Here is a 230,686-nt window from a genome sequence, read left to right on the forward strand (position 1 = left end):
GATTTATTTGTTGTGGAGTTAACATAGTCGTCCACCTTCCTACAATTCAGTTTCTTTACATAGTATGAGCGTTGAGAGTAGGAATTATGAGGTGAATTTCAGCCGGGAAGTCGGTATATGAAAAAAGGAGCCGCATAAGCAGCTCCTTTCTATAGGAAGTATCCAAGCAATAATCCGATTCCCATTAGGAGACCGAAAATTGTATTTGTTTTTGCTGTTGAAATCATCGCAGGTACCATTTCCATTGGAATGCTTTTGCCGATAAAGCCTTTCGTCGCTTTAAATGCTTTCGGTACACTTAAGAATACGATAAGCATCCATGGTGATACGATGTTAACGATGATTAAAGCGATTGTCCAAATGTAGGCAACGATAAACATAGAAGCAAGTACACCAACGGCTCTTTCGCGTCCAACGAGAATTGCTAACGTTTTACGACCATTTTTTTTATCACCATCTAAATCACGAATATTGTTAGATAGTAAAATTGCACCAATTAAAATGGAGCTTGGAATAGATAATAAAATCACTTCTGATGTTACTGCCCCTGTTTGGATAAAGAATGAAATACCAATAATAATGACACCCATAAATAATCCTGCTGTTAGCTCTCCAAATGGTGTGTACGCAATTGGAATAGGGCCACCAGTGTAAAGGTAAGCAACGGCCATACAAACAAGACCGATTGCAGCAAGCCACCAGCTAGAGTTCATACAAATATAAACACCTAATAGCGTTGCGATGCCTAAAAATCCGAATGCTAAGTTAAGAACGGTTTTTGGTTTAATGCCATCGCGGACGATAGCACCGCCTATTCCAACTGAACCTTCATGATCGAGTCCTCTTTTATAATCAAAGTATTCATTAAACATGTTCGTTGCTGCTTGAATGAGAAGGCAAGCAAGAAGCATCATAAAGAAAAGAGGAAGATGTATTTGATTTATACCTCCGACCTGCATTGCAAAAGCTGTTCCGATGAAAACAGGAACGAAAGCTGCTGTTAATGTATGGGGACGTAATAAACTCCACCAAATTCGCCAGCCTGTTTGTTTACTTGGCTTTGGCGCCGTAGGAGAGGAATTCGTTTCGACGTTCATTTCCATGTTGAATCCTCCTTGGTCACATATTGTACACAATTAAGTGTAGAAAAAGCATCATTTAGTGTCAACGTTTATTTTCTAGGAAGAGAAGGTGAATTTCTCAGAAATGCTAAACGTTGACAGGCCTTTCCTTTGAGGTGTATCTTAAAATCAAGCGTAATTATGACTATTTTTCGCCCATAGGGGGGAGACAATTGTGATTCAAACGAAACGAAAAGGCTTACAAGAAGTTCTTGTTACAGCTATTAAGCGTACGACTGATGAAAAAACATTAGTCAGTTTTGTAAAACAAATAGATTGGGTGGATCCACTTCTGTTTTATGCAGCAGGAAAAAGGATCGCATTCGAAAATAGATGTTATTTTGCAGACCCAGCTCAGCATGTAATATTTGCTGGAATTGGCTCTGTTTTCACTATAGCAAATTCCTCTCACAAACGCTTTCAAACTGCTCGTGACGAGTGGGATAAAGTAAAAGAGAAAGCATTCGTACAAAGAGAAGGATACGAATTTGGAACAGGTCCTCTTTTATTTGGTGGATTTTCATTTGACCAAGAAAAAGAAAAAACGAATCTTTGGAAAGAATTTGATGATACCACATTTTCACTACCAGCATTTTTATTAACTGTAAAAAATGAAAAGGCGTGGTTAACGATTAATCAGTTCGTTTCAGCTGAAGATTGTGCAGAAACTCTTTATAACGAAATTATTTCTGTAGAAGAGAGAATTTTACAAGAGAGTAAATGTGCACTAGAAGGATCAAAATTAACAGTTACTTCTAAAGTAGAAGTTGATCCGAAGGGCTGGATGAATGCGATTGGAAAAGTGCAGCATGAAATGAAGCAAGGGAACGTGCAGAAGGTTGTATTAGCAAGGGAGCTAAAATTAACGATGGATCAGCATATTGATTCCGTTCTTGTTTTAGAAGCGCTTCGCATTGGGCAACCGGATTGTTACGTATTTTCTTTTGATTATAAAGGAGCATGCTTCTTAGGGGCGACACCTGAGCGATTGATTCGAAAAGAAGGCGAGAAGTTTACATCGATGTGCCTTGCTGGTTCAATTGGTCATGGCAATTCTATAGAAGAAAGTAAACAAAATGGTGAGACGCTTCTTCATGATGAAAAGAATTTGGCTGAACACGGTTATGTAGTTAACATGATTCGAGGTGTGCTAAGTGAGCATTGCGAATCTGTTAATATTCCGGAGAGCCCAGGCTTATTAACGACGAAAAATTTAATCCATTTATATACGCCAGTAGAAGCAAAAGGTGATGCAAGTCTTTTAACGATGGTAGAAGAATTACATCCAACACCAGCTCTTGGTGGTACACCTCGTCATGAGGCGTTGAAATTAATTCGTGATGTAGAGCTTTTAGATAGAGGATTATATGGTGCACCAATTGGCTTTATAGATGATGAAGGAAATGGTGAATTTGCGGTTGCACTTCGCTGCGGATTATTAAATGGCGAGAAGGCATCCTTGTTTGCCGGCTGTGGTATCGTAATTGATTCAGTAGCGCAGCTTGAATATGAAGAAACAAGTTTGAAGTTTAGACCGATGCTTGGTGCTTTGGAGGAATTAATGAAATGAACAATCATATAGAAGCATTATCATACTATTTAGGCGCGTTCGTGGACGAACTGACGCGTCTAAATGTATGTGATGTTGTCATTAGTCCTGGCTCACGGTCAACGCCGATTGCCTTACTAATGGAACAACATGAAGGAATGAAAACATATTTACATGTAGACGAAAGATCAGCAGGATTTTTTGCGCTCGGTATTGCGAAAGCAAAAAAACGTCCTGTTGCGCTATTATGTACGTCAGGGACGGCAGCAGCGAACTATTATCCAACTGTATGTGAAGCGTTTCATTCACGAGTGCCGCTTATCGTATTAACAGCGGATAGACCGCATGAATTAAGAGATGTGGGTGCACCACAGGCGATGAATCAATTTAATTTATACGGTACTTTTGTGAAGCAATTTACAGAGATGGCACTTCCTGAAGCGAGTGAAGCAATGTATCATTACGCCCGTATGACGACGCAGCGTACGATAGCAAGCGCACTTTTAGCACCGCAAGGACCTGTTCATCTTAATTTTCCAGTTCGCGAGCCGCTTATACCGGATTTCTCATTAGAAAGTTTATGGGATAAAGGGCGTGGTGAATATACAGGAGTAGTTCAGCAAGGGAACGTGACGATGCCGAGTGAATATGTAGATTCTCTTGTAGGGCGCCTTTCACATAAGGAAAAGGGGCTTATTATTTGTGGAGACGGCAGTCATCCAGAAATAACAGAAGTTGTTATGAAAGTAGCTGAGAAAACAGGGTATCCAATTTTAGCAGATCCACTTTCTAACCTCCGTAGTGGTAATCATGATAAAACGATGGTTATAGATTGTTACGATACATTTTTACGAAATGAATTGTTAAAAGAAACGTGGAAGCCGGATGTTTTAATTCGTTTCGGCGGAATGCCTGTCTCTAAAGCATTAACGCAGTTCATCAAAAAACAAACGAAAGCTGTTCATATCGTTGTCGATGAATCTGGACAATGGAGAGATCCAGCTCTAGTTGCGACAGAAGTTGTACAAGCTAGTGACATTGAATTTTGCAGAGCATTACTAGAGAAAATGCCAGTTATGAAAAAGAATGATTGGTTCGGAATGTGGAAACATATAAACGAGAAAACGAGAGAAACGCTTCGTGAGATGGAAGCATATGAAACGGCATTTGAAGGAAAAGTAATTACGGATATTGTAAGTATATTACCAGAAGGGGCAACGTTATTTGCGAGTAATAGTATGCCAATTCGCGATACCGATTCATTTTTCTTCACATCGGATAAAAACATTCAAGTAATGGCGAACCGCGGTGTAAATGGTATTGATGGAATCATTTCAACAGCTTTAGGAGCGAGTATTATTTGTGATCCGCTCGTATTAGTAATCGGTGATTTATCATTTTATCACGATTTAAACGGACTATTAGCCGCGAAACTACATGAGTTAAATATAACGATTGTTGTTGTAAATAATGATGGTGGAGGTATTTTCTCATTCTTACCACAATACGAGAAAAAGGAACATTTCGAATCATTATTTGGAACACCAATTGGGCTTGATTATGAACATGTTGTCAAAATGTATGGTGGTTCATTTAGCCGTGTAAATGGTTGGGGAAACTTCCGAGAAGAAGTACAAACTGGAACGAAAACGAATGGATTACACGTTGTGGAAATTTGTACGAATCGCGAAGAAAACTTGAAATTACATCGTGAACTATGGGCAAAAACAATGGACGTTATTACTACATCTTTGCAAGGTGAATCAAAATGAAAGTAACATTGCAAGGTGTATCGTATGAATATGAAGTAACCGGAAGCGGGGAACCACTTCTACTTCTTCATGGTTTTACGGGAAGCATGGAAACGTGGGGTTCCTTTATTCCTTCTTGGAGCGAGCAGTTTCAAGTCATTCTAGTAGACATTGTTGGACACGGGAAAACGGAAAGTCTTGAAGATGTGACGCATTATGATATTCAAAATGTGGCACTGCAAATGAAAGAACTACTGGATCATCTTCATATTGAAAATGCGCACATACTTGGCTATTCAATGGGTGGTAGACTTGCGATTACGATGGCATGCTTATATCCAGAATATGTGCGTTCGCTTCTTTTAGAAAACTGTACAGCTGGACTTGAGAGTGCAAAAGAGCGAAAAGAACGCAAGGAAAAAGATGAACGACTTGCCGATAAAATTGAGCAAGAAGGCATCCAAAGTTTTGTATCGATGTGGGAAAATATTCCGCTATTTGAAACACAAAAACGTTTAGCGCAAAACGTAAAAGAAGCGGTGCGAAAAGAACGACTTGCTAATAATCCAAAAGGACTTGCAAATAGTCTTCGCGGCATGGGAACAGGGGCTCAGCCTTCATGGTGGAACGAATTGCAAAACCTAAAAATGCCTGTCCTTTTACTGAATGGAGAAAGCGATGAAAAGTTCTTTCGCCTATTAAAAAACATCGAAAAATGCATCCCTCATGCGAAATTTGTCAAAATTGATGGGGCTGGCCATGCAATTCATGTGGAACAACCGGAAAAGTTTGATACAATAGTAAAGGGATTTCTAAAAACTATGCAGTGATACTTTTTTCAGCAAGAAGGAAGTTGCACTTATAGCGGAGATCAGAAATATAAAAGGAGGTAATAGTAATGACTATTGAATGGGTAAAAGAAGGCAATTACGAAGATATTATTTATTCAACATACAATGGCATCGCAAAGATTTCGATTAACCGCCCTGAAGTACATAATGCATTCCGTCCTAAAACGGTAATGGAGTTAATCAATGCTTTTGCACACGCTCGTGATGATGCAAATGTTGGCGTTATCATTTTAACAGGTGAAGGTGGACGTGCATTCTGTTCTGGCGGCGATCAAAAAGTTCGCGGTCATGGTGGCTATGTAGGTGACGATCAAATCCCACGTTTAAACGTATTAGACTTACAACGTCTAATTCGCGCAATCCCTAAACCAGTTATCGCAATGGTAGCAGGTTATGCAATCGGTGGTGGACATGTACTTCATATCGTATGTGACTTAACAATTGCTGCAGACAACGCTGTATTCGGACAAACAGGTCCTAAAGTAGGAAGCTTTGACGGTGGATACGGAGCTGGTTATTTAGCTCGTATGATAGGCCATAAGAAAGCTCGTGAAATTTGGTACCTATGCCGTCAATATAGTGCACAAGAAGCGGTTGATATGGGCTTAGTAAACACAGTAGTACCATTAGAAGAACTTGAAGCAGAAACAGTACAATGGGCACAAGAAATTTTAGCAAACAGCCCAATGGCACTTCGTTTCCTAAAAGCTGCATTCAACGCAGACACAGACGGTTTAGCTGGTATTCAGCAACTAGCTGGAGACGCAACGTTATTGTACTACACAACTGACGAAGCAAAAGAAGGCCGCGACGCGTTCAAAGAAAAACGCACTCCGGACTTCGGTCAATTCCCTCGTTTCCCGTGATCAAACCAAAAGCGGAAGCGGCTCGCTTAGAACAAGAGGGCGTTGGAACTCCTGACGTAGAGGCGCTTTTTGCCTCGTAGGAAGGCGTGAAACGACCGACTGTTCTAGCCGCTATAGCTGGATGTCTCAAAAGCGGAGCCGACTGTTTAGTCCCGTAGGCTAAGGCTCTTTCACACAGAAAGTGTTTTTTACTTTCTCGTGCGGAAGGTTCTTAGACGGAAGGGGCTAGGAGACGCTCCCAAAAGATCACACCGGAAACAAAACAACTAAGAGACTTGATGTCATATCAGGTCTCTTTCTTTCATGAAAGGAGAATGAGTGATGGAGACGATGCCGAATTGGTTAATGCAACGTGCATTTTTAACACCTGATCGCACTGCAATTGAAATAGAGGAAGAGAAGGTTACCTTCGTGCAGTTACATGAAAAAGTAGTAGCTGTTTGTGAACACCTCACGCATGTAGGAGTGAAGCGGGCGCAAAAGGTGGCTGTTCTGATGAAAAATGGTATGGAGATGATTACAGTTATTCACGCTCTATCTTACATAGGTGCAGTAGCTGTACTTTTAAATACGCGTCTTTCAAGAGAAGAGCTACTTTGGCAAATGGGTGATGCGGAAGTTGTTTGTTTAGTGACGGATCAAGAGTTTGAGACGAAAAATGTTCCGGTATATTCATTTGCTGAAGTGATGCAAGGACCGAAGGCGGAAGCATTTATACAAGAAGAATTCTCTTTAGAAGAAGCGATGACAATTATTTATACGTCAGGGACGACAGGGAAACCGAAAGGCGTTATTTTAACGTACGGTAACCACTGGGCAAGTGCAGTCGGTTCCGCGCTTAATTTAGGACTTCGTGATGATGATTGTTGGTTAGCTTGTATGCCAATGTTCCACGTTGGCGGGTTATCGCTTTTAATGAAAAATATTATGTACGGTATGCGCATTTTACTCGTTCCAAAATATGATGCTAATTTTATTCATAAAGCACTTCAAACGAGAGGCGTTACGATTATTTCTGTCGTTTCTAAAATGCTAACAGATTTATTAGAACGACTTGGAGAAGAGATATATCCATCTTCTTTACGATGCATGTTACTTGGGGGAGGACCAGCACCGAAGCCGTTATTAGAAACATGTGTGGAAAAAGGAATTCCTGTGTATCAAACGTACGGTATGACAGAAACATCATCGCAAATTTGTACGTTAACAGCAGATTACATGTTAACGAAAGTAGGATCAGCCGGAAAACCACTATTTCAGTGTCAGCTTCGTATTGAAAAAGACGGCGTAGTTGTGCCGCCCCGTGCTGAAGGAGAAATTGTAGTAAAAGGACCGAACGTAACAGGTGGCTACTTTAACCGTGAAGATGCGACGAGTGAGACAATTAAAAACGGATGGCTTCATACTGGTGACCTCGGTTATTTAGATGAGGAAGGATTTTTATACGTATTAGATCGACGCAGTGATTTAATTATTTCTGGCGGGGAAAATATATATCCAGCTCAAATTGAAGAAGTGTTACTCTCTCATCCGGCGGTAGCAGAAGCGGGTGTTGTCGGTATGGCTGACGAAAGTTGGGGACAAGTACCAGCTGCTTTTGTTGTAAAAAGTGGAGAGGTAACAGAAGAAGAAATTCTTCGTTTTTGCGAAGAGAAATTAGCGAAATATAAAGTGCCGAAGAAAGCATGTTTCTTAGAGGAATTACCACGAAATGCTTCGAAGAAATTGTTAAGACGAGAGTTAAGACAATTAGTGGAGGAGATGTAGGTGGAAATAAAAAAAGCGACACTTTATATAACGGAAATGCCGCTCATTATCCCGTTTGCCGCAAGTTACGGGACTTATGAAAAGCGTGAGAGTATCGTCATTGAATTAGAAGATACGGATGGATACATTGGTTTTGGTGAAGTCGTTGCATTTTCTGAACCGTGGTATACGGAAGAAACGGTGAAGACAGCGCTGCATGTACTTCAGGATTTTTTATTACCAGATTTATTGAAAGCTGAAATCTCTCATCCGAATGAAGTACCGTCTTTGTTCCAACATATAAAGAGAAACCGAATGGCAAAGGCCGGAATTGAAGGTGCTGTTTGGGATTTATATGCGAAGCGTCAAAAGCAGTCGTTAGCGAGATTGCTTGGCGGAAATAGGTCTGAAATTGAAGTCGGCGTTGTGATTGGGATCAATACGATTCCGGTTATGCTAAAACAAATCGAGAAGTACGCGGAAGAAGGATACGAGCGCTTTAAAGTGAAAATAAAGCCAGAACATGATTACGAATTGCTGAAAGAAATTCGTAAAGAGTTTCCGAATATCCCGTTAATGGCTGATGCAAATTCAGCTTATACATTAGCGGATACGGAGAAGTTGAAGCGACTAGATGAATTTAGGCTTATGATGATTGAACAACCGTTAGCGGATTACGATTTTATGGATCATGCACAACTGCAAAAGAAAATTGAAACACCGATTTGTTTAGATGAAAGCATCCATAGTTTAGAAGACGCACGTGTTGCGATTACGCTTGGCAGTTGCCGCGTCGTTAATATTAAACCAGGGCGAGTGGGCGGATTAACAGAATCCGTTCAAATCCATAATTATTGTATGGAGCATAATATCCCTGTTTGGTGCGGCGGTATGGTAGAGATGGGGATTTCACGAGCTCAAAATGTTGCACTTGCCTCTTTGCCAAACTTTACGATTCCTGGAGATATATCTGCTTCTAGTAGACATTGGGAGAAGGATATCATTTCACCAGAAGTGATGCTTGAAGGCGGAAAAGTAAGGGTACCGCAAAGTATTGAACGTGAGTATGAAGTAGATCGAGGCAGGTTGGAAGAAATAACAAAGCAGCGGATTATTTTTGAGCGATGAATGGGAGTTTTTATTAATACTGACTACCTGCAAATAGCGGGATGATTTTGTCGTTAATTGTCGGTAAGTCGATATATTTAAAAAATCGCCGATATAATTTCATTTATCAAGGTTACTCTTACGGGTAGCCTTTTCTTATTGTACAAATTGGATAGACTAGTTTACAATCGAGCGTATGAAAACAGAATAAAGTAGGGGGACTAAAATGAAGCGCATTTCAATTTTAATAGCTGATGATGAAGCGGAAATTGCTGATTTAATTGAGATACATTTAGAAAAAGAGGGTTACCACGTCGTTAAAGCAGCTGATGGAGAAGAAGCCATGCATATTATTCAAACTCAGCCAATTGACTTAGTGGTTTTAGATATTATGATGCCGAAAATGGATGGATATGAAGTGACGAGGCAGATTCGCGGCAAGCACCACATGCCAATCATTTTCTTAAGTGCGAAAACATCTGATTTTGATAAAGTGACAGGTCTTGTATTAGGTGCGGATGATTATATGACGAAACCTTTTACACCGATTGAATTAGTTGCACGTGTAAACGCACAATTACGCCGCTTTCTTACGTTAAATCAGCCGAGAATAGAAGAAAGTAAATTAGCTTTGGAAATTGGTGGGATTGTTATTGATCCTGAGCGAAGAACAGTAAATGTGTACGGAGAGCCAATTGAATTAACACCAAAAGAATTTGATATTTTATATGTATTAGCAAGTCATCCGAAGAAAGTGTACAGTGTGGAAAATATTTTTCAGCAAGTATGGGCTGAAGGGTATTACGAAAGTGGAAATACAGTTATGGTACATATCCGTACTTTGCGAAAAAAGCTTGGGGAAGATAAAAGAAAGGATAAGTTAATAAAAACAGTGTGGGGGGTAGGTTATACTTTCAATGGCTAAAAAGATGAGAAGCTTTCGCTCGAAGATGGTTATGCTATTTGCGTTAAGTATGATATTAGCTGCTGGTGTAACGTATTTAATTTATGAGGGGCTACGTCTCTATTATAAATTAGTAGTTCGTTATGAGGATCCTTTAGCTCAATTTCGTTTAATGGTAAGACAAATTGGGGATATTAATTTCTTTTTAATTGTATTTATTCCTCTGTCCATTATGTTTTTCTTCTTCCTTACTAGACCGTATTTAAAGTATTTTGATGAGATTTCAAACGGGATTCATCATCTTGCGAATGGTGATTTTACAAACCAAGTTAGTGTTTCATCAAATGATGAGTTTGGATATATCGCGGGCGAAATTAATGTAGCGAGTGAAAAACTAAAAGAAGCAGTGGAACGAGGAGATTTTGCGGAAAGTAGTAAAGATCAGTTAATTGTTAACTTAGCTCATGATTTAAGAACGCCGCTAACATCTGTTTTAGGGTATTTAGATTTAATTCTTAAAGATGAGAATTTGACGAAGGAACAAATTAAACATTTTTCCACAATTGCTTTTACGAAATCCGAAAGGCTTGAAAGCTTAATTGATGAATTATTTGAAATAACGAGAATGAATTATGGCATGTTGCAAATTGAAAAAAGATCAATTGATATAAGTGAATTACTTATACAGTTAGATGAAGAACTATATCCGTTATTAGAAAAAAAAGGTTTAGAAGCGAGATTGAATATGGATTCGTATTTACCTATTAACGGTGACGGGAAATTGTTAGCTCGAGTATTTGAAAATCTTTTAACGAATGCGATTCGCTATGGATACGATGGAAAGTTTGTTGATGTGAACGGATATATTGAGAGTGAAGAGATAGTAGTACAAATTATAAATTACGGAGATAGTATCCCAGAAGAAGATTTACCGTATCTTTTTGATATGTTTTATACAGGTGATAAGGCAAGATCAGAGCAGCAAGGCGGAACAGGCCTTGGGCTATTTATCGCAAAAAATATTATCGAACAGCATGATGGGACAATCTCTGCTGAAAGTAACGTAATTAGAACGATATTTGAAGTGAGATTACCAAAAGAAGAGAGCAAAGCAATTTAATAAAAATTTAAACTTTACCCCACTTTTTATTTTAATAGTTTTTTCTATTCTATACGTAAGTTACGTTAAGGAGGAACTAGAAATGAAAAAGTGGGTATTTATTTCTCTTTTTATAATATGTACAGCATGTGTAGGCTTTTATATATCACCAGTATTTCAAAAGGAGATCGATGTTAAAATTGCAGAAAAAGATAATAAAGTAAAAGCCGCGAACACTGAAAAGATAGAGGTCACAAAGGAACAAATTTATAAAGGGGATCTACTATTAGTTAATAAAGATTACCCGGTTAAAAAAGATAGTGTTAGGTCCGATATTGTCAATGTAAATCACAATAGTGAATTAGTAAGAGGCTATGTAATATTTGATAGAAATCTTCGCTTATCAGAGGGTGTTGTAAAAAAGTTTTTGAACGTTGTCGATGCAGCTGGGAAAGATGGAGTACAGCATTTCTTAATGAGTAGCGGTTACCGAGATTTTCAAGAACAAAGTAAATTATATAAAGAAATGGGATCTGATTATGCACTTCCAGCAGGATATAGTGAGCATAATTTAGGGTTATCACTCGACGTTGGGTCTACTCAAAAGAAAATGGAGAAAGCTCCTGAAGGAAAATGGATTGAAGAGAACGTATGGAAGCACGGATTTGTTTTACGTTATCCGAAAAATAAAAGTAATATTACGGGCATTCAATATGAGCCGTGGCACATACGTTATGTCGGCCTACCTCATAGCGCAATTATGCAAAAAAAGAAGATTACGTTAGAGGAATATTTGGACTTCTTAAAAGAGGAAAAAGAAGTTTCAACTGAGGTTGAAGGTAAGAAATATACGGTTTCTTATTATAAAGTTTCAGATCGTATGAACGTGAATGTTCCGGTGAATAAGCAGTATGAAATTTCGGGGAACAATATGGACGGGGTTATTGTGACGGTTCAGGAATAGAGAAAAAGCTATCTACTTGTGAACTGCACCCCACTTGTTAGACACAGTCTAACAAGTGGGGTGCAGTTTTTGTATGACAAAATTTACGAAGAATTCAAAGGCAACTGTTATGATAACGCAGTAATGGAGAATTTCCTTGGAATCATGAAGTCTGAGTTTCTCTACATAAAAGAGTTTGAAAGTGTAGAGCACTTCAAAATAGAATTAGAAAAATATATAGATTATTATAATACAAAACGGATAAAGGCAAAATTAAAAATGAGCCCGGTGCAATACCGGACTCATTTTTATCAAGCTGCTTAATGAAATAACCGTGTCTAACTTTTAGGGGTCACTTCAGTTTATGTTAATAAATTTTTGGAAGGCTAAGCCTTGATTTTTGTATGCTAATGATTGTAAATAAGATGAACGCTATTGCTGTAATATTGATTGCAATAAAGTTTATTCGTTAGCTGAATTTTTAAGTATTATCACTTTTTTATAATTTTTGTTATCAAAATAATTCCTATACAAACTATTATCCAACTTGCAAATACCATTAACCAATAATTAAGCTCTTTAGTATTATAAGTCTCTGGTATTAAAAAATTAAATCCAAGCCAAATAACAGATAAAACTAAGATAACAAAAACTATTTTTAATAATTTAATAGAAAACACCCTTTCTTAAATTAAAGTAAGAAAGTTACTACGGCTCTTGCAATAACTCCTGCTAGGTAAGAAGGAACTCCAACTTTTGTTAATCCAGTAGTTAATGCACTAGTAATATCACCTTCAAAATCATAGATGATATTAAGCGCCTTCATAACAGTTTGATATTTTAAGTACTGTTTTGCGTTAGAAGGAAGTGGAAGTTTTTCAACAGCCTTATTAAATGCTTTTTCTCCTATTCCCTTCATTTTATTAATCATAATTTTAGCTGCTTCTTTAGCTGCTTTTGTTTTCACACCATATTGTATAGTTCCATCAGGTGAAACGCTATATTGAATATTACCATTAATGCTTAATTCATTTAAATCAATTCCATCTTCTTCTAAACTCTTATTAAAACTATATTGTAAGCTTTCGTAATCAATATTGTCTAATTCTTTTCCTTCAAATTGCGTTTGCGTTGCTTCTTTTTCTGCTGCATAACTTGTAATAGCTGGGGATAAAGCTGTAAAACCGATTGATAAAGCTAATGCTGTACAACTTCCTTTTAACATTTTCTTTTTCATGATTTAATCACTCTCCGCATTATAATGTTTTATTCCGTTTAAGGAATATAGTAATACACTAAAATATTTTACTTTTAATGTCAAAATGTGAAAAAATATCCAATCGTGTCGAAAATGTAATAATAATACAATTTAAATTAGAAATATATTATTTAATTTATATAATATACACTCAAAATGAATAAAAATTTATTTTATAAAAAATTATGAATCAATTTATTTTTGGATGGTATAGTACACGATTAATCCAAGTGAAATGATAGTTTATTCTCTTTTAATACTATAGAAAAATATAATACATAGAAGAATTCGGAGTTAGTTAACGTTTTAAAAAAGGGGAGGCAAATGCAAATAAAGTAAACATACTCTCTGATAAAAAGCTAGAAGCCTTCAGGTAGTTCTTCTGGAATTTAGTAAGGGCCATAAGAGAATAGTGAAATTATTGGGAATATTAACTGTATATTACATTATTTAGAGGGGGGGACGGTAACTATACAACTCTAAACATTATAACGTTATATTTACTTCTCCCTTTTTTTGTGTTACGCTAAACGTGTGAAAGAGATATAAAATGAAACTTTAATGTAAGCGTATTCTTATGGCTTCTTATAGAAAAGGGTGGAAATACAATGACAGAACGATTCGTGCTACGTAATGTGAAACGTGTGAACGGGGAAGAGATTGACATTGTAGTTGAAAATAATAAAATCGCACAGGTGACGAAAGCTGGTGCTGGCGAGGGTGGAAAGGTTCTTGATTACGCAGGTACTTACGTATCGAGTGGCTGGATTGATTTGCACGTTCATGCTTTTCCAGAGTTTGATCCGTATGGCGATGAGGTGGATGAAATTGGCGTTAAGCAAGGGGTAACGACAATTGTTGATGCGGGTAGCTGCGGAGCTGATCGTATTGCAGATTTAGTACAAAGTAGAGAGCAGGCAAAAACGAATTTATTTGCCTTTTTAAATATTTCTCGCATCGGTTTGAAACGAATTGATGAATTATCCAATATGGAATGGATAGATAAAGAGAAAGTAATAGATGCAGTAGAAAAGTATAAAGATGTAATCGTTGGATTAAAAGCGAGAATGAGTAAAAGTGTCGTTTGTGATAGCGGAATTGAACCGCTGCACGTAGCGCGCTCTTTATCTCGTGAAACATCATTGCCGATTATGGTACATATCGGTTCAGCTCCTCCGCGTATTGAGGAAGTTGTACCTCTTTTAGAAAAAGATGATGTCATTACACATTACTTAAACGGGAAAGAAAATAATTTATTTGATGAAGAAGGCAAACCGCTACCTGTGTTGTTAGATGCAGTGAAACGCGGTGTGCATTTAGATGTTGGTCACGGTAATGCTAGTTTTTCTTTTAAAGTAGCAGAGGCAGCGAAGCGTCACGGCATTGTCCTTAATACAATTAGTACAGATATTTACCGGAAGAATCGTATACACGGTCCAGTGTATAGTATGGCTAACGTTCTTTCGAAATTCCTTTACTTAGGGTATCCGCTAGAAGAAGTAATTGATGCGGTTACGAAAAATGCGGCAGAGTGGCTGAAAAAACCAGAGCTTGGTCGTATTCAAGTAGGAGATATTGCAAACTTAACTTTATTTACGGTGAAAGATGAACCGATTACGTTAATTGATTCAGAAGGGGATCAGCGCATTGCTGAAAGAAGAATTGATACGAAAGGGGTTGTAATCAATGGGTCATTCATTGAATGCTAAGTACGGATTAAAAAGAGTGATTAATGCGAGCGGTAGAATGAGTATTTTAGGTGTATCCGCTCCTACAGATACAGTTATGGATGCGATGAAACATGGTGGACAAAATTATGTGGAAATTGCTGATTTAGTAGATAAAGCGGGAGACCATATTGCGAGAATTCTAGATTCAGAGGCAGCAGTTGTTGTAAACTCAGCATCGAGTGGAATTGCGCTTTCTATCGCTGGTATCGTTACAGAAGGAAATCGCCGTAAAAGTGAAAGACTTCATCAAGAAGTAATCGCGAAAAACGAAGTGATTATGTTAAAAGGTCATAACGTTCAATACGGTGCTCCTGTTGAAACAATGATTTATTTAGGCGGCGGTAAGCTCGTTGAAGTCGGTTACGCAAATGAAGGGAAAGCAGAGCATATTGAAGATGCGATTGGTGAAAACACAGCAGCGATTCTGTATGTGAAATCCCATCATGCCGTGCAAAAAAATATGATTTCTGTTGAAGAAGCGTGGGAAGTAGCGCAGCGAAATAATGTACCACTTATCGTTGATGCGGCAGCTGAAGAAGATATTCAAAAATACGTGAAGTATTCAGACCTAGCCATTTATAGCGGTTCAAAGGCAATTGAAGGACCTACTTCCGGTATTGTCGGCGGTAAACGAAAATATATCGAATGGTTGAAAGTGCAATTACATTGCAGCGGTAGAAGTATGAAAGTTGGGAAAGAAACAACTTTCGGTTTACTTCAAGCGCTTGATGAGTACGGAGTAAAAGAAGATAAGAGTGAGCAAGAAAAAGAGTTGTTACAAGTGCTTATGCCGCTGAAAGAGTTAAACGGTGTAAATGTAACAATCGTTCAAGATGAAGCTGGAAGAGCAATTTTTAGAGCGCGTATTCATATTAACGAGAACGAATTAAATAAAACTGCAAAAGATGTTGTGACCGCGTTACGCGAAGGGGAAATCGCCATTTACACACGTGATTACGGAGTAAGACAAGGGTTCTTTGATATTGATCCACGTCCACTTCAAGGCGATGACATACATGTGATTGAAGAAAAAATGAGAGAAATTGTAGGGGGAAACTAAGATGACAAACATTCAAAAACGTTTTTATAAAGGCCGCGTAGCATTAAATGTATTAGCGAACAATATCCGAAATGCGAAAGACATTTTTGAAGCAGCAGAAGGTTATGTAGTAGTCGGTGTGTTATCAAAAGACTATCCGACAGTAGAAGAAGCAGTAACTGCAATGAAAGCATACGGAAAAGAAATTGATGACGCTGTATCAATTGGACTTGGAGCAGGAGATAATCGCCAAGCGGCAGTTGTAGCTGAAATTGCGAAGCATTATCCTGGTAGTCATATTAACCAAGTGTTCCCTTCAGTTGGAGCGACGCGCGCAAATCTTGGCGGAAAAGATAGCTGGATTAATAGTTTAGTATCACCTACAGGAAAAGTAGGGTACGTAAATATTTCTACTGGTCCAATTAGTGCAGCTGGAGAAGAGAAAGCAATCGTTCCAATTAAAACAGCTATCGCACTTGTACGTGATATGGGCGGGAATTCATTGAAATACTTCCCAATGAAAGGTTTAGCGCATGAAGAAGAATATCGCGCTGTTGCGAAAGCATGTGCGGAAGAAGGATTTGCATTAGAGCCAACAGGCGGAATTGATAAAGAAAACTTTGAAACAATTGTACGTATTGCATTAGAAGCAAACGTAGAGCAAGTTATCCCGCACGTGTACTCTTCTATTATTGATAAAGAAACTGGTAATACGAAAACAGAAGATGTACGCGAGCTATTAGCGGTCGTGAAGAAGTTAGTTGATCAATATGCGTAAGAAAATTGCAGCATTTGGTGAAGTAATGATGCGCCTGCAAGTGCCAGGGTATGAATTGCTATCGCAAGCAAACTCATTAAATTACTCATTTTCAGGTACAGGTGTGAACGTTGCAGCAGCACTTTCTCATCTAGGGCATGAAGGGCTTCTTATTTCAACGTTACCGGAAAATTCGGTTGGAGATGCGGCGGTATCGCACATTCAAAAACTAGGGATTCAAGCACCGTTTATTTCAAGAGGCGGTAAATATGTTGGTATGTACTTTTTAGAAAATGGATTTGGCGCACGTGCAAGCCGCGTTACGTATTCTAACCGATTAGAAAGTAGTTTCAATACGGCGTCTGAAGAGATGTACCAATTTGAAGAAATCGCTAAAGAAATTGATATCGTTCATTTTTGCGGAATTACACTTGCGATGAATGATACTGTTCGTCACCATATGAAATCGTTAGCGAAAGCAGTAAAGGAAAACGGAGGCACTGTTGTCTTTGATTGTAATTATCGTCCATCGCTTTGGGGAGAAGATGGGTATGAACAGGCGAAGCCTCATTATGAAGAAATGCTAGGCCTTGCCGATATTGTAATGATGAATGAAAAAGATGCGATGTTCGTTCTCGGAATGAAAACGGAAGAGACAGAGCGAGAAGCACAACTTGTTGATCTTATTCCAAAAGTCGCAGAAATATATAATATCGCTACAATTGCTGGTACACATCGTTCTATTAATAGCGATAATACACACTCACTTCGCGGATTCATATGTAAAGATGGAACGTTCACTTTTGCCAAAACACTTACGTTTTCTGTATATGATAGAATAGGTGCTGGAGATGCTTATACGAGCGGAATTATTCATGGCGAGATAGAAGAGTTTGCACCAGAGAAAGCTGTTTCATTTGCGTCAGCAGCTGGAATGCTTGCACATACAATCGTCGGTGATACGCCAATGTCATCAGAGAAAGATATACTTCGGGCAATGACGGCATCAGTAGGTGATGTAGAAAGGTAGTGGGTGTAACGGTGAACGTAACGAGAAAAAGAGGTCCATTATATTTACAAATTAAAAATATTATTCGCGATCGAATATTGCATGGTGTATATGCGATTCATACGAATATCCCTTCTGAACCGCAGTTAGAAGAAGAGTTCAAAGTGAGTAAAATTACAGTACGAAATGCAATTAAAGAGCTCGTTCAAGAAGGGTATTTAGAGAAGAAAAGCGGTAAAGGAACGAAAGTCATTCGAAATACTTCTGCGACAAAGCTTTCAAAGGGAAAGAAATTTACAGAAGTGTTAGTGGAAGAAGGCTATAAAGTACAAAAGAAATTGCTAAAGGCAGAAGTGGTTCATAATGAAGAAGGAACAGTACCATTTCGTTTGTTTGGTAAAGAGAGTTTTCGTATTGAGCGTCTATATGCTTTAAATGATACTCCGTACATTCATTATACGCACTATTTCTCAGCACAAATGGCAAGTACAGACTTAGCGGACTTTGACTTACAATCGCTTTATGATCTAGTCGAGGACCGTGGTATACATTTAGAAAACTTCAGAGATGAATTCGCTGTTGGATTTGCGCCTAATTTTGTTGCAGAAGCGTTAGGAGAAAAAGAGGGAACAGCGTTATTAAAACGTATGCGCTATTCTTACGATGAAGTTGGCGAAGTAATTGAATATAGTGAAGGCTACTACAATACGGAAATGCAGCATTACGTTGTAAATTATGATGTGTAAAAAATGAAGAGGGACTAATTCCCTCTTTTTTTGTAAAAAATTTTCATATCGAAGGGGAATGGGATATGGATATATACTTATTAATCGTCACGTTAATTGCGATCGCAATTGTTATTTTAGGGGTATCATGGTGGAAATGGCATGCGTTTATTAGTTTAACAGTTGCTAGTCTATTTTTAGCTATTATGTCTGGACTGAACTTGACCAAAATTGTTACTGCCTATGAAACTGGTGTTGGTAGTGTACTAGGGCATTTAGTTGGCATTTTGGCTCTCGGAACAATTTTAGGGAAAATGATGTCTGATTCAGGGGCTGGCATGCAAGTAGCAGATTTCTTCATTCGATTCTTCGGGGTGAAAAAATTACCTTGGGCAATGTTATTCGCCGGATTTGTTATAGGTATTCCAGTGTTTTTTGAAGTGGGAATCGTCATTTTATTACCACTTGTTATTTCAATTCGAAAAACAACGAAACAAAATATATTGTTAATTGCGTTACCTGTTATTGCCGGATTATCGATTGTACATGGGCTAGTGCCTCCGCATCCAGGTGCGATGACAGCAATTGGTATTTATAACGCGAATTTAGGAAAGGTACTATTGTATTCATTGATTATCGCGTTACCAACAGCAATTATCGCAGGACCGGTATTTGCAAAGTGGGTACATAAGAGGGCTATACCTGAAAATGAACCGGAGCTTGTTCGAGTTACGACAGTATCTACTGATTTGCCAAGTCGTAAAGCTTCATTCTTTATTATTTTATTACCAGTAGTTTTAATGATTTTATCAGTAGTCGCACCATATATTTCATTACCGGAAAAAATAACTGAATTTTTAGTGTTTGTAGGAAGTCCGGTAATCGCTTTACTTATTTCATGTTTCGCAGCGTTTTATTTGCTTGGTATAAAACAAGGAATTAATAAAAAGGTGATTAAAAAATTAACAGATGAAAGTTTACTACCTGTCGGTTCCATTATTTTAATAATTGGTGCAGGCGGTGGATTTAAACAAATATTAATTGAAAGCGGCGTTGGAACAGCCATCGCTCAAATGGCAGAACATATTTCATTATCACCGATCGTCTTAGCGTTCATGGTAGCGGGATTAATACGAATTGCAACAGGTTCAGCTACTGTAGCATTAACGACAGCAGCTGGAATTGTTTCACCGGTTATTCAACACATGTCTGGTGTAAATTTAGAATTACTCGTTATTGCAACCGGTGCAGGTTCATTAATGTTTTCTCACGTAAATGATGCAGGATTCTGGCTTGTAAAAGAGTATTTAGGTTTGACAGTAAAAGAAACGTTTAAAACGTGGACGGTGCTGGAGACATTGTTATCATTTATTGCATTCGGCTTTGCGCTTTTACTTAATATGTTTGTTTAGAAGAAGGGGGTGCCTATTTAAAGGTATCCTCTTTTTGTGTTGGGGCTCTTTTCATGAAACAAGCCCGTTTTTAGGAGTGCCAAGCTTCCGATTTGCCCTGAAAACATAATATAAATGGAATCCCCTCATTTAGAGCAAGACGATCTTGTTATGAATGATACTAAAGGAGGAATAGAGTAATGGGCGAAAAGTGTGAACACAGACATGATGATTGCGACCGCAGACGTGGGTGCGGAGGCGGCTTTGCGCTTCTAATCGTATTGTTTATTTTATTAATCATTATCGGTGCTAGCTGCTTCGGCGGAGGCGGCGGTTCTTGTGGTTACGGCGGTTATGGTGGCTATGGCGGCGGCTATGGTGGATATTGCTGCTAATTATTTAAAAACTATTGAAAATAGCCTTGTGCAATATGCACAAGGCTATTTTATTCATAGTTTAACATGCTGTGACAGTTTGTTAATGTAAAGAGATCGGATTAAGAGGAAGAAAATAATCTCGATAATCCCGAAGAAAGTAAGTACGATGAAGGCCTCTTTTAGTAATGAGAAAGAAAACATGCTTTGTAAAAACTTAATTGCAAATACTGTATGAATACCCGCGATGATATAAGGAACGAAAAATAAAATTCCTAATTGAATCGTTGCAGAACGAAACATTTCGGATTCCGTCAATCCAAGCTTTGTAATCGTAATATACTTCTGTTTTTCACTTGTTAAGTCATTATACATACGGAAATATAAAACGCTAGCTGCACCGATAAAGAAAATAAAGCCGAGAAATGCCCAAATAAAGAAATTCGCAATTGCATGTTCTTTACCGTGAACTAGTTCATCAGTAGCCGTATATATGTAGAAAGGAACTTGCGCTTTCTCTTCTTTATGTTTTTCGTAGAACTCACGTGCATCATCACCAATAGCACGTAACATATTTTTTGTTGGAACCATTGCATTTTCCCAGTTTTCTACGAAGTAGTTATAGATTACGGTCGTTTTAATATGAGGAATCATATCGTCAAAAACATAATCTTGTACAACAATTAAATGGGGGAATGCAAAGGATGGTTCTATCCCTTTATTAATAAATCCTTTAATATGAAATTCTTTTTTATTAGATCCGAGTGCAATTGTATCTTGTTTTGCAAATGGGTTTGAGACAAGATTTAAAAGCTCTGGCGAATGGCGGGAAATAATATAAACTTCTGTAGAATCAAGAGTGATTTCCGGCCGCTTCAATTGTTTAGCAATTGTATTATAATCACTCATTTTCATAAGTAAAATATCTTTTTTCGATGCTGTGTCTTTTAATACTGTAAACTTATATTTCTTGTATTCAAAATTGGCACTCGTAAGCTCAGTTTCAATTGTAGTAATATGCTTTTGTTCAAGGTAATTGTCACTTTCTGATGTATACGTAAAGGGGACAGGATATTGCGTTAGTACGGATGCTTTCGTATTGTTATTAGCAGCAAACAACCCAATAATAATTGTAAATGCAAGTGCAGATAACATGGAAACGATAAAAAGTACATTAATATTACTACGAGTACGAGCAACCAAATCTGAAATCCATAACATATTTATTTGTTTCATATAAAACTTTCTTCGTTTTTTTAAAATGAAGATGAAGAGAAGAAATGTTTGTGAAAAGAAAAAATATGTCCCAATGACTACGAGTGGCAAAATAGATAATATTATAAAGAATACAGATCCATTTTGTACATTTTTTTCCGTTACATAGCCTTGCGGATAACCAGCAATATAATAACATAGTCCTAAACAAGTTAAGGCAAACAATGAGATTATTATAGATGGTCTTTTTTCTTCCGTTTCTTTTTTAGAAACTTTAATTAGTCGAATAGTTTTACGAGTACGAATGAACATCGGTGTAAATGTAGAAACGATGAAAAATAAAATAATAAAAGTTACTGTTGTGACGATAATTGCCTTTGTGGGCCAATATAAGTAGAGGCCTTTCGCACCTGTTAATTTAGACGTAACTAGTAAGAAAAAGTTAGAAAACACTAGTCCGCCTTGTATACCAACAAAAATAGCTAGTATTCCAATTATCATATTTTCAGTAAATAAAAGTCGCTTTAATTGTTTTTTTGATATACCAAGAACGGTTAATATCCCGAATTGTTGCTTCCTTACATTTAAAAATGTTCCAAGTGAATAAAGCAGGAAGAAGAATGAGAACAAGACAATGACAAACTGGGCTGAACCAGCTAAGTTCATCAGGGTATCTCGTTCTTGATAGCTCTGAATATTTTGTAGGCGCGGATGATATGAATAGACAGCAAATGAAAAGAAAACCATTATAGAAAAAGCACTACTTACAAAATAAGCAAAATATGCTTTAGAATTACGTGAGACATTTTTAAATGCAAATTGCCAAAACGTCATCCACGCCTTCCTCCTAATAATGCTAAAACATCTAATATTTCTTGATAAAATTTCTCGCGATATAGTCCGCGGTGTAATTCATTGTAAAGCCCACCATCTTTAATGAAAATAACGCGGTTACAATAACTTGCTGCAAATGGATCGTGCGTAACCATTAAAATTGTGGCATCCTCTTCTTTATTTAATTTCGTAAATAGCTCCATTACATCAATTGCTGCTTTCGAATCTAAGTTTCCTGTTGGTTCATCGGCAAGTAGAAGTGAAGGATGATGAATAACAGCACGTGCTACTGCAGTACGCTGCGCTTGTCCTCCAGAAACTTCAAAAATACGCTTGTCCAAAATATGATCAATTCCAAGCTTTTTTGAAATGTTATCAAGCTTTTCGTCCATTTCTTTTAAAGGAACATTATCTAACGTTAAAGGGAGTACGATATTTTCACCGATTGTTAGTGTATCTAGCAGGTTAAAGTTTTGAAAAACAAACCCTAACTCTTGGCGGCGGAAAATAGCTAGTTTCTCTCTACGAAATGTGTGCGGTTTTTTTCCATTAATCACGACATCACCAGAAGTAGGGGAGTCAATTGTAGAGATAACGTTTAAAAATGTAGATTTACCGCTACCAGATGGTCCCATGATAGCAACAAATTCTCCTTTATCTACATGTAAATTTATATTTTTTAAAGCAGTATGAGGGACCTTTCCTTCATACACTTTTGAGACGTTTTTTATGTGTAATACTTCTTCCATAATAATCACCTTTCTATTTTTAAAACTTAATATGTTGTGATAATTTTTGCATATAAAAGGAACGAATTAAAAGGAAAAAGATAATTTCAACCGTTCCAAAGATTACAAGTACAACTGTAATCTCAGCGAATAATGATAGATGTAATATCTCTTGTAACATCTTTGTCGCAAACATCGTATGGATCGATGCCATAATGTAAGGAACAAAGAAAAGAATCGCAAGTTGAATTGTAGCGGATTGTTTCATTTCGACTTCTGTTAAACCGATTTTTGTAATCGTTATATACTTTTCTTGCTCATTTGTTAAATCTGTATACATACGGAAGTAAAGAACACTGCCAGCACCGATAAAGAAAATGACGCCTAGGAAAGTACCAATTAAGAAGAACGAAGCGACATTTAGTTTTGTTTTGTATAGAGAATCGCTTGCTTCACTTGCATGGAATGGTGGGTGCTCTGCTTGAATGGCTGCATTGTCATTGTCAATTTTTGTTGTAAATGCTGAACCGATGTTATGTGCTTTTTCCCAATCTTTAACTTTGAAGCTATATACACTCATCTGTTTTGAAACTTTCGATAAGACTTCTACATTTTCATCAGATAATACGAGTAATTGTGATATTAAGCTATTTGGGAACGGATTATAATTTTTATATTTTTTCACTTGTAGTTGTAAAGTGTTTTGAGTAAGTGTAAGCGTATTTCTCTTTTCTTTATCATAAATTGTTCCAATGAATTGATCTTCTAAATCTTTCATAAGGATATAAGATTCATTATTATTCACGGTAAGAGTTTCCCAATTTAATGCTTTAGCAATTATATTATAGTCACTTTGTTTAATTGCATAATAGAGCTGCGGGCTTTCTTCCGCCGAAGATACTTCATATATATCCGTTTTAAATTTCTTATAAGTAAACTGCTCTTCGTTAAATTTTTGTTCTAACCAATTTAAATGCTCATCAGCTAACGTATTTTCAGTATGTGATAAATAAGTAAACGGGAAAGGATTTTTCCTTATTTCATCAAACTTTGTGAATTTCCCAAACCCATATAAGAATGTAATCATTGTGAAAGCGAGTGTCGATAACATCGTCACGATAAAGAGCATGTTAATATTTGTCCGAATCCGAGTTGCTAAATCAGAAACCCAAAGCATGTTAATACGTTTCATATAAAATTTTCTTCTCGTCTTTAATATGCGAATGAGTAAGAAGCTAATTTGTGAGAAGAAAAAATATGTCCCAGCTGCAGCAAGTGATGGGATGACAAATATACAGGAGGCAGCGTACAAAAGCCCAGCGATATCTCCTAGTGACATAAAATATAGTGGGTTAGCTGCTAAAACATATCCAGATATTAAACATATCGCACCAAAGAGAGAGATGAGTACAGATGCTTTTCTTTCTTTTTCTTTTGTTCCTTCTTTTAAAAGACGTACAGCTTTTCTCGTACGGATTAGCATCGGTGTAAAAGATGAGACGAGAATGAAGAGTCCAAGAAAGATAATTATAGTTAAAACGATAGCAGCTGTAGGCCACCAATATAAATATAAACCAGGCACATGCGTAATTTTGGCGGTAACTAATAAAAAGAACTGTGAAAAGACAAGGCCAAATTGAATGCCGAAAAATATGGATAGGCCACCAATTAGCATGTTTTCTAGAAATACGAGCCTCTTTAATTGCTTTGGAGATATGCCAAGTACTGTTAAAATCCCGAACTGTTTTTTTCGTACTTTTAAGAAAGTACCGATTGAATATAGTAAAAAGAAAAATGAAAAGAATACAATGACAACTTCTGAGATTGTCATTAATATGTTCAGAGCAGCATTCACGCCTGTCATATGCAATTTAGGATGAAATAAATAAACTGCAAACGAGAAGAAAATTGCAATGGAAAACGCACTGCTTACAAAATAGGCGAAATAAGCTCTGGCGTTCCGCGTCACGTTTTTAAATGCAAATTGCCAAAATGTCATTCACCTAAACCTCCTAATAGAGTTAATGTGCAAGGAGTATGAGGAGGGTCCGCATACTCTTTTCATAAAACTCACCTTTTGCTTATTTAAAACTTAATATGTTGCGATAATTTTTGCATATAAAGTGAACGAATTAATAGGAAAAAGATAATCTCAACCGTTCCAAAAATCACAAGTACAACCGTAATTTCAGCGAACAATGATAAGTTAATAATATCTTGCAACATCTTTGTCGCAAACATCGTATGAATAGAAGCCATAATGTATGGAACGAAAAATAAGATTCCAAGTTGAATGGTCGCTGAACGCTTCATTTCTGATTCTGTTAAGCCAATCTTCGTAATCGTTACATATTTTTCTTGCTCGTTTGTTAAATCTGTATACATACGGAAGTAGAGTACACTACCAGCTCCAATAAAGAAAATGATCCCAAGGAATGTACCAATGAGGAAGTAGGAAGCACTTCCGGATTTGATTCTGTATAAAGAGTTACCTGATTCAAAAATACGAACGAGAGATCCTTCGTGCTTGATACTCGCGCGGTCTTTATCTGCTCGTTTTACAAACTCATCAGCAATAGCATATGTATTCTCCCAGTTTTCTACGTTGTAATTATAGACTGTCACATGTTTAGTGTTAGTTGGTAAATTGTTAACGGCAGAATCAGATAATACTAATGTTTCATAAGCAAAAGTAGAAGGGAGGGTATTATCTATTTTGATCCCTTTTATTTGTAGCTTATAATTTGTATTAGCGAGTGTAATATGTGTTCTATTGTAATTTGGATCGAATGCACTAAACAATGGGACATATGCCGCTCCAGATAATACATATGTTTCATTCTCATTTATAAATAGTTTTTGTAATTGTAATGACGTAGCGAGCTTATTATAGTCACTTTGCTTTATGGCATATGTGTCATAATAAATTTCTGTATTATTTTTCGCTTCTACAGGCGTAGCGTATAAATCTACTTTAATTTTGTCGTAAGAGAATTGCCCATCTTCTAATTGTTTTTCTAGCCAATTTAAGTGCTGGGAAGTAAATGGATTCTCATCAAATGAGAAATATGAAAATGCGAATGGTGAATTTCGTTCAACATCAAGTTTCATAAATTTCCCGAACCCATATAAAAATGTAATCATCGTAAAAGCAATTGTAGATAGCATTGCCACAACGAAAAGCATATTAATATTTGATCGAATGCGGCTAGCTAAATCAGAAATCCAGAGCATATTAATACGCTTCATATAAAAATTCCGTCTCTTTTTCAACAGGTGAATGAGCAAGAAACTAATTTGCGAAAAGAAAAAATATGTTCCGATTGAAACGAGTGCCGGAATGACGAAAATACTTGAAAGCATATAAACCATTCCTATTTGTGGGCTTATTGATACGAAATATATTGGTTTGCTCGCTAAAGCGTAGCCACCTATTAAACAGATAGCACCAAATAGAGAGATAAATATGGATGGTTTTCTTTCCTTTTGTTTCCCAGCATTAGTTTTTAAAAGGTTTACCGTCTTTTTCGTACGAATTAGCATAGGTGTAAATGAAGATACAGCGATAAAGAGACCAAGAAACACAATCGTTGTTAAAATGAAAGCATTCGTAGGGATATATAAATATATCCCTGGTAGATGTGTAATTTTCGCTGTTACTAATAAGAAAAACTGCGAAAAGACAAGTCCAAACTGCATACCGAAAAAGATAGATAACATACCAATTAACATATTTTCAGTGAAAACGAGTCGATGTAATTGCTTTTTTGATATACCTAAAATAGATAAAATACCAAATTGCTTTTTACGAACTTTTAAAAACGATCCGATTGAATAGAGTAGAAAAAAGAACGAGAACAAAACAATAACAACTTCTGAAAAAATCATTAATCCTGAAACTTCAGAGATCATATTGGAATTTTGTAATTTCGGATGAAATAAATAAACAGCAAACGAAAAGAAAACAGCAATGGAAAAGGAACTGCTTAAAAAATAGGCAAAATAAGCTCTTGAGTTGCGCGTTACATTTTTAAATGCAAACTGCCAAAATGTCATAATATATGCCTCCCGTTAGCAGGCCGATATGTAGTCTTATTGCAAAAAATGTATGAGAGTGAGATCTCATACATTTTGCTAGCATATGTTACGATCATGCTTCGGTCACCTTCTCCGTGTTTTCTGCTTGATTGTTTGCAGCGTTGTGGAAGATGATTTTAATCGTCGTTCCTTTACCAACTTCAGAGTCTAGTTTCACAGAGTGACCTAAATAATCACAAATTTTACTTACAATATAAAGCCCCATACCGGTAGATTCTCCGAATGCACGACCATTTTTCCCAGTGTAAAAAGGTTCAAATACTCTTCGAATATCTTCTTGCGGAATACCAACGCCTTCGTCACGAACTTCCAAAATAATATCTTTACCATTGCGATAAGCGGATAAGAAAACTTTCTTTCCGCGCTCACCAGAGTAGCGAACTGCATTTGTCATTAACTGATAAATGATGAACTTTAGCCACTTCGCATCAGAAGCAACCTTTAAATCTGAATGAACTTCTAAAACGGGGAAGACCCCGTTTCGAATGAATAATTCTTTCAATCCGTTAATATTTTTTGTCACAGCATCTTTTAATGAAATCGTCTCAACATGGAAGTCTTCATGGAAGTTGTTTAACCTTGCCATATATAAAGCCATATCGAGTCCTTGATTTAATCGTTCTAATTCTTTTTTGAATTTCGGGATTAAATGTTCATCTTCCATTTCAAGCACCATAAGCTGCATAACAGAAACAGGCGTTTTCATTTGATGTACCCAATGATTAATAAATAACTGGTGTTCTTGCTGCTTTACTTCGAATGTTTGTAGGTCTTTTTGGAATAGACGATATTGCGTACGAACGAGCTCGTTTACACCGTGTGGCATAGGAGCAGTTGCTCTTTCAATAAACGCATCTTCCAGTTTCTCTGGTGGTTCACTTAATCTGTGATACATTCTACGGTTACGAACGTAACGATAAGCGAGAAAACAGATGAATAAGTATAAGCTTAAAACGATGAAGTAAAACTTATTATTTTGAAATCCGTCTACTGCATCATAAAGAACGAAAATGATTCCGAAGTTCAATACATATAGTAGGAAAAATGCAAAATGATCACGTAAAAATAACTTCATGCTTATTCACTCCAAGTTGCGTTAAAACGATACCCAAGTCCACGTACTGTTTCAATAGCATTTTCAATACCAAGCTCATTGAACTTTTTACGAAGACGCGTGATGTTTACGTTTAATGTATTTTCCTCAACGAAGCTTTCGTCGTCCCAAAGAGCGGCTAGTAAATCTTCACGACTCGCTGTACGAGGGAATTTAGATAATAACATTTCTGCTAAAATCGCCTCTTTCTTCGTTAAAAGAACTTGCTCAGCTCCAAAATGAATTTCTGGACGCTCAGGGAATAGTTTTAGTCCTTCAACCTCAACGATACGTTCAGAAATATTTGGTGCATAATCACCATAAATACGGCGTAATTGACCTTTGATTTTCGCCATTACAACGTCATAGTGGAACGGCTTCGTAATATAATCGTCCGCACCGCTTTCAATCGCCATAATTTGTTCCATTTCACCAGCACGTGCCGAAATGAAAATAATTGGACAAGTAGATTCATGACGGATTTGACGGCACCAGTAGAAACCATCGAATTTTGGTAAGTTTACATCAAGTAAAACAAGATGTGGTTTCACTGCGTTAAACGATTCCATAATATCATCGAAGTTCTCCGCAACAACAGCATCATAGCCATATTTTTGAATGTGAGATTGTAGTAATGATGAAATATTTGGATCGTCTTCAACGATTAAAATTTTATACATATGTATATTCCTCCTAAAAAAAACAATTGTAGCTATAGTGTACCATGTGTTTCTCGTCTTTTCATTATGTTGAAATATAAGCTAGGTAACAGTATAGGTTAAAAGTGAGAAAAGTAAAAAGTATTATAGAGATAATTGAATTTATTTTCCTTTTAAATAGATGAAACTTCATAAAAAGTAATATATTTTTTATGAAATTTGGAACTTTATTTTGCTTACTGTCCAATATATAGTGAGAACATCGTTAAGGAGGGGGCACTACTTGGCAAGTAATGAAGATATGCATATCTGGATAGAACGTTTATTAAAAGGCGATGAGGAGGCTTTTGAATTTATATTTGATTTAACGAGTCAGAGAATATATGAAACTGTCTTCGCTATAGTTAAGAATCGGCATGATACAAATGAAATCGTAAATGAAATTTATTTTCAACTTTGGAAATCTATTTCAACATATGATCAATCTAGACCGTTTTTATTTTGGTTGAATGGAATTGTTTACAAACAGATTAGTCAGTGGAGAAAAAATATATGGAAGAGGATGCGCTTATTTGAAAAACAACAATTAAGTGATGATCCAGTTGTAGAAGTTCCAGAAAGAGTATTAATAAGAAAAGAAACAGAAGAGCAGTTATTAATGGTGATACAAGAACTTCCATTTAAATTTAGAATAGTAATCGTGTATCGCTTTTACCACGATTATACGTATGAAGAAATTGCAGAACTATTACAAATCCCTATAGGAACAGTAAGGTCTAGAATTCACAGAGCGTTAGAAAAAATTCGGAATCAATCTAGCATAGAAATAGATGAGGAGGAATCTAATTCAAATGTCGTTTTCAAATGAATTTAAAAAAGCAATGAAACAAGAGGTCCCTAAAGAAGTTAAAGAGCATGCTTATCAATCCTTTAGTCAAATGTATAAAAAAGATAGCAAGAAGAAAACGAAAAAGAAATTATTAATAGCGGGTTTAATAGCGGCTGTTATTATACCGACGAGTACAATGGCATTAAACAATTCTTATTTTGCAAAGCCAGAGGTAAAGTTAAATGAAATGATTGGTGAAGAAGTTAAAAAGGATGCTGCGAATGGGAAGTCTATACAGTTAAACGAAAAAGTAGTGGATAATGGTATTACTCTTCATGTAAAAGAAATGTTAATTCAAGATGCTAAAATACTTGTTTACTATCGATTTGAACAACAAGATGGATCGCTTGTTCCTTATAAATTTAATACAACTGGGCTCGATATTACATCTGATGGTAAAGAAGACGGGAAACAAGTAGAGAGCCCGCATTATAAAAATAAGAAATTTAATGCTGTCCAATATTTGCATTTTCTTAGTAACACGCATATGGATAATTATCAAAAAGATCGTATTGGTAATCCGGATGCAATAGAGAATAGTACATTGTATTTAACGAATCAAGCGGGGGAAAGTTTTGAGACGGTTTTAGCTGATCATGATAAACCAGAGGGAGTAATGGTTTTTGAACCGTTAGAAGGTGAAAAATTCCCAGAGCTTTTATTTATAAATATTAATATTAACAGAGTTGGAGGAACGGAAGGAACTTGGACAACGAAAATTCCAGTTGACATGGCGCATAAAACTGTCCAGAAGGATTCTACAAAGAGTGAGTAATTTCTTACTCTATTTAATGGAATCCGAACTGGGTGCGTGAAAGCATGATTAGTTATTGGTTAGATGAATTCGGAACGATAGTAGGTATGTCCTTTATTATAAGTTTGATTATCTTTTGGATTTCTTAGTTTGTTAATAAAATGATAAAAATTAAAAGAAGCTCTTCCTTTGCTAGAAGAGCTTCTTTTAATTTTTATCACGCGTATTTCTTACATCTTTACAGTTTTACTCTATAAAGTAATTGACGTAGGTCAAAAGTGGAAAAAGTAAAAAGGGCCTTATATATAATTGACAATTGACTGAAATCATTTTAACATTTAGATAAATATCTAAATGTCTAATTATCGAAAGGAAGAAAGACATTGAATCAAGCATTTAAAGCATTAGCAGACCCGACAAGGCGAAAAATTTTAGACTTATTAAAAGAAGGCGATTTAACAGCTGGGGAAATTGCTGAACAATTCAATATGACGAAGCCAAGTATTTCTCATCATTTAAATGCACTTAAAAATGCTGAACTTATCCAAGATGAAAAAAGAGGACAATTCGTTGTGTATTCTTTGAACACAACTGTATTTCAAGATTTATTGACTTGGGTGTTTACGTTTACGAATAAGGGGGAAGAGGGGAAATGAAAAAACATCTTTTCGCAATTATATTAATTCTGATAACTTGTATAGCTTGGGCGTTTGCTTGGCCACATTTGCCGGATACAATCGCGACACATTGGAGTGGTGGGAAGGTAGATGGTTATTCTTCTAAACTTTACGGAATGATTTCTATGGTTGGAATTATGATTGCGTTATATGTATTTCTAAATGTGATACCAAAGATTGATCCAAGGAAAGCAAATTACGAGAAATTTTCTAAAGCTTTTATGATGATGAATAACGGGATACTCCTGCTACTATTTGTAGGAAATATAGATATTATTACAAGTGGACTAGGATATAATTTATTCATTAATCGAGTTCCAGAATTATTAGTTGGTGTTTTATTTTTAGTGATGGGTAATTATTTACCGCAGTGTAAGCCTAACTTTTTCGTTGGGATGCGTAATCCTTGGACGTTAAGTAATGAAGAAGTATGGCGGAAAACACATCGATTTAGTGGAAAAGTATTTGTAGCTTTAGGACTCATTATGATTATAAGTGTTTTCGCTCCAGCTGATTGGAGATCTTATATGATGCTAGGGATTATAGTAGTTGCTGTCCTCATAACGAATTTATATTCTTACGTTTTATATAAAAAAGAAATGCAATTGTGAGCAATAAGCGATTGAACAACACTAATCAAATTTTATATTTATAGTTTTTATGTGTTCACAGGTTCTAATACTCAGTGGGGATAACGAAAAGCTCACTGAGTAAATTTTTTGTTCAAAGGTCTGAAAAATCAGTCAAAAAGATAGTCTGGGGGAAATCACATGTTAGAAATTATAAATTTTAGCAAGACATACAAAGGTGGCAAGAAAGCAGTAAATCAGTTAAATATTACTGTTCAAGCAGGAGATATCTTTGGATTTATTGGGCATAACGGTGCGGGGAAAAGTACAACGATTAAGTCGTTAGTAGGAGTTATAGATTTTGAAGAGGGTGAAATTTTTGTTGATGGACATTCAGTAAAAAAGGATCCGATTGCATGTAAGAGAGTAATGGCGTACATTCCCGATAATCCAGATTTATATGAGCAATTAACAGGAATTCAATATTTAAACTTTGTTGCGGATGTTTTTAAGGTGTCTGCAAAAGATCGGGAAAAGGAGATACAAAAGTATGGAGATGCTTTTGAGATTACACCGTACCTAGGTGATTTAATATCTTCTTATTCACATGGTATGAAACAAAAAGTGGCGATTATATCAGCGGTTTTGCATAAACCGAAATTATTAGTTTTAGATGAACCTTTCGTTGGTCTTGATCCAAAGGCAGCCGTAGTATTGAAAGGTATTATGAAGGAGCTTTGTGAAAAGGGAAGTGCGATTTTCTTTTCTACGCACGTTTTAGATGTGGCGGAGAAGTTGTGTAATAAAATAGCGATGATTAATCGAGGGAAATTAGCACTTTCAGGGGAAGTGAATTCTTTAATAAAGGAAGGCTCATTGGAAGAGCTCTTTATGAAGGAGCTTGCTAATGAATATTAGTAGTCTAGATCTTTTAAAAATCCGCTTGATAACACAGCTTGGCTTAAATACCTTTAAATACGAAAAAGATAAGAAAAAGAAGCAGAATAAGATTTTACTGACAGCATCTATTGCCTTGGTGGGTGTCATGTTAATGCTATATTGTGGGGCCTCGGCATATGGGTTGGTGAAACTAGGAATAAGTGAAATTATCCCTGTTTATGCACTAGTTATTAGCAGTGTATTGACGTTGTTTTTCACTATATTTAAGGCAAATGGAGAAATTTTTGCTTTTAAGGATTACGATCTTTTAATGTCATTACCGATTAGTGTAAGTACTATTATTACAAGTAGATTTTTGTATTTATATTTGCTGAATACAATCTTTTCAATCATAATCATGCTACCGATGGGGGCTGTTTATGGCATACATGAGAAGCCATCAGTTTCTTTTTACTTTATGTGGTTCGTCAGTATGTTTATAGCATCTTTAATTCCAACAACAATCGCAGCGGTCTTTGGAGCTGCGATTACGGCAATCGCTTCTAAATTTAAAAATACGAATAAAATAACTACGATTTTAAGTTTCATAGTAATTATTACATTCGGTTTCTTTATGCTAAAAAACGGAAATGCTCAATATAGCCTTAATGATATGAACGGGATTGGTGCAATTGTTTCGGAGCAATTAACTAAAGTGTATCCACTAGCTAACATGTTTCAAAAAGCAATTGTTCATGCTGATATTGTAGCTTTCATCCTATTCGTTGGGATATCAGTTATTTGGTATTATCTTTTTATAAAAATACTTTCGTTAAAATATAAGCAAATAAATACAGAGATTACCACTTATCATATGCTTTCAAATTATGAGATTCATGGCATGAGAAAAGAAAGTGTATTGGTCGCATTGTATAAAAAAGAGCTGAAACGTTTCTTCTCTTCTACAGTCTATGTCATAAATAGTGGAATGGGAGTTGTGATGGCTATAGCTTTCTCGTTGGCTATAGTTGTAGTAGGGCCAAGTCAATTAATAGCGTACCCTGGAATTGAGACCCTGTTGCAAAAGGTTGCGCCATTTGCTATTGCAGCAGCGATTTCGATGACGTGTACAACATGTGTATCATTGTCATTAGAAGGAAAAAATGTATGGATTATCAAGTCGTTGCCTATAGCGCCAAAGATGGTTTATGACAGTAAAATTCTTATGAATCTTTCATTAAGTATACCTGCATCACTTATTAGTGCCGTATTACTGATAATAGGTTTAAAACTAGATGTTTGGAGTTCTCTTTTAATCGTAATAACACCGATAACATATTCATTCTTTTCGGCAGTATGGGGGATTTTTATTAATAATCGATTTGGTTATTATGATTGGGTATCAGAAACTCAAATAGTAAAACAAAGTGTAGGATCGTTTGTCGGTATGTTTGGTGGCTTAATTATGGCTGTTATACCTGCCTTTTTAATCGGTACTGCTACTATCTCGAACTACAGAGTATTTACTTTGGGAGTTATTATAGTGCTTGCGATTATTACTATTTTCTTGTATAAGAACGAGTCGAGAAGAAGTATAAAATAAAAAGCTGCTTTTCCTTTAAAGAGGAAGAGCAGCTTCTTTATTTTGAAAAAGTTTAGGCCTTTATATTATTTCTTCAAAACAGGTACCCATATTTCGCTTCTGAAATTCGGTGATGATACGCCTTTGCTTTCATTCCACAATATTTCCGGTCCTTCCGCTAATTCATAGTTTGAAGAAGGGAACCATTCGGAATAAATACGCCCCCATACATTTTGTAATGCATCAGGAAATGGACCGACAGCTTTAAATATAGCCCATGTTGAAGCTGCGACTTCAAGTTGTTTGAATTGCTTTGGACAATCTTTCGTTGTGGCTACTCCAATGTAGTGATCGAGTTCGCCTTTTTCCTCCATTCTTCCTTCAGAAAAATTCGTAGAAGCACTAATAATTCCTGTAGGGTCAATATTTGAAAGGGACTTTAATATGTCGATTGATTGGCTGTCTAAACTTTTCCACATAGAAGCAATTTCTTCGTTTACACCGTTAAAAACAATCGGTACTCGTTTTTGTATACCAATGATTCGGAATGGCTCTTTTTCTTCAATTCGATAGTTCATTTCATTTCCTCCTTGAATGGATAGTTGGAAGGTCATTGGTGAATAAGCCTTCAAAGAACGAATTGTACTTCGAGCTTCTGAAGGCGTTATTCCGTGCAAATTTTGAAATGCACGTGTAAATGAATCTGGTGAGTTGTATCCATATTTTATAGCGACATCAATGACTTTTGCATTGCTATCTTTTAGTTCAAAGGCAGCAAGAGTAAGACGTCTACAGCGAATATATTCTGACAGTGATATGCCAGCTAAAAAAGAAAACATTCTTTTGAAATGATATTCGGAGCAGAAAACTATTTTTGCGACTTCTTTAAAATCAATTTCGTGTGTAAGGTTGTCTTCAATATACCGCATTGCCGCATTCATATTTTTAAGTGAATCCATACTATGACCTCCTTTGTATATAGAATAGCAAGAATGAAATAGCTCCATCCGACATTTCATGCACAACTTTGTAGGGGGCATTTTTAACCTTACAAAATTGTAATGTTCCTGTAAGGAGAATGAATGGATGGCATGATATCCCAATGTTATAGTAACAAAGTACTTTAGCTCATTAGGTTAAATTTTGATTTCTCCGCTTATGTGCCTTACATAACTGTCATGTTTGTGTAAGAAACATCGATAGTGGCAAGAGTAGAGAGTGTATATAGTTGAAAATAGAGAATAGAAGAAATGAGGGATGTCGAGATGAAAACAGTGTTAGAAGCAAAAAATATTGAAAAAGTATATGACACAGGTGGGAATAAATTTGCAGCTTTAAAAGGTATTAACTTACAAGTAAAAGAAGGGGAGTTCGTTGGAATTATGGGGCCTTCTGGTTCGGGTAAGACGACTCTTTTAAATGTTCTTTCTACAATTGATAATGCGACGAACGGTGAGATTTTAATTGATGGAAAAGATATCGTGAAGATGAATGATGATAAGCTGGCGTTGTTCCGCCGTGATCATTTAGGTTTCATCTTCCAAGATTATAACTTATTAGATACGTTAACGGTGAAAGAGAATATTGCGTTACCTCTTGCATTATCGAAGGTGAAAGCGAGTGAGATTGATCGCCGCGTTCTTGAAATCTCAAAGAAATTCGGTATTGATCATATTTTAAGCCAGTTCCCATACCAAGTATCTGGTGGACAGAAGCAGCGCTGCGCAGCATCGCGTGCGATTGTTACAAGTCCTAGTATGATATTTGGAGACGAGCCGACTGGAGCACTTGATTCAAAATCGGCAACTGACTTGCTAGAAAGTATGAAGTCGTTAAATGAATATGATAACTCTACAATTTTAATGGTAACGCACGATGCATTTGCGGCGAGTTATTGTAAACGAGTTATTTTCATTAAAGATGGTGAGTTATATAAAGAATTGCACCGCGGTGAATCAACACGTAAACAGTTCTTCCAAAAAGTCGTTGACGTAATGTCTTCTATTTCTGGAGGTATGGCTGATGACCTTATCTAGCATTGCCCTCCGCAACATACAGCGGAACTTTAAAGACTACTTTGTATATTTTGCATCTATGATATTTAGCATCGTCATCTATTTTACATTTAAGGCGTTGCAGTATAATTCACAAATGGAAAAAGCTGCGGAAGGTTCTAAAAAAATTAGCGGTGCATTTCAAGTTTCAAGTGTCATGCTAATCATCTTCGTAGCGGTGTTCATTATATATTCGAACGGTTTCTTTACACGAAAACGTAAAAAAGAAGTTGGGCTATATTCGTTACTCGGTATTCGTAAAAAACAAATCGGTAAAATGCTCTTTTATGAAAATATGTTAATGGGATTAATGTCTTTAATTATAGGGATTGCGATTGGTAGCGTCCTTTCGAAACTATTCCTCGAACTACTAGTAAGTATGATGGGGTTAAATTTAAATGTTCATTTTGAAGTACCGATGGCTGCAATTGTGGATACAGCAATTATTTTCTTTGTGATTATATTGTATACATCACTTCAAGGGTATCGTTTAATTTATCGATTTAAGCTAATTGAACTTTTCCGCGCAGAACGTGAAGGAGAAGAAATGCCAAAAGGATCAGTAATTATGGCATTAATTTCAGTTTTCTTAATCGGTTCAGGTTATTTCTTAGCATTAATGTATGTGAAAGCACTTAAGTATGCCGACTTTATGGTAGTCGCACTTTACATTTTACTGGCGACAGTAGTAGGTACGTACTTACTATTTATGTTCTTTACAGTATTCGTATTGAAACGTGCAAGAAATAATAAATCATCGTTTTATAACGGTATGAATATGGTAACGACGTCACAGTTACTATATCGTATTAAAGGAAATGCAAAGTCACTTGCGACAATTTCTATTTTAAGTGCAGTGACATTAACAGCGGTTGGTACGTCAGTTACGATGTATTACAACACATTTACGCAATCAAAAGTAGCTGCGCCGTACAGTTATTCTTATGAGAAAAAAGATGAAGAGCTTGATAAGAAAGTAAATGCAATTTTTGCTGAAGAGAAGGCGAATCACCCTGTCAAAGATCAATTTGAAATTGAGACGGTTCCTGTAAAAGGGAAGTTTGAAGGGGAGAAAGTGGACTTCATTCTTAATCTAAACTACACGATTTCAGAGAAATATCAGTTTATGTCTCAGTCCGAATTTAATAAACTTGCTAAAAAAATCGATGCAGAAACAGTGAATGTAGCTACTGGTGAAGCATTTATATATGATAGCTCTTATATTGAAGGGTATGAGTTTAGCCCTGGGTATAAAGGAAGTGAAGCAGTATTCCAAATTGGCAATGAAACGAAGACATTAACGATTCAAGGTGCAAATAATACAGCAATTACGAACTTAGGTGAATTAGTTATTGTCGTTTCAGATGAAATGTATGAACAGGCGAAGCAAGCATTTGGAACACGTACTGTAAAAAATATTGATGTAAAAGATGAAAGAAACAGTAAAGTGTTAACAGAAAAGTTAGCAAAAGTGATGCCAGCTGGTGAATCAGAAATGGTACCACTATTTAGAGATTTCTATACTGGTTTCCAGATGGGGCTTGAAGGAACGGGACTCATGATGTTCATCGGAATGTTCTTAGGACTTGTATTCTTACTAGCAACAGGCTCTATTATTTACTTTAAGCAATTAACTGAAGCAAATGCAGATCGTGAGCGTTACGTTGTACTTCGTAAAGTTGGTGTAACGAAACAAGAAATGAAAAAAGCTATTGCAAAACAAGTAAGCTTTATCTTTGCGATTCCGTTAGTAATTGGAATCCTGCACAGCTTATTTGCACTAAAAGGTTTAGCAAACTTATTACCATTTGAAATTATGATTCCGCTCCTAATTAGTATCGGAGTATATGGCGTCATTTATATCGGATATTACTTCTTAACAGTTCGATCTTATTATAAGATTGTGAGCGCGAAGTAATAGACGGTAGCTGTAAGGAAATAAGAACTATAAAATAGTGATTCACCTGATTTTTTAGTCAGGTGAATCACTATTTTTTGTTTTGATAAGTGCTAGTGAGAGATAAAACAAATAACATTTGAGGAGGGAGTAGGCATACAGGATTTGTGTACTGCAAGTCTGTCATTCTTATTATATTAATAAAGTGATGTAAATGGAGTGTTACATATTACTTGATGGGAATAGCATGAATTTTATAGACATAATTAATGCGCATCAATTATGTCTATAAAACTAAAGGTATGTTTATAGTCAAAGGTATCTATGCATATTACATAACGCCTCAAAGGGTTTATTTCAATTACAGTCATACATATTGTGGGAAAATAACCCTCTTCATAATAAGTGATTAATATTTCTTTTTCGGAAATGAATGACTGTAATAGAAGATCTTCAATCCGCTCCCTATCATTTTGTGGTGATACTCTTATTGGTCCTTTAATAACCTTGCGTGTGCCAGCAGATTGTTCAGGTGTAATAGTCATTTGAATCACTTTCGATGTACCTCTATCCTTTGAGATATTTGCGCTACTCATGCCTTATATTCTCCTAACGATATATTTTCTGTATCTTTCTGGCCTAGGAAGAACAGTTACTATTTAATTACTATTAATTTAAGCGCTAAATTTCTTATGTTCTTGAACTGAATACACTGTATAAAAAGTCTATTTTGAGAAGTAGTCTGCTATAAAACTTATATAATGAAGAAATTATGGCGAATTAGCTTAGTATTAAAAAATTAACAAATTTATCAACTTATTTATAGTAATTTATTTGTCATTATTGTACTTTTTTGAATGGGCTAGAACTTTATTAGTATTAAGGAGAATAAAGGCGTGTAAAGATGATAGAAAGAATATAAAAAAGACGAAACAAATTGATTAATTTTGAGGTGGGGGTATTAGCGCTCACAAATAGCGGGATAAATTGAAGTGGTGAATTTTGTAGATAGGTGAGATGGTATTACACGTATCTCACCTAGTGTTAAGAAAATGCTGCTATATTACGGTATGATTTTCACGATATTGTCTAGGAGTCATACTAGTGATTTTTTTGAAGACTCTTGTGAAATAACTTTGGTCATTAAAATTAAGCCAGGTACAAATATCCGATAATGGATACGTCGTTAATGTTAATAACTTTTTTGCTTCCTCTACTCGTTCTCTTTGAACATACTCACTTAAAGGAATCCCTACTTCTTTTTTAAACAATTTAGATAAATAGGTAGGAGAAATATTTAAAAGGTTAGCAAGATCATTAAGAGATATATCGTCGTAAATATGTTTGTGAATATGATTTAGGCATGTAGTTATTGAATTAGAAAATGCTTGATTACTATATTCTTTAACACGTTCTGCAAAAGTACATAAGGCATCTTCAATTAATCTATTTACGGAGTACATGTTATCTAGTTTTTCAATGGTTTGGATATATAAAGTACCAAGTGAAAAAGCAATATGTGATGGAAGATTACCAGCTATCGCATATCGAATAGCTAAAGTAATTGCGATAATACCATTATTTTTTTGGTTTCTGAGTTGATCTCCTTTTGATGAAATTGCCGCGTCTTCTTGCGGGAATGAATATGCATATTGGATTACTTTTTCTTTATTTCCTTCTTTAATTGCTGAAAAAAATTTACGTTCTAATGACATGTCATAATTTTGCGGATCATGCCGGCGACGTTTTGAAATATATAAATCGGGATTTACAATTTTATAAGAAACGTCCTCTAGAACTTTATTTTTTTCCCACACAATATCTATATCTAATTTTTCATTGAAAATTACGTAATGTAACCAAATGCTTATATCAATGAGAGTACTTTTTTTAATCTCAGGTAGAAACTGATAGTAGTCTATTCCTTGTTGCATTTTATTATTAATGTTGGAATACTCCATAAGCTTGATAGCCATTTCATCTGATACTTTTGGATAGGTAGTGGGCCCGATTATGATACTTCCTTTTACATGTTCATGATTTGTTATATGAATGATAATGAAATTCTCAAGATACTTATTCCCTTTAAGAATTGGAAAGTTACAAGGAGCGTTTTCCTGATAAATCTCACTTAGATGTTCTTCCTTAGAAGAATAAAAAGGACTACAAATAGTATTAGAAGTAGATTCATATAAGATTTTTCTGCTAGTAGATAAGAACTGAACAGGTACATGAAAAGTTCTATGTACAAGATCACATAAGTGCTGTAGGTCGATGGAATTATTCATTATCTTCTCCTTTTAAATAGTTTTGAAATACCAAGTATTCATACTTAGATCTACATTCGTTTCTATAAGATATAAATTTCTTATTATTTTAATTTTTTACTTACATGAAAAGAATTACATATATTGGATAGGAATGAAAGGTGATTTACAGATTAATTTCCACAGATGTTGTGTGAAAATAGACGTAGCAATGGTACCTTCCATAAAAGTTGTTTTTATATCCATTATACCAAATTAATAAATATAAAAGAGATATTTATATATGGAATATGAAATGTTTTATGTATAAGAATGATAGATAATGCTTTTTCATTCTTCATAAAATCTTAAGAAATCTCCTCAATTTTTGTTAAGAAACGATAGTTATACTTAGAAACAAGTTAAAAACTATTGAACGAATGGGGAGAGGGGTATATGCAACTCATAACATTCTTACATGAATTTATAAAACATCCGAAACATACTGGCGCTATTGCGCCAAGTTCAAAAATATTAGCAAAGAAAATGGTAGATGTAATTGATTTTAATAGAGCGAAGTGCATCGTAGAGCTAGGTCCTGGTACAGGGGTGTTCACGAAAGAAATTATGAAAAGAAAGAAGAAGGAGACAATATTTCTTCTTATTGAAATTAATGAAGTGTTTTGCAAAGAGTTAACGAGAAAGTTTAAAAATGAGCAGAACGTCATCGTTGTACACGGTTCAGCTGAAAATATAAAGATGTATATGGAAGAGTTCAATATAGAATGCGTTGATTACGTCTTATCTGGATTACCTTTTACTTCTTTACCAGAAGAAGTTTCAAAGCGAATTTTAAACAATGTAATGGAAGCGATACATGAGAACGGTGAATTTATTACATTTCAATATTCACTAGTGAAAAAAGGATTTATACAGCATTTCTTTCCTGAAATTATGCTAGAGAAAGTGTGGCTCAATTTTCCGCCAGCGTACGTCTTTAGCTGTAAAAAAGAGCTAAGGAGAGCATATGCATAATGGAATTACATGAAGTATTATCTTATATTGAACAATACGGTTATTGGGCATTATTTTTCTGTTTATGGTTAGGTATTATCGGTATGCCAATTCCAGATGAAATGATTGTAATGAGTGGTGGTTTTGTATCTTTACTAGGGATATTAAGTGTCATTCCAGCGTTGTTATTAACATATTTAGGTGTCGTATCTGGGCTATCATTAGGTTATATATTAGGGAAAATATTTGGTACAAAAGTACTTGATAAGCTAATGAAAAAGAAAAAGGCGAAATATCTTTTGAAATCTCAACAAATGGTAGAGAAGTATGGCCATTATGCGTTAGTCACAAGTTACTTCATACCAGTTGTAAGACATATTGTACCGTATTTAGTTGGAATGAATAACATGTCATTTAAGACGTATGCTTTATATTCCTATACGACAGGGTTCGTTTGGACACTTGTTTATTTTGTGCTCGGTTCTTTATTTGGACAACATATTGAAAGTATTGTAGCAGTTGCGATAAAGTATGGCGCGTATTTTGGCGGGATTGTTTTTGTTGTTGCAAGTGGTATTTATTTGTATAAGCAAAGAAGAAGTACAGTGATGAGTAAGTAAATAGACTAAAGGTTTATGCTTATTGAGAGTAGTATAAAAGGGAGAGTTATTTTGTAAAATAACTCTCCCTTTTAATGTAATAGCTCCTTATTACTTACATTAGGTGTTGTTTGAAATACAGTTATATAAATTGTTAATATGATTGTATTGATCAGATTAGCTAGTATAGTCATAAAATCACTTGATGGAGTGATAAGAACAAAGATTGAAAGTGCGGCAGAAGCAAGTGGAATGAACTTTTGTATCGTAGTTAACTTTCCACCGTTATGAAGCTTCGAAGATTGAAAGAAGCAAAGTAAGAAAATAAAGGATGTAAATACTAATCCTAAATATCCCCATCCATCCTCAATATACCAAGGTAAAAAGCTCATTCTTGATGTGAAAATAAATAAATTGAATACTAAGGTGCTAATGATTAACGTATTTAAAATCGTGATATTTGTCTGTTTTTTCATTTGAATTATACTCCGAAATTTATTTTATCCCGTATTAAAGGGCAGTAAAATTCCCACTGATTAAAGTTTTACTTTATTGAGATGTTTTTGCCATTTCCATAAATCGCTGTTCAATTTCATCCAAATCGAATGAATGGCATATTCTGCGGTCTTCTTTATCTAAAATTCGATAATGTTGAGATAAAATATTTTGTTGTATTGTATAACCGTTTAATTCTTTTATTTGTCGCCACCACATTTTTCCGCCTAATGTCTTCGGGAAGTTTGTATTGTAGTGTGTAAAAGCGATTGTTTTTATAATTTCATTCACATCATCTCCGAATGTCATTTGGACTGTATCGCACTGTTCGAAGAGTGTTACGACACAAACTGCACCTGACCATGTTAGGGTGCGTCTTCCTTTTTCAATTTCCACTAATGTTTTCTTCGATAAACCAATAATTTCTGACATTTTATCTTGTGATAAATTATTTTCAACACGGATGAGTTTTAATTTTGAATTAACGAGTTCAATAAATTTTTGTTTATCCATAATACGGCTCCTTTTTTGTTATAGTGTAAAATTACACTGAAGGTGTAATTTTGTCAATTGTAGTGTGAAGAATTCTTTTTATGTTTCTTGAGCTTACTAATTAATATTTCACTTTTAGTTTAAGAAAATATTAAGAAATCAAACGAGTTTTTATTAAGGAATACGCTCTATACTTAGGAACATCTTAAAGAAAACATAATGAAAGGCGGAATATAGATGAAAAGATTTATTTTTGGATCACTACTTGTTATTGTGGCAGGAGCTATATATTTATTAAATGGGAGCGCTAAGCTAGATCAAATGAATCCCTTTCTTGATATAGAGGATCATTATGCAATAATTGATAACGATGGCAAAGAGTTAGGTGGAAATAAAGGTCGTGAATATAAAGTGAAAGCTTATGCTGAAAATGGGAAGGAAAAAGAAGTTACAATTAACGGAGTAGATGAATTGCTAAAAGGTTCATACTGGCATGTGCTCACGAGTGGCAAGTTCTTACATGATAAAGTGCAAGTAACAACAGATAAAATTCCTGATGGGGCGAAGGCTAAGTTAGGACTGTAAGTATAAAACCGATTCTTGATGAGAGAATCGGTTTTATTATTTTATGGTAAAATATAGAAGGGAGGAGTGAGAGTTGTGCTACTCATTGTTAGCCTTATATTAATTGGGATTATGTGTAGTATGAGAATAGTATCCTTACATATGATAGAGCGGCAAAAGATAGAAGAACGATATGTATATTGTCCAAAATGTGATTCGAAAATTAGAAGAGGAAATTCGGCTCCTTTTTGTTCGAAATGCAATGTAATATTTTAACTATATTAAATCCAAAATCACTTTGTATGGTTTTGGATTTTTTATGTTGAAAAATCACAGTGCGATTTCAGAAAAATGAAAGAGAAAATGATGTTCTCTTTTGTTTTTTTAGTTAAAATGAGGTGTGCATAACAAGGATATTTTAAATGGAGTGCTATATTTGGGAATTCTTATCATAGTAGGGTGCCTATTGATAGGCATCATTTTTATTGGTTTAAGTATGTATAGGCTTGTAAAAGAAATAAAAGAAAAAGATTCAAAAAAAGGTAAATGGACAGTAGTGGCACAAAGTATTCTAGAGCTATTTTGTGATCCGCTGCACGGAGCACCGTTCTACTTTTTAGTTGGTGCGCTCTTTTTTGTAGTGGGGCTTTTATTGCTCTCTATGGGAATGGGCTGGGTTGAAATGGATTAGTTGGCGTTAGAGCATTAATTATATACAAGTATGTAAGAGGTATATTAGTGAAAATATTTTATAGTCGTAGTATTAAGAAGGAGAGAGTAAATGCCAATTATAAGAGATATCCAATTAAGTTTTCTAAAAAGAAAAGAGCATATAAGTAGTTTAGAGACATTAAAATTAACATCTTCAAGCAACTATGAAGAAATATCTTTTTTTTAAGAAACGAGCTGTATTACTTCTTTATACGAGCGGCATATGTCAAAGTTAAGAACAGACTATGAAAAAGTTATCTTGATTTACTGTGTGGATGATATTTCATTATTAAATCAGTGGGAGAAGAAATATCGAATTTTTCCTGGATATATGAATGTGTTTGTAGAGTATGAGAGTGTAAAGGATTTTCCATATTTATCAGATAGAGAGAAAAAAGAATTAGCCCTTCAAATCGTTCATACTGAAATGAAGAGTTTAGCTGTGGAATGTGATTGGGATATAGAGATGTTAGAAAAAGCATACAATAAGGTACTGAATTTGGATTATAAAAATGAACTTGTATATATAAAGAAGAGTAGTCCAAATAAAAAATATGTATGTAATATAATCTGTCAACATGAAGTGACATATGCTGATATTTACTTAGAAATAAGGGAGTATAGAACTAGAAGGTTAATTAAAAAGGACAAACTTATTAGAGAAGAAGATATGTATAAAATGTTTAATCATATTAGTGACGTGGCTTGGAAGTTAAACCATAAAGTGATGTTGATGAACGACAAAGGGAAAACTGTGTGGATGTTAACCTTTTTAGAGAAAAACGAGCCAGATAATTTAGTTTGGAAGATTGAAAGAATAGAGGAAAGTTAATAAAAAAGAGCTTGAAACCATTCAAGCTCTTTTTTATTACTATTTATGTCCTAAAATATGCTCAACCTCATGCACACTTAATTTGCTTGCTTGAGAAATCGTTTCAAGAGGGATACCAAGTTCATACATACCTTTAATCATTTGTATTTTTCCTTGTTGAATCCCTTTTTTCATCCCTTTTTCCATCCCCTTTTCTATGCCTCTTTTCATTCCTTCTTTCTCTGCGTGGGCAAATTTTGCAGCCTCATCCATTAAAACCTTTTCCCTCGCTTCATAGGCTTGTCGGAAAGAAGAATCTTGACTCATACGTTCCCATTTATTTATCGCTTTTTGTAAAATAGGATCTTGGTTCATAGCAATATCCTCCAATGTTTTAGTTAAGTGTTCATCCTCATTTGCTGAAAGTAATAAAAGCCAACGAACAAATGGATCTTTCCATGGATTTACTTTTTCTTCATGCCATTGTTCTGTTAACTTTGGGATTTCTACAATGTGAATTTCTATGTCGTCACTTAGGAGTTTCTGTTGTTGTGTATTCTATAATGTGCCCATTGTATGAAATTCTTTGTGATCTAAAAACATTATGAAGTTCAATAAATTAATGGTGATGGTTTTACGAAGTGCACTGTATGGCATGCCTTTTTGTAATTGAGATGTGTATAATTTTCCCCAATAATATAAACTGCGTTTCATCATATCGTGATTATTATTGAGCTGTATTTCTACATTTACTTTTGTCCCTGTGTTTAACGTAGCTGAAATGTCTAGAATTGATAATTTATCATTTGCGTGTTCACGGTGTAAATGCGGATCTTCTAGTTGTAGAGAAGCGATGGATGATTCTAAAGAATCTTGTAACATGGCATTTAAAAATGCAATTAGAATATCTTCACTACCATTCGTACCAAACAATTGTTTAAATGCAAAATCAATGCGTAAATTAACTAACTGTTGGTTGAACACAGCTTTTCCTCTCCCTTGTATATCAGGATGCCTCTTTCCCTCATTGTACCTAAAAAGAACTAGGCCATGCAAACAGACCCTTCTGCTATTTTATTAGTAGTATTATTAGAAAATAAAAGGCAAGTATGTCTATGTTATACTCTAGTGAAATCAAAAAAAATTTTGTTTATATTGAGGAAAAGGTGATACATATGCAAAAAGATATTTTGAAGCTATTAGATAGAAAGCAAAGTAACTATGAATTTCCTGCCTTTGATAATGAATATATGGATATTTCGCAAGTGAAATTTTCTCTTTTCTTTAAAGATACTAAGGATTGGTTAATGGTGTTTCAAATTGTCGGTGTAGGTTCATTAGGTGTATTTAATGATATTCAAGTATATGGCGATAGAATGAATCATTCAATTGGTGATGACGGTATTTTGCAAGTAAAAGATGGAGATTATGAATTATTTGATAATAAAGGTGAATTTATACCGGATATTCATAACGGTAGTTTAAAAATTCGCGATCATCATTTTGAATATCAATTTACAGAAGAAGATTATGCGAATAATGGAATAGAAGTGAAAACGAAAGAGTCTTATCCAACATATTTCCTGCGTATGCTCGCTACTAATGAAGAAGCTAGAAAGTTATTATGGTGGGATAAAGAAGAAATTTTAGAAGAGTTCGGTTTAAAAGGTGATTGGGAAGTAGCTTATGAAACGGAAGAGTGGCAACATGTTGAAGAAGAGAAAGTAAGTGAAAATGAATTCTTCCAATCAGTAGCTGCAGCGATAGAGAAGCAAGATCCAAGTGTTATTGTAGATAAGGATGCTAATACGCACTGGAAAAATTGGGTGGAGTTTGATTACGAAAATTTATATTAAAAATTAAAGAGTAGATCAAAATGCCTTGCTAATAAAAAAGACGAGCCAAAGTGTTGAAACTTTAGCTCGTCTTTTTACATTACACAACCGCAGGATTATAAATCATCGTAAAGTGCCCTTGTAATAGTTCAATATGACAAGGTGTATGAAGCGAACTTTCTCCATCTGTATCTACTTCTTTTTCTTCTTCTGTTTCAATATGAATGGATTTTGCTTTTACGTGGAAGATATCATTTTCATTTGTGTCTTCAAATAATTTCTTTCCGATGTAATCTTTAAATGCTTGGATGCCTGTGGATTTTACGACGAAAATATCAAGTGTTCCGTCATCGCATTTCACGTTCGGAATAAAGGACGGGATACCACCAAGATATTCACCGTTTCCAACCATAACAAGGACAGCTTCGTCTTCATATACTTGTCCGTCGTAAGTAATTTTTACTGGGAATGTTTCAGCGTTTTTGACAGTTCGAATGGTACTTAAGTAGTAACCGATTTTACCAAGCTTTGCTTTCTCTTCTGCATCAATATTGTTTGATACTTCAGATACGAGTCCAATGCCCCAGAAGTTTAAAAAGTGTTGTCCGTTTGCTTTTGCGACATCAATTAGTTTTACATGTTCTTTTGTAATGAGTTTCGCTGCTTCTGCAATATTTTGCGGAACACCAAGTGTGCGAGAGAAGTCGTTGCAAGTTCCGCCTGGAATGATTGCAAGTGTAGGTCTAGTTTCAAGAGGGGCTAAGCCGTTTGTGCATTCAAATACAGTTCCATCACCACCAAAGACGATAATTAAATCTACTTTACTAGCAAACTCCTGACAATATTTTGTTGCATCACCTTGCTTTTTCGTATGAAGGATATGTAAGTCAGGAAAAGCTGCGGCAAGTGGTGGTACGATTTTTGTTAAGTTCGTATGTAAATCGCCTTGTCCAGCTTTTGGATTTACGATGAGGAGTACTTTTTTAAATTTTGTCTTTGTCATTCTTCATCTCTCCCTTTGTTTTTATAAATTACGGTAGAAATAAAACTTCCACCAATAATGCATGGAAGCTTATTTGATCCCGCTATTCGCGGGCCAATAATCATTGGGAATGGACAAAAATCCCAATGATTAAGGTTTCATTTTATTATATTATTCCGTTACAACTGAAGCGATAAATGGTAAGTTACGATATTTTTCTGCGCAGTCGATACCGTAGCCAACGATAAATTCGTCTGGAATTTGGAAGCCAAAATACTCAGCTTTTAAGTCCACTTTACGGCGTTCAGGTTTATCAAGTAACGTACAGAATTTCAATGCTTTTGGTTTATGCATGAAGAAGTGATCTTTTAAGAAGTGAAGTGTTAAACCAGAATCGATAATGTCTTCTACGACAATTACGTTTTTTCCAGTAATGTTTACATCGATATCTTTTAATAGTTTTACTTTTCCAGTTGTTTCTGTTTGATTTCCGTAGCTAGATGCAGAGATAAAGTCGATAGTTACTTCGTTTTTAATATGACGAATTAAATCAGCAGCGAATACGAAAGATCCTTTTAATACAGCGATTACAACGATTTCTTCTCCTTCAAAATCACGTTCGATTTGAAGCGCTAGCTCTTTTACTTTTTCTTGTAATTGCTCTTCAGAAATTAAAGTGTCTTTTATTTCAATTTTCATTTGAATCCTCCTACAGTGTAAAACTTGTGAACATTTCGACTGTAAAGGATAGAAAGAAAAAAGTCAAAGAAGATATAAGGTTTTTACAGAAATCCCCACAAAATAGTCTGATGATATGATATACTGATAATATTAAGAAAACGCTTCCAAAAAGGGTGATTATGATGAAAAAGAAACAGTATACAAGTGTAACATTTATAAAAGCATTGCTTTTAACAATTGTTCTTGGTATGTTGGCTTACATAATTGATGTACCTGCAATTCGCATTTCACTAATTGGAATGACTTTAGTATTAGGCGCAATTTCCCACGGTATGATGTCGCAGCTGCAAGAGGCTGAACTTGATGATATGAAAGATTCTATAGATAAGAAATGAGAAACCTTCACGTATATAGAGTGAAGGTTTTTCGTTTCTTACAAAAATGTAAGGTGATTTGTAAGACAAATCGATAGTTGCATAGTAGTGTTTTGGATAAACTATAAGTGTAAGGTAAAAGGTAAGCATATTTTAGGTAAATTAAGTTTTAGGCACTCTATATGTGAAAAAGGAGTAGGAGGGCATGGAGAAACATTGGACGACCTTTTCTTTTTTAGCAACTAGTAACACCGTAATGCTAGCTGGAGAAATGGATTTTTTGCATACGTTTGATCGAGAAGACGATCATTCTTCTTCTAAATTTACAATGAAATGGAGTAAGTGGAGCGATAGTTGTAAATTGGAAGAAGAGGCCCCTAACGAAAGGCAAAAAATTATTTTAACAAATCCTATTAAAGCATGGGTCGTTCAATGTCGTAAGTGTAACGTCAAAAATCACTTCAAGAAAACTGAGCCGAGACAATTAGTTATCACTCCGGCCCTTCCTACTTCTCAATCACGCGAAAGTAACAAATAAATATCGAGACACATCGAAAGAAGCATCGTATTTATACGGTGCTTCTTTCCTGTTCATAAAAAGTCCCTTAGTGTATGAAAGATTTGTTATGATTATAAAGGAATCTTACATTTTGCATATGGTAGGAAATATGATGGAAGTAAAATTAAAAAAGGTGTGTATGATGAAAAAATATAGTGTAATTGCAGTAGCGAGTTTATTGGCAACAAATCTATTAACATTTCCTTCTAGTTCGCTAGCGGAAATTGAAAATAAAACAAGAAATAATATAGAAGCTTTACAGAGCATACATAGTGATAGACAAAGTGAATTGCAAAAACAATTGGAAGTTATACAAGAGCAACAAATGGAATTAGAAAAAAGAAAAGATATTTTGAAACAGCAGGCAGAGTTATTTATTAAGGTTGACGAATTAAAACAGAAAAAAGAAGAGTTACTAAAACAAGGTAGCGAAGATAAAGGACAATTAGAAGAAGTTCAGCAAAAATTAGATGAATTAAAGAAACAACAAGAAAAACTTGAAAAGAAGAATCCGTTAGAACTAAAAGAAAAGAAGATTGATGAAAAGAATAACCAAGAAGAAACAAACTCGAATGAATTAGAGGAACAAAAAAAGAAGGAAGAGCTTGAAGAGAAGGATCGATTAGAAGTAGACGAAAAGAATAAACAAGAAGGGACAAATCATGAATTAAAAGAGAAGCAAAAGAGAGAAGAATTAAAGAAACAGCAAGAAGAATTACGAATAAAGCAGCAACAATTGGAGAAGCAGCAAATAGAGTTAAAGCAGAAAGAAGAGCAGGAAAAACAAGAAATTGAATTAAAGCAAAAAGAAGAACAAACAAAGCAAGAAATTGAATTAAAGCAAAAAGAAGAACAAACAAAACAAGAGCTTGAATTAAAGCAAAAAGAAGAACAAACAAAACAAGAAATTGAATTAAAGCAAAAAGAAGAACAAACAAAACAAGAACTTGAATTAAAGCAAAAAGAAGAGCAAGAAAAACAAGAGCTTGAATTAAAGCAAAAGGAAGAACAGGAAAAAAGAGAAGTAGAATTAAAGAGGGCAGTAAGTAATTTACAAGCAGCACCACAATCATTCCCTGATGTTCCAGGGTGGGCGGAAGAGTCTGTTACTTATTTAGTGAATAAAAAAGTAATTACAGGAATGCCGGATGGAACATTTTCACCGCATAGCGTATTAAGTAGGGCTGAAGCGGCTACAATTATGGCTAAAGTTTTAGGATTAGAAGTTAAAGAAGGGGACAAGCCGACCTTTATAGATTCGAAAGATAATTGGGCATCTTCTTACATTGCAGCGGTGGAAAAAGCAGGCGTTATTAAAGGTGAAGGAAACGGGAAATTTAATCCGTACGGTCAAATGACAAGAGCGGCAATGGCAACAATGCTTGTACAAGCATATCAATTAGATTCGAAAGTTAATGGAGAATTACCGACATTATTTAATGATGTGAAAGATCATTGGGGCGAGAAATTCATTAATATTTTAGTAGAATTAGGTATATCAAGTGGTATTGATGGAACACAGTGGCAACCTGATAAATCGATATCACGTGCTGAGGCAGCTCGACTTGTTGCGGTGACAGATCAATCTAAAGATAGCGAAGTAAAAGTGAAAAAGGTAAATATAACGAAAAATTTCTTTACTTATAATAGTCCATCATTATCATCAGGTATTTCAAATGAATATGCATCACAAGAAGTAAGGGTATATGAAGAAAGAGATGGTGGATGGATAAAAATTAATACGGATTTGGGTTTTAAGTGGGTGTGCTTAACTGAGAAGAAAGTAAATATAACGAAAAACTTCGTTACATATAATGAATCGTCATTATCATCTGGTATTTCAGGCGAGTATACTCCGCAAGAAGTGACGGTTTTTGAAGAAAGAGAAGGCGATTGGATTAAAATTCATACTAGTGTAGGCTATAAGTGGGTGTGTCTAACTGAAAAGAAAGTACAGATTGATAGAGACTTTACTACTTATGATGCTCCGTCACGGTCTGCGAATGTTTTAGCGTATTATGGACCACAAACAGTAACTGTTGTAGAAGAAAGAGGAACGTGGCTTCGTATAAGTACATATGCAGGATACCAATGGTTGGACACGAAAAAGGAGACAAAGTATTTATCTAAAGTATTTTTCGCATATGACAGCCCTAGTTTTGTATCGCGCGTATCAGGGAAATATTCTCCGCAAACAGTAGAAGTGTATGGTGAAAGAGCAGGCGGTTGGATTCAAATACAAACTAATAATGGTTTGAAATGGGTGAATGAAGGCAATGTTAATCGTAGTCAAGTGATATTGAACGTACCATCAATTTACCAATTCCCAGAATTACACAATGGCTGTGAAGTAGTTTCTTTACAAATGCTTGTGGAACATCAAATTGGTCGTTCATTAAATAAAGTAGCATTTGCGTTTGAAATGCCTTTTGATCAAACAAAATTAAAGAACTATAAAACATCATCACAAATTTGGGGAGATCCAGATGTAGGGTTTGTAGGTGATGTGACAGGAAATACGCCAGGATATTCTATTAATCCAGAACCATTAAAAAGATTGTTAGATAAATATGCAAGAGGAACGAATTTAACAGGAAATGATTTCTCAGTCCTAGAAGATTATGTACGAAATGGGAAACCAGTTGTTACTTGGGTAACTGTAGCACTAAATAATCCAAGACCAATTACAACGTGGAAAACACCAGGCGGAAAAACAATTTATGGACGAATGAATACTCATGCGGTCGTTTTAACAGGTGTCGATGATAATTACGTGTATTATAATGATCCATTTTATGGAACGAAAAATGTGAAAGTGAGTAAGAGTTGGTTTGCAAGTATTTATAACCAAATGGGGAAGAAAGCTTTAAGTGTAGATTAAATAAAAAAAGGTTATCCAAAAGATTATTTTTGGATAACCTTTTTTTATAATGAAATCTTTAAAAGAATTCCATTTCATCTGCATCTTATATTTACATCTCTTGTTTATTCTAGTAATACATCCGGTGCGACGTAATGTATTACTAGAATAAAGTATAAAAGGAGAGAAATAAAATGAAAAAAAAACTATTACCAATTTGTGCGATGGCACTTTTAACAGTAGGATATTCTTCAGTAGCGAGTGCGGATACTGGAACATTAACAAAGGAAGAAGCGGCGCAAGTGCAGCAAGATGCAGCTAAAAAAGAAGAAGCAATTAAGGTACAGCAAAAAAATGATGTAGAGAAAAAGCAAGCGGCACAAGTACAAGAAAAAAGTGATATGGCTAAAAAAGAGGAAGCAATAAAAGCAGGGCAAAAGAATGATACAGCGAAAAAAGAAGTAACACCACAAGTTCTAGAAAAGGAAGCTCTTGCAAAAAAAGAAGAAGCAATTAAGGCCGGGCAAAAGAATGATGCAGCGAAAAAGGAAGTAGCAAAGCCAGCTGTACAAGGTGAAAAATTACCAAACACAGCATCAAATAATGTAGCAATGATGGCACTAAGCGCATGTCTTGTAGGGATAGGGACATTATTTGGTTTGAAGCGTCGTAATAAAGTTAAGGCGTAAATAAAATATTTTTCTATAAAGAATGGGATAATTTCATATATTAAAAATGGTAGGTTATTCCTGCCATTTTTTGCATGGAGGGATGGAACATGAAGTTACTCAATTATATCGGTATCATATTGATGGCCATAGGGCTATTCATGGGATCGTATTACGCTGTGGAATGGTATAAAGGAAAAAGCTCTGCTCAAGAATTAACGAAAGAAGAAATAAAGAGCCTTAAAAATATACAAGATAATCAACTTTCACATGAAACACCTGTAACTTCCCAAGTACCTTCTTCTCAAACCGAGCATAAAGAAGGAGAAAAGGTAGCAATGTTAAATATACCGAAAATAAAGAAGAAGTTTTCTATATATTGGGGAGCAAATGATGCAACATTGAAAAAAGGAGTCGGTATGTTTGTTAGTGATTTAACGACAACACCATCTGGAGGGGGACATACTGTACTGAGTGGGCATCGAGATACTGTATTTACAGATTTAGGAGAGTTAAAAGAAAAGGATAACCTTATTTTGGAGTATGATAATAAAATTTACACATACGAAATTCAAAAGACATGGATTACACATGCGGATGATCGCACTGTTATTGTAAAAAAAGAAGAACCGACATTAACACTGACGACTTGCTATCCATTTGATTATATAGGGGATGCACCGGATCGATATATTATCGAGGCAAAGTTAATTACGAGCAATTCAAAATAAAATTATCAAGTACAAAATGCTAGCTACTTAAAATGAGAGGGGGAGACATAGATTATGTCAAAAAACATTTTAATTGTTGAAGATGAAGATATTTTACGCGAAATATTAAAGGATTACTTTTTGAGTGAACAATATAAAGTGCTTGAAGCGAGAGATGGAAAAGAAGCTTTAGTCTTATTTGAAGAAGAAGAGGTCGATTTAGTTATACTTGATATTATGTTACCAGAACTAGATGGATGGTCTGTTTGCCGAAGGATTCGTAAGACGTCCGGGGTTCCAATTATTATGCTGACGGCACGTGTAGATGAAGATGATACGTTACTTGGGTTTGAGCTTGGGGCAGATGATTATGTTGCGAAACCATATAGTCCGCCTATTTTATTAGCGAGAGCGAAAAGGTTGTTGGAAAGTAGAAAAGCAACAAAGAGACCTTTAGAGAATGAAGACGATACTTTATCAATTCATGGCATTCATGTTCATTTTCCGTCACGTACTGTTACTGTTGATGAGGCAGACATTACTTTAACACATACAGAATTTGAAATATTAGCTTATTTCATGAAAAATCAAGGGATTGTTTTAACGAGAGAACAGTTAATTTCAAGAATTTGGGGGTACGAATTTGCTGGCGATGATCGAACGGTTAATAGTCATATTCGTAATTTGCGAAATAAATTAGGAGAGAAAGCAAAGTACATTACAACTGTAGTGCGAACCGGTTATAAATTCGAGGGGAACATATGAGAAAAGGGATTGTACTTAAATTATTTACCCTTACAACAGCTCTATGTATGTTGATTTTAGCGACGATATTTATTGGTCAAACGATATTTTTCAAACAATATTATGCGAACCGAAAAGTAGAAGATATTAAAGTGAATTTAAATTCCTTTGAGAAGAATTATTTGAATTATGTAGGAAATGCAGAAGGAATTCAGAAGCTGGAGCAAGATTTTTTAAGAGAAAATAATACGTGGATTACGACTTTAGACCAGTATGGGAATTTAAAACATGCGGATGATTTTTATTTTGAGGTAACGATTGACCGTAAGCAACAGAAGAGTTTTGGACAACAAATATTCAAGATTCCCTTAGGTAATCTCGTCAATATAGAGGAGATTGATAATAAATTATCAGAGCAGTTTTTAGGGCAAGAAATTTATTTTTCTGGAGTGAGAAAAGAAGATAGTTTTATTCCGTTCTCTTTTTCTTTAGCTAAGCAGAATTTAAGTGGATCTAATAAACCGTTAGAAAAAGCGTTTCAGGAGAAAATGATTAAATCAGATGAGGAAAAAAAGAAAGCTGATCAAGAGTCAATTGTTAAGGAAAAGAAGCCAGTCGTTCAGGAACAAGCTACTCAGGAATTAGGTGCTTACATAGGAGGACGTGTTACGAAAGTACAGTTCCCCGATGTAAAAGGTCCTGTGAATCCAATTTATAAAAATAGTTTATTCTTAGATAGAATAAAGGAATTTCAAACTGATTTATTATTAAAAGAGAGTAATCATATACAGTATTCAACACAAATAACGGACTATGAAAAGAATGATATAAAATATAAATTATTAATCAAACCGATAAAAGAAAAAGACGGATCAGGATCAGTCACATATATATATGCGATGGCTTCTTTACAGCCTGTAGATGAGGCTGTACAAATGGTGCAAGATTATTACATCTATATTGTAGCATTTGTAGTCGTTCTAATTTTTCTAGCTTCGTTTTATTACTCAAAACAAATTGCAAAACCGTTACTAAAAATAAATGATACAACGAAGAAAATAGCTCATTTAGATTTCACAGAAAAAATTCCGATTACTTCAAAAGATGAAATTGGTGATTTATCGCAAAATATTAATACATTATCTAATAAACTACATTCACATATTGGACAGTTAGAACAAGATATTGAAAAAGAAAGAAAGTTAGAAAACACAAGGAAAGAATTTATTGCGGGTGTATCGCATGAACTAAAAACGCCGCTGAGTATTATGAAAAGCTGTATTTCCATTTTAAAAGATGGGGTAGCTGAACATAAGAAAGACTACTATTTTCAGGCGATGGAAAAAGAAGTAGACAAGATGGATATACTAATTTTGGATATGCTTGAATTAGCTAAATTTGAGTCTGGCACATACAACATGAAGATGGATTCTTTCTATATCGATGGAGTGATTGAGGAAATATGTGAACAGCTTTCATCGGAGATAGAGAAAAAAGAACTGGGTGTGCACAAGCATATATGTCCAGCTGAAGTGGTTGGGAATCAAAATAGAATTGAACAAGTAATTGTGAATTTTATTACGAATGCGATACGTTATACACCAGAAAAAGAAGATATTATTATTTCCACAATAGACGGGAAGGATCATATAAAAGTATGTATTGAAAATAAAGGTGCTCACATTGAAGAAGAGCAATTAGATAAAATTTGGGATCGTTTTTATCGCGTGGATGCATCTCGTCAACGTTCACAAGGTGGAACGGGGCTTGGGCTAGCTATTTCTAAAAATATTTTAGAACTACACGATTCTGAATATGGAGTAAAGAATACAGAAGACGGTGTATTATTTTACTTTTACTTACCGAAAAAAGCGTAGATGATGCATGCTACGCTTTTTTAATTTATTTTCATATTATCTTTACCTAATCTTTATTTTGGAGCAGTATAATTTGGATAGAAAATGAGGTTATGTAAGGAGTAGATTAGCCGTGAATAGCAATTTACTAGGTGTGATGGTATTTATTTTTTTTTGTGCATTTATTGTATTTTTAATTGATATTACGATATGAAAAAAAAGAGCGCTAATTAAGCGCCCTTTTTTTGTGTATTCATTTGATAAGCACCGATGCTTTTGAATAAGCGTGGTGAAGTTGTAAATAAAAGAATTAGTAATACAGTACATAGTATGAAAGAACCGATCATGGTACTGCCGTTTACAATTAATGAATATAGCACAGCTGATTGTCCTTTAGGTGCATATTGACCAAAGAAAATAATACCAGCAATAAAGTGACAGAAATAGCGTGCAAAGCTGCCGACAAATGTGGCAAGGATAATGTAAACGAGTGCTTTTTTTCCTTTGTTTTGTTTTGGTTTATCTTTGCGACTACCAAAACTTGAATGCTCTGCATTACTGTTGTCTGAGGCAAGTGCTTTTTGAATTGGACGATAGAATAAACCAGCAAAGCCGATAAAGGCAAAGGCAATGAAGTACTCAATGAATGCTTGAACTGGTGTTAGAATGTAAGCATCGCCTACGACAATTTGTAAAAGCCCCCAAATTAAGCCTCCTAAGAAAGCCATTTTGAAGCCCCAGCGGTATGCGATAATAAAAATAGGAATCATAGCAAATGAGATGGAACCGCCTGTTGCTGATATTTTGATTGAAAGTGGTAAAATGTCGATGACCAAGGCGAAGGCTGCAAGAATAGCAGATTCGATCATCGCTTGTAAATTGGTGTTACGCATGTTGTCTCCCCCTAAATCCAAGTTTCACAAAAAAGAACATTATCATAGGAGGATACGAAATACGTAAATAAAAAAAGAGGTGTGTATTTCGGACGTTTGCACAATTCCTGCGTTAGCATTAACTAACAGGTTCAAAGGGTCGGAACGAATTGTTCCCTCTCAGCGGTAAGGCTCCCCCTGTGATAACGAGATTCTTTTGTTATTGTTTATTGTAAGTGAAATGGATGAGAATGGCAAATATACTTTGTATGACAATTATTGAAATATAATTGTATTGAAATGTTAATAAATATGAAGCAAAAAGATATAGTCCAAGTGAAATAGAGTATGATATAATTTTTTTGAAAATAATTATCATTCTCTTCTGAGGGGGAAGGTTATGAGCTTAGTAGATATTAAAATTGGTGAGAAAGTGTTAGTAAAAAGTATTCAGTCGTTAGATCAGTTATTAAAGCGTAGATTAGCTGCTTTTGGTCTGGCGGAAGGAAGCGAGCTTCGCTTGAAACAGAAAGCGATGTTTAAAGGTCCTTGTACATTGGAGTGTCGTGGGCAGTTAATTAGTATTCGTCATTGTGACGCGAAAATGATAAAGGTGGAATTAGCGTGAATAAGGTTGCTTTGCTAGGGAATCCGAATACAGGGAAAACATCATTATTTAATGCACTTACTGGTTCTTATGAATATGTAGGAAACTGGAGCGGTGTAACAGTAGAAAAGAAGGTTGGTAAATTAAAAGATAAGCAAGGAACATTAATTGATTTACCAGGCGTTTATGATTTGAATCCAGTTTCACGTGATGAAGGTGTCGTTACGAATTTTCTACTAACAGATGAATTTCATCATATGTTAAATATAGTGGATTCTTCTCAATTTGAGCGAAATATGCATTTAACATTGCAATTACTTGAATTTGGTAAGCCCGTTTCAATTGGTTTAAATATGATTGATGTGGCAAAGCAAAGAGGAATTGTTATTAATGTAAAACGGCTATCAGAAATATTAGGTGTAACAGTCGTTCCTGTCATCGCAAGAACCGGAAAAGGCTGTGAAGAATTACTTACTACTCTTCATGAAGAGAAACAAAAAGAGAAAAAGCCATTCATTATTTCATATGGTGTACAAATGGATGAAGGGATTGGAGAGGTAATCGCTCTTTTAGAGACAGCGAATTATGAGCATCCGAGATGGTTAGCCCTTCAATTTTTAAGCAATAACGAAGTAGTAGAAAAAGAAATGAAAGCATTACCAATTTATAAGGAACTTATAGCCATTCGATCTCGTTTAGATGGAAAACTTGATTGTACGTTGGAAGAGCACATTTACAAGACTCGTGAAGCGTATATTGAAAAGTTAAAAACAAATGTTATGCAACATGAGAAAGAAGGGAAAATTCCTTTTTCAGAAAAAATTGATAGGTTAATTACACATAAAATTTTAGGACTTCCAATCTTTTTAGCAGTTATGTTTTTTATTTTTCAGGTTACGTTTACGTGGATTGGTACACCTTTATCTGATATGCTTGATGGATTTTTTGGCGGACAACTTACTGATTGGGTTACAGCTGGGCTCACAAGTGTTGGGGCTTCTGACTTTATTCAAGCACTCGTTACAGAAGGTATTATTGCTGGCGTTGGTGCGGTATTAGTATTCGTTCCACAAATCTTTGCACTATTCTTCTTCATTTCATTATTAGAAGACTCAGGATATATGGCACGAATTGCAGTTGTTATGGATAGAATTATGGAGTTTTTCGGTTTAAACGGAAAAGCATTTATTCCGATGATTATCGGCTTTGGATGTAACGTTCCAGGTATTATGGCAGCGAGAACGATTGAACAAGAAAAAGAAAGGTTACTTACAGTTCTTGTAACACCGTTTATGTCTTGTTCGGCACGTTTACCTGTATATGCACTATTTGCGGGAGTTTTCTTCCCTCATAGTCAGGCGACTGTTGTGTTCTCTTTATATATCGCAGGGATTGTTCTTGCATTACTCGTTACAAAGATTATGTCTCTTACTATTTTAAAAACAGAAAAATCTATTTTTGTAATTGAACTACCACCTTACCGTGTGCCGCAAGCGAAAACGTTATGGCTCAGCACGTGGGAGAAAGGTAAAGGATTTGTTCGTAAAGCGGGTACATTCATCTTCGGTGGTTCTGTTGTCATTTGGTTATTAAACTATGCAGGTCCATCAGGATTTGGTGTTGATATGGGAGACAGTTTCTTAGCGATGATTGGTGGATTTATCGCACCACTTTTTGCACCGCTCGGTTTTGGAACGTGGCAAGCTGCGGCATCCCTTTTAACAGGATTTTTAGCGAAAGAAGTTGTCGTTTCTACGATGGCAATTATTTATGCGGTTAAAGAAGATGTGCTAGGAAATGTAATGGGAGCACATTATACTGCGCTATCAGCCTATGCATTTATGTTCTTTATTTTATTATATGTTCCGTGCTTAGCGACAGTAGCTGTTATTAAACGTGAAACTGGATCGATGAAATGGACAGTTTTCTCTGTCGTTTATCCGCTCGTTATTGCTTATGTATTAACGCTCATTATATACCAAGTTGGGTCCTTACTCGGATTCTAGAAGGAGATGTATCGCGGTGATGGTCAATATTATAATTGGAGCTATCATTTTTGGTTATGCAGCATATACGTTAGTTAATTTTGTAAAGAGAAGTAAAAAAGGCAAATGCGCAGCATGCTCTTTAAGTAAGTCATGTCAATCGCAAACTTGTAGTCCAGATATGGAGCAAATTGCTCAGAAATAGAAAAAAGCTTTGCGAAATTCGCAAAGCTTTTTTGTTTACTTTTTAATTTTTACAAGTTGTGATGCTTCTACTCCATTTGCTCCAGGTAATTCTTTGCTAGGGTCTTTATCAAATTTTAGAATACCTACAGATTTTTCTTCACCTTTTACATTTCCATATGCTGCGTCATCAACGATGGCAAACATATCTCCATAAGAACGGCCGTCACCGATAATTGTGTTACCTTCATATTTTAATTTCGCTCCATCAAGTGTAGCATTTCCAACTTTCTCTTTTGCAAATAATACACCTTGCTCTGCTGTTACAGCTGGTAACTTATCAATTGCTTTTGTGTCATCATTTTTATCGACTTTTTTAAGTAGTTCTTTCTTAACGAGTTCTTCACCAGTTTTCTTATCCATTACAAGTACTTTTTTACCTTCAAGTGTTGCAACTTTCATTTTATATACATCTTTTTCTTTTACATCTTTTTTGTTTTTATCTGCGATTTGCTGAACTTGATCTTCCGTTCCGTATAATACTAAGCCGTTCGCCTTTTCTCCTAATAAAGAACAACCTGATAATGCTCCGAATGAAATTGCTGCTGCTAACCCGATTCCTACTAATTTTTTCATGATGATTTCTCCTTTTTATATGTTTTATAGTAAATACAGTTTTTGTATTAATCCTTACATTATGAGAAGCTTTTTTGTTATTCTGTTGCTTCTGGTATTAGTGTATAAGAAATATGGAGATGTAACTATCGAGTTAGCTTACAGTAACATTACAATTATGTAATTTAGTGAAATCGCGCAAAAATAAGTTAATTTTGGAGGCAGAAATAATAAGGATATAGTAGGAATACAATATTATATCTGGAATGTCATATTATATTGGCTGTATTTTGGAAATAACATGTAAGGACATCTTAGTTTTGTTATAATAAACACATAGGTTGTAAAAATGAATATTCTTACTGAAAAGGGAGATTTTTAATTTTCCAAGTAGTGAATTTGAAATATGAGGTATATCATAGGAGGAGTTTGGATGTCTGTATTTAAACGATTAAGAGATTTAACAATGTCGAATGTGTATTCATTAATTGAAAAAGCTGAAGATCCAGTTAAGATGACGGATCAATATTTACGCGATATGCAAGCGGATGTACAAGAAGCTGAGAAAAGTGTAGCAGCTCAAATCGCACTTGAGAAGAAATTCAAAATATTATTTGAAGAGCAAGAAGCACTTGTGAAAAAACGTGAAGAGCAAGCTCATATGGCTGTTCAAGCTAGCAACTTAGATCTTGCGCGCCGTGCTTTAGAAGAAAAACAAAATGCAGAGCAAAAGATGAATGAGTATAAAGCGAGCTATGAGCAAAACAAAGCAGCTGCTGATAACCTTCGTCTTAAGCTAGAAGAAATGCGTAAGCAATTAACAGAGCTGAAAAATAAACGTGAAACACTTGTTGCACGTGTAAATGCAGCGAAAGCACAAAAGAATATTAATCAGGCGATGTCTGGATTTGATTCAAATTCAGCAAAAGCTGGTTTAAGCCGTATGGAAGAGAAAGCACTTCAATTAGAGGCTGAAGCAGAAGCAAGCGGTGAAATTTACAAGAAAGAAAAGTCGTTAGATGATGAATTCGCAAGCTTAAACAAAAATTCTGTTGTTGACGATGAATTAGCTCGTATTATGAAGCAGTATGAGAAATAATATAGAATAGACAAAGAAACCGACATGTCTGAAGAGAATTCATGTCGGTTTTCTATTACCTTTTAGAGGAGGTTTTGCAATGACGTGGACGAATGTTTTAGCCATGCTTGTATGGACTGGAGCAAGTGCGGTACTTTTATTTGCAATTATGTGGGTTGATTCGATTTTTACAAAATACAATGATTTAAAAGAAATAAAAAACGGGAATACAGCTGTAACAACGCGTTTCGTTATGAAATTATTCGCTCAAGGATACATTTTGTCACAATCGATTACGAAAGCGAATGACTTATGGCAAGCGCTTCTTGCCTCAGCAGTTTCATTCGTTATTTTATTAATTGTAGAAATGTTCATTGAGTTTGTGTTAAAGAAAATGTCTGGTTTAGATTTAGAAGAAGGAACGAAAGAAGGCAGCGTAGCACATGCGTTGTTAGCTGGTTCATTACATATCGTTGGTGCACTTATTTTAGGTGCTTGTTTATAAAGAGAAAAGGAGGGGTAGATTGTGAGTTTATTTAAACGTATTAAAAATATAATGAAGAGTCCGGAGCCGCCGAAGCCAGAAAAGAGTCTTTTAACGTTGGCTCCTGGCGATATGATTGAAGTCTCGTTAGTCATGTACGAATTAACTGGGAAAACGAGCATGCATTCTCGCAAAGAGATTGTTTTAACTTTGCAGGACGGGAAAGATATTCGTTATTTGAAAATTGAAGACCGTGAAAATACGTATTACAAATTGTATACACCGATTGATGGTCGTTTAGATTCAATCGATGAAATTCCGACGACGATTGAAATGGATGATATAGAGTATCATATGGAAGAACAATATAATGGACGTGTTGTTGTTATGGGGAAAACACCATTCGCTGCTTCAGAAGAACAGTACGTATGGGAATTCCAATCTGATAACCGTAAATTATTACGTGTTGAATGGCAAAATGGTCGCACAATGATGTATGAGGGAGAAGTAATTATTCCTGCTGATGTACAAATCATAAGAGCAACATAAGGGGGGCGTAATCATGTCAAACCGATTGTTTACCATGATTAAATCGTTCGTGATCCCTATACTTGCTATCGTTACATTACTTGTTATTGCCGGTTATGCTTTATCGGGCTGTCAAAGTGGTCAGGCGAAGTCAATTCAGGACCGTTACCCACTAGAGTCTGTCGCAAAGGATGGTAAACAAGAATCTTACGTGTATAGGGCCGCCAATCGGTCAGTTCCTGAAGTTGCAAAGGAACTTATAGCCGAAAGGAAACCGAAGCAAGCATCTAAAGAAGACGAAAATCAAATGTTCCTCGTTTATTCTGATAAAATGTATAATTTACAAAAGGATAAAGAGAAACCATCTGATACGTTAATTGAAATAAGTAATGAAGAATTTGTCCGTCAGAATTACCAACCATCCTTCTTACAAGGATATATTATGGGGAGTATATTAAACGATATATTCGGTTCACGAAAATCATCATACGGTGATTATCGCGGATATAATGACAGACAAAATCATAAACCGGTTATCCCGGAAAGACCACCTACGAAAGAAGAAAAGAAAACCCCGCCTCCAATTACGAAGGAAGGGAAAGGATCTATTATTAAGCGAGGCGATAATGTAGATCCGAAATCATCTGTAGGTGATAAAGGAAGTATTACGGAAAAAGGAAGTGACAAGACGCCACCGCCTTCTACCGGAAGCAAAGGGAAAATCACGAAAAACCCAGGTGGCTCGAGCGGATCTGATGTGAAGCCGAAATCATCCATTAAAACCCCACCAAAGAATACGTCTCCCCCGAAAACAAGGGTTGGCGGTTCAGGGAAAATTATGAAGAGAAGATAGTATAGAGACCGAAAAGTGGAATTTGCTTTTCGGTCTTTTTATTATGGGAATTAATTCCTTGTAGCTGGTACAATTAATGAATAAGGAGGGAATATTATGACTATGTATAAAAGATTTAGTTTAATCATGTTCCTCGTATTATTCCTCAGTTTGTTTATTAGTACAACGATGAAATTTCACTTTGTAGTTGGCATTCTATGGATACTATGTACATGTACTCTCTTTCTATATATTCCGCTTCGCTTTCAACATGAAGTGAACGCCTTTCAAAAGTACGTCGATTGGATTAAAAGCGGAGGAAGATGGGGGGAGTAAAATATATCAACAGTTTTTCGATTATATCTATCGTAACTCAAAATATATCAACGATTCGAAAAGGAATATTGATTTACCAACTTCATAATAAAAAGAGGGTGTGCCAATATTTTGGCACACCCTCTTTTTTCATAATGATTAATGAATATCACGTTTCTTAAAGCTACCGCCTTTTACTTCAGCTACGTCATAAACTGTAATAAAGGCATTAGGATCGATTTCATTAATCAGGTCCTTCATTTTACTTTCTTCTAAACGGTTAATTACACAAGATATTTCTTTAAATTTCTCTCTTGAATAACCACCATAAACTTCATTGTATGTTGCGCTTCGGCCTAAACGATCGCGAATTGTTTCTACCATTAATTCAGGCTCTTTCGTGATGATTTTAAATGTTTTCGAACCACTTAAACCAACTTCAACGATATGAATCACTTTCGAAGCGATAAAGTAAGCAATTGCCGAAAGGATAGCCCCTTGAAGACCAAATACTGTTGAAACAAAAATAAAGACAAACATATTTAAGAATAAAATAAGGTCACTTGTTCCAAAAGGTAACTTACGAGAAAGTAATACAGCTAGCATATCGATTCCATCTAATGCGCCGCCGTTACGTAGTGCTAGTCCCATACCGAAACCGATAATAATACCACCAACAACAGTAATTAAAAGCGTGTCGCCTTCAATAATTGTTGGGATTCCGTGCATGACAACGGTACCTATTGCTAATGAAGCAATCCCGATGATGGAATAAATTGCAAAGCTTTTACCGATTTGTTTATATCCTAACCAAACGAAAGGAATGTTAATAACTGCGATTAGAGCTCCTAATGGCAATCCAAATAATCTTGAACTAACGATACTTAAACCAGTCACACCACCGTCTGATACGTTATTTGGAATTAATACCGCTTCTAATCCGTATGCTGTGATAAATGCCCCAATAATAATCATTAAAGCTTTTGAAGCAATTTTTAGCTTATTGGGCTTACTCTTGATCATTTTTTTCATATAATTTCCTCGTTTCAAACTAGTTTCTTATTTGTTACGTAATTCACACCTAAACTCCATTTTAACATTTAATTTGAAAAAATTCTCCTTTAATGGATGTATGCAGGGGATATTATCACCATATTACCATTAAAATATTTTTGAAATTCGTATAAGAAATCCCATCCTTTTAAAGGATGGGATGTTGTTAAGAAAGTATAAAACTAACGACTGTTAGGAATAAAGCGAAACCTAAAATAGTTCCACATATTTTCATATGGCGCTTACGCCCCATAACGACAATTGCGACATATTCGCGAATCATTGCATTAGGCCAGTAATAAAAGGCTGTTTTTGATCCGATTCCTTGGCTATTAAGGCCAGCTTGTCTTGCATATATGCCAGCGCGGAAAAGGTGAAAATTGTTCGTTGTAAAAATACTTCTATATTTACCTTCAGGCTTTAAAGAATCCATAATTTCTTTAGAGAACGACATATTTTGATATGTGTTTACAGAGCGATTTTCTTGCACTGTATGTTCAAGAGAAATTCCTTTTTCAACAGCGTAATTTTGCATCGCTTCTGCTTCCGGAAGCCCTTCATCTGGACCTTGTCCACCAGAGAAAATGATTGTTGGTGGTGTATTCACAGCGGCTTGTTTCCAATAGAAGTCGATCGCTTTATTAATACGACTTGCAAGTAAAGGTGGCACTTTGTCATTAATTAAGCCACTACCAAGAACGATGATGAAATCTTGATTACGCTTTGGTCTGTTGAATTGGTATAAAAAATAAGCAGTTAAGAAGTTAGATAAGTGTATAAAGAAATATACAGTTATAAGAGAAATACCAGCGAAAATAGGCTGGAAATGTGATGAGAACAAACTTGCTGGATTTATAATAGGGAGTAACATAAAGAATAAAATACCTAAAGCAGCAATGAGTGTTAAACAGTTAGTGAAACGTCTTCCTTCTCGTTTCATTAAAATTCTAGCATTCAGAAATAACCCAAACATTAAAGCGATAATACCAAAAGGAATCATAATGATAAGTGCTAAAATAGGTAGCAATATAATTGAATGCAGGGTAGTATTGCCTGAATCATAGGATGTAATAGTACAAAAAATAAGGAAAGAACAGAAAAAGGCATTGAATAAAAAACCGTTTATTATTTTCCGTGGATCTTTTAAGTAAGAAATAAGAAAAGTAATAAACAATATAAGAGGAATAATTCCGAAATACATAAATATAGTACACCTCAATTTGTATAATGTTTTATTGCATCCTTAATATTACATGATTTTGAAGATGTTGATAAAAAAATAACGATTTCGAATTTTCTCAACAAACGATATAGTTAAATATGGTAAAATGTATTCAAAGCGATATATTAAAAGTAAAATGGTTGAAGAGGCACTCTGTGGAGTGTCTTTTTCTTTTTGGTATGTAATTATGCATATTATGTTTATTTTCAAGGGAAGAGGATTAAAATATAAGTTGTGGATACACGCTATAAAGCAGAATTTTATATTAATATTTATCTCTACTCTTTTTGTACCTAACAATCTTGTAACAATTCATGATTCTGTTTTCTAGTGTGTGTTTACAAAAAGCGGGATGGGGTATATATAAACAGGGGAAAGGACGTCTTCTTGAAAGGCGTCTTTTTGTTTCTTAGTATAGATAATTTCCACTATTAACGTAGTGCAAACTATCTATACTAAACATTAGCAATCTTCCGTATAAACATTATCAATTTACTATATATTCCAGTGGTGTTAAGCTACATATGAAAGGCTTTCTTTTTCAAAATATTACCCCTAATAAAATTTTGAAGAAGTCAACTGTCTCCAAACTTGCCATTAATGCTTAGAGAAAAAGCACTCAATTTGAGTGCTTTTTCTTATTCAAACATGCTATTTTTTTAGGCGATGTTCATAAAATAAAAGTAACGAAATGAAAGTAGGTGAAAAAATGCCGGCAGTCGTTGAAGGTGTTATTATTGAAAACTGTAACGGAACAATTAATTTAGGTGATAAATATAATGTGCATCCGATTGAAAAAACGAAAGCTTATAATGGATCGGGATCTTCAAATACCGGATTAAATGTGAGGACATTCAGTGGTATTAGTACGGCAGATGTAACGGATAACGATGTGTATGACCAAGTAATTCAATCTACGTTATAATTTTTATATGTAAAATTGCATAAAATGATGTGCTTGCCCTGTGATACAATTTAGTTGTGAGCTGTTAGTGATTCTTCTTTATCATAGTTGTTAGATTAGAAATGTAACATCTTATCGAAAATCATACGTAAAATAAAAAAGACACTTCGCTCGAAGTGTCTTTTTTATTTTAGTGATATCCTTTAGCAGAGTCTTTATGAATTTTATTTTTAAATATGCTGTAGCTCCAAAGCTGATATCCAATAACGATTGGTACCATGACGATTGCAACGAAGAACATAATTTTTAAGTTTAATTGACTACCAGCTGCGTTGTATAACGTTGTACTATAAGCGTCGTTAATACGAGATGGTAACATTCTTGGGAACATACCTGCAAAACCAGTTGTCATAAACATTGCGATTGTTAAGCAAACGAATGTGAATGCAAGGCCGATTTTATGTTTGTACACCATAATAAGTGTGAGTACACTCATTAACATTGCAAGTACTGGAAGAATGAATAGTACAGGATATTCCGTGAAGTTTTGGAATAAATTTGTACGATTTGCAGTTGCGACATAGAAAATAGCTAAAATGATAGCAGCTGCCATTGAAAATGGTCTTGCGATTTTATAAGCACGATCAGATACTTCGCCAGTTGTTTTAATCATAATCCAAAGGGCACCAGATACGACGAATATAGCAGTGAAGAAAAGACCACCTAAAATACCATAATGGTTTAGTAAGCTAAGTAAAGTTCCTTCATAACCATTTTTTCCGATTTGCAGCCCGTAATACAGGTTAGCGAATGTAACACCGAATAAGAAGGCGATTAGGAAACTACCAATTGTAAATGCCCATTTACAAGTTTTTTGCCAAATTGGTGAATCGTCTTTATGCATAAATTCAAGTCCAGCGGCACGAGCAAATAGTGCAAGTAATACTAAAAACAGTGGTGTATATAGGTAACTAAACATATTTGCATATGTGATTGGGAAGGCAGCAAATGTTGCACCACCAGCTGTAATTAACCATACTTCATTACCACCCCAGAATGGACCAATTGCTTCTTGTAATTGATTTCGTTCTTGTCGGTCTTTCGCAACGAATGGGAAAATCATCCCGTTACCGAGTGCGTAGCCATCAAGAATGAAGTAAACTGTCCAAATTACGCCCCATAAACCGAACCAGATAATTGCAAGCATATCATGAGACATGAGCTGTACCTCCTTCAGTAGCAGGTTCTTCTAATGCAGCGGGTCCTTTTTTCGCGAACTTCAGCATTAAGTATACATCTGCAATTAAGAGTAAAGTGTAGAACAATATTAAACTAATTAATGAGAACCAAATTTGTGGAACTGATATAGGTGACACGGATTCTGCTGTACGCATTAGTTTATAAACTGTCCACGGTTGACGACCTACTTCAGCAACAATCCAGCCAGCATTAATCGCAATGTATGGAAGTAAGACAGACCACATTGTAATTTTTAAATAACGTTTTGAGTTTTCTAGTTTTCCTTTTCGGTTTAAATAGAATCCATACCAAGTTAATGCCATAAAGAACATACCAAGTGCAACCATTAAGCGGAAGCTATAGTACACGAGGTTAACGTTTGGACGATCTTCTTTCGGAATATCTTTTAAACCAACAATTTCTCCATCAAATGAGTTTGTATAGAAGAAACTTCCGAGTTTTGGAATAGTAAGGAATTCAAAGTTCTTTTCATTTTTCACATCAGGAATTTGAATGATTGAGAAGCCTTGTCCTTTTCCAGTTTCCCAAACAGCTTCCATCGCAGCTCCTTTTGCTGGTTGATATTTAGCAGCTGATACACCGGATTGATGGCCCATAAATGGTGTAATTGTTGCGGCGAATAAACCTAACATTAAACCAAATTTAAATGATTTTTTGAAGAATTCCACTTCGTTTTTACGTAGTAAGTGATATGCACTAATTGCCATAACGAAGAAAGCACCGACAATATAACAACCAATTACAGTATTGAAGAACATATTCCATGCATATGGATTTGTAACAAGAGCCCAGAAGTCATTTAATTCAGCGCGGCCATTACGTACTACATAGCCAACGGGGTTTTGCATAAAGCCGTTTGCTGTAATAATCCAAAGGGCAGAAATATTTGTTCCAAGTGCAACAATCCACATACAGAAAGCACGGAACTTTGGTGAGATTTTGTCTTTACCGAATAACCATATTCCCATGAAAGTAGATTCTAAGAAGAAGGCAACGAGTGCTTCGATTGCGAGAGGTGATCCGAAAATATCCCCCATATATTTGGAGTACTCAGACCAGTTTGTTCCAAATTGGAATTCCATCGTAATTCCGGTTATAATCCCCATTACGAAGTTAATTGTAAAAAGTTTTCCCCAGAAATTTGCCATTTTACGGTATGTTGGATTCAATGTGCGGGCGTATTGAGTTTCCATACATGCTACTAAAATAACAAGTCCGATTGTCAAAGGTACAAATAAAAAGTGATAAAAAATAGTAATTGCAAATTGAAAACGACTTAGTAACAGAACGTCGGACATAATAAATATTCACTCCTTTTTTACATTATCTACAATCAGTTTATAGTGAAAAAACGTTTAAAGTATGTGAGACTTGTTACAAAGGTGTGTGTATATTTTGAAAGAATTATGTCGATTATCTGAAAATATCCTATTTTTACTATAAAGCAATATCCTTTTTGAGTTTTTCAAATTTTGGTACACTATATATGAAGTGTAAATGAGAGAAAAGAGGGTTCTTTACTATGAAGTCATTAGAAGAGATTTTACAATACAATGAAAAATTTGTTGAAGAGAAAAAATACGAAGAGTATGAAACAGGGAAATTTCCAAACAAAAAGATGGTAATTATCTCTTGTATGGATACTCGTCTTGTTGAATTATTACCGAAAGCAATGAATATGCGTAACGGTGATGTGAAAATTATTAAAGTAGCAGGCGCTGTTATTTCACATCCGTTTGGAAGTATTATGCGTAGTATTTTAGTCGCTGTATATGAGCTTGGAGCTGACGAAGTATGTGTTGTCGGTCATCATGATTGTGGTATGGCAAAAATTCAAGCAAGCAGTACAATTGAGAAAATGAAAGAGCGCGGCGTAACAGAAGAGAAATTAGATACACTTCGTTATTCTGGAATCGATTTAGAAAGATTCCTACAAGGGTTCTCTAGTGTAGAAGAAAGTGTAGAACATAGTGTGTCAATACTTCGCAACCATCCGTTACTTCCGGAAGAAGTACCTGTTCACGGTCTTGTTATAGATCCTGACACAGGAAAATTAGATTTAGTTGTAAATGGTTACGAAAATTAAGAATTTACTTTGTCATCCTTTTTATCTGGGACAGGATCAAATCCTCCTGGATGGAAAGGGTGACATTTTAATATACGCTTACATGTAAGCCAAAATCCTTTGAAGGCACCGTGTTTTTGAAACGCTTCTAATCCATAATGAGAGCAAGTCGGATGAAAGCGGCACGTTGGCGGTGTCATCGGAGAAATGAACTTTTGATAAAAGCGTATAATACCGATAAAAATCTGTTTCATAATGGTCTCCTTTTCAGCATAGTCTTAAAGTATTATAGCACGACCGTACATAATTCTTTACTAATGTTGATTTCCGTTATATCATATTGGATATAACGGAATTAAATTAAAAGCGGGAGAGATGTTATATGCCATCAGTAGAAAGCTTTGAATTAGATCATACAATTGTAAAGGCGCCTTATGTAAGACATTGCGGAGTCCACAATGTAGGTAGTGACGGTATTGTAAATAAATTTGATATTCGTTTTTGCCAACCAAATAAACAAGCAATGAAACCAGATGTTATTCATACGTTAGAGCATTTATTAGCATTTAATTTACGTAAATATATTGATCGTTATCCGCATTTTGATATTATCGATATTTCACCGATGGGCTGCCAAACAGGGTATTATCTTGTAGTAAGCGGGACACCGACAGTTCGTGAAATCATTGATTTATTAGAACTAACATTAAAAGATGCGGTTCAAATTACAGAAATTCCAGCTGCAAATGAAACACAATGTGGCCAAGCGAAGCTTCACGACTTAGAAGGAGCACAACGCTTAATGAACTTCTGGTTAAGCCAAGATAAAGATGAACTTGAGAAAGTATTTGGATAGAAAGAAAAACTGCCTGTGAAAGGGCAGTTTTTTTTATTTTGTTAAGAGAAAACTTGCTCTTTTTTTATGAAAGTATACTAGACACTCCTACATATAAAATAAAGACAGAACCGAGAAAATAAACAAATGCTTTTGCTTTTTGCTGCTCTTTTATTTCATCAATTCCAAAAAGGATAAACATAATACTTAAAAGGATAAATACGAATGGTAAAAGCATAGAGAGGTTTGCAAGGAGGCTAAGTAGAGCGAGAATGAGAGCGATAGTAGCTATTATAATTCGAAAGTTTTTTAACATGAAATCCTCCTTAGTAGAAGTATTGTTATCGAGAGACAAGAATAAGAATGACAATAATTAAAGTAAAGACGCCAGAAAAGAAAGAGATTGTACTATTTACTTTCTGTTGTTTCTGTTTTTCTTCTGCGCTCATGATGAAAGCCATGATAGATAAGGCAATAAGCATATAGGGCATAATAACAAGCGGGTTTGTAAACATTCCATATAGAGCGAGTGCGATGACGATCAGAGCGGATATAATACGAAATACTTTTAGCATACTATTCTCCACCTTTTTCGTTTTTTTTATTGTCCTCAAATGTATTACCTGTTCGAAAAAGCAAAATTGGTGAAAATAATCGTCAATAGGTGATTAAAAGTACATGTTACCTTTAGCGAAAGTAGGTCGATATTAAAACGAAGAACATAAGAATAGAAACGAAAAAATACGGAATACTCATTGATTATCGTCCGGATTTCAGTTCATTCATTCCTAGAAGAATAAAGAAACAACTGAAAGTAAATTGTATGTATGGGAGAATTGTGAAATTATCGGTAATAAGAGAATAAGTGCAAAGAGAGTATCAGGAGCATGAAAAGCATGAGAAAAATCCGTAATCTAGTTAGCGTTGTATCCCTCCTTTAAATAGACAAATTAACGAAGTATTTCTGAGATACCTAGATATAAAACTGCTGCACTGACTAAAAAAACGAGCGTACTACTTACTTTTTTATGTTCCATCATTTCCTCTATACTTACAATGAAAGCCATACCGCCTAAAAAGATAAACATATAAGGCATAATTCCTCTATTTCCAGTAATAAAACTATAGATTGCTATAAATAAAGAGATAAGTGAAAAAGTAATTCGAACTCCTTTTAACATAAAGGACCCTCCTTCTATTTTATGTAGGTAATGATGAGAACAATCCAAATGAAAGCACCAGCAACAATGCAAATAAATCCGGTTCCTGAATCCTTCTTTTTTATTTGCTCAATTGCGATGAGAAACATTAAAGCTCCTAATAGAAATTGTGAAAGTGGTAGAAAGTTATTTTGACCTGTATAGAGCCCCATTGCTGACATAATTATCACAGTGAGTGCGATTGCGATGCGAAGTATACGAGGCATACTATGATTCCTCCTTATTATTTTTAGGGTAAGGGTTATCTTCGGGCTTATCAACAGAATGTTTATCCCGCATTAACGGGCAGTAAAACTCCCACCTCAAAATTCGGATGGAGCAAAGAAGTTAGGTGGGAGATCAACTGCCCGTAAACGCCCGATTGGTGAAGGCTAATAATCAGTGGGGGATGAACAAAACCCCCACTGATTATAGTTTCACTTTATATGCGTAGCCTTTATTAATCGTCATGACGGAGAGTACTAATACGATCAGTACGATTATAATGCCGATAATTAATATTTTGAGCATGAAATCCCTCCTTTTCTTTATTTTACATAATTTTGTAATTGATGAAAACAATAGAAATTAAAAGGATGAAAGAAGGGTGTTACATGGAGAATAAAAAAACATATTATATATCAGTTGGAAATGGTCAAATTTCGCAAGTGAAGACGGCGGATACGTATAATTTTGAAATTTATGCAAATGACGAAGAGATTACGGAGTTAAGAGAGTATTTTGATCAAGCGTATGAAGAGGACTTAGGTTCGTATGTACGCTCCCACGTTCCATTCGTTGAGTATCATCACGATTCGAATAATGATCGATATGATGAACAACTACAAAAAGCATATAAAATGATTTATGATCTAGGGAATCATGAAACGAAAGAATTAGTCGCACAAATGGGAATAATCAATGGATTGTAATTGGATAATATTATGCAGAAAAGCGAGAATATGCTACAATTTGTGGTAGGAAAAACTTGTAATCATCAATAGGGGAGTAATGGCATGTACAAATTTAAAGATTATTACCACAACACTGTACAATTATCGTTTGAACGTTACCCATTTTCTCCTGAGCCAAAGCATGTTTGGGTTGTATGCCGGTACGGGGATCAATGGTTATTAACGCATCATTTACGCCGTGGTCTTGAATTTCCAGGTGGTAAAGTAGAACTCGGGGAAACACCGGAAGAAGCGGCAGTTCGAGAAGTTCATGAGGAAACCGGCGGCATAGTTTCTGATTTAACTTACTTAGGGCAATACAAAGTATCCGGAAAAGACAAAATAATCATTAAAAACATTTATTTTGCAACAATTAGTGCGGTAGAGCAACATACGCATTACGAAGAAACGAAAGGGTCTGTGTTATTAAAAGACATTCCTGATAATATTAAAACTGATAGAAAATTTAGCTTTATTATGCGCGATGATGTATTAGCGCGTACGATGAAACATATAGAAGAAATCGGCTGTTTTACGAAGTAAAGTGGCCGGTTTCTTTTTTTGTGTTCAAAATAAATGTAAATATATCTTTACATTTATTTTGGGTATATTATACAATTTTGTAAAGGTGTATTTACGTTTTAGGAGGGGAAAAGATGGATAAAAGAAAAGAAACGACTGTTGCGGTTTCGATGGTTAAATTAAATTTCTATGCATTTCTTATAATATTTGTTTTGGCATTTGGAATTAGTTTTTTACATGCGCTTTTTTCAGGCGAGTTTCAAATTGAAATTACATTGCCGATTATGTTTCTTTTGATTATTGGAATGATTATTCTCGTTTGTATTCATGAGGCAATACATTTAATTGGATTTCGCTATATCGGAGGTGTTCCGTGGAGTGAACTAAAATGGGGCGTCAATTGGAAATTAGGTGCTGCATATGCTCATTCTAAACAGGTGATTACAGTAAAGCAAATGAAGACAGTGTTAATGCTTCCGTTTTTACCAACTGGAATTTTACCAATTGTATTGGGATTAGCTATGAATCTGGAGCCACTCTCATTTTTAGGGATTCTACTAACAGCAGGTTGTATCGGTGACATTGCTTTATATAAAAAAGTTTCAAAGTTTCCAGATGATGCGCTAGTTAAAGATCATCCGAGTAAACCGCAGTTTACAGTTTATGAGTAAAGCAGTCCAAAGAACCTCTCTTCCGTAGAGTGGTTCTTTGGACTGCTTTATGTTTTTTTTATTTCCACCTCTAAAAACGAAAGCACCTCTAATAAATCATCCACCACACGTGAATGTTCAAAGTCACCCCAAAATAAATCTCTCTTCCAAACGCCAAGAATCCCTACTTGTTCAGAACCAAGCACATCATTTTCTGGATGGTCTCCAACGTAAAGGCATTCTTCTGCTTTTACGTTTAGCTTTTGTAAAGCACGTTCGAAAATCTCAGGGTGAGGCTTTTTAATTCCTTCCGCTTCTGAAACAAGAATCGTGCTTGTATACGTATGTATGTTTAGTGCTCGAAGGTTGTTCATTTGAAAATCAGTAAAGCCGTTTGTAATAATACCGATTTTAATGTTTTGCTGAGTTAGCTGTTGAAGTAATTCATGCATGTTTTGGAAAGGAATACAATGATGTTGGAAGTTTGTAATGTAGTCGTGCAGCAGTTGCTCTTGCGTTAAAGTGGTAATGTTGTATTCGCAAAGGAGAGTGGAATATACCTTATCTTTCCATGTGTAACCATTATTGTCGAGTTCGAGAAAACGAGAGCAATACTCGAATTTTTCTATGTTTATCAAATGAAAGGCGAAGCGATTATATTGATCACGAATAAATTGCTCTAAAGATTGACGACGATCTAATAGTGTTCCATCTAAGTCAAATAAGACTGCTCGAATCATGGGAAACCTCCATACAGTTTTTATAATTAATTATCGCATATTCGTTAAAAAATGATTATGATATTTTTGTAGAATGGAATAATGGAGGTGCGTATGAAGAAACTGTATGGCAAGTTAGTGTGTTTTATGATTTCAACGGGCTTAGTAGCTGGATGTGATATGTCGGAGCAAACTTCGAAAAGAGAGAAAAAAGATGTGTGCGAAACGACAGAAGAATGCACACAAATAGGTGATAAAACACTTCAAAAAGTATATAAAAAGATAGATGGACTTTCAGAACTTGAAGTACTAGAGGATTATGATTTAGAAGGACATTCAAGTAACGATATGAAAGAAGCAGAAATGAAAAAAAAGGATGATGAAAATTATTTCTTTTTAGCTTCTTATTATATTGATGGTGATGAAATTGTAGATCCTTATTTCGATAAACTAGATCGCAAACGATTGAATAAGGCTTTTGCGGAGGATAAGGACGCGAAAGAAGAAGTATTAAAGCAACGTCAAGATAGGGATTATCATGAATCGTTATGGGAGATGTATAGCACGCTTATTCCTGCTAAGTATCGCACTGACATAAAAGAGTTTGATATGGTAACAGATGGATACGATGGAATTGTGGCTCATGTTATGCCGAGTATGGAGTATCCGAAAGAGTGGACTATTAGTTTAGATACGCTTGATTCTGCAGTAAATATCGATCAAGTGATGAAAACATTAATACATGAGACGGCTCACGTATTGACACTGGGACATAAACAAATACCAGTAAATGAAAAGTACTTAAAGGCTTTTGAAGAAGATAAAGATATTTCATCATACCAAAATAAATGTAAATCTCTTTTCTTACAAGAAGGATGTGCGAAGGAGAGCTCTTATATAAATCAATTTTATAATTCTTTCTGGAAACCAATTGACCAGGAGTGGACAGAAAAGAAAGTGGAAGAAAGCGAAGAAGCTCAAATTGAATTTTTTAAGGAAAAGCATGGTGAGTTTGTTTCACTGTATGGAACGACAAATGTAGCGGAGGATATTGCGGATACATTTACAGCGTTTATTTTACAAGATTCAAAAAAGGTGAAAGAAGGAACAGAATTAAAATATAAAAAAATTGCCTTCTTCTATCAATTCCCTGAGCTTGTAAAAATGAGAGCGGAAGTGTTAGCTGGATTATATGATGTTTCGAAAACGATAGAACAACCAAGTGGACATTAATGCGAATTATGTGTTCGATATATTTTAGCCAAGGAAAAACGTGAAGAATTGTAGTTCTTTGCGTTTCTTTATATTGATAAAATTGAAAATTCTGTCTTTTTTAAAAAAAGAAGAAGGAACTGAATCATTAAAATAGAATTAGTATAAAAACGTCACAAATTAGACACAATTATAATGCGCATAGTATAGGGGCTATAAGTTTACTCTCGAGGAGGTAATGAAACGTATGAAAACGATTCTTGCTGTTGCTGGTCTCATTTGGGTAATGTCTCACGGTTTTCCGATTTTTGAAGGGGAGCAAATTCGTAGTGCATTAAATAAAGAGTTTAATGATTATCATATTATTGATCGAAAAGATAATGTCGTTACGGTGCGTGTGAAAGATTGTTTCCATACAGTTACGGTTGCTAATGGGAATGTTACAGATGATTCGAAAATGTGTGATAAAAGGTAGAAGAAAGAAGCTGACTCTAGCGTATCGCTCTAAGTCAGCTTTTTTTTCGTTTTCCAATAAGGAGTTTTTCAAATGCCTCGACAAATACATACATAAGAGTTGCGAGGACACAAGTGAGCAATACACTGAGTAAGACGAGTGTGAAGTTAAAGACTTGGAATCCGTAGCTAATTAAATAGCCAAGCCCTTGTTTAGAAACGAGGAGTTCCCCGAAAATAACACCGACCCATGATAAGCCAACATTCACTTTTAACGTTGAAATAATTGCAGGGAAAGATGAAGGGAGAATAACGTGCTTATAGCATTGCCATTTATTTGCGCCAAATGTGTCCATGACCTTAATATAGTTGGAATCGACTTCTTGAAATGCGCTGTAAATAACGAGAATGGTAATGATGATGGAGATGATTACCCCCATTGCGATAGAGGATGAAATATTTGGACCGAAAATAACAATGATGATTGGACCGAGTGCAACTTTTGGCATTGCATTTAGGACGACGAGATAAGGATCAAGTACGCGGGCCAAAAGTGGCATCCACCAAAGGAGAGTAGCAATAATAGCTCCGAGTATAGTTCCGAGAATGAAGCCTACTCCTGTTTCAAGTAATGTCGTCCATATGTGGACCCAAAGTGAACCGTCAATCCATTTCGTTAAAAAGAGATCCCAAATACTTGAAGGAGAGCTAAAGAGTAAAGGATCAATCCATTCTTTTTTACTAGCTATTTCCCATAGTGCAAAGAAAAGAACAAGAAGTACAAGTTGTAAAGAGCGAGCTAACCATGCATGTTGTCTTTCTTTTTTTCGAAACTGTTCATGTAGTTGTTTTATATTATCCAAGTCGTTCCAGCTCCTTCCATATTTCTTGGAAGAGGGATGGGAAGTCATGGTGGTGGCGTGCTTCTAACGGCGATAAGGAACGGATACTTTCTGGGACGATGAATGTTTTTGCAATTTTTCCAGGGTTCGCCTGCAGCAAATAAATACGATCACTCATCGCAATTGCTTCTTCAATATCATGTGTCACAAGTAGGGATGTTTTCTTATAGTTACGTAGTAATGTGAAGACGAGATCTTCTAGTTTTAATTTTGTTTGATAATCAAGAGCGGAAAATGGTTCATCTAACAATAAAATTTTTGGGTCGGTCGCTAATGTTCGAACGAGTGCAGCACGTTGGCGCATACCACCGGATAGTTCACGAGGGTATTGCTGTTCTATATCATATAGGCCGACTTGTTTTAAAAGCTTTAATGTATGTTCTTTCGTATTTTCATCATAAACCTTCCGAATATGAAGTCCGAGCATAATATTTTCTTCAATTGTTTTCCACGGAAACAAGTAATCTTGCTGGAGCATATAGCCCATAGAGGGGGTCTTAGTTGTAATCGGTTCACCATCTAAAAATACGATACCTTCAATTGGATCGAGTAGACCTGCGATGATGGAGAGGAGCGTTGTTTTTCCGCAACCACTTGGACCAAGGATTGAAATAAATTCGCCTTCGTCTACTTGCAAACTCATATCTTCAAGAATAAGTTTGGCATTTTCTTTTGCAAAAAAGCAGTGAGAAACGTTACGTATTTGTAAAAAGCTCATACACTTCGCCTCTATTTCTTAATAACGCTTTCGGCAATTTTTGTATTGACGAGCGCTTCATGTGGAACTTCTTTTTGTAATTCACCAGATTCTTTCATAATCGTTTGGAGTTGTTTCCATTCTGCATCATCTAATAATGGATTTGTCGCATAAGAATGTTGTTTTTTGTAGCGCTCAATTACTTTTACTGAAATGTCTTTTGAAGTGTCTTTAAATAGTGGTGAAACGGCATCGGCAATCTCTTCTGGACTATGTGTATCAACCCATTGCTGCGCTTTATATAGTGCGCGCGTGAATTTTTCTGCAGCAGCTTTATCTTTCTTTAAGAAACTTTCTTTTGCCATAAACGTTGTATAAGGGACAGTACCAGATTCAGCCCCGAAAGACGCGACGATATAACCTTTTCCTTCTTTTTCAAGTATACTTGCAGTCGGTTCAAAGAGCTGTACAAATTCTCCCGTACCAGATGCAAAGGCATTTGCAATATTAGCAAACTCGATATTTTGAATTAAGTTCGTATCTTTGCGAGGGTCAATACCATTTTTCTTTAAAACGTATTCACCAACCATTTGCGGCATGCCGCCTTTACGCTGTCCTAAAAACGTAACGCCTTTTACGTCGTTCCAATTAAAAGAGTCTAATTTTTTACGGGAAACTAAAAATGTGCCATCTGTTTGTGTAAGCTGCGCAAAATTAATGACAGGATCTTTTGCTCCTTGTTGATGAACATAAATAGACGTTTCTGAACCAACGAGAGCAATATCAATTCCGCCAGATAAAAGGGTGGTCATCGTTTTATCTCCGCCAGCTGTTGTTTGTAAGTCAATATTTAAGCCTTCATCTTTAAAAAATCCTTTTTCCATTCCAACATATAATGGTGCGTAGAAAAGAGAGTGTGTAACTTCGCCAACGCGAATTTTTTGAGCTTGTTCTTTCGTACTTTCCTTTGTACTACTACAAGCAGCGAATGTGAAAACAGCTAGTAACATGATGCAAAAAACGGTTATTAATTTTTTCACTATATGACACCTCCTAGAAGTCAATCTACAAGCATAATATGTAGGTAAGTGCCCATATGTGAGTATATATAGCAGGAATTTTTTGGGTAGTAAAGAAGTACAAATATAAGGGGTGATAAAATGGATTACGAATACGATGATAGCGTACATTTACATCTTGATTATTTCGGAACTGAATGTGATATGGAATCGATTGCTTATAAGAGGAAGCATGAAGACGTGTGGGATGTGTATTTTAATTTTGGAGTATACGGTCTTCAGAAAGAGGAGATAGAGACAGGTCGGTTTATGGACGAATATGCTGGTTATTACGTTTTTTCTGTACATGCTCGTGATTTGAGCTGGGAGTTTGGAAGTGCTCAGTTTGAGGAATGGATTTTGAAGAACCATATAGTAGAAAGAACGCTTCAAAAATAGGGAGGAATTTTGTGTTTGAATTTCTCATCTTATTGCTTATTTGCGTAATTGGAATTTACATCATGCAAGTGCTCACTTACCGATTCGCAAAGAAAAATATTCATAAATATAAGGAAATGAAATGGATTCATATGTGGCTAGACATGACTATGAAAAAGGGTCCGAGATTAGATTTGTTTGATTTTGTACTTATAGTAATCGTAAGTATCATATGGAAAATATGGATGCTTCCTCTTGTATAGTAAACATGCTAATCATCGTATCCTAATAAATAACGAGAAGAACCTGTCACATGACAGGTTCTTTTCTATTCGGTATGTACAAGAGGTAACAGATGACATTATACGGAGGGTGTACATGAGAAGACGTTGTGTACATAATATGTTATGTTTATATAAGTAATATTTTATTACGGTGCGGGGTGAAATTAATAAACAGAAAAGAGGGAATGAATTGAGGTGTAATTTTTCATTTCATCAGCCAAGAAGAAGTATATTAATTTCAGCGATGTTAAGTGGCCTAGTAACCCTATATGTAATACCCACACTTTTCTTGATTTTAAAATATTTTAGTTTAGATACGATGAAAGATATGTTAAATCAAAAAATTGTCTTAAGTATAATGACAATTTTGATGTGGATTGTACTATTGTATGTTGCGCATTTGAATAAAGATATTGTTAATAAATTTAAACAGATTATTAGGATTTATATTAGAATGTTTTTAGTAGCGCATGTGGTTACTTTGCTTTTTATTTTCACACAAAATAATATGAATCTCGTAAATACACTGAATTGGATTTACAATTATAACGCACAGTTTATATTTAGTTTAATTGTAATTTATGCGATATATGTTTTAGTGTATAACGTACTTGGGAAAGTTTTTTTGAGTACTATTTTGACAAGCATTTTGCTAATCATTTTGGCTATTGTAAATCACTTCAAAATTGTTTTTAGGGGAGATCCACTATATCCTTCTGATTTTACACAGATTGGACATATGCAATCTGTTATACCAATGGTGATGGATTATTTTAGTTGGGGTTATATTCTTCTCGTTATTGTAAGTGTTATTGTCTGTATTTTGGCGGGTATGTATGTGAGGAAGTATATTCAAAATGTAAAAGTTCATGCAGGCGTACGAGTACTATTTATAATAGGATCCGTTTTTATTTTATATGTGTATGGTAATTTTACGAATACGTTTATGAATAAATGGTTTCAAAAGTCAGGTATAGAGTTCGTTTTGTGGAATCAAAATGAAAATTATGCTTCGAACGGTTTTGTGTTAGGCTTTATAAGTAATCTAGATACAACAGTTATTGAAAAGCCGAAAGAGTATTCAAAAGAAAATATGCTTCAAATAGCAAACGATATAAAGAAACAATATAGTAGCAATATAGGGACACAGAAGCAAAAAGAGAAACCGAATATTATTTTTGTAATGAGTGAATCGTTTTGGGATCCAACGAAGTTAACGAACCTGTCCTTTAGTGAAGATCCTTTACCTAATTTGCATCATTATATAGAAAGTTTTCCTGGTGGACAAACTATTTCTCCTGCATTTGGAGGAAATACTGCGAACGTTGAATTTGAGGTATTAACGAGTTATTCAATGAGTTTGTTAAAACCAGGATCTATACCGTATCAGCAAGTTGTTACAAATAAGAAAGAAATTCCATCAATTCCTCGAGCTTTGAAAAAAGAAGGGTATTATACAAGTGCAATTCATTCGTTCGGTCGCTCATTCTTTAAACGGGATGACGTATATAAAGTGTTAGGGTTTGATAAGTTTAATGCACAAGATACGATGGAAAATGTAGAAGTTGATGGAGATTATATTAGCGATTTATCTATGAGTAAAGAGATAATAGCTGAATTAGAGAAGCAAAAGAAACCTACTTTTATTCATGCGGTTACAATGCAAAATCATTTTCCATTTACAGAAGGAAGATTTGGCGAAAATCAAATAGAGATTAGTGGTTTAGAGAATGAAGAATCGAAGGCTGAATTAGAGACTTATACAGAAGGTTTAAGACGTTCAGATGAAGCTCTTCAATATTTAATAGAGGAGCTAGATAATTTAGATAGACCTACATTATTAGTATTCTTTGGGGACCATCTCCCATCACTAGGAACGAATAAATCTCTTTATAAAGAGACTGGTTATATAACGAATGAAAAAACGCCAAGTGAACGATTAGCGATGGCGCAAACGCCGTTATTAATGTATGCAAATTTTGATATGCCAAATGACAATTTAGGTTTAGTAAGTCCAATCTATTTTTCAAATCTTGTCTTTGATTATGCTGGATTAAATAAGGTACCGTTCTATCAATTTTTATCGAAGTTATATGGAGAAATTCCCGTACTTCGTGATGAATTGAAGATAGGAAAAGACGGAGAAGCAATAAAAAGTTTAACAGAAAAACAAAAAGAAATGTTAAAGCAATATGAGTTTATTCAATATGACTTACTCATCGGAAAGCAATATAGTAAGGATATATTATTTAAATAGGCGACAAAAAAGAACTTGTATACGATACAAGTTCTTTTTTCATAGTATTTAACGGGATAACCAGACAAGCTAGGTTTAGGGAGTATTACTTGTACATTTAGTATAAATTAAAATAGAGTCGTTTTAATAATTGATTTGTGAGAAGTGTGTGAATTTTTCATCTAGTATATAATTGGACAATTTGTTTAATTTTAATAGAATCAGTTCCAGATTTGTTATTAATTTTTAGTTTGCAATTATTTGTTGTATGGATTTATAAACAGACAGGATATCGCTTCGTTACCATTTATGCGTTTAATGATGAACGTGCATATTTCTTACCGATTCTTTGTATGACGATTGTTCCAACTCTTCATTTTTTCCGCATTATCGTTTTATTTTTAATGGAAGAGAAGAATAAGCCATATGTGGAATTTGCTCGTGCAAAAGGTAGTTAAGAAAAAAGAATTTGCCGTAAAGGAACTATGAATTTAAAAATTTTATCAGTTCTTTATTTAACTCATCCGCTTGATCGATTGGAGAGCCGTGGCCACTATTTGTAAGAGGATATAGTTCGGAATTTTTAATTCGCTCTTTTGTTAGCTCAGCACTTTTATAAGGGATGAGTTGGTCGTGAACACCGTGGAATATTTTTGTTGGAACGTTAATTTTACTTAAGTCTTTCGTTACGTCTTCGGTCGCGGCTGCTTGCAAAATTTTGATGAGAGCATAAGAAGCGGACTGCATACCGAGATAAGAAAACCATTCTAGTGTAGCCGCTCCTAAGTTTCTATTAAAAAATGATAAAGATACATCACTTAGAAACTTAGGTAAATTTACATACATTTGATTAATAAGAGCATCTGCTTGTTCTTTCGGTACGCCGTAAGGGGATTCTTGGTTTTTCACGAAAGAAGGAGAGACAGCATCCACTAATGCAAGTTTGGAAATACGACGCCCATCATATCGTGACATATACCGAATAGAGAGAGCGCCACCGACTGAGAAGCCGACTAACGTAGCATTTTCTATTTGAAGTGCTTCTAATACAATTGCGATATCATCAGCTAAACGATCATAAGTGTAACCAGTCCATGGTTTATCAGACTGTCCGTTTCCTCGTATATCCATGGCGATGCAGCGGAAACCATGTTGTGGTAAGATATTAAATTGATATTGGTACATTTGATGATTTAAAGGCCAGCCATGAATGAAGAAGACAGGTTTACTTCCAGGGCCTGGGTTAATATCCTCAACAAAAATGTGTACATCTTTTTCAACTGTAACGAACATGATGTATCCTCCTCATGCATTTTAATAGGCTCTTTCCCAAAATCGCTGTTTTGTCATGGCCTGAATAAATTCATTTGCAAGTAAGGTAGGGTTTTGTTCTGTTATAACGCCAGGTTTTCCTTCGATGTTTAAAGATTGAACAATAGTAGTTCCATTTTGGAAAGCGCCAATTGGCTTAAAGTGATTATACGATTCTACGACGAATGAACTGGCCTTGTTAAGAAAATGATCATTAATATTTCCGCCAATAAGAAGTAGCCCATCATAAAGAAGTGGTGACCCTGTTAAGAAAGTATCATTCACTTCCCACTGTCCATTTTGAGAGCCTTGCACAAAACCTAATCGTTCGGAAATAATAACGGGCTGAAGACCGGCTTGTTTGAATTGATTTATAATATATTGTGCGTTTTGACCGTCATATCCGTTTGCGACAATGACGCCTACTCGTAATGTATTTGGGCTGAATGTTGTATGTTCCATACTTAGTGCTGGTGAGGATTTTGTAACATTTGATTCTTGAACATTTGGCACTGTTGCCCCGACTGCTTCAGCTACTAAAGTAGCTAATTCTGTACTTATATGACCAATCATACCTACGACTTGTTGGCGAACTGATTTACTTTTTACTTTTCCTAATTCAAAGGAAAAGGCCTGCATAATATGGATTTTTTCGACGTGGCTCATACTATTCCAAAATAAACGGGCTTGTGAGAAATGGTCTTTAAAACTAGCGGCTGTTTCTCTTGTTTTATGTCCAGAAACAGTAGAAGGATATGTAACGAAACCGCCTTTCGTATCAGGTACAGTAAAGGGAGAGTTATTAGCTAAAGAGTTATTACGGTAAGCGACTTTTCCTTTATCAATTATATATTTAGACGCACCATCTCTTTGATTGTTATGAAAAGGACATACTGGACGATTAATCGGTAACTCTTGATAGTTTGTACCGACGCGTGCTAATTGTGTATCTGTATAAGAAAATAGTCTACCTTGTAAGAGAGGATCATTTGTAAAATCGATACCGCGGACGATGCTTCCAGGGTGCAGTGCGACTTGTTCTGTTTCCGCAAATACGTTATCAACGTTCCGATTTAACGTCATTTTTCCGATGATTTTAACAGGGAAGTCTTCTTCTGGCCAAATTTTCGTTGCATCTAATATATCGAAATCGTATTTAAATTCGTCCTCTTCTTCTAAAATTTGAACGCCAAGTTCGTACTCAGGGTAGTTTCCAGCATTAATATTTTCCCATAAATCACGGCGATGATAATCTGGATCAGCGCCGCCTAGTTTTTGAGCTTCATCCCAAATTAACGAGTGAACGCCAAGCTTTGGCTTCCAGTGGAATTTTACGAATCGTGACTTTCCGTGTTTATTAACTAAACGAAATGTATGAACGCCGAACCCTTGCATCATTCGAAAACTTCTCGGAATTGCGCGATCCGACATAATCCACATCATCATCGCAGCTGATTCTTGATTATTGGCGATAAAGTCCCAAAAAGTATCGTGTGCTGTTTGTCCTTGGGGAATCTCATTATGTGGCTCTGGTTTAAGGGCATGAATAAGATCCGGAAATTTAATACCATCTTGAATGAAGAAAATCGGAATGTTATTACCCACTAAATCGAAATTTCCTTCCTCTGTATAAAACTTAACAGCGAATCCTCGTACATCTCGGTTCGTTTCATTTGCACCTTTTGATCCAGCAACTTCAGAAAAACGAATAAAAATAGGTGTCTTTTTAGATGGGTCTTGTAAAAAATGAGCCATTGTTAAGTCTTCTAAAGAATCATATAGCTCAAAAACACCATGTGCTCCGTAACCGCGGGCATGAACGACTCTTTCAGGAATTCGTTCACGGTCAAAATGAGCGAGTTTTTCTCGCATCAGGAAATCTTCTAAAAGTGTAGGACCACGATCGCCGGCGGTTAAAGAGTTTTCATCATTTGAAATTTTGACACCCGTATTCGTTGTCATCTCTTTTCCTTCATTGTTTTTCGTAAAGGATTGTAACTGTTCTATCTTCTTATTTTCACGACCGTCCATATAAAGCACCTCCCATATTATACGTATTATTGTTCATGGTTTTTATGCTTACATATGGTGTGGGGAAGTATATTATCTATGGATTGATTTTCCTCATTTGTTCAATTTATCTTTGTTTGTCTATGAAAATCATTTATTATAATAAATGGTATTCTTTTGAAGGGGTGTTGAAGTGGAAGAGAGTTTTCTATCAGCTAAAGAAGAAAAGAAAAACAAAAAGATTTTCTTATGGGTAATACATGTTATTTTAATTGTATACGAGGTTGCATACGCGATTATATTAGAAGATACAATGCCTTTAGGAAATTGGCATAAAGGGATATGGAAGCTTGCATATATTATGGCTATATTAGGTATTAGTGTTTACTTATTTGAGAGAGAAAAAGCATATTTAGTTAAATATACATATTTATTTGCATACATGATCGCAGAGACTTTTAATATTGGATGGTATGCTTTTCATAATAGAATAGCATTTGATGAAGGGAATGTAATTGAATATATTTTTATTTTCTTCGTACCGATCTTTTTGAGTAAAAGATATTTATTTGTCCTAGCGCCATTCCTTATAGGGAAATATATGATATACCTATTTGTATTTGGAGAACTTAACCTGTTTATGTCTCTTGTTATAAATATGGTGTTACTTTTCGTGTCATTTATTATTTTAAATCGATTTTTACAATATCTTTCAGCAGTAAAGGGACGTATTGCAGAGGCAAGTCAGTCACAAAAATTGGCGGTTATCGGAAAAATGGCAGCGACAGTCGGACATGAAATTAAAAACCCACTTGCTTCATTAAAAGGGTTTACGCAATTACAAAAAGAGAAACACGAAAAAGATGCAACATATGAACAAATGATTCTTGAAATCGAAAATATGAATAATATGATTAGTGAATTAATGGAGGTTGCTACATGTAAACCTTCTGTTTATGAAAAACACATTGTAAGTGATGTTTTAGTACAAGCGGTAGAAAACATGCGCGGAAAAATGAACGAGTTAAATATAAATTGCACCTTTAATGAAGAGCAAAATAGAAGTGAAATTGAATGTGATGAACGCAAATTAAAAGGAGTATTTTTGTATGTTATTAAAAATGCTTTAGAGGCAATGGAACATGGCGGAACATTAAAAATACAAGTTGAAAATAAAAAAAGAGATTATGTAATAGTAAGTATAGTAGATAGTGGTTTTGGGATAAAAAAGGATAATTTAGGACGAGTTAAGGATGCTTTTTATACAACGAAGCAAGATAGAATTGGATTAGGTCTTACGGTAGTAGAGCGAATTGTGACAGAGCATCTTGGAGAATTACACATTTCTAGTGAAGTAAAGAAAGGAACGAGAGTAGAAATACTGCTCCCGAAAAAATGTGAGCGCAATGTGACACAAGATTAAGAGGTGTTGTTAAAGGAGTTATCATATGGAAAAAGGCAATATATTTGAAAAAGAAGAGATAAAGGCATTAATAATATTTTTAAGCTTATTCTTCGTTATATTTTTTGCGTATGATTTTGCTGAAAAAGCTATTGTCCTTTTATCAGATAAAAATCAAAAACTAGCAGATGCTTTTGGAGAAGGATTGGGTTTATGGCTATATAGTTTGATGGTTGGATTATTCTTTATAGGACTTTATTTTATGAAATGGAAAAATCCGTATATTGTGAAGTATATTATTTTAATTGGCTATAATATATTGGATTTTATTAATAACTTCATTATTTATTACGGAAGTGATGCGGAATTTGATGGCGGGAATATAGTAGAAGGATTCTTTATTTTATTTGCACCGATATTTGTGAATAAGAGGTACTTTTGGTTAGTCGCCGGAACTATTGTTGGGAAATATGCACTTATGGGATTCGTTGTTCAATCCTTTATTGTTCTTATCCCAATAGCATTATATAGCGTGTTTGTTATTATATGTTGGATTATATTTTTAAGATTCCAATCTTACGTTCGTACACTTGAAATGATGGATAAAGAAATACGAAATGTAGAAAAATTAGCAATGGTTGGAAAAATGGCGACAGTAATTGGCGATAAGATTAGAAGACCGTTAGAAAAATTGAAAAAACTTGTGAATAAGCAAGCGAAAAAATATCCAGAAGATAAAATTTATAGTGAAATTATGAGACAGGAAGTAGAGCGAATTCATACAATTGCTACAGAACTAAATGGGTTTGAGAAATCTAAATCGGTAGAATCTGAAACGCATAATATTAAAGAAATCATCTCTTATGTTATCAGGGTTATGGAAAAGCCAGCTTTAGAACAAGGGATAAAAATGCATGCTATTTATAGTAAAGATATACCTTCAATTACATGTGATGAAAAACGATTGAAACAAGTATTTTTTAATTTAATAAAAAATGCGATTGAAGCAATGTCAGTTGGCGGAACTATTACTGTAAAAGTTATAGTGGAAGATGTGATCATTGTTCAAATTATAGATGAGGGATGCGGCATTCCGAAAGATAAAATTCCGAAGCTAAATGAAGCCTTTTACACAACGAAAGAAACTGGAACAGGCTTAGGATTAGTAGTTACGGAAAAAATTATTAAAGATCACCACGGTAAATTGAACTTTGAAAGTGAAGTTGGAGTTGGAACGACTGTTGAGATTATGTTGCCGATTTAATGATAGTGTAAGAGATAAATAGAAAACATCACTTAATCAAAAGTGATGTTTTTTAATTTATCTTGCGTTAAGATCCAATTGGTTCAACCAATAATCAGTAGGGAAGGGATCCCCCTACTGATTAAAGCTTTTTCTATAGAGTACAGTTTAAATAGAGGTAATTAGAAAAATAGAGTATATAGCACTGTCAGTAATCCCAGGGCTAATATAAAGGCATAATGCGTCTCCTCTTGAAACTGGATTTCCAGTTGTTGTACTAGTCCAAATAACAGTGGCAGGTCCTGGTAAAGGGGTAGGGTCATACACTTGAACTAGCTGTGCTCCAACGTCTGAAGGAGTAATAGTAAATGTGATTGTTCCAGTGATTTTAGCCGTAGTGGTAAAAGTAATAGTAGATATAACGTGATCAGAGGTAGGGGCGGAAAGGTTTGTTGGGACATTAGTGCAGATTTGAATTGTATAAACTTCTATAGGCAAATTATTTACATTTATAGATGCAGAAAAACCAGCTATATTTCCAGATCCAGCAATTACATAAGGAATAATATTGGAATCAACTGCTGGAGCACCTGCTATACGTTGAAACTCAGCGTTAGTTCCTTGGAAAAGGATGCTTTTTGCTGAACTGCTACCGGTGTGCCCAGTGATTCCGGTAGGTCCAGTAATACCAGTGGTCCAATGCTGCCAGTAGGCCCGGTGTTTCCGGTAGAACCAGTAGAACCAGTAGAACCAGTAGAACCAGTAGAACCAGTAGAACCAGTAGAACCAGTAGAACCAGTAGAACCAGTAGAACCAGTAGAACCAGTAGAACCAGTAGAACCAGTAGAACCAGTAGAACCAGTAGAACCAGTAGAACCAGTAGAACCAGTAGAACCAGTAGAACCAGTAGAACCAGTAGAACCAGTAGAACCAGTAGAACCAGTAGAACCAGTAGAACCAGTAGAACCAGTAGAACCAGTAGAACCAGTAGAACCAGTAGAACCAGTAGAACCAGTAGAACCAGTAGAACCAGTAGAACCAGTAGAACCAGTAGAACCAGTAGAACCAGTAGAACCAGTAGAACCAGTAGAACCAGTAGAACCAGTAGAACCAGTAGAACCAGTAGAACCAGTAGAACCAGTAGAACCAGTAGAACCAGTAGAACCAGTAGAACCAGTAGCTCCAGTAGAACCAGTAGCTCCAGTAGCCCCGGTAGGTCCGGTAGAGCCAGTAGCCCCGGTAGAGCCAGTAGCCCCGGTAGGTCCGGTAGCCCCGGTAGAGCCAGTAGGTCCGGTAGAGCCAGTAGCCCCGGTAGAACCAATAGATCCGGTAGGACCACCTTCTACCAATAAGATATAATCTTGAGACACATTCGGAAATCCTTGAGGTGCATCTTTTTTTACAACATAGCCGCTACTCGTGTAAGTGACAACTTGTCCCGTTTTATAGTTAGGAGCGGCTGCTAGACTAAAAGCGGTAGTACTTTGCAAACCGGACCCGGCATTGCCAGTAGGTCCAGTAGCGCCAGTAGGTCCAGTACTGCCGATAGAACCGCTGTTGCGTCTACCGTCACAACTAAAGCAATTGCGTTGGTACATATATTATCTCCTTTCTATATTTTTGAAAATATAGTTTTAAAAGTAGAACTACTATATATATATTGTAGATTCTATATTTTTGTGTGGTCGATCGTATTGTGTATATAGATTTTAAAAATAGGGGAGGTGTTATTAGTTTTATAACCACCAGGTCTCCTGCGGAATCAAAGTAACATCTACATCAAAATTCTCTTTAAACCAATCATACATCAATGTCTCTTTCACTAAATATTCAGAGGCAGAGTGTGACACACCGATGAGTGACATATTTGTTTCTTTCGCATAATCCATAATGAGTGAGTATTTATGCCTACCATAATCATTGTCGATATGGCAATGGATTTCTCCTGTAATAAATGATTAAGTTATTGTTCTATTTCTTTTAAGGCTGGCATGTTTGGTAATCCTCCTTAAGATAGTTCTTACTTTGTTAGTTGTTTTTATTTTTTTATGGAAAAATAAGAAGCGGATAGGAAACAAATAAAACCTAGAATCCAGCCAATAGAAGGAGAATAGGGAAGTATATGTTGTAATATCATTCCGCTAGAAATAAAAAAGCTACCTAATAGACATAAGAAAATGAGATATCGCTGTAGTTTGAACATCAGTGATACAACCTCCTTTATCACGCATTAACTGCCCGTAAAAGCCTGATTGGCGTGGGCTAATAATCAGAGGGGGATGGATACCTCCCTGATTAAAGTTTCACTTTATCACATATATTTTATAGTAGTCTTAATTTTCTGCATATAAGATTCAAGAAAAATGGTGGTACAATATATAAATGATACGAGAAGAGAGGATGTAGGTTAACACATGTACGTTACTGTAACAGAGGCAGCATATAAAAAGATTATGGATACGATTCCAAGTGAAACGAAATATATAAAGTTATTTTATGATAATGAAGGTTGCGGTTGTGTTATGAGCGGGATTATTGATTTAGTAGCCGTTTCAGAGAAAGATGAGCGCGATGTAGATATCGAATCAAGCATACTAAACTTTATTGCAGATCGCACAAAGCTTGTATTTATGGATGATAAATTAACAGTTGATTGGCATGAAGTTGGAGGGACTTTCCAGCTGAAGAGCCCAAGCCAGTTTTATAATCCGAATATGAAGTTACATGTTCGAGTATAATGAAGAGAGAAGGAGTATATAATATGCTCCTTTTTCTTATGGATTTTTTCACATAATGAAATGTACATATAGTTGAATTTTCTGTATAATTCTCTTTGCGGAGGGGGTTGCGCATGAGAAGATGGGGAATTGAATTATTAATTTTAAGTGTCGTTATTATTTGGGGGATTAACTATACGATTGCGAAATATGGACTTTTAGAATTTACAGCAATTGAGTTTACTGCAGTTCGAATGATGACAGCAGCACCACTACTGTTATTACTTACGTTCTTTATCGAAAAGTCACTTTATATGGAGCGAAAAGATATACCAAGATTAATCATCGTTAGCGTTGTAGGTATTGTACTGTATCAAACGTTATTTATGGAAACTGTAAAATACACATCCGCTACAAATGCTTCTTTACTCATATCTATTTCACCTATTTTTACAACTTTATTTGCGATTTTCTTGAAACAAGAAAAATTCTCCTCTCGAAAGTTAGTTGGTTCCATGATTGCCTTTATTGGTGCTACCTTAGTTTTAGTAGCGGGGCATTCACTCGCTAGTTCTTTCTACGGAAATGGGATTGGACTTATTACATCAATATGTTGGGGACTTTATCCCGTTTTAGCAGGGCCGCTTATTAAAAAATACTCAGCATTACGTGTTACTGCATGGTCGACATTAGTTGGAGCGATTCCGCTTTTATTGTTAAGTGGTCCACATGTATTTGTCATGCCATTTCACATTACACACGGAATGACACTATTTGCTTTACTATATTCTGTTTTCTTTGTAACAGTATTCGGTTTAGTCATGTGGTATGTTGGTGTTCAAAAAATTGGTGCGTCACATACGATGGTATATATGTATATTACGCCGCTTGTAGCTGTTTTATTTGCAGCTGTATGGGCAAATGAATATGTATCGTTTCAACAAATAATCGGTGGAATCATCATTTTCTTCGGTTTATGGTTTGTGAAATCAGAGAAAGTAGAAGCTAATTCTATCGTGCAAGAACCTATATCAAAATAGGAAAACAGATCACCTATGATCTGCTTTCCTATTTTTTTATTTTTGGTAAAAATACGAGGAATAAAATGGCAGTAATAAGTGGGATTAAATTAAGAAAAGGAATACGGAAGAGTGTAATAAGAATAATACCTGGAAGAAGAACACCGAGGACAGCATAGAAAATACTATGTTTTTTCATGTACCAATATAATGAAAGTCCAATAAGTGCAGGAACAATGAGATGAATGAGAGCCATTAAAAAATAAATCATTAGACGCCCCCTTTATTTATGTGCTTATTACATCATATCCGTATGTTCATAGATTGATATCAATTTTTTCATAATTGGACGAAAATGTTTTGAAAAACGTCACATTTATGAGGGATTCTATATTAGAAATCTTGTATAATATTATTTCCTAAAAGCATTTTAAAAACATAAACAGTATGTTTATGTTTTTAAAATTTGAGTGAAATGAATTTTTAGTAGTATGGACTCGAAAGAAATGAGTTATATAGCTTTGGTTAGATAGATAAAAACTATTGAAGGGGAGTACAATATGATTAGTATGTCATTAAGGTCGTTTAAAATTCAATCGTATTATCTACTAGGTATTCTGTTATTAGGCTGGATGTTAACACCGTTTTCAGCACATTTTCTAGGTGCAGGAATTGGACTTATTGTAAGCATGTATTGTGTTTGGATTTTAGGAAGGCGTATCGAAAAGCTTGGAGATAGTATAGTAAAGAAGACGAAAGCGCCGACGCTTGGTATGTTTAATCGCTTTGCAGCTGCAATTTTGGGTGCTATTATTATGTACGAAATTGAGCATCATATGGTAATGTGGGCATTTGCAGTAGGTATTCTGGGTGGTTATTTCTTAATCGTTATTAATTTAGGTTATTATAGTATGAAGGATGAAGAAGAATTAACAAAGGGTTAAAAGAGCTAAAAGAGCCTCTTTTTAGATGGAATAGAGGATCCAGCGACGGATAGAAGCGGTTAGGGCCTTTTTTAGCCACATGCGGTGTGAAACCAGAAGGAGCAAGTGAGCGAGAGATCTCTTTATATTTTCAAAGCCTTGATTTGTATGTGTGAAAATCCGAGTATATCAATTGAAAATTAGGTTTGGAGTTTTTTTAGATGGAATAGAGGATCTGGCGGTGGATAGAAGCGGTCAGATCCTTTTTTAGTCCCATGCGGTGTGAAACCAGAAGGATGTAGTGAGTGGGGAATAGTTTATATGTTCGAAGCCGTGGTTTGTATAAATGAAAATCTGGTTATTTAAATTGAAAATTGGCTTACTCTGGAATAAGGGATCCGGTGGTGGATAGTACAACAGGAAGCGTAACTTTGTATAAAATATAGGTTTCCGCTTCCAATAAGTTAATATGAAATCACTTAGTAGTATGACTCTTAGGTTCTTTAAAAAAGTTGGATACAATACAACAAACTATTCCGGTAATTAGAATAATGTATTTTATCGTTTCACTTGTATGCTCAAATAAATTAACGTTAAGCATCACAAGTCCCCAAAACATTTGAATCGCTCCATAACTGAATAAAATTTTTCCTGTACGAGAAAAATTTTTCATGGGCCTCACCCTTTCCTTTATATGTAAATTGTATCATAGGAAACTACAAATGAATGATTATAAAATGAATTTTCTGTAAGTTTACGGGTATTGATATGCAATAGATGAAGGGATTAAAGTTTCACTTTATATAAGATATAGAAAGAAGCTTACGTTTTTAACGTAAGCTTCTTTTTTATGTAAGTGTGTGTAACCGTTAAGCCGCATTGGGTTTTGTCGGTGAGTACGCGGAACTTTACGGTTACACGACACTTATTCATATGAGTAAAAGGGTTATTCCAACAGAAAATTTGTAATTAAGCGATTGGACCGCCTAAGTTAATAATAGCTTCAGAAACGCTATCGAATTTTTTGAAGTTTTCTTTAAATTCGTTTGCAAGCTCAATTGCTTTCGCTTTGTAAGCATCTTTATCAGCCCAAGTTTGTTCAGGCATTAATACTTCATCAGGTACACCTGGAACATGACGAGGTACTTCAAGGCCAAAGATGTCGTGTTTTGCAGTTTCAGCTTTAGCAAGTTCACCGCTTAGTGCTGCTTGAATCATTGCACGAGTGTAACCTAAGTTCATACGTTTACCAACGCCGTATTCGCCACCAGTCCAGCCAGTGTTTACTAAGAATACTTTCGCATCATGTTTCTCGATTTTTTCACCAAGCATTTCAGCATAACGAGATGCATCAAGCGGTAAGAACGGTGAACCGAAGCAAGTAGAGAATGTAGCTTGCGGAGATGTAACACCGCGCTCTGTTCCTGCTAGCTTACTAGTGTAACCGCTTAAGAAATGGTACATAGCTTGCTCTTTTGATAACTTACTGATTGGAGGCAATACGCCAGATGCATCAGCAGTTAAGAAAATAATTGTATTTGGATGTCCTGCAACACTTGGCAGTACGATATTGTCAATCGCATGCATAGGGTATGCAGCACGTGTATTTTCTGTTAAAGTAGTATCGTTATAGTCAGCGATGCGTGTTTGACCATCAATGACAACGTTTTCTAAAACTGAACCAAATTTGATTGCATCGAAGATTTGTGGTTCTTTCTCATGAGAAAGGTTTACACATTTTGCATAGCAACCGCCTTCAATATTGAATACGCCGTTATCAGACCAACCGTGCTCATCGTCACCGATTAATTTACGGTTTGGATCAGCAGATAATGTTGTTTTGCCTGTTCCAGATAAACCGAAGAATAGTGCTACGTCGCCTTCTTCGCCTACGTTTGAAGAGCAGTGCATAGAAAGAATGTCTTGTTCAGGTAGTAAGAAGTTCATAATAGAGAAGATTGATTTTTTCATTTCTCCAGCATATTCTGTACCACCGATTAGTACGATACGTTTTTCGAATGAAACCATAATGAATGCTTCAGAATTTGTACCGTCAATTGCTGGATCTGCTTTGAAGTTTGGTGCAGAAACAATTGTGAACTCTGATTCGTGAGTTGCTAATTCTTCTTCATTTGGACGAATAAACAATTGATGTACGAACAAATTATGCCATGCATATTCGTTAACAACTTGAATTGGTAGGCGATAGTTGCGATCAGCGCCAGCAAATCCTTTGAAGATGAATAACTCTTCTTTTTCTTTTAAGTATTCTAAAACTTTTATATATAATTTATTAAAATGTTCTTCAGAGATCGGTTGGTTCACGGCTCCCCAAGCAATTTTGTCAGCAACCGATGCTTCCTTCACAATAAATTTATCTTTAGGAGAACGTCCTGTGTATTTTCCTGTTGAAGCAGAAACGGCACCAGTAGAAGTTAATTTCCCTTCGTTTCGCATTAATACTTTTTCCACTAATTGCGGAACACTTAATTGAATCTGTGCATTGCTTCCGTTCAATAATTCATGTAAACCAATTTGGACATTCACAGTACTCATATTTATATACCATCCTTTTCATTTAATGAAATATTTCTCGTAATCCCCATCAATAGTATAACACAATTATATAAATAATGTATACTATTTATTTATTTTTGTTTGTGTGAATGTATCATTTCCCTATTAATATTTCATTATATGGGTATTGAGAAAAACTTTCAGGAAAATGTGAATATTAATTGACAAATGAATATCATTTCTTTAGTATAGGTTGGGACGGATACTCTCTTATCCCGAGCTGGCGGAGGGACAGGCCCGATGAAGCCCAGCAACCTCACTTGTAGTGGTAAATACAGGTGAATAGGTGCTAAAACCTGTGCGAGGCTAACGGTCTCGAACGATAAGAGCAAAGGGCAAAAAGCAGTATGCAAGTAGCAAATTAAACCTTTCCTCTATGTTAAGTAGGAAAGGTTTTTCTGTATGCTTGTGTGGGAGAATAAATGTATGTCGCAGTTTGTGGCAAATTAAGGATGAGTTCCGTACAATATATACAATTACTGTAGGGAGGTTTACCACATGACAAAAAAACGTCATCTGTTCACATCTGAGTCTGTAACTGAAGGACATCCAGATAAAATTTGTGACCAAATTTCTGATTCAATTTTAGATGCGATCTTAGCAAAGGACGCAAATGCACGTGTAGCTTGTGAAACAACTGTAACAACTGGTTTAGTATTGGTAGCGGGGGAAATTACGACTTCTACTTACGTAGATATTCCAAAAATCGTTCGTGAAACAATTCAAGGCATTGGTTACACACGCGCAAAATACGGATTCGATGCAGAAACTTGTGCAGTTTTAACATCTATCGATGAGCAATCTGCTGACATCGCTATGGGTGTTGACCAAGCACTAGAAGCACGCGAAGGTCTAATGACTGACGCTGAGATTGAGGCAATTGGTGCGGGAGACCAAGGTTTAATGTTTGGCTTCGCATGTAATGAAACACAAGAATTAATGCCACTTCCAATCTCGCTTGCTCACAAATTAGCTCGCCGTTTAACTGAAGTACGTAAAGATGACACATTATCATACTTACGTCCGGATGGAAAAACGCAAGTTACAGTTGAGTATGATGAAAATGGTAAACCTGTACGTGTAGATACAATCGTAATTTCTACACAGCATCATCCAGATGTTACGTGGGAAGAAATCGATCGCGATTTAAAAGAGCATGTAATTAAAGCTGTAGTTCCAGCAGAATTAATGGATGGAGAAACGAAATTCTTCATTAACCCAACTGGCCGCTTCGTAATTGGTGGACCACAAGGTGATGCTGGTTTAACAGGACGTAAAATTATCGTTGATACTTACGGTGGATACGCTCGCCATGGCGGTGGTGCATTCTCTGGTAAAGATGCAACAAAAGTTGACCGCTCTGCAGCATATGCAGCTCGTTATGTTGCGAAAAATATCGTAGCAGCTGGTCTTGCTGACAAAGCAGAAGTACAACTTGCATACGCAATCGGCGTAGCGCAACCAGTATCAATTTCAGTTGATACATTTGGCACTGGTAAAGTATCTGAAGACGTACTAGTAGAACTAGTTCGTAACAACTTCGATCTTCGCCCAGCTGGTATTATTAAAATGCTAGACTTACGTCGCCCAATTTACAAACAAACAGCAGCTTACGGCCACTTCGGACGTACTGATGTAGATCTTACATGGGAACGTACAGACAAAGCAGCTACTTTAAAAGAGCAAGCTGGTCTATAATATATGAAAAAAAAGCTTTGCGCGTGTCGCAAAGCTTTTTTTATTTGGTTTTATCCCGCATTAACGGGCAGTAAGCCTCCCACCTCAAAATTCGGCTGTAAAGCAAAAAAGTTAGGTAGGAGGCTAACTGCTCGTAAAAGCCCGATTGGTTCAACTAATAATCAGTGGGGAAGAACAAAATCCCCACTGATTAAAGTTTCACTTTATTTACTACTTGAATGCAAGAACTACAATAAACTTCCCCGTCTAGCTCAATATACTTCTTCATATTTGTCATACCACTTGCCGGAAATGGCATATGAATCCACGCTTTTTCATACGTTTGTATTTCCTTTTCACATGATTTACAAAGGATTGGTTTCTTACGGAACATAGACGGTCACCCTTTCAGTTGGCGTGCTTTTCCTGCGCAAAAAGCACTGCTCAGTAAAAATAGCGTTGCGAATAGAATACTCACTAATGTAGCGTATGGAATCGCGCCTTTTAAGGAAAAGCCGACAGTGATGGAAGCAACAAATAAGAGAATGAATGTTGTTGTTAATTTTTTGTATAGTTCCATAGTGAGTGAACCTCCAAATTATTTTGTAATTTAAAATGAAATCTACTATGTAGAAAATATAAGGGGATTTAAAGAGTTAATGGTGTGTAGTCCAGGCGTATAAGAAAGTATATTTTCCTTTTTGTGGTCGTATATACTTATATTGTATCACGGTGCATCATTGGCTTCATACATAATTGTGTAAAGATATGTATGATAAAATGAAGAAAAGTCTTTAGGAAAGGAAAGATGAAAAATGAGTGTAACTGAACATAAAAAACAAGCTCCAAAAGAAGTGCGCTGCAAGATTGTAACGATTTCCGATACACGTACGGAAGAGACGGATAAGAGTGGTCAATTGTTACATGCATTATTAATAGAAGCAGGACATAAAGTGACCTCTTATGAAATTGTGAAAGATGATAAAGAGAGTATTCAGCAGGCTGTTTTAGCTGGTTATCATAGGGAAGATGTTGATGTCGTGTTAACGAATGGCGGAACTGGTATTACGAAACGTGATGTAACGATTGAGGCAGTGTCAGTGTTATTAGATAAAGAAATTGTTGGATTTGGTGAGTTGTTCCGTATGATAAGTTACTTAGAAGATATCGGAAGTAGCGCAATGTTAAGTAGAGCGATCGGTGGTACAATTGGACGCAAAGTTGTCTTTTCCATGCCAGGGTCTAGCGGGGCAGTTCGCCTTGCGATGAATAAATTAATTTTACCGGAATTAGGTCATATTACATTTGAGCTGCATCGCCAATGAGTAAGTATGCTGGAATTGTATTGGCAGGCGGTATGTCGAGTCGATTTGGTGAGCCGAAAGCGTTAGCGAGCTGGCAAGGGAGTACTTTTATAGAGCATATTTTGAAAGTGATGACAACTGCGTTACAAGAAGTTGTAGTCATTAGTCATTCTGATATAAAAGAGCGAGTAGAGCAACTTGTACAAGTTCCTGTTATAGAAGATATTCCGCATTATAAAGGAAATGGACCACTTGCTGGAATTGTATCAGGAATGGAATATATAGAAGCAGATTGGTACGCTATTATGCCTTGCGATGCGCCAAATGTTTCGCATGAATGGTTTACCATTTTACTAGAGCAAACGAGCAATGAATATGATGCGATTGTGCCTATAATTGAAGGAAGAAAACAACCGTTACTTGCAGCATATCATAAACGTGTAAAAGGTAAAATTGATAAACTGCTTCAGGAAGAAAAAAGAAGTATGGGCCAGCTTTTATCACAATGTAATGTGAAATATATTGCTGGTGAAGATGTACAAGCGAATGTAGATTGGTTTATAAATGTGAATACGAAAGCAGAATACGTACAGGCTCAAAAAGACCTTTCAAATGAATGAAAGGTTTTTTGATATACAGAAATTGGGGAACAATTGCTGTATAAAGGTATGTGAGTAAGTTGACTTTAATGGGATTTCTTAAAATCACCATACAGTAAAAAATACTGTATAACCATATATTAATTTTTATGGGTTTTTATTACAAGTCTGTTTAGTTATGTATCTTTTTGTTATAATGAATATAGGAATAAAATGATATTTCACCTTATGTATCATTTATTAAACTAAAATTTATAACTGTGTAATAAACTCCCTTCGTTTTTTGGAAGGGAGTTTTTCTGTTTAAGCGAGTAATTCTGATGCAGTGTGCTGAAGGACTTCTGCATATTGGTCAAGTAAGCCACGAAAGATCTCATCCCAGCTTTTTGATTTAGCATAAGACGAAGCAGCTATACCCATTTGCATAAGTTGATCTTCATTTTGCAATAAAGAATTGATGGAGGATAGAAAGGAATCTGTATCTTTTGGTGGACAAAGAATTCCCGTTTTTCCATCTGTAATAATATTTTTAACCCCGCCACTATTTGCTCCGATGACAGGTGTACCGCATGCGAGTGACTCCAGTACGACGTTCCCAAATGTTTCAGTAGTAGATGGAAATACCATTAGATCGGAGGAAGCGTAGACTTCAGCTAAATCCGCGCCCTGTAAATATCCAGTAAAAGTCACATTTGTTTTTGGAACATTTTCATGCAGGTCCTTTGCGAGAGGACCATCTCCAGCGATGAGCCAATGAATATCGTCACGTTCTTTGTTTGTCGTTTGAATAAGTGTTTGAAGAGTATCGATATCTTTTTCAGGAGCAAGGCGCCCGACGTAGGAAAGAATATATTTCGCTGTAATATTATATTTTTTTCGGAATAGGTCTTTATTGTAAGTTGGATGAAAAAGAGTACAATCTACACCACGTCCCCAAATATAGAGCTGTTGAAATCCTTTTTTCTTTAATTGATGTAATGTTTCAGGAGAAGGAACAAAGTTTTTTTGCATATGACTATGAAACCACCTTAAATAGTTCCATAGCATATTGGAGAGAAATTCGATTTTGTAATAGCGTAAATAGGCGTCAAAATCAGTATGATAAGAACCGACAACTGGGATATTTAACTTTTTGGCATAATATAACCCACAAAGTCCCATATTGAAAGGCGTAGCGATGTGAATGATATCAGGTTTAAAGGCAAGAAGTTCCCGCTTAATGCGCGGAGTAGGAAAGGCAAAGCGACATTCTGGATATAATATTGTTAACGGGATACTTCTCATTTTGTTCACATTCGCTACGAAATTATCTTCTGCCGTATGCTGAGGGGCGAAAACAGAATAGGCGATATTTTCTTTTTGAAAATATTTAGTTAAACGTTCCAAAGTTTTCGCCACACCGTTGACTTGTGGTGTAAATGTATCGGTAAATATGGCGACTCTCATCATATCGCTCCTTTACATGAGTGGAATGAGTTGATAAAAAGAGATGATGCCAGAGCAAGTGCCAAGGCACATGCCTACAAATACATCTGACGGATAATGAAGCCCTAAATAAATACGGGAAATACCGACGCATAATGCTAACGGTAATAGAAAAGCAAGTAAGTTTGGATTATAGCAAATAAATGGAATGAGGACAGAGAAAACAGCCGTTGTATGTCCGGATGGAAAAGAATGATCTTTTAATGGATGAACTGGATATTTCGCATCCTGAATTGTTAAATAAGGGCGTTTTCGTGGATACCATCTTTTTAATATTTGCACAGGAATATGGCTAATTGTCAAAGAAATAGCAGTTGCAATTGCAGCTTGATGCAAATTCCCTGTTGCGAAAATTAAAAAGAATAGGGTAAGTGCAATGGAAAAACTTGCACCACCGATATGGGTAATATTGCTGAAAAAGATGTTTAATGTTTTTTGATCAAAGTAGCGATTAATTCCTTTGAAGATGTAACATTCTATTTTATATAGTCCACTGACCTTCATGAGATTTTTCCTCCCTCATTTACATATATATGGAGTTATTAACTTCTATTTTAATAAGATTTTATTGAGGGGATAATAAGGTTTTGTAAAGAAAAAGTTAGATTTTTTCATAAAAAAAGCTGCCAGTCTTATGGCAGCGATAAAATCACTTTTGTAACGATTTATAATATTGTCCTTTTTCAACGTATTGTGTGCGGATACGTTCCATATCTTTACGGTCTTCTGCTGTTAATTCGCGAATGACCTTCGCAGGGCGACCGAAAGCTAACGTATTAGGAGGGATTTTCTTTCCTTGTGAAACGAGACTACCAGCACCGATGAAAGCTCCTTCACCAATTTCAGCGCCATCTAATATGATAGATCCCATTCCGATTAAAGCATCTTTTTCAATTTTGCAGCTATGTAAAATAACTTGATGCCCAACGGTAACGTCATCTTCTAAAATAAGAGGATACTGGGGGCTTTGGTGAAGTGTACATTGATCTTGTACATTTACTCTATTTCCAATTATCGTTGGTGATACATCACCGCGGATGACTGTATTAAACCAAATGCTAGATTCTTCGCCAATTGTCACATCGCCTGTAATGGTAACATAATCAGCGATAAAAGCACTACTCGCAATTTTCGGATTTTTTTCTTTGTAAGGATATATCATGTAAAGCCTTCCTTTCCTAGAGACTAGTTTTAGTGTATCAAATTATGAAAAAGAGTGAAATGGGGGAGTTTCGTATGTGGAACTATGAAGCGGAGGAAGCGAAAGCCGTCATTATTATCGTGCATGGTGCCATGGAATATCACGGGCGTTATGAAGCAGTTGCAGAAATGTGGAATCATATCGGTTATCACGTCGTTATGGGCGATCTTCCAGCACACGGAACCACTTCAAGAAATAGAGGACATATCGACTCATTTGATGAATACATAAAGGAAATAAAGTTATGGGTGAAAGAAGCAAGGAAATATAGATTGCCTATTTTTTTATTTGGTCATAGTATGGGAGGACTTGTCGTTATTCGTATGATGCAAGAAACGAAAAGAGAGGACATAGATGGGATTGTACTAAGCTCACCTTGTTTAGGAGTATTAGCTGCACCTTCCGCTTCGCTTCGTGCTGCTTCAAAAATATTAAATGTCGTTGCTCCAAAATTGCAATTTGCAACAAATCTCACTGTAGAAATGTCAACTCGTAATCATGAAGTGAGGGATGCGATGGAGAATGATTCATTGTTCTTGCGTAAAGTATCAGTACGTTGGTATAGTGAATTGATTAAGTCCATCGAGATTGCTCATGAGAAAATAGACGATTTTCCAGATGTTCCGCTCTTGCTAATGCAGGCGTGTGAGGATAAACTTGTAGATAAAACACGTGTCCGTACATGGTTTGATAATGTTAAAATTAGTGATAAGGCATATAAGGAGTGGCCTAATTGTTATCATGAGTTATTAAATGAGTATGAGCGTGATGAAATTTTGAATTATATTCAGTCATTTACTGAAATACGTGTCAATAATATAGTAGAAACAAACAAATAAATTATTATTTGTACATTTAATAGAGGAGATGAAGGAAGAAGTGAACGTACCGAGTAATCCCATAACGCTCATGGCCAAAGTATACCGTGATGTGTTTCCGGTTGTACACCATGAGCTAGCGATGTGGAAAGAGCGTGCCTACCATATTCCGAATGACGAGCTTCATAGTCAAGCGATCGCAAGTATTGAAAATAAAACGTTTCATTGCGAGGGCGGTGGTATTTTAGCGCTACTAGCAAATGAACATCGTGAGGAATGTATTCGTTTTATCGTAGCTTATCAAACGATTAGCGACTATTTAGATAATTTATGTGATCGTAGTACATCACTTGACCCGAAAGACTTTGCGGCTCTTCATGAGTCGATGGTAATGGCATTAAGCCCTGAAGTTGAAGGGGGCGGTAACTATTATCGTTATCGTGATGATCAAGATGATGGTGGTTATTTAGATGAGCTTGTTGAAACATGTCAGGATGTTTTAAAGAAAACGAAGCATTATGATAAAATTGCTCCAATTCTTCATGAACTTGCTTGTTATTATTGTGATTTGCAAATTCATAAACACGTGAAGTTAGAAGAAAGAGAACCACGCTTAAAAACATGGTTTGAAGCGCATAAAGAAAATTTACCACCGATGAGTTGGTTTGAGTTTTCAGCATGTGCAGGTTCTACGCTTGGAATTTTCTGTCTTGTAGCATATGCATTTCATGATGAGTTACATGAAGAAGATATTGTGAAAATTAGACAAGGATACTTTCCTTACGTACAAGGACTTCACATTTTACTTGATTATTTCATCGATCAAGAAGAAGACCGTATCGGAGGAGATTTGAATTTCTGTAGTTATTATGAAAACGAGCAAGCTATATTAGATCGTATGAAACATTTTGTAGAAGAAGCAGAGAAGAGCATTGGTGATTTGCCTCATGCGAAGTTTCATCGTCTCATAAGCCGAGGATTACTTGGTATTTACTTATCAGACCAAAAAGTATCAGCGCAAAAGAATATGAACAAAATGGCACGGCGCATTGTAAAATACGGAGGGCTTACTTCACGATTCTTCTATTGGAACGGGAAGATGTACCGAAAGAAAATGGCGCAGTGATGAAGAGACCATCTCAAAAGGTATTTTGGGATGGTTTTTTCCTATTAATAGGTTGCTCCTATTATCGTATTTTGTAGTTAAGTCGATATAATTTCATGTGCTGTTGCAATTTTGCTCAATAATGAAAAAGGGACAGTCCAAAATTAGATTTTTTGGACTGTCCCTTTTTACTATGATCGTATTTTTGAAAATACATATATGAGAAGTTCAATCGCGAAAATAACTAAAACAGATAGTCCGAATAAAGGCATGACAGCGCCTAGTATAACCATCATGATAAAGAAAACGAATGTGCTTTTCTTATCTCTTTGCTTAGGAGGTGCTGCTAATTTTCCTTTCGGCCTTCTTGCTAACCACATTTTTACTCCGTAATAAATAAGAAGTAATAAAGATAACGTCGTTAGTAAGCATAATATTTTATTTGGCCATCCGAATAAATGTCCTTCGTGAAGCGGGATACCGTAAGTAAACCATTGTGCAAATAATCCATAATCACGATAGTCCGTTTTCGAAATGAGTTCTCCGCTATATTGATCAAAGTAAGCTGTTATTTCTTCATTTGGTGCCACATCCATACCCGTAATACCGGAACCGCTTGATTTCGAAACAGTGAATACACCTTTCGGATCAGTCGGTAGTGAGATAACGTATGGCTTCTTTATTTCAATTCCTTTTTGTAATTCATCAACTGAAATTGCTTTTGGTTCATTTGAGTTTGATTCCGGAGGAGCTTCTTTTCTTGTTGCCCAGGGTAATTCTTTTACCTTTGATTCAGGTGGTGCCATATACAATTTCGGATATCCGATTGATTCATTCGACGCTGCGATTTTATAAATTTGGTTACCCATAAATCCTGACCAAGGTAAACCTGATGCAACTAAAAGAACGAGAGGAATTGTAAATATAATACCGATAATAGAATGACGTCGTTTTGCCTTTTCTCGCTTATTGGATGCTGGTGTGTTTTTGAATTGGCGTATACTCATATACAACCCGGTTACAATTAAAAAGATTGTCCAGCACGCTGCAAGTTCTACAATATAATTGACGACAGTGCCACCGACTAAAAGGGAACTATGTAATTCCCGCATTATATTGGCAAATGTTTCAGTTGCATTTTGATCCCCAACAATTTGATTATTGCTATCTAAATACACAAATTTTTGCTTTCCTGTATATTCATTAGCAATGGTAAGTCTCGTATTATAATCCCCATTAAACTCACTAATTTTCGCCACACTATAATGTGGATATTTTTTCTCTGTTAAGAAAAGCGAATCAGCCATCGAAATAGATTCTGTTTGGGCGCTCTTCCCAAAATATAAATCTTTATAGATGAAATCTTCAACTTCTTCCCGAAATAAATACCCAATTCCGCTCAGTGACAAAGTAATAAGAAGCGGCGTAATAAAAAGCCCGGCATAAAAATGCCAACGCCAAAAAATGTAATGAAGCGAACGATTTTGTTTCATACTTCAGTTCCCCTAACCTTCCCTATATGAATAAACTACTTATTTAATATAGCGAGATTAAGTGTGATTACTTTGAAAGAATTGTGAAAAAAGTTAAAAGTTTTGGTTGTTTTTATCAAACATAAAACACATTTTAAAAAGGATGTGTTCTATGTTTATGAAGACTTTTTTATATTTGATGCATAGATCCTAACAACTGCTTTCGCAAGACATTGAGCGGAATCAACAAAGTCCTCACTCACCACCACATTCAAATCGGTACATGCGATAATAGCGGTATCTACTTCGTCTTTTAACTGTAAAACGAGCAGACTCCATAATTTACGAGCTTCCTCAATTTCTCCGCCTTTAATACAAGTAATAATTTGATTAATCATTTCTTGCCATTGTTCATTATGAATGTACTCTATATTACGTTTTGTAATCCCGTCTTGGTAAATACCTGCTTGAACAGTTGCTTCTGTTGCAAGAAGAGCGACTCTTTTTGTATTTTCAGGAATTGCTTTTAACGTCTCATCGACTATATTCAAAATAGGAATGGTAATAGAACGTTGTAATTCCTCGAAATAAAGATGCGCTGTATTACATGGCATTGCGATGAAATCTACACCAGTACTTTCAAGTTTTTGCGCTCCTTCAATAATCGCTTTTTTCATCGCCGCATGATCAATAGGGCGATCCATATAAAACGGTGTTGGGCACGAATAAATCATCATATGAGGAAAGTCTATATCATGCTTTGCTCCATATATTGTTTGGCACTCTGCTACAACTGTATCGACGAATGGTCCGGTTGATTTTGGACCCATTCCTGCTAGTATTCCAATCATTGTTTAGTCCCCTTTAATATGTAATCAAAAACGTTTTCTGCGAACGAGAAACAGAAATAAAGTAAGTAATAAAAATGAATATACGATAGCCCAAGCTGTAAGCCATAGAGTATGAGTAAGTATATTATATTTGTATTGTCCAAGCATTATAAAGCTTTCGACAGGTGGTAAAAACCATAGTAACTCTTTTTTTAACCGGATTGAGGCAATCGTCATAAGTAATATAAATGTAAGACTAAGCCAAGCGGTGCTTGCTTTTTGAATAATATTTCTAGTAAATAATGTTGCGATTGAAATTCCTAGTATAGATAAAGACATGTGAGCGAGAAATCCGACTAGAAATAAAGAAGCTGTCATTTTTTCATTAAACATTTGCAAAATAATTGGATAGATTACGGATATAAAAGATAAAACAGTACAAATAAGAAGAGCCGTAATATATTTACCAACGTATAATGCCGAAATATTATTTGTATGTGAAATAGTGATTTGTTCTTGTACAGGATCTTCAGTATGAAAAATTGTGACTGTAATCCAGGCAGATAATAAATAAAGGGCGAGAGCTGTTTCTAAGTATGTCGGTACAATAGGAGTCGGTTTATATGTATATACAAAAAGTAAGCTTATGCAGTACATCGCAATAGGAGGAATGTACTTATACGACTTTGTGTAGTCGAGAAAATGGTAACGAATAAGCGCAAACATAATAAACCTTCTTTCGATTTAAAAATTAGGCTGTAGCAGTGTGATAGATGCTTTTTTATGTAATAAAAACTGAAGCATTTCGTTTGTATATTCCTTTTCGATTTGTAATTGAATGAGGTTTTGATTTGAATTGTGTGTAACTTGTATAAATCCTGATTGCTTTTGTAGTTCTATAGATGAAAATGTTTCGTGAACAATTGCCTCAATATAGACCTGTTCTGTTGATTTTTGCACAGAGGTATCTTCCGCAATTGTATGATTTGCTAATGTCACAATTCTATCGGCGAAGTTTTCTAGTAGTTGTTTTTCGTGACATGTGAAGAGTATAGATATGCCTTGTTGTTTTAATGAGAGTAAAATATGCTCTAATTCTTGCTGAGAGTTAGGATCGAGCCCAGAAAGAGGTTCATCTAGAATTAATAAATGGACGTCCGTAAGTAATGCTTGCATAATGCCTGTTTTTTGTTTCATACCTTTTGAAAAGTTTCGTACAACGTAATGCTTTGCATGATGTAGATGAAAAGATTCAAGGAGCATCGGAATTTTATTTCTTAAATATTTTGTTGATAAACCGTGAATGTGGCCGAGATGATATAAATAATCCTCTAATGTAAAACGAATTCCTTCAGGAAAATGTTCAGGGACATAACCGATTTGTATATGTTCTTTTCTTTGAAGTGTCCCTGCCGTAGGTGGAATAAAGCCTGCAATTATTTTGAGTAAAGTACTTTTTCCAGTCCCGTTCCCACCAATAATAGCGAGTGCTTCTCCTTCTGGAATGGATAAATCGATGTTGTCTAGTATAAGTGATTTGCCATACTTCTTTTGAATTCCCCTTAGTTCTACTAGCAAAGTTCTATCCTTCTTTCTTCAAATATTGTATACATCCATTATATAGGAGAATAAGAAAAAGACGTGCAATGAATGCACGTCTTTTTTTGTTATGTTTTGTCGAATGATCGATATATCTGAAAAATCGTTGATATAATTATCCCGCTATTTGCCGGACAGTAAACCTCACTGATTAAAGTTTCACTTTATCGCTTCTCAATTGCCACAATAAATGGTGGGTTATTTTGCTGGTTAATGAAGCCGTATCGCAAAACGTGAGCTTCTTTTTGATCTAGTTCTTCTGCAAATGTGAGAACAGCGTCGCGTTCTACTTGTCCTTCTGGGTGTCCGTGATAAATGACAAGGACGATGATACCTTCGGGTGCCATTACGTCTAATAGTTGTTCGATCGCTGAGATTGTTGAGTTCGGTTTTGTGACAATATGCTTGTCACCGCCAGGAAGGTAACCTAAGTTGAAGATTGCTCCTGTTACTTTTCCTTTTGCGTCGTCTGGTAATACGGATAAGAGTGTATCGTGACTACCATGAACTAAAACAGTACGTTCGAAAAGTTCTTTTTCTTTCAGGCGGATAGTAGAGCTTTCGATTGCTTCTTTTTGAATATCAAATCCAAATACTTTTCCGTTATCCCCAACGATTTCAGCTAGAAAGCAAGTGTCATGTCCATTGCCAAGCGTTGCATCTACTGCGTAATCGTCTTCTTTAACAGCCGTTTGCAGCAGCGAGCGAGCAAACGGTAATACACGTTCTAATTTCATTTTTGTTTCTCCTCATTTGCATATTTTCCTTGCCAGCTTCCGCGGCGTACAAATTCTGCATCGATGGAATTTAATACTTCCCATTTATTTAAGCTCCACATTGGACCGATCATTAAATCAGGTGGACCGTCACCTGTGATGCGGTGCACAATTACGTCTTCTGGAATAATTTCAAGTTGATCAACAACAAGACTTACGTAATCTTCAAGAGAAAGGAATTCTAATTGTCCTTTTTCGTATTGCTTCACCATTGGCGTTCCTTTTAATAAATGAAGTAAATGAATTTTAATTCCTTGTACGTCAAGTTTTGCTACTTCACGAGTTGTTTCCATCATCATGTCGTAATCTTCAAGGGGAAGACCGTTAATAATATGAGAGCAAACTCTAATGCCATGTTTGCGTAATTTATTTACGCCTTCCACATAAGATGGATAATCGTGAGCACGGTTAATAAGATTTGCAGTACGTTCATGAACAGTTTGTAGTCCGAGTTCAACCCAAAGGTACGTACGTTTATTTAAGTCCGCTAAATATTCAACGACATCGTCTGGTAAACAATCTGGACGAGTTGCGATAGAAAGACCGACAACGTCTTTTTCTGCTAGAAGCGGTTCGAATTTTTCTTTTAACACTTCAAGTGGTGCATGTGTATTTGTGTAAGCCTGAAAATAAGCGATACATTTTCCGTCTTTCCACTTTGAGCGCATTTTTTCTTTCATTTCATGATATTGCGTTATAACATCATCGCGGCGATCACCAGCGAAGTCACCAGATCCAGCAGCACTACAAAACGTGCAGCCGCCGTAAGCAACTGTACCGTCACGGTTCGGGCAATCGAAGCCAGCATCTAATGAAACTTTAAAGATTTTTTCACCAAATTCATTTCGTAAGTGGTAATTCCATGTATGATAACGTTTATTGTCATTTGTATATGGAAAAGGGTTTTGAACCTTCATTATTTTCCCTCCTAAGACGAGTCAAAATGAAACAAAATCCATTATAACATACTCATAAGGTTCATATGGAAGGGACACACTAAAGGGGAATTGAAGCAAGGAGGGACAATTATGGCAGAGCGTCAATCACTTGAAGAGTATATTACACAGGCAGAACAAGAGGTGGAATATGCGAAAGAACAATTAGACCAAGGCATGAGACAAGAGCATTACAATACGATGGAGTATTCGGATGCTCAGTTACAATTAGAACAAGCATATAACGACTTACAAACTATGCAGCAACATGCGAATGATGAGCAGCGTGAGCAGTTAAATAGAGCACGTATGGCAATTCGCCAATTGCAACATCAAATGATTATTACACCGCACTAAGAAGGAGTGAATGTAATGGCGAAACGTTCAGATCAAAATAATCCAGAGCAAAAAACGCAAAATGGACATAACGCTGAGTTTTCAAATGAGCTTGATCCGGTTGTGCAAGTGAAACAGCGTAATAGTAAAAAAGGACAACCGCAAAGATCAAAACAATCAGAGTAAACCAGGTCGCAATATGACCTGGTTTTATTTTGCTATATGACAATAATGTAAGATTCCTGTAAGGTTTGTCGATAGTTGTAAGCTTATTTTTCCAGTAGAGTAGGGGAGGATTTAATTTAGGACAAGGAGTTGCATTATGGGGAACAATATTACAAACAAACGAATTGATGAGTTAGATTACATTCGTGGCTTCGCATTACTGGGGATTATTTTAGTAAATATTTTGGCGTTACTGAATATTAAAGTTCCAGATCCTAGTACAGTGGATGCAAGTTATCAAAGGTTTCTATACTTATTTGTAGAAGGTCGTTTCTTCTCAATCTTTTCATTCTTATTTGGAGTAGGATTCTATATCTTCATTACAAGAGCAATTGCGAAAGGGAAGAATGGATATGTTCTATTTCTACGCCGCTTAGTTGCACTATTTATTTTTGGTTTGATTCATCAAATGTTTCAGCCTGGGGAAGCACTAGCGTTATACGCAATTTGTGGATTAGTCACTTTACCATTTTATAAAGTGAAGAAGCAAATAAATTTAGTAATCGGTCTTATTCTTACGATAGTTTTTAGTATTATGGCAGCTAAGGAATTATTACCATTAGGTTTAATTTTATTAGGTCTTGCTGCAGGACAATACAAAGTATTTGAAAATCTTTCAGCGAAAATAAAGCAAGTCGCTATTTTTACAGGTGTTATGTTTGTTTTAAGTGTGATAGCTTTATGGTATCAATATGGGCATGTTCCTGCTGAACCATTTGTAAATATGATACTTATGACTGAGGATGGAACAATGGATGCTGCAGGTCAATTCTTAAAAATTGGTGTTACAGTTGGACCAATTATTTCAGCTTTTTATGTCGGAGCATTAATTTTGCTACTTCAATTAAAACCAGTTCAAACTTTGTTAGCACCACTGAAATATTACGGTCGTATGGCTTTAACAAATTATATTGGACAAACTGCAATGATTTTAATCGCAGGTAGTGTGTTTAACTTTGCAGGTAATTTAACATATATGCAAACGTTATATGTATGTATCGCAATTTATGCCATTCAAATTATTTTCAGTATGATTTGGATGAAAATCTTTAAAATGGGTCCACTAGAATGGATTTGGCGTGTTATTACGTATTGGACGGTAACGCCTTTAAAGAAATAAGAGTAGGAAATAGGCTGTTCCACATGCGAAACAGCCTATTTTTATTGTCATCTTTTGTCGGTAAGTCGATATATTTGAAAAATCGCTGATAAAATTGCATTTACTAATGAAAAAACTAAGCTTACATGCTCAGTTTTTTTTCTTACAAAAGTGTAAGGTAATTGTAATGTTAATAAATAGCAGTTCACCTCCAAAAGGCGCAAAATAGGTAATGGAAAAACAAGCGTAGGAGGATATATATGACGAAACCAGTTGTAGACGTGAAAAACGTTCAAAAAGTGTACGGTAAAAAAGGTGAGAACCAATCACACGCGTTAAAAGGTGTATCATTCTCAATTCAAGAGGGTGAATTTGTTGGTATTATGGGACCATCTGGTTCTGGTAAAACGACATTATTAAATGTAATTTCAACGCTTGATAAAGCAACGGGTGGCGTTGTTGAAATTGCGGGTACGGACATTACGAAAATGAAGCAAGGTGAGCTTTCTGATTTCCGTTCGCAAAAGTTAGGATTCATTTTCCAAGACTTCAACTTATTAGAGAACTTATCTATTTATGAGAACATTGCACTTCCACTTTCACTTCAAGGTGTTTCATCACGTAATATTGGACCGAAAGTAGAGAAAGTAGCGGCTATGTTAGGGATTACAGAAATTCTTCAAAAGTATCCAACTGAAGTATCCGGTGGACAGAAACAACGTTCAGCAGCAGCGCGTGCACTAGTGCATGAGCCGGCAATTATTTTAGGAGACGAGCCAACAGGAGCTCTTGATTCGAAAAATGCAGCAAGTTTACTTGATGCGATGACAAACTTAAATGAAGAACAAGGCGTATCTATTATGATGGTTACGCATGATCCATATAGTGCAAGTTACTGTCAGCGTATTTTATTCATTCAAGATGGTGAGCTATATAAAGAAATTCACCGCGGTGGTACGCGTGAAGAATTTTATAAAGAAATTTTAGATGTGCTTGCGGACTTAGGCACACAAAAAGCGTAAGAAGGGAGGTCTAGGGCATGTTATTTAAACTTTCCATGTCAGGGCTAAAGAGTAAGCTGAAAGATTATATTGTCTTACTTGTTGGTCTTGTCATGTCGATTTCAATTTTTTATATGTTCCAAACGTTAGCGCTGAATAAAGCGTTTATCGAATCCAATTCTGTTATTAAGTCTATTGGTTTCGTATTCCAAGCAGGTTCATTTTTATTAGCAATTATAACGTTCTTCTACATTTTATATGCAAACTCTTTCTTATTATCTCTTCGTCAAAAAGAGTTTGGTATGTACATGATGTTAGGTGCAAAAAAGCATAAAGTTACATTACTTATGTTTATTGAAACGATTGTATTAGGTGCTGCGTCTCTTGCGATTGGACTTACAGTTGGTGTAGGACTTGCAGAAGGTATCGGACAGTTATTAATGAAACAATTAGAATTTTCTGGTGAAGGCTATAAGGCATTTTATCTACCATCTATGACTGTTACTTGCATCTTCTTCTTTGCACTATTTGTATTATCAGCAATTATGAACAGTATTAAATTATCACGTATTTCTGTACTGCAACTTGTACATGCGGATGCACAAACAGAGCGTGTTGCGGTAAAAGGAAAAATGACAGGTGTCGTTGCAATCCTTGCTGTTATTTTATTAGGAATTGGCTATGCTTCAATGATCTATATGGAAAAATTAAGAGAAATGGGAATCCTTATTGCATTAATTACAACAACAACTGGTACTTACATGCTATTTGGATCACTTCTCCCAGTTATCATTAGAAAGTTAAAGAGTAATAAAAAACGTAGTGAAAAAGGACTTAACGCTTTTACGTTTGCACAATTAAATTTCCGTATAAATAGCTTAACGAAAGTACTTGCAACGGTAGCGATGTTAGTTGCTCTTGGAGCAGGTGCAATTTCAGGTGGTATGGCGTTTAAAAATAACGTTATAAAAATGGTTGATGGTTTAGTAATATATGATTCAGTTATTCATAACCCAACAGCTGAAGAAAAGAAAATTTTAGATGGTATTACATTTAAAGAGAAAAATGAATATCGTTACAAAGTTGATAATAAATACGTTTATTATGTAAAAGAAGATTTAGAGAAAAACCCTCCTTTCGTACAAGATACAAAACAGATGGAAAGTATGAAGGATTTAGGAAAAACAAAGAAAGTTTCAGAGGAACTGCCAGTAGGTGCAGTTTCTAGAGAAATGAATGAAAAAGATGCGAGTGCTAAAGAACTTCCAGAAGAATGGAACGAGGCTTTCAGAACAATTCAGCCATTTTATCTATATGAAGATCATGCAATTAAAATTGTAGATCAGAAAATGTACGATACTGTAAATGGTAAAGAAGGAATCGTAGTTACTGGAAAAACAGACGATTTTGTAGCATACACAAAAGAATGGAAAAAACTTGACGAGTTGCAGCTAGTTAAATATAAAAATGTAAAAGCTGAAAGATTAGATAGTAAATATCAATCTTACAATGGATTCTACGGCATTGCGAGTGGAACAGTATTTATGGGATTCTTCCTTGGAATTGCGTTCTTAGCAATGATGGCAAGTTGTTTAATGTTTAAAATTCTTTCTGGTGCATCAAAAGATATTACGCGTTATCAAATGCTTCGCAAAATCGGTGTGCGTCGTGAGTTATTAACGAAATCGATTTATAAAGAATTATTCTTAGTATTCTTATTCCCAGCAATTGTGGGGATCGCTCACGTATTAGTTGGTATGAATATTTTCGGATTTATTTTAATGGATCCTTACTTCCGTATTTGGGTTCCAATCGTAATTTTCGTAGTTATTTATGCGATTTATTACTTCATTACAGTTCAATTGTATAAAGGAATTGTTCTTCCGAAAGAAGATTAATGAAAAACCGAGCGAAACTGCTCGGTTTTTTATATTTTCAGAAAAAACACTTTAATGTTACTGAAATGTATAATATAATGTAAATAAGTAACATAATATGAAAGTATCAGCAACCGAAAAATGAAAGGAGGAATCCGATCTGTAGAAAGAAGCTGAACTTGTACTCCCCCTATTTTTTCTACCCACACCGTATTTGTACAATCATAAATTTCCAAATGAAAAATTGTCGTAAGAGTATATTGTGAAAATAATGGATAATACATGGAAATCTCATAGCATGATAAGGTAAAATGGACAGGATAATGAGAAAATTACCGTTCATAAGATGAGGAGATACATGTATGGAAGTTGTAGAGGCATTAAAAGATATAAGCCAAATTGAGGCTATGAAAAAGTATTTAAAAGAGCACTCGCAGCGAGATTATCTTTTATTTGTTATTGGAATTAACACTGGATTAAAGATCACTGAGCTACTTAGTATGAAATTTGAAGAGGTATTAAATGAAGATAAGACTGTTAAAGAGTTTTATTCTCTTCCTGTGAAAGATGAAAAATTTAAACAAGATATTTATTTAAATACAAAAGTAAAAGAAGCCCTTTTAACGTACGTACAATCTATTGATGCTCAAAGAGAAAACTACGTATTTCAATCTAATAAAACGACAAATTCAATCTCGCGCCAACAAGCGTATCGTGTTATCCATAGCGCAGCTGAAGCGGTTGGGATACTTGGTAAGATTGGAACGAATTCAATGCGAAAAACATTTGGATTTCATGCGTACAAAAGAGGAATAGCGATTGCGCTATTGCAAAAGCATTTTCATCACGCAACTCCATCAGAAACGCTCAAGTATTTAGGAATCTCAAAAGATGAGAAGTTTAAAACAGAGATTGATGTAGATTTGTAAAAGCCGTAACTAAAAACTTTAGGAGGCGGAAAATATGAATATTAGAGAGAGTGAACTACCGGGCATTGGATGTAAATTCGAAGTGATAACAAAAGGTAATGAAAAAATGGTTATTGTTATTCATGATGATGGAAGAAGGGAAATGTACCATTTTGATGCGGATCATGATGAGAGTATTTCAAGCATTTCTCTTCGTGATTCTGAAGCGAGACAAATTGCGGCTATATTAGGCGGAATGGTATATAGGCCGCAAGCGCTAGACACAATTGAGATGGCTTTTGAAGGATTATCAATTGAATGGTTTAAGGTGGAGAATAATGCACCAGTAGTACAACAAACAATTGGTAGCTTACATGTCAGAAAAACATATAACGTAACGATTATTGCTATTTTGAAAAAGAATATGAAGAAATTCTTTAATCCAGGTCCAGACTCTATTATTGAAGCTGGCGATATGCTCGTATTGTCGGGTGAAAGACATGAAGTGAAAAGAATTATTAATGAATTGCTTTCAGCAGGAGGTGATTCCTAATCGATGGATACTTTAATCTTTGAAGTTGGAACTGCGTTAGTATTAGTAGCTTTTGCAGCTATCCTCGCTGCGAAGTTAAAGTTCTCGATTATTCCGTTTCTCATTATACTCGGTATGTTAGTGGGGCCTCATGCCCCAGATTTAGGACTTATCGATTTAAGGTTTATTGAAAGCGGAGAAGTTATTTCCTTCCTCGGCCGTGTTGGCGTCATATTCCTCTTATTCTATTTAGGTTTAGAATTCTCAATAAAAAAATTAATTAAATCAGGAAAGTCGATTGCTTTTGGGGGTAGTGTTCATATATCGCTTAATTTCATATTAGGTTTACTTTATGGATATGTTATGGGCTTCCCCTTATTAGAAACGTTAATTATTGCTGGAATTATTACAATCTCATCGAGTGCAATTGTTGCAAAAGTAATTGTTGATTTAAGAAGATCTGGTAATAAAGAGACTGAATTAATATTAGGAATCATTATGTTTGATGATATCTTTTTAGCTGTATATTTATCAGTCGTTTCAGGGTTAGTACTCGGTGGTGCAACATCATTTGTAGGTGCTCTTACATCGGTGTTAATCGCGGTAGGGTATATGCTCCTATTCTTTGTAATCGCTAGAAAAGCTACGCCGTTTCTAAATAAAGTATTAGATATTTCGTCAAACGAAATTTTTATTATCGTAATATTCGCTATTTTATTCTTTGTAGCAGGATTTTCAGAAACAATTCATGTTGCGGAAGCGATTGGGGCTTTATTGTTAGGACTCGTCTTTTCAGAAACAGAGCATAGTGACCGGATCGAGCATCTCGTCGTCCCGTTTCGTGATTTCTTTGGAGCTATATTTTTCTTCAGCTTCGGTTTAAGTATAGATCCGTTTTCGCTTGGAGGAGCAGTATGGTTGGCATTAGGAGCAGTTTTCATTACTCTCATCGGTAATTTTACAGCTGGAATGATTGCAGGGCGTAAAGCCGGGTTATCGCATAAGGCTTCTACGAATATCGGTTTAACACTTATATCACGTGGGGAATTCTCCATTATTGTCGCGAATCTCGGAATAGCGGGTGGCTTAATGGCAACGATTAAACTTAAGTTATTAATATCAATGCTTGGTGTAAACATGGTAACGACTTGGTAATGAATTTTAATTATTATACCAAGTCATTCTCCATAAATGCAACTACTTCTGCTTGTTTTGATGGGTATAAATGACTGTAAGTGTTTAAAGTTGTTGCCACATTTGAGTGACCGAGTCGCTGAGCTACTACTAGTGGATTTACGCCTTTGTTAATAAGGTAAGATGCATGAGAATGCCTGAATTCATGTAAAAGGATTTTCTTTACACCAGAAAGATTAGTGTATTTTAAGTATCTTTTGTCGAGTGTAGTCGTAGCTATGCTGTTATAAAACTCCCCAAATACAACATAATCTGTTTTTACAGGCGACTTTTTCATACTAGCCTTCTTAAGTGTTATTAATAGGTTCATGACATGGGAAGATAACATAACAATTCTGTTTGACGATTTTGTTTTTGGCTTTGTAATCTGTCTGTTATATTCTGTTTTGTTAATATTTATACTCTTCTCATCAAAATTTATATCATTCCAAGTTAAAGCTAACAACTCTCCTTTTCGAGCACCACTGTAATAAAGAGTTGAAAAAAAAGCTATGTACATTGGGTCATCTACAACTTCAATAAATTGCTTAAACTCTTCAAATTGCCAAAAATTCATTCTTTTATTTGACTCAACTTCAAAATTGCCAGCAATTCGTGCAGGATTACTAGTTAATCCATGGAATTTTATCGCGAAATTGAATATGGCTGAAAGTACAGTGTGAATTCTTTTTAGAGAATCAGCTGAATACGTATGTATGATTTTATTTTGATAGTTCATGATATGTTTTGTTGTAATCCGATCGATTTTCATTCTGCCAAATTCAGTAATTAAATGGCGATAAATTGTATTTTTTACAGTAGTAATCGAAGACTGTTTCCGCCTCTGACAATACCAATCAAAATAACTATCCGCAATTTGAGCAAACGTTAAGTTCGAGTTTGTTTCTTTTTCAACTAACATTTTAGCTTCCGCTTCACGTGCTTCTTTTTTCGTTTTAAATCCACGACGTTTTACTTGTTTTTGAGTACCATCAAATTGACGGACTCTGACAACAAAAAAATATGTTCCTCGTTCTTTATCTTTGTAGATCACCATAAGAATCCCTCCTGTATATATAAAGATTGATAATTCGATTTATTGAGTAGATTATAACTTGTCTGTTACCAAAAGAAAAGGCTCTCAAAATAAATTGAGAGCCTTTCTTCGACTATACCACTTTACTTTTACTAACATATTACCTACATGAAAATAAAATTCCCCACTAGGATTAATGGGGAGATTGGTTAGGGACACCAATCAGGATGGAACAAGTAAGGATAAAATAATAGTACCATATCTAATGGCGTGACACATATTGAGAAAGTTCGACATTTGTTTCTTATAATATTGTAATGTGATTTGAAATTGGTTGGGCGAAATTATTAAAAAATGGCTGGTTTCTACACGTGATTTTAGTAGAATATAATAAAAATGAACCAATATTCATTAGAAATGGAAAATTTTTAAATTAATTTTTATGGAAATACAACAAATTTCTCGGGTCATATATTTATCAAGTTGTAAGGGGTTGGAAGAGAATGTAGGTTCGTGATAACATTGATTTTGTATACAGGATAGGGGTTTCTGTCAAGTGAATAGACGGAATAATCGCAAGAAACAAAAGGTGTAAAAACTCGCAGAGCGTGTGTAGGAGGTAATTCTAATAAAGCAATCATACGCCGCCTCTTAGAGGTACTTAGTTAGGAAACATTTCGTTTACGAGTTTTTCTTTAGATTAGCACATAGCCATCAATCGTAGAGTAGTTCAAAGTTGATAAACTTTAGGCTGTTGTTTTTAGAAAAGGGGGATTATTTGAAAACACTAGATGCTGGAACATATAAGCAGCAGGTCATGAATACAATTATAACCAAACTCAAAGATGATTTGTTTTCTGCCAAGATAACCAATCGGGAGTTAGCTTCTTTTCTAGATATTGCACCGAGTACATTGTCAAGTATTTTGAATGGAAAAACTGAAATAAGTTTTAATTTTTTGATTAATATTATTATTAAACTATATGGTAAGCCATTTGTGACATTGCAAAATGAGATTGTATCTAGCTATTTACTTTATGCAAAACCTGAAAACCAACGTGAAGCGTTAGAGTATGCTTCGTTTCGAAGAGAATTAGATGATATGAAGAAAATTGTGGAAAGGGAACAATTTTCGGCTACAGAAGTCAATCGAGAATGTGCTAAAATATATGATATTACGTACAAACATTTTAAAATTGTTAAGCAGTATGATCCTTATGATTTTAGTGATGAATTAGAAGAATATAAACATACGGTAAAATCAAATGAAGCAAAAATACTAATAGATATATTGCTATGTCAAGCGATGTATCAAATGAAAGATTATCAAAGGTTATACAAAAAAATTCAAAATATAGAGCCGAATGTAAAAAGTGAAAAAATACCGAATAAATTTATATGCAGTAGCTTTTTAGTAAGAATTAAGGAAATTATAATTGTAGTTTATATGATGCGAAATGAGATTGAAAAAGCACGCCAAACGTGTATGGACTTACTAGATATTTGTGAAAAAAATCCAAATTTACTCTTGCAAAAAGCTAATGTGTTTTATAATCTCGGTGAGTCGTTCTTGTTAGAGAACTATGTGGCATCTAAAAAATATTTAGAACAATCGCTCTTTATTTTAAATGGGGCTCATTTTAAAGAGGATAAAGATATTAAACGTAAGAAAAGGCGTATTGAAAGTACAATTATTTTCTTGAAAATCCATCATTATCGAGATATACATACGTTACCAGACGTTCTAGACTTAGATGACCAGGCATACCTAGAGTATAAAAAAGGAAATTTAGTTAAAGCTGAAGAATTGCTTATGAAGCTCGAGAGAAAAAATGGTTCTCTGAATGAGTTTTCGACCTTTTATTTAGGGCTAATTAGGAAAGATAGAAGATTAATCGAAAAATCATACATGATGTTTATTCAGAAACACAGTTATTTCTATGCGAACCTTCCTAAATGTTATTTGGAAAATATATAGGGAGATGTTAAAATTACAACACGGAAAGGAGAGGGGCTTTTGAAAAGAATTTTAATGGTGATACCAATAATAATGTTTTCATTTACATTGTTGTTTAATGAGAGTAAGGATAATAGCACACAACAAATAAAACAAATTTCAATAGAAAAACAGTATTATAGCGAACCAGGAGGCGGGGGTTTGTAAAATTAAATAGTTTAAACGTACGAAATGCGATTATCTCAAAAGATAATCGCATTTCGTACGTTTAAGGACAATTCGATTTTTCATGTAAAAAAATAAAAAACGAATCATTGTGAATTATTATCAATGTAAAACCAATAGATGGAGGGTATTTGAATGGACTATAAAAAAGAGATAGAAATATTAATAAATTTTGCTAAAGATGGTGTTGAACCAGCAATTCTCACGTTAAAAGAAATTGATAAACTTTTACTACAATGTGAAGGGGACAGAATCGCTAAAGGAAATTAAAAAACTGGTGGTTGTTAGCATTGTGCTATTAACCACCAGTTTTATTTATAGATTTCTAAATCTAATGCAGAAATGAGAGCTTTAATTTTTTTTATGGCGAAATCCTTTGTCTCATCATCGAATTTTTCAATTTTGTCAATATAATATTTTAAATCTAATTGAACTTCCGAAAGGGGGATTGCATCTGGTTGCTTATCGTTTGATAATCCCATTATATAATCTGATGAGATATTAGATATGTTAGCTATTTTCGATACAGTTTCTCTAGAGGGGGTCTTTTTTCCAGATTCTATATAAGAAATCATAGGTTTACTGATCTTTATGTGATCTGCAAACTGTTGTTGGCTGTAACCAAGCGAAAGACGAATCTCTTTAATTCTTTTCCCGATAATATTTTCCATCTGTATAGTTCTCCCTTATCACTCATTATATATAAAATATACCAAAAAGTTAACTAAGAGACAACATTAAAAATAAATAGAATAAATTTCATCTTCATCGTTGACGTGATGTTAACGAAGTTGTATGATTATTTTATCGAAATAAATTAGGGTGAGATGAATGATAAAATTTAATGCAAAGCAAGCAAAAAGTCTAAGGAATTCTTTTGGCTATACGCAGCAGTACGTAGCTAATTACTTGAATTGTACTAAGAGTGGTTATTGTTACATAGAACAAGGAAAAAGGCAACCAAGTGTAGAGAAGTTAGGGAAATTATCGCAACTATATAACATATCTACAGACGAGTTAATCCAAAAATGTTAACCTGAAGTTTTTATTATTTTTGCGCTTTTGTTAACCTGATGTTAATATAGGCGAAATTATTAAACAAGGAGCGATACCCATGCACAAAAATCTATACATCGCTAGAAAAGAGCAACGCATGACACAAGAGCAAGCAGCAAATTTGATTCATATTGCACCGAGAACATATTTTGCTAAAGAACACGGTAAAAGTGGCTTCACCCTAAAAGAAGCACAAAAACTAGCAAAATACTTTAAAACAACAGTGGACGAGCTGTTTGAGAAATAAAAAAGCCCTATAAAGGGCTTTCTGACACCAAATGGTTATGGGTAATAAGAATGGTGGTGTCAATGTAAACCAATAAAATACAGATTGATTGGGTGTCAAAGTATTTTATTAATTTGTAACATAACACGAATTAGTTATGAAGAACACTGGTAAATGTGTCCAAATGATTGCTATTGCATGTAAAGAAGAGAGGGAAACCAATATGACAAAATCAGTTTTAAAAAGGGACTTACAAAAGAAACAAATACTCGATGAATTCTTACAGCATTGCGAACAACAACAAGTTGATGCACTACAAAAAAAGAATCCCTATCAATTTTGTATCTGGATCAAAGAAGCCAGGTTAGCCCGAAGGGAATTGGCAGAGCTGTATCGTGTGAAAGAGAAGTATGACGAGGAACGTACGCACATAAAAGGAATTGTTCATCGTTTGAGAAGTGTAGGTGTGAATGTCGATGTTGTGGAGAGGGTGCATTATATTACGCTTTCTGAGGAGGTTAGTTGAATGCTAGAAAATCAAAGCGTTACAGGTAATCCGCACGATTCCTCTAGACAAGACTTCGAACACTATTGTAGTGATTGTGACGGTGAGTTGTATTTCGGCATGACGTATTACGAATTTGAAGGGAACCTTATTTGCGAGAAATGTAATGAGAAGCTTTTAGAGAGACATGGCACACGGTTTGTGGCAGGAGAATAAAAAAAGAACTCACGGGAATGAGTTCTCAATAAAATTTAAGGTGAAGTCAGTATACCACAGAAGGCGAGTGAAAGAAACATGCAGGCAAAGGTATTGGCAAATACATTACATATGGATCGTAAGGCTTGGTTAGAAGTACGTAAGCAAGGACTAGGTGGTTCAGATGTGGCAGCCATTGCTGGCTTAAGTAAATGGAAGTCGCAAGTACAGGTGTTTCTTGAGAAAACGCAAGCTATTGAACAAGAAGACATACAAAGTGAGTCTGCTTATTTTGGAAACGTGCTTGAAGAGGTGGTCGCACAGGAGTTTGCTAAACGTACGGGACTAAAGGTACAACGTCGAAATGCTATTTTGCAGCACTCAGAGTATCCTTGGATGCTTGCGAATGTGGACAGGCTCATTGTAGGAGAACGAGTGGGTCTTGAATGTAAAACAGCTTCAGAATATTTGAAAAAAGAATGGGAAGGTGAAGAAATACCGGTCGCTTATCTTCTTCAGTGTCAGCACTATATGGCTGTGACAGGCTATGAAGCATGGTGGATTGCCGTATTAATTGGTGGCAACAAATTCGTGTACAAAAAGATCGAACGGGATGGGGATATAATCCAGTATCTTATCAATATGGAACGGGACTTTTGGCGGAATCACGTCGAAAAGGACGAGCCACCTATGTTTGACGGTTCAGAGGCATCTACGCAGCTACTCAAGCAAATGTATCCAGAATCTATTGAGGATAGTTCTATCAGTCTAGGAAAGCAAGAAGAGCTACTTATTGAAGCGAGAGAGCAAGTAGAAAGAGAAATCAGCGTGTTAAAAGAACAAAAGGCAGAGTATGAGAACAAGTTGAAAGCGAAATTAGGTTCTCATGAGAAAGGGACAACAGAGAATTACACCATCAAATGGAAGTCCTATACAAGTAATCGTTTTGATAGCAAACGATTCAAAACAGAACATCCTGATTTACATAAAGAATATACAAACGAAACTATATCAAGAAAGTTTTCAGTGAAATAAAAAATAGGGAGTGGATTAGATATGGCTACAAATGAAAAGTTGAAAAATCAGTTAACAAATCGAAAAGAAAGTGCGCCAGTTACACCGGAACAAACAGTAGAAGCATACATGAAGAAAATGGCGCCAAGAATGGCAGAAGTATTACCTAAGCATATGGATATGAACCGTATGAGTCGCATTGCTTTAACAACAATTCGAACGAATCCAAAGCTTCTCGAATGTGCAGTTCCTTCTCTTATGGGGGCTGTGATGCAAGCCGTACAGCTAGGATTGGAACCAGGATTACTAGGACACTGTTACATCTTACCGTATAAGCGTGAAGCGACATTTATCATTGGGTATAAGGGGATGATTGACCTCGCAAGACGGTCTGGTCATATTCAAAGTATGTATGCCCATGCTGTACATGAAAATGACGAATTCGAATATGAGTTGGGGTTACATCCAAAATTGGAGCATAAGCCGTCACATGGGGATCGTGGTGCTTTCATCGGAGCATACGCAGTCGCACATTTTAAAGATGGCGGGTATCAAATGGAGTTTATGCCGAAAAGTGAAATTGAGAAACGCCGAAAACGTTCTGCATCCGCTAATTCTAGCTATAGCCCTTGGAGTAGCGACTATGAAGAAATGGCGAAGAAAACCGTGGTTCGGTACATGTTTAAATACTTACCGATTAGCATTGAAGTTCAGACACAAGCGCAGCAAGACGAAGTGGTGCGAAAAGATATTACGGAAGAACCAGAGTTTATCGAAGTGGAATTGGAAGAGCAAGAGGAACTACCTGTAGAACAAAAAGAGATTATATCAGAAAAATAATAGAGACAATTACATGGTATAGGAGTGGGGATGGAATCATGCTGAAAGATGAGAGAATACGCAGCTTTTTTATACTTGATAACGAAGTCGTAGATGATGAACGATTGACGCATAAAGAAATGGCGGTGTATATCACGCTTTGTCGACATGTCAACAAAGAAACGGGGGCATGCTTCCCCTCTTTATCCACAATTGGAAAGAAAGCCGGAATGTCCAAAAACACAGTCATTAAATCACTAAACATCCTAATTGAGATGGGCTATGTAACAAAAGAAAAGCGTGCATCCAAAGAACAAGGGAATATGTCAAATTGTTATTGCATCAACGATGTTCACCAGTTGAACCAGGGAGTTCAGGAAATGAATGGAGCTTGTTCAGGAGATGAACGAAGGCTTGTTCATGAGGTGAGCACGAACAATACTAATATTAACAATACTAAGTTAACAAGATATATACTGTCCGAAACGGAAGAAGAAACGCTATCTGAGAAAGCAATCGTCCAACAGCAAGAGGAGAAAGAAGCGTGTGAATCCATCTTCCGACACTGGAACGAAAAAGAGATTATCGAACACCGTGTACTGACGCAGAAGACCGTATCCAAAATCAAAGCGAGATTAAACACCTTCGGTGTAGAGGAGTTACAGCAAGCCATTGATCACTATCACACTGTGTTAACCAGACCAGAATATTTCTGGGAGTACAGATGGTCCCTGCAAGAGTTCTTACGGAGTGATGAAAACGTGGAGAAGTTCCTGAATACTGCGTACCTCAAGGGATTACGGAAAAAGGAGTTTCAGCATCAGTCGGATTTGCTTACTGCAAGAACGAATGGGTTATCACCTGCGAAAGGCATTGTGGAAAGCCAAGTGGATGTGGATGACATTTATGCAGCATTAGGAGATGGGGTCTGATGGAAAAGTATCAGCGATATGCAGAAAATGAGCTGTACGCACTTGGTTGCTTGATGAAAGACAATGCTCTATTCGAGGAATTGAGACTGACGGTGAAACACTTTATTCACGTACAGCATAACCAATTGTTTCAAGCCATGATGGAGCTTTGGCAAGAGGAGAAGCCGGTTAATGACATGAGTCTTTCCCAACTGAGCGAGAAGAGAATGAAGGCATTTGGCGGTGTAGGAAAAATATACGAGTGTCACCGTCAAGCGCCTACGTTACACAACTTTTCGTTCATCCAGCAAAAGATGATTGAATTTATGGCGGTAGAGGTCATGCTGTTTGATATCCAGGAATTTCAGCAGAGAACGGTGGATCGGCATGCTTTGAAAGACCTGAATGAGTTTGTGACAAAAGTGAACCAGATTCAAATCACGACTGTTCAGCCTCAGCCTTCGTTCCAGAACCAGTTGCAACAGCGAGTCGAGGAGCATAGCAACATGCAAGCGAGTGGGCTGAGCGGGGGACATACGGGTTATACCAACCTCAATCAGTTTACAGATGGTTGGCAAGCAACAGACCTGATTGTCGTGGCTGCAAGACCTTCTGTTGGGAAAACAGCGTTTACGCTAGACTCCATGAGAAAAGGAGCAAAAGCAGACCCGAAACAGTACATGGGCACATTCTTTAGTTGTGAAATGATTGCGTCGAAAGTGATTGATCGTTGGATTGCTGCCGAAGGTAGACTTCCCGTAAATGAACTCAGTAACCCGAATAAGTTCTTTGGCAACGATGACAAGAAGTGGATGAAGTATCAACAGGCGACAGGAGAGTTAGCGAACTTGCCTATCAACATTCGGGAAGAAAAGCACATTCATGAGGTTCGGGCGGTGATTTGGAAAACAGTCAAAGAACATCCGGAGAAAAAACATTTGTTTGTCATTGATCACTTAGGACATATCAAAACGGACGAGACATTTGCGAATAACCACTTGAAATTCACTCACATCATCAACGAACTGAAGGATATCCAAAAGACGGTGAAACAGCCCATTATCCTGATTGCACAATTAAATCGTGCGGTGGAAGGGAAAATGGATAAGCGTCCGAGCATGGCCGATATTCGGGAATCTGGTTCGATTGAAGAAGTAGCGGATGTCATTATTTTCCCGCATAGAGAGGCGTATTTTGACAAAGAGAAGCGGGAAACAGAGGAAATACACGAGACGGAACTCATTATCGCCAAAAATCGAAATGGGGCGGTCGGAACGCTGAAGTTGAATTTTGTGAAGCGGACGAATGAATTTGTGGAGTGAGGGCATGAAGGTCAGTGAATTACTAGAATACGCAACAGCCCATGGACTGGTAGGAATCGTTGCACTGATTGAATTGCTTGTGTTAGACAAACAGGCGGTGAAGTTTACAGAGGATGTCGCAAAACTGGATTATTATTTTCAAAATCGATTTCGGCTGGCAATGAAGGAGCATGTGGAAGCCTACATGAGCAAGAAGAATAGGCGAGTGATGACAGAAGGGGAATGGAGTAGTTGGATGGAACGAGTGGATGACAGATATTTTGAGTGAGTGGTGAGCGAAACTGAGTAAATACAACAACAAAAAAGTGAACCTCGATGGTTACGTATTCGATTCAAAAGCGGAAGCACATTATTACGAAGACTTGAAAATTCGTTATGCAAGAGGGGAAATACAAGGATTTGAAAGGCAGCCAGTATTTCATTTGCAACCGGCATTTAAGAAACAGGACAAGAGCTTTCAGGCCATTACATACATAGCGGACTTCTTGGTGTACTTGCCAAATGGTGAGGTAGAGGTCATAGACATAAAAGGTATGATTACCGAAACATTTAACGTAAAACGAAAGTTATTTGAATATAAATACCCGCACTTACAGCTGATTTTGCTGAAGCATGTGAAGAAATACGGTGGGTTTATCAGGTTGGATGAGTACAACAAGTTGCAACGAGCGGAGAAGAAAGCCAAAAACAGAATAAAGCAGAATAAAGCAGAATAAAGGGAGCGGATCATAATGGCATATATCGAATTCAAACCAGTGTTGAAGAAAGTAAACTTAAAACCAGATGGGAAGAAAGAAATCGTGTTAGAAGTAACTGATTCTTCGTTGCAAGGGAAACTAGACTCACTGTCTGACATGATTGATGCGAAGGTGTTTGTGTCACTTGAATCCATGCAAGTCAACTTCAATGTCACCATTAATGCGAAAACAAATGAACCTGTTACGCAGTACGAAGTTGATGAGAAAGGGATGGTACAAGAAGTAAAGTCAACATTCGAGCAAATGGAAGCTGATTTAGATATACCAAAAGAAAAGATGCAGACTCGTGAAGAAAAAGAACAAGCAGACCGTGAGGTTATTGATGCCTTTATCATTAGTGGTTTAGCACCAAATTTTGAGGGAATGCCAAATAAACTTCCGGAGATTGTAAAGCGTCGTCTGGAGGGTGAATCGTACTTGAAAATGGCAAATGAGCTGAATATGTCTTCTGGTCAAATTATCGAGACAATCGATGAATATCGTAAGCGTGTCGCGCCATTAGCAATCAAGTGGAATGAGTGGAAAGAACGGCAGCTAGAACCAACAGAGGAGACAAAGGGGGAAGAGAAACCGGAGGAAGCCCTTGGGGTGCAACAAGAAGGAAATCAGGAAACGGAGAATCAAGTCTCGGAAGATCTTGACATAACGGATAAGGACAAGCCTTTCGATGAAGCTGAATAAGAAATCCATTCGGATTCAAATATTAAATCTGCAAGATGAACACTGCGCAGGGTGTCAAAAAGTGCCGGTATACAGGAAGTCAGGGAATCGTAAGACTTCCTGGTGCGCGGATAACTGTAGGGTTGGGAAGCAAATCAAACAATTAGGCGACAACTTACTGGAAGGGAGAAATGAGACGATGGCAGAGCAGATGGCGGAAGAGAGAAATTGGGATGTATTATGTGAGAAGGCGGAGAAATTACGGGAACAGAAATTATCTTGGGCAAAAATTGCAGAGCGTCTAGGTGTGAGTGAAAGTACGCTGTATCATAACGTCGCAAAACGACGAGAGAAAAAAGAGGGCGTTAGGAAGCGCGCTAAGAGATTAGGAACGAAAAAGAGTATAAAACCATTGGTTGAGGGTACAAAAGTAGTCGGAAAGAAAAATGAACGTTCTGAAGAGGAAGATAATGGAATGCGTCAAACGGAATTAAAAGCAGAACTTGAAAAGTTAAAAAAACAATCTCAAAATCGTGAGGAAGAATATACAACGTTGCTTAATGAACGCAACCAGTTAAGCGAAAAGAAATGGGAACTGGAAGCTGAATTACGTAAAGTACAAATCAGAATCGGTGCGGCGGAAGAAACAGCAGAAAGGGAACGGAAACATCGCTTGGAATTACAAGCAAGGGCACAAGCATTAGGAATCGCATTAAAAGCAGTATTGTAGGTGTTTCGCATGAAACTTACTAAAGAAGAACGCATCCGACTCACCTATCAAATTGGAGATATTATCGAACAGAAATGTAGACGGTGTTATTATAATCGCTCGGATGATGCGAGTTTCAGTATCAACATTTGCGCAAATTGCCCGACTGGTCAAGCATTACGCCAGTTGGGTAGATATTTTGATACAGAGCCGAGGATTTGTGGAGGGAATCCTGGAAATATGCCGGATGGATTGACACCAGCACGTGTAAGAGAACTCAATGACCAGGGGATTCCAGATAAAGAAATGAGTATCATGTTTGAGCGAAGTCCATCCTACGTTGGGAAAGTGAAAAATAGATGGAGAAAGCAAGGGTTATGGCAAGGGCCGAATCAGGTGCCGAAGAAGTCAAGTAAGCGGAAAAGGAGAAACAGGCATGATGAAAGTAATTGAAGATGTGAGAGCGATGTCAGATGAGGAATTTATGAGTAAGTATGAAGATTTGGTACATCACTTTATCTGGAAGAGATATAAGAGCATGTTAGAAATAGTTAAAGTGAATACAGGTTTGGAGATGGAGGATTTAGTGCAGTACGGGATGATTGGTCTCATAAAAGCGAGAAGGGATTTTAATCACGAGCTCGGTTATCAGTTCTCTACGTACGCGATACCAAAAATTCATGGAGAAGTTGGAAAGTTTATTATGAATAGTCACAAGATAAAGGTACCAAGAGACTTGTATGTACTAAGAGGGAAAATGATGAGGCAAGGACTGATGGAGGAAGATGGAGAGACGATTTGTAAACAACTGGGCGTGCCTCTTCCAGATGTGAACGAGGCATTGCAATATCACCCCAATACAAAGTCTTTACAGGATGTCATGTATACATCAGGGAGTGGTGGTAAGGAAGAAATTCTGTTAGAAGATATGCTGGAAGATACACAAATACATGAGGTGGGAGAAGTGGAGAATCATATGGTCCTTCAATCATTTTACCAAATACTGGAGTACCCAGAATTGATCGTGTGGGATATGCATTCGAAACATAAAACGCAGCAAGAAATTGGGAATAGAGTGGGGAGATGTCAGGTGCAAGTCGGTAGAATATTGAAACGAATTCAGAAAAGAGCGAATGAGTTTGGGAAAGAGCAGGGATTAGCGACATGAATATGACTGGGTGAATCGTTCGGCGGTTATTTTAAATTAGGTACCTTTGTAAAAAAATAAAGGATACATGAAGATCGTTTCATTCAAAAATTGTATAGAAAAGGGGAATTAAAAATGACGCAAATGCAAACATTTTCACATAACATGTTCGGAAATTTAGAGGTTTTTATCAAGGATGGAAAAGAGTATTTTCCTGCGACAAATGTTGCGAAGGTATTAGGATACACGAATCCCACAAAAGCGGTGAGAGATCATTGTAAAGAGGACGGGGTAACGTTTCGTTCGGTGGTTATTCCAGAGAAAAATCAAATGGTTGAAAAGAAATTTATCAACGAACCCAACCTATACCGTCTGATTGCTAGATCCAAGCTCCCACAAGCAGAACAATTTGAAAAATGGGTATTCGAAGAAGTGCTCCCAAGCATTCGAAAACACGGGGCTTACATGACACCGCCTACGATAAACGCCTTACTACAAGATCCAGATTTACTCATTGGTCTCGCGTCGCAACTCAAACACGAACAACAAGCAAGACAAATGGCAGAACAAAAGAATCTCATGTTAACACAACAAGTCGCAGAAAATGCATCTAAGATTACATACCTCGATCAAATTCTTCAATCAAAAAATACGGTAACCGTCTCGCAAATTGCAGCCGATTATGGATTGTCAGCAGTACGATTAAATAAAATCTTAAAAGATGAAAAAGTACAGTACAAAGTAAACAATCAATGGCTCCTGTATGCGAAACATCAAAATAAAGGATATACAAAATCACAAACAATTGATGTCACGCATTCGAATGGTAGTAAATCTGTAAAAATGAATACGCGCTGGACTCAAAAGGGTAGATTGTTTATCCATGACATGTTAACGAAACGTGGAATTATTCCTGAAATGGATAAGGAGGCAGTTTGAATTTTGTCTTTGAAAAAGAGACCTCATAAAATAGGGTAAATTTACGTTTGAATCTTTTTTGAATGTCATAGGTATGGGACGAGTAATAATGTGTTAAAAAGAAGAGTAGGTAGCTTAAATTAGAAATAGAGATTTGAAACAAAAAATAACAAAGCAGCTAGCAAAAGCTAACTGCTCATTCGATGAAAGATATGCCGATAAGTCCAGTTTCACCTTTCGACATTACAGGCTATATATTAAGCCTATAGATAGTATGTATCAACTTCTTCTTTTTATACACAAAAGAAAACGAGCACTTGTGCCAGAGTGCTTGTTTGTGAGAATTTGAATCATTATTGTTATGTGTGTGTTATGAAAAAGTAATGATTCGAAAAGTAAGGACGTAACATAATCTATGTAATTTTGAGGGATTATGATTAAAAAAGGAATAAATAGGATGCCTGCTACAAAAAGGTTAAAACTGGTGATAGTAAGGAACCGTACAGGTGTTATAAAATGGTGAAAAGTCAGCGAGGTGTACAGCATGAAGGAGAAGGAAAAGCAAAATCGCATTCGTATTCTAGATATACAGGACCAACATTGTCAAATGTGTGACTATCAAATGAAGCCATTGAAAGAATGTATGCAGCATTGTGCAATCGGGTTGGAACTGAAAGAATTAGCAAGAGAATTATTTACAGAGAATGGGGGGCGAAAGCCTAGAGCAGAGTGGGATGAAATTTGTAGACAAGCTGCCCAGCTATATGAGCAGGGATTTGGGACCACCATGATAACCAAAAAGCTTGGTTGTCCAAGTAGTACTTTGCGTGAGCAATTGAAAAAAAGAGGGATGTGGAAAGGAAAAACGCAGGCTGAGATACAAGAACAAAGTCGGAAAAAATGGGAAGAATGGTGTCAACAAGCACTAAAATTCAGAGAGCAGGGGTGTAGTTATCCAAAAATAGCGCAATATTTGGGCGTACCGGCATCAAACTTACGTGATCAAATGAGTAAGAAAGGATTCCGTTGATAGTGGATGATAATCAAGAAATAACAGCTAGGAAGAATTAGCTGTTATTTCGCGTGAGACCGATATATTTTAAAGTTGTTGCGGAGCTACTATGCTCAAAGAAGTGTTGTAATAATGCGATATCCACACCAGATTTGTATGCGTGATATCCCCAAGTTTTTTGAAGCGTATGCGAGCTGATTCCCTCTAATCCAGCTGCTCTTGCAGCTCGATCTAACACATACCATGCATGTTGTCTGGTAATGGTTTTTAGCCCTTTTTGCGATTTGAATAAGGGCTCCTCGTATGTCCAATCTTTACGCTCACATATATACTGTTTGATTGCAAGGTGTAAGGTTTCGTTTACAGTGAACCATTTATGTATCTTTATTTGTTCGTTATAAAATAAGATGGAATGTCGAATATGTCTGTTTTTATCCAGTACATCCCCAACTTGTAATTGTAAGAGTTCACTTACTTTTAAGCAAGAATGGATGGCGAATAAGAATAGCATCGCATCGCGTTTTGAGGATTGTAAAAGGATCTGTTGGATCGCTTCTATTTGTTTCTCGTTTTGTATAGGTCGTCCGACTTGTTTCATTTTAGATACGCTCCTTTTCTATACATAAAGGATTTATTTGTTGCGTATGGAAAAGAAAATATGGGTTAATCGATCATATGAAATCGAAAGAAGACGGTGTAAGAGTTCAGTAACAGTATGAACAGGATTTGGATTTTTATTCGGGAGGGTAACGCATGAATCAATTATCTTTTTTTACCTATATAGATGAGAAAGAAATACGCTCTTTTGTGATAGAAGAATTGAAGAAGTATAAGGTGTTACGCGTTCGTTTTCAGAATCAGCGAGAACGGAGGGAGATAGGTGTAGAACTCTTATTTCCGGAAGTACGAAAAATAGATATCCATGAACTGAAGTATGGACAATTGCATCGTGCGTTTGAACACGCGCTAGATTGGGAAGAACAACGAATATTGGAAATGAAGTATATGAGTGCGACAGAGTTAAACGATGATTATATTTATACAGTATTAGGGATGAAGAGAGGCAAGTTTTATCGGAAACGAAAGTCAGGGATTTTGAATTTCGCGACTGCATTAGAAATGATTTGAAAAATAATGGAACTTTTGGGGCACTGTTTGAGGCACTAAATCGGGTACCTTTTTGTTTTGAAAATAAATGTACGATATTCCTATAGTGAATTGTTCTTTGAAAAGAGCATAGCTTGTGGGGATAGCGTTACCCCGTTATCAAAACGTGACTCGGTTAGGATAAACGGGGGATATAGAAAGCGTGGTAGAATGAAAAATCAATGGGAGTATGTCCCGTTCATATACCAAGTTGGCTGTTTTTGTATTGCGGAACGGTCAACTTGTTTTGTTTAGAAATAGTGGCCGTATATATTTTCGATTATCACAAGGAATTATATGTAGGATGTCGAAAAGGAAGATAAGAGGAGGGGGGGAAAATGAGTCCGTATTCTAAAATTATTGTATCTAGCGGAAATACATATATGACGCCATTTGATTTGCAACATTTGATTGAAAAAATGACGAGTGGTAACGATGGTAAAATTTGTGATAAGTTTATTCAAATTGTAATCATAGATACAAAAGCAGGAGAGGAAAAACAAGTCGTGTTAAATCCGCAGCAAATTGTGGTGATGGAAGAAGCGAAATTTAAAAGGGCGCCTCATGTTCCAGCGGTGTTTAAATATGAGAATCAGTAGTGATGAGGTGCAAGGGGGAAGAATCGTTAGGGATTTGTCATATATTCCTTTTTTGTTTGCAAGTATACATTGAAAAGAGAAAAGCATCCATAGCGGGTGCTTTTCTAATTTTATGAGGAGGCGAAAAGAGATGTTTTTCAAAAGAAAGAAAAAGAAGGAACAGAATAAGAAAGTTACGCCAGAACGTGTAAACAGAAATAGCGATTGTACAACAAATGATTGGTTGATTCACAAGACGACACCAAGTGCAATCAACTCCAGTTCGGATTATGGAAACGATGATAGTGGTAGTTATTCATCCCCCTGTTCATCCCCCTGTTCGTCGCACTCATCGTTTGATGCAGGAGGTTCATTTGATAGTTCGTCCAGTTGTGATTAAGTAGCTGATTAAAAAAGGAGGATTCACAAAATGGTCAATAACAAATTAACTATCAAAGTAACGGCTGATACATCAGAAGTATTAAAACAAATGAAGGAAGTGACAGAATCTGCCAATGAATGTGTGGGTGCATGGGAGAAGTTGGAAAAGGTTATGGGGAAGTTTAGGAATCAAAGTAATACAGGTGTATTACATATCAAAGTTCCTATTCTTCTGAATGGCAAAGCAATTACTCGATCAGTTCATGAACCAATCCATGATATGGAAATGAACCCTGAAATACAAAGTAAGATTGATAAGTTAGGTTTACTTCTTGTAGATGATTTCATATATAACAAATATTGTGTGCCGTTTGAAAAAAAGAAAGGCGATAAAAAACACGAGAAATATTATAAGTGGTATGGTCGAACACCTATGTTTTTTACAGAGAAATATCTGATGGAATTTACAATAGAAGAACTGTTACAGAAGGATAAAAGTAACCATGAAATGTTTTGTCCGTCTTATTTCGAAAAAAATAAAATAGCAAGGAAGAAAGTGGAACGGATTCAAAAGAAAATAGAAGAAGTTTTGCTAAGTATGAATGAAGCAAGAATATTACAAGGATTAGAACCTATTGAATTAGATCCATGCAACCAGTTTTTTAAGAAGCTAGAGGAGAAGAAAAAGGAAATAAAGGGTTATAAAGAAACGATTAGACATTTACCAGGACTTAGTCGAGTTATCGAAGCTTTAGAGAAATTAAATAAAGAATATACCATCACAAAGCGTACAGAGATATATGGTAAGAATGACAAACATCCACGTATCGAGAGTGCTTGGGATGTAGAAGAGAAGATTTAATAGCGTGCCAAGTAAACCATTCAAGCCATGTCAGTCGATAGGTTGTAATGAACTAACACGGGATAAGTATTGTAGCAAGCATCAAGATAAAGTACAGGAGAACACAAGATACTATGACAAATACATACGGAACAAAAGCTCACGTTCATTCTACAACTCAAGACTGTGGAAGGATATGCGTGAGCTTATGTATCGTAGAGATCATGGCTTATGTGTTCCATGTAGAAGCAAGGACATCATTCAGATAGGTGATGTAGTCGATCATATCATTCCTATTCGTGTGGATTGGTCGAAACGATTAGAACCGACTAATTTACAAACACTCTGTCATGCTTGTCACAACAAGAAAACAAAAGAAGATGAGAAGGTCTACAAGCGTTGATGTGGAGAAGAGATACGGAAGGATCCCCCCACCTTCGAGGGGGGCCAGGGGGCCTCCTGAGACCGGTGACAAGCTTTCCGTGTGAAAATTTCGTTTTATTCTATAAAAGGGGGCTCGGCTGAAGGAGGTGGTTCTCATAGGAAGGAAAGCGAAGCCGATTCATTTGCATTTATTAGAAGGCAATGCAAATCGATTGACAAAAGACGAAATTGAACAGCGATTAAAAACCGAAAAACAGTTACAAGCAAAAAAGGATAAAGTAAAACCACCCACATGGTTAGATTCAGCTGCTAAGAGAGAGTTCAAACGAATTGCAGCTGAATTATTAGAGTTGGATGTCATTACAAACATAGATGTAAATGCACTAGCAACGTATTGTGATGCTTATTCTGACTATGTTGGATGCACCAAAATCATCCAAGAAGAAGGTTTGCTTGTGGAATACACCAACAAGGCGGCCGAAACCAACAAAGTTCCCCATCCACTACTAACAAAGAAAAAGCAATTGCATGAACAAATGAAGGCGATAGGTGTAGATTTCGGATTTACTCCAAACGCAAGGGCGAGAATTGTGATGCCGCGTGCGAAAAAAGGGGCGCAAACAACTGTAGAAAAGGAGTTTGGCGTATAACATGATCAGACAATGGATGCTAGATTATTGTGATGATGTACTGAGTGGTGAGGTCATTGCTTGTCAGAAGCATAAACAAGCTTGTGAACGATTTGTAAGGGACATTGAGCGTGAAGGATCTGAAGATTTTCCATATGTTTTTAAGGAAGAAAAAGCAATTCGTTTCCTAAAGTGGATGTCTCTTTTTAAGCATACAAAAGGAAAGTTAGCAGGTCAGAGAATGGAACCACATTCGATACAAATTTTTGTGTTTAGCAATATTTATGGATGGGTTCATCGCAATACTGGATTAAGGCGATTTAAAAAAGCTTATTGGCAAGTAGGTCGCAAAAATGCAAAGTCACAATCTTTAGCGTGCGTCGGTTCATATGAAGCAATGGCCTTTGGTGAGAATATGTCTGAAGTATATGTTGGTGCCACAAAAACAGAGCAAAGTAAGATTGTTTGGAACGAAATTAAGGCCCAAATGAATGGGTGTGACGATCTAAAAGATAAATTTAATATTGCTTATGGGAAAATTGAGCACTTAAAGACAAATTCTTTTATTTCCGCACTTTCAAAAGATGCTGGGAAATCTGGTGATGGATTGAATGTTCAGTGCGGTATTATCGATGAATACCATGCACATCCTACTTCTGAAATATATGATGTTCTTGTATCTGGTTCGGGAGCTCGTCCTAATCCATTAATGATGATTATTACGACAGCAGGATTTAATTTGAGTAACCCTTGCTATCGTGTGGAATATCAATATGTTTCTAAGATTCTAGATTCAAATATTGATATTGAAAATGAAGAATACTTTGTAATGGTCAATGAATTAGATAAGGATGATGAAATTACAAACCAAAATGTATGGGAGAAGGCAAATCCTATTTTATGTAGTTATGAAGAAGGGTGCTCTTTTTTAAAAGGAGAGTTACAATCAGCATTAGATGTGCCAGAGAAAATGCGGAATTTCCTTACTAAAAATATGAATCGATGGGTTGATATGAAGGAAAACGGCTACATGGATATGAAAAAGTGGAAAGATTGCGATGGAACTGTTGAATTATCTGAATTAAAAGGTTTGGAATGTACAGTAGGAGTCGACTTATCAGCCAAAATTGACTTAACGAGCATTTCATTTGAGTTCAAGAAGGATGATAAGTATATTGTTTTAAGTCATAGCTTTATGCCGGAAGATACGTTAGCTGAAAAGAGACAAACGGATAAAGTTCCTTATGATCTGTGGGTACAACAAAATTGGATCACGACAACGCCTGGTGCAGTAGTTGATTATGAATTTATTAAAACACATATTAGAAACATGGAGAAAGAGAATAAGTTCAAAATTAAAGAAATATGTGCTGATCCATGGAATGCAACACAGTTTATGCAAGATATGGAAGCTGAAGGATATACGATGATAGAGATACGCCAAGGAATGGCGACTTTATCAGGTCCTACAAAAGATTTTAGAGAACAAGTGTATCTAAAGAAAGTTATCCACAATAACAACCCTGTATTAAATTGGGCAACTAGTAATGCTATAACGAGGCAGGATGCTAATGAAAACATTATGTTGGACAAGTCAAAAGCAACAGAAAGAATTGATCCGATTGCGGCTGTCATCAACTCACACGTTCGTTGTATCCTCAATTCTGGTGAGATGGACTTAAATTCCTATATTTTAAGTCAAGATTTCTCGTTTTAGGAGGAATGACATGCGCTTTTTATTATTTTTTATCAGTATTTTAGAAGATATTCTATTGATTTCGGGGTTGTCCATTATTGTTGGGACGACTTTTTTTATTCATCCAATTTACGGATGGTATCTGCTGGGAATCATTCTTACGCTGATTGGGGTGGTGATCGCGAGGAAATAGAGGGGAGGTGAAAATATGATATTCCGGAATTTGTTTCGCAATCAGGATACGACCGATCTAAGAAATCCAGTACCTTGGTTTCGGAGTTTATTTAGTTATGAAGCAACGAGCGGAGAACGGGTTACCGTAGAATCTTCGTTAGGTGTACCAACGGTATACCGGTGCGTGAACATTTTAGCGAATAGTGTTGCGATGCTTCCGTTTCAAACGTTTAAAAAGACAGCGAAGGGAAGAGAACGGGATAAGGCGCATCAAGTCTCATTTGTGCTGGAAAGGCGTCCGAATCCGTACCAAAGTCCGTTTAAATTTAAACATTTAATTGAAACGCATCGGAACACGTGGGGCAATGCGTATATCAACATCCACTGGGGAGTGGATGGAAGACCAAAAGAATTGTGGGTGTTGAATCCAGCTGTCACAAACCCCGTTATCGATGTAAAAACAAATCAACTGTGGTATTTCACGAGTTTACCAGATGGGACACCTGTGAAACTAGCAGCTGATGATGTCATTCATCTCACGACATTATCGACTGATGGTCTGAAGGGGAAACCACCGATTCAAGTCGCAAGAGAATCGATTGGAAGCTCACAGGCAGCGCAAAAGTTCAAGGGGAAATTCTATAGGAAAGGTGCGACCCATAGTGGGTTGCTAAAAACAGCGCAACCCCTGAATAAAGAGGCAAAAGACAAGCTTCGTGAGGCATGGGAAGAAGCCAATACAGGTCTGAGTAATGCGCAGCGTATTGCGATATTAGATGCAGGTCTCGAATTTGAAAAAGTGGGTATGCCGTTAAAAGATGCCCAGTTTATTGAAGGAATGAAGTTTGATAAAGGTGAAATCGCAAATATTTTTAACATTCCCTTGCACATGATTAATGAATTAGATCGTGCGACATTCTCCAATATTGAACAACAAGCACTGGATTTTATTCAAAATACACTCAGCCCGATTCTCATTCAGTATGAAGAGGAATTTTCTTATAAAGTCTTTTCTTTTGGTGAACAAAAACGATATTATCTCAAGTTTAACTTAACCAGTCTTTTACGAGCGGACCAGAAATCTAGAGCGGAGTTCTATAACATTATGTTAGACCGTGGTGTGTTCTCGATTAATAAGGTATTAGAACTAGAGGATATGGACGGGATTGGGGAACACGGAGATAAGAATCGCGTGGATTTAAACCATGTATCCATTGAAATTGCAGATGAATATCAGTTAGCGAAAGCGGGAGCGCCTATGGGGGGAGGTGAAGAGGATGCATAATGTGTTTACCGTCAAAAATCAAACAGATTCTTCGGCAGATTTGTATATTTACGGTGATATTATCAATAATACAGCTTGGAAATGGGACGATTCGGATGTGATGCCGGATGATGTGAAAAACATGTTAGGACAACTGGATGATAAAAGTAACCTGAATATCTATGTAAATAGTGGTGGTGGTTCTGTATTTGCTGGTTTAGCTATTTATAATATGCTAAAGCGAAATAAGGCACAAAAAACTGTTTATGTAGATGGAGTCGCAGCTTCTATTGCTTCTGTTATTGCTTTAGCGGGTGACCGTGTTGTGATTCCTTCGAATGCTTTTCTAATGATTCATAAACCGTGGGCATACACGGCAGGGAATGCCAATGATTTTCGAAAGATGGCAGAGGATTTGGATCACATTGAATCTGGCATTTTGAATGTCTACAAAGAAAATCTGAAAGATGGTATTGGAATAGAAGAGATTCAGCAGTTAGTAGATGCGGAGACTTGGTTAAGTGGGGAAGAAGCTGAAAAATACTTCAATATTGAGGTTGTGGAAGCAAAAGACGTTGCAGCATGTACCAGTAATTACTTTGATAAATATCAAAAAACACCAAATAAGATTGTAGCAAAAACGCCTTCTATTCCAAAGAAGAACAATAATGAACAATTAAAAATTCAAAATGCACTAGACCTGTTAGAACTATAGGTCTGTTTTTTTGTGCCAATATGAGGAGGAAATACGGAATGGATAAACGTGAACAAGAATTACGTCAAAAAGTTGCTGACTTAAAAGCGAAAGCGGAAGAATGTAATAACAGCGGTAAATATGAAGAGGCAAAGGTAAAAATTGTGGAAGCGAAAAACGCGAAAAATGAATTAGATAATTATCTTGCGATGAATCAAATCCAAGTTTCAGACCCTGTCAATTCACAAACAGGAGTATTACCTCCAGCATCAGTTCAAAATGAAGATACATCGTATAAAGAAGTATTTATGAAAGCTATACGTGGTCAAAATTTAAGTCATGAAGAAGCAAGCGTTATGCAGGAATACAAAGCATCATTATCTGAAAATAAAGGAGAAGATGGCGGTTACATTGTTCCGGAAGATATCACGACTACAATTAATCAGCTCAAACAAACGGTGGATAGCTTAGAACAATATGTAAATGTACAGGCGGTTTCAACAAATAAAGGTGCGTGTACATTAGAAAAACGTGCAATGTCTACACCATTTGCGCCATTATCAGAATACGGAAAACCAAATGCAATGCAAGAAATTACTTCTCCACAATTTGAGCGTTTACCGTATGCAATTGAAGATTATGCGGGGTTCTTACCTGTTCCCAATGATTTATTAAGCGATACAGATCAAGCTTTAGAAGCTTACTTACGTCAGTGGATTGCGAAGAAATCGATTGCGACTCGAAATTATTTAATTTTACAAGAAGTGAATAAGCTGGCAAAGGTCGATTTAAAAGATTATAACGGCCTTAAAACGACATTAAACGTAACGTTAGATCAAGCTTTTGCATCAGCAGCAAATATCTTTACAAACCAAGATGGGTTGAATTACTTAGATCAGTTGGAAGATAAAAATGGACGCCCACTACTTCAACCAGATCCAACAAACCCAACTCGTAAGCTGTTCGCTGGTAAGCCCGTTATTGTGTTGTCTAATAAAACAATTGCTACAGATAAAGATGGAAAAGCACCTTTCATTGTTGGTGACTTAAAAGAAGCAGTTATTCTTTGGGATAGAAAACAATTATCTATCGATATGACGAAAGAAGGCGGAAATGCTTGGAGAACAAACACGTCTGAATTTCGAGCAATTGAGCGTGAAGACGTTACATTATGGGATGCAGAAGCAGTTGTGTATGGGCAAATTACGGTTACGCCTAAAACAGGTGCTTAATCAGGTAGGAGGTGTCCTTCTTGATACTAACAGTGGAGGAAGCGAAAAAGTATCTTCGTGTGGATGGTGATGAGGAGGACGATCTTATTACATCTTTCGTAATAGCAGCTGAAATATATATCAAGAATGCCACAAGTAAAACTGTAGATTTGAAGAGCGAGCTAGCTAAATTAGCAGCTCGTATTTTAATTGCTCATTGGCATGAAAACCGTGAAGCGGTTGGAAAAGCTGAACAATTGGCATTTAGTTTGCAATCAATACTCGTTCAGTTGCAATATTGCGAGTGTGATTCTACATGAACCCAGGTAAATTAGATAAACGTCTTACATTTCAAGTAAAAGATGAGGATGCAAAGAGCCCAGACGGTGATCCAATAGATGGGTATAAAGATTCTTTTACGGTATGGGGCTCTTTTATTTTTTTAAAGGGAAGAAAATACTTGGAAGCAGCCGCAGCCAACAGTGAAGTGCAGGGTGAAACAGAAATCCGATTTCGCGCTGATGTGAATGCTGACATGAAAATCAAGTATAAGAATATGACGTATGACATTGTTTCAGTGATTCCAACTGAAAGACACATGTTATCAATTATGTGGAAGCGTGGTGGTATGAATGGGTGATGGTGTTGATTTTTTAGGATTTGACCGTCTCATTTCTGAATTAGAGCAAATGGGTCTACGTGGAGAAAAGATTGAAGATAAAGCTCTTGCAGCGGGTGGGGAACCGATTCGAAAAGCTATTTCAAAAATAGCTCCAAGGAGTGATAGCCCTAAAAAATCAACGAAAAGTGAACCGTGGCGTACAGGACAACATTTGGCTGATCATATACGGGTTACAAAAGCAAAAATGGAGGGCGGCATAAAAACGATTAAAATTGGTATAGATAAAGCGGATCGTTCCCCCTATTTCTACGGAAAGTTCTTAGAATGGGGAACGTCTAAAATGCCAGCAGAGCCATTTATAGAACCAGGTTTTAATTCTTCAAAAGAAGCAGCAATTCGTGCTATGACAGACATCTTGAAGAACGAAATGAGGCTACATGTATGATGAATTTACGCCCTGAAATTGTACAAGCTCTTGAAAAGAATCAGGAGCTTGTTTCTTTATTAGGTGGAAAACGTGTGTATTATCGTAAAGCCAAAAACGCTGAAGAGTTTCCACGTATAACGTTTTTTGAATTAGACAATAGGCCAGATGGATTTGCAGATAATGAGGAAAGTGAAAGTGAAATCACATTCCAAATCGATATTTGGTCAAAGGGTAGTACAACAGCGATCCATCAAAAAGTGAATGAAATCATGAAAAGGATTGGTTTCTCACGTTATGCGGTAGCTGATTTATATGAAGAGGATACACAAATTTTTCATTATGCGATGCGATTTGCAAAAGGAGTGGAGTTATAGATGGCTGGAGAAGTGATTAAAATTAGTTCGACTGTCGGGGTAGATAACCTTGTTTACGCAAAAATATTGAAAGATGATACGACAGGTGTTCAATACAGTGCAGTAAAGGAAATGGAAGGCGCTGTAAAGGTTAAAACGTCAAAAAAGGTATCTTCCGAAATTATGTGGAGTGATAATAAAAAGTCTGAAATAGCGGAATCTGATGGGGAAATAGAAGTAGAAATCGAACTTCGTAGCATTTCGTTATCCACAAAAGCAGATATTGAAGGATATCCAGAAGTGAAAGATGGCGTATTAGACGAAAAGCGTGAGGGTGAAAAGCCGTATCTAGCAATTGGATGGCGTTTTTTAAAGGTGAACGGAAAATATCGATATGTGTGGCTATTAAAAGGGAAACTTTCGCAAGAGGAAGAAGAAGGCGAAACGAAGAAAGATAAAGCAAACTTCCAAACAACGAAACTAAAAGGGTCATTTATTGAGCGTGACTTTGATGATAGACCAAAATTCACAGCGGATGCAGATGAACCTACATTCACAAAAGTTATCGGAGATAACTGGTTTAAGAAAGTATATGAAAAGGCAGTAACACCATCACCAAAATAAACGAAATAGAGGGAGGCTCTCTCTATTTTTTTTTACAGGAGGAAGAAGCGATGAAATTATCTTTACTAATCGATGGAGAAAACCAAATTTTTAATATGCCGAAATTTATACCGGCACGTCTTATACGCCAAGCTCCTGAGCTTGCGGATATTCCAAACAATCCAGGTCCAGAAGATATGGATAAAATGGTTCAATATGTAGTAAAGGTGTATGGTGAACAATTTACACTAGATCAATATTGGGATGGTATTGACGTTCGTAAGTTTTTATCGACAACGACAGAAGTCATTAATGCGATTATTCATGAAACTGTGGAAGCGGCTGGTGGTACAGGGGCAGAAGCAAGCCCAAACGCGTAGAGGGAGGAGAGCTAACGTTCCGTGAATTTATGGATGAGCTCTACCTCTCTTTATTACGTCAAGGATATAAACATCATCATATTGATAACGAAATGGATATTTGGCATTATTTACGGTTAAATCAGAAATATCGTGAACAAGAGAATTCAAATCGTGAAAATCAGCATGCAAATGAAATAGAAGTTCCAGCTGAAAATATTATTTAATGAGAGGGTGAGACGATGGCAAATGAAATGAATAATTTGGTCGTTAGGCTTTCCCTCGATAACGTAAATTTCCGACAAGGCATTGCAAATTCAGGACGTGCGGTAAAGATATTACAGAATGAATTGAAGTCTGTAAGTACAGGTATGGGTGGTTTCGCTAGTGCTAGTCAACAAACACAAGCGAAAATGAACACACTCAGTAGACTTATTGATGCACAAAAAGAAAAAGTGAAAGCATTACGACAAGCCTATGATCAAAATAAGGCTAAATTAGGTGAGAATGATGCAGCAACCCAGCGATACGCTTCACAAGTGAATAAAGCAGTTGCTGATTTAAATAGATTTGAAAATGAATTAAAGCAAGTAAATAAGCAAGCTGAACAAAAAGGGATGGATACATTAAATCATTCTTTACAATCCCTACAGGCTGAATTTCAGTCTATTACAACAGGCATGGGCGGTTTTTTTCATGCGACTGAACAAACAAGAGCTAAAGTTGATGTTTTATCTCGTACGGTAGATAAACAAAAAGAAAAAATGAGGGAACTTCAACAAGCCTATCATCGCGCTAAAACAGAAGAAGGCGAAGCGAGTCAATCAGCACAAAGATACGCTGAACAAATTCATCGGGCAACAGCTGAACTGAATCGATTTGAAACTGGATTACAGCAGTCAAATCGTGAACTAGAACAACAAGGCAATCGTCTATTGAACTTCGGTAATCGCATGGAGACATTAGGTAATCATTTGCAAAATGCCGGTATGCAGATCGGCATGGTATTTGGTGGTATGACGTATGCAATTGGTCGAGGTTTAAAATCAGCTGTGGAAGAATCTATGAACTTTGAGCAACAGATGGCTAACATAAAAGCGGTATCTGGTGCGACAGGACAAGAAATGAGTAAGCTCTCCGAATTAGCTGTTAAATATGGGGAAGATACGAAATATTCTTCTGTAGAAGCCGGAAAAGGGATTGAAGAATTAATAAAAGCTGGTGTTGGCTTAACGGATATCATTGATGGCGGATTAGAAGGAGCCCTAAGCTTAGCGGCCGCTGGTGAATTAGAACTAGGAGAAGCAGCCGAAATTGCTTCAACCGCTTTAAATGCATTTAAAAGGGATGGTTTAAGTGTGACAGATGCAGCTAACTTACTTGCAGGTGCAGCTAACGCGTCAGCTACTGATGTACATGAATTAAAATATGGTCTATCAGCTTCTGCGGCGGTTGCAGCAGGAGCTGGTATGACATTTAGAGATACAGCAACAGCTTTAGCTGTATTTGCTCAAAATGGTTTAAAAGGTTCTGATGCAGGTACGTCTTTAAAGACGATGCTTATGCGCTTGAATCCTTCAACTAAAGAAGCGTATAACAAGATGGCAGATTTGGGTCTTATCACTTATAATGCGCAGGCGGGATTTGATTTCTTGGTTAAAAACGGGATCACACCAGCATCTAGAAGTGTAGGAGATATTGAAGTTGCATTAGAGAAATATGTAATGAAATCTGAAGGCGTTACGAAATGGAATGATAAATGTGATACGACATTCCGTGAGTTAGCAACAAGTTCGGCTTTCTTATCATCAAAATTCTACGATCAACAAGGGCATATACAAAGTCTAGAAAATATATCTGGAATTCTTCATGAATCCATGAAAGGTTTAACAGACCAACAACGAAGTATGGCTTTAGAGACGTTATTTGGTTCAGACGCAGTTCGTGGCGCAACGATTTTATTTAACGAAGGTTCACAAGGTGTAAATAAAATGTATACCGAGATGTCTAAAGTAACCGCTTTGGAGACAGCGAACACGAAAATGAACACGTTGAAAGGCCGCATCGAACAATTAAGTGGAGCATTTGACACAATGAAAAAGACAATTGGTGATGCACTCGCCCCTGTGATTAGTGCTTTTGTGGGTGGCTTACAAAAACTTGTGGATGGATTTAATGCACTTCCAGGACCTATACAGAAGGCAATCGCAATTACAGGTGGTATTGTTCTTGCTTTAACGGCTATTGCAACAGGTATTGGAGTGGTTCTAGCAGCAGTTGGAATGGTGGTTTCAGGGATTGGTTCTTTGGCAGTAGCGATGGGTGTAGCTACAGCAGCTACTAGTGTAACAGGTGCAGTTTTAGGAATAGTAGCCGCAGCGTTAGGACCAGTAGCAATTGCTCTAGGCGTGGTAGCCGCCGCCGTGGGTGTTGGCGTTCTAGCCTATAAAGGGTATCAAAAAGCAACCGAGGACAGCATTGCTTCAGTAGATCGATTTACTACAAATACAGAAGGTAAAGTAAGTTCTTCCACAAAGAAAGTTTTAGGGGAGTATTTCAAGTTATCGGATGGTATTAGACAAAAGTTAACTGACATTAGACTAAACCATGAAGTAATAACAGAAGAACAGTCGCAAAAGCTCATTGGACAGTATGACAAATTGGCTAACACGATTATAGAAAAAACAAACGCAAGACAACAAAAAGAAATTGAAGGACTTAAAAAGTTCTTTTCTGATTCATATGTTTTAACTTCTGAAGAAGAAAACAAGAGGATGGAACAACTGAATCAACGTTACGAGGAAGAAAAACTAAAAACACAAGAAAAAGAAAATAAAATCAAAGAAATCCTACAAACAGCAGCTAGAGAAAATAGAGAGTTAACAACATCAGAACGAATTTTCTTACAGGCTTTACAAGATGAAATGGACAGAGTTGCTGTTGAACATATGTCTAAAAACCAAATGGAACAAAAGGTTATCCTGGAAAATATGCGAGTGCAAGCTAGTGAAATATCGGCTAGACAAGCAGCTGAAGTTGTCCAACACAGTGCGGAGACCAGAGATAAAGTAATAGCTGATGCAAAGAAAACTCGTGATGATAAAATTGCAGAGGCTATTCGACAACGAGATGAAAATAAAACGATTAATACTGAAGAGGCAAATGCAATTATTGCTGAAGCAAAACGCCAGTATGATAGCACAGTTTCCACGGCAAAAGATAAACATACTGAAGTTGTGAATGAAGCGAAAGCACAAGCTGGTGAGCATGCAAATCAAGTAGATTGGGAAACAGGTCAGATCAAGTCAAAATACCAAGAAATGAAAGATAATGTAGTTCGAAAAATGCAAGAAACTTGGTCAGGTATAAAAAATTGGTGGGAAGAAACAAAAAAATCTACAAGTAGTACAGTTGAAGAAGTTAAAAATATAGTTTCAAGGAAATTTGAAGAAAAGAAAAAATCTGTTACGGATAAAATGAAAGAAATCCAAAGTGGAATTGAAGAAAAATGGAACACAGTTGAAAAATTCTTCAGCACTATAAACCTACGTTCCATTGGTAAATCAATTATAGAGGGGCTTGAAAATGGATTAGATGATGCAACAGGTGGCTTATATCGTAAGGCGAAAAGCATTGCTGGAGAGATTAAAAAGACTATTTCTGGAGCGCTTGAAGTAAATAGTCCATCAAAAGTAATGATACCTATTGGTAGCGCTGTTCCAGAAGGCGTTGGAGTAGGTATAGATCGCGGGAAGCGTTTTGTTGTGGATGCAGCAAAAAATGTAGTTGGAACCGTTAAGAAGCAAATGGGAAATATGCCATCTGTTTTTGATTTTGGATTCCAAACTTCTCATTATAGTGTCCCAAATGATGCGGTAAGTGGTTTAACAAATTATATGCAGCCTACTATTCCTAATAACTCGGCTACTAGTAAAAAGGTATTCCAAAACAGACGACCTGAAGAAAAAGAACTAAATCTTACATTGAATATGACAAACGTTTTAGATGGGAAAGAGTTAGCAGGTGGAACTTATAGGTATACTACAGAACTTCAAGATCGTGATCGACAACGAAAAGAGCAATTTTAAGGACGGTGATATTTTTGGGTAAACTAAGTTTTACATTTAATACTATTCGCAAAGATTATATTCAAATGCTTGTAGGGAGGAAACGTCCTTCATGGGCTCCAATTAAAAGAAATCTTGTCAGAGTTCCTCATCGTCCAGGGGCTTTTTTTATTCATACAGAAACGGAGGAGCGTCGTATTGACGTTCCTCTTGTTATTAAGGCTAAAAAGGATATGGCAGACTTGCAAAAGATAAAGGAAGATTTGGCGAATTGGTTATATACAGAGCAACCAGCTGAACTTATTTTTGATGATGAGTTAGATCGAACATATCTTGCTTTTATTGATGGTTCACTAGATTTGGATGAACTAGTGAATAGGGGGAAGGGTGTTATTACTTTCGTTTGCCCTATGCCTTATAAATTAGGAAAAGTACAGACTCAAACATTCACGCAAAATTGGTCCACAGAAATCACGTCTAATTTCACGAATAAAGGTAGTGTAGAAACACCAGCATTAATTGAAATGATTGCAAAAAAGCCAAGCACTTTTTTAGATGTATGGTTTGGAGAATATCCACATAATCGTGATTATTTTAGAATTGGCTATCCTCTCACTGTGGAAGAAACAACAGTACAAGAACGAGAAAGAGTAATGTGGGATGAAATGACTACAGCTGTAGGATGGACTCCTGTTACTGGAGTTTTTGATGACATGAAAGGTACAGGTAGTTTTAAATCAAGGGACGGTTACGCATTGTATTGTCAAGATTACGGACAAGAGAAAGGATTCCACGGTGCAATTGCTAAGAAAAATATTCCAGGTGGACCGTTACAAGATTTTGAAATGGAGACTTGGGTGCGTTTGAAGTCCAAAAGTATTGGGGAAATGGGCCGTGTAGAGGTACTTCTTTTAGATGATACAAGTAATATCGTTACGCGAATTAACATGAATGATTTATATTGGGATGCTGAAATGACGAAAGCATACATGCGTATTGGACATGCAGGAACGCCTAACAGTATACGAAAATTAGTAGATACAAGTGGGGCACATCCTAATACATTTAATCAATTTTACGGTAGGTTACGTATTGCAAGGCGTGGAAAAGAGTGGTCTGTTTATGTAGCCCGTTTTAGAGATGGTACAGAAATAGATGACGCTTCGCTTGTTGAACGTTGGATTGATGAAACCGGAAATCCAATGACAGAACGAAAAATTGCACAAGTAATGATTTCAATCATGAGTTGGGATGTAAATAAACCTGTTGATGTCATGCAAATTGATGATTTAAAGATTTGGAAAGTAAACAAAGTACCTTCCAATACAAAGCCTTATATTTTCGATACCGGGGACAAAATTGTTATTGATACAGAACGAAGTCTCGTCACAATCAACGGAATAAATGCGATTAATTTAAAAGATTTTTTTAGTGATTTCCCTAAAGTAATAAGTGGCGATAATCGTATAGATATCATGCCACCAGATGTAAACGCAACAGTTAGTTATAGGGAGAGATACAGATGAGAACACCAAGCGGAATATTGCATGTTGTGGATTTCAAAACGGATCAAATTGTCTCGGCTATTCAACCACAGGGCTATTGGGGCGATAAGCGCCATTGGGAAATCAAAAACAATATTGATATGCTAGATTTCACAACTTTTGACGGAACAAAACACGCAATTACTTTGCAGCAACAAAACTTAGTTTTAAAAGAAGTCCGTGATGGACGTGTCGTTCCATATGTTATTACAGAGGCCGAGAAGGATTCTGATAAACGATCCATTACCACATATGCTTCAGGCGCTTGGGTTCAAATTGCTAAGTCTGGAATTATAAATCGACAACGGATAGAGAGCAAAACGGTTAATGAATTCATTGATATGGCACTCTTGGGAATGAAGTGGAAACGTGGAAATACTGAATACGCTGGATTCCATACCATGACCATTGATGAATTTATAGATCCGCTTACGTTTTTAAAGAAAATCGCTTCGTTATTCGATTTAGAAATTCAATATCGTGTAGAAGTGGTCGGTTCTCAAATCACTGGTTGGTATGTAGATATGGTAAAAAAGCGCGGTCAAGAAACCGGGAAAGAAATAGAGCTTGGGAAAGATTTAGTTGGAGTAAAACGTATCGAACATTCTCGTGAAATTTGCACAGCTCTTGTTGGTTTTGTACGTGGTGAAGAGGAGAAAATCATTACTGTTGAGAGTATAAATAATGGCCTTCCTTATATCACAGATAGCGATGCATTCCAACGTTGGAATGAACACGGAAAACATAAATTTGGTTTCTATACGCCAGAAACAGAAGAACAAAATATGACACCGCAACGATTAATGACTTTGATGAAAACCGAGTTTAAAAAGCGTGTAAACACATCCGTTTCTTATGAAGTTGAAGCACAGTCAATTGGTCGTGTATTCGGATTAGCTCATGAGTTAATTAATGAAGGCGACACAATCAAAATTAAAGATACAGGTTTTACACCTGAATTGTATCTTGAAGCTCGCGTTATTGCTGGCGATGAATCCTTTACTGATCCTACACAAGATAAATATGTGTTTGGTGATTATCGTGAGATTGTTGATGCAAATGAGGAATTAAGAAAGATTTACAATCGAATCCTTAGTTCATTAGGCAATAAGCAAGAAATGATAGATCAGTTAGATAAGTTGGTAAAAGAAGCTAACGAAACGGCTAGTAATGCACAGAAAGAATCAGAAGCGGCAAAAGTACTTGCTGAAAAAGTACAAGGGAACATTAAAAATAATACCGTTGAAATTATAGAATCCAAGAATCCACCAACAACAGGACTAAAGCCTTATAAAACACTTTGGCTTGATATTAGTAATGGGAAACCTGGTATTTTAAAACTTTGGAAAAATGGTATATGGGATCCTGTTGTCCCTGATGTGGAAGCGGCAAAGGGGGAAATTCAAAAAGCGGTAGATGCAGAGATTGCTAAAATACAAGTTAAAATTAATAATAAGGTTGATCAAAACTGGGTTAATGAACAAATAAAAGATAAAGCTGATAAATCTGGTGTCTTCTCCAAAGATGAAATTAGAGAAGGCTTTATTGGTAAGGAAACTTATCAAACTGACAAAGATGGCAATATTAAGAAATTCGAAGAGATTAACACCTCTTTCAATCAAACGAATGAAGCTATAAGCCAGACGGCAACTAAACAGAGTGTAACGGATTTAGGAAATAACGTTACTGGCGTTTCGAAAATAGCAAACGAAGCGAAGACTACAGCTGAAGAGAATAACCGTAAAATTACGAGTGTACAATCAAAAGTCGATAATCAAAAGATTGGCGTTCGAAATACATTTCTTAAAACGAGTGATCTCAAACATACGGCAACAAACCCTGGGACTGATGGCTCAAGCGTTAGATTAGAAGCGACGAACGAAGTTAAATATAGAAATAAAGAATTCGTTATTTCGTTCCTAGTCGACGGTAAAATAACAGCCCTTGGAGCAACTAAGAAATGGATGGGCATAGAAGTCGTTGTGGAGTATATAGATGCTTCAAAAGATTATTTATCCGGAAACATTGTTAGTTCTTTGAAACTAAATACCGATTATAAAAATGAAACATTCTTTTCTGTCATAAAGATAAAGGATAAAGATGTGAAATCTGTATACGGAAGTGTTGTTTTACGAGATTTTACAGGTACTCTTACAATTCATCATCCACAACTAAATGAAGGAAATGTATATATTCCGTGGCAACCAGCACCAGAGGACCAAGTTTCCGTTAAAGAATATACTACTAAAACAACTGAAATTACAGAAAGTGTTAATGGCATAAAAGAAAATATAACAAAAGTTGAACAAAATCAAACTGGATTTGATAAACGTGTTACTACTGTAGAGAAAACATCAGAAAGTATTAAACAAAATGTTACTAGCTTACAAGAAATACAAACAAATCAAGGGAAGCAGTTACAAGAAGCAAAGGCTGGATGGGAAAATACTGCAAAAGCACTTGAAGGTAAAGTTGAGATTAAACAAGTAGAGAATTATGTCGCTGGATTTAAGATACCTGATTTAAAGCAAACTGTTGATCAGAATAAAAAAGATTTACTTGGCGAGTTATCGAACAAGCTTGCGACAGAACAATTTAATCAAAAAATGACTCTGATCGATAACCGTTTTAGCATCAATGAACAAGGTATTAATGCGGCAGCCAAAAAAACAGAGGTATACACAAAAGACCAAGCAAACGGGCAATTCGCTACAGATTCCTATGTAAGAGATATGGAGTCACGACTTCAGCTAACAGAAAAAGGCGTTAGCATATCAGTAAAAGAAAATGATGTAATTGCAGCCTTTAATATGAGTAAAGAAAATATTAAGCTAAATGCGGCAAGAATAGATTTAGTCGGAAAAGTGAAAGCAGAGTGGTTAATGGCAGGTTTGTTAAGTGGTTGCAAAATTAGAACATCAAATACCAATAACTATGTAAGCTTAGATGACCAGTTTTTACGTCTATATGAAAGTGGTGTCCCTAGAGCGTTTCTTGGATATTATCGAAGACGAGACGGTGCAGTACAACCAACTTTCATCTTAGGAACAGATGAAAAAACTAGCGCTCCTGAAGGTGCTTTATTTATATCCCAAATGGGGACCGGATGGCCTCAAGCTAGTGCGAACATTGGTATTACTGATGACATAGTTGATAGTGAGATAAGAAAATCTGTGTTTTGGGAGCTTAACAGAAACGGAATTAGTGTTCTACACGCAAACGACTATCATGCTCTTTATGCCGGAAATGGAAACTGGCATTTCAGACGAGGAAAAAGTGGTCTATATCAATCTACATTAGCAATCGAAGATAATAGCTCAGATGCAGATGTAAGATTACCTACTATCACATTACGTAATAGCCGTGTAGCAGGATATACCGGAGTTCTCCAAGTTAAGTCGCCTGTTACTCAAAATGGATGGGGAGCTGTTCAAGGTAACTTTATGAGTCCTTCGCTACGTGAGTACAAATCTAACATCCGAGATGTATCCTTTTCTGCTTTAGAAAAAATTAGAAATGTTAGAGTAAGAGAATTTAACTATAAGAACGCGGTAAATGAGCTTTACAAAATGAGAGAAGAGAAAGATCCCAATGATCCACCAGTAACAACGCAAGATATAAAAAAGTATTATGGAGCAATTGTAGATGAATCTGATGAAGCATTTGTGGATGAAAGTGGGAAAGGGATTCACTTGTATTCATACGCATCACTTACTATAAAAGCTTTACAAGAACTTGAAGAAGTTCAAAATGAGAAAATACAAGAAAACGAGAGGAAGCATAAGGCAGAAATTACATCAATGAACAGAAAAATAGCAACATTAGAAGAGTTAGTTCAAAAATTAATTGATAAGAAACCAGAGCAACCATAAGCATAAGCTGGTCTTTTTTAATTTGTATAAAATACGGGTTGTATAACAAAAGAGGGACGAATAACTGTCTCTTTTTTTATATAGATGAGGAGGAAAGAGGATGAATCGTTCCTATGAAATTACTGTGGATATGCGAAAAGAAAACTGTATGTATGATATAGAATTTTCTCAAAATAACTTGAACACTTCAGAATTAATAATAAACATTAAGGAAGATGAAGAACCTTTTATTTTACAAGATACAGATACAATTATCGTAGCATTCAAGAAGCCAGATCAGACATTGGTGTTTCAAAGCGAAAATGTAAAGATGCTAGGTAAAACAAATGGAAAAATAAGTGTTGTATTGACCACGCAAACTCTTGTCAAAGTAGGTACGGTACAAGGGGAAATATCGATTGAACGAGAAGAATCTGGTATAAAAAAGCGAGTCAGTACCTACCCTTTCTATTTCAAGGTGAGAGATTCGTTATTGGCAGATGAAACGATTGAATCGAAAAATGAATTTCAGCTTTTTGAAAAGATTATTCAAGCTGGGAAGACATTAGAAGGAGTGGATGTAACTACAATTACAGACTTCCTTCCGAATCAACGGGATTTTATTGCATTACTTCGGAACCATAACACTTCATCTAACATGTATACACGTATTGTAGGGGACCGTACACTGGATATACTGATACCACTTCGTGGGAACAAGGTGGCCCATTACACGTTGCGTAAAGATACAAAAGATGACTATGTAAAATTAGAAGATTGTGCGATTTCAAATTTGAGTGTTATAGCCCAGAAGGTGAATGCAATCAACTATACAAGCGATACAGGAGCCGTGCAAAAGGCGAATCTGCCAAACTATTACACGACTACAGTAGGTGATACATTCACATTTACTTTTGAAGGAACAGGCTTTGACTTCCAGCACTTTACCGATAACAGGGGTGGTGTATGGGAGTTTAAAGTAGATGGTCATGTTATCAAAACAGTAAGTACACATATGAACGCAGTACCATCCAATGAATTGAAAGTGAACTATGGTATTCGCCCAGTTGCACGGGGGTTAGCAAAAGGAACACATACGGTCGTAGCAACTTTCAAAGGTGACGATCCAGCAAATCCACCAGTGGGTGGAGCAAATACATCCCGTGGATGGGTGAAAAATGATACTGGTTATGTACAAGCAGCAGAAGCACATAAGACAGCCTTACTTTATGATGACCTACTAAATCCAGTTAAAGAGGTAGACTTACTGGTACCGTTTTCTAATAAAGAATTCGCATTTCGTATGAAACCAAATGGTTCATCTGTAGCAGCCGAATGGATACCAGAACATCGTGCAGCAACTGTGTTCAAAACAAGCCAAAAGATGTATGTGGATGATAAAGAAATAACATCATGGGGACCAGAAACGACAATAAAAGAAGCGCAAATGGTAAGAGCGGTTCAATCTATGAAAGGATTCCATCCTTCTGATCTAACGAATGCATTATGTGAGATTTATTCTGTTCATACTGTTACAAATCAAGGTGTGACGTTTGATATAAAAGTAAAATGGTTACAAGATACTTTCATAGAAGATGGTTATATAGCCATGCTTCCGGGGAGCCGTCCATTTGTAGAGAAATTGGTAGATGCGACAGGGAAATCCTTTGAAACGCTTGTAGCTGATAACAGTAGTAAAGATATTGTAAATGGCGAGAAAATGGCAAGCTATGCCATGCTAAACAAAGAAAGAGACTATGTCGTAGCCATGAAGATAAATAACGTGAATGCAAGTTTACGTAAAGGGCAAACAGGACTACGTAATCCGCTCGTATGGTTACAGCATCGAGATACCACTTTGCAGAAGCTATATCCACAAGTGTACAAAAACTGTGTAGTAAAAGCAGGTGAAACTCATCCATTTAGCGCAACATACTTCGTTGGTGAACTACCACTCGCAGCACAGTTATTGATATAAAACTTAATAAAATACGGCTTTGGTATAAAAATATCCTGCATAGATTCACAACGAATAGGGTTGTTTCATAGGATAATAGAGATTGCTTTATTAAGATGATAAAAGGATGTGAATGTATGGAAGACGTATATGTAAAAATCGACAGCCTAAAAGCAGAACAAAAAGAAATCATGCGAGATATTCGTAACCTGGAAACTCGTACAATGATAAATGAAAAAGATATTGCTACAATCAATAAGCAATTAGAAAAAATCAGTCTGAATACCACATGGATTTTACGAATTGTTATTAGTGCAATAGTTATGGCAATTTTGGGTTTGATACTCAAAGGTGGGATTTAGGTTGTTCATATAAAAGTATTTGTGAAAGAGGGACAAGTGTCTCTCTTTTTTTTATCTTGAAGAAGGAGGAAAAAATGTGGATCGTATCGATGTAGTATTAAAAGTTTTTATTGCCACTTTCGGTGGCTTTTGTGGGTATTTTTTGGGAGGGTGGGATACAACATTGCAGATTTTAGTAACTTTAGCGGTAATTGATTATGTAACAGGTATGATTGCCGCTTCAATACTTGGTCAACTCAAAAGCAAGATAGGTTTCAAAGGCATTGCCAAAAAGGTAGTGCTTTTTTTATTGATTGGAGCAGCTACGCAGGCAGATGCGGCGATTGGTAGTAATAGTGCCATTCGGGAAGCGACACTCTTTTTCTTCATGGGTAATGAATTACTTTCCATCTTAGAAAATGCTGGGCGTATGGGGATTACACTTCCACAAGCGTTGACAAATGCAGTTGAAAGTTTAGGTAGTAAGCAAAAACAAGACGATAAAAAGGGAGATGTTCAATAATGCAAATTAGAAAAAAATTAGTTGACCCAAGTAAATATGGTACGAAGTGTCCCTATACAATGAATCCTGAATTTATCACGGTTCATAACACTTACAACGATGCTTCAGCGGAAAATGAAATCGCGTATATGATTCGAAATAATAATGAGGTGTCCTTCCACATCGCAGTAGATGACAAGGAAACTGTACAAGGTATTCCTTTAGAGCGTAACGCTTGGCATTGCGGTGATGGTGGAGGGAACGGAAATCGTAAATCTATTGGGGTGGAAATTTGCTACTCTTTAAGCGGTGGAGATAGATATGATAAGGCGGAAGACAATGCGGCTATTATTGTAGCGCAACTCATGAAACAATATAACATTCCAATTAATAAAGTCCGCACGCATCAATCCTGGAGCGGAAAGTACTGCCCACATCGTATGTTAGATGAAGGACGATGGAATGCCTTTATAGAAAGGGTGCAAAATGCATATAACGGTGGTGGGAATACAGCTCTATCCACACAATCACCTAACAATGGTGTAGGTGTCGTTACAATTACAGCGGATGTATTACGTGTTCGTACTGGACCGGGAACAAATTATGATATTGTGAAAAAGGTGTACCGAGGGGAACGCTATCAATCTTGGAGCATTCAAAATGGTTGGTACAACGTTGGGGGAGATCAATGGGTATCTGGGGAGTATGTGAGGTTTGAGGAGTAATATATACTGTGTAATATGCATGTTAGCGAAGCCTAACGAATCTTGGCGAGGAACAAGGGAAGGATTTTCTCTGGTAGTAGTATGATTTGCAAGATAAATTATATAGCCCTTTTTTAGTTTGTTAACATAAAAATATGGCGGATGATTGTAGGTTTTAAAATGATCACAAGGAAGTAAGCACCTATCAATGTGCTAGCTGATATAAAAATAGTTTTGTTCATTCAGTTAATAAAATAGTAGATGAGTGCAAGAAGTACTTTGTAATCGATTTTTATTATATTTAGAAAAATGAGAAAAATGTACAAACATTATCGTATTGATCATCGTAATATGGTAGTGAGATTTATGATATTTAGTGTGAGGTAAGAAAATATGGATAGGAGGGTATTATGGCTAAGTATTATAAGTTATCTAATAGATATAAAGGAGATGTGAGATAGTGTCACAGCCTAATTTACCAAATATAACGCCGAATATTACGTTAACGCGTGATGATGCATTAAATCTGTTATTATCTTCAATAGCATTGGAAGAACTAGGGTTAGCGCATATTCTGAATGCAGAAGGGGAAAAGATACAATTTGCATTAGGGACTTTACCGGGGGTTACAGGACCTGGGGCTTCGTTGCAAGATGTTCTTAATATTAATAGCAGTGTTCAAAATACACTTGATCTGGCAATGAAAAAAGAATTACTTTTGGATTCGAAATTAAATACGATTTCAGGTATTATTTCTGGAATGACAGGAGGAACTGGAATGGGAGCAACAGGCCCGACAGGCCCGACAGGGGCAACGGGAGCAACGGGAGCAACGGGAGCAACAGGTATTCAAGGAATCCCTGGTCCAACAGGCCCTGCAGGAACCGGGGGAACAGGTAGTGGAGCAACAGGAGCAACAGGAGCAACAGGAGCAACAGGAGCAACAGGAGCAACAGGAGCAACAGGAGCAACAGGAGCAACAGGAGCAACAGGAGCAACAGGAGCAACAGGAGCAACAGGAGCAACAGGAGCAACAGGAGCAACAGGAGCAACAGGAGCAACAGGAGCAACAGGAGCAACAGGAGCAACAGGAGCAACAGGAGCAACAGGAGCAACAGGAGCAACAGGAGCAACAGGAGCAACAGGAGCAACAGGAGCAACAGGAGCAACAGGAGCAACAGGAGCAACAGGAGCAACAGGAGCAACAGGAGCAACAGGAGCAACAGGAGCAACAGGAGCAACAGGAGCAACAGGCCCAACGGGTGTTTCACCGTTAAGCGCAGGGTATTTTTATTCAACTTCAGTAACAGGACCTATTGCGAGCCCTACACCTATTCCAGGTGTGGGTAATGGAGCGTATGCCGCATCGGCAATATTGCCATTAGAACAGCCACCTATATTATTTGGCACAGGATTATCTCAAATTGCGGGTGGCAATATAGAAATTGCAAATGTAGGTACGTACACGGTGAATTATACAGTATATGGTGATGCTTACAACAATATGGTGGCCCCGCCAGTAATTGGTAGCAATGGGGTTGAAGGAATAGCAATACAATTGCTATTAAATGGTTCTGTTATTCCTGGAAGTTTAGTAATGCAAACTATAAGTGGTTTTAATACAATGGCAATAACTAATCAAATGACTATTCAAGTAACAGTGCCTAATTCAATGTTAGAGTTACAACTAAACGCTGGAAGTTCTAACTTGAATTATTTCCTAACGATACCTGGGATGACAACTAGAAGTATTGATATTGTTCAGTTAGGTTAAATGTGAATGCTTAGATTTATGAACATTCAACGGGTGCTAAATTAGATTACTATCATGAATAGAATTTTTCAGGTTTGACAGGTGAAAGATGATCAAATGAGTAACGGTTTTTTGATTGTTTAGCATAATTTTAAGTGTCTAGATTCTTTTTTTGAGCTTGTTCTGGTGTTTTAAATTTCCGCACTATGAACGAGCTCTCTTTTGTACGATTGTCAATTATGATTTTTAATAGACCTCTTCGATAAGCAAAACTTTCATGATAATACCTGTGTTGCTAATTGAAATTTTAGTTCCATAAAAAATGAAGAAACGAGATACTTTGGAACATTATGGCGTGAAAAGTTGTATAATTCCAGGTGTTTTTTGTAATTTATTTATGATTTTTTCTGAGTTTTAGGCCTAATATTCACTAAAAATACAGAATGCATTTCAATTTATGTAGTACCCATGGATAAATTATATATGCTCCTTAGTATTAATACAATCCCAATTCATCAGCATCTTCTTTAGATATTTTGTAATATACACCTGGGACAAGAGAGTGGTCTATTGTATTTGTGGATGTATTGGTTGTAATTGCTTTTTTACTGTCCTCTACAAGCCAATTATAAAAAGGTACTTTTGTATGTGGTTTTGACGCCTCAGAATCGCTCGTATCAGCTTTTTTAGGTGCTCTAGATACTTTGATGTTATCACTATAAACTTTTGTAAATAAAGCTTGTACACTGTCTGTAAGAATACCATTGTTTTTTAGGAATCTATCAATTTTACTAAGTGCATTGAATGCGAGGCGGAATAAACCTTTATCACAATTGCTACCCACACGTAAACCAAGAATAGATGCATTCGTTTTTAAAGTATCATGATAAGTTCCACCTTTGATTGTGTGGTACATCATTTCTTGGAATTCATTCACATAGTAAGTGTGGATTCTTTCAAATTCTTTTTGCACGTCGTTTTGTGCTTCTTTCAGTTCATTTTCAATGGATTCGGTTAGGGATACTCTATCACTATTTTTTTCTTGTTTTAAAGAACTAAAAGAGTTAATAGAGTTATTATAGTTAGAACACGTTTTTTCGTCCTCTATCCCTACAGCCTCAACGGTTTCATGATTTTTCTGTTCTGCAACCTGTCCTGCAGTCAGTTCTGCAATTTGTTCTGTATCCACATAAAATACTTCTTTCATGATTGTTGTGAAATAAGTATGCATTTTAAGTACAAATACATACTTATTCTTACCATCGGCTAGTCCTGCGATTACAACTTGCCCAGTTTGTTTTAATGCACGAACAGCCTCATTCACAGTTCTTACAGAACAGTCAGCTTTACTTGCTAATGTTTCTGCAGAAATTTTGCATATGCCACTTCCAGAAAGTAAATAAATAATATGATTCATTACATCTTTTCGTTTAGAACGCATAGGAAATAAACTCTCAAAGCTTTGATTATTATCATTGACACGTTTTCTAATGGTTTTAATAATTTCACTTTTATTGTGAGAACATAATTTGTTTACTTGCATATATTTTTGAACATCTTTATTGTAGGCTGTGAATTTTTTCTTCATCATATTAGGCTCCTTTGTATAAACAAAAAAGCAACAGAATGCCAAATGTAAGCAAACTGTTGCTAGGAGCCCTTACGTACGGTAAAATAGTGCGTGAGGGTACAGCAGGTGTTTGCCTAGTTGGTTAGGCGGACGGTTAATAAAGTGTACCACCACTTTATTAACACGCTGTGCTCTTTTATTTTTTGTTAGTTTTATTTTGAATTTTTGAGGTAACAAATTGGTCACAAACAACCAGAAAAGTGTTGCCATTTATAATTTTCGATATAGTACAAAACTGCGTAGTGCAGCTATTTGTTGCGTTTTTTGGAAATTAAAGTTTTATAGATTATTAATGGCAACGATTAAACCATTCTCAGCTTTATATGTTTTAATATTGGCGTCGCTAGGGCCATTATTAACGAAGGAGTCTGGGAGAATATACTCTCTACTAGACAAAATATTTAAATGGAGTGCTAAAGAAAGTGCAAAACGTAAAAAGGAAGTTGGATAACCTTTCGCGAGGGAACGATTCCATTATTTGTAGATTAATATTGTACAAAGACGATTAGAATACATTCTAATCGTCTTTGTACTATTATCTGAATTTCATCAACTATTAATCAGTTGCCTTCCTATTTAAAAACGACTACAATTTTACTGTTATATATATGAACGAAAAAAAGAGAATAGGAGGGGAGACTATGCCAAGGAAAGTATGGCTATTAGTAGCTGGGATGATTATTAATGTCACGGGTGCTTCTTTTTTATGGCCTTTTAATACAATTTACTTACATGATAGTTTAGGGAAATCTTTATCAGTAGCCGGAATGGTATTAATGATCAACTCGCTTACTGGTGTAATCGGAAACTTGCTCGGCGGTGTTTTATTTGATAAATGGGGCGGTTATAAATCAATTTTAGTAGGGATTGTCATTACACTTGTATCGATTTTAGGTCTTGTATTTTTCCATGGTTGGCCATTATATGTTGTGTGGCTAGCATTAATCGGATTCGGTTCTGGAATGGTGTTTCCATCGATGTATGCGATGGTCGGTACGGTTTGGCCAGAAGGCGGGAGACGAGCGTTCAATGCAATGTATGTTGGACAAAACGTTGGGATTGCGATTGGAACAGCGTGCGGTGGATTAGTTGCGTCTTATCGTTTTGATTATATTTTCTTAGCGAACTTTATTTTATATTTTATTTTCTTCTTAATTGCGTTTATTGGATTTCGTGGTATGGAAGCAAAAAAAGAGCAAGAGGTACAAAAAGAAGCCGAAACGAAAAAAGGTTGGTCACTTACACCTGGCTTCAAAGCGCTTCTAATCGTATGTGTAGCATATGCTTTATGCTGGGTTACATACGTACAGTGGCAAGGGGCAATTGCGACTCATATGCGAGAATTAGATATTAGCCTCCGCCATTATAGTTTATTATGGACGATAAACGGAGCGATGATTGTTTGTGCGCAGCCACTTGTTAGTATGTTAATTCGCTGGATGAAGCGTTCTTTAAAACAACAAATTATGATTGGAATTATCATTTTTGCGGCGTCGTTTATTGTTTTAAGTCAAGCGCAGCAATTTACGATGTTTCTCGTTGCGATGGTGACATTAACAATTGGTGAATTATTCGTATGGCCGGCAGTTCCGACCATCGCAAATATACTTGCACCGAAAGATAAGCTAGGATTTTATCAAGGTGTTGTAAATAGCGCAGCGACTGTAGGGAAAATGTTCGGACCGGTCGTTGGCGGAGCGATTGTTGACTTATACAATATGGAAGTATTGTTTATTGCGATCATGGTAATGCTTGTAGTAGCGCTTATAGCAACGAGTATTTATGATAGACGAGTAAAAGTAGAAGAAACAGTTGAAGAAAAAATTGCAGTTTAGTTTGACGGAACATGCAACATGTTTTAGAATATATTTAAATAAATAGTAATAAAATATCCTTTGGAACAAGGGAGTTAGCTCGGCTGTCCTAAGACGAATTCGTTAGTTAGCAAGAGTAACGATTAACCGAGAAGCCCCCCGCTTCAAGTAAGCTCTTAAGAGATACTAAGTGGTGGGTAGTTCACATTAACTCATATTTGTAATAACAGTGAGAAGGAGTAGTAGTAATAGAAGCTGGTTTAGAGAGTTGACGGTCGGTGCAAGTCAATCCACGTTTCGTTATGAACTCGCCTTTGAGTTGCAGTTGTGAAATCATTAGTAGCAATTGCCGTTAATCCACGTTACGGATCTAAGCGAATGTATTTATTACATTAATTTAGGGTGGTACCGCGGGAATCTATAACCTCTCGTTCCTTTCTAGGGATGAGAGGTTTTTTGTATTTTGGGCGGTGAAAATAAATAGAATTTCAAGGAGGGTATCTCATGAGCTTTAATCATCAAGAAATTGAGAAGAAGTGGCAAGGGCATTGGGAAGAGAATAAAACATTCCGTACGCCAGATGAAACAGAAAAACCAAAATTTTATGCACTAGATATGTTCCCATATCCATCAGGTGCAGGCTTACACGTAGGTCATCCAGAAGGTTATACAGCGACAGATATTTTATCTCGTATGAAGCGTATGCAAGGATATAACGTTCTTCATCCAATGGGATGGGATGCATTCGGTCTTCCAGCAGAGCAATATGCACTTGATACTGGGAACAGCCCGGCTGAATTTACAGAGCTTAATATTAATACGTTCCGTAATCAAATTAAAGCATTAGGCTTCTCTTACGATTGGGATCGTGAAGTAAATACAACAGATCCAACCTACTACAAGTGGACACAATGGATCTTCCTAAAACTATTTGAAAAAGGTTTAGCTTACGTTGATGAAGTACCTGTAAACTGGTGCCCAGCACTTGGTACAGTACTTGCAAACGAAGAAATCATTGACGGTAAGAGTGAGCGCGGTGGACATCCAGTTGAGCGTCGTCCGATGAGACAGTGGATGTTAAAAATTACAGCTTACGGAGATCGTCTATTAGAAGATCTAGATGAGCTTAATTGGCCAGAAAGCTTAAAAGACATGCAACGTAACTGGATCGGTCGTTCTGAAGGTGCAGAAGTACACTTCAACATCGACGGTACAGATGAGAAGTTCACAGTTTTCACAACGCGTCCTGATACACTATTTGGTGCAACATACTGTGTACTTGCTCCGGAACATGCACTTGTTGCAGAAATTACAACACCAGAACAAAAAGAAGCTGTAGAAGCTTACATTAATTCTGTAAAAATGAAGAGTGATTTAGAGCGTACAGAACTTGCGAAAGAGAAAACTGGTGTATTCACTGGTGCTTACGCAGTTAACCCAGTAAACGGTGAGAAATTACCAATCTGGATCGCTGATTATGTACTTGCAACTTACGGAACAGGTGCTGTAATGGCAGTTCCAGCTCACGATGAGCGTGACTATGAATTCGCATCAACGTTCAATCTTCCAATGAAGGAAGTTGTAAAAGGCGGAGACATTTCGAAAGAAGCATATACAGGTGATGGTGCGCACGTAAACTCAGCATTCCTTGATGGTTTAAATAAAGAAGAAGCAATTGTAAAAATGATTGAGTGGCTTGAAGTAACAAGCGCAGGAAATCAAAAAGTAACGTACCGTCTACGTGACTGGTTATTTAGTCGCCAACGTTACTGGGGTGAGCCAATTCCAGTAATCCACTGGGAAGATGGTACAATGACAGCTGTGAAAGAAGAAGAATTACCATTAGTTCTTCCGAAAACAGAGAATATTCGTCCTTCAGGTACAGGTGAATCACCACTTGCAAACATTGAAGAGTGGGTCAATGTTGTCGATCCTGAAACTGGTAAAAAAGGTCGTCGTGAAACAAATACAATGCCGCAATGGGCTGGTAGCTGCTGGTACTACCTACGCTACATCGATCCAAACAACAGCGAAGCACTTGTAGACCCTGAAAAAGTAAAACAATGGCTTCCGGTTGATATTTATATCGGCGGAGCAGAGCACGCAGTACTTCACTTACTATATGCTCGTTTCTGGCATAAAGTATTATATGATATCGGTGTAGTTCCAACGAAAGAACCGTTCCAACAATTATTCAACCAAGGTATGATCTTAGGTGAAAACAACGAGAAAATGAGTAAATCAAAAGGTAACGTTGTAAATCCTGATGATATCGTAGCAAGCCATGGTGCAGATACACTTCGTCTATACGAAATGTTCATGGGACCATTAGATGCTTCAATCGCTTGGTCTGAAAATGGTCTTGACGGAGCTCGTCGCTTCCTAGACCGCGTATGGCGCCTATTCATTCAAGAGAACGGTGAATTAAGTGAGAAAATTACTGATGCACCAAACAAAGATCTTGAAAAAGCTTACCACCAAACAGTGAAGAAAGTAACAGAAGACTATGCAGAGCTTCGCTTCAACACAGCGATTTCTCAAATGATGGTATTCATCAACGATGCATACAAAGCTGAAACACTTCCGAAAGAATATGTAGAAGGTTTCGTAAAAATGATTGCACCAGTTGCACCTCACATCGGGGAAGAACTATGGAGCAAACTTGGATACAGTGAAACAATCACATATGCAAGCTGGCCAACATTTGATGAGTCTAAACTTGTAGAAGATGAAGTTGAAATCGTTGTTCAAATTATGGGCAAAGTTCGCACAAAACTAACAATGAGTAAAGACGCATCAAAAGAAGAAATGGAACAACTTGCCCTTGAGGCAATCAAAGAACAAATTGAAGGGAAAACAGTTCGTAAAGTAATTGTTGTTCCTGGAAAACTTGTTAACGTTGTTGCAAACTAATTAATTATTAATAAAAGCTCAGAGCGTTTATGCTCTGAGCTTTTTTGCGTGAAAAATAAGCTCAGGATCACCTTCATCTAAGTTTTCGATCATTCCACTACGCATAAATCCATTTGCTTTAAAGACTTTTTGCATATTTGTATTCGATTTATTCGCTGAAGCAAATATTTTTTGAGTAGGAGAATGTCTTAACATATATGAGATTAATGAGCTTGCATGACCTTGTCTTCTTTTCGTTGGCGAAACAATGATTAATGAGAGGAAAGTATAACCAAAGAAATTTGTATCGTATGTTAGAAAACCAGAAATGGAATTGTCCTCTTTTGCAATGATGCAGGTTCCTTCATCAATAGCGTGTTTAATATAATCTCGTCTACTATCGTCTCCGATTACATCAACATCTATATGTAAGATTGAATCTAAATCGTCGATGGAAGCTTTTGCTACGTTCTCCAACGAAAACGCCTCCTTTGAAAAAATAATCAGTTAATTTAGTTTATCATGAATGAAGAACGAAGAAAAAGGCGCGGAATTCCCATATAGACAAACACCTATTCTTCTATAGAAAATATGATAAAAAAGGTAGGTTAAATTGAACAGAAGAGGTGAAAGGAATGAAAGGGATGGACAATAATGCACCACATGGCTTCTTCGGAGGTGGATCGGATAGTTATGGACAAATGATGTTCATGGGAGGAGATGGTCAACACGGATATGGCGGAATTCCAAGTTGGATGGGAGGAGCAGCTGGAGGATTTCCGACGTCAGTGGCGGGTGTACAAACAGGATTCCCAACATCAGTAGCTGGAGTGCAAACAGGATTTCCGGCACTAGTAGGAGGTACACAAGGAGGAGTGCCTGTAGGTATGCCAACTACATTTCCATCTTTCGTTGGAGGCGTACAAACAGGATTCCCTGTACCAGGCGTTGGTGTTGTAGCTGGTGGAATCGGCGGCTTCCCTCAAGGTGTTCACGGTCATCATGTGCATCATGAGCATCACGGTCAGCATGTACATCACGGTCATCACGGTCAGCATGTACATCATGAGCATCACGGCCATCACGGCCATCACGGCCATCACGGCCATCACGGTCAGCATGTACATCATGAGCATCACGGTCATCATCAACAACAAGTACATCATCATGGTCATCATCAAATTCATCCGCAGGCTGTCCTTTATCAAACTCATCATCATGGTCACCAAGGCCAGCATCAACACCATGGTCATCATGGTCACCAAGGCCAGCATCAACACCATGGTCATCATGGTCACCAAGGCCAGCATCAACACCACGGTCATCATGGGCATCATCAACACCACGGCCACCATCAACAACAAGTACATCACCAAGGTCATCATCAAATTCACCCGCAGGCTGTCCTTTATCAAACTCATCAAGGTCAACACCATCACCAAGGCCAACACCATCACCAAGGCCAACATCATCACCAAGGTCAACATCATCACCAAGGTCAACACCATCACCAAGGTCAACACCATCACCAAGGCCAACAGCATCATCAAGGCCAACAGCATCATCAAGGTCAACAGCATCATCAAGGTCAACAACAGCATCAGGGTCAACAACAATACCAACAGTATCAGCAGCAACAACAGCCTTGGGGAGGTGGAATTGGAGCAGGGACGGCAGCAGGAGCAGCAGGAGCAGCAGGAGCAGCAGGACACGCGGGACACGTGGGTCATTAATAGACCAAAGGAAAAAAGACATAATAAAAAACTGCTAGGAGATCCTAGCAGTTTTTTTCTGCCTCTTGACGTTGGCGTTCGATTTCCGCACGAAGTTGTGGTTCCGGTGCTTGCCATCCTTCTGGTTTCATAATTTTGCCGTCGCCCTCGCGGAATCGAGGCTTTCCATCAGGGAATAGTTTTGCCATGTTAGCATTGTTTACAATTTCGAATCCTTTATCTGGACGTACGCCCATTTCTGCAAACGTTCCGAATGCAAAGTAAATAAGGTCAATCAGTGCATCATATTGATCTTCAACAGTCGTTGCTTCTAGAAATTCTTCTAGCTCTTCTTGCATAAAGCTAGCACGAATTTTTGCACGCTCTTCTGTTAGTTTTATTGGAGTATTTGTCACAGGATGTCCGAATTCTTCATGCATTTTTGCAACAAGTTCGTATCCTTTATCTAAACCTTTTTCGTTTGTCATGTTGTTTCATCCTTTCTTACGTTATGCCGAATTTTATCCCGCATTAACGGGCAGTAAGACTCCCACCTCAAAAGTCGCAAATGCGAGGAAGTGAGGTGGGAGATAACTGCCCGTAAAATCCCCACTGATTAAAGTTTCACTTTATTGTAACATAAGGTAGTTATTAAATAAAAAGAACATCTTATGAGAAATAAGATGTTCGCTCGTTATTCTTCTTTCTTAATTAAAACGGATAAAATAAGATCGATGCCAAATATTCCGATGAGTAGCATTGGTATAACTACAAGTAAATAACGTGTGAAGGAAACATTTTTTAAGTATGTATGAGCAAATAAAAAGACGCCGAGAAATAAAATACCATTTAAAATAGGTTTTACTAATTTTTTAGACATAAGCTCCCCCGTGAATATCTTTTCTATCTATATTTGGTAATAAAAAACTCCTCTCTCCGTTGTATCATGCCGGAGAGAGGAGTTCAATCATTATCATTCAATTACACCAGAATTTGTAATGTTGACAGTGTATTTCACTTTAATTGGAACATCTTTATACATTTTTCGCCACTCTTCTAATTTGAATGAGCGATAATGTTCTTTATATCTTGCACCAAGACCGAGCGGATCCACATTTAAAGATTTAAACTGTTTAATTAGTTTGTTAGCTGTTGCATCTAATTGTTTTTCAACCGATTTTTCTATTTTTTGTGTATTCTTTTTATTGTCTAAGTTGAACTGTTTAGATAGTTCTTGAATACGCGCTTCTAGTTTGACGTGTATGAAAAATGATGGTTTCCCGTTTTCTATATTTACTTGGTAAGTTGGGACGGATCGAATGTTATTAATGATTGTGTATCCAGAGTTTGCTTTAAATTCATGTGAATCTAATCGGTGTTTTTCCAATAAGCCTTTAAAGGCAAACATATCATGATAACTAATTTTGCCAATATATTTATCTCCTTTTAAAAGGCCGATGCCAGTAATTTTTATTTTATCTTTATCTTTTTTGAGAATTGGTAAATAGGAATCTTGGCCTTCACGATAATATCGATAAGCTCCTAAATGTAGATTGTCAGTAGGTAAAGGGCCTGTTTGCATATTATGGTCTAACATTTTCTTTATATAAATGGCAACGTTAGATGATGTTGTATATTTACCTTTTAGTAAGTCCATTCCAGTTCCTTCTAATAGACCGACATACATTGAGTTCCCGATGTTCACATCACGAATTAACGTGTCAAAGGAAGTTGACAATCCTTTTTTAGCGATTCTTGTAGTAAATAGAGCAACACGCATTTGTCCGCTGGCAAATGGTTGAGAAGACTCTAAAGATGTGTCTGCTTTTACTTGTTTTACTGCGTTTCCTACTCCTTCAAAGACTTGAACTTTATTACCTTTTTTCTGTATAGGACAAACGAATGTGACTTTTACTTTATTATCTTTTGCTGTATCAAAAACAGTCCCTTGAATTAGGTTGACATCATCGATAATATTTTTTTGTAAGCAACCAGTTAGACTGAAGATGCTAATACAAGAAAGAAGAATTAATTTTCTTTTGATTTTTTCCATTTTCTTTTCACCCACACAATAATAAATAGAATTGGGATGTATATGTAAATAAGCCAAAAACTAACTTTTGATGCATTACTAATAAAATTATTAATATCATGTCTGTTCGTTAATAGTTCTGAAACAATGAGGGTAATGAGCAAAAAAGTAATTAAAACACCTCTTTGTTTTACACGAAATACTTCGTGTGTTCCTCTTGTCGCAGCCCATAAAGGAAGAATGAAGCTTGTAACAATAACGAGAGCGTAAGCTGAGATTGCAATGTACTCTAGCCTTTCTATGAAAGGAAGTTGGATTACTTGGGTCATGGAAAGTTGTGACCATATTGTTTTTGATAATTGTTTTTCACTAAAAAACGAAAAGGCTAAAAGTGTACTAAATAAATATAGAAGGTTTGAAAATAGTGCTCCGTATTGAGCGAATTTATGAGATTGCTTAGGATTTTTCACAAATGGATAAATCATAAGATAAATCTCAAACCCTGTCATACTGTAGATTGACAGCTGGGCGGCTTTTAAAATATCTGAAAAAGAATGTGTGAAAATAGGTAGTAAATTAGGCCAATGTGAGTATTTCAAAACGAATAGGCTAAGAAATAAATATCCCAATGTACCACCAACAGAGATGACGCAAATACCAGTAATTACACGAAATCCAGAAGAAATAATGTAATAGCTAACTAAGCATAAAAAGAGTGTTAACATCCAAGTTGAAGCGGTAGGAAACATCCACACTTGAATAATTTCAACGTATGTTCGAATGACAGAAATGCTGACGGTTAAAAAATAGGCTATAAAGATGAGATTAATGCCGTTTCCTAGCCATTTTCCAAACGTTTGTCGCTGTAAATCAATTAAATTTCCGTTTGTTCCTTTTAACAAGAAATACATCATCCATAGGAGAATATGAATGATGATTCCTGTGATGAGAACTCCTATCCAACCGTCATATCCAGCAGCCTTAGCAATAATACGGGCAAACCCAAGGACGCCGGCACCGAATTGTGCACCGTGAATTAAAAAGAAAACGAAGACGGGTGATATTTGGTGTTCTGCTTTAATTTTACTCATCGATGCACCTCATTTCTTAATCATCAAAATCTGACGTATGTTTCGTAGAAATTCCATTAGTTGCTTTCTTTACGTGTTGCGGTCTTGCTTGAACATCTCGTGTATCAATCATTGTTAATGGAAAACGAATCCAAGAATCTTTAAAGGATTGTTGTCTCGTTGGATAAAAGAGAGCGTACGGTTTACGTAAAGAAGTAAGTCTAAACAAATGGGTAAATAAAAAGATAAATCCAAGAGATATACCGAAGAGCCCACCTATTTCTGCAAATGCGAGAAATGGGAAACGTAGTAAACGAACGGCGTTACCCATTTTATAAATGGGCGTAATAAAGGAAGCTAACGCTGATAAGGCAACGATAATTAATAAAATATTACTCGTTAAACCAGCTTGTACAGATGCTTGCCCAATTACAATACCGCCTACAATACCTAGTGTTTGTCCAACTTTCATTGGTAATCGCGCGCCAGCTTCTCTTAATAAATCAATAGCTAATTCTAAAAAGAGTGCCTCGATTAAAGGTGGGAAGGGTACTTGTGCCCTTGATAAAATCAATGTTTCAAGCAAATCACTTGGAATGAGCTCGTAATGATAATTTAAAATAGCGACATATAACGGTGTGGCACAAATTGAGAATAGAACTGCGATAAGGCGTAATATTCTTGAAAATGTAGCGTATAACCAAGAAACGTTATAGTCTTCTGGTGAAATGAAAAAATCAAAATATGATACAGGAGTTAATAGGACACTTGGAGAACCATCAACAAAAATAGCGATTTTTCCATCAATAAGTGCTTTTGTGACTCTATCAGTGCGTTCTGTATTTATATAGAGAGGAAAAATTGACTTTTCACCCATTAATTCCTGTATATAAGCACTATCGTTAATTTGATCATATTCAAGAGCTCGGAGTGATTCTTCTAGAAAGTCTACATTATCTTTTTCGGCAAGGTTGTCTAAATACATCATGACAACCTTTGTTTTTGAAAACTCTCCAATAATCATCTCTTTTGTGTGTAAATCTAAAACAGGAAGACGTTTTCGTACTAAATTAATATTCGTATCAATATCTTCTACGAATCCTTCTTGTGGCCCGATAACGGTGGATTCATTTAATGGAGGAGTTGGTGCACGATAATTATCAATTGCAATGTTTGCAAGCATACATTTTTGATCTTGCTGATTTAATTGAATAATCGCATGTCCCTTTAAAACCATGTCCTCAATTTTTTGTAAGTCGTTCGTAATCGTTATACCACTCATTGGAATATGTTCTTTTAATTCTTCTAATGGAGCGGAAGGACGTTCCATTAGAGTAGGCATTAAATACTTTTGCAATTTCTCACCGTCAAGTGAAGGGCGATAGTAAGAAATCCAATAAGGCATCGTTTCATCGTCAGATGTATGGTAATTAACAAAATCACTAGACTGTTTCAGCTTCTTTATTAAATCTTGTAGAGAATGAATATGGTCACTTTCTGGTTTGCTAAAGTCATAAATGCTGTTACTTCCTGAGCTTTGGCTTTGCTGTTTGTCTTGAGAATTATCCTCTTGTTTAGAACTTTGCTGTTTGTCTTGAGAAGAATCACCTTGTTTAGAACTTTGTTGTTTGTCTTGAGAATTATCATCTTGTTTAGAGTTTTGCTGCTTGTTTTGAGAATTATCATCTTGCTTAGAATTTTGCTGTTTGTTTTGAGAATTATCATCTTGCTTAGAATTTTGCTGTTTGTCTTGAGAATTATCATCTTGCTTAGAGTTTTGCTGCTTGTTTTGAGAATTATCATCTTGCTTAGAATTTTGCTGTTTGTCTTGAGAATTATCATCTTGCTTAGAATTTTGTTGTTTGTCTTGAGAATTATCATCTTGCTTAGAGTTTTGTTCTTCCTCTTGAGAAGAATTACCTTGCTTAGAGTTTTGCTGTTTCTCTTTGGAAGAATCGTCTTGTTTAGAATCTTGCTGTTTCTTTTGAGAAGAATCATCCTGTTTAGAACCTTGCTGTGTCTCTTGAGAAGAATCATTTTGCTCAGATTTTTTTTGTTCACTATTTTTACCTGCACTGTGTTTTATACTTCTAGTCTGTTCTTTGTTTTCATCCTCTTGATTACTAGATTGCTGTTTCGGAGTATTATCTGCTTCTGTTGTTTCTGTTGAATTTGATTTTTTCTTTTTACGTAACCAATTCCAAATCATATGTATGCCCTCTTTGATTGTGTAATATAGTGCTATTTTGTGGCTAATTTTGTATATTATTCATTTATTTATGAAAAGAAGGAGGAGATTGGTTTGCATAGAAAAAAACCTTTAGTAAGCAGTTCATAATATGACGGGAAGAAGGCGAGTCTGTGCAAATTGTAAAAAAGGAGAAGTTTGTTGTAAAAGAGTTTGTGTTTGAAAATGGTAGGGAGATTCCTGTTCAAATGGGGTATGAGACGTACGGTACTTTAAATAGAGAAAGATCAAATGCGATTTTGGTTTGTCACTATTTTAGTGCAACAAGTCATGCGGCAGGAAAATATACAGAGCATGATGAGGAAGCCGGTTGGTGGGATGGATTAATTGGACCCGGGAAAGCAATTGATACAAATAAATATTTCGTTATATGTACTGATAACCTTTGTAATGTACAAGTGAAGAACCCATATGTGATTACAACGGGACCAAAATCGATAAATTCGATGACTGGCTTTGAGTATGCGATGGATTTTCCAGTTTTCACATTTTTAGATGTAGCACGTATGCAATATGAGTTAATAAAAGATATGGGGATTGCTAGGTTACATGCTGTAATGGGGCCATCGGCAGGTGGGATGATTGCGCAGCAATGGACTGTCCACTATCCTCATATGGTGCAGCGAATGATTGGAGTTATTACGAATCCACAAAATCCAATTATAACGTCGGGAAATGTAGCGCAAAATGCGATTGAAGCAATTCAGCTTGATCCAAATTGGAAAGGTGGAAAGTACGGAGAGGAACAACCAACGAAGGGGCTTCATTTAGCGAATAAAATGATGTTTATGAACGCGTTCGATGAACATTTTTATGAAATGGCATTCCCGCGGAACAGTATAGAAATGGAACCTTATCAACAATTTTCTGCATTAACATCATTTGAGAAAGAAATAAATAAAGTGACATGTAAAAGTATAGATTTAGTAGATGCAAATTCATGGATGTATACTGCGAAAGCGGTCTTATTACATGATATTGCACATGGATTTTCTTCCTTAGAAGAGGCTCTTTCTAAGGTTGAAGCGAATGTACTCATGATTCCATGCAAACAAGATTTACTTCAGCCGCCTCGTTACAATTATAGAATGGTAGATATTTTGCAAAAGCAAGGGAAGTACGCAGAAGTATATGAGATAGAAAGTATAAATGGGCATATGGCAGGAGCGTTAGATGTTCATTTATTTGAAAAGAAAATTTATGAGTTTTTAAACCGGAAAGTATCTAGTTTTGTGTAGGAAATAATTAATGTGGAAAGGTGCATGATTTATAGTAGGCACCTTTTTTTACATGATTTGCAGACGGAAAATATATGAAGCGATTGATAAACCGAAGAAAGCTATACTAAGTAATAGAAATAAGAATGACATTTCTTGAGGGGATTTTATCTTTTTATTATTTTTCATACTAAGAGCAATAACTGCAAAAACTAAGAAAATGATGCCCATAATGAAAAGAAAAAGTGTCATTTTAACTGGCTCCTTTCATCAAACAAGTATATTGAGGATACAATGCGTCAGTTATGTTTGTAAAGAATAAGTTTTGCTGGAAAATTGAGAAATAAATGTTCCATTCTTTGCGTTCCTTCCTTCGCGTGCTAAAATTGATGAGAAATGATTGTTTAAAGAAGAAACTGAAGGTTTTATTGTATATAAGGAGGAACTACATATGACAGAAGTAAAAACAATTACTACAGAAGAAGTGCAAGAGCGTTTAGAAAATGGAGAAACATTATTTTTAGTAGATGTAAGGGAAGATGAAGAAGTAGCGGCAGGGAAAATTCCAGAAGCTGTACATATTAAAATGGGCGATATTCCAAATAAAGTGGATTTCTTTGAGAAAGAGAATGAATATATCTTTATTTGCCGTTCGGGAATGCGTAGTGAAAATGTATGCCATTATTTAAATGAGCAAGGATTTAAAACGGTGAATATGGTTGGCGGTATGCTTCAATATGAAGGCGAAACTAAATAAGTAGCTGCAAAAACTTGAAACGAGTCTGTTTCAAGTTTTTTTCTTTTGCATACAGTATACAAAAGGGGGAGGGGTAAATGGGGATTAACATGCGTAAAGTAAAAATTATTAATAATACAGGGGCTGTTAATGTTGGCGACTGTTATAATATCGCACCTTTTGCTGTATCGAAAATATATGCGGGTGCTGGAGGATCGAGTGCGGCTGTTTTTTTAAATGGGAAACGACAGCCAGAAGCTGTGATTAGAACATCAGTGTTTCTTCCGCCATTAGCGACGAGTACACGTACATTAGGTTCATAAAGGAAAGGTAGAGTGTAAGTATGCCTGCACGTATTAAAGAATTTATTATCGTTAATAATACTGGGAATATATTTACAGGGGATAATTTGAGTGATACTTCATTTACTGCTTCGAAATCGTATAGTGGTTCAACGGGTTGCACTTGGATTGACGTTGTTACAGTAATAGGGACGGAGACGAAGCTTTGTTTACAACCGGGAGATTCGGTGACGACAACCTATACACGAGGTACCCCTGCTGGTACTGTAACGGGAACAAATATGGGGCAAGGTACAAATGTGTCGAGTATATCGCAAGCTGTCCCTAATACAGATAATATGGATTCAGTTGCTGGACTCCCTTAAGGAATTAAGGGAGTTTTTATTATTTAAAATAAAAATAGTCTTTGAGATTGTTTTTGTAAATACATATTAAGAAGAAGAGGTTTGTTTAAAGTAAAAAAGATGGTGTGTAGGTGGTGAAAGTGTGAAAGAGCGCGATAGACAAAATTCATTAAACTCTAATTTCAGAATTTCACCGAATCTTATTGGACCTACTTTTCCCCCCGTTCCAACGGGATTTACTGGCATTGGGATTACTGGTCCAACCGGTCCACAAGGCCCGACTGGCCCACAAGGACCAAGGGGATTTCAAGGTCCGATGGGGGCGATGGGCCCGACAGGACCTCAAGGAGTGCAAGGGATTCAAGGGCCAGCTGGACAAATGGGTGCAACAGGACCAGAAGGACAGCAGGGACCACAAGGATTAAGGGGACCACAGGGAGAAACTGGAGCGACAGGACCTCAAGGAGTGCAAGGGTTACAAGGTCCAATTGGTCCAACCGGAGCGACTGGGGCACAAGGTATACAGGGGATACAGGGATTACAGGGGCCGATTGGAGCTACCGGGCCAGAGGGACCTCAAGGAATTCAAGGAGTGCAAGGGGTACCGGGTGCAACAGGTTCACAAGGAATACAAGGAGCTCAAGGGATACAAGGCCCACAAGGACCGAGTGGAAATACGGGAGCAACAGGAGCGACTGGTCAGGGGATTAGTGGTCCGACTGGAATAACAGGTCCAACAGGGATAACTGGCCCATCTGGAGGACCTCCAGGTCCGACTGGGGCAACTGGTGCGACAGGGCCAGGAGGTGGACCGAGTGGCAGTACAGGTGCGACTGGAGCGACTGGAAATACTGGAGTAACTGGAAGTGCGGGAGTGACTGGAAATACAGGTCCGAGTGGAAGTACAGGAGAAACAGGAGCACAGGGCCTGCAAGGAATACAAGGGGTTCAAGGGCCAATTGGACCAACGGGTCCAGAAGGTCCGCAAGGTATTCAAGGTATTCCTGGTCCGACAGGAGTAACTGGTGAACAAGGAATCCAAGGGGTTCAGGGAATTCAAGGGATAACGGGGGCAACAGGAGATCAAGGTCCGCAAGGTATACAAGGGGCCATAGGACCTCAAGGTATAACCGGAGCAACAGGAGATCAAGGCCCACAAGGAATTCAAGGGGTACCTGGTCCAACTGGGGACACAGGCTCACAAGGAGTCCAAGGAATTCAAGGGCCAATGGGTGATATAGGACCAACAGGCCCAGAAGGCCCAGAAGGACTTCAGGGTCCGCAAGGAATACAAGGAGTGCCAGGACCAGCTGGAGCAACAGGTCCAGAGGGCCCACAAGGAATCCAAGGAATTCAAGGACCAATAGGAGTAACAGGTCCAGAAGGTCCACAAGGCATTCAGGGAATACAAGGGATTCAAGGTATAACAGGAGCAACCGGAGCACAAGGAGCAACTGGAGTTCAAGGTGTTCAAGGGAATATAGGAGCAACAGGTCCAGAGGGCCCGCAAGGAGTGCAAGGTACTCAAGGGGATATAGGTCCAACAGGTCCAATGGGTCCACAGGGAGTTCAAGGAATACAAGGAATTCAAGGACCGACGGGTGCGCAAGGGGTGCAAGGCCCACAAGGAATTCAAGGAATCCAAGGGCCGACAGGAGTAACTGGAGATACGGGTACAACAGGGGCGACAGGGGAAGGGACTACAGGAGCAACTGGAGTAACGGGTCCATCAGGTGTAACGGGTCCATCAGGAGGCCCAGCCGGACCGACTGGCCCAACAGGTCCATCAGGTCCGACGGGAGTGACAGGTCCATCCGGGGGACCACCTGGTCCGACAGGAGCGACAGGTGTAACGGGAGGAGTAGGAGATACGGGAGCAACAGGGGCGACGGGTGTGACCGGAGCAACTGGAGTAACTGGTGCAACCGGAGCAACGGGGCTGCAGGGTCCACAAGGAATACAAGGAGTACAAGGAGACATAGGCCCAACCGGTTCGCAAGGTGTTCAAGGTCCACAAGGAATACAAGGAGTACAAGGAGACATAGGCCCAACCGGTTCGCAAGGTGTTCAAGGTCCACAAGGGATCCAAGGTATAACGGGAGCAACGGGAGATCAAGGTTCGCAAGGAATTCAAGGCCCGCAAGGAATCCAAGGTCCAACAGGTCCTCAAGGAATCCAAGGAGGTCAAGGCCCACAAGGGATACAAGGGGCAACAGGAGCAACCGGAGCACAAGGCCCACAGGGAATTCAAGGGATACAAGGAGTGCAAGGTCCGACTGGTCCACAAGGCCCAACCGGAATACAAGGTGTGCAAGGAGAAATAGGTCCAACCGGTCCGCAAGGTGTGCAAGGTTTACAAGGTCCACAAGGCCCAACCGGGGACACGGGTCCAACAGGAGCGCAAGGCCCACAAGGAATTCAAGGTCCAACAGGAGCGACAGGTTCACAAGGAATTCAAGGTCCAACAGGAGCAACAGGTTCACAAGGAATTCAAGGTCCAACAGGAGCAACAGGTTCACAAGGAATTCAAGGTCCAACGGGAGGCACGGGTCCAACAGGAGCAACAGGAGCGACCGGGGTAACTGGAGTGACTGGAGTGACTGGAGTTAGTACAACTGCAACGTATGCATTTGCGAATAATACATCAGGAACCGCTATTTCCGTTTTATTAGGCGGTACGAATATCCCATTACCGAACAATCAAAATATTGGACCAGGAATAACCGTTAGTGGTGGAAATACTGTATTTACAGTTGCGAATGCAGGGAATTATTATATAGCCTATACAATTAATTTAACGGCAGGATTACTTGTCAGTTCTCGTATAACCGTAAATGGCAGTCCGCTTGCGGGAACGATAAACTCCCCGACAGTGGCTACTGGTTCATTTAGTGCACCAATAATTGCTAACTTGCCTGCTGGAGCTGCTATTAGTCTGCAGTTATTTGGATTAGTTGCAATAGCTACATTATCTACGACAACGCCAGGAGCTACTCTAACTATTATTAGATTAAGTTAATAAGCAAAAAAACCTTGGAACTTTTATGTTTCAAGGTTTTTTATCCCTCTATTTGTGGGCTAATAATCAGTGGGGATGGACAAAACCCCCACTGATTAAAGTTTCACTTTATTCACCTTAGCAAAAACATCGCGGTTCAAAAATATATTATAATAGAATGAAGAGAGGTATAAATTTGGCAGAAAGGGAGAGTGGCGATGCAGGAGAAGGTTAAAGATTTTTTCGGACGCCCACTTCAAGATTTACGCATCTCTGTCATTGATCGTTGTAATTTACGGTGTACGTATTGTATGCCAGCGGAAGTGTTTGGTCCTGATTATGTTTTTTTGAAAGATGAGTTTTTACTGACATTTGATGAAATAGAGCGATTAGCAAAAGTATTTGTTAGCATCGGTGTACGGAAAATTAGACTTACTGGTGGCGAACCCTTGCTCCGTAAGGACTTAACAAAACTTATCGAACGTCTCGTGAAAATTGACGGTTTAGTAGATATAGGATTAACGACAAATGCGATTCATTTAACGAAGCAAGCGAAGGCGTTAAAAGAAGCTGGGTTACACCGAGTAAATGTTAGTTTGGATGCGATAGATGATAATGTGTTCCGCGCAATTAATGGCCGGAATATGAATACGAAGCCAGTGTTAAAAGGAATTATGGCAGCGAAAGAAGCAGGCCTTGAAGTGAAAGTAAATATGGTTGTGAAAAAAGGAATGAATGATCATCAAGTACTTCCGGTTGCTACGTATTTTAAAGAACAAGGAATCACGCTTAGGTTTATTGAGTTTATGGATGTTGGCAGTACGAATGGATGGAATTTTGATCAAGTTATTACGAAACGAGAATTAATTGATATGATTCATGGGGTGTATCCAATTGAGCCAGCTGAAGCTCATTATTTTGGTGAGGTTGCGAAGCGGTATCGATACGTTGGAACGAATGTAGAGGTTGGTTTTATTACCTCTGTTTCTGAGTCATTTTGTTCTTCTTGTACGAGAGCAAGAATTTCGGCAGATGGAAAGTTTTATACTTGCTTGTTTGCGACAGAAGGAATGGATTTAAGGAAACTTCTGAGGGAGAACCTTTCGGATAATGAGTTATTAAAAGCTATACAATATGTATGGGAGAATAGAAAAGATCGATATTCAGATGAACGGACAGAAGAAAGTGCGAAAAATCGTCCGAAAATTGAAATGTCTTATATAGGAGGATAAGAAAGGGGGATGTCGTATGCAAGAGCGATATTCAAGACAAATGTTATTTTCTGGTGTTGGGGAAGAAGGGCAACGGAAAATAAGAGGGAAGCATGTGCTCGTTATCGGTGCTGGTGCACTCGGAGCAGCGAATGCAGAAGCAATTGTTAGAGCAGGTGTTGGAAAAATAACAATTGCGGATCGTGATTATGTAGAATGGAGTAATTTACAAAGGCAACAATTATATACAGAAGAAGATGCAAAGCATTATAAACCGAAAGCAATAGCGGCAGCAGAACATTTAAAGGCAATTAATTCCGAAGTAGAAATTGTACCGGTTGTGACTGATGTAACGGTGCAAGAAATGGAAGAATTAATTAAAGGTGTAGATTTAATATTAGATGCGACAGATAATTTTGAAACGCGCCTTCTTATTAATGATATATCGCAGATGTATAACGTTCCGTGGATATACGGAGGATGCGTTGGAAGCTACGGAGTAACTTATACAATCTTGCCAGGAAAAACGCCGTGTTTTCGATGTTTAATGGAGCATCCAGCGAGCGGAGCGACATGTGATACGGCCGGTATTATACAGCCAGCAGTGCAATTAGTAGTTGCACATCAAATAACGGAAGCCTTGAAAATATTAGTAGAAGATTTTGAGGCACTTCGTGAAACGATGCTATCATTTGATCTTTGGAATAATCAGCAGATGGCATTTAAAGTGAATAGGCAGAAAAAGGATACATGTTTATCTTGTGGAAAGTTACGTACATATCCGAGTTTAACATTTGAAGCACAAACGAAAACAGAAGTATTATGTGGGCGAAATACAGTTCAAATCCGTCCAGGTGTGCGTCAGGGTTTTAATTTAGAAGAAATTAAAAAGCGCTTACAAAAAAGTGTGGATGTAAAAGCAACGCCGTATTTATTATCATTTCCAGTGGAAGAATATCGTTTTGTTTTATTTACAGATGGCAGGGCGTTTATTCATGGTACGAATGATATGAATGTTGCGAAACGACTATATGCAAGATATATAGGCTGAACCTAAAGGGGAATCCTTTAGGTTCAAATGGAAAAGGTAGGATTAAGAATTTCTAATATAATCTCCATTTTTTCCGCCCGTTTTTTCAAGTAAGTACGTTTCGCCAATAATCATACCCTTATCAACGGCTTTACACATGTCATATACAGTAAGAGCGGTAGCGGAAGCAGCTGTTAAAGCTTCCATCTCAACGCCGGTACTACCTTCTGTTTTAACTTTTACTTCAATAAGTAGCCGATATTGTTCTTCTGACTGTTTCCAATCGAAAGAGACATCAACTCCTTTTAATAATAAAGGATGGCACATTGGGATAATATCAGAAGTACGTTTTGCAGCCATAATACCTGCGATTTGTGCGACAGCTAATACGTCACCTTTACCAATTTCGTTGCGTGAGATTTTATCAAAAATTTCTTTTGTAACGAGAATGCTAGAGCATGCTATTGCTGTTCGAACGGTTATTTTTTTGTCACTTATATCAACCATTTTAGCGCGTCCTTGGTCGTTGAAATGTGTGAATGAAGACATGGAATTCCTCCTTGAAGTAATTGCGATTTAATATATAAAGTGTAATCGAGATTAGATATTTTGCAAATATGAGGTGAGAAACAATGGTAGAAAAACGAATCCCGATTCAAGTTGCTGAGGCAGTAGCGCGGGTTATGAAATATGCTAAGCATGGTGAAGTAGAAGAAGTTTCTATTACAGAAAGTTACGGGAGGATTCTTGGAGAGGATGTTGTCTCAGATCACGACGTTCCTCACTTTGATCGTTCTCCTTACGATGGTTTCGCAATTCGAGCAGAAGACACGAAGGAAGCGGGTCAAGAGCATCCGATTGAATTTGAAGTAATAGGAGAGATCGGAGCAGGATCTGTTTTTGCAGAAGAAGTAGGGGCTTTTCAGGCGGTTCGTATTATGACAGGAGCAGCTATTCCAGAAGATTGCAATGCAGTCGTAATGCTAGAACTGACGGAAGGATTCGAGAGGAACGAAAGTACATATATGAAGTTAAAACGTCCTTTCCAAAACGGTGACAATGTGTCATTTAAAGGAGAAGATATAAAACAAAATCAAGTCCTCGTTAAGAAAGGTTTTGTAATCAATCCAGGTGTTGCCGCATTATTAGCGACGTTTGGATATAGCACTGTGAAAGTTGTAAAACAGCCTGTTGTCGGTATTGTAACGACGGGCAGCGAATTACTAGAAGTGCATGAGGCGTTAGAACCAGGAAAAATTAGAAATAGTAACTCTTACATGATTGCCGCTCAAATTATGAAAGCTGGCGGAAAAGTGCGTTACTATGGACAACTTGCTGATGAGTTAGATGCATGTTTTACAGCCGTTAAATCAGCGATGGGTGAGGTTGATATTTTAATTACAACGGGCGGTGTTTCAGTAGGAGATTACGACTACTTACCGGCTATTTATGCAAGGTTACAGGCGAATGTACTCTTTAATAAAATAGCGATGAGACCTGGAAGTGTAACGACAGTAGCTGAAGTTGATGGAAAGTTACTTTTCGGTTTATCAGGTAATCCGTCAGCTTGTTATGTAGGTTTCGAATTATTTGTACATCCAATTATGAAAACGTATTTGCATGCGAAGGAGCCTCACGTATATAGAACTGATGCTATTTTACAAAAAGATTTCCCGAAACCAAATCCGTTTACTCGTTTTGTAAGAGCGAAAGCGAGTATTGTTAATGGGGCACTACAAGCGATGCCAGTCGGTTTAGATAAATCGAGTGCGGTCTCTTCGCTTGCGGATGCAAATGCTTTTATCGTGCTGCCTGGAGGAACGAGAGGATTTGAAGCAGGAATGAAAGTGTCTGTATTATTGTTAGAATGCTCTGAGGGAAGTGATTGGCCGTGGGCAAAGCCTCTTCAATCTTACAAATAGTAGGGTATCAAAATAGCGGGAAAACAACACTTGTAGAGAAGATGGTGCATGCATTAACTGAAAGAGAAATGAAGGTTGCTACAATTAAACATCATGGTCATGGGGGCTTTCCTGAAGTAGCGCAAAAAGACAGTGAAAGACACAGAAAAGCTGGTGCTGTAGTAAGTAGTGTAGAAGGTGCTGGATTACTATCTTTGTCCTCTTTGCGAGATGAATGGTCCTTGCAAGAAATTATCCGCTTGTACGAATTTTTTGAAGTAGATACGATTTTAATAGAGGGCTATAAAGCTGAGGAATATCCAAAAATAGTGTTACTTCGTTCTGCGGAAGACGCTGAACTTTTACATAAGGTAGAAAATATAGCGGCGGTTATTACGTGGTATGATGCTCCGTCAAATGTACGAGAAGAATATAAAGTATTTCATATAACAGAAGAAAGATTGTATATAGACTGGTTTTTACAAACGGCTAGGGGTGCAAAATGATAAATACGTATTATGAAGTAATTGATACAGAAATCTCGATTGAAGAGGTGACAAAGAAAGTAGTTCGCCGTGAATGTGGTGCTGTTACAACATTTATCGGGACAGTTAGGGAGTTTACGAAAGGGCGTCGTACACTATACTTAGAGTATGTAGCTTATAAGACGATGGCAGAAAAGATGCTACAGAAAATTGGGTCAGAAGTGAAGGAGAAGTGGCCCGGTACACATGTTGCGATTACGCATCGCATCGGCACGCTACAAATTTCTGATATAGCGGTTGTTGTTGCTGTAGCAACGCCTCATCGCAAAGAGGCTTATGAAGCGAATGAATATATTATGGAGCGTATTAAGCAAATTGTTCCAATTTGGAAAAAGGAATTTTGGGAAGATGGTGACTCATGGATTGGTGACCAATTAGAAAAAACACCATATCCAGCAGGAGAGCCTGGGAAGGAGTTATAAATATGATTCGAGTATTGTTATTTGCGAACTTGCAAGAAGAAGCAGGAACGAGTGAATTACAAATAGAGAAAGAAAATATTACTGTTGCAGAGTTAAAAGATATTGTTGCGAAAGAATATAATGTACCAGTGTCAGCGCCAATTATGGTTGCGATTAATGAAGAGTACGCGAATGAAGATGATACGATACAATCTGGTGATGTAGTTGCACTAATACCACCAGTGAGTGGTGGTTAATATTGGATTTATGCTATAAAAAACGACTTTCCTAAATAGGGAAAGTCGTTTTTTTATGGCATTTTGGAGAACACTATCTTATAGGAAAAGGAGGAAGTTATGAAAAAGATATGTGTAATGATTGCAATGATATGTTCTGTTTTTTTCTTTTCTCCAAGCAATTCTTCGGCAAAAGAATCGACGGAACAGCTTTTAGAAAGTGCGTTACTGAATCGATATTACTCGGTTATAAGGCAAGTGACAGAAGATCAATATGAATGTGATTCAGTTACAAATATAAAGCGTCTAGGCAAGAAAGATGAGTTTGTTCCTAGGTTTGAAGTTACGATACAATTTCTTACATTTCAAGGGGCACATAATCCGCCGAATGATAAAGTTACACTTACTTTGGAAGACAATTTAGATCACATAAAGATAAAGAAAGTGGAGCGAGAAAAGAATGTTTCTGGTGCTATTGTAGAAAAGATTTGTGCACGAAAAAACGAAAAAATAAAAGCTCACTCTAATGATTTAGAGCGATAACCTATGACATTTTGTAGAGAAAGGTAATGAGCGATGGATATACTTTTAGCGATTTTACCAGCTATATTTTGGGGGAGTATTGTGCTATTTAACGTGAAACTGGGCGGGGGACCGTATAGTCAAACGCTCGGTACAACGTTCGGTGCACTTATCTTCTCAATTGTCGTTTATATTTTTATGAAGCCGGTATTAACTCCGACCGTTATTGGAGTTGGAATTGTATCTGGATTATTTTGGGCACTTGGTCAAGCGAATCAATTAAAAAGTATTGATTTAATGGGTGTTTCTAGAACGATGCCGATTTCAACAGGGCTTCAATTAGTCGCGACAACATTATTTGGGGTTATCGTGTTTCATGAATGGTCAACGACGATATCGGTCGTTCTTGGAGTTTTGGCGCTCGTTTGTATTATTATCGGGGTTATTTTAACATCGCTTCAAAGTAAAGAAGAGAAGAATGCAGAGCAAGCAGGAAATTTTAAAAAAGGAATTATTATTTTATTAATTTCAACAGTCGGTTATTTAGTTTACGTAGTAGTTATCCGGTTATTTAACGTGAACGGTTGGTCGGCTTTATTACCACAAGCGGTCGGTATGGTATTAGGCGGGATTTTACTCACATTTAAACATCATCCATTCAATAAATATGCGATTCGAAATATTCTTCCAGGATTGATTTGGGCAGCTGGAAATATGTTTTTATTCATTTCGCAGCCAAGAGTTGGGGTCGCAACAAGCTTTTCCCTTTCACAAATGGGAATTATTATTTCGACGCTTGGCGGGATCTTTATATTAGGTGAAAGGAAAACGAAGCGTCAATTAACTGGGATTGTTATTGGTATCGTTTTTATCATTGCAGCTGGAATTATGCTGGGGATTGCGAAAGGTTAAGGAGGTATTAAAATGTATAGCGATTTAGAAGGGAAAGTCGTCGTTATTACAGGATCAGCAACTGGTCTTGGAAGAGCCATGGGAGTAAGATTTGCTAAAGAGAAGGCGAAAGTTGTTATTAACTATCGCTCAAGAGAGTCAGAAGCGAACGATGTATTAGACGAAATAAAAAAGGTAGGTGGAGAAGCGATTGCTGTAAAAGGTGATGTGACGGTCGAGGCAGATGTTGTAAATCTCATTCAATCTGCTGTGAAAGAGTTTGGTACGCTCGACGTTATGATTAATAATGCGGGGATAGAAAACGCGGTACCGTCGCATGAAATGCCGTTAGAGGATTGGAATAAAGTAATTCATACAAATTTAACAGGTGCTTTTTTAGGAAGTCGTGAAGCGATTAAATATTTTGTGGAACACGATATTAAAGGTTCGGTTATTAATATGTCTAGTGTTCATGAGAAAATCCCGTGGCCATTATTTGTGCATTATGCGGCTAGTAAGGGGGGGATTAAGCTTATGACAGAAACGTTAGCGTTAGAATATGCACCAAAAGGTATTCGGGTAAATAATATTGGGCCTGGTGCAATTAATACGCCAATTAATGCTGAAAAATTTGCTGACCCGAAAAAACGTGACGACGTAGAAAGTATGATTCCAATGGGTTACATTGGAAAACCTGAAGAAATCGCAGCAGTAGCGACGTGGCTCGCTTCAGCAGAGGCAAGTTACGTAACTGGAATTACGTTATTTGCAGATGGTGGAATGACTTTATACCCATCGTTTCAAGCGGGGCGTGGGTAATATGAAAGGCCAAAGAGATTTAACTCTTTGGCCTTTTTTACGCAAAAAAAAATAGCGGTCGGCTATTTTTAAAATTAATGATTGATTGTATCTTGAAGAAATTCTGTTGCTTGATGTTCTGAAACATTCTGTACGAGCGCAACTTCACTAATAACCATTTTACGCGCATTATCTAGCATTTGTTTTTCGCTCGCATTTAATGCTCTTTCTTTATTGCGACGAAGTAAATCACGAACAACTTCTGCACTATCTTGAAGATTGCCGTTCTTCATTTTTTCCATATTCATTGTATATCTTTGTTTCCAAGAGAGTGAGGGGTCTGATTCCCCATGATGAAATTCAAGAAGTATACCATCTAACGTACCTTTATCGACGATATAACGTATACCTGATTTTTGTAATTGATTCATCGGAAGCATTACTTGCATATCTTTACTAATGATGCGTATAACACAATATTGACGCGTAGTGCCTAATATTTCTTTCTCTTCAATTGCTTCGATGATTCCTGCACCGTGCATTGGATAAACGATTTTATCACCAATTTGAAACAAATCATCCACCTCCGTATGTGGTAACTACTTTTAATGATAACATACTAGGATAAAAATGTCAAATTTTATATAATATCACATCTGATATGCTGTAGTCAATATATAAAAGTCGTTTTTTTGTTTGTTTTTTTGCTCTTATAAGTTGAATAAATAGGGGGAATTTTTTTAGAAAAATAGTACAGGCGCAGAAAGAGAGCATATCCACTTATTTTTAAGCATAAAATATAAAATCGCTAATACAATATACCTAAATCCGTTCTTTGCAAGGGAGGGATAGAAGGTGGGGCGCACAATTAGAATTGATATTACAAATAAAGTGGTAGCTAAATTTAGGCAAGATTATTTGGAATTATATACGAGTAAGTTTATGATAGGTAAGTTTTATGTCTATACTGAAGATAAACAATATGTGTTAGAAGACGGATATATATATGAAGATGGAAAGTTTTATCGCATCATAGATACGCACCGTGGCAATAAACAAGCGGCGGAGGGCTGCGATCTAGGATGGTGTTAACATGATTCGTGTGAAAGTGTTTGATGAAAGTCATGAAAAAGACTTAGAAGACGCTGTAAATGTATTTTTGAAAAAAATTGATGATGGAAATTTTGTAGATATAAAGTATCAAGTTGGTGTTTCAATTAACGATGATGAAAATCAAATTTATTGTTTTTCAGCGATGATTGTTTATAAAGCATAAAAAAGAGCTGGGGAGCCAGCTCTTTTTTATGCTTTACGTTGGGACAACATGTGTCGGTAAAATATTCATAATAGATTGTGTTGCGCCTGTTTTCTTTTCCGTTAAAAGAACTTTTCCTGTTTCATGATCCTGAGCATCAGTGCACATACCGAGGTGATAACGATCACCTAAAAATGGATCAATATAAAAACCGTTTTTGAAAACTTTATCATTCGGGTGTTTTTCATGGTGAATTTCGGAACAGTTAATGCAATAGAACATAGCTTTCATCTCCTTTTTATTTTTGTTTAAAAAAGTGGGTCGGTAGTCATTTCGCTCCTAAGGAAATGTTGAGGAGAAGAGAAATAACTACCTACCCAAATGGCGGGCATACTCCTTCTGATCTTTACATATCTCGCGTATTGTCCCCGAGGGAAGGAGGAGAGACGAAGTACAGATGAGATAAGTTAGGCGCTTCTCTCAATAGGAGTGATAGGGTTCATGTTGAGGGAATTTTCTATTTTTCATTGCCTTTGTGAGTATATTATGAAGGAATGGTGAGAGGGTGTTTGTCCTGTTGAAAAAATGTTGAGAATTTCTCAACAGTGAAAAAGAGTCTTTCTTGACATGAAACCAAAAGGTGTTATATTGTTAAAGTGAAACTAAAAGGTGTTATATTTTAATGCCGAATAAAGGAGATATAAAATGGAACAACAAAATACATTAAATGATATTAAACAAACAATCGTTTTTAACGCGCCTATTCAAAAGGTATGGAATGTAGTATCAACTGCAGAAGGAATTTCGTCATGGTTTATGCCAAATGATTTTGAATTAAAGGTAGGACATGAGTTTCATGTGCAATCACCTTTTGGACCATCACCATGTAAAGTGTTAGAGATTGATGAGCCAAATCATTTATCTTTCTCATGGGATACAGATGGTTGGATTGTTTCATTTAATTTGAAAGACTTAGGAGATAGTAAAACAGAATTTACGTTAATTCACGGCGGCTGGAAACATCCTGATGAAATCCTTCCGAAAGCGAATGCGAAGAGCTCTATTATTCGCGATAGAATGAGCGGCGGCTGGGTAGCGATTGTAAATGAAAAACTGAAAAAGGTTGTCGAAGGCTAAGTGTCCTCATCAGTAGCGAAATATGATGTATTTCAAGCAATTTCTGATCCAACCCGCCGAGAAGTAATACGGTTATTAAGTGACAAAGAGTTACCGATTTCAAAAATAACGGATCATTTTCCGATGAGTCGTACTGCTGTTGTAAAGCACCTTCATATTCTTTCAGAAGCGAATTTAGTGAGTGGAAGAAAGAGCGGAAGAGAGAAGATATATCGTTTGCATCCAGAACCATTAGAGGAATTACAGCAGTGGCTCTCGTATTATGAACGATTTTGGGATAATAAATTGTCCATGCTTAAACATATTGTGGAGAATGAAGAGTAGATTTTATGTAAAGAGGATGACCAAAATGGTCATCCTCTTTTTATTGTTCACTTGTTTGTTTAGCTGGCTTTAATAGGATCCAAGCGATAATTAATGTGAATACCGCTAATACGAAAGTGCTCATATAAATGACGTGTACACTTGATGCTAATGCGGATTGTGATTCGGTTGCTACGTTTGCTGTAGCCCCTCCATGTCCGCCAGAAGAAACAAGATCAAGGTTTTTAATGCCACGTGCATGAATCATCGTATTGAAGATCGTTCCGAAGATTGCAGCTCCTAGTGTTTGACTAAATGTATTAATAAATGTATTTAAACCAACTGCCGTTCCGCGCGTATTCGCCGGTACAGCTGCTTGAATTGTTACCATGTAAATTGGTGTAACAAGCCCCATTCCTAAGCCGAATAATCCGACTGCAACATAAATAAGGAATGATGGTGAATCTGTTGATAATGTAAATAATAAGAAAGTAGCAACTGATAAAATGCTAGCTCCAAGTAAAATAATTTGTTTCGTTTGTAACTTGCCAACTAAGTTGCCGGAGAACATAGCACCGAATGTCCACATAACAGGAATCGGCATTAAAATGAGTCCAGCCTCTGTCGCATTTTTTCCTAAAACACCTTGGCTCCAAATTGGAAGATACACTGTAATACTAATAATCATTGCGCCAGCAATAAGTGTTAGTATGTTTATTGTAGATAATGTACGGTTAGAGAAAAGTGCTAGCGGAATTAATGGTTCCGGAGACTTTTTCTCGATGTATAAGAAAATAATGAATGAAACAGCGGCAAAGATTAATAGGCCGATAATTGAAATGTCTCCCCAGTTTTGCTTACTGCTACCTGTTAATAATGCGTATAGTAAAGCAATTGTACTTAATGAGAAAACTGTCGCACCAAGATAGTCGATATGTTGCTTAGCGGCGGACTTAACAGATTCCTTATAAGAAGTGGCAAACATTAAGCAAGCGATAATTCCAAAAGGAACGTTTAAGAAGAAAATATAGCGCCAAGAAAGAGAATCAACTAAAAATCCACCTACTAACGGCCCAATAACACCAGATACACCCCAAACTGCACTCATCCAGCCTTGTGCTTTCGCGCGGTCTTTCGCTTCGCTATATAGGTCTCCAATAATCGTCATTGTGATCGGCATAACAGCACCAGCCCCTATACCTTGAAGAGCACGGAAGAAGATTAATTGTTCCATTGATGTAACGACTCCGCAAAGTGCAGAACCGATTAAGAAGATTGTTGCTCCGATGAGCAGAACTTTTTTACGGCCGAATAAATCAGCTAGCTTTCCGTATATTGGAGTCGAAACAGCTGTTGCAAGCATATAGATTGCATATACCCAACTAACAAGTTCGACGCCTGACAAATCACTCGTTATACGAGGGATCGCTGTACTAACAATCGTTCCTTCTACCGCAGAAAGAAACGTCATTAGCATTAAAGACATCATGACTTTTTTTCTCATTTGTTTTCCCCTTACCCTTTTTCGAATATTCAACAATATAAAATATAAAGCTACTAAGGTATATAAAGCAACAAAAAAGCAATGGGAAGTTAGGAGGAAGGGATATTTTTGAAGAAACGGTCGACATATTTAAAGTATCGCCGATATAATTTCGTGTATTGCTTTGCTATTCCAACATACTAAAAAAAGAAACAGGAGTCCCTGTTTCTTTTTTAATATTGCATTTTCGAATTTTGTCCAGCGGTTGTTCCGGCAATTCGGCCAGTAACAAGGGCAGATGTAATGTTATAGCCGCCAGTATAACCGTGAATATCAAGAACTTCTCCGCAGAAGTATAAACCATTCGTGAATTTCGAAGCCATTTCTTTCGGGTTAATTTCTTTAACGGATACACCTCCGCCAGTAACGAATGCTTTTTCAATTGACTGCGTACCATTTACATGGACGGTAAATTCTTTAAAGTCTTTCACAAGTGCACGAATCTTCTCGTGAGAAACTTGTCCAGCTTGTTCGCTGCCATCAATTTCATTTTTTTCTAATAAGAATAAGAAGTAACGTTCAGGCACATAACCTTTTAACACGTTTTTAATTCCTTTTTTCGGATCTTCTTTCATTTGTTTCAGCATGCGCTGGAATAGTTGCTCGCTATTTTCTTCTGGCAGTGCATCGATACTCATGTGCACTGTGTTCGTTTTAAACTTTTTCAGTGCTTTCACGACGAATTGGCTACAGCGAAGAGCAGCAGGACCAGATAGGCCGAAGTGAGTGAAAAGCATGTCCATTTTATGAGAAATGATAACTTTTCCTTTCGGGTTTAATACACTTAAGTTTACATCTCGTAAAGCAAGACCTTGTAATGTGCGGTCACGAATAAACGGTTCGTTTGAAAGAATTGGTACTTCTGTTGGGAAAAGTTCTGTAATTGTATGCCCAGCTTTTTCAGCCCAAGCGTATCCGTCTCCAGTAGAACCAGTTTGAGGAACAGATTTTCCGCCAACAGCGATAACGACGTGATTCGTTTCTAACACTTCGCCTGTTTGTAATACAACTGCTTTCGTTTGACCGTTTTCATACTCAATCGTTTCGACAGGCGTATTCGTACGTATTTTCACACCTAAGTCTTTTAATCGTGTTAACAGTGCATCTACAACAGATTGCGCTTTATTTGATACGGGGAACATGCGGCCATGATCCTCTTCTTTCAGTTGTACACCGAGATTTTCGAAGAATGTAATAATATCTTCATTACTGAAAATAGAAAAAGCACTGTATAAGAAGCGACCATTTCCAGGTATATGTTTAACGATTTCATCAAGTGGTAGACGGTTCGTTACGTTACAACGACCACCACCAGAAATCGCAAGTTTACGTCCTAGTTTATTTCCTTTATCAAGAAGTAAGACGCTTGCGCCTTCTTCAGCAGCACCGATTGCAGCCATTAGCCCTGAAGGACCGCCGCCGATGACAATAACATCATAATGCATAATATATCGACCTCATTTTCTACATTTCCTGCCTAAAAGAATAGCATGTTTTCCCTTAAAAGAAAAATAGAGTGAAGTACTGCTTAAGAGGAGAATTGTGGTACAATACAAAAGTTAGAGTTCAGCATTATCCTGCTATTTATGGGCAATAAGACTACTATCTTAAGATTTATGAGAAGTAAAGAGGGAGTTAAAAAGGTCCGTAAATGCTCGAATGATTAGTAGGAGGGGAGTCTCCCACTAATTATAGTTTCACTTTATTGTAGATGTAGGAGGATTTTCGTATGTCCGATTCAAAATTTCTGCGCGGAACGCTTATTGTGACGTTAGGGACATTTTTAGTAAAGTTCTTAGGCATGATTTACGTTTTTCCGTTTCATGCATTAGTAGGCACAGAAGGCGGAACGCTCTATACATATGGATACATTCCATATACGATATTTTTAAGTATCGCAACGGCAGGAGTGCCGCTTGCTGTTTCTAAGTTTGTTTCCAAATATAATGCACTTGGGGATTATAAAACGAGTCGGAGAATGTTCCGCTCGGGAATGGTTATGATGATAGTAACAGGAGTTCTTTCCTTCTTAGTACTGTACATGACCGCACCATTATTTGCAGAAGCAATGCTTGGTAAACAAAGTTTACAAAATAAGATAGAAGAAGTTACGACGATTATTCGCCTCGTAAGTTTTGCGCTTATTGTTGTGCCGGCAGCAAGTTTGATTCGTGGTTATTTCCAAGGCCACCAATCGATGGGACCGACTACGGTTTCACAAATTATTGAGCAAATTATTCGTATCGTCTTTTTATTAGCGGGTAGTTTCATCGTTATTAAAGTACTTGGCGGTACAGTAGCAACGGCAGTTGGGGTTGCGACATTCGCTGCGTTCGTTTCAGCAGTTGGAGCACTTGGTGTATTAATTTGGTACTGGTTAAAACGTAAAAAATATTTAGATCAATATTTAATTGAGCAAACTGTACCAGAATCGACGGTAAGTACCGCTCAATTGTTTAAAGAGTTGTTTGCATATGCAATCCCTTATGTTGTAATTGGATTAACAATTCCTTTATATCAACAAATTGATACATTGACATTTAACTCTATTATGCAGGCGATTGGTCAAGGAGATATCGCAGAGCGAGCACTCGGTATTTTCACGATGTGGACGCATAAATTAATTATGATTCCAGTATCACTTGCAACAGCGTTTAGTTTAACGCTCGTGCCAGCGATTACAAAGTCATTTACTGAAAAGCAATACCGTTATTTGAAATTACAAATTACACAAACATTCCAGGCGAATATGTTTTTAACATTGCCAGCAGTTGTCGGTATTTCTACACTTGCATATCCGATTTACACTGCTTTCTACGATTCAGACCCACTAGGTGGACAAGTATTAATGTGGTATGCGCCAGTTGCATTGTTATTCGCTTTATTCACAGTAACAGCAGCAATTCTGCAAGGGATTAACCAGCAGAAACATGCGGTTATTGCGCTTGTGATGGGTGTTATTTTGAAATTTGCATGTAACGTAATCTTTATTCGTTATTTCGGTACAGTTGGGGCGATCTTGGCTACTGCAGTCGGCTTCTTAGCTTCCGTATGGTATACGAATAGACAAATCAAAAAACACGCACACTATTCATTTGGTGTTGTATATAAGAGAACATTCCAAATTGCAGTCTTAACACTTGTAATGGTTATTGCTGTAAAACTATCACAATGGCTTCTATCCTTCATGATTTCGCCTGATGGCCGTATTGGTGCTCTTATTACAGTTGCGATTTGTGCAGGTATTGGTGGTCTTGTTTACGGATTGTTAGCGATTCGCACAGGAGTACTAGAAAGAGTATTTGGCGGAGAAGCTTTAGAGAAAATCCAGCGTAAACTTGGTAGTAGATTCAAAATAAAGTTGAAATCAAAAGGGGCGTAAATACGTCCCCTTTTCTATGATAAATAAAGAAGGTGAAGAACATGAGATTAGATAAATTATTAGCGAATATGGGACACGGAAGTAGAAAAGAAGTAAAGAAATTACTGAAAGACGGCGTTGTGAAGATTGATGGAACGCCAGTGAAAGATGCGAAGTTTCATGTGAATGTAGAAGAGCAAGAGGTTATGATTCACGGTGAAGTTGTGGAATATAAAGAGTTTGTTTATTTAATGATGCATAAACCACAAGGTGTTATTTCAGCGACAGAAGATGATAACCACGAAACAGTAATAGATTTATTAGAATTAGAAGATGCGATTTTCGATCCATTCCCTGTTGGAAGGCTCGATATTGATACAGAAGGTTTCTTATTAATCACAAATGATGGGAAGTTAACGCATCAACTATTATCTCCGAAAAAGCATGTGCCGAAAAAGTATTATGCACACATTTCAGGTGTTGTAACGGAAGAGGATGTAATAGAATTCGCTAAAGGTGTAATTTTAGAAGATGGCTATGAAACGAAGCCAGGCGAACTTACAATTTTAAAAAGTGATGATATTTCTGAGATTGAACTCGTTATTACAGAAGGAAAATTCCATCAAGTGAAGCGTATGTTTGAAGCGGTAGGGAAAAAAGTAGTTTATTTAAAGAGAACAGAGATGGGACCTTTAATGTTAGATGAAGAGTTAGAACTTGGGCAATATCGTGAATTAACAGATGAAGAAGTAGAAATGTTAAAGACGTATCAAGTAGATAACGAAAAGTAACGCCAATTTCAAAGTATAGAAAAGACCCCTTTCTAATGAGTTAGAAAGGGGTATGTATTTATTTACATACAATTATTTTTTATTATGAGGTCATTCTCACTTTCTTTCCTGTCGTTGTCCACTTGCCGCGGCAAGGGCTATACACGAGTTCATTAAACTGCAACACATTTAGATCACGTTGTATTGTTCGCGGTGTGATCCCGAACTCATCTACAAGGTCTTTCGTTGTTACCGTACCGTTTTCATTGATGTACATATAAATTGATTTAATGCGTGTTAGCATACGAGTAGTTGTAGGTTTCAAGAGAAAACCGCTCCTCTACTAGTTTTTTTGACCCCATTCAGGAAAGAAGGTCGTTACTACCATTGTACTCTACATGATAAAATTCATGCTTTAACTTACTTGAATTTTACAAAAGTTTAACAAATATTCATATAGAAAAATATTGGTAGTTGACATTTTATGTCTGGTCAGTCAACTAACTCATAAATTTCTACGTAAAACGCCAAATTCCTGCAAATTTTTTTAAAAAAATAAAAGAAAAACTAATAAGAAATATCTGAAATATTGCAATTGTCCGTTATTAGGTTTTCATGTATGGCATAAGAGATTTTCGTTTGCTATGATGAAAGAGACAATATAGTGAAGGATGGATGCGTGATGTCGACGATTAATTGGACAGAAGAAGTTACAAAACGAAAAGATGATTTAATTCGTGATACACAAAAATTTTTACAAATTAAAAGTGTATGGGAAGAAGAATCTGCGAAAGAGGGCGCACCATTTGGTGAAGGTGTAGAAAAAGCCTTATCTTTCATGTTACATAAAGGAGAAGCAGAAGGTTTCGCTTCTAAAAATTTAGAAGGATATGCAGGTCATCTTGAAATGGGACAAGGAGAAGAACTAGTAGGTATTCTTTGTCACGTTGATGTTGTACCAGAAGGAGATGGCTGGACAACTCCTGCGTATAGTGCGGATATTCGCGACGGGAAGATTTTTGCACGCGGTGCAATTGATGATAAAGGGCCGACGATGGCAGCTTATTATGCGATGAAAATCGTTAAAGAATTAGGCTTACCTCTTTCAAAACGTGTTCGTATGATTTTAGGAACCGATGAGGAAAGTAATTGGAAGTGTGTAGATCATTATTTTAAAAATGAAGAAATGCCAACAATCGGTTTTGCGCCGGATGCAGATTTTCCGATTATTAATGCGGAAAAAGGAATTTCTGACATACAAGTTGTGCAAAGTGGTGGCGAAGAGAAAGAAGGCACATTTAAGCTTATTTCATTTGAGTCAGGTCGTCGTTTAAATATGGTTCCTGATTTTGCAGAAGCAGTTATTACAGGAGAAGATGTAAATACACTTACAGTAGCATATGAGGAGTATTTACAAACTGCTAAAAAAATAGGTAAAGCACTTGTAGAAGGAAAGACGGTGACGTTGCAAATCAAAGGGATTTCAGCTCACGGATCTACTCCGGAAAAGGGAGAAAATGCAGGTTTATTATTGGTAAACTTCTTAACGAAAGTTTCTCTTGATGGAAAAGGGGCTTCATTTGCCTCGTTTGTAACAGAAACATTTACGGGTGATATTATTGGAGAAAAAGCTGGTATTTCTTATAAAGATGATATTAGCGGGCCGTTAACAGTGAATGTTGGTCGCTTGTCTTACTCGCAAGAAAACGGTGGTAATTTAGGATTAAATGTACGCTATCCAGTTACAACTAACTTTGAAGAAACAATTGCAAAGTTAAAAGAATATGTTGGTACTCATGGATTTGAAGTAGCGGATTATTCTAACTCTCGCCCGCATCACGTTGACAAAGATCATACGTTAATTCGTACTTTGCAACGTGTATATGAAGAACAAACTGGTGAAAAAGCTGAATTGTTAGCAATTGGCGGTGGTACTTATGCTCGTTCATTGAAAGCTGGCGTTGCATTTGGCCCGTTATTCCCAGGAAAAGAAGAACTTGCGCATCAAAAAGATGAGTACATTGAAATTGAAGATTTATTAAAAGCGACAGCGATTTATGCTCAGGCAATTCATGAATTAGCGAAATAAAAGATATGTAAATAATGACCGCTCTCTACTTTAGAGGGCGGATTCTTTTTAGCTGAATGAGATAAGGAAGAAAAGCAACAATAACATAAAGGAGACGATGTAGATGGTGCCGCATTATTTTGTCGCAGTAACTTTACCACGTCATATAAAAGAAATTCTTTCTAATTATAAAGAGGAAATGAAGGATGAATTACCATTTCGCTCGTGGGTACATGAAGAAGACTATCATATTACCCTTTCATTTTTAGGAAGTGCGACGCAGGAACAGTTAGAAGGAATAAAGAATGGATTACAAACACTTACAGAAAAAACGGAATTATCGTTCACGTTACAAGGACTTTCTACATTCGGACAGGTGGACCAGCCTCGTATATTTTGGGCGGGGATAAGTGATAATCAAGATTTGTTTACTTTACAAAAGCAAGTGCATACAATTTGTGAAGAAAATGGCTTCTCTCTAGAGACACGTCCTTATCATCCACATATTACTGTTGCGCGTAAATGGGTAGGAGAAAAAGTGTTTGATCTGACAAATGTAAAAGAGTTACCTGTAACATCATTTCAAGCAGATACGATTACTTTGTATGAATCTCACGTTAAGGAAACGCCGAAGTATAAATCGATTACTGAAATAAAACTACAAAAATAGAATGTATGAAAACGTTTTTTATACAGGTGAATATACTATAGGGAATAATGTGTTACTGTATAGAGCTTCGCTGATAAGAAACCCCTTATCATTTGCAGCTCGTTTCACCCCGCATTAACGGGCAGTAAGACTCCCACCTCAAAATTAGGATAAAGCAAAGAAGCTAGGTGGGAGATCTACTGCCCATAAAGGCCCGATTGGTTCAACTAATAATCAGTGGGGTAAAGCCTTCCCACTGATTAAAGTTTCACTTTATTTTAACTTTAAGAATGATGGTGATTTTTTATGTTGAAAGTAAAACGTCCATTTGATGCCTATTTAGATGAAATGAATAAAATTACAATTTTGCTCCCGCATGCGTATGGAACAAGCCGGACATTTCGTTTACAAGAAGGAAGCAATGTGAAAGAGTTACCGATTGTTCATACTATTGCTCTTCCAGATGCAACGAAGTATGAATGTTTTATAGAAGAGCCGATAGATGTGGGGAAGTATTATACAGTACGTGATGAACGGAATGAAGAAACAGATTTACAAATAGGCGCTGTGATTCGAACAGTAGTTTTCGATGAAAAATATTATTACGAAGGTACCGACTTAGGTGCTGTGTATAAAAAAGAAGAAACAATATTTAAAGTATGGGCTCCGACTGCAAGGCTTGCGAAAGTACGGATTTATAAAAGTGATAAAGAATATATTGATTATGAAATGTACAGAGAAGAAAACGGAGTGTGGATTCATACATTACAAGGTGATCATGATGGAGCACGATATACATTCCTTGTTTGTATTAATTTAATATGGAACGAAGCGGTTGACCCTTATGCAAAGTCTGCGACGATAAATGGAAAATACGGCGTCGTTATCGATTTGGAAAAAACGATTGTGACAAAACGAGTAGAATTATCACCATTACAGTCAATGACAGATGCCATATTGTATGAACTGCATATTCGTGACGCTACTATTCACCCAAACAGTGGAGTGAATAAAAAGGGAACATATAAAGGATTGATGGAAGAAGAGACAATGGGACGAAATGGGACATTAACAGGATTGTCTCATATAAAAGATTTAGGCGTTACACATGTTGAACTATTACCTTTACATTGTTTTGGTGGTGTAGATGAAGTGAATCCTGCTTCCGCATATAATTGGGGCTATAATCCGTTATATTACAATATACCAACAGGATTTTATGTTACAAACCTTTCTGATCCATATAACAGGATAGTAGAGTGTAAACAACTAATTGAAACATTTCATGATCACGGCATCCGGGTGATTATAGATGTTGTATATAATCATGTTTATGAAAGAGAATTATCATCATTTGAGAAGCTTGTCCCGGGATATTATTTTCGTCATGGGGAAGACGGTATGCCTTCTAATGGGACGGGAGTTGGAAATGATATAGCATCTGAACGGAAAATGATGAGGAAATTTATTATAGAATCTGTTTTATATTGGCTTACTGAATACAATGTTGATGGATTCCGATTTGATTTAATGGGAATTTTAGATGTTGAAACGATGAATGAATTAGAAAAAGAAGTACGAGAAATAAAGCAGGATGCGCTGTTATTAGGTGAAGGATGGGATTTGCAAACACCGCTTCCTCTTGAAGAGAAAGCGACGTTAAATAATGCGAATAAAATGCCATGTATCGCACAGTTTAATGATCAATTTCGTGATGGAATAAAAGGAAGTACTTTTAATATTAATAAACGTGGCTTTGCATTTGGTGGGCATGTAGATTGTAATCATTTGCAGTATATAGTAGCTGGTAGCCTTTTAAGTATGAAAGAAACAGGATTGTTTCTAGAGCCAATACAAAGCATCAACTATGTAGAATGTCATGACAATATGACGATGTGGGATAAACTAGTGCAAAGTAATCCAGAATCAGAAGAAATTTTGAAAAGGCGTCATCGTTTAGCAACTGCAATGGTTATTCTTTCACAAGGGATTCCTTTCTTACATGCGGGGCAAGAGTTTTATCGTACGAAGCAAGGGAATGAAAATAGTTATAATGCAAATGATGAAATTAATCAATTAGATTGGGATCAAAAAGAGAAAGAGATGGAGACCGTTAACTATATAAAAGGGTTAATTGCGATTCGCAAAGGGCACGGGGCATTCCGATTACAAAATGCAGACCTTATAAAAACGCATATGACTTTTTTGCAAACATCTACAGAAGTACTGGCATACCACCTAGAGCATGTAGAATTATTTGGACCGTGGAAAGAGATTGTAGTTTTATTTAATAGCGGTTTGGAAGCTAAAACGGTGCAGCTTCCAAAAGAAGAAACGTGGCATGTGTTAGTAAACGAAAAGCAAGCGAAAATAGAGCCAATTTCTTCATTTAGAGGAAAGGAACTTCAATTGGCTCCAATTAGCACGTATATATTGACGATAATGTGACAAATCGCTACTTGACGATGAGAATGTAATAAATGTAGAATTGACAAAGGTGACGATTTTCATAAGTTGTCATTCTATGATTGATTTTGTAAAATAAACTAGAAGAACAGGTGATTTATCCTGTTTTCGGCTTATGCCAAGTTTTTTCATTCAAATACAGTAAAATATATGAATCCACAACATGTGTAGAAATGTTGCGGTTTTTCTTTTCATAACTATAAAAGATAAGGATTTGTTAACGGGTAATGAATATGGAATGGTTGGAACAATTATTAGGAAAAGAGTGGAGTCTTATACCGGCTGGTGGAGTAACGGGCGATGCATATATTGCGCAAAACGGACAACAAAAGTTATTTTTAAAGCGGAATACATCGCCCTTTTTAGCGGTATTGTCAGCAGAAGGAATTGTTCCAAAATTACTTTGGACAAGAAGGGTAACGAACGGTGATGTAATTTCTGCTCAAAAATGGCTTCCGGGACAGAAGTTAGAGCCAGAGGATATGAAACTAGAACGTGTTGCGAAACTTTTGAAGAAAATACACTCCTCTAAAGCGCTTGTGCAGATGATTCAAAGGCTAGGAAAGCAGCCGCTTCATGCGCAAGAGTTATTACAACAATTACAGCTCGTTTTAAGAGGAGATATAAGAGTTGATGAAACAATTCAGCAAGGTCTTCAATATTTAACGGAGTCATTAAAAGATATTGAGTACAATGAATTCGTTGTATGCCATTGTGATGTAAACCATAACAATTGGATATTGTCGGACGAAGATGAATTGTTTTTAATTGATTGGGATGGGGCTGTTATTGCTGACCCAGCTTTAGATCTTGGTATGTTATTATATTGGTATATTCCACGCCACGAATGGAGTGAGTGGCTCGGATATTATGAGATTGAACTAGATGAATCATTGCTTAGGCGTATGAGATGGTATGTGATAGCACAAACGATTTTATCTATGCAATGGCACACAACAAAAAAGCAGCAAGCAGAAGCTAAATATTGGCATCAATATTTACAGCAACTACTTGCTTCAGAATAATACTTAAGAAAAATTGTCCATTCCAGCAATCCACTGAGTAAGTTGTTCTTGATTATTGGAAATATGGTTGTCCAAATTAGAGGAAGATTTACCCGATTGACTATAAGAATATACATCGTTTAGCATTACTTTAGTGTCACTACTTATACTATCGTTTGCGAGTAACGATTGAATGAGTCGCTCTAATTGCTCGCATTCAGAAACTGTCCCACAGCAATCACTTTGATGGTTGATTAAAATATCTTTTAACACTTCTAATTGATGCTGTTGATTAATTGGCATGAACGGATCATCCTTTCGAGTGTTTTTCTCTCCCTAGAAATGTAAGAGAAAAAGCTATTTCGTCATGGAATGTTTAATGCTTTATGTAGTTTTTATCAAAATGGTACATCTTATACTTGAAAGAAACGGACCGAGTGCTCGTACGTACTTGGTTTTTTGTTTGATAGATTGATTAAAACAGAAAGAAGGAATTTTTCCTTTAAAATAGTTTTGTAAAGAGAGGGAGACATCTATGCGTTTAAGACATAAGCCTTATGCAATGGATCGAATTAATGAGTATTCACATATCGTAATTGGAAACCCAGAGGAGAGCGCTGGTAACTGGAAAGAAATATTTGGAAATGAACAGCCAATTCATATTGAAGTAGGTACAGGACGTGGCCGCTTTATGTATGATATGGCAAAAGCAAATCCGCATATTAACTATATTGGAATTGAAAAATTCACAAGTGTTGTTGTAGATGCACTTGATAAATTAATTGAAGAAGAAGTACCGAACTTAAAGTTAATTAATAAAGATGCTGAAGATTTAACAGTTTTCTTTGCGAAAGGTGAAATTGACCGCGTTTATTTAAACTTCTCAGATCCATGGCCGAAGAATCGTCATACGAAGCGTCGTTTAACGTATAAAACATTTTTACGCAATTATGAAGAAGTGTTAGTAGATGGCGGAGAAATTCATTTCAAAACTGATAACCAGGGATTATTTGAATATTCTCTTATGAGTATGGCTGAGTATGGTATGTTATTAACTTACCTTAGCCTAGATCTTCATAATAGTGATTATGAAGGAAACATTATGACAGAATACGAAGAGAAATTCTCTAGTAAAGGTCATCGTATTTATCGAGTTGAAGCAAAATATCGTACGGAGCCTATGCAGTAATGCATAGGTTTTTTATATGAAAAATAATCGGAATATTATGTTAAAATTAAATAAAAAAGGGGGATGGGATATGGAACAGTTGCAAATTGGAAATATAAAAGTGACGTGGCTAAAAGGTGGGAATACACATTTAGATGGAGGCGCGATGTTTGGAGTTGTGCCAAAAGTACTTTGGTCACGAAAATATAAACATAATGATACAAATCATATTTATTTACGAACAGATCCGTTACTCTTACAAACGAAAGAAGGAAACATGCTTATTGATTCAGGGATAGGGAATGGTAAATTGAATGAGAAAATGAAGCGGAATCAAGGTGTAACAGAAGAATCAGCAGTTAAGGAATCTTTAGAAAAATTGGGACTGCATAATGAAGATATTCATTACGTCTTAATGACGCATCTTCATTTTGACCATGCATCTGGTTTAACAAAATGGGAGGGAAATCACCTTGTTCCGGCGTTTCCGAACGCAACGATTTATGTAAGTGAGACTGAATGGAATGAAATGAAAAATCCGAATGTTAGATCGCGTAATACATATTGGAAGGAAAATTGGGAGCCAATCGTTGATAAGATTGTTACGTTCAGGCAAGAAATAGAAATTACGGATGAAATAAAGATGGTGCATACGGGTGGTCATAGCGATGGACATGCTGTTGTCGTCCTTGAAAGTCAGGGTGAAACGATGCTTCATTTAGCGGACATTTTACCGACGTATGCACATCAAAATGTATTATGGGTAATGGCATATGATGACTATCCAATGACATCGATTGAACATAAACAAAAATGGATGAAGTATGGTGCTGAAAAAGAGGCGTGGTTTACTTTTTATCATGATGCATATTACCGTGCAGTAAAGTGGAATGAGGAAGGGCATATAGTGGAAAAGATAGAGAGAAAAACAAATATAGAAGCTTAATATTAATAAGAGGAAGGTGTCCAAAAATATTTATTGGAACAATCTCCACTTATTATGTATTGCTGTTATTATCAGCTTTTGTTGGTAATTCTAAAAAAAAAGAGGTTCACCTAATGGAAAACCTCTTTTTATGCTGCTATAACCTCTAAAACAGTACCTGTTTTAGCATCAACTAAAAATTCAAATCGTTCTTGTATTTCATCTAACATCGTTGTAAGACCGCCGCGATAAACTTCGTACGCGACATCATATTTTTCAAATGCCTCTGGAACCATATGTACCCAAGAGCCAGTAATTTCACCTTTATGACTTAATGCTTGTTTCACCATTTTCAATGCTTTTTCTGAAGAAATATGGGATTGTTCTTGTACTTTGTTTGCAACGAAATAACCAGCTGCGAACCCAACGCCAAGACCTGTGACTAAACCTTTCCAGCTCATATATTCACCTCAATTCTGTAAAATAAAAATAGTGTACCAATGATAATTATAATGCAAATGCAACTAAAAAAGAAGAAACTAGAAACATTTCGAAAATTTCGTTACAATAAAAGAGGTATTCTACTAAGGTTTGAAAGAAGGGGACTTCGTGAATAAAGAGACATTACAATTATTTCGTACGTTAACAGAATTACAAGGTACATCAGGTTTTGAACATGATGTGCGCAGTTTTATGAAGCAAGAATTAAGCAAATATGCTGATGAGATTGTGCAAGACGGTTTAGGTAGCGTATTTGGCCTGAAAAAAGGGGACGAAACTGGCCCGCGCGTTCTTGTAGCAGGTCATATGGATGAAGTAGGTTTCATGGTTACGCAAATTACGAAAAATGGGATGCTTCGTTTTCAAACGTTAGGTGGCTGGTGGAGCCAAGTACTATTAGCTCAGCGTGTACAAGTTATGACGAAGAATGGTCCTGTTATTGGGGTTGTTGGTTCCATTCCTCCTCATTTATTAAGTGATGCGCAACGTGCAAAACCGATGGATATAAAAAATATGTTAATTGATATAGGTGCAGATAGTTATGAAGATGCGATTGAAATTGGCATAAAGCCAGGGCAACAAATCGTTCCAATCTGCCCATTCACGCCAATGGCAAATGAAAAGAAAATTATGGCGAAAGCTTGGGACAACCGCTATGGATGTGGCCTTGCTATCGAATTGCTAAAAGAATTAAAAGATGAAACATTACCAAACACATTATACTCTGGTGCGACTGTACAAGAAGAAGTGGGTCTTCGCGGAGCACAAACTGCTGCAAATATGATTCAACCAGATATTTTCTATGCGCTTGATGCAAGTCCAGCAAATGATGCATCTGGTGATAAGACGCAGTTCGGTCAATTAGGAAAAGGCGCTCTTCTTCGTATTTATGACCGTACAATGGTAACACATAGAGGAATGCGCGAATTCATTTTAGATACAGCAGAAACACATAACATTCCGTACCAATACTTTATTTCACAAGGTGGTACAGATGCGGGCCGTGTGCATACAAGTAACTCTGGTATCCCATCAGCAGTAATTGGTGTTTGTGCACGCTACATTCATACACATGCTTCTATTTTACATGTTGATGATTATGCGGCAGCGAAGGAATTAATTACGAAGCTTGTGAGAGCGACGGACAAAACGACGTTAGAGACAATTAAGAATAACGCGTAAAGAGGAAGAAGGGCTGAAGAGCCTTTCTTTTTTTAGGTAGGAGAGATGGCCCAGCGATGAGTGGTGGCGGTTAGTGCTTAATTGGTGCTCGAATGATGTGTTTAAACCCCGGATAGGAAGCGAGAGGAAGGCTGTTTTTGGAAAACCTTTTCTTTTTTTAGGTGGGAGAGAGGGCTCAGCGATGAATGGGAGCGGTCAGTGCCTAGTTGGTGCTCGAATGATGTATTAAGACCCCGGATAGGAAGAGGGAGGAAGGCTGTTTTTGGAAAACCTTTCTTTTTTTAGGTGGGAGAGAGGGCCCAGCGATGAGTGGTAGCGGTTAGTGCTTAATCGGTGCTCACTCCGAATAGATAGTGAGAGTATGATCTATTTTAACGTTTGAGTCCCGAAGTTGTGAAAGTGAAAAGTTTGAATGTAGAAGGAATATGAGTATGAATTTATATAGAGGTGAATGAAATGAAGGTAGTAGTTGGATCGAAGAATAAGACGAAGGTTGGGGCTGTGGAGAAGGTTTGGGAAGATGCTGAAATTACATCTCTTTCTGTTCCATCAGGAGTAGCAAATCAGCCTTTTTCAGATGAAGAGACGATGCAAGGAGCAGTAAATAGAGCGAAGAGAGCATTGCAGGAAGGTAAAGCTCATATCGGCATTGGGTTAGAAGGCGGCGTTATGAAAACGGAGCATGGGTTATTTATGTGTAACTGGGGTGCTTTAGCGACGATTGAAGGTAAAACATTTGTTGCGGGCGGGGCGCGTATTAAGTTACCAGACGATTTTTTAGCACCGCTTGAAGAAGGAAAAGAGCTAAGTGAAGTGATGGAAGAGTTTGTAGAGCGAAAAGATATTCGTAGTCACGAAGGTGCTATCGGTATTTTTACAGATGATTATGTCGACCGAACGGAATTATTTGTACACGTTGTTAAGTTACTTGTTGGGCAATATAAGTATGATGAAAAGCAAGCATAAACCTTGCACCATGCGCGATGTATGGTAGTATAAAGAAAAGATTATAGTGTGAAAAAGTGCACTCGTTAGAGGAGGAAATATAGATGAAATCATTAGAAAGCATGGAACAATTCCAAGAATTAAAAAATGAAGAGAATGTAGTCTTCATGTTCTCAGCAGAATGGTGCCCAGATTGCCGTTTCGTTGATCCATTTATGCCAGAAGTAGAAGAGAAGTATAGTGATTTCTCATTTTACTATGTAGATCGTGATGAATTTATTGATTTATGCGTGAAAGTAGACGTATTTGGCATTCCAAGCTTTGTAGCGTACAATAAAGGTGAAGAAACTGGACGCTATGTAAATAAAGATCGTAAAACACAAGAGCAAATCGAAGAGTTTATTGAAGGTTTAAAATAAGACAATTAGCCAATTGAATTGTAGAAACAACCTCTACCTTCGCGGGGGAGGTTATTTTTTTGGAAGGGAGGAAAAAGAGATGAAAATGACAAGTAAAAAGATGAAAGACGAGTTAATGAAGAAATTATCTCGACCAGAATGGGACTTTCATTATGATAGCGAGAAAGAAGTTCTTCGTATTGAACAAACAGACTCGAAAAAAGGTATTAACGTATCACTTCCAGGAGTAGTTGCAAAATGGGAAGTGAACAAAGAAAAAGCAATTGAAGAGGTCGCTTATTACGTACAAGAAGCGCTAATTGCAATGCATAAAGAAGAAAATAGCACGGCGAAAATTTTACCTGTTATTCGCTCTACTTCTTTCCCGAAACAATCAGAAGAAGGAAATCCGTTTATTATGACGGACCATACGGCGGAAACACGTATTTACTATGCGCTAGATTCTAATAAAACGTATCGATTAATTGATGAGCGCTTATTGCAAAAATTAGAGCTTACAGAGGAACAAGTACGTGAAATGGCATTATTTAATGCTCGCTCATTAGGCTATGAATTTAAGCAGGAGACAGTAGCAGGTAATACATTCTACTTTTTAAACACAAATGATGGATACGATGCGAGTCGTATTTTAAACGAATCGTTACTACACTCGATGCGTGAAAAGATCTCTGGTGATATGGTTGTTGCAGTTCCTCACCAAGATGTATTAATTATTGCTGATATCGTCAACGAAATCGGTTATGATATTATTGCACAAATGACAATGAAATTTTTTGCCGAAGGGCATGTTCCGATTACATCACTTTCATTCGTATATGAAGATGGGGACTTCGAACCAATCTTTATTTTAGCGAAGAATCGGAAGAAGACAGATGGAAAAGAGAAAGGATGAACGAAGTGAACGTTTTTTACAACCTTGAAGGAATTGGTGACACTTTAATTGTTACCTTACAAGATATTACTTTAGAAAACCGTACATTTGACCGCAAAGGAGATGTTGCTCGCGTATACGATCGTGAAAGCAACGTAACAGCAGGATTCAACATCTTTAATGCGTCTTCTTATGTAGAAGTAACAGACAACGGAAACGTTACATTAACGAAAGAGTTTGTTGAAAAAATTAACGGAATTTTAGCGAAGAATGGCTTTGAAGAAAAAGTAGAAGCTGATTTCACGCCGAAATTTGTTGTAGGCTATGTAGCTGAAAAAGAGAAGCATCCAAATGCTGATAAATTAAACATTTGTACAGTAGAAATCGGTACAGAAACATTACAAATCGTATGTGGTGCACCAAACGTTGACGCAGGACAAAAAGTTGTTGTTGCAAAAATCGGTGCTGTAATGCCAAGTGGTATGTTAATTAAACCAGCTGAACTTCGCGGTGTTCCTTCTTCTGGAATGATTTGCTCTGCACGTGAGTTAGAGCTTCCAGATGCTCCAGAAGAAAAAGGTATTCTTGTATTAGAAGATAGCTTTGAAGTTGGACAAGAATTTAAATTTTAATTGATGTTAGAAAAAGTAGTCTCGCATATGTGAGGCTATTTTTTTGTGCGAAATTCCTAGGATTGTAACGTTTCCTCTCGAAATCTATATTGTATTTCAAAAGTGGATTAGGTAAAATTTAGAAAAAAGAAGGGGGTAGACGTATGAAACAACAACCAAAAATTGTAGAACTTCTGAAACGAATTGAAACTTCAAAACAGCAAGATATCGAACTAGGTTCCTATGAAATATATGTGTTTAGCGAAAATGAATTAGAAAAAGGACAAATCGGTTATCGATATGATAAATATAAAAATTCATTAATAAGTGAAGAAAGTGGAAAATGGAAAGAGGAATGGATTGTTATCGGATATGAAACGGATATGGGGGATCCTATTTTCGTAAATGTAGCTGATGATGCTTATCTAGTCTATACCGCAGAGCGTGGTACAGAAACGTGGCAACCCGTTCATATTGGAAATATGGATGAAATTATAAAACAATTATAAGAAAAACTTTGAGACCGGTGCAAGGTGATAGGAGAGAAAAATGAAGTATATAAAAATAATGAGCGCTATTGCAGTCATTGGAATATATATGGGAGGTTGTTCGCAAGAAGAGCCGAAAAAAGAAACAACATCTTCTATACAAGAAAAAAACAAAGATAATAAGGAAGACGCACCGGTAGAAAAGCAGCAAGAAGAACAAGAAAAGAAAGAACAGGCGCAAGCAATTCAAACGAATGAGAAAGTGGAACATAAGCAGGAGGAAGTGCCGACCGAGGAAAAGAAAGAGGAAACTACGCCGCTGCAGCCAACTGAGCAACCGCTGCAAAATAATGAACAAAAAGTAGAGAGTAATGAAAAACAAGAAAAGTTTCTCGTCGTTATTGATCCAGGGCATCAACAAAAAGCGAATTTAAATTTAGAGGCAATTGGTCCAGGAGCAACTACGCAAAAATATAAAGTAACAGACGGAACAGCGGGAGTTGTAACGAAAAAGAGGGAATCAGTTCTTGTATTAGAGATGGCTTTTATATTGAAAGAAAAACTGGAAGCAAAAGGTATACAAGTATTGATGACGAGAACGTCACATGAGGTTGATATAAGTAATAAGGAACGAGCAACATTCGCGAATGATCATAAAGCGAATTTATTTTTGCGCCTTCACGCAGATGGTTCTGAAAATCCAAATCAAAGTGGATTTGCTGTATTGACACCGGCAGAAGGAAGTCCGTATACGAAAGAGATTTATGCTGAAAGTCTTCAAACCTCTCAAATGATAGTAAATAAAATGAGAGAGAATCATCAAGTGAAAGTAAATGGAATTAAATTTAGGGATGATCTTTCTGGATTTAATTGGTCAAAAGTTCCAGGAGTACTATTAGAACTTGGATTTATGTCAAACCCTGAAGAAGACAAAAAATTATCTGACCCACAGTATGTAAATTCTTTATTGCAAAGTGTAACGGATAGTGTGGATGAATATCGGAAGGGTAAAGATTAAACGAGGTCTTACATGTAAGACCTCGTTTTTCTATATGAAAAACAATCGTGGATTAGAATATTATGGATAAAACTAATATGCTTAATTTTACCTGCACTTTTTGCCGAATGCTGATACAATAAAGGATGTTACTATTTAGTAGAAAGAGTGGTAAACATGTTAGATTGGATGAAAAAGCTGTTTAACAAAGAGGAAGAAAAAACAGTGATGAATAAAGAAGTACCGGCACAAATTGAAAGTCAGCCGAAAATTCCTCGTGTAAACCACTACACTGAAGCAAGAGAAGCACAAATGGCAAGTCGGAATGCAGGGAAATGTCGTTTTCCATTAATACCAGATAATGGCTTCGATGAGGAGGATGTAAGAGAACTGCCTAACTTTGAAGAACAACCTATTCAAAGAGGAGCATATGAAGAACAGCCTACTCAAAGAGGAATAAAAGTGGAAAGAAGGAGACGACCGTATGTGGAAACAGAAGCACCTACATATGAGGAACCGGAATTGCAATATGAACCGGAACCAGAGCCTGTCGTAAAAAAAGCATTCGTACCGTCGCAAGAAAGTAACCGTAGACCATTTCGTCCAACAGAAATGATTTCTCCGATTTATGGATATAACCGTCCTTCAGTAGAAACGAAGGTTGTGCAGGAGGAAGAAAAGGAAAGAGAAGATCTTGAAATATCTGTTGAAGGAAAAGCTGTTGTTGACGCATGGTTAGAGAAAAAGGGATATACATTATCTGACTTTTCGGGAGTTCTACAAGGAAGTTCATCTGTTAAGAACGGAGTGAACGAACGAAGTAATAAAGTAGAAGAAAAATCGGTTGTGGATACATGGTTAGAGAAAAACGGTTACGAAGTTGAACGTCAAGCCCCTTCATTAGAAGAAAGCCTAAGTGATGATTTGCTTCATAAAACAGTAGGACAGCATGTGGAAAAAGAGGCTACAATTGTACAAGCCTTGAAGCAGGAGCAAGATGTAGTGGCGTTATCATCTACAGAAGATAACGAAGAAACTTTACAAGAAGAGTCAATAGATTCTAAAGTAGAGCATGTGTATTCGATATTAACAGAAGAAAATGAATGTAATACAGAAATAGAAGAAACTGTTGCTGAAGTTGCAGCAAATCAAGTCGAAGAAGAAACTTTAGAAGATGTAGTGATTGTAAAAGCAGATGAAAAGCTTGAAGAAACAATTACTATAGAAATACCAGATGCTTTTGAAGAAGAAGCTAAGGAAGCAGAAGAAGTTGTGGAATTAGAAGAAACTGAGGAAGCGACAGAAGAAGTTGCAGAATTAGAGGAAGCTGAGGAAGCAGCAGAAGAAGTTGTGGAATTAGAGAAATCTGAGGAAGCGACAGAAGAAGTTGTGGAATTAGAAGAAACTGAGGAAGCGACAGAAGAAGTTGTGGAATTAGAAGAAGCTAAGGAAGCAGAAGTTGTGGAGTTAGAAGAAACTGAGGAAGCGACAGAAGAAGTTGTGGAATTAGAAGAAACTGAGGAAGCAATAGAAGAAGTTGCAGAATTAGAGGAAGCTGAGGAAGCGACAGAAGAAGTTGTGGAATTAGAAGAAACTGAGGAAGCGACAGAAGAAGTTGCAGAATTAGAGGAAGCTGAGGAAGCGACAGAAGAAGTTGTGGAATTAGAAGCAACTGAGGAAGCAATAGAAGAAGTTGTGGAATTAGAGAAATCTGAGGAATCGACAGAAGAAGTTGTGGAATTAGAAGAAACTGAGGAAGCGACAGAAGAAGTTGCAGAATTAGAGGAAGCTGAGGAAGCAGCAGAAGAAGTTGTGGAATTAGAGAAATCTGAGGAAGTGACAGAAGAAGTTGTGGAATTAGAAGAAACTAAGGAAGCGACAGAAGAAGTTGCAGAATTAGAGGAAGCTGAGGAAGCAGCAGAAGAAGTTGTAGAATTAGAGAAATCTGAGGAATCGACAGAAGAAGTTGTGGAATTAGAGGAAGCGACAGAAGAAGTTGCGGAGTTAGAGGGTACTAAGGAAGAAGAACCAACTTCTCAAGAAACAGTAATTGAAGAAACGATGAATACAGATTTAGTGGAAAATACACCAGTTGCAGAGCAACCAGTGATTTCTCAGCAAGAAACAATTGAGTTCATGGAAGAAAGTGAAGTATTCGTACCAGTTTCAGAAGCAGATGAGCAAACGAAGAAAGATGTTCAAAGCTTTGCGAATGTTTTAATTGAAGAAGCTGATGAAAAGAAACAAGTTGTCGAAGAACAGCCTGCAGCACAAAAAGAAGAGCCGAAACGCGAGAAAAAGCGTCATGTTCCATTTAACGTTGTCATGTTAAAACAAGACAGAAAGAAGTTAATGGAAAGACATGCGGTAAGAACGAACGTAACACAATCTACTGTCGGTGAACGAGTAACGGAAAAACCGATGCAGCAAGTGGTAGTAGAACCACAAGTGGAAGAAAGTCCAGTGCAGCAAGTGGTAGTAGAACCACAAGTGGAAGAAAAACCGATGCAGCAAGTGGTAGTAGAAGCCCAAGTGGAAGAAAAACCGATGCAGCAAATGGTAGTAGACCCGCAAGTGGAAGAAAAACCGATGCAGCAAGTGGTAGTAGAACCACAAGTGGAAGAAAAACCGATGCAGCAAGTGGTAGTAGAACCACAAGTGGAAGAAAGTCCAGTGCAGCAAATGGTAGTAGAACCACAAGTGGAAGAAAAACCAATGCAGCAAGTAGCGGTAGAAGCTCAAGTGGAAGTGGAACCGCAAGTGGAAGAAAAACCGATGCAACAAGTAGTGGTGGCTGGACAAGTACAAGAGCCAATTTCAAGTACGGAAGTACAAGAGAAAGCATATGTTGTAAATCAAAAAGAGAACGATATGCGCAACGTACTACAAGCGCCACCGAAGTATGAACTTCCGCCATTAACGTTGTTGTCAATTCCACAGCAGGCAGCATTAGATAATACGGAGTGGCTAGAAGAACAGGAAGAATTATTAAATACGACATTTAATAATTTCCATGTTGGAGCACATGTTATTAATGTGTCACAAGGGCCGGCGGTAACTCGTTTTGAAGTACAACCAGACCCAGGTGTGAAAGTAAATAAAATTACAAATTTAAGTGATGATATTAAGTTAAGTTTAGCTGCGAAAGATATTCGAATTGAAGCGCCAATTCCAGGGAAGAGTGCAATTGGAATTGAGGTTCCAAACAAGGAAAGTAAGCCAGTATTCCTGCGTGAAATTTTAAGAAGTCCTGTATTTACAAAGAGTGAATCACCGCTTACAGTTGCGCTGGGGCTTGATATTTCAGGTGATCCAATTGTAACGGATATTCGAAAAATGCCACATGGACTTATTGCGGGTGCAACTGGTTCAGGGAAAAGTGTGTGCATTAACGCGATTTTAACGAGCATTTTATATAAAGCGAAGCCGCATGAAGTGAAGTTGATACTAATTGATCCGAAGATGGTTGAGCTTGCACCATACAATTCTGTTCCACATCTTGTAGCACCTGTTATTACTGACGTAAAAGCAGCTACAGCTGCGTTAAAGTGGGCGGTTGAAGAGATGGAACGTCGTTATGAATTGTTTGCTCATGCTGGTGCTCGTGATTTAACTCGTTACAATACGATTGTAAGTGGTAGAGAAATCCCAGGTGAGACATTACCTTATATTGTAATTGTCATTGACGAGTTAGCGGACTTAATGATGGTTGCTCCTGGTGATGTGGAGGAAGCGATTTGTCGTATTGCACAAAAAGCTCGTGCTTGTGGTATTCACTTATTAGTTGCGACGCAGCGTCCATCTGTAGACGTTATTACAGGTTTAATTAAATCAAACATTCCAACGCGTATTGCGTTTACAGTATCATCTCAAGTTGATTCGCGTACGATTATCGATATTGGGGGCGCGGAGAAGTTACTTGGTCGTGGTGATATGCTATTTTTAGGAAACGGCACATCTAAACCAGTTCGTGTACAAGGTGTATACGTATCAGATGATGAGATTGAAAGAACAGTTGATCATGTGAAAAAGCAAATGAAGCCAAACTACTTATTTAAGCAAGAGGATTTATTAGCAAAATCAGAGCAGAGTGAGTCTGAAGATGAACTATTTTTTGATGCATGTCAATTTGTTGTAGAGCAAGGGGGAGCGTCCACATCTTCTGTACAGAGAAAATTCCGCATAGGTTATAATCGCGCGGCACGTCTAATTGAAGAGATGGAGTCGCAAGGGATTATTTCTGAAGGAAGAGGAACGAAACCGAGAGATGTCCTTATTTCTGAGGATGAATTCGCTGCTATGCAGGAAACAAATGTATAGGAAACGGTTTTGCTGTATACTAATAGAAAATGTTGGATAGTAAAGTAGGGAGTAAAGCGACATGAAAGAAATTGAATTAAAATTAAAAGGTGAAATAAATCGACTAACAAATAAAACATTTAAATTTGATGAACGTGTTGGAGAAGGCTGGTTCTCTGCCGTTTACTTTTTAAAAACTAGAGAAATCATTGAAGAATTTCGACCGAAAAGTGTTGTAACAATGCAGTTTTTTCAAAAAGAACATGCAGTTCTTTGCGGAGCAGATGAGGTAATCGCATTGCTACAAACATTTGCCAAAAATCCTGAGGAATTAGAAATTCATTCTTTAAAGGATGGCGATAATATTAGTCCGTTTGAAACAGTTTTAACAATTCATGGTCCTTATGAATACTTCGGCTTTTTAGAAGGTGTAATTGATGGGATTTTAGCTCGTCGTACATCAGTTGCGACAAACGTATATAACGTTGTCCAAGCTGCACGTAGTGTAGATAAAGAAAAACCGGTTATTTTCATGGGAGATCGTGACGATCATTATACGCAACAAGCTGGTGACGGCTATGCGGCATACATCGGAGGTATGAGCGCGCAAGCGACGCATGCAATGAATGAATGGTGGGGCAGAAGTGGTATGGGGACGATGCCTCACGCTTTAATTCAAATGTTTAATGGTGATGTTGTTGAAGCTGCAAAGGCATATCATAAAAAATTCCCAGAAGATGAATTAGTCGTACTAATTGATTATAACAATGATGTCATTACAGATGCACTTCGCGTAGCGCGTGAATTTGGATCAACATTAAAAGGTGTACGTGTCGATACGTCTCGCACAATGATTGATCAATACTTCATTCGTCATCCAGAAGTACTTGGAACATTCGATCCACGTGGTGTAAATCCATCACTTGTATTTGCACTTCGTAAGGCTCTTGATGAGGAAGGGTTCCAACATGTAGATATCGTTGTAACTGGTGGGTTTGATGAGAAGCGTATTCGTGAATTTGAAGCTCAAAATGTTCCTGTCGATATATACGGAGTAGGAAGTAGCTTATTAAAAATGAATATTGGTTTTACTGGTGATAACGTAGAATTAAATGGAAAACCAGAAGCAAAAGCTGGTCGTAAATACCGTCCAAATTCACGTCTCGAGCGTGTTCAATTAGAAACAAAAGAAGATATGTAAAAGCGAGAAAAACTGATAGGTGATTGACCCTATCAGTTTTTCTGTTATCATAGTATAGCGGCTTGTTTTTTGCTATAATAAATGTGTTATGGACATAAAAGAAGTACGTACGAGTTTATCACTGATAAGTGAATATAAAAAGAAATTCACTGCATCAGAAATGTATGATGATTACCAAAATAAGAAAAGATTCATATACTGTCTTATAGATAGGCCGTTGTATTAGTTCGAAATGTTGGAGGTTCTTTAAGATGACAGTTTACCATTTTGTAGGAATTAAAGGAACAGGAATGAGTTCATTAGCACAAATTCTTCATGACATGAAGCATACTGTTCAAGGGTCTGATTATGAAAAGCGTTTCTTTACACAAACAGCATTGGAAAAGCGTGGTATTTCCATCCTTCCTTTTGATAAGAATAATATTAAAGAAGGACAAGTGATTATCGCAGGAAATGCATTTCCTGATACGCATGAAGAAATCGTAGCAGCAAAAGAATTAAATATCCCAGTACATCGTTACCATCACTTCTTAGGTGATCTTATGAATCAGTACACAAGTGTTGCTGTAACTGGTGCACATGGAAAAACATCAACAACTGGTTTGTTAGCCCATGTAATGCAAGGTGCACACCCAACATCATACCTTATTGGAGATGGAACGGGGCATGGGGTAGAAAATAGTAAGTATTTTGTATTTGAAGCTTGTGAGTATCGTCGTCATTTCTTGTCTTACTATCCAGACTATGCAATCATGACAAATATCGATTTCGATCACCCAGATTATTTTGCAGACATCAATGATGTATTTAATGCATTCCAAGAGATGGCATTGCAAGTGAAAAAAGGTATTATTGCATGTGGTGATGATGAAGAACTTCAAAAAGTTCAAGCGAAAGTACCTGTTATTTTCTATGGATTTGGAGAAGATAATGATTTCCAAGCACGTAACATTCAAAAGAGAACTGATGGTACTATATTCGATGTATTCGTTCGTAATACGTATTATGACACGTTCAAAATTACAGGATACGGCGATCACAGCGTATTAAATGCATTAGCAGTAATCGCGCTTTGCCATTATGAAAACGTTGATGTAGAAGCAGTTAAGCATCAGCTAACAACTTTTGAAGGCGTAAAACGTCGCTTTAATGAAAAGCCAATGGGAGAACAAGTTATCATTGATGACTATGCACACCATCCGACAGAAATTAATGCAACGATTGAAGCAGCACGTCAAAAACATCCAGAGCGTGAAGTTGTTGCTGTATTCCAACCACATACATTCTCACGTACAGAGAAGTTTTTAGATGAGTTCGCGGAAAGCTTAAGTAAAGCTGACCAAGTATACTTATGTGATATTTTCGGATCAGCACGTGAAAACAAAGGTGAATTAACAATTGAAGATCTGCAAAAACGTATCGATGGCGCAGAGCTGATTACAGATACAACAACGGATGTGTTAAAGAAACATAAAAACGGCGTTCTTATTTTCATGGGCGCAGGAGACATCCAAAAATTCGAAGCAGCTTACGTAAAAGAAGTTCAAGTTGCAGAGAAGTAATAGAAAAGACGCATAGCTTGGCTGTGCGTCTTTTTTGCTGTGTTCGATACATTTAAAAAGCGTTGATATGTTGGTATTGTTTATTCTTTTTGTATAGTTGTTTTAACAAAACGATATAAATTGAACTAAAAAGTACATATCCAATTAAATAATAGAATGAAAACATATCGAATTGTTTTGTTATTATAATTCGAATCGCGAAAAAGGTGAATGGAAGAGCGATTAACAGTCTTGAACTGATGAAAATAATTGTTTTAAAGTATTTTAATAAATCTGTATTCCAATGATTTTCTCTACAGATAAACCAAATGTTGCTTGCAATAAATGCTAGTACAAATGGTAAATTAGATGAAATATTGATGAAACCTAATACGATAGGAACTGATAGAGCACCCAGTGGACCGATAGATAGACCGGAATAATATTTAATAAATGTATTTGTAGATTGCTGTGCATCTTGAATAACATCTGTATATTCTACTGTAATTTCCTTTGCTAATTCTTTTGGAGGAAGAAATTCTTCAATCACTTGTGAAGGAATGCTTGCTGATGGTATCCCTTCACTTTCTTTACTTAATGCATTTTCATATAAATCGGATTTGATTTCTAGCACATGTTGTTCTCTTGCTGACGTAGGTAAGTTCATTAAACCTTTATGAAGATCGTGTAAGAAAGAAACAATGAGTTCATTTGAAAAGAATTGTTCTTTGTTCATCTTTTATCCTCTCCTTTAGCTAGTAACATTAGAGCTTGGTATACTGCATCATAATCATGTAAGCGACTATTTAAAATTTCTCTCCCTTCGTCTGTAATGCGATAGTATTTTCTTTTTGGCCCATCACCGGACTCTTCCCAATAGGAAACAGCCCAATTGTTTTTCGTGATTCGATTTAATATAGGATAAATCGAACCGTTCGGGATATGAAACACAGGGATATCTTGTAAGGCACTTGTAATTTCGTATCCGTACATAGGTTGTCTACTTATTAAAGACAAAATAGCGAGATCAAAAACACCTTTACGTAATTGAATTATAAAATTATCATTTTTTTCCATACTTTAACTATATATGATTCATATCTAGATATCAATCATATATAGTGATTGTTCTAATATAAAACCGAAAAAAGTGTGAATATTTAACATTTTCAGCTTATAAGTGTTAGAATAATAGGAAAACTAAAAGGGGCTAAAAACATGTTCACACTCCGAGTAGATGACGAAATCGAACTACAACTATTAGAAAAACATCATAAAGAGGAACTATATGAATTAATAGATCAAAATCGTAATCATTTAAGAAGATGGCTTCCGTGGGTAGATGGGACGAAATCAGCTGATGCGTATAATGAGATTTTTCCGATGTGGTTAAAGAAATTTGCAGAGGGAGATGGGTTTGAGGCTGGTATACGCTATAAAGGAAAGCTCGTTGGGATGGTAGGTATTCATCCGGTGAGCTGGGGTAAGAAAGCTACGAGTCTTGGATATTATCTTGCAGAAGATGCTGGTGCGAAAGGTATTATGACGCGAAGTGTGAAGACTGTGCTTCATTATGCATTTGATAATTTAAAGCTGAATAAAATTGAAATTCGTTGCGGTGTTGAAAATGCGAAAAGCCGTGCGATTCCAGAACGTTTAGGTTTTAAATTAGATGGCATTTTAAGAGATGAAGAATGGTTATACGATCATTTCCAAGATATCGCTGTGTATAGTTTACTAGCTTCAGAATGGAAAAAGATTCGATGAACGAGAAGATTTGTATTATTCCGTATGAAAGTATGTTTCAAGAGGAAGTAGTAGATCTTATCGTTCATATTCAGCGAAAAGAGTACAATGTCCCTATTACGAAAGAAGAGCAGCCTGACTTACTTGAAATAGAAACGTTCTATCAAAGGGACAACGGAAATTTTTGGGTAGCAACTTATGATGGGAAAGTAGTTGGAACGGTAGCTTTATTAGATATTGGAAAGCATCAAGTAGCGCTAAGAAAAATGTTCGTGAAGAAAGAGTTCCGGGGAAAAGAATGGGGCGCATCACATACGCTACTTCAAACAGCAATTTCTTGGGCGAAGGAAAAGAACTTGGAAGACATTTATTTAGGAACAACAGTTAAATTTCTAGCAGCACACCGTTTCTACGAAAAGAATGGTTTTCAAAGCGTGAGTATAGAAGAGTTACCAAAAAGTTTTCCAGTGCTAGAGGTAGATAAGAAATTTTATAGGTATACTGTTTAAAAAGGTCATTCATAAATGGCCTTTTTTTATGAACTAAAATGGAAAAAATGGTATAATTTAGTTAGGGGGTGCGTGTATGGATTTTCCAATTCAAAGAAGTAAGTCAGCGGTAATTTTCGTTAGTCTCACGTTAGCTTTTATGTTTGTGTATCCAATTGTCATGCTTTTCACAAATAAAGAGCAGTGGATGTCAGCGTTGATTGGAATGGATTTATGCTTCATTGTAAATGTACCAATCGTTTGGGAAATATTTATTAAAAAACATAAGGTGGAAAATGGCGTATTAAAGTACGGTATTTTAAATGATGATGTTGTATTAAAAGATATAATAATTGTTCGTCAAGTTGGGAAATCCCTTGAAATTACGACGAATGCATATAAAGTACATATGATCGCGATGCCGCAACATATGACGCAGTTTTTATCGCTTGTAGAAAAAGAGAATCCAAGTGTAAAAATAGAAATGGTAGGGTAAAAATGAAATATGTAAAACCTTTATTTTGTTTGTGCTTGTTGGTTGCACTAGAGTATATATGAAATGGGATCTGCCCTTATATGTTCCAATATTAATAGGTACTATCGCAGTGACGCTTTTATTTTATTTTCATTTTCAGCAAACAAAAAGTGAGGAAAGTAGTTCTATATAGTGTAGGGAGGGATTTGGAATGAAAAAAATATGTGCGCTCTGTTTATTTTTATTAACGACATCGATTCTTTTAATAGGATGTAGTGCGAAGAAAGAGAAGTCTGATGTTAGTTTAGAAAAGGCACAAAAAATTGAAATAGAATCCCTTATTGATTCGAGTGATAAAAAAACAATTACTGATAAGAAAGAAATCACAAAGTTGTTTGAATCAATCAAAATGGATGAGTGGGAAATGGAATCGGCTCCTATGGATACTCCGCAAGGGAAAACGTTTAAAATGTATCAAGAGGATACACCGGAATTATTGGATTCGAGTAAAGATAAAAAAGAGTTATATGAAATTGGTACTATGACAGTATATAAAGATGTCCCTTATGTTGAGGTTGAATTGAAAATTAATAAAATAAAAAATAAAAATAGTTTTAAAGTACCAGAAGATGTGGCTAAAAAATTATTAGAGTATTAATAAAAAAGCGCTCGGGATTCTATCCGAGCGCTTTTCATATTATTTTAAGTTCTCAGGATTTAAAGCTTCTAGTTCAGTTACAACGAAGCGTCCGTCTTTACGGATTAATACGTCGTCGAAGTAAATTTCACCGCCGCCGTATTCAGGGCGCTGAATGCATACTAAATCCCAGTGAATGTTAGAGTTGTTGCCGTTCCATGCATCATCATAAGCTTGTCCAGGTGTGAAGTGGAAGCTGCCATCGATTTTTTCATCGAATAGAATGTCTCCCATTGGATGTAAGATGTATGGGTTTACGCCGATTGCGAACTCACCAACGTAGCGTGCGCCTTCGTCCGTATCGAAGATTTTGTTAATGCGCTCTGAATCGTTTGCAGTTGCATCAACGATTTGGCCATTCTCAAATTTAAGTTGTACATTTTCAAATGTATAACCGTTGTAAGGAGATGGTGTGTTGTAAGAAACTGTACCGTTAACAGAATCGCGAACTGGTGCAGAGTATACTTCACCATCTGGAATGTTTAAATGACCCGAGCATTTAATAGCTGGAATGTCTTTAATAGAGAATGTTAAATCAGTTCCAGGGCCAGTTAAGCGAACCTTATCTGTTTTATTCATTAATGTAACAAGGCTATCCATCGCCTTATCCATTTTACCGTAGTCTAAGTTACAAACTTCGAAGTAGAAGTCTTCGAAAGCTTCTGTGCTCATTTTAGCAAGCTGCGCCATAGAAGCATTTGGGTAGCGAAGAACAACCCAGCGTGTTTTCGGAACACGGATGTCTCTATGAACTTTTTTGCCAATTGTTTGGCCGTGAACTTTCATACGTTCACTTGGAACGTCCGCTTGTTCGTTAATGTTATCGCCAGAGCGAAGGCCAATGTAAGCATCCATATCTTTCATTACGCTCGCTTCATATGCAGCGATTTGTTCGAAATGTTCTTCAGTAGCACCCATTAATAAAGAGCGATCTACTTGATGATCTTTTAAAGAAACGAATGGGAAACCACCAGCTGCATATGCTTCTTTTACAAGTGCAGTTACAAGTTCTTTTTGTAAGCCAAAGTTTTCAATTAATACTTTTTCGCCTTTTTGTAAACGAATAGAGTAGTTAATTAAATTGTATGCTAACTTTTCAATGCGTGGATCTTTCATATGTAAAGCCTCCCTACTAATTATGTATCCTCTCCTATTGTAACCTACTTAGTGGAATTTGTTGAATCATTTATGTTAAAGTTAACGAATAAGTATGAAAATTCTAATGAAAAGATAGGGATTAGAACGAAACGGAAAATGATTGTATAATAGGGGAAAGTATGAAAAAGATAAAGGAAGTGATGAAATGCAAGTTCTTCTATATGTAAGTGCGGCTATTATCGCGGTTGCTTTCGCAGTATTAGTAGTGTATGTATGCAGAACGTTGTTATCGGTTCAGAAGACGTTAGAAAACGTTGCGAGCACGTTAGAAGGTTTAGAAAAGCAAATGCAAGGAATAAGCGTAGAGACGGAGCAATTATTACATAAGACAAATGCGTTAGCTGATGATATTCAACAGAAGTCACAGTCGCTAAATAAAGTAGTAGAAGGTGTGGATGGAATCGGAACGACGCTTCACTCTTTAAATACGAAGCTTCGCAACGTTTCAGAGTCTGTTACGGACGAAATTGAAAATAATGCAGATAAAGTAGCACAAGTTGTACAGTGGAGCAGCGCAGCAATTGAAGTATACAACCATTACCGTACTACGAGACAAGAGAAAAGGGTTGAAAAAGAAGAGCGTAAACTTGAGAAAGCTGAGCAGAAGGCTGAAAAGAGAGAGAAGCGCTCTAGACTTCGCATGAGAGGTGAGTAACGATGAGTATGATGAAGATTGAAACGATTGAAGAACTTGAAGCGTTAGTAGAAAAGAACGAGCCTTACGTTCTTTTTAAGCATAGTACGACATGCCCAATTAGTCACGGTGCATATACTGAGTTTCAAGCGTATTGCGGTGAAGAAAGAGAAGTGCCAGCATATTACTTATACGTACAAGAGGCGAGAGATGTTTCGAACCATGTTGCAGAGCAGTACAGCATTAAGCATGAATCTCCGCAAGTGTTATACATAAAAGATGGAATGGTAGTATGGCATACATCGCACTGGAATATTAAAAAAGAAGCTTTAGAAGAGAATGTAAAATAGGGAGAGGCAAGCGAAGGGCTTGCTTCTTTTTTATTTTGTTGCAATATATTTAGTGGTACACTAGAGATACTTTAAAACTAAGTAAATTGACTTTTGAAAGTGGGTTTTAAGCAATGAAGAAAATGGCATTATGCATCGCAAGCTTAAGTTTATTACTGGGGGCTTGCAGCAATAATACTATTGAGAAGAAGGATGAAGTTGTACAGAAAGATACGAAAGAAAAAAGTATGATTCCAAGAAATGCTGTTTCTAAGGATTACTATAGAACTGTTATTCCTTTAAAAGAACAAAAGGTAATTAATACAGTTAATGTTAAAACTAATTCTAAACTAGATTTAGCAGAATATGAAAATGGTTTAATGGATATTGCTTCAAAACAATTCGATACAGAAAATTACGTATTACAATTAAATCAATATATTCCAGAGAAAACAATTGATGAATTAGTTACGAAACAAGAAGTACCAGTTTTGACTAATATTATAGAACAGGACTACTTCGGCAAACAAAATTCAAATGAACTAAGCTTATCTGGTGTTGTTATTGGTTTATCTATGTCTTCAAGTGTATCTAATGAGGAAGCTATTTCTAAAGGTACTGAAGTCGCTAAGGGGCTTATAGAAGCTATTAATAAAAATGATAAATATAACAAATCTCCAATTACATTTGCTATATTCAAGCAAGAAAGTACAAGTTCTTTAAAGAATGGTACTTATATTTCAAGCGCTACTGTTCAAAAGAACGAGACTAATCTTGGAAATTGGGATACTATTGATGAAAAGTCGTATTCGTATCCTTCTCAAGAATTTGGGGGGGCACATGGAGAAGATAATGATAAGCTAAAGAAATTTTCTGAAGCAATGAAGGCATTTTCTCCAGGAGATTATATCCCTGTTAATGCTAAGATTTCTTATAAGCAAAATAAGATGGATAAATTAAAGATGGATATTGTCGTTAAATATAACGGTAAGTCAGAATTAATGGCACTCTCTCAAACGGCTGCTCAAAGTATGTTAGAACAATTTCCTAAAGATGCTAAAGTTCAATTACAAATAAAGTCCGAGAATAAAATCGAGGCTGTTATTATAAAAGAGAAGAACAGCGATAAACCGTTTGTTTCTTTCCTATAATAAAAAAAGACAGTTTTTAAGCTGAGGCTACTGAAAAAGTGAATACTTCGAGAAAAACATTTCGAATTTCCTAAAGATGTTGAAAGAAGAAAGGAGGTCATTACCTGTACATAGTAGGGAATGACCTCTTTTTTCTTATGAAATAGACTCTTTCAGTGCCTTCTTTAAAGTGTCAGATTATGTTGATGTTATTCAAATTGGCGCTCGCAATATGCAAAAATTTGAACTGTTAAAGGCAGCTGGTGCTGTAAATAAACCAATATTATTAAAGCGTGGTATTCGCACATATGAAACAGCAACGCGTAATACGCTTGATATTTCCGCTGTGCCAATTTAAAAGAAAGAAACACATTTACCTGTTGTTGTCGATGTAACGCATTCTACAGGGCGACGTGACCTTCTCTTACCGTTTGCAAAAGCGGCTATGGCAATTGGTGCTTTTGCTATTATGGCTGAAGTACATCCAGGCCCAGCGGTTGCATTATCAGATGCAGCGCAGCAAATGGGTATTCCAGAATTCAATGAGTTTATGAAAGAATTAAAAGCATTCGGAAGTAATTTATAAAAAGATTTCTTAGTCTATGTAGCCCTTGTTACATAGCTTTTTTACAAAAATTGACCTTTTTTGCATAAAAAATACGAAAATACGAGAAAAGAAGCGAATTTTTTCGAAACTTTTGCGGGAAAATATTGTATGACCCTGTGTTTTTAGCGTATCATTAGTAAAAGGAAGAACTCGGGACGATTGTTGGCATCTGCAAATAGAGTTGATGTCTTTTTTTCATTCAAGTGAACCGATACATAAAAATAGATAACATAAATAGAAGGAGTGTGCGAAGAGATGAACGTAACAATCTATGATGTAGCGCGTGAAGCAAATGTTTCAATGGCTACCGTATCACGCGTTGTGAATGGTAACCCAAATGTAAAGCCTACAACAAGAAAGAAAGTATTAGAAGCAATTGATCGTTTAGGATACCGCCCGAATGCGGTAGCACGTGGACTAGCAAGCAAGAAGACAACTACAGTGGGTGTTATTATTCCTGATATCTCAAATACGTTTTATGCAGAACTTGCTCGTGGAATTGAAGATATCGCAACAATGTACAAATATAACATCATTTTAAGTAACTCTGACCAGAACAAAGAGAAAGAGTTCCACTTATTAAATACGATGCTTGGGAAACAAGTGGACGGGATTGTTTTCATGGGTGAAGATATTACAGATATTCACGTTGAAGAGTTCAAAAAATCTCCAGTACCAATTGTATTAGCAGCGTCATTTGATGAACAAAATGAAACGTCATCAGTAAATATTGATTATACACAAGCAGCTTACGATGCAATGAAGCATTTTATTGAGCAAGGACATAAACGTATCGGTTTCGTCTCTGGTCCTTTCATTAATAAAGCAGGAAGCGCGAAGAAGTTACAAGGTTATAAAAAAGCTTTAGAAGAAGCAGGTATTTCATATGATGAAAATCTTATAATTGATGGAGATTACACATATGATTCAGGTATAGAAGCGTTTGAAAGACTTTGGGGCATGGATGAAAAACCAACAGCAATCTTCGTATCTTCTGATGAAATGGCACTAGGTGTAATCCACGCAGCACAAGACGCAGGATTAAACGTACCAACGGATATCGAAGTGCTTGGTTTTGACAACACACGTCTTGCATTAATGGTTCGTCCGCAACTTTCGACAGTTGTACAACCAATGTATGATATCGGTGCAGTAGCAATGCGTCTACTAACGAAATATATGAACAAAGAAAAAGTAGAAGATCACTCAGTTATCTTACCTCACCGTATCCAATTTAGAGATTCAACGAAGTAAGAATAAGAGAGCTCACAGCGATAGCTGTGAGCTTTTATTCATATTCAGGATAATGGTGTTTAACTACTGTATCTACACTTTCAGTTTTCTTAACATGTAAAAAGCGTGCATATAATTCTTTTCCTGTCTCAAATGGTGTGTCATCTAATTCGAAAACATGCAACACTTTTCTAAACGTCCATGTTACTTGCTCACCGTACATATTATCGTACGTATCTTCAGACTGTAGAGCTATCTTTTCACCTAGCTCATGAGCTTCCTCTAAACTGTTCGCCTTAACGAGAATGATACTTTCTTCAAAGAGTGTATCGTGATTCTCTTCATAATGTTCATCAATTTTACTAGGATTAGGCTCACCTGAATGGACAGATTCAAATAATAATTTTACAGCATACACATGAGATCAGTCTCCTTATGCTGAATGTTTTACTTTATAAACAATACTCGCGATAAGTGAAGCGGGTATTGTAAATACGTTACTTTGATAATGATAATGTATTTGGGATTCTTCATAAGACATTTTGTCGTAAAGTTCATTTTGAGACACGTTCATTTTTTTCTGTTTTTCCTAGAGCATCTTAATATAGTTGTACTGTATTGGGACGAGAATGATGAAATAGGCTAATACGATTAGTGAAATCCAAATCATTATGAACACATCCTTATAAAGAACATTTCTATATAACAATTATATCAATAAAAAGAAAAAATAACCATTTTTTATTGGAGCTAATTTTCTTCTAAAAATGCGAACAGTTCCTCTTGGTTTCTTAAATTGCGATCAATACATGTTTGAGCAATACATTTTAATCCTTGTAATAATGTGTCTATGTACAAAGTATCGTACTGAATTATATTTCCCTCTACCATTGTTTCATCTTTTTCCAAGTTAATTGATATTTTTAGTACAGCTGTATCGCTTTGCAAATTTACAACGTCGATGCAAAAAAACTGTTTTTCTAAGTCAATCGTAACATAATCGAATCTTTCGGATAGTTCCAAATTGCATGTGGTACTGTATTCCAAATGAAAGCCTCCTTATTGTGAAGTGTATGTTGTAATGCTTTCGCTACAGTGGGGGAGATTCCTTGTTATATGTCACACAAGTGCAAATTTAACTATTATAGGGCAATGTCATGTATAATAGAAAGAAAAGGCTTGTGAGGGGGGAGAAGAGATGATCGTTCTTTGGATAATTACGCTTTGCATGACTGCTATTTTTGCATATATGACGTTAAAACAAAATGGCTTAAAGCGATTTGTTCCAGGAAGTATTCTTGCAGGAATCGCCCTTATCACGTATGTAATTTCTATTTTTATTGAAAGTGTATCAGTGGACATGAGCACAAGTTTAATGTTCATGGGTATTACACTATTTGCAGGTAGTATTATGGTACTTATGGTTGCAGGTATTATTTTATTTATTCATATGAATTCAGAAACGTTATAGCATATAAAAAAGGCATGTCCCGAGAGGGGCATGCCTTTTATCCGTTCAATTATGCTCTATCTTTAGAAGAGTTTTGTTGTTTTAGTAAGTCGCGAATTTCGCCAAGAATTTCTTCTTCTTTTGTTGGTTCTGGAAGTTCTTCTTTCTTTTCTTCTTCTTCTCTTTTAGATGTTAGTTTGTTGAAAACTTTAACGAACATAAAGATAGCAGCTGCAATAATTAAGAAATCAAAAATAGTTTGGATGAAGTTACCATACATAATAGATGATTTACCGAATGTAAGTTTTAAATCTGTAAAGTTAACGCCGCCCAATACCATACCAAGTAATGGTGTGATGATATCTTTTACTAAAGAACTAACGATTTTACCGAATGCAGCACCGATTACAACCCCGACAGCTAAATCGATTACATTCCCTTTGAATGCGAATTTTTTAAACTCGTTCCACATGTGTTAATCCCATCCTTTCCACGATTCATTATGAAATTTATAATTCCTATCAACATATTCTATAGAAATTTGCGACAGAAATAAAGGGAAAATGGGAATGAAAGTAAATTCTGAAAAATGTATCCGTTTTAATTTTTAGTTGCATTCTCCAGTAGAGATTGCAACAGTTGCTGCGTTTTTAATCCTTCTAATCCATCTACAACAGGTTTTGTATCTCCGTGAACACATTCGATAAAATGATGAACAGCATCTTCAAAACCGCGCTGTTTTAACGTCGTATCCCATGATGGTGAACCGCTTTGCGAAACGGAGTTTTCTTGTTCAATTTCAAATGTGTTCATATTTTTTACGCGAATAATTTTCCCTGTCGTTACAAGTTCAATTTGTTCTAAGTTTGTACCTGCATGGCGATGCATCGCGGTAGAAAGTAACAGTCCACTTGGAGTTGTATATGTATGATGTCCGTAAAGAAGTTCGTTCTTTTCATTGATTTGCATCATATTATGAACGATGTTAAGGTCATCGTTAGCTAACCAGCGAGCAGTATCTACAATATGTAAGTAATCATCTAACATAGTAAAGTCATACGTATATGGCCCCACCTTATTTGTGCGGTGCTTTTCAATTCGAATCCATGAAATATCATTAGCTTGCTCTTTGGCAGCAACATACATAGGAACGAATCGGCGATTAAATCCGACCATCAACTTTCGTTTATGCTTTTCGCTCAACTCAACTAGTTGCTCAGCTTGTTCCACTGTAGCTGCTAGCGGTTTATCAACATAAACGTCAATTCCTTTTTTTAGAAGTTCAGAAACGATTTCATAATGTGTAGCAGTTGAACTGTGAACGAAGATTGCATCGCATTCCGAAGCTAACGTTTCAATAGAATGAAAGTCTTGAATGCGGTATTGCTGGCAAACTTGTTTCCTTTTCTCCGCGTTAGGTGTAAACGCCCCTACAAAATTCCAATCTGTTTCTTTTGTAAGTGTTGGAAGATAGGCTTTTTGTGCGATACTTCCAAGTCCAATCATCCCAATTTTAGGTTTGTTCATATTTATTCCCACCCTATTAATATTGATGTAACGGGTTAAATGTAGCATAGGGTGGGGGAGGAAGGCAAAAGTTAGCTTTTTACTTACGTCCTTCTAACAAAATCTTTTCTATTTCTGCAAAGTTATGAGCGCGAGCATGTTGTAATGAAGGGAGTATCATTATTGTCGGAATGCTTATGACTGTAAGGAAAAGGATATATAAGGTAATTTATGTTAAAATTTAAAAGGGGATAAAAGATCTGTGCCAACACGCACGATAGTTTGAGAGGGAGTGCTAGATTTTGGGGGCTGAATTAAAGGATAATAAATTAAACAAAGCTGTAAAGATTGGAACTAATATCGTACTTATTTTATTAATTATCGGTGCAATACAAATGTTTTATGATGAAGATTCTACAAATGATCATTTCGGTTGGTTATTTATGATGGTCTTTTTTGGAATTAAAATAATTTCTAATTTTATGATAACTTTAAAAGAAGGAGATAAAAAGTCAGTATTTATTGATTTAGGTTTAGTAGTTTTTGTTGTTCTTCTTTTAGTTGTTTCTAGTGTGAAATATTTTTCTTGAAGGTTAATATATTCATTAACGAGGCTTTAATGGAATAAGCCTCGTATCTTTCTGTGTTATTTAATACTTGCGTCTGATTGTAAAAAATCACTCTATATTAGGTGTTTTTCTTTGAAAATAGGACTTAATTCACTCCAAACATCAAATTTATTACCATCTAAATCATAAAAAACAAAATTCTTCCCAGCATGCCCTCTGTTTTCAATCTCTCCAACTAGAATTTCCTTTTCAATAAATTCACTATGAATTGATTTTAGTGTATGTAATCCATTAACTTCGAATGTTATAGAAAAGCGTTCTTCACCGTGAAAATCAAAAAAATTTAAGGTTTGATTATCTTGGGATTTAACTAGAAAAAAGCTTTGATTTGCAAAGTTAATAATAGCTTTGTCTTCGTCTTTAAAGTTCAACTCTGCTCCCAATTTGTTCACATACCAATTTGAAGAAAGTTCTACGTTGGTAACTGGAATATAAGTCGTTCCAACTCTTAATAATTTTTCTTTCACCCTATTTCCCTCCTTTAGCAAAACAGCACTAATAAACTTGTTCTCTCTTCCTAGACTTATTGCCTTTGTGAGTCCTTAATTTTCTTTTTAATCCCAAAAAATTCTTGAGTAATAGAAGTAAACCGACTGGCTTCTTCTAAAAAAGGATAATGGTTACTGCACTCAAATGGTACAAAGATAGAATTACGAATGCCCTCATGTATCTCAATAGAATATTGAATCGGGCACTGCACATCATGTCTTCCGCAAATAATAAGCGTCTTTGTGTGGATAGAAGGTAAGTACTTTCTTAAATCAAATAACGGATATTCATAAGAGAAAACATTCATCCGGCTAGCGGACATTGTTTTTTGGATTGGTTTACTAAAATAAGAGTTGTAGTTTTCGGGTTTATACAATGATAATTGGGTTCTCTTAGTAGATAGTTCTTTCCGTTCTTCACTTGTAAGGTGAGGGCTTTTTAAGTTTTCAATGAGTTGTTGCATATAATGAAACTGCGAATGTTCGGGGTGATAAATGCAAAATGGTGTTTCGGTATAGTTACTTGCTGCGGCTCCGGCGATGACTAATGATTGCAAGGAAGTTGGATATGTAATGGTATATAAAAGTCCAAGCATACCGCCTGTTGAATGACCAGCGAAATGCCACGATGGAAGTTGTAAAGCATCTCTTATTGCTTCTAAGTCATGAATTGTTTCAATCATGGTCAATTCTTTTTCTGAATTGGCTTTTACAGAATTACCAGCATCACGTAAATTAATGAGGAATACACGATGTGTGGAAGTAAAAACATCCGCAAAGTAATCGCCAGTGTCATTAAATTGTGAATAGTGATGTGTAATACAAAGCGGTTCGCCATTGCCTTTAGTGAAAATTTCGAATGTGCCACGCTTTGTATTGATTATTTGTTGTTTCCACATAGTGTCACTACCTTTTCTCATTTGAGTTGGGCCAGTCCATTAGTAGATAAAAATATATCAGCGATTATTAGATTATATCGACCACAACTCGAAATATATCAGCGATTATCAAAATATATCGGCGCAACTCGAAATATATCAGCGCTTTTTAAAATATATCGACTTACCGACAGAAATCGACAATAAAGAAAAGGAGGCTATTCAAAAAACGAGCCTCCTCTCTGTTTAATATAAAGATTTTGTCATATTATTCCGAATAATTTCGAGAGATTTCGCTACAGTTAATGCATTTTTTTCTTCGATTTCTGGCTTTCTAGGGATAGGTTGATACATGTTGTCTGGATCTTCCCATGTAAGGGGAAGGTCGGTTTCTGCTTGTCCTTTCCAAGCGTCAATCCATTCTGGAGGGAGATAACCTGAGATGTTTTGGATGTTGTTCATTTCGAGCCAAATGAGTGCCCAAGCTCTTGGTACGACGCGCCAGTGATCATAGCCACCACCGCCGACAGCAATCCAGCGACCGTCGCAATATTCATTAGCGATTTCACGAGCGAGCTTCGGTATTTCACGGTAAATATTCATCGTTGCGCAAAGGTGTGTAAGTGGATCGTAATAATGTGCATCAGCACCATTTTGCGTTAAAATAATATCCGGTTTAAAGTATGCTGCCACTTCTTTTACAACTGTTCGATATGAATCTAAAAACGATTCGTCTTCTGTAAAAGCGTCGAGTGGAACGTTAAAAGAATAATTATATCCATTTCCTTGTCCACGTTCATTTACTGCGCCAGTTCCAGGAAATAAATAACGCCCAGTTTCGTGTAATGAAATAGTGCATACGTTAGGATCGTCGTAAAAAGACCATTGTACCCCGTCACCGTGATGAGCATCTGTATCAATATATAAAACGCGTAAACCGTATTTCTTCTGAATATATTTCATTGCGATAGAGCTATCGTTATAAATACAAAAGCCAGATGCTTTCCTGCGAAAGCCATGATGTAAGCCGCCGCCTAAATTGAGGGCGTGCTTTACTTTTCCGGAAAGAACAGCATCGACAGCTGTTAATGTTCCGCCAACGAGTAATGCACTTGCTTCATGCATATTTGGAAACATTGGTGTATCTTCTGTTCCAAGTCCATATGTCATCGCAATTGATTTTTCTAACTTACCTTCTCCAGCACGTTTTACCGCATTTATGTACTCCTCTGTATGAACGTAGGCAATCTCTTCATCTGTAGCCATCCGTGGCGCGATGACTTGAGAGGGAGAGATAAAACCGCTCTTTTGTAATAAATCATACGTGAGTGTGACGCGCAGTTGGTTAAAAGGATGATCAGGGCTAAATGAATAGCCCTGAAAGTCATCTGAATAAATGAAGGCGCTACTCATGCTTGCATCCCCATTATGTTCGGCCATAAAACACGATAGCCTTCTGTTTCAAGTGCTTCAATCACCCTTAAAGGATTCATCGTTTGAATGCGGAAAACGAGTACTTTATCATTCTCATCTTTTGCTGGGTAGACGAGAACACTCACGATATTTATTTGTAAATCACTAAAAATAGCAACGACTTTTCCGAGAATACCAGGTTCATTTTTCACTTGAATTTCAATTTGTGAACTTGGTTGATGTGCTCCTGTTAATTTCACTAACGTGTGCAGTACAGTAGATTCAGAAATGATACCTACGAGTTTTCCAGCTTTCGTAACAGGAAGACAGCCTATTTTATTTTCAAAAAATAAAGTCGCAATTTCCTCAACGAAATCGAGAGGGTGACAAGTCATAACAGGGTGTTTCATTATGAGTTCAAGTGGTTGCTTCAGCATATCGAGTGAAACTTGTTCATCTAAAATAGACGGACTTGCATCTCTTACATCCCGATCAGAAATAATGCCTACGACATGATTATTTTGATCGACAATTGGAATGTGCCGAATGCCTTTCGTACGTATTGTTCGGATTGCTGTTTCAATTGTATCGTTTGGATGCAGTGTCACTACATCTTGATTCATAATTTCTTCTACAATCATTCCAGTTGCCCCCTTTATTAATACATAAAACGATTGTGAAAACGTAGACGATCAAATGCTTGAATGGAATCCGTATCAACACGTTTACCGATGCGGACCATTAAACAGTTGGCAGGATGTGAACAAATTTCAGGATCATCTGTAGCCATCCATTGTAAACCACCAGCATTCATCATTTTTTCCATTACTTTTCGGTATTCCCAAACATTTAAGCCTGTTTGTTTTAAATCCCAGTGCCAATAATATTCAGTCGTTAATATAATGTAATCTTCCATATGATCGTCCATCATTGAAACTTCTAATAAATTTTTTCCGACAGAGCAACCGCGAAAGGCTGGGACAACTTCAATCGCCCCGAGTTCAATTAAGTTTTCAATCTTTCCTTCTGACCATCGCTCGAGCGGATCAGGATACAAGTATGTAACATATCCAACAATCGTTTGTTCATGTCTAGCAATAATGAGACGAGCTTCTGGTAACTTAGAAATTTCGACAATTGCTTTATATTGCTGCTCGGCAGGACGAAACGCAATTAAGTCTGGATGAAATTCATACATTTCAAGATTATGTGTAGAGACAGGACCTTCAATAATTAAAGTGCCTTTCGCTGTTTTTAAGTTTCTGGCATTATATATTTTTTTATGAATCAATTTATTGCTCACCACCTTGAGGGTTTGTGAATCTATTAATATCGTACTTTATAATATATGCGATGTGAATCGAATTTTGTCATTAAAAATTTGTCTAAAAATCAACAAATATACTGAAAATTTTAAATAATATCATTATAATAGATAATAGAATACATAGGAGGGGGATGTAAAGTATGAAAGTGGAAACGCTTCCTGTCATTAAAGGAGAAAATAATTTGCCGAATTATGAAGAGGCATACGCGAATTTTAACTGGGAAGAGGTTAATAAAAATTTTACTTGGAATGAAACAGGCCGAGTGAATATGGCGTATGAGGCAATTGATAAGCATGCGAAATCCGATCGAAAGAATAAAGTAGCACTTTATTATCAAGATGGATCGCGAAAAGAGAAATATACGTTTAAGGAAATGAAGGATTTTTCTAATAAAGCAGGAAATGTCCTGAAAAACTATGGCGATGTTGAGAAAGGCGATCGCGTTTTTATTTTTATGCCGCGTTCCCCAGAATTATATTTCGCACTTTTAGGTGCAGTGAAATTAGGGGCAATTGTTGGACCATTATTTGAAGCATTTATGGAAGGCGCAGTTCGCGATCGTTTAGAAGATAGCGAAGCGAAGGTGTTAATTACAACTCCTGAATTGTTAGAGCGCATACCATTAAATGATTTACCTGCTTTAAAAACAGTCTTCCTTGTTGGAGACAATGCAGAAGAAGGCGGTAAAACTGTAGCGTTCAATCCTTTATTTGAACAAGCTTCAAAAGAATTACATATCGAGTGGTTAGGCCGTGAAGACGGTTTAATTCTACATTACACATCTGGTTCTACTGGTAAGCCAAAAGGCGTCCTTCATGCTCAAAACGCAATGGTTCAGCACTATCAAACAGCGAAATGGGTATTAGATTTAAAAGAAGATGATGTATATTGGTGTACAGCTGACCCAGGCTGGGTAACTGGAACAGCTTACGGTATTTTTGCACCGTGGTTAGTGGGAGCATCAAATGTTATTTTAGGCGGGAGATTTAGTCCAGAGGCATGGTATGAAGCACTGCAAGATTACGGTGTAACAGTTTGGTATAGTGCACCGACAGCGTTCCGTATGTTAATGGGAGCTGGACAAGACGCAATTAAAAAATATGATTTA

General features: G+C 36.6%; 247 protein-coding genes, 9 pseudogenes, 2 riboswitches and 1 other annotated feature (2 of these 259 running past the window's edge). Of the genes and pseudogenes, 173 read left to right on the top strand and 83 right to left on the bottom strand.

Annotation, left to right across the window (positions count from 1 at the left end):
- Positions 1-25, bottom strand: partial view of a yteA family sporulation protein gene (locus tag I6L50_RS08685; RefSeq protein ID WP_219301108.1) — the 5' end (the start) only. It extends 707 nt beyond the left edge of the window; only the first 25 of its 732 coding nucleotides appear in the window; its start codon is at positions 23-25; its stop codon lies beyond the left edge, outside the window.
- A gap of 124 nt (positions 26-149) precedes the next feature.
- Positions 150-1,103 (bottom strand): 1,4-dihydroxy-2-naphthoate polyprenyltransferase, encoded by a 954-nt coding sequence (locus I6L50_RS08690; RefSeq protein ID WP_219301109.1) that lies wholly within the window; start codon positions 1,101-1,103, stop codon positions 150-152.
- 193 nt (positions 1,104-1,296) lie between these two features.
- Here I6L50_RS08690 and I6L50_RS08695 point away from each other — a divergent pair, with 193 nt between their 5' ends.
- From I6L50_RS08695 to I6L50_RS08740, 10 genes and pseudogenes are all read left to right on the top strand, one after another.
- Complete coding sequence (locus I6L50_RS08695; protein WP_219301110.1) at positions 1,297-2,691, top strand: isochorismate synthase; 1,395 nt, start codon at positions 1,297-1,299, stop codon at positions 2,689-2,691.
- Positions 2,688-4,442, top strand: coding sequence for a 2-succinyl-5-enolpyruvyl-6-hydroxy-3-cyclohexene-1-carboxylic-acid synthase (menD, locus tag I6L50_RS08700; RefSeq protein ID WP_219301111.1), 1,755 nt, complete (start codon positions 2,688-2,690; stop codon positions 4,440-4,442). Before I6L50_RS08695 ends, menD begins: the two co-directional genes overlap by 4 nt.
- Complete coding sequence (gene menH / locus I6L50_RS08705; RefSeq protein ID WP_219301112.1) at positions 4,439-5,251, top strand: 2-succinyl-6-hydroxy-2,4-cyclohexadiene-1-carboxylate synthase; 813 nt, start codon at positions 4,439-4,441, stop codon at positions 5,249-5,251. The genes menD and menH overlap by 4 nt, the downstream gene beginning before the upstream one ends.
- 68 nt (positions 5,252-5,319) lie before the next feature.
- On the top strand, positions 5,320-6,138 hold the full coding sequence (gene menB, locus I6L50_RS08710) for a 1,4-dihydroxy-2-naphthoyl-CoA synthase (RefSeq protein WP_219301113.1): 819 nt from the start codon (positions 5,320-5,322) through the stop codon (positions 6,136-6,138).
- Positions 6,139-6,459: 321 nt separating this feature from the next.
- Entirely contained in the window at positions 6,460-7,905 is a 1,446-nt protein-coding gene (locus I6L50_RS08715) for an o-succinylbenzoate--CoA ligase (protein WP_219301114.1), read from the top strand.
- Positions 7,906-9,012, top strand: a complete 1,107-nt coding sequence (menC, locus tag I6L50_RS08720; protein ID WP_219301115.1) for an o-succinylbenzoate synthase — start codon at positions 7,906-7,908, stop codon at positions 9,010-9,012. It begins immediately after the preceding gene.
- A gap of 205 nt (positions 9,013-9,217) precedes the next feature.
- Positions 9,218-9,916: a response regulator transcription factor gene (locus I6L50_RS08725; RefSeq protein ID WP_219301116.1), complete on the top strand. Its 699-nt coding sequence runs from the start codon at positions 9,218-9,220 to the stop codon at positions 9,914-9,916.
- Positions 9,909-11,015 (top strand): HAMP domain-containing sensor histidine kinase, encoded by a 1,107-nt coding sequence (locus tag I6L50_RS08730; protein ID WP_219301117.1) that lies wholly within the window; start codon positions 9,909-9,911, stop codon positions 11,013-11,015. Before I6L50_RS08725 ends, I6L50_RS08730 begins: the two co-directional genes overlap by 8 nt.
- Before the next feature lie 82 nt (positions 11,016-11,097).
- The gene (locus tag I6L50_RS08735; protein ID WP_219301118.1) at positions 11,098-11,958 is read left to right on the top strand and encodes a M15 family metallopeptidase; all 861 of its coding nucleotides are present in this window, start codon (positions 11,098-11,100) and stop codon (positions 11,956-11,958) included.
- 96 nt (positions 11,959-12,054) lie between these two features.
- Positions 12,055-12,261 (top strand): annotated as a pseudogene (locus I6L50_RS08740) (IS3 family transposase); the annotation flags it as partial.
- A 367-nt stretch (positions 12,262-12,628) separates the two neighbouring features.
- On the opposite strand, the gene I6L50_RS08745 reads toward I6L50_RS08740, so the two are convergent.
- On the bottom strand, positions 12,629-13,174 hold the full coding sequence (locus I6L50_RS08745; RefSeq protein WP_219301119.1) for a hypothetical protein: 546 nt from the start codon (positions 13,172-13,174) through the stop codon (positions 12,629-12,631).
- A 629-nt stretch (positions 13,175-13,803) separates the two neighbouring features.
- Here I6L50_RS08745 and I6L50_RS08750 point away from each other — a divergent pair.
- The 7 genes from I6L50_RS08750 (at position 13,804) to I6L50_RS08780 (ending at position 20,241) form a co-directional block, all read left to right on the top strand.
- Positions 13,804-14,904 (top strand): amidohydrolase/deacetylase family metallohydrolase, encoded by a 1,101-nt coding sequence (locus I6L50_RS08750; protein WP_219301120.1) that lies wholly within the window; start codon positions 13,804-13,806, stop codon positions 14,902-14,904.
- A complete protein-coding gene (locus I6L50_RS08755; RefSeq protein ID WP_061674577.1) occupies positions 14,882-15,985 on the top strand; it encodes a DgaE family pyridoxal phosphate-dependent ammonia lyase in 1,104 nt (367 codons plus the stop codon). The genes I6L50_RS08750 and I6L50_RS08755 overlap by 23 nt, the downstream gene beginning before the upstream one ends.
- A gap of 1 nt (position 15,986) precedes the next feature.
- Positions 15,987-16,742 (top strand): 2-dehydro-3-deoxy-phosphogluconate aldolase, encoded by a 756-nt coding sequence (gene dagF / locus I6L50_RS08760; RefSeq protein WP_000181936.1) that lies wholly within the window; start codon positions 15,987-15,989, stop codon positions 16,740-16,742.
- Complete coding sequence (locus I6L50_RS08765) at positions 16,735-17,751, top strand: sugar kinase (protein WP_219301121.1); 1,017 nt, start codon at positions 16,735-16,737, stop codon at positions 17,749-17,751. Before dagF ends, I6L50_RS08765 begins: the two co-directional genes overlap by 8 nt.
- A complete protein-coding gene (locus I6L50_RS08770; protein WP_002015828.1) occupies positions 17,751-18,476 on the top strand; it encodes a GntR family transcriptional regulator in 726 nt (241 codons plus the stop codon). Before I6L50_RS08765 ends, I6L50_RS08770 begins: the two co-directional genes overlap by 1 nt.
- Positions 18,477-18,541: 65 nt before the next feature.
- Positions 18,542-19,867: a gluconate permease GntP gene (gene gntP / locus I6L50_RS08775; RefSeq protein WP_219301122.1), complete on the top strand. Its 1,326-nt coding sequence runs from the start codon at positions 18,542-18,544 to the stop codon at positions 19,865-19,867.
- Positions 19,868-20,046: 179 nt separating this feature from the next.
- Complete coding sequence (locus I6L50_RS08780; RefSeq protein WP_219301123.1) at positions 20,047-20,241, top strand: YjcZ family sporulation protein; 195 nt, start codon at positions 20,047-20,049, stop codon at positions 20,239-20,241.
- A gap of 54 nt (positions 20,242-20,295) precedes the next feature.
- Here I6L50_RS08780 and I6L50_RS08785 read toward each other — a convergent pair whose 3' ends face one another.
- From I6L50_RS08785 to I6L50_RS08810, 6 genes are all read right to left on the bottom strand, one after another.
- The gene (locus I6L50_RS08785; protein WP_219301124.1) at positions 20,296-22,269 is read right to left on the bottom strand and encodes an FtsX-like permease family protein; all 1,974 of its coding nucleotides are present in this window, start codon (positions 22,267-22,269) and stop codon (positions 20,296-20,298) included.
- A complete protein-coding gene (locus I6L50_RS08790) occupies positions 22,266-23,018 on the bottom strand; it encodes an ABC transporter ATP-binding protein (protein ID WP_000393251.1) in 753 nt (250 codons plus the stop codon). Before I6L50_RS08790 ends, I6L50_RS08785 begins: the two co-directional genes overlap by 4 nt.
- A 19-nt stretch (positions 23,019-23,037) precedes the next feature.
- The gene (locus I6L50_RS08795) at positions 23,038-24,996 is read right to left on the bottom strand and encodes an FtsX-like permease family protein (RefSeq protein ID WP_219301125.1); all 1,959 of its coding nucleotides are present in this window, start codon (positions 24,994-24,996) and stop codon (positions 23,038-23,040) included.
- Between the two features lie 86 nt (positions 24,997-25,082).
- A complete protein-coding gene (locus tag I6L50_RS08800) occupies positions 25,083-27,053 on the bottom strand; it encodes an FtsX-like permease family protein (protein ID WP_219301126.1) in 1,971 nt (656 codons plus the stop codon).
- A gap of 94 nt (positions 27,054-27,147) precedes the next feature.
- Positions 27,148-28,170 (bottom strand): sensor histidine kinase, encoded by a 1,023-nt coding sequence (locus tag I6L50_RS08805; protein WP_002015836.1) that lies wholly within the window; start codon positions 28,168-28,170, stop codon positions 27,148-27,150.
- A gap of 2 nt (positions 28,171-28,172) precedes the next feature.
- Positions 28,173-28,868: a response regulator transcription factor gene (locus tag I6L50_RS08810; protein WP_000276730.1), complete on the bottom strand. Its 696-nt coding sequence runs from the start codon at positions 28,866-28,868 to the stop codon at positions 28,173-28,175.
- A gap of 262 nt (positions 28,869-29,130) precedes the next feature.
- Between I6L50_RS08810 and I6L50_RS08815 the strand changes: the two genes are divergently transcribed.
- From I6L50_RS08815 to I6L50_RS08840, 6 genes are all read left to right on the top strand, one after another.
- Positions 29,131-29,715: a sigma-70 family RNA polymerase sigma factor gene (locus I6L50_RS08815; protein WP_219301127.1), complete on the top strand. Its 585-nt coding sequence runs from the start codon at positions 29,131-29,133 to the stop codon at positions 29,713-29,715.
- Positions 29,699-30,511, top strand: coding sequence for a DUF4179 domain-containing protein (locus I6L50_RS08820; protein ID WP_219301128.1), 813 nt, complete (start codon positions 29,699-29,701; stop codon positions 30,509-30,511). The genes I6L50_RS08815 and I6L50_RS08820 overlap by 17 nt, the downstream gene beginning before the upstream one ends.
- A gap of 362 nt (positions 30,512-30,873) precedes the next feature.
- The gene (locus I6L50_RS08825; protein WP_001070538.1) at positions 30,874-31,146 is read left to right on the top strand and encodes an autorepressor SdpR family transcription factor; all 273 of its coding nucleotides are present in this window, start codon (positions 30,874-30,876) and stop codon (positions 31,144-31,146) included.
- Positions 31,143-31,778 carry an SdpI family protein gene (locus tag I6L50_RS08830; RefSeq protein ID WP_000716338.1) on the top strand — a complete coding sequence of 212 codons (636 nt, stop codon included), beginning with the start codon at positions 31,143-31,145 and terminating at the stop codon, positions 31,776-31,778. Before I6L50_RS08825 ends, I6L50_RS08830 begins: the two co-directional genes overlap by 4 nt.
- Before the next feature lie 159 nt (positions 31,779-31,937).
- Entirely contained in the window at positions 31,938-32,654 is a 717-nt protein-coding gene (locus I6L50_RS08835; RefSeq protein WP_219301129.1) for an ABC transporter ATP-binding protein, read from the top strand.
- A complete protein-coding gene (locus I6L50_RS08840) occupies positions 32,644-34,218 on the top strand; it encodes a putative ABC transporter permease subunit (protein ID WP_219301130.1) in 1,575 nt (524 codons plus the stop codon). Before I6L50_RS08835 ends, I6L50_RS08840 begins: the two co-directional genes overlap by 11 nt.
- Before the next feature lie 65 nt (positions 34,219-34,283).
- Here I6L50_RS08840 and I6L50_RS08845 read toward each other — a convergent pair whose 3' ends face one another.
- Positions 34,284-35,156: an AraC family transcriptional regulator gene (locus I6L50_RS08845; RefSeq protein WP_219301131.1), complete on the bottom strand. Its 873-nt coding sequence runs from the start codon at positions 35,154-35,156 to the stop codon at positions 34,284-34,286.
- Between the two features lie 306 nt (positions 35,157-35,462).
- Between I6L50_RS08845 and I6L50_RS08850 the strand changes: the two genes are divergently transcribed.
- Positions 35,463-36,233 (top strand): ABC transporter ATP-binding protein, encoded by a 771-nt coding sequence (locus I6L50_RS08850; protein WP_000859659.1) that lies wholly within the window; start codon positions 35,463-35,465, stop codon positions 36,231-36,233.
- Positions 36,220-38,169 carry an ABC transporter permease gene (locus I6L50_RS08855; protein WP_219301132.1) on the top strand — a complete coding sequence of 650 codons (1,950 nt, stop codon included), beginning with the start codon at positions 36,220-36,222 and terminating at the stop codon, positions 38,167-38,169. Before I6L50_RS08850 ends, I6L50_RS08855 begins: the two co-directional genes overlap by 14 nt.
- Before the next feature lie 245 nt (positions 38,170-38,414).
- Here I6L50_RS08855 and I6L50_RS08860 read toward each other — a convergent pair whose 3' ends face one another.
- A complete protein-coding gene (locus I6L50_RS08860; RefSeq protein ID WP_219301133.1) occupies positions 38,415-38,744 on the bottom strand; it encodes a YolD-like family protein in 330 nt (109 codons plus the stop codon).
- Between the two features lie 462 nt (positions 38,745-39,206).
- Entirely contained in the window at positions 39,207-40,436 is a 1,230-nt protein-coding gene (locus I6L50_RS08865) for a helix-turn-helix domain-containing protein (RefSeq protein ID WP_219301134.1), read from the bottom strand.
- A 414-nt stretch (positions 40,437-40,850) separates the two neighbouring features.
- Here I6L50_RS08865 and I6L50_RS08870 point away from each other — a divergent pair, with 414 nt between their 5' ends.
- Positions 40,851-41,429, top strand: a complete 579-nt coding sequence (locus I6L50_RS08870; RefSeq protein WP_219301135.1) for a class I SAM-dependent methyltransferase — start codon at positions 40,851-40,853, stop codon at positions 41,427-41,429.
- The gene (locus I6L50_RS08875) at positions 41,429-42,028 is read left to right on the top strand and encodes a DedA family protein (protein WP_219301136.1); all 600 of its coding nucleotides are present in this window, start codon (positions 41,429-41,431) and stop codon (positions 42,026-42,028) included. The genes I6L50_RS08870 and I6L50_RS08875 overlap by 1 nt, the downstream gene beginning before the upstream one ends.
- A 71-nt stretch (positions 42,029-42,099) precedes the next feature.
- On the opposite strand, the gene I6L50_RS08880 is transcribed toward I6L50_RS08875, so the two are convergent.
- Complete coding sequence (locus tag I6L50_RS08880; RefSeq protein ID WP_088040316.1) at positions 42,100-42,483, bottom strand: hypothetical protein; 384 nt, start codon at positions 42,481-42,483, stop codon at positions 42,100-42,102.
- Between the two features lie 73 nt (positions 42,484-42,556).
- Positions 42,557-43,015 carry a helix-turn-helix transcriptional regulator gene (locus tag I6L50_RS08885; protein ID WP_219301137.1) on the bottom strand — a complete coding sequence of 153 codons (459 nt, stop codon included), beginning with the start codon at positions 43,013-43,015 and terminating at the stop codon, positions 42,557-42,559.
- A gap of 216 nt (positions 43,016-43,231) precedes the next feature.
- On the opposite strand from I6L50_RS08885, the gene I6L50_RS08890 reads away from it, so the two are divergent.
- From I6L50_RS08890 to I6L50_RS08905, 4 genes and pseudogenes are all read left to right on the top strand, one after another.
- Positions 43,232-43,579, top strand: a complete 348-nt coding sequence (locus I6L50_RS08890) for a YxeA family protein (protein WP_219301138.1) — start codon at positions 43,232-43,234, stop codon at positions 43,577-43,579.
- Between the two features lie 75 nt (positions 43,580-43,654).
- Positions 43,655-43,834, top strand: a complete 180-nt coding sequence (locus I6L50_RS08895; RefSeq protein ID WP_088040313.1) for a hypothetical protein — start codon at positions 43,655-43,657, stop codon at positions 43,832-43,834.
- Positions 43,835-43,994: 160 nt separating this feature from the next.
- The gene (locus tag I6L50_RS08900; protein WP_219301139.1) at positions 43,995-44,249 is read left to right on the top strand and encodes a hypothetical protein; all 255 of its coding nucleotides are present in this window, start codon (positions 43,995-43,997) and stop codon (positions 44,247-44,249) included.
- A 90-nt stretch (positions 44,250-44,339) separates the two neighbouring features.
- Positions 44,340-45,101, top strand: a pseudogene (locus tag I6L50_RS08905) (hypothetical protein).
- 39 nt (positions 45,102-45,140) lie between these two features.
- Here I6L50_RS08905 and I6L50_RS08910 read toward each other — a convergent pair.
- Positions 45,141-46,064 (bottom strand): annotated as a pseudogene (locus I6L50_RS08910) (Rpn family recombination-promoting nuclease/putative transposase).
- 191 nt (positions 46,065-46,255) lie between these two features.
- Between I6L50_RS08910 and I6L50_RS08915 the strand changes: the two are divergent.
- Entirely contained in the window at positions 46,256-46,936 is a 681-nt protein-coding gene (locus tag I6L50_RS08915) for a DUF7003 family protein (protein WP_219301141.1), read from the top strand.
- A 79-nt stretch (positions 46,937-47,015) separates the two neighbouring features.
- Here the strand turns inward: I6L50_RS08915 and I6L50_RS08920 are convergent, their stop codons facing one another.
- The gene (locus I6L50_RS08920; RefSeq protein ID WP_219301142.1) at positions 47,016-47,918 is read right to left on the bottom strand and encodes a diacylglycerol/lipid kinase family protein; all 903 of its coding nucleotides are present in this window, start codon (positions 47,916-47,918) and stop codon (positions 47,016-47,018) included.
- A gap of 150 nt (positions 47,919-48,068) precedes the next feature.
- Positions 48,069-48,596: a hypoxanthine phosphoribosyltransferase gene (hpt, locus tag I6L50_RS08925; protein WP_219301143.1), complete on the bottom strand. Its 528-nt coding sequence runs from the start codon at positions 48,594-48,596 to the stop codon at positions 48,069-48,071.
- 161 nt (positions 48,597-48,757) lie between these two features.
- Here hpt and I6L50_RS08930 point away from each other — a divergent pair, with 161 nt between their 5' ends.
- The 7 genes from I6L50_RS08930 (at position 48,758) to I6L50_RS08960 (ending at position 56,370) form a co-directional block, all read left to right on the top strand.
- Positions 48,758-48,973 (top strand): hypothetical protein, encoded by a 216-nt coding sequence (locus tag I6L50_RS08930; protein ID WP_219301144.1) that lies wholly within the window; start codon positions 48,758-48,760, stop codon positions 48,971-48,973.
- A 184-nt stretch (positions 48,974-49,157) separates the two neighbouring features.
- A complete protein-coding gene (locus I6L50_RS08935; RefSeq protein ID WP_000410947.1) occupies positions 49,158-49,490 on the top strand; it encodes a hypothetical protein in 333 nt (110 codons plus the stop codon).
- 160 nt (positions 49,491-49,650) lie between these two features.
- Positions 49,651-52,392, top strand: a complete 2,742-nt coding sequence (locus I6L50_RS08940) for an S-layer homology domain-containing protein (RefSeq protein WP_219301303.1) — start codon at positions 49,651-49,653, stop codon at positions 52,390-52,392.
- A 173-nt stretch (positions 52,393-52,565) separates the two neighbouring features.
- The gene (locus tag I6L50_RS08945) at positions 52,566-53,060 is read left to right on the top strand and encodes an LPXTG cell wall anchor domain-containing protein (RefSeq protein WP_219301145.1); all 495 of its coding nucleotides are present in this window, start codon (positions 52,566-52,568) and stop codon (positions 53,058-53,060) included.
- An 89-nt stretch (positions 53,061-53,149) separates the two neighbouring features.
- Positions 53,150-53,770: a class D sortase gene (locus tag I6L50_RS08950; RefSeq protein WP_002138791.1), complete on the top strand. Its 621-nt coding sequence runs from the start codon at positions 53,150-53,152 to the stop codon at positions 53,768-53,770.
- Between the two features lie 54 nt (positions 53,771-53,824).
- Positions 53,825-54,514 (top strand): response regulator transcription factor, encoded by a 690-nt coding sequence (locus I6L50_RS08955; protein ID WP_002138790.1) that lies wholly within the window; start codon positions 53,825-53,827, stop codon positions 54,512-54,514.
- Positions 54,511-56,370: a sensor histidine kinase gene (locus tag I6L50_RS08960; RefSeq protein WP_219301146.1), complete on the top strand. Its 1,860-nt coding sequence runs from the start codon at positions 54,511-54,513 to the stop codon at positions 56,368-56,370. The genes I6L50_RS08955 and I6L50_RS08960 overlap by 4 nt, the downstream gene beginning before the upstream one ends.
- 209 nt (positions 56,371-56,579) lie before the next feature.
- Here the strand turns inward: I6L50_RS08960 and thiT are convergent, their stop codons facing one another.
- On the bottom strand, positions 56,580-57,242 hold the full coding sequence (gene thiT, locus I6L50_RS08965; RefSeq protein ID WP_002138785.1) for an energy-coupled thiamine transporter ThiT: 663 nt from the start codon (positions 57,240-57,242) through the stop codon (positions 56,580-56,582).
- A gap of 86 nt (positions 57,243-57,328) precedes the next feature.
- Positions 57,329-57,430: riboswitch (TPP riboswitch) on the bottom strand.
- Positions 57,431-57,621: 191 nt separating this feature from the next.
- On the opposite strand from thiT, the gene I6L50_RS08970 reads away from it, so the two are divergent.
- From I6L50_RS08970 to I6L50_RS08980, 3 genes are read left to right on the top strand one after another with little or no spacing between them, the layout of a single operon-like run.
- Positions 57,622-57,849, top strand: a complete 228-nt coding sequence (locus I6L50_RS08970) for a FeoA family protein (RefSeq protein ID WP_000060512.1) — start codon at positions 57,622-57,624, stop codon at positions 57,847-57,849.
- The gene (gene feoB, locus I6L50_RS08975; protein WP_219301147.1) at positions 57,846-59,834 is read left to right on the top strand and encodes a ferrous iron transport protein B; all 1,989 of its coding nucleotides are present in this window, start codon (positions 57,846-57,848) and stop codon (positions 59,832-59,834) included. The genes I6L50_RS08970 and feoB overlap by 4 nt, the downstream gene beginning before the upstream one ends.
- Before the next feature lie 16 nt (positions 59,835-59,850).
- The gene (locus tag I6L50_RS08980; RefSeq protein ID WP_033708410.1) at positions 59,851-60,018 is read left to right on the top strand and encodes a FeoB-associated Cys-rich membrane protein; all 168 of its coding nucleotides are present in this window, start codon (positions 59,851-59,853) and stop codon (positions 60,016-60,018) included.
- 35 nt (positions 60,019-60,053) lie between these two features.
- Here I6L50_RS08980 and I6L50_RS08985 read toward each other — a convergent pair whose 3' ends face one another.
- Positions 60,054-60,632 (bottom strand): lipoprotein BA_5634 family protein, encoded by a 579-nt coding sequence (locus I6L50_RS08985; protein ID WP_219301148.1) that lies wholly within the window; start codon positions 60,630-60,632, stop codon positions 60,054-60,056.
- A 412-nt stretch (positions 60,633-61,044) separates the two neighbouring features.
- Between I6L50_RS08985 and I6L50_RS08990 the strand changes: the two genes are divergently transcribed.
- From I6L50_RS08990 to I6L50_RS09010, 5 genes are all read left to right on the top strand, one after another.
- Entirely contained in the window at positions 61,045-61,710 is a 666-nt protein-coding gene (locus I6L50_RS08990) for a PspA/IM30 family protein (protein WP_002015754.1), read from the top strand.
- A gap of 79 nt (positions 61,711-61,789) precedes the next feature.
- On the top strand, positions 61,790-62,194 hold the full coding sequence (locus I6L50_RS08995) for a DUF350 domain-containing protein (protein WP_128856533.1): 405 nt from the start codon (positions 61,790-61,792) through the stop codon (positions 62,192-62,194).
- A gap of 21 nt (positions 62,195-62,215) precedes the next feature.
- Positions 62,216-62,722 carry a DUF4178 domain-containing protein gene (locus I6L50_RS09000; protein ID WP_016092500.1) on the top strand — a complete coding sequence of 169 codons (507 nt, stop codon included), beginning with the start codon at positions 62,216-62,218 and terminating at the stop codon, positions 62,720-62,722.
- 13 nt (positions 62,723-62,735) lie between these two features.
- Entirely contained in the window at positions 62,736-63,554 is an 819-nt protein-coding gene (locus I6L50_RS09005; RefSeq protein WP_219301149.1) for a DUF4247 domain-containing protein, read from the top strand.
- 96 nt (positions 63,555-63,650) lie between these two features.
- Complete coding sequence (locus I6L50_RS09010) at positions 63,651-63,869, top strand: hypothetical protein (RefSeq protein WP_016095932.1); 219 nt, start codon at positions 63,651-63,653, stop codon at positions 63,867-63,869.
- 138 nt (positions 63,870-64,007) lie between these two features.
- On the opposite strand, the gene I6L50_RS09015 is transcribed toward I6L50_RS09010, so the two are convergent.
- Together I6L50_RS09015 and I6L50_RS09020 are read right to left on the bottom strand one after the other, a co-directional pair.
- Positions 64,008-64,880 carry a YitT family protein gene (locus I6L50_RS09015; protein ID WP_219301150.1) on the bottom strand — a complete coding sequence of 291 codons (873 nt, stop codon included), beginning with the start codon at positions 64,878-64,880 and terminating at the stop codon, positions 64,008-64,010.
- 187 nt (positions 64,881-65,067) lie between these two features.
- Positions 65,068-66,102 carry a YdcF family protein gene (locus I6L50_RS09020; RefSeq protein ID WP_219301151.1) on the bottom strand — a complete coding sequence of 345 codons (1,035 nt, stop codon included), beginning with the start codon at positions 66,100-66,102 and terminating at the stop codon, positions 65,068-65,070.
- A 712-nt stretch (positions 66,103-66,814) separates the two neighbouring features.
- Between I6L50_RS09020 and I6L50_RS09025 the strand changes: the two genes are divergently transcribed.
- Positions 66,815-67,048, top strand: a complete 234-nt coding sequence (locus I6L50_RS09025; RefSeq protein ID WP_088040298.1) for a spore germination protein — start codon at positions 66,815-66,817, stop codon at positions 67,046-67,048.
- Between the two features lie 169 nt (positions 67,049-67,217).
- Here the strand turns inward: I6L50_RS09025 and cydB are convergent, their stop codons facing one another.
- Positions 67,218-68,246, bottom strand: a complete 1,029-nt coding sequence (gene cydB / locus I6L50_RS09030; RefSeq protein ID WP_219301152.1) for a cytochrome d ubiquinol oxidase subunit II — start codon at positions 68,244-68,246, stop codon at positions 67,218-67,220.
- A complete protein-coding gene (gene cydA, locus I6L50_RS09035; RefSeq protein WP_219301153.1) occupies positions 68,236-69,585 on the bottom strand; it encodes a cytochrome ubiquinol oxidase subunit I in 1,350 nt (449 codons plus the stop codon). Before cydA ends, cydB begins: the two co-directional genes overlap by 11 nt.
- 224 nt (positions 69,586-69,809) lie before the next feature.
- On the opposite strand from cydA, the gene I6L50_RS09040 reads away from it, so the two are divergent.
- Complete coding sequence (locus I6L50_RS09040; RefSeq protein ID WP_002089163.1) at positions 69,810-70,373, top strand: beta-class carbonic anhydrase; 564 nt, start codon at positions 69,810-69,812, stop codon at positions 70,371-70,373.
- Here the strand turns inward: I6L50_RS09040 and yidD are convergent.
- Entirely contained in the window at positions 70,370-70,606 is a 237-nt protein-coding gene (yidD, locus tag I6L50_RS09045; protein WP_002112460.1) for a membrane protein insertion efficiency factor YidD, read from the bottom strand. The two genes, I6L50_RS09040 and yidD, sit on opposite strands and share 4 nt — an antisense overlap.
- Before the next feature lie 128 nt (positions 70,607-70,734).
- On the opposite strand from yidD, the gene luxS reads away from it, so the two are divergent.
- Positions 70,735-71,208 carry an S-ribosylhomocysteine lyase LuxS gene (luxS, locus tag I6L50_RS09050; RefSeq protein ID WP_001141371.1) on the top strand — a complete coding sequence of 158 codons (474 nt, stop codon included), beginning with the start codon at positions 70,735-70,737 and terminating at the stop codon, positions 71,206-71,208.
- 64 nt (positions 71,209-71,272) lie between these two features.
- Here luxS and I6L50_RS09055 read toward each other — a convergent pair whose 3' ends face one another.
- The 5 genes and pseudogenes from I6L50_RS09055 to ytzI form a co-directional block, all read right to left on the bottom strand.
- Positions 71,273-71,503, bottom strand: a complete 231-nt coding sequence (locus I6L50_RS09055; RefSeq protein ID WP_219301154.1) for a YczI family protein — start codon at positions 71,501-71,503, stop codon at positions 71,273-71,275.
- A gap of 25 nt (positions 71,504-71,528) precedes the next feature.
- Complete coding sequence (locus I6L50_RS09060) at positions 71,529-71,762, bottom strand: hypothetical protein (protein ID WP_002138769.1); 234 nt, start codon at positions 71,760-71,762, stop codon at positions 71,529-71,531.
- Positions 71,763-72,137: 375 nt separating this feature from the next.
- Entirely contained in the window at positions 72,138-72,368 is a 231-nt protein-coding gene (locus tag I6L50_RS09065) for a DUF3953 domain-containing protein (RefSeq protein WP_219301155.1), read from the bottom strand.
- 14 nt (positions 72,369-72,382) lie between these two features.
- Entirely contained in the window at positions 72,383-72,613 is a 231-nt protein-coding gene (locus tag I6L50_RS09070; RefSeq protein WP_219301156.1) for a YczI family protein, read from the bottom strand.
- A 214-nt stretch (positions 72,614-72,827) separates the two neighbouring features.
- A pseudogene (gene ytzI, locus I6L50_RS09075) lies at positions 72,828-72,917 on the bottom strand (YtzI protein); the annotation flags it as partial.
- A gap of 83 nt (positions 72,918-73,000) precedes the next feature.
- Here ytzI and I6L50_RS09080 point away from each other — a divergent pair.
- The 3 genes from I6L50_RS09080 (at position 73,001) to I6L50_RS09090 (ending at position 74,532) form a co-directional block, all read left to right on the top strand.
- Positions 73,001-73,318, top strand: a complete 318-nt coding sequence (locus I6L50_RS09080; RefSeq protein ID WP_002089150.1) for a hypothetical protein — start codon at positions 73,001-73,003, stop codon at positions 73,316-73,318.
- A gap of 84 nt (positions 73,319-73,402) precedes the next feature.
- The gene (gene mutTA / locus I6L50_RS09085; RefSeq protein WP_002015736.1) at positions 73,403-73,882 is read left to right on the top strand and encodes an antimutator 8-oxo-(dGTP/GTP)ase; all 480 of its coding nucleotides are present in this window, start codon (positions 73,403-73,405) and stop codon (positions 73,880-73,882) included.
- A gap of 113 nt (positions 73,883-73,995) precedes the next feature.
- On the top strand, positions 73,996-74,532 hold the full coding sequence (locus I6L50_RS09090; protein WP_113938165.1) for a DUF3267 domain-containing protein: 537 nt from the start codon (positions 73,996-73,998) through the stop codon (positions 74,530-74,532).
- A gap of 47 nt (positions 74,533-74,579) precedes the next feature.
- On the opposite strand, the gene I6L50_RS09095 is transcribed toward I6L50_RS09090, so the two are convergent.
- Positions 74,580-75,251: an HAD family hydrolase gene (locus I6L50_RS09095; protein ID WP_219301158.1), complete on the bottom strand. Its 672-nt coding sequence runs from the start codon at positions 75,249-75,251 to the stop codon at positions 74,580-74,582.
- A gap of 93 nt (positions 75,252-75,344) precedes the next feature.
- On the opposite strand from I6L50_RS09095, the gene I6L50_RS09100 reads away from it, so the two are divergent.
- Both I6L50_RS09100 and I6L50_RS09105 read left to right on the top strand, forming a co-directional pair.
- Positions 75,345-76,463 (top strand): recombinase family protein, encoded by a 1,119-nt coding sequence (locus tag I6L50_RS09100; protein WP_113938163.1) that lies wholly within the window; start codon positions 75,345-75,347, stop codon positions 76,461-76,463.
- Between the two features lie 226 nt (positions 76,464-76,689).
- Positions 76,690-76,917 carry a hypothetical protein gene (locus tag I6L50_RS09105; protein WP_002089142.1) on the top strand — a complete coding sequence of 76 codons (228 nt, stop codon included), beginning with the start codon at positions 76,690-76,692 and terminating at the stop codon, positions 76,915-76,917.
- A 34-nt stretch (positions 76,918-76,951) separates the two neighbouring features.
- Here the strand turns inward: I6L50_RS09105 and I6L50_RS09110 are convergent, their stop codons facing one another.
- Genes I6L50_RS09110 through I6L50_RS09120 form a run of 3 tightly spaced genes read right to left on the bottom strand, consistent with a single transcriptional unit; the run spans position 76,952 to position 79,534 of the window.
- Positions 76,952-77,758, bottom strand: coding sequence for an ABC transporter permease (locus I6L50_RS09110; protein ID WP_002089141.1), 807 nt, complete (start codon positions 77,756-77,758; stop codon positions 76,952-76,954).
- Positions 77,751-78,515 (bottom strand): ABC transporter ATP-binding protein, encoded by a 765-nt coding sequence (locus tag I6L50_RS09115; RefSeq protein WP_016102906.1) that lies wholly within the window; start codon positions 78,513-78,515, stop codon positions 77,751-77,753. The genes I6L50_RS09110 and I6L50_RS09115 overlap by 8 nt, the downstream gene beginning before the upstream one ends.
- An 11-nt stretch (positions 78,516-78,526) precedes the next feature.
- The gene (locus I6L50_RS09120; protein ID WP_219301159.1) at positions 78,527-79,534 is read right to left on the bottom strand and encodes an ABC transporter substrate-binding protein; all 1,008 of its coding nucleotides are present in this window, start codon (positions 79,532-79,534) and stop codon (positions 78,527-78,529) included.
- Between the two features lie 120 nt (positions 79,535-79,654).
- Between I6L50_RS09120 and I6L50_RS09125 the strand changes: the two genes are divergently transcribed.
- The 4 genes from I6L50_RS09125 (at position 79,655) to I6L50_RS09140 (ending at position 82,908) form a co-directional block, all read left to right on the top strand.
- The gene (locus I6L50_RS09125; RefSeq protein ID WP_113938161.1) at positions 79,655-79,951 is read left to right on the top strand and encodes a DUF3986 family protein; all 297 of its coding nucleotides are present in this window, start codon (positions 79,655-79,657) and stop codon (positions 79,949-79,951) included.
- An 11-nt stretch (positions 79,952-79,962) separates the two neighbouring features.
- Entirely contained in the window at positions 79,963-80,193 is a 231-nt protein-coding gene (locus I6L50_RS09130; RefSeq protein WP_002034470.1) for a hypothetical protein, read from the top strand.
- A gap of 211 nt (positions 80,194-80,404) precedes the next feature.
- A complete protein-coding gene (locus I6L50_RS09135; protein WP_219301160.1) occupies positions 80,405-82,471 on the top strand; it encodes an LTA synthase family protein in 2,067 nt (688 codons plus the stop codon).
- Positions 82,472-82,659: 188 nt separating this feature from the next.
- On the top strand, positions 82,660-82,908 hold the full coding sequence (locus tag I6L50_RS09140; RefSeq protein WP_257475375.1) for an ABC transporter permease family protein: 249 nt from the start codon (positions 82,660-82,662) through the stop codon (positions 82,906-82,908).
- Between the two features lie 25 nt (positions 82,909-82,933).
- On the opposite strand, the gene I6L50_RS09145 is transcribed toward I6L50_RS09140, so the two are convergent.
- Positions 82,934-83,743 carry an alpha/beta fold hydrolase gene (locus tag I6L50_RS09145; RefSeq protein WP_113938157.1) on the bottom strand — a complete coding sequence of 270 codons (810 nt, stop codon included), beginning with the start codon at positions 83,741-83,743 and terminating at the stop codon, positions 82,934-82,936.
- Positions 83,744-83,764: 21 nt separating this feature from the next.
- Complete coding sequence (locus I6L50_RS09150) at positions 83,765-85,792, bottom strand: catalase (RefSeq protein ID WP_219301161.1); 2,028 nt, start codon at positions 85,790-85,792, stop codon at positions 83,765-83,767.
- Between the two features lie 172 nt (positions 85,793-85,964).
- Here I6L50_RS09150 and I6L50_RS09155 point away from each other — a divergent pair, with 172 nt between their 5' ends.
- Together I6L50_RS09155 and I6L50_RS09160 are read left to right on the top strand one after the other, a co-directional pair.
- Entirely contained in the window at positions 85,965-87,194 is a 1,230-nt protein-coding gene (locus I6L50_RS09155; protein ID WP_219301162.1) for an ATP-binding protein, read from the top strand.
- A gap of 25 nt (positions 87,195-87,219) precedes the next feature.
- Positions 87,220-88,437 carry an ATP-binding protein gene (locus I6L50_RS09160; protein WP_219301163.1) on the top strand — a complete coding sequence of 406 codons (1,218 nt, stop codon included), beginning with the start codon at positions 87,220-87,222 and terminating at the stop codon, positions 88,435-88,437.
- A 572-nt stretch (positions 88,438-89,009) separates the two neighbouring features.
- On the opposite strand, the gene I6L50_RS35995 is transcribed toward I6L50_RS09160, so the two are convergent.
- Positions 89,010-90,014 (bottom strand): hypothetical protein, encoded by a 1,005-nt coding sequence (locus tag I6L50_RS35995; protein WP_483861633.1) that lies wholly within the window; start codon positions 90,012-90,014, stop codon positions 89,010-89,012.
- 138 nt (positions 90,015-90,152) lie between these two features.
- Positions 90,153-90,374 (bottom strand): annotated as a pseudogene (locus tag I6L50_RS09170) (Nif3-like dinuclear metal center hexameric protein); the annotation flags it as partial.
- Positions 90,375-90,830: 456 nt separating this feature from the next.
- Here I6L50_RS09170 and I6L50_RS09175 point away from each other — a divergent pair.
- Together I6L50_RS09175 and I6L50_RS09180 are read left to right on the top strand one after the other, a co-directional pair.
- Complete coding sequence (locus I6L50_RS09175) at positions 90,831-91,154, top strand: iron-sulfur cluster biosynthesis family protein (protein ID WP_219301165.1); 324 nt, start codon at positions 90,831-90,833, stop codon at positions 91,152-91,154.
- 113 nt (positions 91,155-91,267) lie between these two features.
- Positions 91,268-92,173, top strand: coding sequence for a DMT family transporter (locus tag I6L50_RS09180; RefSeq protein WP_113938151.1), 906 nt, complete (start codon positions 91,268-91,270; stop codon positions 92,171-92,173).
- 28 nt (positions 92,174-92,201) lie between these two features.
- On the opposite strand, the gene I6L50_RS09185 is transcribed toward I6L50_RS09180, so the two are convergent.
- Positions 92,202-92,423: a hypothetical protein gene (locus tag I6L50_RS09185; RefSeq protein ID WP_002015710.1), complete on the bottom strand. Its 222-nt coding sequence runs from the start codon at positions 92,421-92,423 to the stop codon at positions 92,202-92,204.
- A 289-nt stretch (positions 92,424-92,712) separates the two neighbouring features.
- Between I6L50_RS09185 and I6L50_RS09190 the strand changes: the two genes are divergently transcribed.
- Entirely contained in the window at positions 92,713-93,096 is a 384-nt protein-coding gene (locus tag I6L50_RS09190) for an ATP synthase subunit I (protein WP_002089121.1), read from the top strand.
- A 454-nt stretch (positions 93,097-93,550) separates the two neighbouring features.
- Here I6L50_RS09190 and I6L50_RS09195 read toward each other — a convergent pair whose 3' ends face one another.
- Together I6L50_RS09195 and pckA are read right to left on the bottom strand one after the other, a co-directional pair.
- Positions 93,551-93,748: a hypothetical protein gene (locus I6L50_RS09195; RefSeq protein ID WP_002089120.1), complete on the bottom strand. Its 198-nt coding sequence runs from the start codon at positions 93,746-93,748 to the stop codon at positions 93,551-93,553.
- 296 nt (positions 93,749-94,044) lie between these two features.
- Complete coding sequence (pckA, locus tag I6L50_RS09200) at positions 94,045-95,631, bottom strand: phosphoenolpyruvate carboxykinase (ATP) (RefSeq protein ID WP_002089118.1); 1,587 nt, start codon at positions 95,629-95,631, stop codon at positions 94,045-94,047.
- A 228-nt stretch (positions 95,632-95,859) separates the two neighbouring features.
- Positions 95,860-95,981: riboswitch (SAM riboswitch) on the top strand.
- A 169-nt stretch (positions 95,982-96,150) separates the two neighbouring features.
- Here pckA and metK point away from each other — a divergent pair.
- A complete protein-coding gene (gene metK, locus I6L50_RS09205; RefSeq protein ID WP_002112417.1) occupies positions 96,151-97,350 on the top strand; it encodes a methionine adenosyltransferase in 1,200 nt (399 codons plus the stop codon).
- Positions 97,351-97,540: 190 nt separating this feature from the next.
- Here the strand turns inward: metK and I6L50_RS09210 are convergent, their stop codons facing one another.
- The gene (locus I6L50_RS09210) at positions 97,541-97,723 is read right to left on the bottom strand and encodes a hypothetical protein (RefSeq protein ID WP_002067721.1); all 183 of its coding nucleotides are present in this window, start codon (positions 97,721-97,723) and stop codon (positions 97,541-97,543) included.
- Between the two features lie 6 nt (positions 97,724-97,729).
- Complete coding sequence (locus I6L50_RS09215; protein ID WP_219301166.1) at positions 97,730-97,909, bottom strand: hypothetical protein; 180 nt, start codon at positions 97,907-97,909, stop codon at positions 97,730-97,732.
- A 235-nt stretch (positions 97,910-98,144) separates the two neighbouring features.
- Here I6L50_RS09215 and I6L50_RS09220 point away from each other — a divergent pair, with 235 nt between their 5' ends.
- The gene (locus I6L50_RS09220; RefSeq protein ID WP_002015669.1) at positions 98,145-98,654 is read left to right on the top strand and encodes a MogA/MoaB family molybdenum cofactor biosynthesis protein; all 510 of its coding nucleotides are present in this window, start codon (positions 98,145-98,147) and stop codon (positions 98,652-98,654) included.
- Positions 98,651-99,253, top strand: a complete 603-nt coding sequence (locus tag I6L50_RS09225; RefSeq protein WP_219301167.1) for a molybdenum cofactor guanylyltransferase — start codon at positions 98,651-98,653, stop codon at positions 99,251-99,253. The genes I6L50_RS09220 and I6L50_RS09225 overlap by 4 nt, the downstream gene beginning before the upstream one ends.
- Positions 99,254-99,535: 282 nt before the next feature.
- Here I6L50_RS09225 and I6L50_RS09230 read toward each other — a convergent pair whose 3' ends face one another.
- The 3 genes from I6L50_RS09230 to I6L50_RS09240 all read right to left on the bottom strand — a co-directional run bounded on the left by I6L50_RS09230 (position 99,536) and on the right by I6L50_RS09240 (position 101,879).
- The gene (locus tag I6L50_RS09230) at positions 99,536-100,678 is read right to left on the bottom strand and encodes a glycosyltransferase family 4 protein (RefSeq protein WP_219301168.1); all 1,143 of its coding nucleotides are present in this window, start codon (positions 100,676-100,678) and stop codon (positions 99,536-99,538) included.
- 12 nt (positions 100,679-100,690) lie between these two features.
- Positions 100,691-101,221 carry a phosphatase PAP2 family protein gene (locus I6L50_RS09235; RefSeq protein WP_002034412.1) on the bottom strand — a complete coding sequence of 177 codons (531 nt, stop codon included), beginning with the start codon at positions 101,219-101,221 and terminating at the stop codon, positions 100,691-100,693.
- 145 nt (positions 101,222-101,366) lie between these two features.
- Positions 101,367-101,879, bottom strand: coding sequence for a gamma carbonic anhydrase (locus I6L50_RS09240; RefSeq protein ID WP_219301169.1), 513 nt, complete (start codon positions 101,877-101,879; stop codon positions 101,367-101,369).
- Between the two features lie 74 nt (positions 101,880-101,953).
- Here I6L50_RS09240 and I6L50_RS09245 point away from each other — a divergent pair, with 74 nt between their 5' ends.
- Together I6L50_RS09245 and I6L50_RS09250 are read left to right on the top strand one after the other, a co-directional pair.
- Positions 101,954-102,757 (top strand): alpha/beta hydrolase, encoded by an 804-nt coding sequence (locus I6L50_RS09245; protein ID WP_002089108.1) that lies wholly within the window; start codon positions 101,954-101,956, stop codon positions 102,755-102,757.
- Between the two features lie 40 nt (positions 102,758-102,797).
- Positions 102,798-103,862, top strand: a complete 1,065-nt coding sequence (locus I6L50_RS09250) for a tetraprenyl-beta-curcumene synthase family protein (protein WP_002138728.1) — start codon at positions 102,798-102,800, stop codon at positions 103,860-103,862.
- Between the two features lie 170 nt (positions 103,863-104,032).
- Here I6L50_RS09250 and I6L50_RS09255 read toward each other — a convergent pair whose 3' ends face one another.
- From I6L50_RS09255 to mnmL, 6 genes are all read right to left on the bottom strand, one after another.
- On the bottom strand, positions 104,033-105,334 hold the full coding sequence (locus tag I6L50_RS09255) for a PepSY-associated TM helix domain-containing protein (protein ID WP_219301170.1): 1,302 nt from the start codon (positions 105,332-105,334) through the stop codon (positions 104,033-104,035).
- A gap of 155 nt (positions 105,335-105,489) precedes the next feature.
- Positions 105,490-106,164, bottom strand: a complete 675-nt coding sequence (locus tag I6L50_RS09260) for an aspartate/glutamate racemase family protein (protein WP_219301171.1) — start codon at positions 106,162-106,164, stop codon at positions 105,490-105,492.
- Between the two features lie 24 nt (positions 106,165-106,188).
- Positions 106,189-106,869 (bottom strand): hypothetical protein, encoded by a 681-nt coding sequence (locus I6L50_RS09265; protein ID WP_002067629.1) that lies wholly within the window; start codon positions 106,867-106,869, stop codon positions 106,189-106,191.
- Between the two features lie 18 nt (positions 106,870-106,887).
- Positions 106,888-107,721 carry an ABC transporter ATP-binding protein gene (locus I6L50_RS09270; protein WP_002015688.1) on the bottom strand — a complete coding sequence of 278 codons (834 nt, stop codon included), beginning with the start codon at positions 107,719-107,721 and terminating at the stop codon, positions 106,888-106,890.
- Positions 107,722-107,906: 185 nt separating this feature from the next.
- Entirely contained in the window at positions 107,907-108,479 is a 573-nt protein-coding gene (gene mnmM / locus I6L50_RS09275) for a tRNA 5-(aminomethyl)-2-thiouridylate-methyltransferase MnmM (protein WP_219301172.1), read from the bottom strand.
- A complete protein-coding gene (gene mnmL / locus I6L50_RS09280; RefSeq protein WP_002034421.1) occupies positions 108,476-109,435 on the bottom strand; it encodes a tRNA modification radical SAM protein MnmL/YtqA in 960 nt (319 codons plus the stop codon). The genes mnmM and mnmL overlap by 4 nt, the downstream gene beginning before the upstream one ends.
- A gap of 111 nt (positions 109,436-109,546) precedes the next feature.
- Between mnmL and I6L50_RS09285 the strand changes: the two genes are divergently transcribed.
- The 8 genes from I6L50_RS09285 (at position 109,547) to I6L50_RS09320 (ending at position 116,586) form a co-directional block, all read left to right on the top strand.
- Entirely contained in the window at positions 109,547-109,810 is a 264-nt protein-coding gene (locus I6L50_RS09285) for a YtzC family protein (protein WP_219301173.1), read from the top strand.
- Positions 109,811-109,825: 15 nt separating this feature from the next.
- The gene (locus I6L50_RS09290; RefSeq protein ID WP_001129345.1) at positions 109,826-109,975 is read left to right on the top strand and encodes a hypothetical protein; all 150 of its coding nucleotides are present in this window, start codon (positions 109,826-109,828) and stop codon (positions 109,973-109,975) included.
- Positions 109,976-110,111: 136 nt separating this feature from the next.
- The gene (locus I6L50_RS09295) at positions 110,112-111,134 is read left to right on the top strand and encodes a DUF418 domain-containing protein (RefSeq protein ID WP_215584172.1); all 1,023 of its coding nucleotides are present in this window, start codon (positions 110,112-110,114) and stop codon (positions 111,132-111,134) included.
- Positions 111,135-111,373: 239 nt separating this feature from the next.
- A complete protein-coding gene (locus I6L50_RS09300; protein WP_219301174.1) occupies positions 111,374-112,135 on the top strand; it encodes an ABC transporter ATP-binding protein in 762 nt (253 codons plus the stop codon).
- Between the two features lie 17 nt (positions 112,136-112,152).
- Positions 112,153-114,012, top strand: a complete 1,860-nt coding sequence (locus tag I6L50_RS09305; RefSeq protein ID WP_219301175.1) for an FtsX-like permease family protein — start codon at positions 112,153-112,155, stop codon at positions 114,010-114,012.
- Positions 114,013-114,353: 341 nt separating this feature from the next.
- Positions 114,354-114,920: a tyrosine-type recombinase/integrase gene (locus I6L50_RS09310; RefSeq protein ID WP_219301176.1), complete on the top strand. Its 567-nt coding sequence runs from the start codon at positions 114,354-114,356 to the stop codon at positions 114,918-114,920.
- Positions 114,921-114,954: 34 nt separating this feature from the next.
- Positions 114,955-115,452, top strand: coding sequence for a cation:proton antiporter regulatory subunit (locus I6L50_RS09315; protein ID WP_001026048.1), 498 nt, complete (start codon positions 114,955-114,957; stop codon positions 115,450-115,452).
- Between the two features lie 3 nt (positions 115,453-115,455).
- Positions 115,456-116,586: a cation:proton antiporter gene (locus tag I6L50_RS09320; protein WP_219301177.1), complete on the top strand. Its 1,131-nt coding sequence runs from the start codon at positions 115,456-115,458 to the stop codon at positions 116,584-116,586.
- 13 nt (positions 116,587-116,599) lie between these two features.
- On the opposite strand, the gene I6L50_RS09325 is transcribed toward I6L50_RS09320, so the two are convergent.
- Positions 116,600-117,661: a tyrosine-type recombinase/integrase gene (locus tag I6L50_RS09325; RefSeq protein ID WP_219301178.1), complete on the bottom strand. Its 1,062-nt coding sequence runs from the start codon at positions 117,659-117,661 to the stop codon at positions 116,600-116,602.
- A 757-nt stretch (positions 117,662-118,418) separates the two neighbouring features.
- Between I6L50_RS09325 and I6L50_RS09330 the strand changes: the two genes are divergently transcribed.
- The 3 genes from I6L50_RS09330 to I6L50_RS34750 all read left to right on the top strand — a co-directional run bounded on the left by I6L50_RS09330 (position 118,419) and on the right by I6L50_RS34750 (position 120,092).
- Entirely contained in the window at positions 118,419-119,618 is a 1,200-nt protein-coding gene (locus I6L50_RS09330) for an AimR family lysis-lysogeny pheromone receptor (protein WP_307896963.1), read from the top strand.
- A 39-nt stretch (positions 119,619-119,657) separates the two neighbouring features.
- Positions 119,658-119,804, top strand: coding sequence for a hypothetical protein (locus I6L50_RS09335; protein WP_176524837.1), 147 nt, complete (start codon positions 119,658-119,660; stop codon positions 119,802-119,804).
- A 153-nt stretch (positions 119,805-119,957) separates the two neighbouring features.
- Positions 119,958-120,092, top strand: a complete 135-nt coding sequence (locus I6L50_RS34750; RefSeq protein ID WP_255290028.1) for a hypothetical protein — start codon at positions 119,958-119,960, stop codon at positions 120,090-120,092.
- Positions 120,093-120,133: 41 nt separating this feature from the next.
- On the opposite strand, the gene I6L50_RS09340 is transcribed toward I6L50_RS34750, so the two are convergent.
- Positions 120,134-120,493 (bottom strand): helix-turn-helix domain-containing protein, encoded by a 360-nt coding sequence (locus tag I6L50_RS09340; RefSeq protein ID WP_023523421.1) that lies wholly within the window; start codon positions 120,491-120,493, stop codon positions 120,134-120,136.
- Between the two features lie 160 nt (positions 120,494-120,653).
- Here I6L50_RS09340 and I6L50_RS09345 point away from each other — a divergent pair, with 160 nt between their 5' ends.
- The 16 genes from I6L50_RS09345 (at position 120,654) to I6L50_RS09420 (ending at position 131,092) form a co-directional block, all read left to right on the top strand.
- Positions 120,654-120,857: a helix-turn-helix domain-containing protein gene (locus tag I6L50_RS09345; protein ID WP_023523420.1), complete on the top strand. Its 204-nt coding sequence runs from the start codon at positions 120,654-120,656 to the stop codon at positions 120,855-120,857.
- A 79-nt stretch (positions 120,858-120,936) separates the two neighbouring features.
- Positions 120,937-121,125: a helix-turn-helix transcriptional regulator gene (locus I6L50_RS09350; protein ID WP_219301179.1), complete on the top strand. Its 189-nt coding sequence runs from the start codon at positions 120,937-120,939 to the stop codon at positions 121,123-121,125.
- 202 nt (positions 121,126-121,327) lie between these two features.
- Positions 121,328-121,630 carry a hypothetical protein gene (locus tag I6L50_RS09355; RefSeq protein ID WP_219301180.1) on the top strand — a complete coding sequence of 101 codons (303 nt, stop codon included), beginning with the start codon at positions 121,328-121,330 and terminating at the stop codon, positions 121,628-121,630.
- Positions 121,631-121,825: a hypothetical protein gene (locus tag I6L50_RS09360; protein ID WP_219301181.1), complete on the top strand. Its 195-nt coding sequence runs from the start codon at positions 121,631-121,633 to the stop codon at positions 121,823-121,825.
- 78 nt (positions 121,826-121,903) lie between these two features.
- On the top strand, positions 121,904-122,839 hold the full coding sequence (locus tag I6L50_RS09365; RefSeq protein WP_219300530.1) for a YqaJ viral recombinase family nuclease: 936 nt from the start codon (positions 121,904-121,906) through the stop codon (positions 122,837-122,839).
- Between the two features lie 21 nt (positions 122,840-122,860).
- Complete coding sequence (gene recT / locus I6L50_RS09370; protein ID WP_219301182.1) at positions 122,861-123,658, top strand: recombination protein RecT; 798 nt, start codon at positions 122,861-122,863, stop codon at positions 123,656-123,658.
- Between the two features lie 38 nt (positions 123,659-123,696).
- A complete protein-coding gene (locus I6L50_RS09375; RefSeq protein WP_307896964.1) occupies positions 123,697-124,569 on the top strand; it encodes a helix-turn-helix domain-containing protein in 873 nt (290 codons plus the stop codon).
- Complete coding sequence (locus I6L50_RS09380; protein WP_219301183.1) at positions 124,569-125,870, top strand: replicative DNA helicase; 1,302 nt, start codon at positions 124,569-124,571, stop codon at positions 125,868-125,870. The genes I6L50_RS09375 and I6L50_RS09380 overlap by 1 nt, the downstream gene beginning before the upstream one ends.
- A 4-nt stretch (positions 125,871-125,874) precedes the next feature.
- Positions 125,875-126,138, top strand: coding sequence for a hypothetical protein (locus tag I6L50_RS09385; protein ID WP_219301184.1), 264 nt, complete (start codon positions 125,875-125,877; stop codon positions 126,136-126,138).
- 13 nt (positions 126,139-126,151) lie between these two features.
- The gene (locus I6L50_RS09390; protein ID WP_219301307.1) at positions 126,152-126,586 is read left to right on the top strand and encodes a DUF1064 domain-containing protein; all 435 of its coding nucleotides are present in this window, start codon (positions 126,152-126,154) and stop codon (positions 126,584-126,586) included.
- Positions 126,587-126,601: 15 nt separating this feature from the next.
- Complete coding sequence (locus tag I6L50_RS09395; protein ID WP_219301185.1) at positions 126,602-127,309, top strand: 2-methylcitrate dehydratase; 708 nt, start codon at positions 126,602-126,604, stop codon at positions 127,307-127,309.
- A complete protein-coding gene (locus I6L50_RS09400; RefSeq protein WP_219301186.1) occupies positions 127,296-128,018 on the top strand; it encodes a zinc-finger domain-containing protein in 723 nt (240 codons plus the stop codon). The genes I6L50_RS09395 and I6L50_RS09400 overlap by 14 nt, the downstream gene beginning before the upstream one ends.
- Positions 128,019-128,027: 9 nt before the next feature.
- On the top strand, positions 128,028-128,450 hold the full coding sequence (locus I6L50_RS09405) for a hypothetical protein (protein WP_219301187.1): 423 nt from the start codon (positions 128,028-128,030) through the stop codon (positions 128,448-128,450).
- Entirely contained in the window at positions 128,434-129,165 is a 732-nt protein-coding gene (locus tag I6L50_RS09410) for a sigma-70 family RNA polymerase sigma factor (protein ID WP_219301188.1), read from the top strand. Before I6L50_RS09405 ends, I6L50_RS09410 begins: the two co-directional genes overlap by 17 nt.
- A 114-nt stretch (positions 129,166-129,279) precedes the next feature.
- Positions 129,280-130,083 carry a phage antirepressor KilAC domain-containing protein gene (locus I6L50_RS09415; RefSeq protein WP_219301189.1) on the top strand — a complete coding sequence of 268 codons (804 nt, stop codon included), beginning with the start codon at positions 129,280-129,282 and terminating at the stop codon, positions 130,081-130,083.
- Positions 130,084-130,606: 523 nt separating this feature from the next.
- Positions 130,607-131,092, top strand: a complete 486-nt coding sequence (locus I6L50_RS09420) for a hypothetical protein (RefSeq protein WP_219301190.1) — start codon at positions 130,607-130,609, stop codon at positions 131,090-131,092.
- A gap of 37 nt (positions 131,093-131,129) precedes the next feature.
- Here I6L50_RS09420 and I6L50_RS09425 read toward each other — a convergent pair whose 3' ends face one another.
- On the bottom strand, positions 131,130-131,672 hold the full coding sequence (locus I6L50_RS09425; RefSeq protein WP_219301191.1) for a tyrosine-type recombinase/integrase: 543 nt from the start codon (positions 131,670-131,672) through the stop codon (positions 131,130-131,132).
- A gap of 155 nt (positions 131,673-131,827) precedes the next feature.
- Between I6L50_RS09425 and I6L50_RS09430 the strand changes: the two genes are divergently transcribed.
- From I6L50_RS09430 to I6L50_RS34755, 25 genes and pseudogenes are all read left to right on the top strand, one after another.
- On the top strand, positions 131,828-132,202 hold the full coding sequence (locus tag I6L50_RS09430) for an ArpU family phage packaging/lysis transcriptional regulator (RefSeq protein ID WP_219301192.1): 375 nt from the start codon (positions 131,828-131,830) through the stop codon (positions 132,200-132,202).
- Positions 132,203-132,558: 356 nt separating this feature from the next.
- A complete protein-coding gene (locus tag I6L50_RS09435; RefSeq protein ID WP_219301193.1) occupies positions 132,559-132,819 on the top strand; it encodes a hypothetical protein in 261 nt (86 codons plus the stop codon).
- A gap of 409 nt (positions 132,820-133,228) precedes the next feature.
- A pseudogene (locus I6L50_RS35830) lies at positions 133,229-133,447 on the top strand (hypothetical protein); the annotation flags it as partial.
- Positions 133,448-134,045: 598 nt separating this feature from the next.
- Complete coding sequence (locus I6L50_RS09445; protein ID WP_219301194.1) at positions 134,046-134,423, top strand: HNH endonuclease; 378 nt, start codon at positions 134,046-134,048, stop codon at positions 134,421-134,423.
- Positions 134,424-134,550: 127 nt separating this feature from the next.
- Positions 134,551-135,054 carry a phage terminase small subunit P27 family gene (locus I6L50_RS09450; RefSeq protein WP_219301195.1) on the top strand — a complete coding sequence of 168 codons (504 nt, stop codon included), beginning with the start codon at positions 134,551-134,553 and terminating at the stop codon, positions 135,052-135,054.
- A 1-nt stretch (position 135,055) separates the two neighbouring features.
- On the top strand, positions 135,056-136,750 hold the full coding sequence (locus I6L50_RS09455; protein WP_219301196.1) for a terminase large subunit: 1,695 nt from the start codon (positions 135,056-135,058) through the stop codon (positions 136,748-136,750).
- 10 nt (positions 136,751-136,760) lie between these two features.
- Positions 136,761-136,922 carry a hypothetical protein gene (locus tag I6L50_RS09460; protein ID WP_219301197.1) on the top strand — a complete coding sequence of 54 codons (162 nt, stop codon included), beginning with the start codon at positions 136,761-136,763 and terminating at the stop codon, positions 136,920-136,922.
- 15 nt (positions 136,923-136,937) lie between these two features.
- Positions 136,938-138,188 (top strand): phage portal protein, encoded by a 1,251-nt coding sequence (locus I6L50_RS09465; protein WP_219301198.1) that lies wholly within the window; start codon positions 136,938-136,940, stop codon positions 138,186-138,188.
- Positions 138,181-138,882, top strand: a complete 702-nt coding sequence (locus I6L50_RS09470; protein WP_374108346.1) for a head maturation protease, ClpP-related — start codon at positions 138,181-138,183, stop codon at positions 138,880-138,882. Before I6L50_RS09465 ends, I6L50_RS09470 begins: the two co-directional genes overlap by 8 nt.
- Before the next feature lie 38 nt (positions 138,883-138,920).
- Complete coding sequence (locus I6L50_RS09475; RefSeq protein ID WP_219300101.1) at positions 138,921-140,093, top strand: phage major capsid protein; 1,173 nt, start codon at positions 138,921-138,923, stop codon at positions 140,091-140,093.
- 20 nt (positions 140,094-140,113) lie between these two features.
- Complete coding sequence (locus tag I6L50_RS09480; RefSeq protein ID WP_219300098.1) at positions 140,114-140,392, top strand: head-tail connector protein; 279 nt, start codon at positions 140,114-140,116, stop codon at positions 140,390-140,392.
- Positions 140,389-140,712 (top strand): phage head closure protein, encoded by a 324-nt coding sequence (locus tag I6L50_RS09485; protein WP_219300096.1) that lies wholly within the window; start codon positions 140,389-140,391, stop codon positions 140,710-140,712. The genes I6L50_RS09480 and I6L50_RS09485 overlap by 4 nt, the downstream gene beginning before the upstream one ends.
- Positions 140,705-141,139 carry an HK97-gp10 family putative phage morphogenesis protein gene (locus I6L50_RS09490; protein ID WP_219300094.1) on the top strand — a complete coding sequence of 145 codons (435 nt, stop codon included), beginning with the start codon at positions 140,705-140,707 and terminating at the stop codon, positions 141,137-141,139. The genes I6L50_RS09485 and I6L50_RS09490 overlap by 8 nt, the downstream gene beginning before the upstream one ends.
- Positions 141,136-141,495, top strand: a complete 360-nt coding sequence (gp17, locus tag I6L50_RS09495) for a tail completion protein gp17 (RefSeq protein ID WP_219300092.1) — start codon at positions 141,136-141,138, stop codon at positions 141,493-141,495. The genes I6L50_RS09490 and gp17 overlap by 4 nt, the downstream gene beginning before the upstream one ends.
- A complete protein-coding gene (locus I6L50_RS09500; protein WP_219300090.1) occupies positions 141,496-142,098 on the top strand; it encodes a major tail protein in 603 nt (200 codons plus the stop codon).
- Positions 142,099-142,148: 50 nt separating this feature from the next.
- Positions 142,149-142,457 carry a phage tail assembly chaperone G gene (gene gpG, locus I6L50_RS09505; RefSeq protein WP_219300088.1) on the top strand — a complete coding sequence of 103 codons (309 nt, stop codon included), beginning with the start codon at positions 142,149-142,151 and terminating at the stop codon, positions 142,455-142,457.
- 29 nt (positions 142,458-142,486) lie between these two features.
- A complete protein-coding gene (locus tag I6L50_RS09510) occupies positions 142,487-142,663 on the top strand; it encodes a hypothetical protein (RefSeq protein WP_219300086.1) in 177 nt (58 codons plus the stop codon).
- A 15-nt stretch (positions 142,664-142,678) separates the two neighbouring features.
- Positions 142,679-146,524 carry a phage tail tape measure protein gene (locus I6L50_RS09515; protein ID WP_219301199.1) on the top strand — a complete coding sequence of 1,282 codons (3,846 nt, stop codon included), beginning with the start codon at positions 142,679-142,681 and terminating at the stop codon, positions 146,522-146,524.
- Positions 146,525-146,538: 14 nt separating this feature from the next.
- Positions 146,539-148,029 (top strand): distal tail protein Dit, encoded by a 1,491-nt coding sequence (locus tag I6L50_RS09520; RefSeq protein WP_219301200.1) that lies wholly within the window; start codon positions 146,539-146,541, stop codon positions 148,027-148,029.
- Complete coding sequence (locus I6L50_RS09525; protein ID WP_219301201.1) at positions 148,026-151,919, top strand: phage tail spike protein; 3,894 nt, start codon at positions 148,026-148,028, stop codon at positions 151,917-151,919. Before I6L50_RS09520 ends, I6L50_RS09525 begins: the two co-directional genes overlap by 4 nt.
- 100 nt (positions 151,920-152,019) lie before the next feature.
- A complete protein-coding gene (locus I6L50_RS09530; RefSeq protein ID WP_219301202.1) occupies positions 152,020-153,876 on the top strand; it encodes a BppU family phage baseplate upper protein in 1,857 nt (618 codons plus the stop codon).
- A gap of 116 nt (positions 153,877-153,992) precedes the next feature.
- The gene (locus tag I6L50_RS09535; protein WP_219301203.1) at positions 153,993-154,217 is read left to right on the top strand and encodes a hemolysin XhlA family protein; all 225 of its coding nucleotides are present in this window, start codon (positions 153,993-153,995) and stop codon (positions 154,215-154,217) included.
- A gap of 76 nt (positions 154,218-154,293) precedes the next feature.
- Positions 154,294-154,719 (top strand): phage holin family protein, encoded by a 426-nt coding sequence (locus I6L50_RS09540; protein ID WP_219301204.1) that lies wholly within the window; start codon positions 154,294-154,296, stop codon positions 154,717-154,719.
- Positions 154,719-155,423: an N-acetylmuramoyl-L-alanine amidase gene (locus I6L50_RS09545; protein ID WP_219301205.1), complete on the top strand. Its 705-nt coding sequence runs from the start codon at positions 154,719-154,721 to the stop codon at positions 155,421-155,423. Before I6L50_RS09540 ends, I6L50_RS09545 begins: the two co-directional genes overlap by 1 nt.
- 439 nt (positions 155,424-155,862) lie before the next feature.
- The gene (locus I6L50_RS34755; protein ID WP_257475364.1) at positions 155,863-157,176 is read left to right on the top strand and encodes an alpha-helical endospore appendage domain-containing protein; all 1,314 of its coding nucleotides are present in this window, start codon (positions 155,863-155,865) and stop codon (positions 157,174-157,176) included.
- Positions 157,177-157,651: 475 nt separating this feature from the next.
- Here I6L50_RS34755 and I6L50_RS09555 read toward each other — a convergent pair whose 3' ends face one another.
- Positions 157,652-158,743, bottom strand: coding sequence for a cytosolic protein (locus I6L50_RS09555; RefSeq protein ID WP_219301206.1), 1,092 nt, complete (start codon positions 158,741-158,743; stop codon positions 157,652-157,654).
- A gap of 331 nt (positions 158,744-159,074) precedes the next feature.
- Between I6L50_RS09555 and I6L50_RS09560 the strand changes: the two are divergent.
- The 3 genes and pseudogenes from I6L50_RS09560 to leuS form a co-directional block, all read left to right on the top strand.
- Positions 159,075-159,236, top strand: a pseudogene (locus I6L50_RS09560) (cation/H(+) antiporter); the annotation flags it as partial.
- A gap of 190 nt (positions 159,237-159,426) precedes the next feature.
- On the top strand, positions 159,427-160,620 hold the full coding sequence (locus I6L50_RS09565) for an MDR family MFS transporter (protein ID WP_098636412.1): 1,194 nt from the start codon (positions 159,427-159,429) through the stop codon (positions 160,618-160,620).
- Positions 160,621-160,819: 199 nt separating this feature from the next.
- Positions 160,820-161,038, top strand: a binding site (T-box leader).
- Between the two features lie 65 nt (positions 161,039-161,103).
- Positions 161,104-163,512, top strand: a complete 2,409-nt coding sequence (gene leuS, locus I6L50_RS09570) for a leucine--tRNA ligase (RefSeq protein ID WP_219301207.1) — start codon at positions 161,104-161,106, stop codon at positions 163,510-163,512.
- Between the two features lie 27 nt (positions 163,513-163,539).
- On the opposite strand, the gene I6L50_RS09575 is transcribed toward leuS, so the two are convergent.
- Positions 163,540-163,968, bottom strand: coding sequence for a GNAT family N-acetyltransferase (locus I6L50_RS09575; RefSeq protein ID WP_219301208.1), 429 nt, complete (start codon positions 163,966-163,968; stop codon positions 163,540-163,542).
- Between the two features lie 158 nt (positions 163,969-164,126).
- Here I6L50_RS09575 and I6L50_RS09580 point away from each other — a divergent pair, with 158 nt between their 5' ends.
- Positions 164,127-165,224 (top strand): VrrB protein, encoded by a 1,098-nt coding sequence (locus tag I6L50_RS09580; RefSeq protein ID WP_257475365.1) that lies wholly within the window; start codon positions 164,127-164,129, stop codon positions 165,222-165,224.
- A gap of 44 nt (positions 165,225-165,268) precedes the next feature.
- Here the strand turns inward: I6L50_RS09580 and I6L50_RS09585 are convergent, their stop codons facing one another.
- The 5 genes from I6L50_RS09585 to I6L50_RS09605 form a co-directional block, all read right to left on the bottom strand.
- Positions 165,269-165,691: a pyrophosphohydrolase domain-containing protein gene (locus tag I6L50_RS09585; protein ID WP_219301210.1), complete on the bottom strand. Its 423-nt coding sequence runs from the start codon at positions 165,689-165,691 to the stop codon at positions 165,269-165,271.
- Between the two features lie 206 nt (positions 165,692-165,897).
- On the bottom strand, positions 165,898-166,083 hold the full coding sequence (locus I6L50_RS09590) for a hypothetical protein (RefSeq protein ID WP_002089083.1): 186 nt from the start codon (positions 166,081-166,083) through the stop codon (positions 165,898-165,900).
- Positions 166,084-166,176: 93 nt separating this feature from the next.
- A complete protein-coding gene (locus I6L50_RS09595; protein WP_219301211.1) occupies positions 166,177-167,256 on the bottom strand; it encodes a Ger(x)C family spore germination protein in 1,080 nt (359 codons plus the stop codon).
- Positions 167,232-168,326 carry a spore germination protein gene (locus tag I6L50_RS09600; RefSeq protein ID WP_219301212.1) on the bottom strand — a complete coding sequence of 365 codons (1,095 nt, stop codon included), beginning with the start codon at positions 168,324-168,326 and terminating at the stop codon, positions 167,232-167,234. Before I6L50_RS09600 ends, I6L50_RS09595 begins: the two co-directional genes overlap by 25 nt.
- Before the next feature lie 16 nt (positions 168,327-168,342).
- Positions 168,343-170,514, bottom strand: a complete 2,172-nt coding sequence (locus tag I6L50_RS09605) for a spore germination protein (RefSeq protein WP_219301214.1) — start codon at positions 170,512-170,514, stop codon at positions 168,343-168,345.
- Between the two features lie 152 nt (positions 170,515-170,666).
- Here I6L50_RS09605 and I6L50_RS09610 point away from each other — a divergent pair, with 152 nt between their 5' ends.
- Positions 170,667-171,791, top strand: coding sequence for a homoserine O-acetyltransferase family protein (locus tag I6L50_RS09610; RefSeq protein WP_219301215.1), 1,125 nt, complete (start codon positions 170,667-170,669; stop codon positions 171,789-171,791).
- 48 nt (positions 171,792-171,839) lie between these two features.
- Here the strand turns inward: I6L50_RS09610 and I6L50_RS09615 are convergent, their stop codons facing one another.
- A complete protein-coding gene (locus tag I6L50_RS09615; protein ID WP_002129493.1) occupies positions 171,840-172,022 on the bottom strand; it encodes a hypothetical protein in 183 nt (60 codons plus the stop codon).
- A gap of 199 nt (positions 172,023-172,221) precedes the next feature.
- Here I6L50_RS09615 and I6L50_RS09620 point away from each other — a divergent pair, with 199 nt between their 5' ends.
- From I6L50_RS09620 to I6L50_RS09645, 6 genes are all read left to right on the top strand, one after another.
- Positions 172,222-172,527 carry a rhodanese-like domain-containing protein gene (locus tag I6L50_RS09620; protein ID WP_000141214.1) on the top strand — a complete coding sequence of 102 codons (306 nt, stop codon included), beginning with the start codon at positions 172,222-172,224 and terminating at the stop codon, positions 172,525-172,527.
- 77 nt (positions 172,528-172,604) lie between these two features.
- Positions 172,605-172,829 carry a spore germination protein gene (locus I6L50_RS09625; RefSeq protein ID WP_113935770.1) on the top strand — a complete coding sequence of 75 codons (225 nt, stop codon included), beginning with the start codon at positions 172,605-172,607 and terminating at the stop codon, positions 172,827-172,829.
- 20 nt (positions 172,830-172,849) lie between these two features.
- Positions 172,850-173,173, top strand: a complete 324-nt coding sequence (locus I6L50_RS09630; RefSeq protein WP_002089076.1) for a hypothetical protein — start codon at positions 172,850-172,852, stop codon at positions 173,171-173,173.
- Between the two features lie 121 nt (positions 173,174-173,294).
- Positions 173,295-176,171, top strand: coding sequence for a BclA-related collagen-like exosporium protein (locus I6L50_RS09635; RefSeq protein ID WP_219301216.1), 2,877 nt, complete (start codon positions 173,295-173,297; stop codon positions 176,169-176,171).
- Positions 176,172-176,368: 197 nt separating this feature from the next.
- Positions 176,369-177,382, top strand: coding sequence for a GTP 3',8-cyclase MoaA (gene moaA, locus I6L50_RS09640; protein ID WP_219301217.1), 1,014 nt, complete (start codon positions 176,369-176,371; stop codon positions 177,380-177,382).
- Between the two features lie 16 nt (positions 177,383-177,398).
- The gene (locus I6L50_RS09645; protein ID WP_002067678.1) at positions 177,399-178,412 is read left to right on the top strand and encodes a molybdopterin-synthase adenylyltransferase MoeB; all 1,014 of its coding nucleotides are present in this window, start codon (positions 177,399-177,401) and stop codon (positions 178,410-178,412) included.
- A 42-nt stretch (positions 178,413-178,454) separates the two neighbouring features.
- Here I6L50_RS09645 and moaC read toward each other — a convergent pair whose 3' ends face one another.
- Positions 178,455-178,940, bottom strand: coding sequence for a cyclic pyranopterin monophosphate synthase MoaC (gene moaC / locus I6L50_RS09650; RefSeq protein WP_002129484.1), 486 nt, complete (start codon positions 178,938-178,940; stop codon positions 178,455-178,457).
- Between the two features lie 83 nt (positions 178,941-179,023).
- Here moaC and I6L50_RS09655 point away from each other — a divergent pair, with 83 nt between their 5' ends.
- From I6L50_RS09655 to I6L50_RS09685, 7 genes are all read left to right on the top strand, one after another.
- Complete coding sequence (locus I6L50_RS09655) at positions 179,024-180,313, top strand: molybdopterin molybdotransferase MoeA (RefSeq protein ID WP_219301218.1); 1,290 nt, start codon at positions 179,024-179,026, stop codon at positions 180,311-180,313.
- On the top strand, positions 180,277-180,798 hold the full coding sequence (mobB, locus tag I6L50_RS09660; RefSeq protein WP_219301219.1) for a molybdopterin-guanine dinucleotide biosynthesis protein B: 522 nt from the start codon (positions 180,277-180,279) through the stop codon (positions 180,796-180,798). The genes I6L50_RS09655 and mobB overlap by 37 nt, the downstream gene beginning before the upstream one ends.
- On the top strand, positions 180,795-181,259 hold the full coding sequence (gene moaE / locus I6L50_RS09665; protein WP_219301220.1) for a molybdopterin synthase catalytic subunit MoaE: 465 nt from the start codon (positions 180,795-180,797) through the stop codon (positions 181,257-181,259). Before mobB ends, moaE begins: the two co-directional genes overlap by 4 nt.
- A 2-nt stretch (positions 181,260-181,261) precedes the next feature.
- Entirely contained in the window at positions 181,262-181,495 is a 234-nt protein-coding gene (moaD, locus tag I6L50_RS09670) for a molybdopterin converting factor subunit 1 (protein ID WP_000621795.1), read from the top strand.
- Positions 181,496-181,594: 99 nt separating this feature from the next.
- Complete coding sequence (locus I6L50_RS09675) at positions 181,595-182,017, top strand: DUF3888 domain-containing protein (protein WP_219301221.1); 423 nt, start codon at positions 181,595-181,597, stop codon at positions 182,015-182,017.
- A 33-nt stretch (positions 182,018-182,050) separates the two neighbouring features.
- Positions 182,051-182,908 (top strand): glucose uptake protein GlcU, encoded by an 858-nt coding sequence (glcU, locus tag I6L50_RS09680; RefSeq protein WP_219301222.1) that lies wholly within the window; start codon positions 182,051-182,053, stop codon positions 182,906-182,908.
- A 12-nt stretch (positions 182,909-182,920) separates the two neighbouring features.
- Entirely contained in the window at positions 182,921-183,706 is a 786-nt protein-coding gene (locus tag I6L50_RS09685) for a glucose 1-dehydrogenase (RefSeq protein WP_219301223.1), read from the top strand.
- A 74-nt stretch (positions 183,707-183,780) separates the two neighbouring features.
- On the opposite strand, the gene I6L50_RS09690 is transcribed toward I6L50_RS09685, so the two are convergent.
- Complete coding sequence (locus I6L50_RS09690; RefSeq protein ID WP_002089061.1) at positions 183,781-184,260, bottom strand: CarD family transcriptional regulator; 480 nt, start codon at positions 184,258-184,260, stop codon at positions 183,781-183,783.
- 280 nt (positions 184,261-184,540) lie between these two features.
- On the opposite strand from I6L50_RS09690, the gene I6L50_RS09695 reads away from it, so the two are divergent.
- Both I6L50_RS09695 and I6L50_RS09700 read left to right on the top strand, forming a co-directional pair.
- Positions 184,541-184,777, top strand: a complete 237-nt coding sequence (locus tag I6L50_RS09695; protein WP_002089059.1) for a DUF2553 family protein — start codon at positions 184,541-184,543, stop codon at positions 184,775-184,777.
- 1 nt (position 184,778) lies between these two features.
- Entirely contained in the window at positions 184,779-184,961 is a 183-nt protein-coding gene (locus I6L50_RS09700; RefSeq protein WP_000621746.1) for a sporulation protein Cse60, read from the top strand.
- 33 nt (positions 184,962-184,994) lie between these two features.
- On the opposite strand, the gene I6L50_RS09705 is transcribed toward I6L50_RS09700, so the two are convergent.
- The gene (locus I6L50_RS09705) at positions 184,995-185,222 is read right to left on the bottom strand and encodes a DUF3973 domain-containing protein (RefSeq protein WP_002138690.1); all 228 of its coding nucleotides are present in this window, start codon (positions 185,220-185,222) and stop codon (positions 184,995-184,997) included.
- Positions 185,223-185,645: 423 nt separating this feature from the next.
- Between I6L50_RS09705 and I6L50_RS09710 the strand changes: the two genes are divergently transcribed.
- Both I6L50_RS09710 and I6L50_RS09715 read left to right on the top strand, forming a co-directional pair.
- Positions 185,646-186,077: an SRPBCC family protein gene (locus I6L50_RS09710; RefSeq protein WP_219301224.1), complete on the top strand. Its 432-nt coding sequence runs from the start codon at positions 185,646-185,648 to the stop codon at positions 186,075-186,077.
- The gene (locus tag I6L50_RS09715) at positions 186,078-186,401 is read left to right on the top strand and encodes an ArsR/SmtB family transcription factor (RefSeq protein ID WP_219301225.1); all 324 of its coding nucleotides are present in this window, start codon (positions 186,078-186,080) and stop codon (positions 186,399-186,401) included.
- Between the two features lie 40 nt (positions 186,402-186,441).
- Here I6L50_RS09715 and I6L50_RS09720 read toward each other — a convergent pair whose 3' ends face one another.
- Both I6L50_RS09720 and I6L50_RS09725 read right to left on the bottom strand, forming a co-directional pair.
- Positions 186,442-187,884 (bottom strand): MDR family MFS transporter, encoded by a 1,443-nt coding sequence (locus tag I6L50_RS09720; protein ID WP_044444001.1) that lies wholly within the window; start codon positions 187,882-187,884, stop codon positions 186,442-186,444.
- Between the two features lie 212 nt (positions 187,885-188,096).
- On the bottom strand, positions 188,097-189,368 hold the full coding sequence (locus I6L50_RS09725) for a BaiN/RdsA family NAD(P)/FAD-dependent oxidoreductase (protein ID WP_219301226.1): 1,272 nt from the start codon (positions 189,366-189,368) through the stop codon (positions 188,097-188,099).
- 284 nt (positions 189,369-189,652) lie between these two features.
- Here I6L50_RS09725 and I6L50_RS09730 point away from each other — a divergent pair, with 284 nt between their 5' ends.
- The gene (locus I6L50_RS09730; protein WP_002089053.1) at positions 189,653-191,305 is read left to right on the top strand and encodes a putative polysaccharide biosynthesis protein; all 1,653 of its coding nucleotides are present in this window, start codon (positions 189,653-189,655) and stop codon (positions 191,303-191,305) included.
- Positions 191,306-191,346: 41 nt separating this feature from the next.
- On the top strand, positions 191,347-192,075 hold the full coding sequence (locus I6L50_RS09735; RefSeq protein ID WP_002034388.1) for a pseudouridine synthase: 729 nt from the start codon (positions 191,347-191,349) through the stop codon (positions 192,073-192,075).
- An 82-nt stretch (positions 192,076-192,157) separates the two neighbouring features.
- On the opposite strand, the gene I6L50_RS09740 is transcribed toward I6L50_RS09735, so the two are convergent.
- On the bottom strand, positions 192,158-192,379 hold the full coding sequence (locus I6L50_RS09740) for a DeoR family transcriptional regulator (protein ID WP_000805512.1): 222 nt from the start codon (positions 192,377-192,379) through the stop codon (positions 192,158-192,160).
- 357 nt (positions 192,380-192,736) lie between these two features.
- Between I6L50_RS09740 and pepV the strand changes: the two genes are divergently transcribed.
- The 4 genes from pepV to I6L50_RS09760 all read left to right on the top strand — a co-directional run bounded on the left by pepV (position 192,737) and on the right by I6L50_RS09760 (position 198,262).
- The gene (gene pepV, locus I6L50_RS09745) at positions 192,737-194,143 is read left to right on the top strand and encodes a dipeptidase PepV (protein WP_113935761.1); all 1,407 of its coding nucleotides are present in this window, start codon (positions 192,737-192,739) and stop codon (positions 194,141-194,143) included.
- A gap of 103 nt (positions 194,144-194,246) precedes the next feature.
- Positions 194,247-194,792 (top strand): RNA 2',3'-cyclic phosphodiesterase, encoded by a 546-nt coding sequence (gene thpR / locus I6L50_RS09750; RefSeq protein ID WP_219301227.1) that lies wholly within the window; start codon positions 194,247-194,249, stop codon positions 194,790-194,792.
- A 285-nt stretch (positions 194,793-195,077) separates the two neighbouring features.
- Positions 195,078-197,219, top strand: a complete 2,142-nt coding sequence (gene pulA / locus I6L50_RS09755) for a type I pullulanase (protein WP_219301228.1) — start codon at positions 195,078-195,080, stop codon at positions 197,217-197,219.
- A gap of 245 nt (positions 197,220-197,464) precedes the next feature.
- Positions 197,465-198,262 carry a phosphotransferase family protein gene (locus I6L50_RS09760; protein WP_131246861.1) on the top strand — a complete coding sequence of 266 codons (798 nt, stop codon included), beginning with the start codon at positions 197,465-197,467 and terminating at the stop codon, positions 198,260-198,262.
- Between the two features lie 3 nt (positions 198,263-198,265).
- On the opposite strand, the gene I6L50_RS09765 is transcribed toward I6L50_RS09760, so the two are convergent.
- Entirely contained in the window at positions 198,266-198,544 is a 279-nt protein-coding gene (locus I6L50_RS09765) for a YtzH-like family protein (RefSeq protein WP_002015625.1), read from the bottom strand.
- 232 nt (positions 198,545-198,776) lie between these two features.
- On the opposite strand from I6L50_RS09765, the gene trmB reads away from it, so the two are divergent.
- Both trmB and I6L50_RS09775 read left to right on the top strand, forming a co-directional pair.
- Positions 198,777-199,430, top strand: coding sequence for a tRNA (guanosine(46)-N7)-methyltransferase TrmB (gene trmB / locus I6L50_RS09770; RefSeq protein WP_002138679.1), 654 nt, complete (start codon positions 198,777-198,779; stop codon positions 199,428-199,430).
- Positions 199,431-199,500: 70 nt separating this feature from the next.
- Positions 199,501-200,355 carry a YtnP family quorum-quenching lactonase gene (locus I6L50_RS09775; protein ID WP_444992383.1) on the top strand — a complete coding sequence of 285 codons (855 nt, stop codon included), beginning with the start codon at positions 199,501-199,503 and terminating at the stop codon, positions 200,353-200,355.
- A gap of 128 nt (positions 200,356-200,483) precedes the next feature.
- Here I6L50_RS09775 and I6L50_RS09780 read toward each other — a convergent pair whose 3' ends face one another.
- Complete coding sequence (locus I6L50_RS09780) at positions 200,484-200,795, bottom strand: PepSY domain-containing protein (protein WP_002015622.1); 312 nt, start codon at positions 200,793-200,795, stop codon at positions 200,484-200,486.
- A gap of 148 nt (positions 200,796-200,943) precedes the next feature.
- Between I6L50_RS09780 and I6L50_RS09785 the strand changes: the two genes are divergently transcribed.
- The 10 genes from I6L50_RS09785 to murC all read left to right on the top strand — a co-directional run bounded on the left by I6L50_RS09785 (position 200,944) and on the right by murC (position 213,410).
- The gene (locus I6L50_RS09785; RefSeq protein ID WP_078184718.1) at positions 200,944-202,017 is read left to right on the top strand and encodes a M42 family metallopeptidase; all 1,074 of its coding nucleotides are present in this window, start codon (positions 200,944-200,946) and stop codon (positions 202,015-202,017) included.
- Between the two features lie 456 nt (positions 202,018-202,473).
- Complete coding sequence (locus I6L50_RS09790; protein ID WP_219301229.1) at positions 202,474-202,983, top strand: DUF84 family protein; 510 nt, start codon at positions 202,474-202,476, stop codon at positions 202,981-202,983.
- A gap of 83 nt (positions 202,984-203,066) precedes the next feature.
- On the top strand, positions 203,067-203,381 hold the full coding sequence (locus tag I6L50_RS09795) for a thioredoxin family protein (RefSeq protein WP_002015619.1): 315 nt from the start codon (positions 203,067-203,069) through the stop codon (positions 203,379-203,381).
- A gap of 79 nt (positions 203,382-203,460) precedes the next feature.
- Positions 203,461-204,273 (top strand): DUF1444 domain-containing protein, encoded by an 813-nt coding sequence (locus I6L50_RS09800; protein WP_002129459.1) that lies wholly within the window; start codon positions 203,461-203,463, stop codon positions 204,271-204,273.
- Entirely contained in the window at positions 204,270-204,884 is a 615-nt protein-coding gene (gene ytpR / locus I6L50_RS09805) for a YtpR family tRNA-binding protein (protein ID WP_002089041.1), read from the top strand. Before I6L50_RS09800 ends, ytpR begins: the two co-directional genes overlap by 4 nt.
- Positions 204,885-205,027: 143 nt before the next feature.
- A complete protein-coding gene (locus I6L50_RS09810) occupies positions 205,028-205,372 on the top strand; it encodes a thiamine transporter (RefSeq protein WP_219301230.1) in 345 nt (114 codons plus the stop codon).
- Positions 205,373-205,412: 40 nt separating this feature from the next.
- The gene (locus I6L50_RS09815; protein ID WP_219301231.1) at positions 205,413-206,369 is read left to right on the top strand and encodes an N-acetylmuramoyl-L-alanine amidase; all 957 of its coding nucleotides are present in this window, start codon (positions 205,413-205,415) and stop codon (positions 206,367-206,369) included.
- Positions 206,370-206,525: 156 nt separating this feature from the next.
- Positions 206,526-210,668 carry a DNA translocase FtsK gene (locus I6L50_RS09820; protein WP_219301232.1) on the top strand — a complete coding sequence of 1,381 codons (4,143 nt, stop codon included), beginning with the start codon at positions 206,526-206,528 and terminating at the stop codon, positions 210,666-210,668.
- A gap of 61 nt (positions 210,669-210,729) precedes the next feature.
- Positions 210,730-211,848 (top strand): nicotinate phosphoribosyltransferase, encoded by a 1,119-nt coding sequence (locus I6L50_RS09825; RefSeq protein WP_002015597.1) that lies wholly within the window; start codon positions 210,730-210,732, stop codon positions 211,846-211,848.
- Positions 211,849-212,099: 251 nt separating this feature from the next.
- On the top strand, positions 212,100-213,410 hold the full coding sequence (gene murC / locus I6L50_RS09830) for a UDP-N-acetylmuramate--L-alanine ligase (protein ID WP_002015598.1): 1,311 nt from the start codon (positions 212,100-212,102) through the stop codon (positions 213,408-213,410).
- A gap of 52 nt (positions 213,411-213,462) precedes the next feature.
- On the opposite strand, the gene I6L50_RS09835 is transcribed toward murC, so the two are convergent.
- Together I6L50_RS09835 and I6L50_RS09840 are read right to left on the bottom strand one after the other, a co-directional pair.
- The gene (locus tag I6L50_RS09835; protein WP_219301233.1) at positions 213,463-214,125 is read right to left on the bottom strand and encodes an HAAS signaling domain-containing protein; all 663 of its coding nucleotides are present in this window, start codon (positions 214,123-214,125) and stop codon (positions 213,463-213,465) included.
- On the bottom strand, positions 214,122-214,466 hold the full coding sequence (locus I6L50_RS09840) for a PadR family transcriptional regulator (RefSeq protein ID WP_219301234.1): 345 nt from the start codon (positions 214,464-214,466) through the stop codon (positions 214,122-214,124). Before I6L50_RS09840 ends, I6L50_RS09835 begins: the two co-directional genes overlap by 4 nt.
- A 141-nt stretch (positions 214,467-214,607) precedes the next feature.
- On the opposite strand from I6L50_RS09840, the gene I6L50_RS09845 reads away from it, so the two are divergent.
- The 4 genes from I6L50_RS09845 to I6L50_RS09860 all read left to right on the top strand — a co-directional run bounded on the left by I6L50_RS09845 (position 214,608) and on the right by I6L50_RS09860 (position 216,756).
- On the top strand, positions 214,608-215,156 hold the full coding sequence (locus I6L50_RS09845) for a GNAT family N-acetyltransferase (RefSeq protein WP_219301235.1): 549 nt from the start codon (positions 214,608-214,610) through the stop codon (positions 215,154-215,156).
- Complete coding sequence (locus tag I6L50_RS09850) at positions 215,153-215,644, top strand: GNAT family N-acetyltransferase (RefSeq protein WP_002138670.1); 492 nt, start codon at positions 215,153-215,155, stop codon at positions 215,642-215,644. Before I6L50_RS09845 ends, I6L50_RS09850 begins: the two co-directional genes overlap by 4 nt.
- Positions 215,645-215,720: 76 nt before the next feature.
- Positions 215,721-216,119 (top strand): PH domain-containing protein, encoded by a 399-nt coding sequence (locus I6L50_RS09855; protein ID WP_219301236.1) that lies wholly within the window; start codon positions 215,721-215,723, stop codon positions 216,117-216,119.
- Between the two features lie 190 nt (positions 216,120-216,309).
- On the top strand, positions 216,310-216,756 hold the full coding sequence (locus I6L50_RS09860; protein WP_078184647.1) for a hypothetical protein: 447 nt from the start codon (positions 216,310-216,312) through the stop codon (positions 216,754-216,756).
- A 39-nt stretch (positions 216,757-216,795) separates the two neighbouring features.
- Here the strand turns inward: I6L50_RS09860 and I6L50_RS09865 are convergent, their stop codons facing one another.
- Entirely contained in the window at positions 216,796-217,911 is a 1,116-nt protein-coding gene (locus tag I6L50_RS09865; protein WP_002067601.1) for an aminopeptidase, read from the bottom strand.
- Positions 217,912-218,098: 187 nt separating this feature from the next.
- Here I6L50_RS09865 and I6L50_RS09870 point away from each other — a divergent pair, with 187 nt between their 5' ends.
- The 5 genes and pseudogenes from I6L50_RS09870 (at position 218,099) to ccpA (ending at position 221,907) form a co-directional block, all read left to right on the top strand.
- A complete protein-coding gene (locus I6L50_RS09870) occupies positions 218,099-218,608 on the top strand; it encodes a DUF948 domain-containing protein (protein WP_219301237.1) in 510 nt (169 codons plus the stop codon).
- A 2-nt stretch (positions 218,609-218,610) separates the two neighbouring features.
- Positions 218,611-218,937 (top strand): bacillithiol system redox-active protein YtxJ, encoded by a 327-nt coding sequence (gene ytxJ, locus I6L50_RS09875; protein ID WP_002067603.1) that lies wholly within the window; start codon positions 218,611-218,613, stop codon positions 218,935-218,937.
- A 113-nt stretch (positions 218,938-219,050) separates the two neighbouring features.
- Positions 219,051-220,067: a CamS family sex pheromone protein gene (locus I6L50_RS09880; RefSeq protein WP_012261839.1), complete on the top strand. Its 1,017-nt coding sequence runs from the start codon at positions 219,051-219,053 to the stop codon at positions 220,065-220,067.
- A 166-nt stretch (positions 220,068-220,233) separates the two neighbouring features.
- Positions 220,234-220,632, top strand: a pseudogene (locus I6L50_RS34760) (bifunctional 3-deoxy-7-phosphoheptulonate synthase/chorismate mutase); the annotation flags it as partial.
- A gap of 276 nt (positions 220,633-220,908) precedes the next feature.
- On the top strand, positions 220,909-221,907 hold the full coding sequence (gene ccpA, locus I6L50_RS09895; protein WP_002034370.1) for a catabolite control protein A: 999 nt from the start codon (positions 220,909-220,911) through the stop codon (positions 221,905-221,907).
- Between the two features lie 34 nt (positions 221,908-221,941).
- Here the strand turns inward: ccpA and I6L50_RS09900 are convergent, their stop codons facing one another.
- The 3 genes and pseudogenes from I6L50_RS09900 to dhp61 all read right to left on the bottom strand — a co-directional run bounded on the left by I6L50_RS09900 (position 221,942) and on the right by dhp61 (position 222,933).
- On the bottom strand, positions 221,942-222,304 hold the full coding sequence (locus I6L50_RS09900; protein WP_002138663.1) for a DUF4288 domain-containing protein: 363 nt from the start codon (positions 222,302-222,304) through the stop codon (positions 221,942-221,944).
- Between the two features lie 15 nt (positions 222,305-222,319).
- A pseudogene (locus I6L50_RS09905) lies at positions 222,320-222,556 on the bottom strand (DUF3949 domain-containing protein).
- Positions 222,557-222,636: 80 nt separating this feature from the next.
- Entirely contained in the window at positions 222,637-222,933 is a 297-nt protein-coding gene (gene dhp61, locus I6L50_RS09910) for a protein Dhp61 (protein WP_219301238.1), read from the bottom strand.
- 151 nt (positions 222,934-223,084) lie between these two features.
- Between dhp61 and I6L50_RS09915 the strand changes: the two genes are divergently transcribed.
- Positions 223,085-223,357 (top strand): DUF3917 domain-containing protein, encoded by a 273-nt coding sequence (locus I6L50_RS09915; RefSeq protein WP_000636592.1) that lies wholly within the window; start codon positions 223,085-223,087, stop codon positions 223,355-223,357.
- A 49-nt stretch (positions 223,358-223,406) separates the two neighbouring features.
- Here I6L50_RS09915 and mscL read toward each other — a convergent pair whose 3' ends face one another.
- Together mscL and I6L50_RS09925 are read right to left on the bottom strand one after the other, a co-directional pair.
- Positions 223,407-223,808: a large-conductance mechanosensitive channel protein MscL gene (mscL, locus tag I6L50_RS09920; RefSeq protein ID WP_002015591.1), complete on the bottom strand. Its 402-nt coding sequence runs from the start codon at positions 223,806-223,808 to the stop codon at positions 223,407-223,409.
- Between the two features lie 128 nt (positions 223,809-223,936).
- Complete coding sequence (locus tag I6L50_RS09925; protein ID WP_219301239.1) at positions 223,937-224,863, bottom strand: Gfo/Idh/MocA family protein; 927 nt, start codon at positions 224,861-224,863, stop codon at positions 223,937-223,939.
- 281 nt (positions 224,864-225,144) lie between these two features.
- Between I6L50_RS09925 and I6L50_RS09930 the strand changes: the two genes are divergently transcribed.
- Positions 225,145-225,432 carry a hypothetical protein gene (locus tag I6L50_RS09930; RefSeq protein WP_113935749.1) on the top strand — a complete coding sequence of 96 codons (288 nt, stop codon included), beginning with the start codon at positions 225,145-225,147 and terminating at the stop codon, positions 225,430-225,432.
- A gap of 92 nt (positions 225,433-225,524) precedes the next feature.
- Here the strand turns inward: I6L50_RS09930 and I6L50_RS09935 are convergent, their stop codons facing one another.
- The 5 genes from I6L50_RS09935 to acuA form a co-directional block, all read right to left on the bottom strand.
- Positions 225,525-225,938: a VOC family protein gene (locus I6L50_RS09935; RefSeq protein WP_219301240.1), complete on the bottom strand. Its 414-nt coding sequence runs from the start codon at positions 225,936-225,938 to the stop codon at positions 225,525-225,527.
- A 56-nt stretch (positions 225,939-225,994) separates the two neighbouring features.
- On the bottom strand, positions 225,995-226,858 hold the full coding sequence (locus I6L50_RS09940) for an alpha/beta fold hydrolase (protein WP_219301241.1): 864 nt from the start codon (positions 226,856-226,858) through the stop codon (positions 225,995-225,997).
- Between the two features lie 225 nt (positions 226,859-227,083).
- Positions 227,084-228,250 carry an acetoin utilization protein AcuC gene (gene acuC, locus I6L50_RS09945; RefSeq protein WP_219301309.1) on the bottom strand — a complete coding sequence of 389 codons (1,167 nt, stop codon included), beginning with the start codon at positions 228,248-228,250 and terminating at the stop codon, positions 227,084-227,086.
- Entirely contained in the window at positions 228,247-228,891 is a 645-nt protein-coding gene (locus I6L50_RS09950) for an acetoin utilization AcuB family protein (RefSeq protein ID WP_000634567.1), read from the bottom strand. Before I6L50_RS09950 ends, acuC begins: the two co-directional genes overlap by 4 nt.
- Positions 228,892-228,908: 17 nt before the next feature.
- Complete coding sequence (gene acuA, locus I6L50_RS09955) at positions 228,909-229,541, bottom strand: acetoin utilization protein acetyltransferase AcuA (protein ID WP_098991638.1); 633 nt, start codon at positions 229,539-229,541, stop codon at positions 228,909-228,911.
- 176 nt (positions 229,542-229,717) lie between these two features.
- On the opposite strand from acuA, the gene acsA reads away from it, so the two are divergent.
- Positions 229,718-230,686 carry the 5' portion of an acetate--CoA ligase gene (gene acsA, locus I6L50_RS09960; protein WP_002067621.1) on the top strand. The gene runs 750 nt beyond the window's last position, so 969 of the gene's 1,719 nt are visible here — the first part of the coding sequence; it begins with the start codon at positions 229,718-229,720; its stop codon lies off the right edge, out of view.

Source organism: Bacillus sp. FDAARGOS_1420, assembly GCF_019344915.1.
Lineage (GTDB): Bacteria > Bacillota > Bacilli > Bacillales > Bacillaceae_G > Bacillus_A > Bacillus_A mycoides.

Bases quoted from the DNA above. Each gene is read 5' to 3' on its own strand.
- I6L50_RS09615 (WP_002129493.1), bottom strand. From the start codon at position 172,022: ATGACACTTTTTCTTTTCATTATGGGCATCATTTTCTTAGTTTTTGCA.
- I6L50_RS09255 (WP_219301170.1), bottom strand. From the start codon at position 105,334: ATGAAACAAAATCGTTCGCTTCATTACATTTTTTGGCGTTGGCATTTT.
- I6L50_RS09810 (WP_219301230.1), top strand. From the start codon at position 205,028: ATGAAACAACAACCAAAAATTGTAGAACTTCTGAAACGAATTGAAACT.
- I6L50_RS08725 (WP_219301116.1), top strand. From the start codon at position 9,218: ATGAAGCGCATTTCAATTTTAATAGCTGATGATGAAGCGGAAATTGCT.
- I6L50_RS08995 (WP_128856533.1), top strand. From the start codon at position 61,790: ATGACGTGGACGAATGTTTTAGCCATGCTTGTATGGACTGGAGCAAGT.
- I6L50_RS09915 (WP_000636592.1), top strand. From the start codon at position 223,085: ATGATCGTTCTTTGGATAATTACGCTTTGCATGACTGCTATTTTTGCA.
- I6L50_RS09815 (WP_219301231.1), top strand. From the start codon at position 205,413: ATGAAGTATATAAAAATAATGAGCGCTATTGCAGTCATTGGAATATAT.
- leuS (WP_219301207.1), top strand. From the start codon at position 161,104: ATGAGCTTTAATCATCAAGAAATTGAGAAGAAGTGGCAAGGGCATTGG.
- I6L50_RS09285 (WP_219301173.1), top strand. From the start codon at position 109,547: ATGGCAGAGCGTCAATCACTTGAAGAGTATATTACACAGGCAGAACAA.
- I6L50_RS09385 (WP_219301184.1), top strand. From the start codon at position 125,875: ATGAAGGTCAGTGAATTACTAGAATACGCAACAGCCCATGGACTGGTA.
- I6L50_RS09105 (WP_002089142.1), top strand. From the start codon at position 76,690: ATGAAAACGATTCTTGCTGTTGCTGGTCTCATTTGGGTAATGTCTCAC.
- I6L50_RS09500 (WP_219300090.1), top strand. From the start codon at position 141,496: ATGGCTGGAGAAGTGATTAAAATTAGTTCGACTGTCGGGGTAGATAAC.
- I6L50_RS09320 (WP_219301177.1), top strand. From the start codon at position 115,456: ATGGATACTTTAATCTTTGAAGTTGGAACTGCGTTAGTATTAGTAGCT.
- I6L50_RS09230 (WP_219301168.1), bottom strand. From the start codon at position 100,678: ATGAGAGTCGCCATATTTACCGATACATTTACACCACAAGTCAACGGT.
- menB (WP_219301113.1), top strand. From the start codon at position 5,320: ATGACTATTGAATGGGTAAAAGAAGGCAATTACGAAGATATTATTTAT.
- acuC (WP_219301309.1), bottom strand. From the start codon at position 228,250: ATGAGTAGCGCCTTCATTTATTCAGATGACTTTCAGGGCTATTCATTT.
- I6L50_RS08860 (WP_219301133.1), bottom strand. From the start codon at position 38,744: ATGAGTAGCGCAAATATCTCAAAGGATAGAGGTACATCGAAAGTGATT.
- I6L50_RS09645 (WP_002067678.1), top strand. From the start codon at position 177,399: ATGCAAGAGCGATATTCAAGACAAATGTTATTTTCTGGTGTTGGGGAA.
- I6L50_RS09415 (WP_219301189.1), top strand. From the start codon at position 129,280: ATGACGCAAATGCAAACATTTTCACATAACATGTTCGGAAATTTAGAG.
- I6L50_RS09435 (WP_219301193.1), top strand. From the start codon at position 132,559: ATGAGTCCGTATTCTAAAATTATTGTATCTAGCGGAAATACATATATG.
- I6L50_RS08820 (WP_219301128.1), top strand. From the start codon at position 29,699: ATGTCGTTTTCAAATGAATTTAAAAAAGCAATGAAACAAGAGGTCCCT.
- I6L50_RS09730 (WP_002089053.1), top strand. From the start codon at position 189,653: ATGTCCGATTCAAAATTTCTGCGCGGAACGCTTATTGTGACGTTAGGG.
- I6L50_RS09535 (WP_219301203.1), top strand. From the start codon at position 153,993: ATGGAAGACGTATATGTAAAAATCGACAGCCTAAAAGCAGAACAAAAA.
- I6L50_RS09210 (WP_002067721.1), bottom strand. From the start codon at position 97,723: ATGTTCCGTAAGAAACCAATCCTTTGTAAATCATGTGAAAAGGAAATA.
- I6L50_RS08990 (WP_002015754.1), top strand. From the start codon at position 61,045: ATGTCTGTATTTAAACGATTAAGAGATTTAACAATGTCGAATGTGTAT.
- I6L50_RS09460 (WP_219301197.1), top strand. From the start codon at position 136,761: ATGCGCTTTTTATTATTTTTTATCAGTATTTTAGAAGATATTCTATTG.
- I6L50_RS09850 (WP_002138670.1), top strand. From the start codon at position 215,153: ATGAACGAGAAGATTTGTATTATTCCGTATGAAAGTATGTTTCAAGAG.
- ccpA (WP_002034370.1), top strand. From the start codon at position 220,909: ATGAACGTAACAATCTATGATGTAGCGCGTGAAGCAAATGTTTCAATG.
- pckA (WP_002089118.1), bottom strand. From the start codon at position 95,631: ATGAGTACTGTGAATGTCCAAATTGGTTTACATGAATTATTGAACGGA.
- metK (WP_002112417.1), top strand. From the start codon at position 96,151: ATGACAAAAAAACGTCATCTGTTCACATCTGAGTCTGTAACTGAAGGA.
- I6L50_RS09655 (WP_219301218.1), top strand. From the start codon at position 179,024: ATGGTAGAAAAACGAATCCCGATTCAAGTTGCTGAGGCAGTAGCGCGG.
- I6L50_RS09375 (WP_307896964.1), top strand. From the start codon at position 123,697: ATGCTGAAAGATGAGAGAATACGCAGCTTTTTTATACTTGATAACGAA.
- I6L50_RS09010 (WP_016095932.1), top strand. From the start codon at position 63,651: ATGACTATGTATAAAAGATTTAGTTTAATCATGTTCCTCGTATTATTC.
- I6L50_RS09070 (WP_219301156.1), bottom strand. From the start codon at position 72,613: ATGCCTCGTATACTTCGCATCGCAATCGCACTCACTGTGATAATTATG.
- I6L50_RS09020 (WP_219301151.1), bottom strand. From the start codon at position 66,102: ATGTATTTCGGAATTATTCCTCTTATATTGTTTATTACTTTTCTTATT.
- I6L50_RS09345 (WP_023523420.1), top strand. From the start codon at position 120,654: ATGATAAAATTTAATGCAAAGCAAGCAAAAAGTCTAAGGAATTCTTTT.
- I6L50_RS09185 (WP_002015710.1), bottom strand. From the start codon at position 92,423: ATGATTTATTTTTTAATGGCTCTCATTCATCTCATTGTTCCTGCACTT.
- I6L50_RS08765 (WP_219301121.1), top strand. From the start codon at position 16,735: ATGCGTAAGAAAATTGCAGCATTTGGTGAAGTAATGATGCGCCTGCAA.
- cydB (WP_219301152.1), bottom strand. From the start codon at position 68,246: ATGTCTCATGATATGCTTGCAATTATCTGGTTCGGTTTATGGGGCGTA.
- I6L50_RS08850 (WP_000859659.1), top strand. From the start codon at position 35,463: ATGAAAACAGTGTTAGAAGCAAAAAATATTGAAAAAGTATATGACACA.
- I6L50_RS08795 (WP_219301125.1), bottom strand. From the start codon at position 24,996: ATGACATTTTGGCAATTTGCATTTAAAAACGTGACGCGGAACGCCAGA.
- I6L50_RS09775 (WP_444992383.1), top strand. From the start codon at position 199,501: ATGGAACAGTTGCAAATTGGAAATATAAAAGTGACGTGGCTAAAAGGT.
- I6L50_RS09455 (WP_219301196.1), top strand. From the start codon at position 135,056: ATGATCAGACAATGGATGCTAGATTATTGTGATGATGTACTGAGTGGT.
- thiT (WP_002138785.1), bottom strand. From the start codon at position 57,242: ATGCGTAACACCAATTTACAAGCGATGATCGAATCTGCTATTCTTGCA.
- pepV (WP_113935761.1), top strand. From the start codon at position 192,737: ATGTCGACGATTAATTGGACAGAAGAAGTTACAAAACGAAAAGATGAT.
- I6L50_RS08790 (WP_000393251.1), bottom strand. From the start codon at position 23,018: ATGGAAGAAGTATTACACATAAAAAACGTCTCAAAAGTGTATGAAGGA.
- I6L50_RS09015 (WP_219301150.1), bottom strand. From the start codon at position 64,880: ATGAAAAAAATGATCAAGAGTAAGCCCAATAAGCTAAAAATTGCTTCA.
- I6L50_RS09515 (WP_219301199.1), top strand. From the start codon at position 142,679: ATGGCAAATGAAATGAATAATTTGGTCGTTAGGCTTTCCCTCGATAAC.
- I6L50_RS08880 (WP_088040316.1), bottom strand. From the start codon at position 42,483: ATGAAAAAACAGACAAATATCACGATTTTAAATACGTTAATCATTAGC.
- I6L50_RS09040 (WP_002089163.1), top strand. From the start codon at position 69,810: ATGAAGTCATTAGAAGAGATTTTACAATACAATGAAAAATTTGTTGAA.
- I6L50_RS09220 (WP_002015669.1), top strand. From the start codon at position 98,145: ATGAGTGTAACTGAACATAAAAAACAAGCTCCAAAAGAAGTGCGCTGC.
- I6L50_RS08985 (WP_219301148.1), bottom strand. From the start codon at position 60,632: ATGAAAAAATTAGTAGGAATCGGGTTAGCAGCAGCAATTTCATTCGGA.
- menH (WP_219301112.1), top strand. From the start codon at position 4,439: ATGAAAGTAACATTGCAAGGTGTATCGTATGAATATGAAGTAACCGGA.
- I6L50_RS08810 (WP_000276730.1), bottom strand. From the start codon at position 28,868: ATGTATAAAATTTTAATCGTTGAAGACGATCCAAATATTTCATCATTA.
- I6L50_RS08805 (WP_002015836.1), bottom strand. From the start codon at position 28,170: ATGAAGTTATTTTTACGTGATCATTTTGCATTTTTCCTACTATATGTA.
- I6L50_RS08845 (WP_219301131.1), bottom strand. From the start codon at position 35,156: ATGGATTCACTTAAAAATATGAATGCGGCAATGCGGTATATTGAAGAC.
- I6L50_RS09065 (WP_219301155.1), bottom strand. From the start codon at position 72,368: ATGTTAAAAGGAGTTCGAATTACTTTTTCACTTATCTCTTTATTTATA.
- I6L50_RS09235 (WP_002034412.1), bottom strand. From the start codon at position 101,221: ATGAAGGTCAGTGGACTATATAAAATAGAATGTTACATCTTCAAAGGA.
- I6L50_RS09365 (WP_219300530.1), top strand. From the start codon at position 121,904: ATGCAGGCAAAGGTATTGGCAAATACATTACATATGGATCGTAAGGCT.
- luxS (WP_001141371.1), top strand. From the start codon at position 70,735: ATGCCATCAGTAGAAAGCTTTGAATTAGATCATACAATTGTAAAGGCG.
- I6L50_RS09860 (WP_078184647.1), top strand. From the start codon at position 216,310: ATGAAAAAAATATGTGCGCTCTGTTTATTTTTATTAACGACATCGATT.
- mutTA (WP_002015736.1), top strand. From the start codon at position 73,403: ATGTACAAATTTAAAGATTATTACCACAACACTGTACAATTATCGTTT.
- I6L50_RS09795 (WP_002015619.1), top strand. From the start codon at position 203,067: ATGAAATCATTAGAAAGCATGGAACAATTCCAAGAATTAAAAAATGAA.
- moaA (WP_219301217.1), top strand. From the start codon at position 176,369: ATGCAGGAGAAGGTTAAAGATTTTTTCGGACGCCCACTTCAAGATTTA.
- I6L50_RS09820 (WP_219301232.1), top strand. From the start codon at position 206,526: ATGTTAGATTGGATGAAAAAGCTGTTTAACAAAGAGGAAGAAAAAACA.
- I6L50_RS09545 (WP_219301205.1), top strand. From the start codon at position 154,719: ATGCAAATTAGAAAAAAATTAGTTGACCCAAGTAAATATGGTACGAAG.
- I6L50_RS09350 (WP_219301179.1), top strand. From the start codon at position 120,937: ATGCACAAAAATCTATACATCGCTAGAAAAGAGCAACGCATGACACAA.
- I6L50_RS08835 (WP_219301129.1), top strand. From the start codon at position 31,938: ATGTTAGAAATTATAAATTTTAGCAAGACATACAAAGGTGGCAAGAAA.
- I6L50_RS08950 (WP_002138791.1), top strand. From the start codon at position 53,150: ATGAAGTTACTCAATTATATCGGTATCATATTGATGGCCATAGGGCTA.
- I6L50_RS09245 (WP_002089108.1), top strand. From the start codon at position 101,954: ATGTGGAACTATGAAGCGGAGGAAGCGAAAGCCGTCATTATTATCGTG.
- I6L50_RS35995 (WP_483861633.1), bottom strand. From the start codon at position 90,014: ATGTACCAACGCAATTGCTTTAGTTGTGACGGTAGACGCAACAGCGGT.
- I6L50_RS09725 (WP_219301226.1), bottom strand. From the start codon at position 189,368: ATGCATTATGATGTTATTGTCATCGGCGGCGGTCCTTCAGGGCTAATG.
- I6L50_RS08855 (WP_219301132.1), top strand. From the start codon at position 36,220: ATGACCTTATCTAGCATTGCCCTCCGCAACATACAGCGGAACTTTAAA.
- I6L50_RS08870 (WP_219301135.1), top strand. From the start codon at position 40,851: ATGCAACTCATAACATTCTTACATGAATTTATAAAACATCCGAAACAT.
- I6L50_RS09710 (WP_219301224.1), top strand. From the start codon at position 185,646: ATGGAACAACAAAATACATTAAATGATATTAAACAAACAATCGTTTTT.
- I6L50_RS09510 (WP_219300086.1), top strand. From the start codon at position 142,487: ATGGATGAGCTCTACCTCTCTTTATTACGTCAAGGATATAAACATCAT.
- I6L50_RS09925 (WP_219301239.1), bottom strand. From the start codon at position 224,863: ATGAACAAACCTAAAATTGGGATGATTGGACTTGGAAGTATCGCACAA.
- I6L50_RS08730 (WP_219301117.1), top strand. From the start codon at position 9,909: ATGGCTAAAAAGATGAGAAGCTTTCGCTCGAAGATGGTTATGCTATTT.
- I6L50_RS34750 (WP_255290028.1), top strand. From the start codon at position 119,958: ATGGACTATAAAAAAGAGATAGAAATATTAATAAATTTTGCTAAAGAT.
- I6L50_RS09790 (WP_219301229.1), top strand. From the start codon at position 202,474: ATGAAGGTAGTAGTTGGATCGAAGAATAAGACGAAGGTTGGGGCTGTG.
- I6L50_RS09735 (WP_002034388.1), top strand. From the start codon at position 191,347: ATGAGATTAGATAAATTATTAGCGAATATGGGACACGGAAGTAGAAAA.
- I6L50_RS09940 (WP_219301241.1), bottom strand. From the start codon at position 226,858: ATGTGGAAACAACAAATAATCAATACAAAGCGTGGCACATTCGAAATT.
- I6L50_RS09685 (WP_219301223.1), top strand. From the start codon at position 182,921: ATGTATAGCGATTTAGAAGGGAAAGTCGTCGTTATTACAGGATCAGCA.
- I6L50_RS09780 (WP_002015622.1), bottom strand. From the start codon at position 200,795: ATGAGCTGGAAAGGTTTAGTCACAGGTCTTGGCGTTGGGTTCGCAGCT.
- I6L50_RS08690 (WP_219301109.1), bottom strand. From the start codon at position 1,103: ATGGAAATGAACGTCGAAACGAATTCCTCTCCTACGGCGCCAAAGCCA.
- I6L50_RS09845 (WP_219301235.1), top strand. From the start codon at position 214,608: ATGTTCACACTCCGAGTAGATGACGAAATCGAACTACAACTATTAGAA.
- trmB (WP_002138679.1), top strand. From the start codon at position 198,777: ATGCGTTTAAGACATAAGCCTTATGCAATGGATCGAATTAATGAGTAT.
- I6L50_RS09465 (WP_219301198.1), top strand. From the start codon at position 136,938: ATGATATTCCGGAATTTGTTTCGCAATCAGGATACGACCGATCTAAGA.
- I6L50_RS09565 (WP_098636412.1), top strand. From the start codon at position 159,427: ATGCCAAGGAAAGTATGGCTATTAGTAGCTGGGATGATTATTAATGTC.
- I6L50_RS08830 (WP_000716338.1), top strand. From the start codon at position 31,143: ATGAAAAAACATCTTTTCGCAATTATATTAATTCTGATAACTTGTATA.
- I6L50_RS08800 (WP_219301126.1), bottom strand. From the start codon at position 27,053: ATGACATTTTGGCAGTTTGCATTTAAAAATGTAACGCGCAACTCAAGA.
- I6L50_RS09870 (WP_219301237.1), top strand. From the start codon at position 218,099: ATGCAAGTTCTTCTATATGTAAGTGCGGCTATTATCGCGGTTGCTTTC.
- moaE (WP_219301220.1), top strand. From the start codon at position 180,795: ATGATAAATACGTATTATGAAGTAATTGATACAGAAATCTCGATTGAA.
- I6L50_RS09625 (WP_113935770.1), top strand. From the start codon at position 172,605: ATGGGGATTAACATGCGTAAAGTAAAAATTATTAATAATACAGGGGCT.
- I6L50_RS09225 (WP_219301167.1), top strand. From the start codon at position 98,651: ATGAGTAAGTATGCTGGAATTGTATTGGCAGGCGGTATGTCGAGTCGA.
- I6L50_RS09595 (WP_219301211.1), bottom strand. From the start codon at position 167,256: ATGGAAAAAATCAAAAGAAAATTAATTCTTCTTTCTTGTATTAGCATC.
- moaD (WP_000621795.1), top strand. From the start codon at position 181,262: ATGATTCGAGTATTGTTATTTGCGAACTTGCAAGAAGAAGCAGGAACG.
- I6L50_RS09865 (WP_002067601.1), bottom strand. From the start codon at position 217,911: ATGAAAGATCCACGCATTGAAAAGTTAGCATACAATTTAATTAACTAC.
- I6L50_RS09405 (WP_219301187.1), top strand. From the start codon at position 128,028: ATGAAACTTACTAAAGAAGAACGCATCCGACTCACCTATCAAATTGGA.
- I6L50_RS09430 (WP_219301192.1), top strand. From the start codon at position 131,828: ATGAATCAATTATCTTTTTTTACCTATATAGATGAGAAAGAAATACGC.
- ytxJ (WP_002067603.1), top strand. From the start codon at position 218,611: ATGAGTATGATGAAGATTGAAACGATTGAAGAACTTGAAGCGTTAGTA.
- I6L50_RS09880 (WP_012261839.1), top strand. From the start codon at position 219,051: ATGAAGAAAATGGCATTATGCATCGCAAGCTTAAGTTTATTACTGGGG.
- I6L50_RS08915 (WP_219301141.1), top strand. From the start codon at position 46,256: ATGCAAAAAGATATTTTGAAGCTATTAGATAGAAAGCAAAGTAACTAT.
- I6L50_RS09265 (WP_002067629.1), bottom strand. From the start codon at position 106,869: ATGTTTGCGCTTATTCGTTACCATTTTCTCGACTACACAAAGTCGTAT.
- I6L50_RS08920 (WP_219301142.1), bottom strand. From the start codon at position 47,918: ATGACAAAGACAAAATTTAAAAAAGTACTCCTCATCGTAAATCCAAAA.
- I6L50_RS09355 (WP_219301180.1), top strand. From the start codon at position 121,328: ATGACAAAATCAGTTTTAAAAAGGGACTTACAAAAGAAACAAATACTC.
- I6L50_RS09240 (WP_219301169.1), bottom strand. From the start codon at position 101,879: ATGATATATCCTTACAAAGAAAAAAATCCGAAAATTGCGAGTAGTGCT.
- I6L50_RS09060 (WP_002138769.1), bottom strand. From the start codon at position 71,762: ATGCTAAAAGTATTTCGTATTATATCCGCTCTGATCGTCATCGCACTC.
- I6L50_RS09620 (WP_000141214.1), top strand. From the start codon at position 172,222: ATGACAGAAGTAAAAACAATTACTACAGAAGAAGTGCAAGAGCGTTTA.
- I6L50_RS09005 (WP_219301149.1), top strand. From the start codon at position 62,736: ATGTCAAACCGATTGTTTACCATGATTAAATCGTTCGTGATCCCTATA.
- I6L50_RS09215 (WP_219301166.1), bottom strand. From the start codon at position 97,909: ATGGAACTATACAAAAAATTAACAACAACATTCATTCTCTTATTTGTT.
- I6L50_RS08960 (WP_219301146.1), top strand. From the start codon at position 54,511: ATGAGAAAAGGGATTGTACTTAAATTATTTACCCTTACAACAGCTCTA.
- I6L50_RS08890 (WP_219301138.1), top strand. From the start codon at position 43,232: ATGAAAAGATTTATTTTTGGATCACTACTTGTTATTGTGGCAGGAGCT.
- I6L50_RS09600 (WP_219301212.1), bottom strand. From the start codon at position 168,326: ATGAGTAAAATTAAAGCAGAACACCAAATATCACCCGTCTTCGTTTTC.
- moaC (WP_002129484.1), bottom strand. From the start codon at position 178,940: ATGTCTTCATTCACACATTTCAACGACCAAGGACGCGCTAAAATGGTT.
- ytpR (WP_002089041.1), top strand. From the start codon at position 204,270: ATGAACGAAGTGAACGTTTTTTACAACCTTGAAGGAATTGGTGACACT.
- I6L50_RS09530 (WP_219301202.1), top strand. From the start codon at position 152,020: ATGAATCGTTCCTATGAAATTACTGTGGATATGCGAAAAGAAAACTGT.
- recT (WP_219301182.1), top strand. From the start codon at position 122,861: ATGGCTACAAATGAAAAGTTGAAAAATCAGTTAACAAATCGAAAAGAA.
- I6L50_RS09525 (WP_219301201.1), top strand. From the start codon at position 148,026: ATGAGAACACCAAGCGGAATATTGCATGTTGTGGATTTCAAAACGGAT.
- I6L50_RS09295 (WP_215584172.1), top strand. From the start codon at position 110,112: ATGGGGAACAATATTACAAACAAACGAATTGATGAGTTAGATTACATT.
- I6L50_RS09410 (WP_219301188.1), top strand. From the start codon at position 128,434: ATGATGAAAGTAATTGAAGATGTGAGAGCGATGTCAGATGAGGAATTT.
- I6L50_RS09855 (WP_219301236.1), top strand. From the start codon at position 215,721: ATGGATTTTCCAATTCAAAGAAGTAAGTCAGCGGTAATTTTCGTTAGT.
- I6L50_RS08865 (WP_219301134.1), bottom strand. From the start codon at position 40,436: ATGAATAATTCCATCGACCTACAGCACTTATGTGATCTTGTACATAGA.
- I6L50_RS09490 (WP_219300094.1), top strand. From the start codon at position 140,705: ATGGGTGATGGTGTTGATTTTTTAGGATTTGACCGTCTCATTTCTGAA.
- I6L50_RS09160 (WP_219301163.1), top strand. From the start codon at position 87,220: ATGGAAAAAGGCAATATATTTGAAAAAGAAGAGATAAAGGCATTAATA.
- glcU (WP_219301222.1), top strand. From the start codon at position 182,051: ATGGATATACTTTTAGCGATTTTACCAGCTATATTTTGGGGGAGTATT.
- I6L50_RS09305 (WP_219301175.1), top strand. From the start codon at position 112,153: ATGTTATTTAAACTTTCCATGTCAGGGCTAAAGAGTAAGCTGAAAGAT.
- mscL (WP_002015591.1), bottom strand. From the start codon at position 223,808: ATGTGGAACGAGTTTAAAAAATTCGCATTCAAAGGGAATGTAATCGAT.
- I6L50_RS09590 (WP_002089083.1), bottom strand. From the start codon at position 166,083: ATGTCTAAAAAATTAGTAAAACCTATTTTAAATGGTATTTTATTTCTC.
- pulA (WP_219301228.1), top strand. From the start codon at position 195,078: ATGTTGAAAGTAAAACGTCCATTTGATGCCTATTTAGATGAAATGAAT.
- I6L50_RS09400 (WP_219301186.1), top strand. From the start codon at position 127,296: ATGAAGCTGAATAAGAAATCCATTCGGATTCAAATATTAAATCTGCAA.
- I6L50_RS08970 (WP_000060512.1), top strand. From the start codon at position 57,622: ATGAGCTTAGTAGATATTAAAATTGGTGAGAAAGTGTTAGTAAAAAGT.
- gp17 (WP_219300092.1), top strand. From the start codon at position 141,136: ATGATGAATTTACGCCCTGAAATTGTACAAGCTCTTGAAAAGAATCAG.
- I6L50_RS09605 (WP_219301214.1), bottom strand. From the start codon at position 170,514: ATGATTTGGAATTGGTTACGTAAAAAGAAAAAATCAAATTCAACAGAA.
- I6L50_RS09055 (WP_219301154.1), bottom strand. From the start codon at position 71,503: ATGTTAAAAAACTTTCGAATTATAATAGCTACTATCGCTCTCATTCTC.
- I6L50_RS09555 (WP_219301206.1), bottom strand. From the start codon at position 158,743: ATGAAGAAAAAATTCACAGCCTACAATAAAGATGTTCAAAAATATATG.
- I6L50_RS08955 (WP_002138790.1), top strand. From the start codon at position 53,825: ATGTCAAAAAACATTTTAATTGTTGAAGATGAAGATATTTTACGCGAA.
- I6L50_RS09090 (WP_113938165.1), top strand. From the start codon at position 73,996: ATGGATAAAAGAAAAGAAACGACTGTTGCGGTTTCGATGGTTAAATTA.
- gntP (WP_219301122.1), top strand. From the start codon at position 18,542: ATGGATATATACTTATTAATCGTCACGTTAATTGCGATCGCAATTGTT.
- I6L50_RS09675 (WP_219301221.1), top strand. From the start codon at position 181,595: ATGAAAAAGATATGTGTAATGATTGCAATGATATGTTCTGTTTTTTTC.
- gpG (WP_219300088.1), top strand. From the start codon at position 142,149: ATGAAATTATCTTTACTAATCGATGGAGAAAACCAAATTTTTAATATG.
- I6L50_RS09360 (WP_219301181.1), top strand. From the start codon at position 121,631: ATGCTAGAAAATCAAAGCGTTACAGGTAATCCGCACGATTCCTCTAGA.
- mnmM (WP_219301172.1), bottom strand. From the start codon at position 108,479: ATGAAATTAGAACGTGTATTACCGTTTGCTCGCTCGCTGCTGCAAACG.
- I6L50_RS09095 (WP_219301158.1), bottom strand. From the start codon at position 75,251: ATGATTCGAGCAGTCTTATTTGACTTAGATGGAACACTATTAGATCGT.
- I6L50_RS09835 (WP_219301233.1), bottom strand. From the start codon at position 214,125: ATGAACAAAGAACAATTCTTTTCAAATGAACTCATTGTTTCTTTCTTA.
- I6L50_RS09195 (WP_002089120.1), bottom strand. From the start codon at position 93,748: ATGAAAAATTTTTCTCGTACAGGAAAAATTTTATTCAGTTATGGAGCG.
- I6L50_RS09080 (WP_002089150.1), top strand. From the start codon at position 73,001: ATGGAGAATAAAAAAACATATTATATATCAGTTGGAAATGGTCAAATT.
- I6L50_RS09950 (WP_000634567.1), bottom strand. From the start codon at position 228,891: ATGATTGTAGAAGAAATTATGAATCAAGATGTAGTGACACTGCATCCA.
- I6L50_RS09115 (WP_016102906.1), bottom strand. From the start codon at position 78,515: ATGAGCTTTTTACAAATACGTAACGTTTCTCACTGCTTTTTTGCAAAA.
- I6L50_RS09825 (WP_002015597.1), top strand. From the start codon at position 210,730: ATGAAAGAAATTGAATTAAAATTAAAAGGTGAAATAAATCGACTAACA.
- dagF (WP_000181936.1), top strand. From the start codon at position 15,987: ATGACAAACATTCAAAAACGTTTTTATAAAGGCCGCGTAGCATTAAAT.
- I6L50_RS09125 (WP_113938161.1), top strand. From the start codon at position 79,655: ATGGATTACGAATACGATGATAGCGTACATTTACATCTTGATTATTTC.
- I6L50_RS09025 (WP_088040298.1), top strand. From the start codon at position 66,815: ATGAAAGTAGGTGAAAAAATGCCGGCAGTCGTTGAAGGTGTTATTATT.
- I6L50_RS08935 (WP_000410947.1), top strand. From the start codon at position 49,158: ATGGAGAAACATTGGACGACCTTTTCTTTTTTAGCAACTAGTAACACC.
- I6L50_RS09100 (WP_113938163.1), top strand. From the start codon at position 75,345: ATGAAGAAACTGTATGGCAAGTTAGTGTGTTTTATGATTTCAACGGGC.
- I6L50_RS09325 (WP_219301178.1), bottom strand. From the start codon at position 117,661: ATGGTGATCTACAAAGATAAAGAACGAGGAACATATTTTTTTGTTGTC.
- mnmL (WP_002034421.1), bottom strand. From the start codon at position 109,435: ATGAAGGTTCAAAACCCTTTTCCATATACAAATGACAATAAACGTTAT.
- I6L50_RS09840 (WP_219301234.1), bottom strand. From the start codon at position 214,466: ATGGAAAAAAATGATAATTTTATAATTCAATTACGTAAAGGTGTTTTT.
- I6L50_RS08840 (WP_219301130.1), top strand. From the start codon at position 32,644: ATGAATATTAGTAGTCTAGATCTTTTAAAAATCCGCTTGATAACACAG.
- I6L50_RS08745 (WP_219301119.1), bottom strand. From the start codon at position 13,174: ATGAAAAAGAAAATGTTAAAAGGAAGTTGTACAGCATTAGCTTTATCA.
- I6L50_RS09585 (WP_219301210.1), bottom strand. From the start codon at position 165,691: ATGACAAACGAAAAAGGTTTAGATAAAGGATACGAACTTGTTGCAAAA.
- I6L50_RS09475 (WP_219300101.1), top strand. From the start codon at position 138,921: ATGGATAAACGTGAACAAGAATTACGTCAAAAAGTTGCTGACTTAAAA.
- menD (WP_219301111.1), top strand. From the start codon at position 2,688: ATGAACAATCATATAGAAGCATTATCATACTATTTAGGCGCGTTCGTG.
- I6L50_RS09180 (WP_113938151.1), top strand. From the start codon at position 91,268: ATGAGAAGATGGGGAATTGAATTATTAATTTTAAGTGTCGTTATTATT.
- I6L50_RS08875 (WP_219301136.1), top strand. From the start codon at position 41,429: ATGGAATTACATGAAGTATTATCTTATATTGAACAATACGGTTATTGG.
- I6L50_RS08885 (WP_219301137.1), bottom strand. From the start codon at position 43,015: ATGGATAAACAAAAATTTATTGAACTCGTTAATTCAAAATTAAAACTC.
- I6L50_RS09310 (WP_219301176.1), top strand. From the start codon at position 114,354: ATGGAAGTTGTAGAGGCATTAAAAGATATAAGCCAAATTGAGGCTATG.
- I6L50_RS09260 (WP_219301171.1), bottom strand. From the start codon at position 106,164: ATGATTGGAATACTAGCAGGAATGGGTCCAAAATCAACCGGACCATTC.
- I6L50_RS08945 (WP_219301145.1), top strand. From the start codon at position 52,566: ATGAAAAAAAAACTATTACCAATTTGTGCGATGGCACTTTTAACAGTA.
- murC (WP_002015598.1), top strand. From the start codon at position 212,100: ATGACAGTTTACCATTTTGTAGGAATTAAAGGAACAGGAATGAGTTCA.
- I6L50_RS09705 (WP_002138690.1), bottom strand. From the start codon at position 185,222: ATGTTCTATTGCATTAACTGTTCCGAAATTCACCATGAAAAACACCCG.
- I6L50_RS09765 (WP_002015625.1), bottom strand. From the start codon at position 198,544: ATGCCAATTAATCAACAGCATCAATTAGAAGTGTTAAAAGATATTTTA.
- I6L50_RS09760 (WP_131246861.1), top strand. From the start codon at position 197,465: ATGAATATGGAATGGTTGGAACAATTATTAGGAAAAGAGTGGAGTCTT.
- hpt (WP_219301143.1), bottom strand. From the start codon at position 48,596: ATGAAAATTGAAATAAAAGACACTTTAATTTCTGAAGAGCAATTACAA.
- I6L50_RS08785 (WP_219301124.1), bottom strand. From the start codon at position 22,269: ATGACGTTTTGGCAATTTGCATTTAAAAATGTCTCACGTAATTCTAAA.
- I6L50_RS08755 (WP_061674577.1), top strand. From the start codon at position 14,882: ATGGGTCATTCATTGAATGCTAAGTACGGATTAAAAAGAGTGATTAAT.
- I6L50_RS09175 (WP_219301165.1), top strand. From the start codon at position 90,831: ATGTACGTTACTGTAACAGAGGCAGCATATAAAAAGATTATGGATACG.
- I6L50_RS08750 (WP_219301120.1), top strand. From the start codon at position 13,804: ATGACAGAACGATTCGTGCTACGTAATGTGAAACGTGTGAACGGGGAA.
- I6L50_RS09145 (WP_113938157.1), bottom strand. From the start codon at position 83,743: ATGTTCGTTACAGTTGAAAAAGATGTACACATTTTTGTTGAGGATATT.
- I6L50_RS09720 (WP_044444001.1), bottom strand. From the start codon at position 187,884: ATGAGAAAAAAAGTCATGATGTCTTTAATGCTAATGACGTTTCTTTCT.
- I6L50_RS08735 (WP_219301118.1), top strand. From the start codon at position 11,098: ATGAAAAAGTGGGTATTTATTTCTCTTTTTATAATATGTACAGCATGT.
- I6L50_RS09485 (WP_219300096.1), top strand. From the start codon at position 140,389: ATGAACCCAGGTAAATTAGATAAACGTCTTACATTTCAAGTAAAAGAT.
- I6L50_RS09800 (WP_002129459.1), top strand. From the start codon at position 203,461: ATGAAAATGACAAGTAAAAAGATGAAAGACGAGTTAATGAAGAAATTA.
- I6L50_RS08940 (WP_219301303.1), top strand. From the start codon at position 49,651: ATGATGAAAAAATATAGTGTAATTGCAGTAGCGAGTTTATTGGCAACA.
- I6L50_RS09395 (WP_219301185.1), top strand. From the start codon at position 126,602: ATGGCATATATCGAATTCAAACCAGTGTTGAAGAAAGTAAACTTAAAA.
- yidD (WP_002112460.1), bottom strand. From the start codon at position 70,606: ATGAAACAGATTTTTATCGGTATTATACGCTTTTATCAAAAGTTCATT.
- I6L50_RS09420 (WP_219301190.1), top strand. From the start codon at position 130,607: ATGAAGGAGAAGGAAAAGCAAAATCGCATTCGTATTCTAGATATACAG.
- I6L50_RS09340 (WP_023523421.1), bottom strand. From the start codon at position 120,493: ATGGAAAATATTATCGGGAAAAGAATTAAAGAGATTCGTCTTTCGCTT.
- I6L50_RS08930 (WP_219301144.1), top strand. From the start codon at position 48,758: ATGATGAAAAAGAAACAGTATACAAGTGTAACATTTATAAAAGCATTG.
- I6L50_RS09580 (WP_257475365.1), top strand. From the start codon at position 164,127: ATGAAAGGGATGGACAATAATGCACCACATGGCTTCTTCGGAGGTGGA.
- I6L50_RS09290 (WP_001129345.1), top strand. From the start codon at position 109,826: ATGGCGAAACGTTCAGATCAAAATAATCCAGAGCAAAAAACGCAAAAT.
- I6L50_RS09470 (WP_374108346.1), top strand. From the start codon at position 138,181: ATGCATAATGTGTTTACCGTCAAAAATCAAACAGATTCTTCGGCAGAT.
- I6L50_RS08780 (WP_219301123.1), top strand. From the start codon at position 20,047: ATGGGCGAAAAGTGTGAACACAGACATGATGATTGCGACCGCAGACGT.
- thpR (WP_219301227.1), top strand. From the start codon at position 194,247: ATGGTGCCGCATTATTTTGTCGCAGTAACTTTACCACGTCATATAAAA.
- I6L50_RS09315 (WP_001026048.1), top strand. From the start codon at position 114,955: ATGAATATTAGAGAGAGTGAACTACCGGGCATTGGATGTAAATTCGAA.
- I6L50_RS09190 (WP_002089121.1), top strand. From the start codon at position 92,713: ATGATTAGTATGTCATTAAGGTCGTTTAAAATTCAATCGTATTATCTA.
- cydA (WP_219301153.1), bottom strand. From the start codon at position 69,585: ATGTCCGACGTTCTGTTACTAAGTCGTTTTCAATTTGCAATTACTATT.
- I6L50_RS09300 (WP_219301174.1), top strand. From the start codon at position 111,374: ATGACGAAACCAGTTGTAGACGTGAAAAACGTTCAAAAAGTGTACGGT.
- I6L50_RS09380 (WP_219301183.1), top strand. From the start codon at position 124,569: ATGGAAAAGTATCAGCGATATGCAGAAAATGAGCTGTACGCACTTGGT.
- I6L50_RS08715 (WP_219301114.1), top strand. From the start codon at position 6,460: ATGGAGACGATGCCGAATTGGTTAATGCAACGTGCATTTTTAACACCT.
- I6L50_RS09700 (WP_000621746.1), top strand. From the start codon at position 184,779: ATGATTCGTGTGAAAGTGTTTGATGAAAGTCATGAAAAAGACTTAGAA.
- I6L50_RS09150 (WP_219301161.1), bottom strand. From the start codon at position 85,792: ATGGACGGTCGTGAAAATAAGAAGATAGAACAGTTACAATCCTTTACG.
- I6L50_RS09425 (WP_219301191.1), bottom strand. From the start codon at position 131,672: ATGAAACAAGTCGGACGACCTATACAAAACGAGAAACAAATAGAAGCG.
- I6L50_RS09630 (WP_002089076.1), top strand. From the start codon at position 172,850: ATGCCTGCACGTATTAAAGAATTTATTATCGTTAATAATACTGGGAAT.